Origin of the sequence: Bacillus sp. FSL K6-3149, from assembly GCF_038630515.1 — a bacterium.
GTDB classification, from domain to species: domain Bacteria; phylum Bacillota; class Bacilli; order Bacillales; family Bacillaceae; genus Bacillus; species Bacillus pumilus.
The window spans coordinates 2,305,454-2,536,139 of sequence record NZ_CP152034.1 but is presented as its reverse complement, the minus strand read 5'-3'; the positions used below and the strand labels follow the sequence as shown (position 1 = coordinate 2,536,139).

Sequence of the window (230,686 nt, the reverse complement as noted above, 5' to 3'; positions counted from 1 at the left end):
CATTTGGTTCATCGCTTCTTGCACTGCACTTAAGTGAATCTCGCTTAAAGAAGGGTCAGCATTTGTCCCGTCTCCGCCCATCATTAAGTCCGCAATGACTGCTGCATCTGTTTGCTGGACGACAAGCAGGTTACTTGCGCTGAAGCCTTCCGTATAATTCACTTCAATCGCGACATACGGATGAGGAAATTCCTCATTCAGCATACTTTTTTGAATCACTGTCACAGTTGGAGTGGTAATCTCCACTTTTTGATTTAATAGGGTTGAAAGTGCTGTAGCGGAACTGCCGAATGAAATATTTCCGATTTCTCCAATGGCATCTTGCTCCATTGCAGAAAGGATTGTTTCAGGCTCTATATCGTCATTGCTGCCTCCTTTAAGGAGCGCATCGATTTCGTCTTGTGATAATTTACTTCCGTTATTCTCCATCTTCTTCACCTCTTATGTCGTGATCTAGAATTTGAATCGCCTGTTTCCGATTCACGCGGCCGGCCTGTCCCAAGAATTTCGGTTTATTTCCGACCATAACAGTAAGAGGCGCATTTACTGGTTTGTCCAAGGCAATACAATCACCAATTTCCAAATTCAAAAACTCTTCCACCGTCATTTCCGATTCCCCTAGCTCTGCGACTACCGGTATCTTTGCCGTCATAATCCGTTTTTCAATAGCCTTTGTTTCTTGTTGTTTTGGTTCATTTCGTTCAGACTGCATCCAGTAGTGTACAGACAGCTTTGGAATAATAGGCTCTAATACAACATGAGGAATACATAGGTTAATAACCCCGCTTACCTCACCAATTTGTGTATTAAGAGAAATGACGACAACTGTTTCGTTTGGTGACACCATTTGAACAAACTGGGGATTTACCTCGAAATCTGCCATTTCAGGCTCGATGTCGGTTATGGACTGCCACGCTTCTCTGTAATTTTCCAAAGCTCCCTCAAACATGTTTGAGATAATCTTTGTTTCGATTTCTGTAAGTGATTCTGTCTTATTATGACTAATGCCTATCCCGCCCATCAGCCTGTCCATCATGGCATAGCCGATTGTTGGGTTCACTTCAAGCATAATTCTTCCTTCAAGCGGGCTGACATAAAATAAGTTTAATAATGTCATATTAGGAATCGAACGAATAAATTCTTCGTATGGTACTTGGTCAACCGAGCTGACAGTAATTTGAATATATGATCTTAGCTGAGCTGAAAAGTGTGTGGTGAGCAGTCTAGCGAAGTTATCGTGAATCCTTGTTAAACTTCGAATCTGGTCTTTCGAAAAGCGAAGTGCACGTTTAAAATCATACACCTTTACTTTTTTCGTCGTTTCTTCTTTTTTCAGCTCTTCTGCATCCATTTCGCCTGTAGATATGGCGGATAATAATGCATCGATCTCATTCTGGGAAAGCACTTCTCCTGACATTTCTTCACCTCCATCGTGTCAATTAATCGCCTCTATTGCAGATTAAAGGAGGTTATATATACTTCTTTCACCTTGCCATCTTGCAAATAGTTATTCACTTTGTTTTTAACTAGTGCTTTAAAATGTTCTCTGCCTTTTTTGCCATCAAGTTCATCTGCATTTGTGTCTGATAAAATGTCAATTACGGCGTCTTTCACTTGAAAACTTCTTTTCTCGAGCTCTTCTTTTGCTTTTTCAGAGTCTGTTTCAATATTCAATACAAGTTTGACCGCATTTCCTTCAGACTTTAAATTGGTGATAATCTCAGGAATTTCAACAGAAGCTTTTACGACTTCATCTGCTGTTGGCTCTTTTTCAGCTTTTGCTTCTTCTGAACCATTCAACAGAAAAATGATGCCTGCTCCTATTCCGCCGATGGCAATAATCATGATTAGCATTACTACGACTAATTTCTTCTTCATTCAAATTCCTCTATTCCTTGATTCAATGAAATGACTTGGATTTTTCTGTAGAAAGAAATGATTTTCTCTTGAAGCTGCTCTTCATTTTCTTTCACAACGAATTTCTTTCCATTGGCTAATGTAATGGTCGTGTCTGGAAAGCTTTCGATTTGCTCGATATGGAGAGCGTTCAGCATAAATCCTTTGCCATTCAATCTTGTCACTTCGATCATATTAAGCAGAGAAGCGATCATCCGCTCCCCCTACCTCCTATCGTTTCAGATTCACAAGCTCTTGCAGGATTTCATCAGATGTTGTGATCGTCTTTGCATTCGATTGGAATCCACGCTGCGCGATAATCATTTCGGTAAACTCGTCTGTTAAATCAACGTTTGACATTTCAAGTTTCCCTGTTTGGACGACGCCCGTTCCTTGTTCACCTGGTACGATTGGATTACTTGGAGCACCTGAGCTTAACGTTTGGCGGTAAAGGTTGTCACCAACTTTGTCTAGCCCTCCTGCGTTACGGAAAGATACGAGTGATATTTGACCAACGGTTCTTGATACATTGTTTTCAACAACCGAAATCGTTCCATCTGGACCAACACTTACACTTGAAACACCGTCTGGAATCGTTATCTTTTGTCCATTCATTCCAAGTAGATAATTTCCATCAGGGGTGACTAAGCTTCCCTCTGAATCAGTGTCGAAATTTCCTGTTCTTGTATAAAGAACTTCTCCTTGAACTTCAATACGGAAAAACCCATCTCCATTGATATAGAAGTCGTAAGGTTCATTTGTATTTTGAGAAGATCCCGCTGACATAATTTTATCGATTGAAGATAAAGATGACCCTAAACCAATTTGCTTTGAGTTGATTGAACCAGAGTTGTTCGTTGGCCCACCAGAACTTCCAATGGTTTGGCTGACCATATCTTTAAAAGTGATACGGCTTTTTTTGTATCCGTGTGTGTTGACGTTGGCTACGTTGTTGGCTACAACATCTAATTTTGATTGGAAGTTTTTCATTCCACTAATTCCTGAGTAAAGTGAGCGTAACATTTATTTTCCTCCTCGAATTACTTCGTTTTTTCTCCAACTGCTGTAACATCCCAAGGGCTGATTTTCGTTCCATCTTCTAAATATAGGAAGTATTCATTGTTTATGTTTTTAACAGATTTCACAGTGCCTGATATCTCTTTATCATCCAATTTGCCCGATACTTCTTTACCGATCCACCCTACATACGTCGTAAACGGATCTTGGTGTGCAACAAATGTAGACATGAGCTGATTCAGCTTGGTGATAGAATCGTTCATATTGGTTTGCTGTTCTAAAGATGAAAATGTTGCAAGCTGTGTGACAAACTCACGGTCATCTAGTGGGTTTGTCGGATCTTGGTTTTGAAGCTGTGTGAGCAAAATTTTCAAGAATTGATCTTTGCCAAGCGTATCTGTTTTCTTTTCTGCTTTTGAAGAAGTGTCTGTTTGTGCGGCTATTCTATTTGTAGCATCAACTGTTGCCATTAGATCTCCTCCTCTTCTTCATCTGACCCAACAAGAGCATCCAGTACATCTTGGAATTCTGCTTCCTGTTCATCAGTCTGCTGGGAATTCTGTCCTTTTGACTGCTGCTGCTTGTTTTCTTCGTTAAATTGTTGTCCAAATAACGGCTGCTCATTTGATTGAAGCGGTATATGGAAACGGTCCACTTGAACCGACATATTCGGAAGCGCCTGCTTGAGCTGCGGAAGGTGATGCTCTAGCAGTTCTTTTGCTGCCTGTGTCGAAGCTGTAATTTTACTCGCATACATACCATTTTGCTTCGTCAGCTGAATCGTGATAAATCCGAGATTTTCTGGATTTAACCGAACTGTAAAGCGCCCACTTGAGTTGCCAAATGGCGTGAATTTCATTTGCTTCCACGTATTTAGAATTTGCTGATCAACCGTTCCCGGCTTTTCATCAGTTGTTTGTGTCTGCTGAACAGGAGCTGCTGATTGCAGTTGAAAAAACTGCTTATGACCTGGCAACAGCGTATGAGTGATTGTTTTTTCAGAAGCAGGTGCAGCAGTGCTTTGTCCTTTGACAACTTCCTTTTTGATGAGCCATTCAAGAGAGTTAGCCCCTTTTGCAGGAGTAGCAAGAGTAGATTCTTGTCTTGGAGAGACCAATTCTTTTAACTCTCCTAAAGCAATCTTCAACTCTTTGTCTGACCCTTTTGCATTTGCCATCATATGGTCGATTAACTGATTAAAGTGTTTCAGCTCACTTTGAGACATCGAATTCAGCTTTGGTGCTGAACCCTGCGAGAAAAACTGCTCTTTTACTTGCTGAATCAGTTTCTCATCTACTCCATTTTTTGAAAGAAAGTGAATGAAGTCTTGACCCTTTGCTTCAATATCTTGCACTAGCTTTGCATCAAAGCTGAGCGGCTGTTGATTGAGTAGTTGATATATGAAAAAGTGGACTTGTATGAGCTGCTCACTATGTTCAGAAGCTGACTTATCCGTTTGATCACCGTAAATGGATGATTCCATTTTTTGAAATAGCTCTTCTAGTGACTTGAGATCAGACGAATCAAGCGTTTGACCTTGAAGTGTTTGAAGCGCGCTAAGAAGGTCTCCGTTGATGCCTTCTTCAGGCGATTGCATCCATTTTTCAATGATTTGCATCGCATCATTGATGGAAAGAGTGGCACCCGCTGTCTCAGCATTCACAAGGCCGCTTTGTGCGCCTGCCCCGCTAAGTAATTGTTTAAACAACCCGCTTGCAGATGCCGCGCCGCTCCCCTTTGGTCCCGAGAGACCTTGAGACGATTGCTGTAAGGCTCCAATATCCAATAGCTTCACTTATTGTCCACCCCCATTTTCACTTTCTTTTTTAGAAAGCTCTTTCGTAAACGTAGCTGCCTTCTGAGGTGTTAGTTTTGCTAATATGTCTGTTAGTTTATTTTTGCTCAGCTCTTCAAGAATCTTCAATGCCTCTTTATCACTTAATTCTGATAAAATTTTGGCAGATTTCCCTGCGTCCATGCTTTCATAGATACTGGCAATCTTCCCTTTCGGTTTCTGGTTAGAGGCTGCTGCCCCATCAGAAGTTGTCCCTGATGCATTATTACCTGATGTATCGCTTGATGAGCTGCTATTTGATGAACTGTCATCCGCTGACTTATCATTCGCATCATTTTCAGATGTTTTTTCAAGTGAACTGATTTTTTGATTCAGTCTTTTAATCTCTTCATCACTTGTTTTTAAGTCTTTTTGTGCAATTTCAAGTTCATTCTTTTGCTCTTTAATGGTCTTTTTCAGTTCCTTCAATTCTGCATCGCTTTGATTATTATGTGAAGATGACGTTTTTGAGGTGTCATCTGAACCAACCAAACTACTGACGCCCGGAATGTTTTGGAGCGGTTTCTTTAGATCAAAACCTGCCATATAAAGGATTGTGCCAGTCACTAACACAAGCACAATCAATGGGATGATGACAATAAACAAGATCCATTGAAATTTACCGCCGCTTGATTCTTTCGTTTTTTCCTTCTTAGGCATTCATCTCGACTCCTAATGTCCTTGAAACATGAATTGGCTGATAGAGATATCATCCATTTCTTTCATTTCAATGGCCTTATGTTCAAGGGAAAACTTTTCATACTGCTTTTCTTTCATTTTTTCAAACTTTTTAAACTCGATGTTTTTTTCAGTTAAATCAGATTGTTTTTCATTCATTTGATGGCGTTTCATGATCACAAGCTGCTGATAATGCTGAATGGTGTTATCTAAATTGGTCACAAATTGCTGATAATGACGCATTTCTTGAACACTCATACCACTTCTCAGCTTTTCTTCTTTGCTTTTTTCCATTAATTCTTTTTTACTCATATTTTCATAGAGCTTTTCAGCGACTTGCTCAAATGCCGAAACGGATTGTTGGTACGCTGCGAGTGACTTGTCTTTTTCACTTTCTTTCAGTTCTAAGAGCTTTTGAAATTTGTATTGATATCTCACTGTTTTTGTCAATCCTCTCTATTCATCAAACCGAGCAATACATTCACACTGTCGTCAATAGATACAGCCTCTTCTACATCCTGCTTCAAAAATGAAATCAGATGAGGATAAGCCTGCATGGCATCATCAATGTCTTTCGAGGAGCCTTTTTTATATGCTCCAATGTTAATGAGGTCTTCAGCGTTTTGATAAGTGGATAAAAGCTGGCGGAACCGGTTGGCCGCCTCCTTGTGATCATGACTTGCGATATTGCTCATAACACGGCTGATACTTTTCAGAATATTGACAGCAGGAAATTGTCCTTTGTTGGCTAAAGCACGATCAAGTACAATGTGGCCATCAAGATTCCCCTGACTGTATCAGCGATTGGCTCATTCATATCGTCACCATCAACAAGCACTGTGTAAAACGCTGTGATGGAACCAAGCTGATTCGTTCCAGTTCGTTCAAGTAATTTTGGCAGTATAGCGAACACCGAAGGCGTATATCCTTTTGTCGTTGGCGGTTCACCAGTTGCAAGACCGATTTCCCTTTGTGCCATAGCGACCCGTGTAACAGAGTCCATCATGAACATGACATTTTTGCCTCTGTCTCTAAAATATTCTGCAATAGCTGTTGCTGTATAAGCAGCCTTCATTCTCGTCAGTGCAGGCTGGTCAGAAGTTGCGACGACAACAATCGATCGCTTTAGTCCCTCGGTACCTAAATCCTTTTCAATAAACTCACGAACTTCCCGGCCACGTTCTCCAACAAGGGCAATGACATTGAGGTCTGCTTCTGTCTGCTTAGCAATCATCCCCATTAAGGTACTTTTTCCAACACCACTTCCGGCAAAAATACCGATCCGCTGACCAGTGCCGACTGTAAGCAGACTGTCGATCACTCTGACACCAACGCCCATTTTTTCACGAATAGGCGGCCTGTCCATCGGGTTTGGAGGTGACTGATCTGTCGAAACAGGTGCAAGTCCCTTTGGAAGCATACTGCCGTCCAGCGGTTCACCGAAGGCATCAACAACTTCGCCAATTAACCCAGTCCCAACTTTGACCTTCAGCGACTCACCTGTCGCTTCAACTAGACTTCCTGGTGAAATATTGGATGCTTCTACATAAGGCATGAGCAGAATATTTTCATCTCTAAACCCTACGACCTCTGCTTTTATTGGATCGTGCTTACGCCCCTTTTTATGAATGAGACACACGTCTCCGATAGAACTTTCCGGCCCCTTAGATTCAATCATCAGTCCAACAACTCGATTGACTTTACCAAATCGTTTATAAGGATCTGCGGTTTCAATCGTTTCTTTTAACACATCGATGTTCATTTGTGATCACCTGAATCAATGACTTCTAGTAGCTTTTCTTTCAACTGATTCATTTGTGTATCAACACTCGCTTCCACTTTTCCAAAGCTTGTTTCTACGTAACAAGTCCCTTTTGGCGCTTTTTCATCCGAGTAAATTGCAAGGTGTGTATCCTTTTGAAGGATTCTGATTAATTCGTCTTTATACTCCATCACATGATCGTAATGTTCAGGGTCAACATAGATGGAAATATCGTCATATTCTCTCACTTCAGAAATGACCTGCTTCACGAGAGCCAAAAATTGATCTTTCGTGTCCTCAGCCGAGTACCAAACACGTTTGGCGAGTTCAAAAGCCAGTTCCACAATTTTTTCTGCGGAGCTTTCAATTTTTTCTTCGTAATCCTGCTTGGCAAGACTGACAATGTCATTTGCTTGATCAAGAATTGATCGGTACTGACTCATCGCATCTGCTTCACCCTTTTGGAAGCCATCTTGATAACCTGCTTGTTTCGCTTCTTCAATAAGCTGCATTCTTTCTTCTTCAAAATCAGCGCGGCGCTGATTGATTTCAGCCATTGTTTTTTCAAGCTCACTATTTGCTTGTTCTACTATACGGCTTGCTTGATCTTCAGCATCACTTAGTACAAGCTGCGACACTTCTGTTTCATTGACAAGCTCTTCTTCATGATGTTCTTTTTTGAACTCCACTTGCTGCAAAGGAATCGTTTGCCGGCCTTGCTCAGGAATAACAGATGTTTCATGTTTGATAATCCTAGACAATGATATCGTCTCCTCCGCCTCGAGCTATGACGATTTCTCCAGCTTCCTCGAGTCGTCTTACGATGCTGACAATACGGGTTTGTGCTTCCTCGACATCTCTAAGCCGGACAGGTCCCATAAACTCCATTTCTTCTTTGAACGTTTCGACCATTCTCTGTGACATGTTGCGGAAGACAATTTCTTTGACCTCTTCGCTTGCCACTTTGAGTGCAAGCAATAAGTCATCATTTTCAACATCTCTGATCACGCGCTGAATCGCTCTGCTGTCAAGAGTGACAATATCCTCAAAGACAAACATACGTTTCTTAATTTCATCAGCAAGCTCAGGATCTTGAATTTCAAGAGTGTCTAAAATGGTCTTCTCGGTCGCACGGTCTACACCATTTAGTACTTCTACAACCGCTTCGACTCCGCCCGTTTGCGTATAGTCTTGCGTAAAGGTTGAAGAAAGTTTTTGTTCAAGAATGCGTTCCACTTCATTGATGATCTCTGGAGATGTGCGATCCATTAAAGCAATACGTCTCGCAACCTCTGTTTGTACTTCCTCACCTAATTCAGATAAAATCTGCCCTGCTTGAACTGGATCTAAGTAGGAAAGGATGAGCGCAATGGTTTGTGGATGCTCATGCTGGATAAAGTTTAAGATTTGTTCTGGGTCAGCCTTTCGAGCAAAATCAAACGGTTTCACTTGAAGTGAGGATGTTAATCGGTTTAAGATACTATCCGCTTTGTCCTCACCAAGCGCTTTTTCAAGCACTTGTCTTGCGTACATAAGACCGCCTTGTGATATGTAGTCCTGCGCGATGGCGATGCTGTGAAATTCTTCAATGATTTCATCTTTTTTAGCAGTATCTACACTTCGCACATTGGAAATTTCCAATGTTAATTTTTCTATTTCGTCTTCAGACAGATGTTTGTATACAGATGCTGACACCTCTAGCCCTAAGGAAATCATTAGGATTGCTGCTTTTTGTCTGCCTGTTAGTCGATTTGAATCTTTTCTCGACATGTGTATTCCTCCTAATCCTCGGACAGCCAGCTGCGTAGCAATTTAGCAAAGTCTTCTGGTTTATCTTTTGCCATTTTTTCAAGCTGATTTTTCCTCACCATTTCTTCTGTTTCTGGTTCAGTGTCGATATCAGGAACATGAATTGGTGTATGTTCATCAAACTCAAACTCTTCTTCCTCTTCTTTTCTGCGTTTACGCACAAGAAGAATAATGAGAGCGATAATTGCAAGTAGTAGCACACCGCCTACAATATAAACCCAAATTGGAATATTGTTTGATGGGTTTTCTGCTGCAGTTTGCTGTTTACCGTCTAATTTTGATACAGATAAAACAATTTTGTTATCTAAGTCCGCTTGAGTGAGCGCTTGACCATTTGTGTATTCTTTATCAATTGACGTGCTAATGATCGTTGAAAGAATCTTTTTAATATCATCTTGCCTTTCAGCTGTTAAAGAGTTCACATCGTTTGCAGTTGGTGGTTCGACCAATGCTTGAATGCCAACATCTCTAATTTTATAAGGGCTCTCTTTGATATCTTTATGAATGCGGTTGACTTCATAGTTGATACGATCTTCGCTCTTTTCGTAATCTCCGCTACCATTCGCTCCATCGGCGCCTTGATAGTTTGTGACATCATCGTCGCCTGTTCCAGCGGTTCCACCAGCTGCTGCACCATTTCCTGAATAAGTTTCAGCAATCTTTTCAGCACTGACAGCGATGCCTTGCATGTTTTCTTTATCAACTGGTTCTACAAGGTCTTCTTTTCTTTTCTCTTCAGTAAAATCAATGTCTGTTGTGACCGATACAGCGACTTTTTCTTGACCCATCATTGTTCCCAGCAGCTGTTGAATTTTTCTTTGAAGGTTCTTTTCGATTTCTTCTTTTTTCTGCTGCTGTGCATCCATTCCACTTGCATAGGAATCGGAACTGCTGTTTAAGTCGTAGTAGTTGGAATCTTGGTCCATAATGACAATGTTTTCTGTCTTTAAATTCGGTACACTTTTTGAAATAAGATGATAAAGGCCTTTTACTTGCTGCGGCGCGAGCGTGTAGCCACGTTCAACTTGCAGCACAATGGATGCTGATGCATTACTTTGCTCTTCTCCAACAAAAACGGAATCTTTTGGCAGGTTAATCATAACTTTTGAATCTTTGATCCCATCAATCGTGTTGATTAGATTGGATAGTTCTGTCTGAGTTGCGTCTACTTTCAGAACATCAAATTCATTATCTGTTAAACCGAAGCCGGAATTATTCGCAAAGAAGGAGTAATCAATATTCCCTGTCTTAGGGAGACCCTCAGATGCGAGTGTTACTTTTAAAGAGTCGGCCTGCTTTTCTGGAACGAGAATCGTTGTTCCATTATTCGCAAGTTCCGATTTAACGTTTTTGCCATCTAGTTCCTGTTTGATTTGCCCAGCTTCTGCCTCAGACAAATCTCTAAACAATGGAACCATTTTTTCAGAAGAAGCAAAGATGCTAACAACCGTAATAATGATTGCTAGGGCAGCAACGCCGCCAATCATAAGTATTTTTTGTAATTTTGATCGATTTCGCCAAAACTCAACTGTTTTTGTTCTTAATTGCATTAAAGTACGATTCATCTTAACCCCCGGTCATTCCATTCAGTCTTTTTTTGTCCGTCAGCACCTCCTACATCTGCATTCTCATAATCTCTTGGTACGCTTCGACCGCTTTATTTCGAAACTCCGTTGCAGCTGTGAGTGTCACACTCGCTTTTTGCGAGGCAATCATGACTTCATCGAGATTGACATCTTTTCCTTGTGCAAGTGCATTTGTATACTGGTCTGATTTAAGCTGTGATTGATTTAATGCCTCAATGGAATTCTTCAGCACATCAGAGAAATTCGTTTGACTTTTAGGTGCAGCCGCATGAACGGACGATGCATTTGTCAATTCACTTGCTTGCTGAGCAGCTTGAAGCTGGAAAGGAGATATTGCGTTAACCAATTCTTTTCACCTTACTTTCCTATTTCTAAAGCTTTCATCAACATGCTTTTATTCGCATTTAGCGCGGTCACGTTTGCTTCATATGACCTTGAGCTGCTGATGAGGTCAACCATTTCCTTTAATGGATCAACATTAGGTGTTTGAACATATCCATTTTCATTGGCATCGGGATTTGTAGGATCATATTGAAGGTTGAATGGAGTTTCGTCTTCTGTAATCTTCGTTGCTTTCACGCCGTTTCCTAATTTACCGCTCGAATTCATGCTTGAGTTTAATATAGATGAAAACGATTCACCTGACGGCTGTAATGTGACGAGCTTACGTCTATAAGGCTCCCAGTTGCCATCAACCTGTTTCGCTCTTGTTGTATCCATATTTGCAAGGTTAGAGGATACAACGTCCATTCTGAGCCTCTGTGCTGTTAATGCAGAGGCCGAAGCGTTAACGCCTGAAAAAATTGACATCACTTACCTCCTGTCAAAACTGTTTTAAGAGAATTGAATTTTCCACTCATTCTTTCAACCAACGCATTATACTGAATTTGGTTTTTAGCGAGTTCACTCATCTCTTGATCAATATCGACATTATTTCCGTTTTCTTGATATGAAGTACGGTTGCTCGAAACAACTGAATAATTAGACCCTGTTTTAGAAAAATCAATGTGACCTTGGTATGTTTTTTTAGCATCTAACTTGATCGACGCATCGTTTAGCATATCATGAAATGCGACGTTTTTCGACTTGTAGTTCGGTGTGTCTATATTCGCGATATTATTGCTTATGACTTTTTGCTTAACATTCGCTCTGCCCAAGGCATTCTCAAGGTTGCTTATCGTTCCAGAAAATATATCCAAAACCATATACCTCCAATCATATGTATTTCATTCCATTTAATCATGTCGAGATTTGTAAAACCATATGTTCATTGTAAGAAATAATAGGATTAAAGTCTATGATGTATATGTAAAAAAAACTCGTAATATATATCTATTTTACGAATAGGTATAAAGACCTAGATTCAAAGAACTAAGAATTGTAAGGGTTTTCTTGGAAAAAAGAGTGTCATTTTTCGGACAAATCCTCTTTTTTTATAAAAAAAAAACCTTTTCAGCTTGTATTTCTGCTGAAAAGGGTTTTTGATTAATGAGATTTTAAATTTTCAAGTTCAATTAAAAATTTGTTGTTTAACACTTTGATATACGTTCCCTTCATTCCAAGAGAACGAGATTCGATGACGCCTGCACTTTCTAACTTACGTAAGGCGTTCACGATCACTGAACGAGTGATTCCTACACGGTCAGCAATTTTACTTGCCACTAGAAGCCCTTCGTTACCATCAAGTTCTTCAAAGATGTGCTCAATGGCTTCAAGCTCACTATATGAAAGAGAACTAATCGCCATTTGGACAACAGCTTTACTTCTTGCTTCTTCTTCGATTTCCTCTGATTTCTCACGAAGGATCTCCATTCCAACAACTGTTGCACCGTATTCAGCAAGAATTAAATCATCATCTTTGAATGTATCTTGCAAACGAGACAGGATTAACGTCCCTAAACGATCTCCTCCTCCGATAATTGGAACAATGGTTGTCAAACCTGATTCAAATAAATCACGGTTCTCAATCGGGAAAGCTGTATACTCACTGTTAATGTCAAGATTTGAAGATGTTTCAGGGATGTTAAATAGACTCTTTGTATATTCTTCAGGGAACTGACGGTCTTCAAGCATTTTTTTCATACGCGGATTTTCAATCTGCTGGTTGATCGAGTAGCCTAGAAGCTTCCCTCTTCTGCTTAATACGAAAATGTTTGAATCAATGACATCTCTCAACGTTTCTGCCATTTCCTTAAAATTAACTGGTTTCCCCGCTGCATCTTGCAGCATTGAGTTAATAATCCTTGTTTTTTGTAGTAACGCCATATTAATGATCCTCCTAGATTACTTTATTCATTTGTTAAAGTATAAATTGACTTAAGTCTTTGTTATTCGCAATCTTTCCTAGCTTCTCTTCTACATACTGAGGGGTAATGGTCACTGTCCCTAGTGTAATATCAGGCGCCTCAAATGAAAGCTCTTCAAGCAGCTTTTCAAGTATGGTATGAAGCCTTCTTGCACCGATGTTATCTGTCTCCTGATTGACATGATAAGCCACTTCGGCAATCTTATGAATAGCATCGTCAGAAAATTCAAGAGATATACCTTCTGTTTCAAGTAAAGCTTTATATTGCTTTAATAATGCATTATCTGGTTCCGTTAAGATTTTCACAAAGTCTTCGATACTTAATTTATCTAATTCTACACGAATTGGGAAGCGCCCTTGAAGCTCTGGAATCAAATCTGATGGTTTTGCCATATGAAATGCACCTGCTGCTACAAAAAGCACATGGTCTGTTTTCACTGCCCCATATTTCGTCATCACAGTTGAACCTTCTACAATCGGTAAAATATCACGTTGAACCCCTTCACGAGAAACATCTGCAGATGATGCACCACCGCTTTTAGCGATTTTATCGATTTCGTCGATAAAAATAATTCCTTGCTGCTCTGCTTTATAGACAGCTTCTTGACTGACTTCATCCATGTCAATCAGTTTTGAAGCTTCCTCAGCTGTTAACGCCTTTCTTGCTTCTCTGACGGTCAGCTTTCTGCGTTTTTTCTTTTTAGGCATGAGATTGCCGAGCGCATCCTGCATGTTCATGCCCATTTGCTCCATACCCGAGCCCTGAAGCATATCAAACATGGATGGCTGCTGCTCTTCGACTTCGATCGTGACGTAATGATCTTCAAGTTCGCCCATAGCCAGTTGATGAGCGATTCGCTTTCTTGTCGATTCAAGTTCAACTTCTTCACTTGATTGATCTCGATCACGGTCATCTTCATCAGAACCACCAAACAGCATCTCAAAAGGATTTTTCACAGACTGGCTTTTTTTCTTGCCAGGAACAAGTAAATGAACAAGACGTTTATTTGCTTGTTTTTCTGCTTCTTCTTGAACGTCTTTCATCTTTTCTTCTTTGACAATTCGGATCGCTGTCTCAACTAGATCTCTGACCATCGATTCTACATCACGGCCGACGTAACCAACTTCAGTAAACTTCGTCGCTTCCACTTTAATAAAAGGCGCACCAGAAATTTTTGCAATTCTGCGGGCAATCTCTGTTTTCCCCACACCTGTTGGGCCGATCATTAAAATGTTTTTCGGAACGACTTCATCCTTTAGCTTATCATGTAAAAGGCTTCTTCTGTAACGGTTTCTTAAAGCCACCGCCACTGCTTTTTTCGCATCAAGCTGACCAATAATGTATTGATCAAGCTTTTCAACTATCTCTCTTGGGGTGAACGGCTTTTTCTCCATACGTCTCATGTCCTTTCTATTCAAGCTCTTCTAAAGTGATTTGATCGTTCGTGTAGACACAGATTTCTCCAGCGGTTTCAAGAGCTGCCTTTGCAATATCTCTTGCTGTGAGATGATCACCTGCATGTGTTTTGAGTGCTCTCCCGGCGCTAAGCGCATAATTGCCGCCTGAGCCGATGGCCAAAATACCGTCATCTGGTTCGATGACCTCTCCTGTCCCAGAGACAAGCAGGATGCTGTCTTTGTTCATAACGATCAGCATGGCCTCAAGCTGTCTAAGCATCTTGTCACTACGCCATTCTTTTGCTAGTTCTACGGCTGCCCGCTTTAAGTTACCACCATATTCTTCAAGCTTCGTTTCAAACTTTTCAAAGAGTGTAAATGCATCTGCTACTGAACCTGCAAAACCTGCAAGCACCTTGCCTCCGAAAAGACGGCGCACTTTTTTTGCTGTGTGTTTCATCACGACAGCCTGCCCGAAAGTGACTTGACCGTCTCCAGCCATCGCACTTTTTCCTTTGTGTTGAACGGCAAAGATGGTTGTTGCATGAAATGATGACATGAAAAAACCTCCTTTTAGGATCGTTTAAAAGCCCTTGGGTGATGAGACATGTACGTTTTCCTTAAAGAATCTTTTGATACATGCGTGTACACCTGAGTTGATGATAAATTCGAATGACCAAGAAGTTCTTGAACACTTCTCAAATCTGCCCCCTCATTTAAGAGGTGTGTGGCAAAGGTGTGCCTTAACATGTGAGGATGGATATGTAATGTGCCTGACGCCTTTTTCATTAGTTCAGTGAGAATGAATCGAACGCCTCTGTCTGTAAGAGGCGCCCCGCGCTGATTCAAAAACACATATGCATCAGCACGATCATTCCCCTTCGCTTTCAGCTTTAGCCTTCCATCCTCTAAATAAGTGATGAGCGCTTCATGAGCATATGAACCAAAAGGAACATACCGCTGCTTGCTGCCTTTTCCATGAACAAGCACTGTATCCATCGATAAATCAAGATCAGATTCTTTTAATGAACATAACTCACTGACCCTCATACCTGTTGCATAAAGAAGTTCTAAAATCGCTTGGTTTCTTTGCCCAAGCGGTGTGCTGACATCAGAAACTGTAAAAAGCTCTTTTAGTTCCTCTTCATACAAAAATGAAGGAATTCGCTTATCCTGCTTTGGTAAGCTAACGAGTAAAAAAGGATTTTCTTTCACAAGCTGTTCTCTTAATAGAAATTTATAAAAGCTGCGAAGCGCAGAGACTTTCTTACTAATCGTTCTTCTTGTCAGGCCTTTTTCATAAGCTTCTGTTAAATAAATTCTCGTATCTTGATAGGATACCTCTTCAAAACCGTCTATTCCTTGAACGTTCATAAATCTGACAAACTCTTCAATCGCTTCTGTATATCCTGAGATGGTTAAAGCAGAATAGTTTTTTTCAATTTGCAGATATTCAATGAATAAGTGGACAAGACGCTGTTTATTCGTCATTTTTACACCTCTTTAAGGCTTTTAAATGGTATCACATATCTTGCTTTCCGTGCAATGATTTACTACAGAGATTTCGAAATAGTTTGAATAGTTTCGATTGCGCGCTTAGCGTACTCCGCATAACGCTCTTGTTTGTTTTTAATGCGAACACCAAGATCTTTCAACAAACCAAAATTCGCATTCATTGGCTGGAAGCTTTTCTTGTTTGTCGATGTGATGTAATAAGCCATGCTGCCGATCGCTGTTTCCTCCGGAAGTGTCACAAGCTCTTCTCCTTTGACAAAACGAGCGGCGTTAATTCCAGCCACTAGTCCGGAAGCTGCGGACTCGACATAGCCTTCAACGCCTGTCATTTGTCCGGCAAAGAATAGATCTTCTCTATTTTTAAACTGATACGTTGGTTTTAAAAGACTTGGTGAGTTAATGAATGTATTGCGGTGCATCACGCCATAACGAACAATCTCTGCTTCTTCAAGACCTGGAATCAAGCGGAATACTTCCTTTTGGTCGCCCCACTTCAGATGTGTCTGGAAGCCGACGATGTTATATAAAGTGCCTGCTGCATCATCTTGTCTTAATTGAACAACAGCATAAGGTCTTTTTCCTGTTTTCGGATCTTCAAGTCCTACTGGCTTCATCGGACCAAACAACATCGTTTTCTTTCCTCTTTTCGCCATGACTTCAATTGGCATACAGCCTTCAAAGAAGATTTCTTTTTCGAACTCTTTTAATGGCACAGTTTCAGCAGAAATAAGCGCGTCGTAAAAACGATCGAATTCTTCTTCTGTCATTGGACAGTTTAAATAAGCAGCTTCTCCTTTGTCATAACGTGATTTCAAGTACACCTTATCCATATCAATGCTATCTTTCTCTAGGATAGGAGCCGCTGCATCGTAGAAGTACAGATATTCTTCACCAGTTAACGATTTTAATTCTTTTGAAAGTGCTTCAGATGTAAGTGGGCCTGTCGCAATAATTGTTGGACCTTCTGGAATGCTTTGCACTTCTTCTTGAAAAACTGTCACATTCGGGTGATTTTTTACGCGATCAGTAACGTTTGCTGCAAATTCATGACGATCTACTGCAAGCGCTCCGCCAGCAGGAACTGAGCTTTCATCTGCAGCTGCGATAATCGCTGAATCTAAATGACGCATTTCTTCCTTTAATACACCGACCGCATTTGTCAAAGCGTTGGCACGCAGTGAATTGCTGCATACAAGCTCTGCAAATTTATCTGTGTGGTGAGCTGGCGTTTGTTTGACAGGTCTCATTTCATACAAGTTGACTTTAATTCCGCGTTTAGCAATTTGCCATGCCGCTTCACTTCCAGCTAAACCTGCTCCGATCACATTTACAAATTGACTCATTGTACAACTCTCCTATTTCGTAAGTTCTGTTTGATGACATAAAAAAGCAGGTGAACAAGGCTGCTCACCGCTATTTTTGTTGTTCCTCTTTATAATCACAGTTCACACATTGAACTTGCATGCCTTTTTTCAGCTTTTTCTCTACAAGCATATTTTCGCATTTTGGACACTTTCTTTCAATCGGTTTGTCCCAAGAGACGAATTCACACTCTGGAAAACGATCACAGCCATAAAAAATGCGGCGCTTCTTAGATTTTCGTTCAACAATGTTTCCTTCATGACATGTCGGGCATTTCACACCAATATCTTTCACAATTGGTTTTGTGTTACGGCAGTCAGGAAAGTTAGAGCAAGCCATGAACTTACCGTATCGACCCATTTTGTACACCATCGGATGTCCACACTCTTCACAGTCAACTCCGGCGTATTCAGGCTCAATCTCAACTTCTTGCATTTCTGCTTCCGCTTTTTCGACCCGTTTTGCAAAGTCTTGATAGAAGCTGTCGATAATACGAACCCATTCGATCGTACCTTCTTCAACGCTATCAAGTTCTTTTTCCATTTTCGCTGTGAATTCCACGTTAATGATTTCAGGGAAGAATTCAATGATTAAGTTGAGAACAATTTCCCCAAGCTCTGTTGGGATAAACCGTTTATTATCAAGTGCGACATAGCCGCGCTTTTGAATCGTATCTAATGTTGGTGCATACGTAGACGGACGGCCTATACCTAGCTCTTCAAGCGTTTTGACAAGTCTTGCCTCAGTGTAGCGCGGAGGCGGCTGCGTGAAGTGCTGTTCAGGTTCGATATCTTTTGAAAGAACCGTATCACCTTCTTTAAGATCAGGCAGCATTTTGTCCTTTTCTTCTAGCTGGTCGTCTTTCCCTTCTACATATACCTTCATGAATCCAGGGAATTTCACTTTGCTTCCGTTAGCACGGAATGTAAGCCCGTTATTATCAAGGTCCACACTCATTGTATCAAGAACAGCCGGCGCCATTTGGCTTGCGACGAATCGTTCCCAAATCAATTTATACAGACGAAGTTGATCTCGGCTTAAAACATGTTTGACATCTGCTGGTTTTCTTAGCGTAGATGTCGGTCTGATGGCTTCGTGAGCATCTTGTGCATTTTCATTCTTTTTAGCGGTTCGTTTTGTTGTATTTAAGAAATTCTTACCGTACGTCTGATCAATGAAAGCAGATACTTCTTCAATCGCCGTATTGGAAATACGTGTTGAGTCCGTTCTCATGTATGTAATGAGTCCGACTGTACCTTCTTTACCAAGATCAATTCCTTCATATAATTGCTGTGCAATCATCATCGTCTTTTTCGCACGGAAGTTTAATTTTCTCGCAGCTTCCTGCTGTAAAGTAGATGTTGTAAACGGAACAGCTGGGTTGCGTTTACGCTCTTTTTTCGTCACTTTCTCTACAGAGAATTTGCTCCCTTTTAGTTTCGAAAGGATTTCTTTTACATCTTCTTTTGTTTTCAGTGGATGCTTTTTGCCATTGACGCCAAAGAAGCTCGCTTCGAAGCTTTCTTTTCCTTTTAGGAATGTACCGTCAATTGTCCAGTATTCTTCTGGTTTAAATTCATTAATTTCATTCTCGCGATCAATAATCAGGCGGAGTGCAACTGATTGAACACGACCAGCACTTAAGCCCTTTTTCACTTTCTTCCATAAAATCGGACTAATTTTATACCCAACGAGACGATCTAAGATCCGTCTTGCCTGCTGTGCATCAACTAAATCCATATTGATCATACGTGGATGCTTAAAGGAATCTTTAATAGCATCTTTTGTAATCTCGTTAAAGACAACGCGGCAGTCAGAAGAGAGGTCAAGGTCAAGGCTATGCGCTAAATGCCAAGCAATCGCTTCTCCCTCTCTATCGGGGTCAGCTGCGAGATAGACTTTCTTTACTTTTTTCGCAGCTGTTTTTAATTCTTTTAATACGGGGCCTTTCCCGCGAATTGTAATATACCTCGGTTCGAAGTCATGCTCAGTGTCAACACCAAGCTGACTTTTCGGTAAATCTCTTATGTGCCCCATTGAAGCCTTTACTTTATACTTTTTACCTAAATAACGCTCAATCGTTTTCGCCTTGGCTGGCGACTCAACGATGACTAAATAATCAGCCATACTCAAAATCCCCCTTAAGAGGTGTTCTCTCTTTATACATTTCACAATTCATATTTATGTTAATTGCACCTATCTAACAGGCAATCATGAAAAATTCTTTATGATGAACATCATTATAAACACGAAAAACAAAGTGTAAACTTAAATCCTCACTATTATTAAATATTCCTATGTCTTTTGTCAAACGATATTTTTATGAGAGTTCAGTATATTGAACGCTGCGGAAGGAGAATTCCTCTAAAATATCCTTCGTTGAATGAACAAGCTTTGCTCCCTGCTGTATAAGTCTGGCTGGACCTGTGGAATTAGGATCAAAGATTGATCCTGCAACCGCAAATACCTCTTTGCCTTGCTCAAGTGCTTGATAGGCGGTAATGAGTGAACCGCTCTTTTCTTTGCACTGAATCACGATGGTTCCACTTGTGAGCGCACTAATTAAACGATTCCTCAAAGGGAAATGCCACTTTTCTGGTTTGACGTAAGGCGGATGCTCAGATAAAAGCAAATGATGCTCGCCCATGTATTCAGCCATTTGCACATGTTCCTTTGGGTATAAGTGCTGAAATCCGCCTGCTATAATACCGATCGTTTTCCCTTTATTCCTAATGCACTCTTTATGTGCAAGTCCATCAATGCCTTTTGCTAAGCCACTGACAATCGTCCACTCTTCCTTTACAAGCTCACCAACAATTTTCTTCACACATGCTTCTCCATAAGACGATGGAACTCGTGTGCCTACTACACCTAAACTTTTTTCTTCATTTAAATACGATATGTTTCCTTTTAGGAATAACACAGGGGGAGGATCATAAATATGTTTTAGTGTGCTGGGATATAAGGGTGATGTGATGGGAATCATGTGAATGTTTTGCTTTAAATAGGCTTGAACGATGTGTTGAAAAATGGGGAATTCTTTTTCTTCGGCTTGTTTTAAGCGGGTAAAGTCGATTGTTTGTAATGATCGATCCTGTTTGAAATGATGTGTTTCTTCATTTATATATAGCTCAGGATCGACTTTCCACCATTTTGTTAACAAAGAGGGTGAGATGAGGCCTTTTAAGCGGTGAAAAATCATTCTTTCGGACACGTTGTACATACCATTCCTCCTGTTTAAGATAGAAAGAAGAAGACTTGTCAAAGAACAAGTCTTCTTGTGTCATTAATGCGTTTTACAAGCTTCAAAGAGATTCTTCTCTTTTAGTACTTTAATCAAAGTTTCTCCCATGACAGATGGTGTCTCTGCCACTTCAATTCCACATTCACGCATTGTTTTTACTTTTTCATCAGCTGTTCCTTTACCACCAGAAATAATGGCACCAGCATGTCCCATGCGTTTTCCTGGAGGCGCCGTTTTACCGCCAATAAAGCCAACAACTGGCTTTGTCATATTTGCTTTTACCCATTCAGCTGCTTCTTCTTCAGCCGTACCGCCAATTTCACCGATCATAATGACAGCATGTGTATCAGGGTCTTCATTGAATGCTTTTAATACATCAATAAAGTTTGTCCCATTGACAGGGTCTCCGCCGATTCCTACAGCTGTCGATTGACCAACGCCAGCTTCTGAAAGCTGATGTACCGCTTCATATGTAAGCGTTCCAGAACGAGAAACAACCCCCACATGACCTTTTTTATGAATGTAGCCTGGCATGATCCCAATCTTACATTCTTCAGGTGTAATGACACCTGGGCAGTTAGGGCCAACAAGTCTTGTCTTTTTCCCTTCCATATACCGTTTTACTTTGACCATGTCAAGTACTGGAATATGTTCTGTAATACAAATGACTAGATCGACTTCTGCATCAACAGCCTCTAAAATGGCATCTGCTGCAAATGGTGCTGGTACATAGATAACAGAAGCATTTGCTCCAGTTGTTTGAACAGCTTCAGATACTGTATTAAATACAGGAACTCCTTCTACTTCAGTTCCACCTTTTCCAGGTGTGACACCGCCAACAATATTTGTTCCGTACTCAATCATTTGTTTTGTATGGAACAATGCGGTTGAACCGGTAATCCCCTGAACAATTACTCTCGTATTTTTATTAATAAATACACTCATTTAGGTTCCCTGCCTTTCTGCTCTACTTGACTAAAGATACAATCTTTTCTGCCCCATCAGCCATAGACTCAGCAGAAGTGATATTTAAGCCTGAATCGCTCAGAATTTTCTTCCCTAATTCAACGTTTGTTCCTTCAAGACGTACAACGAGTGGTAATGTTAAGCCGACTTGTTTCGTCGCTTCAACGACACCTTCTGCAATGACATCACATTTCATGATGCCGCCAAAAATGTTCACGAAAATCCCTTTTACATTTTGATCAGATAAGATGATTTTAAATGCTTCCGTTACTTTTTCAGCTGTTGCACCGCCGCCAACATCCAGGAAGTTTGCAGGGTCCCCGCCGTAATGCTTGATGATATCCATTGTAGACATCGCAAGACCTGCACCATTGACCATACAGCCAATATTTCCATCTAGAGAAATGTAGCTTAGATCATATTTAGATGCTTCAATTTCTTTTGGATCCTCTTCATCAAGGTCACGGTATTCTAATATATCTTTTTGTCTATATAAGGCATTGCTATCAAAGTTTAATTTCGCATCAAGTGCCATGACTTTTCCATCGCCTGTTACAACAAGTGGATTAATCTCAGCAATTGAACAATCTTTTTCAACGAACGCATTGTAAAGACTTGTCATAAACTTAACAGCTTGGCCAACTAATTTTGTTGGAATATTAATTTTAAACGCTACTTCTCTCGCCTGATAGCCTTGCAATCCAATCGCTGGGTCGATGACCACTTTGACGATTTTTTCTGGCGTTTTTTCTGCTACTTCTTCAATTTCAGTACCGCCTTCTTCAGAAGCCATCAATACAATTCTTGATGTCGCTCTGTCCAAAACAAGTCCAACGTAGTACTCCTTTTGAATATCGCAGCCTTCTTCAATAAGTAAGCGTTTTATTTCGCGCCCCTCAGGCCCAGTTTGATGTGTGACAAGTGTTTTGCCGAGCAATTCCTCTGCAAACCCTTTCACTTCATCTTTTGTTTTTGCAATTTTTACCCCGCCTGCTTTACCACGGCCGCCTGCATGAATCTGTGCTTTTACGACATATACAGAGCTTTCTAGCTCTTCTGATGCTTTCACTGCTTCATCAGGTGTAAATGCTACTTTACCATTTGGAACTGAAACCCCATATTTTCTTAGGATTTCTTTTCCTTGGTACTCATGGATATTCATTTCCCATCCTCCCAACATATGTAGAAACAAAAATTATAAAATAGACTGCGCTTTCATTTTAAAGAATAAAAAAGAGAATGTCTAGGGTTCTATGTAAAATCGTAAAATCCTTCTAAACATTCAAACTTTTATTTTATTAAAAATATAAATTTTTCATTCAAAACACTTATTTTACCTTATTTTTTCATTTTTTGATCTAACCTATAGATAAATGAAAATATTTCTGCTACAGTATCGTATAACGCTTCAGGGATCTCCTCATCCAGCGTTAAGTGGCGCATGAGTTCGACTAAATTACGGTCTTCTTGGATAGGAACTCCCGACTTTTTTGCTTCTTCAATGATATGGTCTGCCACATAGCCGCTCCCTGTCGCGACGACTTTTGGCGCCTTTTGTTTTTCTTCATCATAATGTAGAGCGACCGCCCTTCTAAGCGGTTTTGAATCCTTCATACTCGTAAGTCCAGCCCTTTCTCGCTGATTTTATGAAAGTGTTCATCTAGAAAGTGAGACGGATCTACTGGCTCTTGTCTCTTCTTTGCTGTAATTCCCGTAAGGCTGTATCCTAAGGCATTTAAATTCTCCCGAACTGCTGGAATCATTGGATTAATGGCTCCTTGAAGTTCATGACCGGTTTCAACTGTAATTGACATGACCTTTTGCTGAATCGTACAGTCGATTAATGTTTCTTCGAGGTTTTCCATGTTTAAGTAAAACATAAGGCGACACTGAGAAATGTCAATAGAGCCATCTTTTTTCTTATGTCCTTTTAGAATAAAGGTTAAATCTTGAACACTATGTTTTGAAAAGAGCGGATAAGAGACCATCATTTGGCTGATGGTTTGGTTCTCCTGCTGCACAAATAACTGCCCGTTCAATCTATGAAACAATTGATCGACTTCTTTTTTTACGGGCTCTGGTAAATCAGACTGTCTCACATCATTTAAGACGAGCTTTAATTGGTGAAGCTCCTGATTTTTTACATCCTGGTTGCCTTTTTCGAGTAGTTTCAGCATACCGATTTCGTCACGTACACCTATTGCCTTTTTCATCGTCATGAGTAAATCGAGCACATCGGTTTTATTGCTTAATGCGGGTTCCGTCTGCTGCACCACCTGAGCCAATGCTTTTGCCTCTATTTTTGACAGGAATGGAAATTCTTTTTGAAGCACAGATGCTTTTGCGTCAGGCTGAGATCCAGCCTGCTGAAGCCCTTGCAGCAATGACGTGAGCTGTTTTAAGCTAGGTTCTTGCTGCCCATCTGCGCCTTGTTTTATTAAACTTGTAAGTATCCGCTCAATTTGCTGAGGCGGGATGTGCAGCTCTTTTGGACTTGTTGACTGCTGCACGTTAGATTGAAGAACTTGGGTCGTCTGACGCTCTTGAGCGATTGGAGTTTGGCTATTTTCTTTTGGTTGAGTCAGATTGGGCTGAGGCGTTACAGGTAGACTTCCTCCTTGCTTCGTCGCCCCTTCTCTCGCTGCTAGAAGGACCGATAAGAGCTTTTCTGCATGGACAGACGTCTCAGCATCTATGACTGATCGAACGGCTTGTGTAAGCGCCTGTGTGGCGTCTGAGTGCTTCGGGAGCTGTGTTAAGCGTTCTAGCAGCGCTGTCATATCCTGATGAAGAGCAGAGGATGATTTCACAGCTAAAATGGATTGAAGCACTCCTTCCTGGATCGGCAAGTCTTTCTTTAAAGCAAATAGAAGTGCCTGGAGACCTTTTTTCACATCAGCTCCTTGAAGCTGTTCGATCCACTTCACTGCCGTTTTTAACTCTGTTTCGTTGATAACCGATTTTTCTTTTAAAAAAGCTGTGGCTGTTAGAATGTTTTCAAGTCCGCTTTTCAGAGAGAGACCTTCTAATAGTTTGGCAGCGGCATCCTTTAATGTCTTAGGATCTTGATCAAATTGCTGGACTGGCCTTAGTTTATTGAGGCTGTCTCCACCCTCTTGTTCAAATTGGAACCAATAAAATGCGTCTGCTTTGAGCTGAGCCGCTAGCTGTGCTTTTATTTTTGTTGAGCCTATTTGAACAAGGGCTGTATCATCTCCAAGCATTTTCAGTACTTTACCGAGAATCAGCCGATGCACATTTTCCTTTCCTTCGGTGTTTAATGGCACAGATTCTGCCGCACTTAACCGGCTATTCAGTGCTGTATGTATGTCCTCAACTCTTGTCATCACAGGCAGCCTCCTTAGGTCAAAAATTTATGAGATAACGGATTTCACTGGTGCAAACGATAATCGATGGATTGGGGCAGCTCCATGTGTTTGAATGGCAGCCAAATGCTCTTTTGTTCCGTACCCTTTATGTTTTTCAAATTGATACTCAGGGTACTTACGCCCGTATTCTTCCATCATCTGATCTCTTGTCACCTTTGCAATACATGCACCTGCTGCGATGGATGCACTTTTTGCATCTCCTTTGATGATATTCTCCTGGTGAATAGGAAGTGGGAGCGTCATGGCATCTATGAGTAGATAATCAGGTGTATGAGTTAACTGCTCCACCGCTCTCACCATCGCCAGTCTTGATGCCTCGTAAATATTGATTTCATCAATCGTAGCCGCATCAACAATGCCGATACCGATATCAAGTGCTTCTTTTTGGATCAGGTCATAATATGCCAATCTTTTTTTCTCAGATAATTGCTTTGAGTCGTTTAAACCGAGCAGGACTGTATCTTCCTTTAATATGACAGCTGCTGCTACAACGGGGCCTGCCAGTGGTCCTCTTCCTGCTTCATCTATTCCAGCAATACATGTGTATCCCTGCGCCTTAGCATTGTTTTCAAATTGCAGCATCTCATTCCATGCTACATGAAGTTGCTGCTGCTTTTCTCTCTCTTTGTGCCACTTCTCTATCAGTTTTTGGACACTTTTTCTCTTATCATCTTTTACAAGCTCATGAATGTATGACTCGTCTTGCGAATGCTTTTCTATCAGTTCTTTTATTTGTTTCACTGTGTACATAGGCTTTTCGTCAGCCTCCTTCTTTATATCGGCAGTTTTCCGCAAAAAATAAAGACCCGCATGAGCTGCGTGTCTTTTAGCTTTCAGGCTTCTCAAAAGTGAGGGGACCAAATTTTTCTGTTCGAATATCCCGAATAATGATTTCGGTGGTTTTGTCGTAATTAATCAATCCACCGCTCATGAGACAGCCGCGCTTTGTACCTATTGCATCAAACAGCTCAGCCGTATCTTCAGGGATCTCCGTTAGGTCATAGCGTTTTTTTAATCTCTCTGGATAGTTTTCTTCTAGAAAGCGAAGTCCATATACAGCGACATCCTGTAAGTTGATGATAGAATCTTTGATCGCTCCAGTTACCGCTAGCCTAAGTCCTACTTTCTCATCTTCAAACTTCGGCCAGAGGATTCCAGGTGTATCGAGCAGTTCCAATTCTTTCCCTACCTTCACCCATTGCTGTGAGGTGGTAATACCAGGACGGTCTCCTGTTTTGGCAATGTTCTTTTTCGCTAAACGATTGATTAAGGTCGATTTCCCGACGTTGGGAATCCCGATAATCAGCGCCCGGATTGCACGTGGTTTAACACCTTTTGCTTTCATGCGGTCGAATTTTTCTTTTAAGATTTCTTTTGAAGTTGTGATGATCTGATTTAACCCTTGTCCATCGACAGAGTTAATAGCAAGTGACCGAACGCCTTGCTGCTCAAAGTGCGCCTGCCACTCCTTTGTCACACGAGGATCCGCTTTATCTGCTTTGTTTAATAGCATGATTTTGGGTTTATTCTGAAGGATTTCTTCGATCATTGGGTTTCTAGAGGACATCGGAATTCTAGCATCAGTTAATTCAAATACGATGTCGATGAGCTTTAATTTTTCTGTGACTTCACGTCTTGCTTTTGCCATATGGCCTGGAAACCATTGAATCGTCATATGTGCACCTTCTCTTCTATCGATTATCTCTATACATCGTACAAAAAAAGAGCCTGTTACAGGTAACAAGCTCTTTCCTTTGATATCATTATCGTCTGATTTCTTTGATACGAGCCGCTTTACCGCGAAGTTCACGTAGGTAGTAAAGTTTCGCACGACGTACCTTACCGTGACGTACAACTTCGATGTTAGCGATTTTTGGTGTGTGTACAGGGAATGTACGCTCAACGCCTACACCGTAAGAAATCTTACGAACTGTGAAAGTTTCGCTGATTCCACCACCACGACGCTTAATTACAACACCTTCAAAGATCTGGATACGCTCACGAGTACCCTCGACAACTTTAACGTGTACACGTAAAGTGTCACCAGGACGGAACGCAGGAAGATCAGTGCGTAATTGTTCTTTTGTGATTTCTTCAATCAAATGTTGCATCGTTTTCAACTCCTTCCAACAGATGCTCATGTCCTCTTTCTTCATTGCAGCGGAACATCGTTTTCAAACTCGAATCGGCAAGCCGTCCAAGTCACAAGTAGTATCATACCATACCTCTATGCAGTGTGCAATACAATCTAGTCATTATGAAGCTGCCAAAGCCATCTTTTTTCTTCATCTGTTAACGTTTTGCATGAATCGATCAAATCTGGCCTTCTTGTATAAGTTCGCTTCAAGGATTCTTTGCGCCGCCACTCTTCAATTTTGGCATGATTTCCAGAGAGGAGCACTTCCGGCACTTTTAGTCCTTTATAATCGGCTGGCCTTGTATAGTGAGGATGCTCTAGCAAACCTGTACTAAATGAATCTTCAATGTGAGACGCTTCTTTTCCAAGCACATGAGGCAAAAGCCTGACCACACTGTCTGCAATCATCATCGCTGGCAGCTCTCCGCCTGTGAGAACGAAATCTCCGATTGAGATTTCATCTGTGACAAGATGCTCCCTGATGCGCTCATCGTAGCCTTCATAATGGCCGCAAATGAACATAAGGTGTTCTTCTTTTGCAAGTTCCTCTGCCTTCTTTTGTGTATATCTTTCTCCTTGAGGACAGACAAGAATAATTCGGGGCTTCTTGCTTGCTTTCTTCGTTAAATCTTCTACCGCATCGAATACGGGCTGTGCTTTCAGTACCATACCAGCACCGCCGCCATATGGGTAATCATCTACTGTTTTGTGCTTATGATCTGAATACTCTCTAAAATTGACAACATTGAATGAGACAGCTTCTTTCTCCTGTGCCTTTTTTAAGATCGATGAGTGGAGCACACCTTCGAACATTTCAGGAAAAAGCGTTAAGAAGTCGATTTTCATTCGTCAATGAGTCCTTCCATCACTTCAATATGTATGGTTTTGGATGAGATATCGATCTTTTTGACGACAGATGGGATATAAGGAATCAAGGCATCTTTTTTGCCTTTTCTTCCGACCACCCAGACATCATTTGCCCCTGGTGTTAAAATCTCCTTGATTTGGCCGACAAGCTGATCCTCTTCATCGTATACTTCACAGCCAATGATTTGGTGGAAATAAAATTCTCCTTCATCTAAAGAGCCGAGATGTTCTTTTTCTACTTTTAAGATTGATTCTTTCAATAGCTCTGCTTCATTTAATGAGCTAATTTCTTCAAATGTAAGCAAATCAAACTGTTTATGCTGCCTATGTGATGCGACAGTGACTTTCAGCGGCTCCCCTTGACCTTGCTTAAAAATATAGAGGACGCTTCCTTTTTTGTAACGCTCTTCTGGGAAATCTGTCTTTGATACGACGCGTACTTCTCCGCGCACTCCGTGTGTATTGACAATCTTTCCAACATTCAACCATTCTTGTTCCATGTTCTCAATCACCCCTGACGTATTTCCACAATGGTGCCGTCTTTCACGACGATGACATTGTCTTGCATCTTGTCATCCCATTTATCACCTATTTTCACTTCAACCAGCGCATCCACTTCTGTCTCTTTCATTTCACTTCCAAGCGGCAAAATATGCAGCTGCTCTACTTGAAAGTCAATTTGCTGGATCTTTTCCTGCCGTTTATCGATGGCTTTTTGAAATTGAGGGATGGCTTCTTGCTGATGTGGTTCTTTTTCATGTTTTTTCAGTTGAAAATATAGTTGGTTGCATTCACGTTCTAGTCTTTCTTTTTTCTCCAAAAAAGTCGTTAACAGTTTGTCCTTACTGCTTTCAGTTAATACTTGCATGACGGTGACATGTTGAATGATCTGCATCTTCCTTTTTGTCCCCCTATCCGAAGGCATTTGTCCTCTACAGTATAACGAAAAATAGATTTAAACGTGTAAAAAAAGGGGAGGTCCTAAGCCCTCTCCCTTTTTAGTCAGCAATCTCAAGTTGAACTTTCTTAGAAGACTCTGCACTTGCTGCAAACATGACTGTTCGTATCGCTTTCGCTGTACGTCCCTGCTTTCCGATCACCTTTCCGGTATCTTCAGCATTGACAGACAGTGTGTAAATCACTTGCTCATCTTTTTCTAATGAAGATACGTGAATATCTTCAGGGAAATCAACAAGTGGCTCGACGATGGACACAATCAATTCTTCCAAGGACAGCTCATTCATTATTTGCTGTTTTTCGCATTATGAAATTTTTCAAGAATTCCTTGGCTTGAGAAAAGGTTGCGAACTGTATCAGATGGTTTCGCACCATTTTGAAGCCATTTAAGAGCTAATTCTTCGTTGATTTTCACCTCAGCTGGTGATAACACTGGATTGTATGTTCCAACTGTTTCGATGAAACGACCATCACGTGGTGAACGAGAATCTGCTACTACAATACGATAGAAAGGAGATCTTTTTGATCCCATACGTTTTAAACGAATTTTTACTGCCATTTTACTAGCACCTCCGAAAATATTTCAACAAGATAGTATATTAACAATGATAAAAGGGTTTGTAAAGTGTTTTTTCTTAACAACGGTTTTATCATGTATAACCAATTACATAAATGGTAATTTAAAGCCTTTTTTCTTTCCTTTGGACATGTTGGTCATTTGCTTCATCATCTTTTTCATTTCGTCAAATTGCTTTAAAAGGCGATTGACTTCCTGTACAGATGTTCCGCTCCCTTTTGCAATCCGTTTTCTTCGGCTTGCATTGATGACCTCTGGCTGTTCTTTTTCCTCGGTCGTCATTGATTTAATGATCGCTTCGATGTGATTGAGCTGCTTTTCGTCTACTTGGACGTTTTTGAGCCCTTTCATTTTACCGGCTCCCGGCATCATTTGGATCAATTCATCAAGTGGACCCATGTTACGAACTTGGCCAAGCTGCTCGAGGAAATCATCGAGTGTAAAGCTCATGGTCCGCATTTTTTGTTCAAGCTCTTTCGCTTTATCTTGGTCCACGTTTGCCTGTGCTTTTTCAATCAGTGTAAGCACATCTCCCATGCCAAGAATTCTTGATGCCATCCGTTCTGGGTGGAATGGTTCAATCGCGTCAAGCTTTTCACCTAGCGCGGCGAATTTAATCGGCGTATTGGTGACAGCTCGAATGGAAAGTGCTGCACCGCCTCGTGTATCCCCGTCTAGTTTCGTTAAAACGACACCTGTTAAACCTAGCTGTTCATTAAAGCTTTTCGCTACATTGACAGCATCTTGACCTGTCATAGAGTCAACAACAAGGAAAATTTCTTCTGGACTCGCTACTTCTTTTACTTTCTGAAGTTCATCCATCAATTCTTCATCAATATGAAGACGTCCTGCTGTATCTAAAATGACATAATCATGGTGTTCTTCTTTCGCTTTTTCGATTGCCTGTTTGGCAATCTCGACAGGACTGACTTGATCACCTAATGAAAACACAGGCATATCAAGCTGTTTCCCTAGCGTTTCAAGCTGCTGGATCGCTGCTGGTCTGTAAATATCTGCAGCCACCATCATCGGCTTGCGATTATGTTTTTTGCGAAGTAAATTGGCAAGCTTCCCAGTTGTGGTGGTTTTACCTGCCCCTTGAAGACCAACCATCATAATGACCGTCGGAGATTTTTTCGCTACAGCGATTTTACTCTCTTCTCCGCCCATTAATTCAGTGAGTTCTTCTTTTACAACTTTAATGACCTGTTGCCCAGGGGTAAGGCTTTTCATGACCTCTTGTCCAACTGCCCGCTCACTTACTTTTTTCACAAAGTCTTTGACTACTTTAAAATTGACGTCAGCTTCAAGAAGGGCAAGGCGTACCTCGCGCATCATTTCTTTTACATCTTGTTCTGACACTTTTCCTTTGCCGCGGATTTTTGAAATCGTCTGCTGCAGTCGGTCGGCTAATCCTTCAAATGCCATACTGTGCCGCCTCCTAATCTAATTTCTCAAGCGATTCAATTAAAGCTTCTGCTTCTTCCATCTGAGCGGAATCTGCTACGAGCTCACTCATTTTTTTGAGAAGTTCTTTACGCTCTTTAAATTTCTTAAACAAGAGCAGCTTTTCTTCATATTGTTCAAGCATCGCTTCAGTCCGTTTAATATTATCATAAACAGCCTGTCTTGATACTTCATATTCATCCGCAATTTCACCGAGGGAAAAATCGTCTAGGTAGTAAAGCGACATGTAGCTCTTTTGCTTTGCGGTTAACAACGATTGATAGAAGTCAAACAAGTAGTTCATTCTCGTTGTTTTTTCAAGCGTCATGGGCTCTCTCCCCTTTGTTAAGTTCATTCCCTTTACATCAACTAAGTTTACACGGTTCTCTACTGTGTGTCAAGTTTTTATCTTGTCACTGCATGAAGCGGCGTATAAATAAAAATGCCAGCAATCTTTGCCGGCATTTTTGTTAGTCCTCTTGATCAATCACGTCTGAGAATAATCCATACACATACGATTCTGCATCGAATTCTTGCAGATCGTCTACCTTCTCACCTAAACCGACGAGCTTCACGGGGATGTTTAACTCATTTCGAATTGCAAGGACAATCCCGCCTTTTGCAGTGCCGTCAAGCTTTGTTAAAGCAATTCCTGTCACATTCGTCGCTTTAGAAAATTCCTTCGCTTGTGCCATCGCATTTTGACCCGTTGTTGCATCAAGAGCGAGCAGCACTTCATGCGGTGCATCTGGAACCTCGCGTTCAATGACTCTCTTGACCTTCTCCAGTTCTTTCATCAAGTTGACTTTGTTTTGTAGTCTTCCTGCTGTATCACAGATAAGGACATCCGCATTTTTCGCTTTTGCTGATTGAACGGCATCATAGATCACCGCTGCTGGGTCAGAGCCAGCCGTCTGTTTGACAACAGGGACACCTGAACGCTCTCCCCATACTTCAAGCTGCTCTATCGCACCGGCACGGAATGTATCACCTGCTGCCAAAATGACGGATTTCCCATCATTTTTCAGCTTATTTGCAAGTTTGCCGATCGTCGTTGTTTTCCCAACGCCATTGACACCGACAAATAAAATGATATTTAATCGCCCGTCTTCAATATTCAGCGCAGAGATTTGTTCCTCTCCGCTATTGTAGATTTCAACCAGTTTTTCAGAGATGACCGATTGTACTTCACTTGGGTCTTGAATGTTTCTTAGTTTCACTTCTTTTTTCAGCTCATCAATCAGTTCCATCACCGTTGTGAAACCGACATCCGCGCCGATCAGAACTTCTTCTAATTCTTCAAAAAAGTCTTCATCAACTTTACGGTAGCGTGAAATGAGTTCATTTACTCTTCCTTGAAAGGAGTTTCTCGTTTTTTCAAGTCCATCCTTAAACTTTTCTGATACTGAATCGGTTTGCTGCGTAAATTTTTCTTTTAATTTCTTAAAAAAGCTCATTTGGTTCAAAAACCTCCTTTAATTACTGGACAAGCTCTTTCGTTTCTTCTAGTTTGACAGATACAAGCTTAGAAACACCTGACTCCTGCATCGTAACACCGTAGAGCACATCTGCTTCTTCCATTGTTCCTTTGCGGTGCGTAATGACTATGAATTGTGTTTCTTCGCTGTATTTTTTTAAATATTGTGCAAAGCGGAAAACATTGGCTTCATCAAGCGCCGCTTCTACCTCATCTAACACGCAGAATGGAACAGGTCTGACTTTTAAAATAGAGAATAGTAAAGCGATCGCTGTCAATGCTCTCTCACCGCCTGAAAGAAGGCTTAAGTTTTGCAGCTTTTTCCCTGGCGGCTGCGCGACAATATCAACGCCAGAGTTTAGTAAATCGTTTGGATCTGTCAGCTTAAGATCTGCTTTCCCGCCGCCAAATAATGCTTGGAAAACTGATTCAAAATGCCCGCGAATTTGCGAGAATGTTTCAGAGAAGCGCTTTGTCATCTCTTGATCCATTTCTTCGATCACTTGGAATAATGTATTTTTCGCTTCTGTCAGATCATTTCGCTGTTCTGTTAAGAAAAGGTAGCGTTCATTTACTCGTTCATACTCATCAATGCTGCCTAAGTTCACTGTTCCTAGCTCTTCAATGGCTAATTTGATCAGTTTCACTCGTTTTCTTGCTTCATCTGGCGATAACGTCAGATGATACATCTCTTTTGCCCCTTCAAACGAGAGAGCATACTCTTCGTTCAAATAAGCGATGAGGTTGTCGAGCTCAACTTCCATACGGCCAAGCTTAATTTCTTCATCTTTTAAGCTTGTGGTGAGCTGCTTGTAAAGGCGTTTTTGTTCTTTCAGTTCACGTTCAGCAAATTCTAACGTTTCAGAAAGAGCAAGACGCTGTTTACGCCGCTCTGAAATGAGTGCGGTTGTTTTGTTTTTATTTTCAAGCTTCTCTTTCGCCGCTTCTTCCAGCTGTTCTGCTCCGCTTGAGCTAGATGTCATTTCACTTGTTAAGAGTGACAGATCTTCTTTTGTTTCCGTCAGCGTTTGTTCAGCCTCTTCTAATTCGGCCATTAAGCTCGAAAGCTTTTCTTGTTCATTCGCTAAGGACTGCTCTTTTTTGGCAAGCGAGATTTTCAGCTCTGTTAATTCGGCAGAAATGGTTTCTTTCGTTGAGCTTTGGGTCTGTTTACGCTTTGTTAATGTATTGATCTCTTGATCAAGGGTGGTCAATTTCTCCCCTATAGAAACTTCAAGAGCTGCCTGCTTTTTGTCCTTATCTGTAAGTTCAGTAGAACGCAGCTGCAATTCTTCTTTTTCTTGGTCATAGAGTTCAAGGTGAGCATTAATATTTTTTTCTGCTACTTGCAGTTCGTATAGCTTCCCTTTGAGCTCTTGCTGCTGTTCTCGAAGCGTTTCTCCCCGCTGACGCAGTTCGTTTAATTGACTTTCGTTTGCTGCAATCAATTGCTTCGTTTCTTTTGTTTCCTTTTCAAGGATCGTCGTTTTTTCTTCCATTTCAACAAGCTGCTTTGTTAATGTTTCGATCTCTCGGTTTCTTGAAAGAAGGGAGTTGTTCTTTTTCTTAACACCGCCACCAGTCATTGAACCGCCGGGGTTCACAACATCTCCATCAAGGGTCACGATGCGATAACGATGACCAAGCATTTTTGCCAGTTCATTGGCGCCTTTTAAGTCTCTAACGATCAGAACCGTTCCAAGCAAGTTCTGTATGACCTTTTGATACTTTTCTTCAAAGGAAACAAGGTGACTTGCTACACCGATAAATGCAGCGTGCTGCTCGGCTGTTTGGACGTCTCTATGCTGAATGGTTCGTTCTTTGATCACATTCATTGGCAGGAAGGTTGCTCGTCCAAAGGAGTGCTGCTTTAAGTATGCAATTGCTTGTCGCGCTGCGGCTTCGTTTTCTGTGACGACGTGCTGCGTTGCTGCGCCTAGCGCGATTTCAATCGCTGTCTCATGCTGCTGATCTGTTTGAATCAGCTCTGCAATGGCACCGTGAATACCGCCTAACCGTTCTTTTGCCTTTAAGACCTCTTTTACTCCTTGGAAAAAGCCTGAGAAGTCTTCCTGCATGGATTCTAGCATCTCTTTTTTTGACTTTGCCTGCTGCACATATTGATAGGCTTGGTAAAGAGCCGTTTCTTTTTTCTCGTATTGACGTTTCATTTGCTCAAGCTTTTGTTCCGCTTCTCTAAAACGCTTGACCTGAGCCAGAATGTCTTCTTCTAGGGCTGAAAGCTGCTGCTCAGCCTCTGTTTTCTTCTCTTTGACAGACACACGTTCTTCAATGTGTTTTTGGTTGTTTTGCGTGAGCCGATCTAGCTGCATGGCCGCTTGGCGCTGCTGTTCTTCTAATAATTTGCGTTCATTGCGGATGGTAGCCTGTTCATTGAGCAGATCAAAATAATCGCTTTTCAGCTGTTCAATTTGACCTTCCACATCTTCACTATGAAGCGACAGTTGATGCTGCTTTGTTTTCACTTCATCTTTTAGCTGCTGCACTTCTTTTTGAAGGCTGTCCCGCGCGATTTTCTGCTGCTGAATCTTTTCGGTTAGCTGCGCCTGCTTTTCAGTTAAACGAATGAGCGTTTCTTCTAGCTGTCCCTGATTTGCGGCTGCATTTTTCTTCCGTTCTTTTAGTACTTCTTTTTTACCTTCAAGCTTTTCTAATTCCTCACTTGTGAAAAGAAGAACTTCTTGCAGGTCATTAATTGATTCGTCAAGTGCTTGAATGCGGTCTCTTGACTCTTCAATTTTAGCTTCTTTTGCTTGAATATCTGTGGATTGCTTCATTTCATCTTGTTTGAAGCGCTCGACAGCTTCACCAAGTGTTGTCCATTTTTCATGAAGTGCTTCGATGTCATGGACAGTTAAGGCGATTTCGACATTTTCAAGCTCTTCTTTTTTTTGCAAATAGTCCTTTGCAATAGATGCCTGCATTCTTAATGGTTCTACTTGATCTTCTAGTTCATGCAGAATATCTTCTACTCGGTTTAAGTTGTCCTGCGTTTCAAACAGTTTATTCTCGGCTTTTTTCTTTCTTGTTTTATATTTCAAAACACCAGCCGCTTCTTCAAAGATGCTTCTTCTCTCTTCTGCCTTACTAGATAGAATTTCCTCTACCTTCCCTTGGCTGATGATCGAAAAAGCTTCCTTTCCAAGACCTGAATCCATGAAAAGATCAATAATATCCTTTAAGCGGACAGATTGATTGTTTATGAGAAATTCACTTTCTCCTGAACGATAGACTCTTCTTGTCACACTGACTTCGTGAAAATCGATCGGTAAAAAGTGATCTTCGTTATCTAATGTTAAAGTCACTTCTGCTAGATTGACTCTTTTTCTTGAGTCGCTTCCTGCAAAAATGATGTCTTCCATTTTTCCTCCGCGGAGGCTTTTCGCTGATTGTTCTCCAAGTACCCAGCGGATGGCATCGGTAATATTACTTTTGCCGCTTCCGTTTGGTCCAACAACAGCGGTGACCCCTTTGACAAAGTCCACGGTCACTCGCTGTGCAAAAGATTTGAATCCTATCACGTCTAAACGTTTGAGGAACATGAGAGTGATCCTCCTTATGTATTTAAAGTACTATTATCTTACCATATGAAGTGAAAAAAGATGATGGAAAACAGAGTGAAATCCCCCTGAATGACGAGGGGGATTTTATTGGTTCATATGATGTTTCTGCAATTTAGCAAGTGCTTCCTGTGCAGCATGCTGTTCTGCTTCTTTTTTACTGCGGCCATTACCAATTCCAAGCACTTCTCCGCGAAGGGAGACATTTGCTTCAAATTCCCGGTTGTGTGCTGGTCCTTTTTCATGCAGGATGTGGTATTCAAGTACACCTTTTCCATCGCGCTGAACGAATTCTTGCAGCTGGCTTTTAAAGTCCATGACATGCGAGAACGCTCCATCATTAATTTTCGGATAAACATAGGCTTCTAGGAATCGCTCCACTGGCTCAAGCCCTTGATCTAAATAAAGTGCCCCGATAAACGCCTCGAATACGTCCGCTAAAAGTGCTGGGCGTTTTCTCCCGCCTGTCATTTCTTCGCCTTTTCCTAAAAGAACAAGGTCTCCGAAGGACAGCTCATGTGCCAGAGACACAAGTGACGGTTCACATACGATAGCTGCTCTTAGTTTTGTTAAATCTCCCTCGCTCATCGCAGGATATTTCGCAAATAAGAATTGAGAGATGGTCAATTCTAAAACAGCATCTCCTAGAAATTCAAGTCTTTCATTATCCTCGTATGGCTTTTTCCGGTGTTCATTCACATAAGAGGAATGCGTAAAGGCTTGATATAGAAGTTTTTCATTTTGAAAGTGTACAGAAATACGCTGCTGGAATTCTCTAAATTGCTCTAGTTTTTTGCTCTGTTTCTGTTTGTCTTTATATTGTTTTGGCATAGCAACCTCCAGGTAGGCTTAATCGCCTTTAAGGATACTGATTATATGGAGTCTCTCTTTCTACATGCAAGGAAACATTGCTCCTTAGCATCTGAAAAAGGCTGACAATTGATCAGCTGAATATGTTGAAACTAACATAAATTTTGAAAGTCCCGTCATGAAAACAGACGGGACTTTGTTACGCTTATTGCTGGCTATTTATGTAGTTCACAGCGTCACCGACTGTTGCAATTTTTTCAGCATCTTCGTCAGAAATTTCCATATCGAACTCATCTTCAAGTTCCATAACTAGCTCAACTACATCAAGGGAATCAGCGCCTAAATCTTCTTTAAATGAAGCTTCCATTTTCACGTCAGCCTCATCAACGCCAAGGCGGTCTACAATAATTTTTGATACACGCTCTAATACGTCTGCCATTGCCTTTCACCTCCCCTCAAAGTATTATAGTTGATTCGTTTTTAAAAAACTAGAGAAAACCTAATGAAATTTTGATATTTCTTAGGACATGACCATTCCGCCATCTACTTGGATGGTTTGGCCTGTAATATAACCTGCTCCTTCTGAAGCTAAAAAGACAACAACGTTGCTAATATCTTCAGGTGCACCAAAGCGTGCAAGCGGGATCTGCTTAAGCATTTCAGTTTGTACATTCTCATCAAGCTTGTCTGTCATATCTGTAGAAATAAAGCCTGGTGCTACTGCATTGACTGTAATATGACGAGTTGCCAGCTCTTTTGCTGTTGTTTTCGTTAATCCGATGACACCAGCTTTTGCTGCAACATAGTTTGCTTGTCCAGGATTTCCACATACGCCAACCACTGAAGCCAAGTTGATGATTCTTCCGCTGCGCTGTTTCATCATTTGACGTGTCACGGCTTTTGTACAGTTAAAGACACCTTTTAAGTTTATGTTAATGACGTCATCCCATTCATTTTCTTTCATTCTCATGAGCAGATTATCCTTTGTGATCCCTGCATTATTGACAAGAATGTCAATTGAACCAAATGTGTCAATCGCTTGTTTCATGAGCGATTGTACTTCTTCAGCATTTGAAACATCAGCTTTAACGGCAAATGCCTGCTGGCCAAGTGCTTTGATTTCGTCTACGACTTCATTTGCTTTTGCTTCGTTTCCAGAATAGTTGACGACAACATTTGCACCATTCTTTGCTAAATCGATCGCAATAGAACGGCCAATCCCGCGTGATGCACCTGTTACAACGGCTGTTTTATTTGTAAGCATCAAGAATCCTCCTTCAATGTTTCAATGGCTGCTTCAATTGTTTCCTGATCTGAAACTGAAATAGTTGTCAGGCGGCGATTGACCTTTTTCACAAGACCTGAAAGCACTTTGCCTGGGCCAATTTCAATAAACGTTGTCACGCCTAAATCAATCAGACGTTCTACACTTTCTTCAAATCGAACAGGAGAATACAATTGTTCAATGAGCTTTGTTTCAATAGCATCACGAGATGTAACGATGTCTGCTGTGACATTTGAGATCACTGGTGTTTTGGCATCTGTAATGTTTAGCTTTGACAGAACATCTGTGAATTTTTCAGCGGCTGGTTTCATTAAGGCAGAATGGAAAGGTCCACTCACTTCAAGGGCAATCGCACGTTTTGCGCCTTTTTCTTTCGCTTTCTCTGAAGCGAGTTCGACCCCTTTTGCTGTACCAGAGATCACGATTTGACCAGGACAGTTTAAGTTAGCGAGTTCTACAAGATGACCACTCTCTGTCACTTCTTTTGTCACTTCTAAAAGCGCAGCTTGATCTAAGCCAAGGATCGCTGCCATAGCGCCTTCTCCTGCCGGAACAGCTTCGTTCATTAATTCGCCGCGCTTTCTCACTGCATAGACAGCATCTTGAAACGAAAGTGCGCCTGCCGCAACGAGGGCAGTATATTCACCAAGGCTATGTCCTGCTGCGTAATCTGCTTTGATTCCGCTCTCTTCAAATTTCTTTAAGATGGCGATACTTGTCGTTAAAAGAGCTGGCTGCGCGTTATAAGTGAGCGTCAGCTCTTCTGCATCTCCTTCAAAAATCATTGAAGATAAGTCAAAACCGAGGGTCTTGTCTGCTTCTTCAAATACAGCTTTAGATACTTCTTCTTGGTCAAATAAATCTTTTCCCATGCCAATTTTTTGAGAGCCTTGGCCAGGGAATAAAAATGCAATTTTAGTCATGCTGCTATACCTCCATTAAGACTCGTTCGTGGTTTCTTTTTGGACTTCTTGATGAATGATGGCTGAAACGTCTTTTTCTACGATATCACGTGCCTGACGAATGGCATGAAAAATGGCGTTTTCATCAGAGGAACCGTGCGCTTTAATGACAGGTGCCTTTAAACCAAATAAAGCGGCACCGCCATATTCGGAGTAATCCATTTTAGACTTCATCTGCATCAATTTCGGCTTCATCATGCCAGCCGCTATTTTTGCTGTGAAGCTGGATGTTAATGTTTCTTTCAGCATTTTAAAGACAGAAAGAGCTGTGCCTTCAATCGTTTTCAGGGCGATATTTCCTGTGAAACCATCTGTGACAACGACATCAGCTACACCTTCTAGTAAATCACGAGACTCCACATTTCCTACGAAATTCAAATTTGATGCTTTCAATAATTCAAAGGTTTTTTTTGTGAGATCGTTGCCTTTTTTATCTTCTGTTCCTACATTTAACAATCCTACACGCGGATTGCTCTTTGGAAAAACACGCTCTGCGTAGATTGAACCCATCATCGCATATTGCACAAGGTGTTCTGGTTTGGCATCAACGTTTGCGCCGACATCTAGTAATAAAAACCCACTGCCATCAAGTGTTGGCAGTGTTGGAGCAAGTGCCGGTCTATCGATGCCATCAATTCTTCCTACGATAAACAGTCCTGCTGTCATGAGTGCGCCAGTGTTTCCTGCTGAAATACAAGCATCTGCTCGTCCTTCGGATACTTCTTGCGCCATTTTCACCATAGATGAATCCTTTTTACGTCTAACTGCACGCACTGGTTCATCTGTCGGTTCAATGACTTCTTTTGCATCTAAAATCGTGATGCGCTCGTTATTTGTTATGTATGGTTTGATTTTATTTTCATCGCCGACAAGTGTAATCTCGATATCTGAAAATGCCGTTAAGCTTTTTTGCACACCGTCAATAATGGCTTTAGGGGCATGGTCTCCCCCCATTGCATCGACTGCAATTCTCATATTACGTGCCACCTTTTACTTTTGTTTTGAGCGATACATGACGAAGTCACCTGAGAAGACAACTTCCTCACCGACATAGCTGTTTACTTCAACTACAGTTCTGCCTTTTTCTTTATCATGCGAGGCTACTTTGGCTTTTGAGACAACTCGTTCGCCTTGTTTAACCTGCCTTGTAAATTTAATATTCGCTTTTGCTGTTAAAGCCAGTTCATCGTCAATGACCGCTACTGCAAGCGAATTTGCCTGGGCGAAGAGATGATGTCCCCTGGCAATTTGGTTTCGGCTAAATACATGCTCTTTTCTCACTTCTAAAATGGAAATGGCTTGGTCATCAAGCTCTACATCAATCATTTCTCCAATCACTTCATCCAGCGGAAGTGACTTCACTTCATCCTCTAATGTCTTTTCGGCCACATGCTTAATTCTTTCGCGTAATTCAGGAATTGACAGTTCCAAACGATCAAGACGAACCGTTTGAATGCTTACACCGAATTTACTTGCCAATTCTTCATCAGTAATGAACGGAGTCGAGCTGATCGTTTGCTGGAGAAGCTTTTGACGTTCTTTTTTATTTAGTTTCATATGCAGACACCATCCGTACATTTATGACTAGGTACTAATAGTAGTATATAATCTCATAGATGATAAATCAATCCTTGTTTCAAAAAGACAAGAAAATTCCTCCAGCGCTTGATCAGCTTAATTTATCTCCGCCCAGCACCCCGCTGTCTACAAGTGTTTGCCGAAGTTCTTTGTATTCGGGATCTGTCCAAAATGCATCTGATTGCACAAGTTCTGCCGCATCTTTTCTAGCGGTTTCCAGTGCTCTGTAGTCATGAACCATATCTGCTACTTTAAATTCAGGCATTCCGCTTTGTTTTTTACCGAAGAAATCGCCAGGTCCTCTTAGCTCTAAGTCCTTTTCAGACAGCTCAAAGCCGTCGGTTGTTTCGGACATAATCCTCATCCGCTCTTTCCCGGTTTCCGATTTTGGATCCGCCATTAAAACACAAAATGATTGATGCTCTCCGCGTCCAACCCGGCCTCTGAGCTGATGAAGCTGAGACAGTCCGAAGCGGTCTGCATCGTAAATGACCATGATGGTCGCATTCGGCACGTTGACACCCACTTCAACGACTGTCGTTGAAACGAGAATTTGTACTTCATTTGCTGTAAAGTCTCTCATCACCTGATCTTTTTCATCACTCGCCAGTTTCCCGTGCATTAAGCCGATCGACCACTTACCGCGGTATGCCTCTGTCAGCATGCTGTGGACATCAATCGCATTTTGGACATCCAGCTTGTCCGATTCTTCTATGAGTGGACAAATAATATATGCCTGTCTTCCTTTTTTTAGCTCTTTATCTACAAATGCAAGAATCCTCTCAAGCATGTCATGCTTGACCCAATACGTTTCGATCTGTTTTCTGCCGGCTGGTAATTCATCAATGACGGAAACGTCCATTTCTCCAAAAACAGTGATCGCAAGTGTGCGCGGAATAGGTGTGGCAGTCATGAATAAGACATCTGGGTCCTGCCCTTTACTTCTTAGTTTTTTCCTTTGCTCGACGCCAAACCGGTGCTGCTCATCTGTGATCACAAGACCGAGCTGCTGAAATTCGACTTCGTCTTGGATGAGCGCATGCGTTCCGACTAATATATCAATCTCGCCCTCTTTTAGACGTTCTAGCAATTCTCTGCGGCGCTTTCCTTTCACAGAGCTTGTTAGTAGAGCGATATTTAGTCCCCATTTTTCAAACAGCTGATAAAGGGAATCTGCATGCTGCTCTGCCAAAATCTCTGTTGGAACCATTAATGCACCTTGATAGCCGGATAAATGAGCGGCATATAGTGCAATAGCTGCAACAGCAGTTTTCCCTGAACCTACATCCCCTTGCAGCAGACGGTTCATCCGGTACGGGGACGCCATATCAGTCATAATTTCATCAAGCACTCTTGATTGTGCCTTTGTCAGCGGAAATGGCAGACTGTGAACAAACTCAAAAACAGCGTCTTTAGAAAACGGATGCTGGATGCCCGATGTTTTTTCTCGTTCTTTCTTTCTGATGGCCTGCATCTTCAGCTGGAAAATAAGAAATTCTTCGTACACAAAGCGGCGTCTTGCTTGCTTGAGCGAGTCTCTTGTTTCTGGCAGGTGAATGGTTTTTAATGCTTCCTGATAGGACATGAGTTTATAGGTAGAGACAAGCTGCTTTGGCAGTGGATCTTCAGCTTTATCTACATAAAGTGACAAGGCTTGTTTGACAAAACGCCTCATCATTTTCACGGTTACATTTTCTTTTACTGAATAAACAGGCTCTATACTGCCATCTTGCTCGTGCGTCCCTTTTTTAAATTCCTGCACCATGATCGATTGACGGTTTTTATCCCATTTGCCAGTGACGGATACCGTATCACCTAACACAAGGCTTCGTTTTAAATAAGGACGATTGAAGCAAATTGCTGTGATGAGAAAACGCCCGACAAGCAGCCTGAATGTCAGCCTGCTTCGTTTTTTTCCATAATAGGTGAGGACGGGCTCACTGTGCACTTTTCCTTCAACTGTGACACGTTCGTCATGCTTTACTTCTTCTAAGTTACGAAGCTCATAGTCGTCATATCGATAAGGAAAGTAGCCAAGTAAATCGGCTACTGTGTGAATTCCAAGTTCATTGAGTGTTTTTTCGGTTTCTTCTCCAATCCCCTTAAGGACTGAGACATTATCTTGCAGTTTCTGTATCACGAGATGGGGTCACACCTCCGAAAATCTTCTTTTCAAGCTCTCTTGCTGTCGGTGTCGCAGCAAGTCCGCCTTGTGCTGTTTCGCGAAGTGCCGTTGGCATGGTTTGACCGATTTTATACATCGCATCAATGACTTCATCACATGGGATACGGCTTGTGATGCCGGCAAGTGCCATATCTGCTGCAATCATCGCATTTGATGCACCCATGGCGTTTCGTTTTACGCACGGTACCTCAACAAGTCCAGCTACTGGGTCACAAACAAGTCCAAGCATATTTTTCAGTGTAATCGCCATTGCTTCAGCAGATTGCTGAGGTGTACCGCCTGCCATTTCGACAATGGCTGCTGCCGCCATCCCTGATGCTGAGCCTACCTCAGCCTGACAGCCGCCTGCTGCACCAGAGATGCTCGCATTATTGGCCACAACAAAACCAAATGCGCCAGAAGTGAATAGGAATCTGACCATTTGTTCCTTTGTTGGCTTTAATGTTTGTTTTACTGCAAATAACGTACCTGGCACAACACCTGCTGAGCCTGCTGTAGGCGTTGCACAGATCGTCCCCATTGCGGCATTGACTTCATTTGTTGCCACTGCCTTACTAACAGCATCTAATATCGTATGACCAGACAATGTTTTGCCTGATGCGATATACGCTTGAAGTTTGACCGCATCTCCGCCTGTTAAACCGGATAATGATTTCACACCTTTTAGCCCGTTTTCTACGGCTTGTTCCATCACTTCTAAGTTGCGGTACATCTGGGAGAAAATATCTTCACGCGATTTCCCTGTTACTTCCATTTCTTGCGTAATCATGATTTCTGAAATGGAGGTATTCCGTTCTTCTGTTAGCTGCACGAGTTCTTTGACGTTTTTAAACATCATTCATAACCTCCTTGTTGTTACTCTGCAATTTGTGTGACTTGAATAATGTTTGGCAGTGTTTCAAGCTCTGATAAGGCAGCTGGGTCAATATTTTGATCCACTTCGATGGTCATCAGAGCCTCTTGCCCGACATCTTTACGCGCCACTTCCATATGACCGATGTTGATGGCGAATTTCGCTAACACGTTGGCGACTGCCGCAATCGTGCCGTAGCGATCGTTATGAACCACAAGAATGGCAGGATGATTTCCTGAAAGTCTGAGCTCAAAGCCATTCAGTTCAGTAATTTCGATTTTACCACCGCCGATGGAAATCCCGATTAATTCAAGGCTTCCGTTCGCATCTGATATCTCTACTTTTGCTGTATTCGGATGCGCTGGTACCGCATCTTCTTCTTTAAATTCAATGTCGATCCCTTTGCTTTTTGCAATATCGATCGCTGTTTTGATGCGTTCATCAAATGTATCAAAGTCAAGAACGCCGCCGATCATGGCGACATCTGTACCATGTCCTTTATACGTATCTTTAAAAGAGCCATAAAATGAAACGACAATTCGCTTCGGTTCTCTTCCAAATAAGCTGCGAGCCACTCTTCCTATTCGAGCCGCACCCGCTGTGTGCGAACTTGATGGACCAATCATGACGGGTCCAATAATATCAAACACACTTCTAAATTTCATAGGTCTTCCCCTCTCATAACCACTCACATATTGGTTTGGTTCTTTCTTTAGACTAATGGATTCAATCGTTTCCCGCAACTCATTTCACCGTTGAATCGTTAGTAAAAAATTGCAAAAGAAGAAGAAGGGCTTTATTTGCCCTTCTTTCGTTATTCGACAGCCAAAATATATGAATAAAGCGGCTGTTTTCCATCGTGGACTTCAACTTCTATATCTTCAAATGTTTCTTCAATAAAGGCTTCTAACTCATCCATCTCTTCAGATGATGCATCTTCCCCTTTAATGATCGTAACAATCTCATCATCTTCTGTCACCATTTTGGTCAAAAGTTCTTTTGCTGCATCTAATTGATTTTTCGCAGTTAAGGTAATTTTTCCGTTAAAGAGACCCATATAATCTCCTTTGGCAATGTCGATTCCATCAATTTGGGTATCTCTCACCGCAAAGGTAATTTGGCCGCTTTTCACGTGGTCAATCGCTTCTAGCATCGCCGCTTCGTTGTCTTCATTTGAAGCTGCTTCATTGAGAGAAAGAAGTGCCGACATTCCTTGAGGAACGGTCTTCGTTGGAATGACAACAACCTCACGACTCGAGACAGTTGCCGCCTGTTTCGCTGCCATGACAATATTAGAATTATTAGGTAAGATAAAGACGGTTTCGGCATGTACGCTTTCAATTGCTGTGACAATGTCTTCTGTACTTGGGTTCATCGTCTGTCCGCCTTCAATGACGACGGAAGCTCCGATACTTTTAAACAAGTCAGCAATTCCTTCTCCCATTGCGACACTGACGACTCCAAAGCGCTGTTTTTCAGCAGCAGGTGCCTTTGGTGCAGCGGGCGCATGTTCTTTTTCTTCGTTCACAATCGAGCTATGCTGCTCTCTCATGTTTTCAATTTTCATATTGATCAGGCTGCCGTAGCGCTGTGCATAGGATAAGACATCTCCAGGCTGCTCTGCATGAATATGAACTTTCGCCAGCGTTTCATCAGATACCACAAGAAGTGAATCTCCGAATTCGCTTAAGTCTTCTCTGAAGGCATTCTCATCAAAGGACTGTTTCTCTTCTTCAAATTTCACCATAAATTCAGTACAATAACCAAATTCAATATCTTCAGTGTTCATATGGCTTTGTGCACTTTTATGATGCTCTGCACTGACAAGTTCTTTTAACGTTGGCAAAGAGGACGCTTTCAGATGGAGGTCCTCTCCTCTTAATGAAGCAAGGAAACCTTCATATACGCAGAGAAGTCCCTTACCTCCACTATCGACAACGCCTACTTCTTTTAAAACAGGAAGTAGATCTGGCGTTCGATCAAGTGATGCTCTCGCTTCCTCAATCGTTAACTCAAGAACGCGGTCAATGTCATTTTCGGTTGCTGAAACAGCAACCGCTTTCTTTGCTGCATCCTTTGCGACCGTTAAGATGGTCCCTTCAATCGGTTTCATCACGGCTTTATAGGCTGTATCAACACCGGCCTGCAAGGCAAGGGCAAATTCTTTGGCGTCAATCGTCTCTTTTTGTTCTATATTTTTACTGAAACCTCTAAAGAGCTGTGATAGGATGACGCCTGAGTTTCCTCTTGCGCCCATCAATAGCCCTTTTGACAAGGCCACGCCGACCTTCCCAATATGATCGGTATTTGTTTCTTCAACTGCTTTTGCCCCTGAAGTCATTGACAAATTCATATTTGTCCCCGTGTCTCCATCTGGCACTGGAAAAACATTTAACGCATCCACAATTTGTGCGTTTTGAGAAAGATGGTGAGCACCTGCAAGAATCATTTTTGCAAATGAGCGGCCATCAAGATTTCTAATAGACAATATATTTCCTCCTTACTACGGGTTCGTAACTCTTACTCCTTGTACATAAATGTTGACCGAATCAACAGAAAGTCCAACTGTGTGAGAAATCGTATATTTGACTTTCGTTTGAACATTATGTGCGACTTCTGATATTTTTGTACCGTAGCTGACGATGATGTACATATCAATATGAATGCGGTCTTCTTTTTGACGCACAAGAACACCCCGGCTGAAGTTCTCTTTACGGAGAATATCCGTCAAGCCGTCCTTGATTTGATTTTTGGACGCCATCCCAACAATACCATAGCAATCGATCGCAGCGCCTCCTGCCACCATTGCAATGACTTCATTTGATATATCAATTTGTCCGTATTTCGTTCTAAGTTCAATGGACACATTGGTTCCCCCTTTTTGAGAAATTGCCCTGAGTTATCACTATTTTACTATAAGACCCTTCTTTTTAAAAGAAATCATTCAATCCGACCCAATCCTACTTATACTATAGCCTTGATTTTTTATCAAGATGTCAAGGTATTTTTCTTGAAAGAGGAGTAAACAATCCTTGCAAACCCCTTGAAGCTGTGGTAAATTATTAAAGTATCTTGAGGCATCTCTAAGTACGTATATGAAGAATATGATGATGTTTTCGCAGTTAGGAGGGAAACAAATGGCACGTAAATGCGTTATTACAGGCAGAAAAACAAAAGCTGGGAACAATCGTTCTCACGCAATGAACTCTACAAAACGTACATGGGGCGCGAACCTTCAAAAAGTTCGTATTCTAGTGGACGGTAAGCCTAAAAGAGTATATGTATCAGCTCGAGCTTTGAAATCTGGTAAAGTTGAGCGTGTATAAGCAAGAGTAAACGCCTGCTACAATAACTTGTAGCAGGCGTTTTTATGTGGAAATAAAGGAGATTACTCATTAATCTTTCTTAAATGAACCAAGCATCGCACGGACAATGCCGCCAAGAAATCTAGGCAGTTTGATTGTATAAAATTTCATTTTGTCCCCCTCCTAAAAGTACCGCTTGCAGCACAATTGAGCTTAATCAGCCATCCACATTGATAGGTTGGTCAATCTTTGCTTCTTACCATTATTAATATGCCTTCATGAAAAGAAAAAGTACCATTTGAGTGGATGAGTTCGTTACTAATACATAGTGTGGAACCAGGCTCAATATGACAATTTTTCAGAGGATATTTGAAACCTTTTAACGTCAGCTTTTCAACCGGTGTTCCAAAGGGTAAAAACGATACATATTTTTTATCCTGATCTTCTTTTATTTCGTATGTACCAGGTTCAAACATTTGAATGATATTTTGTTTGTCTACAAGGGTGATATTCTGCTTGTGCTGAATCCCTTTGTAAAGAAGATGGATATTTCCTAGAAAATGATCCGCCCTTCCTCCTGTAATACCATAGATGTAAATATGTGCTGGGTGCTGACTTAGTGCCCAGTTCAGTGCAAGCTCTAAATCGGTTTCATCCTTTTCAGCTTGAAATACATTCAGAGCAGGCAATTTCTCTTTCAGCTCCCGAAGCTCTTTTTCTGTCACACTGTCAAAATCACCAAAGGCTTTGGCAGGGGTAATACCGTGCTCTAGTAAGAAGAGGGTTCCACGGTCTACGCCAATCCAGAGAACATCCTCTTGTGATGCTTCACGTTCAAGTGGCGGGATGTATTCAAAAGGACCGCCGGCTACGATATGTATGTGCATGATACACGCTCCTCTCCATGTAAAAAGAACCAAAGATCACAATGACTTTGGTTCCTTCCTTTACGCTTCTCGAATTGCCTGGATCGCTGCTGCGCGGTTTTCTTTACCATATACCGCAGAGCCCGCTACTAGTAAATTAGCGCCTGCTTCTTTGCAACTCTTTGCAGTCTCTACATTGACACCGCCGTCTATTTCTATTAGTAAATCGGTTAAGCCCTTTTGTTCACTCAGTGCTTTTACTTCTTTTACCTTCGTGAGGACAGATGGAATAAATGCCTGTCCCCCAAAACCAGGGTTCACTGTCATGAATAACACAAGGTCCACATCTTCTAATACATGCTCAATGTGAGAAACAGGTGTGTGCGGATTCAAGACGACCCCTGCTTTTACACCTTGTTCTTTCATATGTTGTATTGTTCGGTGTAAGTGCGGACAAGCTTCCACATGAACAGAGATAATATCAGCGCCTGCTTTTGCGAATGCAGGAATATACCGATCTGGCTGCTCAATCATTAAGTGAACATCAAGCGGAAGACGCGTATGTGGTCTGATCGCTTCAACGACATTTGGCCCAAATGTCATATTCGGAACAAAATGACCGTCCATGACATCGATGTGAATGTAGTCTGCACCGCCTTGTTCCACATCACGGATATCTTTCTCCAAATTGGCAAAATCTGCTGATAAAATGGAAGGGGCAATATAAACCATGATTTAGTACCTCGGCTTTCTGTCTTTGATTTCAGTTAAAAACTCTAAATAATGCTGATAGCGATATTCTTTGATTTGATCATGCTCGACCGCATCTTTTATCGCACAGCCAGGCTCTTTCACATGCAGGCAGCCTCGAAATTTGCAATCTGCACTCCGGTCTCTAATATCTAAAAAGTATAGACCTAGATCTTCTGCTTCGATGCCAGTAAATTCGAGCGAGCTAAAGCCCGGAGTATCTGCAATGAGCCCGTCTGCTGTTCGAATGAGTTCAACATGTCTTGTCGTATGCTTTCCTCGTCCGAGATGGGATGAGATATCATCTGTTTTCAGCGCCAATTCAGGACTCATCGCATTTAAAAGGGAGGACTTGCCTACACCAGACTGACCGGCAAATACCGTGATTTTATTGTGAAAATGCGGGGTCAGCTTCTCAATGCCATCTCCTTCAATCGTAGAGGTTAAATGAACCTCATAACCAATTTGCCGATAGTCGTCTGCATATGCCTTGATGGTTTCACGCTCTTCGTCTGTTTTCAATAAGTCAATTTTAGTGATACAGATAATCGGCTCAATATGATTGGCTTCTACAAGCACTAAAAATCTGTCTAAAAGTGAGGTGCTAAAGGCTGGTTCTGCCGCTGAGAAAACAAGTACCGCTTGATCAACGTTACTAATAGGCGGACGAACAAGTTCGTTTGTCCGTTCTTTTACTTCTAATAAGTAGCCTTCTTTATCATTGTCTGCTTGATACACGACGTAATCGCCAACAAGAGGTGTAATTTTGTTTTTTCGAAAGATGCCTCTCGCTCTGCACTGAACTACTTTTCCACTCTCTTGCGACTCATCCAGCACATAGTAGAATCCGCTTAATGCTTTAATAATTTTGCCCTCAGGCATAAAGTCCCTCCTTTATTCATCATCAGGGTATTCGATCGTTTTCGAGCTGACGACTTTATCATCAACCGTCACTTGATAATATCCTTTTTGACCTGGTTCAATCTTAAATTTAATGGTCCGTTCAGTCGGCGCAGTGATTTTAAAGCTTTCGTATGAATCAGAGATGCTATGCTCCGCATCATCAATGGAAATTTGGACATTCATCTCCTGCCCTTCCGCTTCTGGTTCATAAGGGATCTCAATCTTTTCAGTTACCGTTTTAGCTGGTTTTTCCTTCGGTCCAAGAGAGAATGTAATCTTGACCGTATCACCTGGTTTAACAGCCGTTCCTGCTCCTGGTTCCTGCTTCATGACCTCGCCTTTTGGCACATCGTCAGAATGCGCTTCTTTTTCATCGAGCTTTAAGCCGTTATCCTCTAAATAATTCGATGCCGCTTGCTTACTATACGTCGTTAAATCACGTAATGTAATATCGGCAGGACCTATGCTGACAGTCAACGTAACTTCTTCATCTGCTGCTACAAGCTCAGTATTCGCGGAAGGACTCTGTTCCATGACAATCCCAGACTCGGTGTCATTATCATTCACTTCCTCCACAACGACCTGTTTAAATCCTTTTTTCTCTAATATTTCTTTTGCTTTATCGACCTTTTCGCCTGTAACATCAGGTAATTCAGTCTTTTCCTTGCCAGTACTTTCGTAAAGCTGAATCTCTGTTCCTTCTTTGACCTTTGTGCCGATTTTCGGGTCTGTTTTGACGACGAGACCTTTTTCAATTTTCTCATCAGCGATCTCTATTGACTCCGAAGCGACGGTAAACCCAGCTTTCTTTAAGGTATCTTCTGCTTTTTCAACCGTCATGCCAGATACATCTGTGACTTCCACATCTTTTGGAAAAAGCAGCCCCGGAAACACAGTGATGGCTAAAATTGACGCAGCAGTCAATATAAATAAGATGGATGCCACAATCCATGGCCATTTTTTTCGTTTCTTTTTCGGCTTTTGTTTTTCTTTTTTCTTCGGTTTTTGAGCCGGATGGACGGCTGTTTTTTCATTGTCTTGATCGATTTGATGATCTTGAATGATTGGGATTGCTTTCGTTGCTTCATGGTCTTCTTCAATAACAAAGCGTTTTTCTTTTAATCTGGCTGGATCGAAAGCGGTTTTTAAGTCTTTTTGCATTTCAGATGCATCTTCATATCGATAAAATGGATCTTTGGCCATCGCCTTTAAAATGATGTTTTCCACGCTTTGTGGAACAGAAGGATTCCATCTTCTCACAGATGGTGGCTCGGATTGCAAATGCTTCAGTGCAACACTGACAGCCGATTCTCCTTCAAATGGCATGCGTCCTGAGATGAGTTCATAGAGCACAATCCCAAGTGAATAGATGTCTGATTTTTTCGTTGCAAGACCCCCGCGTGCTTGTTCTGGAGACAAGTAGTGCACGGAGCCTAGGACAGAATTTGTATGGGTAATGGTCGCTGAGCTGAGTGCCATGGCAATCCCAAAATCAGTGACTTTGATGTTCCCCATATTGTCTATTAATATATTGTGAGGCTTAATGTCTCGGTGGACGAGCTGTTTCGCATGGGCTTCTTCCATCGCCGCAACGACTTGCTCCATGATGCGAACGGCTTCTTTCGGATGAAGCGGGCCATTGGCGTGTATGTATTCTTTCAGCGTCATCCCTTCGACATATTCCATGACAATATAATAAATGTCATCTTCTTCCCCAACATCGTAGATGCTGACAATATTCGAATGATCTAAGCTTGCAGCTGACTGCGCTTCCCGCCGGAAACGTCTAATAAAATCATCATCGCTCGCAAAGTCAAACCGCAAAATTTTAATCGCTACTTCGCGATCTAAAATCATATCCTCCGCCAAATAGACGTTGGCCATTCCGCCTCCGCCTATGACGCGAAGAATCTGATAACGGCCGCTGATCCTTTTTCCGATCAACACTTGCTGTCACCCTCCTCTGGCTGGGAGGAGATTTCTAACAGTACTGCTGTAATGTTATCTTCACCGCCGTTGTCATTCGCTGTTTGTATTAACTCTGTTACTTTTTCCTCTGGCGCGGTCGTTTGCGTTAATATATGAGTCAAATTCTCTTCTTCTACTTTATTCGATAGACCATCTGAGCAAAGCAGGATTTGATCTCCTGGGTCCACTTCAAAAGTACGTGCATCAATTTGAACCTGTTTATCTGTTCCTAATGCTTTCGTGAGCACATTTTTTCTTGGATGATATTCTGCATCCGCTTTTGAAATTTCACCTGTTTTCACAAGCTCATTCACGAGTGAATGATCATCTGTTAATTGGGTCAGCGCTCCTTCTCTTAGCAGGTAGCAGCGGCTGTCTCCAATATGCGCAATTGTGACCGTTTGCAAATGAACGAGCGCGCATACAATAGTCGTCCCCATTCCTTGGCACTCCTCATTGTTTTGCGCATGTTCATAAACTTGGTCATTAATGTCACTGATTTTTGAGATTAACCAGCTTTCTTGATCGGCTGGCTTTTCTGGAATTGAAGATGTTTCTTCCCAGTATTCTTTTAAAGAAGAGACTGCCATCTTGCTGGCGACATCACCAGCAAGATGACCTCCCATGCCGTCTGCTACAACAGCGAGAAGTGAATCTTCTTTTGCTTCAAAAATACCTGCATCATCTTCATTATGCTGACGGACTTTTCCTGTATCGGTAAGAAAGGCTGCCCTTATCAACATTCGTCACCTCGTCTCTTCCTGACGCTCCTTCGCTCTTAGCTGACCGCAAGCAGCATCAATGTCATGGCCTTGCTCTCGTCTAATCGTTACGTTTACGCCTCGTTCTTTTAGCGTTTTTTCAAATAGGAAGATTTGTTCTCTAGGTGTTCTCACATAATCTCTCTCTGGTACATAGTTCACCGGAATGAGGTTCACGTGGCACTTGATTCCTTTTAATAGGTCTGCAAGTTCTTCTGCATGGTGAACTTGATCATTTACTCCGCCAAACAGGCCGTATTCAAAGCTGACACGTCTACCCGTCTTTTGAATGTAGTATTCGATGGCTTCCATTAATTTTGGCAGCTTATATGCCTTATTAATCGGCATTAGGCGGCTTCTGATCTCTGTGTTCGGTGCGTGCAATGACACAGCAAAGTTGATTTGCATTTGCTCATCAGCGAATTGATAGATCTTTGGAATGATTCCGCTTGTCGAAACCGTAATATGGCGTGCACCAATATTTAAGCCATGATCATGGTTGATGATTTTAAGGAAAGCAAGCATTTCTTCAAAGTTATCAAACGGTTCGCCAATTCCCATGATGACAACAGAGCTGACTCTCTCGTCTGTTTCGTCAAGTGCCTGCTGTACTTTTAATACTTGTGCAACGATTTCTCCGGCTTCAAGGTTTCGTTTTAAACCGCCGAGTGTAGATGCACAGAATGTACAGCCAATTCTACAGCCAACCTGTGTTGTCACACAGACAGAGTTTCCATATTCATGACGCATAAGCACTGTTTCAATTGTATAACCATCATGCAGTTCAAATAAAAACTTGATCGTTCCGTCTTGAGACGTTTGTTTGATCACGGTTTTTAATGTTGTGATTGTAAATTGATCTTTTAATTTTTCTCTTAAATCTTTGGAGAGGTTAGACATTTCATCAAAGGATGTCACACGTTTCTCATAAAGCCACTCAAAAATTTGAGCTGCGCGGAAAGGCTTTTCGTCTTGTTCTTTTAACCATTCTTTCATTTCGTGAAGCTCAAAAGAATAGATCGACGGCATATCTGTTTTCAGTTCTTTTCTTACTTTTTGTTCTGTCATTTTTTATCCCTTCTTTCTCATGCTGCAAATAAAGAAACCATCTGTTCCGAAATAATGAGGAAGAATTTGCACACTTCCGTTTTGAACAAACGGAGCAACCTGCTCAGGCAGCCGTTCATTAAGAGATAGATCGGGTTCGAAGTCTTGGTGTTCTTGTAAAAACGCATGAATCACTTGTTGATTTTCTGTTGGGTCCATTGTACATGTACTATATACAAGGGTTCCGCCAGGCTTTAAAAGCGGAGCTGTTTCTTTTAAGATTGCCTGCTGAATTGCAGCTAGCCTTGCTGAGTCTTCTGGAGACTTTGTATATTTCATATCTGGTTTTCGTCTAATGACACCAAAACCAGAACACGGCGCATCAATCAGAATCCTGTCAAATGAAGCTTCGCTGTAATCGTCTTTTGCTTTCCTTGCATCAAGCGCTTTTGCTTCGATCTGAGTAAGGTTCAGGCGTTTTGCTGCTTGTTTGATGAGTTTCACTTTATGTTCGTGCAAATCAAGTGAAACAATTTGTCCTTCGTCGTTCATACGCTCTGCGATATGTGTTGATTTTCCGCCTGGAGCCGCACAGGCGTCAAGCACAGCTTCTCCCGGCTGAGGGTCTAGTGCTCTTGCGACAAGCATTGAGCTTTCATCTTGAATGGTCACATAGCCTTCTTGAAAAGAAGGGGTTGAAACGATGGACCCTTTCATCAGCTTAAGTGCATCTTCTGATAAATCGCCAAGCTCCGTTTCAATTCCGGCATCCAGCAGTTCTTGCTGCAGTGCTGCGCGGTCCGTTTTCATTCGATTGACACGAAGGGTTTGCTTTGGCGGTACTAAATGAATGCGGCACATGCTTTCTGCCGCTTCAAATCCGTACGACTGAACCCATTCCTGCACGAGCCATAATGGGTGGCTTGTCTCAATCGAAAGCCGCTTGACTGGATCTTTGATGTCATCAAAAGCCGGAACGCCTTCTCTTTGCACGGATCGAAGAACGCCGTTCACAAGTGAAGAAATGCCCTTGTGCCCTCTCTTTTTCGTTAGCTCAACCGCTTCATGGATGGCTGCACGATCTGGAATCTTTTCAAGGTAGACCATTTGATAAAGAGACATCCGCAAAAGCTGCATGACCCACGGAGCCACCTTTTGCGGTTTTTTCACAAATGGTGCCAGCATATAATCTAATGCCAGCTTGTTTTGTAGTGTACCGTACACAAGCTCTGTTAAGAGCGGTTTGTCCTGATCTGCCAAGTCTTTGTCTTTCATAACTGACTGCAAAAGCAAATTACTGTAAGCTTGGTTTTGTTCGAGTTTGATTAAAGCGTCCAGCGCTACTTCTCTTACATTACTTTTCTTCATTCATTAACCCTAATTTCTGTCCCATTTCGATATTTGCGCCTCTTAGGAAGTCTTCGCCGCTCATCTTTTTCTTACCAGCTGGCTGCACACCTGTTAATAAAAGGCCTTGTTTATTCCCAGTTCCAATGACTGGACCTTCTTTTTGAAGCTCAATCACTTTCCCAGGTTCTTCTTGCGTTTCGAGTGGAACTTTTTTCGCTTCCCATACTTTTAGATGAGCCCCGTTCCATTCAGTATAGGCAACTGGCCACGGATTTAAGCCGCGAACTTGGTTGTAAAGCTCTTCTCCGGTCTTTGTCCAGTCTAACCTTTCCTGCTCTCGCTTTATATTAGGTGCATACGTTGCCGCTTCTTCATTTTGCGGAATTGGAGAAATAGATCCGCTCAGAACATTCGGCACAGTATCTTTCAATAGTGCGGCGCCTGCTACACTTAATTTATCATGTAATGTACCGACATTGTCTAATTCGTCGATTTCCACTTCTACTTTACTGATCATGTCCCCTGCATCGAGCCGTTCCACCATGTACATGATCGTGACGCCTGTTTTCTTTTTGCCTTGAAGGATCGCATAATGGATCGGCGCGCCCCCTCTTAGTTCTGGCAGCAGCGAGGCATGTACATTGATACAGCCGAACTGAGGTTCATCTAGTAATCGTTTTGGTAGAATTTGTCCAAATGCCGCCGTGACAATTAAATCTGGCTTTAAGGCAAGCACTTTATCAATTTCTTCATCAAGGCGTACCTTTTCAGGCTGCAAGACCGGAATGCCGTGCTTTAAGGCTTCTACTTTCACAGGAGGCGGCGTGAGTACTCGTTTTCTGCCTTTCGGGCGATCTGGCTGCGTGACGACCCCGACAACTTCGTATCCTTCTGTTATAAGTGTCTGCAGCACAGGTACTGAGAAATCAGGGGTTCCCATAAATACAATACGTGCCATTTTCTTCACCCTTCCATTTCCGCAAGTTCTTTTTCTGTATAGGTTTGAATGATTTTCGACGTAAATAATATGCCGTCTAAATGATCAATTTCGTGCAATAAGGCTCTTGCTAAAAATCCTTCTGCTTCTATTGTAAATGGTTTGCCTTTCTTATCAAAGGCTTTTACCTTCACATAGCTCGGTCTTTCTACTGTGCCGTATAAAGATGGAAAGCTCAAGCAGCCTTCAAGATCTGTTTGACTTCCTTTCACTTCAAGAACCTCGGGATTCACTAAATCAATTCTGCCCGTTTCTTCTCCGATATCGACAACAGCAATTCTTTGTGAAATGCCGATTTGTGGTGCTGCTAGTCCGACTCCATCTAGCTCAAGCATTGTATCATACATATCATCAAGCAGTTTTTTGAGCTTTTTATCGAACGTATCGACAGGCTCTGCCTTTTGTTCGAGTACTTCAGCCGGATGCATGACTATTGGTTTGACTGCCACTTAAAGCCCTCCGTTTTACATCATCATATATGGATTCATATCTATTGAAATCATCAATTGTTTTTGTTCCATTTCCTTTTGATAATGATCTTGTATTTTCCGTAGTAAACTTGCCAGTTCATTTTCCCTTTTGTATTTTATCACGCATTGATATCGATATCTATCTTTGATCTTAGCGATTGGTGATGCAGCCGGACCAAGAATTCTTGTATTCGGTGCACAGTTCATTTTTAGGAACTGAACAATTTGATCCGTGACATGCGCTGCCTTCGTCACTTCCTCATGTGATACTGTCACCATCGCCAAAAAGTAATACGGCGGATAGGACTGGTGGCGGCGATGCAGCATCTCCTGTTCATAAAAGGCTTCGTAGTCATGCTGCTGCGTTAATTCAATACTATAGTGAGAAGGCGTATACGATTGAATGATCACAGAGCCCGCTTTTTCATGTCGTCCTGCCCTGCCGCTGACCTGCGTGAGAAGCTGAAATGTTTTTTCACTTGAACGGAAATCAGGGATATGAAGAGACGTATCCGCACTTAGAACACCAACAAGTGTGACATCTGGGAAATCTAGCCCTTTTGCAATCATCTGCGTCCCGAGCAAAATATCTGCTTCTTTATTGCCAAAAGATGTGAGGAGCTTTTCATGAGCACCTTTACGCGACGTTGTATCCACATCCATTCGGATGACTCTTGCCTCTGGCAGTACTTTTGTCAGCTCTTCTTCTACACGTTGTGTACCCGTACCAAAATAGCGAATATGCTCACTATGGCATTCTGGACATTCAGCTGGCACCGGTGCCTCGTGACCGCAATAATGGCATTTCAGCCGTTTTTGATAGCGGTGATAGGTGAGAGAAATTTCGCAATGAGGACATTGCTCCACATATCCGCAATCACGGCACATCACAAAGGATGAATAGCCCCTTTTATTCAGAAATAAGACGGCTTGTTCTTTTCTTTCAAGCACTTCCTTTAATCTGAGCATTAATTCTTCTGAAAACATGGACCTGTTGCCATTTCTCAATTCTTCTCTCATATCAATTAACGAAACGTGCGGCAGCTGCTGCTGGTTGACTCGGTTTTTGAGCGTCAGCAATGTAAACACGCCTTTTTTGGCACGCGCGTAGGTTTCAAGTGAAGGAGTTGCACTACCTAAAACAACTGGGCATCGATGCCTTTTGGCTCGTTCAATGGCGACGTCCTTGGCATGATAACGAGGCATTTCCTCTTGTTTATAAGAAGATTCATGCTCTTCATCTATGATAATCATGCCTAGATTTTCAAATGGTGCGAAAACAGCCGATCTCGCGCCCACGACAAGTTTGACTTCCTTGCGGTGGATTTTCCGCCATTCATCATATTTTTCCCCTGTCGATAATCCGCTATGAAGTACAGCCACATTTGAACCGAATCGTTCTTTAAACCGCTGAACCATTTGAGGGGTTAACGAGATTTCTGGAACGAGGACGATCGCTTCTTTTCCTTTTTGTAGGGCATGATCAATCGTCTGCAAGTATATTTCCGTTTTACCGCTTCCTGTCACCCCGTGCAGCAGAAAGGTTTCATGCCGGTCATCACTGACTGCTTGATGTATATGTTTTGCCGCTTCTGCTTGTTCTGGCATAAGGTCAAGTGAAGCAGAAGGTGTAAATGCCCGGTCACGATAAGGATCCCGGTAGACCTCTTCATAGCTTTCTGTTAGCAGCCCTTCTTGAATAAAGGTTTTAAGCGATTGAGAACTCGCGCCTGTTTGCTGCTGCAAGTCTTTCGCTAAAAAGGTCGTCTCACTCGCTTGAAGCAAAAAGGAGAGCAGAGCCTTTTGTTTCACCGCATTTTTTTTCAGCTGCTGCTGTTTTTCTTCAAGCTTATCTTTTGATGCAGCTAGTTGGAGCGTGCGCACTTTTTTCTTTCCAGATTTTTGGGAGACGTGATACCTTACCTCTAGATGACCTTTTTGGACATGCTTTTGAATCTGTTTTAGTTGTTCGGCTGGGATGTCAGCGTAAAGAATGCTATCTCGCTGACCGAAAAGCTCTTTCAATGACTGCGGAAGTTCTTCATCTGACAACACTTGAATTTCTTTTTCATACTTCGCCTTCATAGCTGCAGGCAGCATCGATTGAAGTGCCGTAATGTGATAGGACAATGTTTTTTCCGTCAGCCAGTGGGAAAGCTCCAATAGCTCATCTGTCAGAACAGGTGATAAGTCAAATAAATCGACAATGTCCTTTATGCTTCCTGTTTTTACGTCTGTTTCTTCTTTGACTTTTGTCACAAACCCTTGAATCTTCCTCGGGCCAAAGGGAACGACCACCCTCATTCCCGCTTTGACGAGATCTTTGAATCGATCTGGTACACGGTAATCGAATGGCCGGTCAATGGCTTTCGTTGTGACATCTACGATAACTTCAGCAATCATGCGCGATCACGCTCTTTTGGCAACAGCTGTTTTGCCTCCTTTAAGATTTCAAAAGCGAGGTCTTTTTTGCTCATCATCGGCAGTTCTGTTGTTGTACCATCTGCTTTGATGATTGCTGCTACATTTGTGTCTGTGCCAAAGCCTGCACCTTCTTTTGTGACATTGTTGGCCACAATCATATCTAAATGCTTGGATTCGATTTTCTTTTTCGCATAATATTCTACATCCTGCGTTTCAGCTGCAAAACCGACAAGCACTTGATGCTCTTTTCTTTTCCCCAGCTCTTTTAAAATATCTTTTGTCCGGGTGAATTCAATTTCTAAGCCGCCGTCCTGTTTTTTCATTTTATGAGGATATGAGGTCACAGGGGTATAGTCGGCGACTGCTGCTGATTTAATGACAAGGTCCGCTTCCTCGTACACAGCTAATGCGGCTTGATACATGTCCTCTGCCGATTCAACGTGCACCACATGTACATGATTAGGTGCCGTTAAAGAAACAGGTCCTGAAATAAGCGTGACATCAGCCCCCATTTGCTGCGCAGCCTCTGCAATTGCATAGCCCATTTTTCCTGACGATCGATTTGTAAAGAAACGCACAGGATCGATGACTTCTCGTGTAGGTCCTGCTGTCACCACGACTTTTTTACCTGAAAGCGGTAAGTTTTTTGGCTCTTCGAAAAATGCACGGATGTGCTCAACTATTTTTTCAGGCTCCTCTAATCGCCCTTTTCCAATATAGCCACAGGCTAAATAACCTTCACTCGGTTCAATAAACCGGTAGCCGTCCTCATATAATGTGCGAATGTTCCGCTTTACAGCCGGGTGATCATACATATGCACATTCATAGCTGGTGCGATCCACACAGGAGCAGTTGAAGCAAGTAAGGTCGTCGTGAGCATATCATCTGCAAGCCCTGCCGCCATTTTACCAATCGTATGTGCTGTTGCAGGGGCAACAAGAATGAGATCGGCCCAGTCAGCTACGTCAATATGCGCAATGACTTTTGGATTGTTTTCTTTAAATGTATCCACATACACCTCATGTCGAGACAGAGCTTGGAAGGTAAGCGGAGACACAAACTCACGAGCAGATTCCGTCATAATCACTCTTACATTTGCGCCCGCCTGTACGAGTTTACTAGTAAGTGCAGCTGCTTTATATACGGCGATTCCTCCGCTGACGCCGAGCAAAATATTTTTTGACTGTAACATTTGTTTGTCCCCCTTAACGGCCTTTTTCACAAATTCGTCTACAATTCAAAAAAGTCAAAACCAATCATAGTTTTGACTTTTTTGAACGTATCGTATCTGCATAGCAGAAGCGATGTGTTATTCTTGATCCTCTTTTTCAAATGTCAAAAGACCGGCATCGATTTCTTCAAGTGCTTTACCTACAAATTTGTAAGATTTCGTATTTTCGATTTGCTGATCTTGGTGGATCTGCATTTCACGTGCACGGCGTGCAGATACTGTCACAAGTGTGTATTTTGAATCAAGTTTGTTCATCAATGAGTCAATTGAAGGATCTAACATAGTTTATTCTACCCCCAGCATTTTTTTATATCTTGGTGCGACTCTGTCTCTGCGCAGGTGTTCTGCAAGGACGATCGCTTTGATTCTTTCACAAGCAAGCTCGACATCATCGTTTTCCACGACATAGTCGTAAGCATCCATCATTTCAATCTCTTCTTTTGCAGCAGCCATTCGATTTCGAATGAGCTCCTCAGACTCTGTACCACGTGTAATGATGCGGTTCTGAAGTTCTGAAAGACTAGGCGGTGCAAGGAAAATAAAAAGACCTTCTGGGAATGCTTCTCTTACTTGAAGTGCACCTTGCACTTCGATTTCAAGGAAAACATCTTTTCCTTCGCTTAATGTCTGTTCTACATAGTCAACAGGCGTGCCGTAATAATTCCCGACATACTCTGCCCATTCTAACAGCTTTTTGTTTTCAATCATATGTTCAAATTCTTCCCTGGATTTAAAGAAATAATCGACACCATTTCTTTCACCTTCACGCGGTTTACGTGTTGTCACAGAAATTGAGTATTCAAATTTCGTATCTTCCTGGGAGAAAATGGCTTGTCTGACCGTTCCTTTTCCAACTCCCGAAGGTCCAGAGAGAACGATTAAAAGTCCTCTTTCTTTCATAATGGCGTATTACCCCTGCCCTTCATCTATGATTTCTTCTTTTACAGAAAGTCTTTGCGCGACAGTCTCAGGCTGAACGGCAGATAAGATGACATGGTCACTGTCCATAATGACAACAGCACGGGTTCTTCTTCCGTATGTAGCATCTATGAGCATGCCTCGATCTCTTGCGTCTTGTATCATTCGTTTAATCGGTGCTGATTCCGGACTGACGATCGAAATCATCCGATTCGCTGAAATGATGTTTCCAAATCCGATATTGATCAACTTTATGGTCATCTTCTAACGTCCCCCTGTATTATAAACGTCTCTAGTCTCGCCGAAAGAGACGTACTGTAAACAGCATACACAATGACTATTCTATATTCTGCACTTGTTCTTTTATTTTTTCAATAGCACTTTTCATTTCAACCACCAGCTTAGTTAAATGATGATGGTTCGCTTTTGAGCCAATGGTGTTCACTTCACGGTTGAGCTCCTGTACAAGAAAATCAAGTTTTCTGCCAGCAGCACCGCCTTGCATCAAGATTTGCTGGAATTGCTGAAAGTGACTTTTCAATCTCGTAATCTCTTCTGTAATGTCACAGCGGTCAGCAAAGATCGCAGCCTCTGTTGTCAATCTGCTTTCGTCAAGCGCCTCTCCGATCCATTCTTGCAATCGCTGATTGAGCCTGTCTTTATACTGACTCACAACCTCTGGTGCAAAGACTTTGATTTCTTCTGTATAGGCCTCTAATTCAGAAAGCCTCAGCTCACAGTCTTTTTGAAGTGATGTTCCCTCCTGCTCTCTCATGAAGCAAAGCTCCTTGACAGCCGTTTCACAAGCTTCCATCAGCAATTGCTCTAATTGCTCATTTCGGCTAGCGGATTCTTCTACTTGAACGGCATGCTCCAGCCCCAGTAAGTCATGTGCATGCTGAATGCCTGAAATGTGATAGCGTTTCTCGAGATCTTTTGCGGCTTTCATGTATTCATCAAGCAGCGGCCAGTCGATCTGCAAGGACCGGCTTGCTAGTTTACCGCCTTCAATCGTAACAAACAGCTCAATTCTACCGCGCTGCACGTGACGAAGAATGATTTTTTTTAATGTGTCTTCGAAATATAAAAGCGGCCTCGGCAAACGGGCATGAACCTCTTTAAAACGGTGATTGACCGATTTTAGCTCAACTGACACTGTCAGTTCTCCATCCGTTTTACTCGCTTGGCCGAATCCCGTCATACTGCGTATCATGTCAAAACACCCAATTCTTTCATATTAATAAAATGAAAAAGGTAATAGCAGACACTATTACCTCAAAATTATACCATAACGAATTATTTTTTTCTTGTCAAAAGTGATCCTGCCAGTAAAAAAGTTGGCAGTGCAGACATACCGATGATCAGCAGCCAATCAATTGGTGCAATCGCCACCGTTTTGAAAATCGGCTGAAGCGGCGGATAATAAATGACCACAAACATCAGTAAAAGTGATGACAATACCGCACCGATTAAGTAGAGATTCCCGAATGGATTGCGTTCAAAGATGGATCGTTCACTGCGGCAGTCAAATACATGAATGAGCTGCGCCAACACAAGCGTACTAAATGCAACAGTCTGTGCATATGGCAGGTTGTTTGGATCACGGTGATACACAAACATAAATGCTAAAAGGGTCGCAAGTCCAATGAGGAACCCTCTAGATACAACCTTCCAGCCGAGCCCTCTAGCAAAAATCCCCTCTTTCATATTCCTCGGCTTCCTTTTCATGACATCGCCTTCTGGCTTATCCATACCAAGCGCCATCGCCGGGAGACCATCTGTGACGAGGTTGACCCATAAAATTTGAATAGGAACGAGAGGAAGCGGAAGCGCTAGAAGCATCGCAAACAGCATAACCAAAATTTCTCCCACATTTGATGCGAGCAAATAGCGAACAAACTTACGAATGTTTTCATAAATATTTCGGCCTTCTTTAATGGCCGATTTAATGGTCGCAAAGTTGTCATCAAGTAAAATAAGAGAGGACGCTTCCTTGGCTACGTCTGTTCCAGTGATGCCCATGGAGATACCGATATCTGCTTGCTTAATTGCAGGCGCATCATTGACCCCGTCACCTGTCATCGCTACAATATGTCCATTTTTTTGATAGGCCTTCACAATTCTCAGCTTATGCTCCGGTGATACCCGTGCAAAGACGTATACATTTTCAGCCGTTTGCTCAAGCTCTTTGTCACTCAGCTGATCCAGCGCTTTTCCGTCGAGCACCTTTCCTTGCTTTGGTAAAAGGCTCAAGTCTTTTGCGATCGCTTTGGCTGTTTCCACGTGATCCCCTGTAATCATGACTGTTTTTATGCCCGCATCCCTGCACTCTTTAATCGCTCGTCTCACTTCAGGACGAGGCGGGTCGATCATGCCCTCTAGTCCGATAAAAGTTAAATCAGTTTCAGCCTGCTGGACAGTGGTGATTGTTTCGGTCAGACCAACTTTTTTATACGCAATGGCAATCGTTCTCAGCGCCTGTCTTGCTAAACCTTGAATCGCAGCCTCTGTTTCTTGCCTGTGAGTGGCTGAAAATGAAGCTGTGCGTCCGCCGTGCATGATATGGCTTGAACGGTTCATCAGGACATCCGGCGCACCTTTTGCAATGACGTACCGCTCTTTTTGATTCGTTTCGACGACGACTGACATCATCTTTCTTTCTGAATCAAAAGGAAACTCTTCTACCACGTGAAATCCTGCTTCGATGAATTGCTCTGTAAAACCCGCTTTACGTGCTGCGGTGAGAAGTGCCCCCTCTGTCGGATCACCATCAAGCCTCATTTCGCCATCTTTTTCAACGATGGTCGATGTATTACAAAGCGCCCCATATAATAACACCTTTTGCAGACTTGGATGTTTGTCTACATGGACAAGTTCTCCGTTCAAGGTGAAATCACCAGATGGCTCATAGCCCGTACCAGAAATATTCCACGTTTTGCCCTCTGCCCATACATGGGTCACAGTCATTTTATTTTGCGTCATGGTTCCTGTTTTATCTGAGCAAATGATCGACGCGCAGCCAAGAGTCTCCACCGCCGGGAGCTTTCTGACAATCGATTTTTGTTTGATCATCCGCTGCACTCCTAAGGAAAGTGCGACGGTAACAATTGCCGGCAGGCCTTCGGGAATGGCAGCAACCGCAAGTGATACTCCCGCCAGGAACATATGATACAAATCATGTCCTTGCACAACGCCAAGAACCACAACGAGCACCGTTAAAAATAAAGCAGCCACAATGAGGATTTTCCCCAGCTGTTCGAGACGTCTTTGCAGTGGTGTTTCCATATTCCCTGCAGCATCCAGCATACCGGCAATTTGTCCCATCGCTGTATTCATTCCTGTACCAATGACAACGCCCACGCCGCTTCCTCTAGTGACAAGCGTCCCCATAAAGGCCATGTTCGTCAAATCTCCAAGCGAGACATGATTGCTAGAAAGCGGACTTGCGTGTTTGACTGCTGGGATGGATTCGCCAGTGAGAGCAGACTCCTCGATTTCCAGACTCTTTGTTTCTAGTAATCTAATATCTGCCCCAATCCGGTCTCCGCTTGAAAATTTCACAATATCCCCTGGCACGAGATGTTTAGACGGGATCTTGATCCATTCATGATTTCTCCTTGCATACACATGTGGGGTTGATAATTCCTTTAGTGCTTGAAGGGATTTTTCCGCCCGGCGTTCTTGATAAAAGCCGAGCACTCCATTAATCAGAACAATCGCTACAATGGCTACTGCATCAATGTATTCGCCTAGAAAAGCAGAAATGATCGTTGCTGCAAGCAAGATTAACACCATAAAGTCTTTAAATTGCGCTAAAAAAATGATCAGAGCTGACGCCTTTTTCCCTTCCTGCAATTCGTTTGACCCGTGTTTTTCAAGCCGTTTTTGTACATCTTTTTCTGACAGTCCGTCACCTATCGATGTATTCATTGTTTTTAATAAATCGGTTTGGTTCAGTTCATGCCAATTCATTTGACCTCGTCCACTCCTCTTTTGTTCTCTCTCATATGCAGTGTTCTATAAGCCAGTTTATTCAGACTCGTCCTAAATCATGCTATAATAATAAGACTGCCTAAAGAACGAGAAATGGAAGGTTCTTTCAGTAGATTTGTGTGAAAGAAGAGGGTGTATCCAACATGTCATTTGACGGCATTTTTACATATGGTATGACAAATGAATTGCAAGAGACATTAACTGGTGGAAGAATTTCAAAAATTCATCAGCCATATAAGCACGAGCTGATTTTTCATATCCGGGCAAACGGAAAGAATCATAAGCTCCTTTTATCCGCTCATCCGAGCTATGCTAGAGTGCAGCTCACAGAGCAGCAATATGACAATCCAAGCGAACCTCCAATGTTTTGTATGCTCCTTAGAAAGCATCTTGAGGGCGGATTCATTGAGCGTTTTGAACAAATTGGATTTGACCGTGTGATCGTACTTCATGTACGAAGCCGCAATGAAATTGGCGACGAACAGACGCGAAAGCTCTACATTGAAATCATGGGAAGGCATAGTAATTTGATTCTTGTCGAAGATGATACGCAGCAGATCATCGATGGCTTGAAGCATCTTTCTCCATCTGTAAACAGCTATCGAACAGTGCTTCCTGGGCACGAATACCTTCTGCCGCCTGCGCAGCAAAAATTAAATCCGTTTGCAGTAACGAAGGACGATATTTTAAAGCATTTACGCTTTCAAGAAGGAATGATCACAAAGCAAATTGTCGATACATTCTCTGGGGTTTCTCCGCTGTTTGCAAAGGAAGCTGTACACAGGGCCGGTCTTGCCAATCAGGAAACAATTCCAAATACACTAGTCGACATGTTCCAGCTGATTCGCATGCATTCCTTTACCCCGCAGCTGACAAGAAAAGATGGGAAGGAGTATTTCTATTTATTAGAACTACAGCATGTCCAAGGCGAGATGAAGACATTCGACTCTCTCAGCCAGCTGCTTGACCGCTTTTATTTCGGCAAAGCTGAAAGAGACAGAGTGAAACAACAAGCTTCTGACCTTGAACGGTTTGTCGTAAATGAAAAAAAGAAAAATGAAAACAAGCTCAAAAAACTAATCAGAACCCTTGAAGAATCTCAAAATGCCCATAAATACCAGCTCTATGGCGAATTGCTAACAGCCAATTTATATGCCATCAAAAAAGGGGATAAAGAAGCGACTGTCATCAATTATTACGATGAAGATGGCGGAGAGATCACAATACCGCTCAAAACAAACAAAACCCCTTCTGAAAATGCGCAAGCATATTTCACAAAATATCAAAAGGCAAAAAATGCAGTAGAAGCGGTCAATGAGCAAATTGAGCGGACGCATGAAGAGATTGCTTATTTTGATGAGTTGATTCAGCAGCTGTCCTCTGCCTCACCGAAGGATTTAGAGGAAATGAGAGAAGAGCTTGTTGAAGGGAAATATTTACGCGCCAAACAAAAGCGCAACGCCAAAAAGAAAAAAACGGCGGCCATTCAGCTTGAAACGTATGAATCGTCTCAAGGGATTCCGATATTAGTCGGAAAAAACAACAAACAAAACGAGTATTTAACCACAAAGGCGGCTGCCCGTGACGATATTTGGCTGCACACGAAAGATATTCCTGGATCACATGTCGTCATCCGTCATCAAACGCCTGACGAACAGACGCTACTTGAAGCGGCTCAAATCGCTGCCTACTTCTCGAAGGCAAAGGAGTCGAGCTCCGTTCCTGTCGATTACACGAAAATCCGGCATGTGAAAAAACCAAATGGAGCCAAGCCCGGATTTGTGACGTATGATCAACAGCAAACATTATTTGTCACGCCTGACGAAGATGTGGTTCTTAAGCTGCGAAAATAATAAAAGCCGATAAAATCCTTTCAAGAGATTTTATCGGCTTTTTCTTTGTTGTTTTTTTCTTTCGATATAGAGAGCATCAAGTGCATCTACATCCTCTTGTTCAAGCAATGTCTCAATTTCCGCAGCCAGCTGTTTTGTCCGGGCTGGGCTTGCACCGCTTGTAGAGACTGAAATCGTCACTTTCCCTGCTTTGACCACCTTTGGCACGATCACATTGCCAAGCTCTGATTGGCTCACACAATTCACAAGCTGGTGAGGCCGTGCTGTTTGTGCAATCCATTCATTTACCACCGGATCATTTGTAGCAGCGACAATGAAAAATGCATCCTCTACATCTTGAGCTTCCACTTTCTTTTCTTTCCAATTCAGGTTGTATGTATCAATGAGACGCGCCATCTCTTTAGAAATATCAGGACTCACGATGGTGATATGGCAAGGCTCTATGCATAGCACCTCTGCCCTTCTTGCGGCTATTTTTCCACCGCCGGCGATGAGCACTTGTTGATTGGTTAAATCAAGATGGACTGGAAGCATGGCTTTCTCCTTGGAAATGAAACACATCGTCTTTGTTTAAAATGGTTTCTTGCACGCGTTCAATATAAGCTGCTTTTACATGCGGATGAAAGCCAATATACCGGCATACCCGGACGTCTTTCAGCCTCTCTCTCGCCTGAGCCGCTTCGCTTTCAATCTCTTTCATTAAAATACCCGTAAACAACAAGTAAGGAACGAGATAAACAGGCGCATCATCATCTGCTGTTAATTGCGCAAGAACATCTCGGTAATTTGGCTCACATGCTGTAATAAAACATGGCAAGACCTCAGCAAAAGGAAGCAGGCGCCGGACATCGTCCGCAATGCCAAACACATCTCGCTTCACATCTGGATCAGAGCTTCCGCGGCCAATTAAAAGAATCCGTGCTTCCCCGCCTTGATATCCTGCTTCTTCAATTCTTGCAGCAACTGCTTTTGTCACTTCTTGATTGACCCCAATTGGTTTCCCGTATGTGACATTCACTTGCGGGTATCGTTTTTGAACTTTCTCAATCTCAACTGGAATATCTGATTTAGCATGCATAGCAGTTAAAAGGAGGAGCGGGACGATCGCAATGTGTGTAGCTCCTTTGTTCACACAGGCTTCAAAGCCTTCCTCTATAGAAGGGGCTGTTAGTTCTAAAAAACAAATTTCTTGTATATCGGCTTCTACTAATGGCATACAGCTTTTCATAAAAGAAATGGCTTTATCTTGTGCTTCTTTTACCCTGCTTCCATGCCCAACATAAAGTACAGCTTGTTTCATGCGGCTCCTCCCTCTCACTTGTATTATTCAGACGAAAAGACACGATCAATGTACGTGTCTTGTCTTTATCAATCTCATTTCTCAATAAGGGCAGGTTCAAACCAGTTCAGCTTTTGGTGAAAATGAACGACATCTCCAACAACTATTAAGCTTGGATGCTCGATGCCTTCTTTTTCAACGGTTTCAGACAGTGTCGCCACAGTGCAGCAAGTCGTCTTTTGCCTTGTCGTGGTTCCCCAGTGTATAAACGCTGCTGGCGTTTCTGGATCACGTCCATTTTTTATAAGAAGCTGCTGCACTCTTTCTACGTTTTTGACGCCCATGTAAATCACAAGGGTATCAATCCCTGTAGCCAGTGCCTCCCACTTTTCTTCAAAATGCTCATCCTTTTGATAGTGACCCGTGACAAACGCAACATTCGAGCTGAATTCACGGTGCGTCACAGGAATGCCTGCATAAGCAGCTGCTGCAATACCAGAGGTAATCCCCGGGACAACTTCATATGGAATTCCGTGCTCAGCTAAGCATTCGATTTCTTCACCGCCGCGGCCAAATACAAAGGGGTCGCCGCCTTTCAGACGGACGACAACATTCCCTTCCTTTGCATGGGTGACAAGGGCTTCATTGATGGCTTCCTGTCTCATCGTATGATGATTCGGGAGCTTGCCGCAATAGATTAATTCCGCCTCGGGTTTGGCGTGGGCGAGTATTTCTTGATTGACAAGACGATCATATAAAATGACATCTGCCTGCTGTATTGCCTTATGGGCTTTTAATGTAATTAAGTCTGGATCCCCAGGTCCAGCCCCCACAATGTATACTTTCCCCATCGTGCTTTTCTCCCCCTACCATCAGGCGATTATTTTGTTTTTCCCTTTACATAATCAACAAGACGCTGTTTGGACTCTTCACGCGATAATTCACCTGTATCTAGAACAAGCTCAGGTGCAGCTGGCTCTTCATACGGCGAATCAATTCCGGTGAAAAATGGAATTTCGCCATTTCTAGCTTTTTTATATAAACCTTTTGGGTCACGCTCTTCGCATACGTTCAGATCACATTTCACAAACACTTCGTGAAATTCTCCCGCTTCAACTAACTGTCTAACAATGCGGCGGTCTTCTTGAAATGGTGAAATAAAAGCCGTGATGACAATTGTTCCTTGCTCAACAAATAATTTCGCCACTTCTCCGATACGTCGAATGTTCTCTTTTCTGTCATCATCTGAAAACCCTAAATCTTTATTCAGACCATGCCGCACATTATCGCCATCAAGAACAGTGACTTGATAACCTTGTTCAAACAGCTCTCTAGCCGCTGCATTTGCAATTGTAGATTTACCTGATCCACTTAGACCTGTGAGCCAAATAATGCCGCTTTTATGATTGTTTTTTTGTTGATATTCTTTTTTTGTAATAGATGAATCATGCCACACGATATGTTCGTTGCTCATGTCATACCCTCCCATTAAGATACCGTCGTTTTTAATCCTTCGATTAATGTTTCAATGACTTCTTTTCGGCTGAACGTGCTTGGCGGTAATTCTCCGTTTCTCAGCATCGTTCGAACCTTTGTACCTGAAAGAATGACATGCTCGCTTTTATCGTGAGGACATGTTTTTGGTGTTGCCATTGCTTCACATGTATTACAGTAGAAGCTATGTTCAAATTTTAACGGGGTAATGCCAATTTCTTCGCTTGTAAATTGTTCAAATAACTCCTGCGCCTCGTATGTGCCGTAATAATCACCAACACCTGCATGATCTCTTCCCACAATAAAGTGAGTACAGCCGTAATTTTTACGAACAAGCGCGTGAAAGATTGCTTCCTTTGGTCCAGCATAACGCATTGCCGCAGGAAAAACACCTAAAAAGACGCGATCCTTTGGGTAATAACCGTTCAATAACACTTGATAGCTTTTCATTCTCACGTCTGCCGGAATATCGTCTGATTTTGTTTCACCGACAAGTGGATTTAAAAACAAACCATCGACGGTTTCAAGTGCTGTCTTTTGAATATATTCATGGGCACGGTGAACAGGATTTCTCGTTTGGAAACCAACAATCGTTTTCCAGCCGTTCTCTTTAAAATGACGTCTTGTTTCTTCCGGCTCATACGTAAATTGAGGGAATGGTTTTTCGCTTCGTTTCGTCAGTGTAATTTTACCACCAATGTACGTATCACCGCGTTCAAATAATTTTTTCACGCCTGGATGATTGCGGTCATCAGTTTTATACACATTCACCGCTTCTTTTTCCTTATCTGGTGTGTATTGATCCTCTACTTCAATCACGCCATATACAGTTCCATTATACGATAGACGCACAATCTCGCCTCGATGGATTTCCGCTGCCTTTTCCTTTGTCACTGGCAGTGTAATAGGAAGAGACCAAACGACACCACTTGCTAGCCGCATACTGCTCACAACCGCTTCATAATCAGCTTTTGTTAAAAACCCTTCAATTGGACTATACCCGCCAATTGCTATGAGTTCAAGGTCTGCAAAAGAGATAGCATCTAGTTCAATTTCCTTTGCAGCCGTGCTGAGGTCATACTCTTCATTTACTCGATTAATTAATACGCCACCATGTGGTGTTAAACTCATTTGTTCATCTTCCTCTCAATGTTCATATTTATTAGATGTAAATAGTCGGATTTGTCGTTAAATCCCGCCGCCCTGTTCATGAATCGAGCTGCTTTCATTTTTGACTGCCTTCATCAGACTTAGCGCACCAAGTGAGGCAAGCAGTACACTCACCATGATAAAGATAGAGTAATAGTCCCCTTTTAAGAAAAGACTCACTAGCAAATACGATAGACTAAGTGATAAAAAGGGTGATACTACCCACACTTTCAGCATTTTTTTCACCACATGTTTATGAAAAATATTAGGTCCGCCTTTTGCCATGCCAAGTCCAATGATAGACGAGGAGGTGATTTGGGTAAGTGGAACTGGCAGCCCAAAAATAGAGCTGACGATGACAAGTCCAGCACCGGTACCGGAAAGCAATATCCCTTCGCCCGTTTGATAGCGGGTAATTTTCTTTCCGTTTGTTTCCAGTACTCTTCTACCAAGCAAGAGGGCTCCAATGGCGACGAAGATTCCGCCGTAAAGTGTTCCTTGCCCAACTGACAAAACGCCCGCGGCAACAAGTGGACCGACTGCATTTGCCACATTGTTCATACCTGCTGAAAATGCTTCTAAAAACCCACTAAGGATTAAAACAATGGATAAAATGACTGTTCCTTTTTTAGACAGCTTACGTTTAGGGAACATTCTGATGATTTTGACTACAACAAAGGTAAAAAGAAAGGCGACAAGCGGAATGATAACCCAAAATGCCACAATGACTAAAATGGATTTCACATACAATACTTTATATGCGACCGCGACACCAACTACAGCTCCTACTGTCACCTCACTCGTTGATAAAGGGATGGCCATCAGATTCGCTATAAAGAGTGATAATGCAGCAGAACCAATAATAATACAAACAATTTCAAGTGTAATGACGGATTCAGGCATAATTCCAGAGCTAATCGTTTTGACAACCTCACCACCGCCAATAACTGAACCTGCTAAAATCCCAACTGCACATACACTGAGTGCATAGATCGGCTTTCGAATCGCACCTGATCCGTACGCGATACCCATCGAAGCTGCTGCACCACTCGCGCCAATGTTTAGAGCGAAAAATAAACTAAATAAAATTGCGGCAATTTCCATACACTATGCTCCCTTACTCATGTAATCCGCACTCAGTCTTAGCTGTGCCTGACCATCTGCCAGACCGCAGATCCTCGGCAGTAAATGCTGGCTGTGTACACGGGGCACACCCGATACTTGGATATCCCTGATCATGTAGCGGATTATAAGTAAGTTCCTCTCTAGATGCATATCTCCATATGTCCTTCCACGTCCAGTGGATAAGCGGACATACTTTCACTGATTTGAATTTTTCATCCTTATTTAAAAAGTTCGTCCCTGCTCGCTTAGGAGACTGCTCTCTCCTTAAGCCAGAAAGCCATGCCGGATAGCCAGATAGCGCTTCTTGCAAAGGAATGACCTTACGCATATGACAGCAGCTTTGAGGATCTGTTTTCCATAGTTGATCACCATGCTGCTCGTTTTGCTCCTCAACCGTCAGCTCAGGGGTTTTCAGCACAATATCTAAACCCGGGTATCTTTCCTTTACCGCATCAATTGTGTCGTACGTTTCCTTAAAATGCAGACCTGTATCTAAAAAGACAATTCTTGCATCCTTTTTTACTTTCGCAATCAAATCAATGAGGACGATGCCTTCAATACCAAAACTGCATGCATAAACGAGCTGATCACCATAATGACCGTATGCCCATTTCAGCACAGATAAGGCCCCTTTATACAAATCATCTTCTTGAAATGTAATGGACGGCTCTTGCCAATTTTCATAAGTTAACATTGTTTCTCCCCTTCCGGAGTATCACTACTCTCCGCACTACGTCAACTGAATTTTTTCTGTCTTCTTCCACTTGGATCACTTGACCGTCCTGAACAATCAGTGTAACTAAACTGAATTCATATCCCCAATCAGTTTCTGCATAGGCTTCAATTAAGTCTTCATCCTGCTTTTGCTTCACTTCCCCCTCACCGTTAAAATAAAAAAACTTCCTTTCAGTCCGAAAGAAAGATGAGGAAGCTCACGATTTCCTTATCTTTCAAAATAGAATCATTTTGCAGGAAGTAGCACCTTGCAAATCGCAGGTTGCCGGGCTTCATCGGGCCAGTCCCTCCACCTCTCTGGATAAGTGTTTTAATTTGTCTTAAATATTAACACAATTCAAACAAAAGTCAACCCGACTTTATTGATAGGATTAGTTTTTATTTAAATTTGAGTCTATTTTACTATTTTTAACCAAATAAAAAAGCTGTGCGGGGAGGCGCAGCTTTTTAGACGGTTTCTTCCATCCAAGATTCAGAGGAAGGATCTTGTCTCCAGCGTTTCAATTTATTCATAGCAGAAGGCTCAATCGCTTTCAGCTCAAGTGCCACGTCTGTCAGGGTGTCATAGTCTGTTAGGGTGACATATGGAATGTTTTTCTCTTGGAATGCTGCCGCAGCTTTTGGCAGACCGTATGTGAAGATCGCGGCAACGCCTAGTACGTCACAGCCCGCTTCTTGAAGAGCAGCGACCACTTCAAGCACACTGCCTCCTGTTGAAATCAGATCTTCTACAACGACCACCTTTTGGCCCTTTGATACGGCACCTTCAATTTGATTTCCTTTTCCATGTGCTTTTGGCTTACTTCTGACATAACACATCGGGACGTTTAGACGATCTGCTGCTAATGCCGCATGCGGGATGCCTGCTGTTGCAGTACCAGCAATCACCTCCGCTCCCTCAAAATGAGTGAGAATCAACTCTTTAAGACCTTCAGCAATGTCGTGTCTAACTTCTGGATAGGACAAGGTGAGACGGTTGTCACAATAGATCGGTGATTTGATACCGCTTGCCCATGTAAACGGTTCGTCTGGTTTCAATGAGACCGCTTTGATTTGTAATAGGTGTTTAGCAATTTTTGTTTTCATCTGGCAGTCACTCCCACTCTTTCAAAATTTGATGATAGGCTTCCAATGGTTTTTCAGCTTTTGTGATTGACCTTCCGACAACAATTTGTGAAACACCTTGCTCTTTTGCATAAGCAGGGGTTGCCACACGCTTTTGATCATCGGTTTGATCATTTAGTAAACGAATCCCTGGCGTAACAGTGAGGAAGTCAGGTGAGATGTGCTCATGAAGGGCTTTGGATTCATGAACAGAGCAAACAACACCGTCTAGTCCACTTTCATGTGCCAATTGACCGTACCGGATGACAGTCTCTTGCAGCGGACGGTCTATGAGTAATTCGCTTCTCATCATGTCTTCAGATGTACTCGTCAGCTGAGTCACTGCAATAATGCCCGGACGTTTTTGCCCAGCAGGCGTTCCGCTTTCAAGCCCTTCTAACGCAGCTTGCATCATCTGTTTCCCGCCAGCAGCATGTACATTGACTAGATCAACGCCAAGTGCGGCAAGCCGGTTCATTGCTTTTTGCACCGTTGTTGGAATGTCATGTAATTTGAGGTCGAGGAAAATGTGGCAATTTTTTTCTTTAAGTGCGTCAAGGATGGCAGGTCCTTCTTGGTAAAACAGCTCCATGCCGACCTTCACAAATAATGGTGTCCCTTCAAAGGGTTCTAAAAAGGCAAGCGCCTCCTGCCCTGATGGAAAATCAAGCGCGATGATGGGCAAGTGCTTCATGTTTCCAGCTCCTTCCGATACATTCCTCTACAGATGAATACCCATAGGCTGCTAATACATTTGGCAGTTCTTCTATGATTTCTGGGCAAATAAATGGGTTTACAAAATTGGCTGTGCCAACAGCTACTGCACTCGCACCTGCTAGTAAAAATTCAAGTACATCTTCAGCATTTTGCACTCCGCCCATTCCGATAATCGGGATAGAAACCGCTTGACTGACCTCATGTACCATGCGCACAGCGACAGGTTTGACCGCAGGGCCTGATAATCCGCCTGTTTTATTGGCAAGAATCGGTTTCCCTGTTTTTAAATCTAAACGCATACCGATTAACGTGTTAATCATCGTGAGTCCATCCGCTCCAGCACATTCAATCGCTTGAGCAATCTCCACAATATTAGCTACGTTAGGAGACAGTTTGACATAGACAGGAACGGAGGACACGTCCTTCACCGCTTTTGTCAATGCTGCTGCCATTTGAGGATCTGTACCAAAGGCAATTCCGCCTGTTTTGACATTCGGACACGAGATATTCAGTTCAAGGGCATGGACATTTTTTGCTTGGCTGATCTGCTTCGCTACTTCAACATAATCATCGACCTGTGAGCCAGCGACGTTTGCAATAATAGGCGTATCAAACTGCTCAAGCCAAGGCAATTCATTTTCCAGCACGCCTTTTAGGCCAGGATTTTGAAGACCGATGGCATTGAGCATCCCGGCACCTGTCTCCGCTACCCTTGGTGTCGGGTTGCCAAATCTCGGCTCTAAGGTTGTGGCTTTGATCATGATACCGCCAAGCACGGATAAGTCGTATAATGAAGCAAATTCTCTCCCGAATCCAAAGCAGCCTGATGCAGGGATAATCGGATTCTTTAAAGATAAGCCGGGTAACTCAACGTTTAGCATGACAACGCCACCTCCTCTGCTTTAAATACAGGTCCGTCCAGACAGACTTTGACGTAAGCTTTTTCGTGCTGATCGGTATGACAGACACATGCAAAGCAAGCACCAATTCCGCAGCCCATTCGTTCTTCCATTGAAATGTAGACAGGCTTATCGGGGTAAGAGTCTTTTAGTGCTTTTAACATAGGGGTCGGCCCGCAGGAAAGCATGACATCAAAGCTCAAATCATTCTCTTCAATGACACTTGTCACGAAGCCCTTTGCGCCATATGTCCCATCAACTGTTGCGATAAATGTATCTCCGAGTGCTTGGAATTTCTCCTCGTAAAATACATCCTTTTTCGATTGAAAGCCAAGGACATGCTTGACGATGACGCCTTTTTTCGTTAAACGTTTGGACAGCTCATATAAAGGCGGTACTCCAATTCCACCACCGACTAGTAACGCTGTCTGACCTGGCTGAACAACTGAAGGATCGTACCCGTTGCCAAGCGGCCCTAAGACATCGATGGATTCCCCATCCCGCCTTTGGGAAAGAAGCTTTGTGCCCTCTCCCTCTGCGCGATAGATGATGGTTGCTTCTTGCTTCTCGGCATGAATATTGGCAATACTGATCGGTCTTCTCAGCAGCGGTGTCATGGACTCGCTGACCTTGATATGAAGAAATTGTCCAGCCGTTTGAAAGGAGTCCACAAGGTCACCTTTTAATGTCATTTCGTAAATATGATCAGCGATCTCTCGATTTGAGACGACCGTCAAGTATGCTTTTTTCATATCGTTACTGTCACCTCAGCATTCGTTTTCACTTCTGGCATTTCGTCCGCTCTAAATGTCATGCTTTCTAGTACTCTTAAAATCGCTTCTGCTGTATCTAGCGACGTTAAGCAAGCTACGCCATTTTCAACAGCTTCACGTCTGATTCTAAAGCCGTCTCTTGCCGGCTGTTTTCCTTTTGTCAGAGTGTTGATGACAAATTGGGCTTCCCCGTTTCGAATGACATCGAGAAGGTTTTTGCCTTCTTCTCCTATTTTGCCGACAACACTTGATGGGATGGAGGCTTGTTTTAAGTAATTCGCTGTTCCTTCTGTCGCTAAAATATGGTAGCCGATTGAATGGAATCTTCTCGCAATCTCCAGTCCTTCTTCTTTATCCTTGTCAGCAACTGTCAGAAGAACTGTCCCATCTTTAGGAATTTGAATGCCTGATGCAATTAATCCTTTGTAAAGAGCTTTTTCGATTGTGACATCTTTCCCCATGACTTCACCTGTCGATTTCATTTCAGGTCCAAGTGTAATATCGACTCTTCTTAGTTTTGCAAAAGAGAAGACTGGAACTTTGACGTACACCCCTTCTTGCTCTGTGTGAAGTCCTTCTTCGTAGCCATAGTTTTTGAGTTTTTCTCCTAAAATGACTTTTGTCGCTAGGTTTGCCATCGGGATGCCCGTGATTTTACTTAAGAAAGGAACTGTCCGGCTTGAACGCGGGTTCACTTCAAGTACGAACACTTCACCTTTTGAGAGAACAAATTGAATGTTTAGCAGCCCAATAATGTTGAGTCCTTTTGCAAGCTTGATCGTGTATTCTGCGATCTTCGCTTTGATCTCTTCAGACAATGTTTGCGGCGGGTAAACCGCAATCGAGTCACCAGAGTGAACCCCGGCTCTTTCAATGTGTTCCATAATGCCAGGGATCACGACAGTTTCGCCATCAGACACGGCATCTACTTCGATTTCTTTTCCTGTTAAATATTTGTCAATTAAGACTGGGTGCTGCGGATTGACTTTCACTGCATTCTCCATGTAGTGAAGAAGCTCGGCTTCTTGATAAACAATTTCCATCGCACGACCGCCTAATACATAGGAAGGACGGACAAGGACTGGGTAGCCGATCTGATTGGCAATCGCTACAGCTTGAGGCACAGAAGTAGCTGTTTTTCCTTTAGGCTGCGGCACGCCGAGTGCTTCTAATGTTTGTTCAAACTTGTCCCTGTTTTCAGCTCGGTCTAGGTCTTCAAGAGAAGTGCCGAGAATCTTCACCCCTCTATTTGATAATTCATCTGCTAGGTTGATTGCTGTTTGACCGCCGAACTGGACAACGACTCCTTCAGGTTGCTCTAGATCGATGATGTGCATCACATCTTCTACAGTGAGTGGTTCAAAGTAGAGCTTGTCCGAAATACTAAAGTCTGTTGAGACCGTTTCAGGGTTGTTGTTAATAATGATTGCTTCATACCCTGCTTGTTTAATTGCCCACACAGAATGAACGGTCGCATAATCAAATTCTACTCCTTGACCGATTCTGATAGGACCTGAGCCTAATACGATGACGCTTTTCTTGTCTGTACGTTCTGATTCATTTTCATCTTCATATGTGCTGTAGAAATATGGCGTCTCGGATTCAAATTCAGCCGCACAAGTATCTACCATTTTGTAAACAGGTACGATGCTTGCTTCTTGTCTTAGCGTATAGACATCCGCTTCATTCATATTCCACTCGCGGCTAATATAGATGTCTGAGAAGCCTTTTTCTTTCGCTTCTTTTAATACGTCTGTATTGCCTTTGTTTTCTTTTAATGTCTTTTCAAAAGCGATGATGCCTTCCAGTTTATGAAGGAAGAAGTAATCAATTTTTGAGAACTCATGTATTTGTTCAACCGTATAGCCTCTTCTAAGTGCCTCGGCGATATAGAATAATCGTTCGTCTCCCGCCTTGATAATCCGCTTTTCAAGCACTTCGTTTGTGATATCTGCTTCATCTTTTAATTCAATGTGGTGCACATCCGCTTCAAGTGAACGAACAGCCTTTAGAAGAGACTCTTCTAATGTACGACCGATCGCCATCACTTCACCCGTTGCTTTCATTTGCGTACCAAGACGTCTGTTGGCCGATTCGAATTTATCAAACGGCCAGCGCGGAATTTTAGACACAATATAGTCAAGTGCCGGTTCGAAGGCGGCATAGGTTTTACCTGTGACTGGGTTCATCATTTCATCAAGCGTTAAGCCGACAGCAATTTTCGCTGCAAGTTTGGCAATTGGATAACCAGTTGCTTTCGACGCAAGTGCAGAAGAGCGACTCACGCGCGGATTTACTTCGATGATATAGTATTGAAAGCTGTCTGGGTCAATTGCCAGCTGTACGTTACATCCGCCTTCAATCCCAAGTGCCCGGATCAGCTTGAGCGACACATTGCGAAGCAGCTGATATTCACGGTCACTTAACGTTTGGCTTGGCGCCACAACGATACTGTCTCCTGTGTGGATACCGACTGGATCAAAGTTTTCCATGTTACAAACAACGATCGCATGATCACCGCTATCACGCATGACTTCATATTCAATTTCTTTAAAGCCTGCAATACTTTTTTCAAGTAAGCATTGTGTGACTGGGCTTAGCTTCAAACCGTTTTCGACGATTTCCTTCAGCTCTTGCTCGTTTGTACAAATTCCGCCGCCTGTTCCGCCTAATGTATAAGCTGGTCTCACAATGACAGGGAAACCAATTTGATTCGTAAACGCCATCGCTTCTTCTAGGTTATGGATGATTTCACTTTCTGGTACAGGCTCATTTAGTTCATTCATCAAATTACGGAATAGATCTCTGTCCTCTGCTTTTTGAATAGCTGAAAGTTTTGTTCCTAATACTTCAACACCACATTCAGCTAATACGCCAAGGTCTGATAATTCAACAGCAAGGTTAAGTCCAGTTTGTCCGCCAAGTGTTGGCAAGATCGCATCAGGACGTTCTTTTCGAATGATTCGTGTTAAGAATTCTGGTGTCAGTGGTTCGATGTATACCTTATCGGCCATTTCTGTATCTGTCATGATGGTCGCTGGATTGGAATTCACAAGAACGACTTCATAGCCTTCTTCTTTCAGTGCTAAGCAAGCCTGTGTGCCTGCATAGTCAAACTCCGCTGCCTGACCAATGATGATTGGACCTGAACCGATAACTAAAATCTTTTTGATGTCTACGCGTTTTGGCATACTTCTTCCCCTTCTTTCTCAGTTGTATGAATCATGTCCATGAACTGGTCGAATAAGTAGTTCGCATCTTCTGGACCTGGTGATGCTTCTGGGTGGTACTGGACAGTGAATGCTGGTGCTTCTTTATGTTTTAAGCCTTCAATTGTATTGTCGTTTAGTGCGATGTGTGTGACTTCGAGCACGTCCTCGTTAATGGCACTAACTGTGTAGCCGTGGTTTTGAGCTGTCAGGGTGACCTTGCCGGTTGCTAGTTCTTTCACTGGGTGATTCGATCCTCTGTGACCGAATTTCATTTTTTCAGTACTTGCGCCGCATGCAAGCGCGAATAATTGATGTCCAAGGCAAATGCCAAAGAGTGGAACTTTTCCAATCAATTGCTGAATCATCTCGACTGCTTCCGGTACATCAACAGGATCCCCAGGGCCGTTTGAAAGCATGATTCCATCAGGCTTTAACTGTAGCACTTCATCTGCCTTGATATTGTACGGCACCACGATGACATCACAGTCCCGTTTATTGAGCTCGCGCAAAATGCCGTGCTTCATGCCGAAATCGACAAGGACAATTCTTTTTCCTCTTCCTGGGCTTGGATACGCATTTTTCACAGATACTTGACTCACTTGATCAGTCGGCAGCTGCATTGTTTGTAGACGGCGCACCACGTCTTCCACTTGTTCATCCGGTCCTGCAAATGCCCCTCTTAAAGTCCCTGCACTTCGAATCATTCTCGTCAGCTTTCGTGTATCGATTCCGCTAAGGCCTGGAATGTTTTTCATTTTTAAGTATTCATCTAGTGAGTATGAAGAGCGCCAGTTTGAGGGCTTTTCACAAAGTTCCTTCACAATCAGCCCTTTTACAAACGGTGTGATCGATTCAAAATCATCACGGTTAATGCCATAGTTGCCGATGAGCGGGTAAGTGAGTGTGACAATTTGTCCGCAGTATGATGGATCAGATAAAATTTCTTGATAGCCTGTCATCCCTGTATTAAAGACGACTTCTCCGACTGATGATTCTAAGTTGCCAAAGCCTGTTCCTTCGAATACTGTTCCGTTTTCTAGCACTAAGCGTCTCTTCATTTTACTAGTCTCCCCTCTTCATACACGACTTTCCCAGATGCAAGTGTCATGACCGGCCATCCTGATACAGTCAATTTGTCAAACGGTGTATTTTGTCCTTTTGATAAGAAGCTCTTTTTATCGATTGCCATTTCTTTGTTTAGATCAATGAGTGTAATATCAGCTGTTTGTCCTTCTTCCAGCTTTCCATAAGGAAGGGAGAAGGCTTCTGCTGGCTTGATCGTCATATAATCAACGAGTTCTTTTAATGTCCATTCGCCTGTTTTGACAAATCGCGTGTAAAGAAGCGGGAACGCTGTTTCAAGCCCAACTATTCCAAAAGGTGCGCGCTGCATCGTTTCGTTCTTTTCTTCTTCTGTATGCGGTGCATGGTCTGTTGCGATGAAATCAATCGTTCCATCTAACAGTCCCTCGATTAGTGCCTCGCGATCCTCTTTTCCTCTAAGAGGCGGGTTCATTTTATAGTTCGTATCAAGCCCTGGGATGTCTGCATCACATAGGAGCAGGTGATGCGGTGACACCTCTGCCGTCACACGGATGCCTGCTTTTTTTGCATCGCGAACGACTCGCACAGATTCTTTCGTACTGATATGACATACATGATAATGACAGTTCGCTGCTTCTGCTAAAAGAACATCTCTTGCAATATGCACCGATTCACAAATGGACGGTATTCCGTTTAATTCATTCGCTTTTGAAAATTCTCCTTCATGAACGCATCCTCCGTAAATGAGCGAGTTATCCTCACAGTGCGCGACAATGGCTTGATCAAGACTTGCTGCCTTTTTCATCGCTTCGTACATCATACCTGCTGTTTGGATGCCAACCCCGTCATCTGTGAAAGCGAAGGCGCCTGCTTCTTTTAGTGCTGCAAAGTCTGTCATCTCTTCCCCAATTTGTCTAGTTGTGATGGAGGCGTATGGCAGTACTCTGACAGAAGAGGTCTCTTCGATTCGATTCATGAGCCATTCCATTTGCTCTTTTGTATCTGGAACTGGGCGTGTATTCGGCATCGCTGCAATCGTCGTATAGCCGCCTCTTGCTGCTGCTTTAGAGCCTGTTTCAATCGTTTCCTTTTTCTCTCCGCCTGGCTCTCTTAAATGTACATGCAGATCAATTAAGCCTGGTGAAACAAATAGCCCTTTAGCATCAATGACCTCTTCTCCGTCTTCTCTTTCTAAATGACCAATCGCTTGAATCACTTTTCCTTCTACCCTAATATCCTGCTGCACTTTTTCACCTGTGCTTGTTAAGATAAAACCGTTTTTAATGAGATACGACATAGACAGAATCTCTCCCTTTTTGATGTAGTCTGCTATTTTGAAAAGCTCTTTTTAATACCGCCATTCGGACATAAACGCCATTTTCCATTTGCTTGAAAATTCGTGACTGCTTTGATTCCACTAAAGAATCATCTATCTCCACACCCCTGTTTACTGGTGCTGGATGCATGATAATGGCTCGTTCTTTCATGTTGTTTGCCCTGTTTACTGTTAATCCATAAGTCGATAAGTAATCTTCATTACCCATTTTTTTAGCGTGCCGTTCATGCTGGATTCTAAGCAGCATCACCACATCAGATTGTCTAATGGCTTCGTCTACTTGGACATACGTTCCGTGAGGATTTTGCTCATCTTGGAAGGAAGCAGGTCCTGAGAAAAGGACTGTCGCTCCGAGCCTTGAGAGTACTTCCGCATTCGACCTTGCCACCCTGCTGTGCTTGATGTCTCCATGAATCGAAATCGTTAAGCCCTCAAAGCCGCCAAACTCTTCATAGATGGTCATTAGGTCAAGCAGTGATTGGGTCGGGTGCTGCCCGCAGCCATCTCCAGCATTGATGATGGGAATCCCAACCTTCCCGATCAGTTCGTTGTAATATTCATCGGTGCTGTCTCTGATCACACAAGCTTTCACGCCGATGGATTCGAGCGTTTTTACCGTATCGTAAAGAGTTTCGCCTTTTTGAACAGAGGTGCTTGCCGCATCTAAGCTTAGTACATTCATCCCCAGCTTCTTTTCGGCGACTTCGAAGCTAAATCGTGTTCTTGTGCTTGGTTCAAAAAAGAGATTTGCTACAAATTCTCCCGCTAAACCAAGCTCTTGCTTCCCCTTTTTGAGAGTCGTTGCTTCTTCAATCAGCTGTAAAATCTCTTCTTTAGACAAGCTGCTCATTGTCGATAAATCATTCATTTTTTCTTCCCCCTCTAGTTTTTCATCACTTTCAGGTTCAAAAAAACCCTAAGCCTCGGCAGCTTAGGGTTCTCCAAAAGAAGCAGCGGCACGTTCGTGCATTCTGCTCATTTTAGAACCCTTGTCAGCCTCACTGGACTTCTTTTAAAAGGTTTTCTGTATTCGATTCATTTGACTCGTCATCCTCCGCTTTTTGCTGCGGCAGGATCAGGTTCAACAGGACACCCGTGATGGCAGCAAGTGCCATTCCAGATAGTGTGAGGTTGATTTGTTTCACCTCAATGAATGCCCCGCCAATTCCGATGACTAAGATGACTGATGCGATAATGAGATTACGCTTTTCTTCAAAATTCACTTTATGATCAATCAGGATTCTCAGGCCGCTTGAGGCAATGATCCCAAAGAGCAAGAATGAAACGCCTCCCATGACCGCGGACGGCACTGTACTGATTAATGCTGAAATTTTTCCGACAAAGCCGAAGCAGATTGCAAATACTGCTGCTCCGCCGATGACGAAGATACTGAACACTCTTGTGATGGCAAGGACGCCGATGTTCTCTCCATACGTTGTTGTCGGCGGTCCGCCAATGAGTGAAGCGAAGATTGTCGCCGCACTGTCTCCTAAAATGGAGCGGTGAAGACCAGGTTTTTTAATGAAATCTTGCCCTACAACTTTACTTAACACCACTTGGTGGCCGATGTGCTCAGACATTGTCACAAAGGCAACCGGCACCATTACGGTGAGAATGCTTAAAGTCACAGCTGGTGTGTAGTCCACAAATGGTACAACGAAGTCTGGTACAGCAAACCATTTTGCATCAATGACCGGCTGGAAGTTCACAATGCCTTGTGATAAGGCAAAGAGATAGCCGCTGATAATGCCGATTAATACTGGGATCAAGCTAAGGAATCCTCTTAGGAAAATCATGCTGATAATCGTGACAGCCAGTGTGAAGCCGGCGACCATTAGGTGCTTCAGGCTGTAAACAAGCTCGGTTGCATTCGGATCAGCATACATCGCCATGTTGACAGCTGTTCCAGCGAGTCCGAGTCCGATGACCATAATGACCGGCCCTACGACGACCGGCGGTAGAAGTTTCATCAGCCAGCCTGTGCCGAGCCATTTAATAAATAGTGCAATGAGTGCATAAGCGACACCCGCCATGAAGGCACCCACCATGGCGGCTCCAGGGCCGCCTGTGGCTTTCACATTCAGTATGGGGGCGATAAAGGCAAAGGACGATCCAAGATACGCTGGAATTTGGCCTCTTGTGATGATTAAGTAAACTATGGTTCCAACACCACTTGAGATGAGCGCGACCGCTGGACTCATATCGATGATTTTTGGTACTAGAATGGTTGCACCAAACATGGCAAACAAATGCTGAAGGCTAAGTGACAGCCATGTGAACGGTTTTGGGATATCTCGAATGCCTAAATTGGCTTTTTGCTGACTCATGATTTTCCTCCTAGATGTGTCCTTTTTCATTAAAAAAGCCTCTTTGCGAGTATGCGCAAAGAGGCCTAGAAAAACCGTACACGTCATGTTTGCCGTGCTCGGTATCTCTGTTATTGCCCTCTTTGCAAACTCTCTGGAATGCATTTAAAAAGGTTATTTTTCATATATAGCGACAAGGTCGTTTTGATCTACTTCATTCAGTTGAACCATAACTGTCTCTGCTTTTGATGTCGGAATGTTCTTCCCGATATAATCCGCTCGAATCGGTAGCTCCCGGTGTCCCCGGTCGACGAGAACAGCAAGCTGAATGGAAGATGGTCTTCCTACATCCACAAGGGCATCCATGGCTGCTCTGACGGTTCTGCCTGTAAACAGGACATCGTCAACGACAATCAGTGTTTTGTCATTAATGTCAGCTGGAATGTCTGCACCCTTCACAAGCGGGTCTTGGTTCTCTGTCTTTTTTGTCAGGTCATCACGGTATAGCGTAATATCAAGTTCACCCACTATGACTGGATTTCCTTCAATTTGCTCGATGCGCTCTGCAAGGCGCTTTGCAAGATGAATACCTCTAGTCTTGATCCCCGCAAGGATGACATCTTTCATCCCTTTGTTGCGCTCAATCATTTCATGTGCAATTCGGGTAAGCGCTCGTCTGATCGCTTGTTCATCAAGAATGACTGCTTTTTGTTCCATCTTTTACACCTCTTTTTGACAAATAAAAAGCCCCTTCTGCAAAGGGCAGAGAGGGGCGTTCATTTGTGCATACACGTGCACAAATTGATCCGTTATCCTTCTCAGCCTCTCTGGACTGTTTTAAAGAATCTTCATTTCTTCGTTCATTATTTCAAAAAAAGAACGGCCTGTCAATCGTTATTTCTTAATGAATCGATAAAAGCTTGCATATCAGCAGGAACTGGTGCTGTGAACTCGATATATTCGCCTGTTCTTGGATGATCAAATCCTAAAACACCTGCATGAAGCAGCTGACCATTGAAATCGACTGTCTTTCTCGGTCCATATTTCGGATCTCCTGCAAGCGGATAGCCGATATATTTCATATGAACACGAATTTGGTGTGTTCTTCCTGTTTCAAGTCGGCACTCCACCACCGTGAAATCCTGAAAGCGTTCAATCACATCAAAGTGAGTGACGGCTTGTTTTGCACTTTCTTTTGTGACCGTCATGCTTTGGCGGTCTTTTTTGTCTCTGCCAATTGGGGCATCAATTGTGCCTGTATCATGCTGAATGATGCCATGGACAACGGCCGTATATTTTCTTGTGACAGTTTTAGCCACAAGCTGATTGACGAGTGATTCATGCGCCATATCGTTTTTTGCGACCATTAACAGCCCAGATGTGTCTTTATCAATACGATGGACAATTCCAGGACGCATCACACCATTAATCCCTGATAAGTCCGTGCAATGTGCCATCAGGCCATTTACAAGCGTTCCTGACACGTGACCTGGTGCTGGATGAACGACCATTCCTCGTGGTTTATTCACCACTAGCACATCTGCATCCTCATAATAAATATCAAGATCCATTGGTTCTGCTTCTACATCTAGTACTTCTGGTTCTGGAATCTCGACTTTAATCTGATCTCCAGGTTGTACTTTGTAATTGGCTTTCACTTGTTTCCCGTTTACCTCGATCAGCCCATCCTTTACCCACTGCTGGACCTGGGTTCTTGACCATTCTGGTTCTGTCGTGCTTAGAAATTTATCAAGCCGTTCACTCGTTTGTTCTTCTGAAACGGCAATATTTACTTGATTCATGTAGTTGACTCCTTCGTTTTCTTTCCATCTAACAGCATTTGAATGAAGAGCAGAATAACTCCTACACATAGAGAAGAATCTGCAATATTAAAGATTGGGTAGTGATAATTCCCAAAGACGAAATGAGCAAAATCAACCACTTCCTGACGGAAAACGCGGTCGATAAAATTCCCAATCGCTCCGCCAAGCATTAAGGCCAGTGCAACTCCAAGCAGCTTGTCCTTTTGCCCATGCTTTTGCAAATAATAAACAATTCCCGCAATAACAACGAGTGTGATCACATAGAAAAACCACATTTGTCCTTGGAGAATTCCCCATGCGGCTCCTGAATTTCGGTGAGACGTGATATAAAAGAAACCATCAATCACCGGATAAGAATCTCCGAGCATCATATTTTTGACAATGAGCCATTTTGTTAATTGATCTAAACAAATCATCACGAATGCGATTATGTAATAGAACACACACGTTCCTCCATCTTCATACTTTGATCTTTATGCATTTTATCAAGAAAACAGGAAGGAGTAAAGAAACTTTAGTTGACAGACAAAAACCTCCCTACATGTGGAAGGCTTCAAAATGAGAATCATCTGATTCATGAGGATAAGGAGTGAATGCTTTTTTCTCGTATTGCTTATGATATAAAAAGTCGTCAGCCGTGCGGGCGGTAGGAAGAATACTCATTTGTTCAAGCGGAATGACATCACCTGTTGCCTCACATATACCAAAGGTTCCTTGCTCAATTTTTGCAATAGCGAGAGACACATCTTGCAGCTCTTCTTTGATGTGATAAAGAAGCGTGGCCGTTTGGACCTCGTTCATTGAGACATGCTCAGCGGGTGAACGAAATGATGCGTATTCAAACAGTTTAGCTTGCAGCTCTTCTTTCATTTGAAGGAGTTCCGTGTAAATCGTCTCTAGATCGCCATTCATGTCGCTATTTCAACTCCTGCCCTGTCGTGATAATCATATTGTTGCCCCGGCTGTCCACTTTAAAGCCATAAGATTTTTCCTTTCGTTCTAAACGCTGTCATTTCCGCAAAAAAGAAAACACCCCGCATATGGCGGGGCGCTAGTTGGTCATATCACACTGTTAATTCTGGTAATATTTTTCCACGATTTCAGCATTTTTCAGTGACAATGTTGGGTATTTCGGATTTGCACCAACATCTTTTGAAATAATACGAGAACGTTCGCATAGTTCTCCTTCTGCTTTTTGAACCAAAATTCTTCCTGAAGTGTATTCAGGTGCTGATGTGTCAGCATTTTGCTCATCTTCTACAGTTAATTCAGAGATGATAAAGAGCTGCTTCACATCTTCTTTAATGGATGCAAGAAGGTTTTTCACTTCTTCTGTCGCATAAAGGGTCACACTTGCTTCAAGAGAACGTCCGATGACTTTCTCGTTACGCGCAATTTCGAGCGCTTTTAGCACATCGTCACGCACTTCCATAAAGCGGTCAAACTTCGCTTCTGTCGCTTCCGCTTGAGAAACAGCCACACCTTCTGGCATATCTGTTAACTGAACACTTGGCTCTTCAACAAAGCTTAAGTGGCTCCATAATTCATCTGCTGTATGCGGAAGAATTGGTGCAGTCAGCTTCACTAATGCCATTAATGTTTCGTAGAAGACCGTCTGCATGCTACGGCGGTCTGGATGATCCGCATGCTCAATGTACACGACATCCTTTGCAAAGTCGAGATAGAAAGAGCTTAGCTCAATTGTACAGAAATTGTGAATCGCATGATACACGACCGCAAATTCGTAATCATCATAAGCCTTTTTCACTTTATCAATCAATTTGTTTAATTTGATCAAGATATATTGATCCACTTCGCGAAGCTCTTCTACAGGTACTGCATTGACTGCTGGATCAAAGTCAAATAGGTTACCGTGCAGGAAGCGGAACGTGTTACGGATTTTACGATAGACCTCTGCTACTTGTTTTAAGATATCATCAGACACCGGGTGATCGGCTTGATAGTTGACAGAAGATACCCAAAGTCTTAGAATCTCCGCCCCAAGCTGCTTCGCTACCTTTGTTGGGTCAATTGTATTGCCTAATGATTTACTCATCTTGCGTCCTTCTTTATCAAGCGTAAAGCCGTGGCTGAGAACACCTTTATACGGTGCTTTTCCAGTGACTGCAACTGCTGTTGATAAGGAAGAGTTAAACCAGCCGCGATATTGGTCAGAGCCTTCAAGGTAAAGGTCTGCCGGACGAACAAGATCATCTCTTTCTTCTAAAACAGCTTGGTGAGAAGAACCAGAATCAAACCATACATCCATGATGTCCTGCTCTTTTGTGAATTCACCGTTTGGACTGCCTGGGTGTGTAAAGCCTTCTGGCAATAGTTCTTTCGCTTCTTTTTCAAACCAAATATTCGAGCCATGTTCTCTAAATAATTGAGAGACATGCTGAATGGTTTCATCTGTGATGATCGGCTCACCATTTTCTGCATAAAAGACCGGAATTGGAACGCCCCATACACGCTGTCTTGAAATGCACCAGTCGCCTCTGTCACGCACCATATTGAATAGGCGCGTTTCGCCCCATGCTGGCACCCATTTCGTTTCTTTAATATTGTCTAATAGCGCTTCTCTGAAGTCTTTAATCGAAGCAAACCACTGAGCGGTTGCACGATAAATCGTTGGTTTTTTCGTTCTCCAGTCATGCGGGTAGGAGTGCGTGATAAAGTCGAGCTTTTTCAGCGCGCCTTTTGCTTCAAGCTGTTCTGTGATAGCTTTATTGGCATCCTCGTAAAATAGACCTTCAAAACCAGGCGCTTCTTCTGTCATGACACCTTTTTCGTCTACTGGACATAGTACGTCAAGACCGTACTTCATGCTGACAATAAAGTCATCTTCCCCGTGACCTGGTGCTGTGTGAACACAGCCTGTACCTGCATCCGTTGTCACGTGGTCACCAAGCATCACAAGGGAATCTCTACCATAGATCGGATGCTCTGCAACGACGTTATCTAATTCTTTTCCTTTTAATGTTTTCACGACTTCATACTCTTCAAAGCCAAGCGTTTTTGCCACTTGTTCAACAAGCTCAGATGCGACAACATATCGCTCAGCACCCACTTGAAGAACACTGTACTCTAGGTTTGGATGAACACAAATCCCAAGGTTTGCAGGAAGTGTCCAAGGTGTTGTTGTCCAGATGATGAATTGTTCGCCGTTTTCAAGTACGCCTTTTCCATCTTTCACTTTAAATGAAACGTAAATGGATGGTGAACGTTTGTCTTTATATTCAATTTCCGCTTCAGCAAGAGCTGACTCACTTGAAGGAGACCAGTTAACAGGCTTTAGTCCTTTGTAAATATAGCCTCTCTTCGCCATTTCTCCGAAGACAAGAATTTGCTGCGCTTCATACTCAGGCTTTAACGTGACATATGGATTGTCCCAGTCTGCTCTGACGCCTAATCGCTTAAATTGATTGCGCTGACCCTCGATTTGCTTCCATGCATACTCCTCGCATAGTTTGCGGAATTCAGCTGTCGACATTTCTTTACGTTTGACTTTTTTATTTTTAGTGAGTGCTGTTTCAATTGGTAAGCCGTGTGTATCCCAGCCCGGTACGTACGGTGCGTGGAACCCATTCATTGATTTAAAACGGACAATAAAATCTTTTAGGATTTTATTGAGTGCGTGCCCCATATGAATGTCACCATTCGCATATGGAGGTCCATCATGCAAAATAAAGGTCGGGCGTCCTTTTGTCCGCTCTAAAACCATTTGATAGATGTCTTGTTCTGCCCACTCCTCTTGGATTTCAGGCTCTTTGTTCGGCAAGTTCCCTCTCATTGGGAATTCTGTTTTCGGCATTAATAAGGTGTCTTTGTAGTTCATACCCATTCCTCCATATGCAAATTCTGATTAAAAAACAATAAAAAAAGCCCTCTCATCCCATAAGGGACGAGAAGGCTTGTCTCGCGGTACCACCCTTTTAGACAAGCGCTATTTAAACAGCCGCTTATCCACTCTAAAATCGTAACGTGATCAGACGCCTTTTCTTACTGGTCATTTCAGAAAAGGAACTAAAGGGGTGATCTCATTGCAGCGTCTCGTAATGTCAGGCTTCCACCATCCCTGATTCGCTTTATTACGCATATGACAACTGCGAGTGTCCCTTTCAAACGTTTATCTCTTGTTAATTTATGATGGTATTATATGCAACTTGTACACGTCATGTCAAGATGATGCGCTTATTCTTTTTCGTCAAAGACAGCGTCAACTTCATATTCCAGTAAATGATCCCAATCGTCATTTTTTAGAAGATCAAGCTGAGCTTCGATGAGCATTTGGAAGCGAGTTCTAAAGACCTTCGACTGCTTCTTCAGCTCTTCGATTTCCATCGCAATCTTTCTTGATTTAGATAGCGCTTCGTTAATAATACGATCGGCATTTTTCTCTGCTTCACGAATGATCAATTTCGCTTCTTTATCAGAATGACGTTTGACGTCTTCTGCTGCTTCCTGCGCCACAAGAATCGATTTGTTTAATGTCTCTTCAATTGTAGCAAAATGACCAAGTCTTTCATCAAGCTCGTTTACTTTTTCTTCAAGTTCGTTCTTTTTACGAAGTACAATTTCATAATCTTTACGTACTTGGCTTAAAAACTCGTTTACTTCATCTTCGTCATAGCCGCGAAAGCTTTTTGTGAACGTTTTATTATGAATATCATTAGGTGTTAATGGCAACCTCGCCACCTCCAGATTCAAGTTCGTTATGTCAGAAGCTCAAATGTTACTTTAAATTTATCTTTTTTGGTCTTCCCATCAATCGTTTTGAGGCTAAAGCGGCCAAATCCCCTAACAGAGAGCTGATCGCCTTCGCCGATTGTAAAGGAAGGGTCCTCAGTGACTTTCCAGTTAACTTTGACAAGCCCATTTTTGACCAAAAGCTGTGCCTTTTGCCGAGACTGACGGCTGATTGCAGCACATACCGCATCAAGCCGCAGTGAAGAAATCGTATCTTCCTTGATGTCAGTCTTGCTCTTAACCGGCTTTAAATCTGCCTGCGTGATTTCCTCTAATGAAACGGAGGCTCTGCCGACATGCGTCAGCTGCGCCCGAACAAAATCGGCGACATCACTCGTACAAATAAATTGCACATCTTCCTCTGAAAATAACAAATCTCCAAATTTTTGACGCTTCAAGCCTGTCCCAATCAGTGAACCAAGGAGCTTCGGGTGTTCTAACGAAATAAACTTTTTCGCATAGTTCACCTGAAAATAAGAGAGCTCAGCATCCTGAGTAGCCGGTTGTAAATATTCGGGATAAATGAGCGCTCTTTTGCGCTCCGCTCCCTCATAACCGCCAAAAAACATGATCCCAAGCTCATCAGCATGCTGGATGACGGACTCGGTAATAAACTGCTCACGCGGATCAAGAAAGTCTGTTAATTTCATTCGATACTGGTCGAGTGCGATTTTTTTCCAGCCTAACACTTGGTCGACAAATGGCTGTTCGTCTTTTCTAAAATGTTGATAAATATCGCTCATTTTGTTCCCCTCTTATGTAAAAGAGCCTGGCAGCGCCAAGCCCGGCAGCCTGTCTACATGAAGCGTGCAATCATATTGTAAAGACCAGTTAGTCCATATGTTGATGCAAAACGAATCACAAGCAATGCCACAATTGGCGAGATGTCAATCATGCCAATTGGCGGAATAATTTTACGAAATGGTTCTAAATATGGTTCGCAAATATTTGTCAGAAAACGCCCAATTGATGTTTCTCTTGCAGATGGCACCCATGACATAAAGATGTAAATAATAATCGCGAATGAGTAAATCGTTAATACAGTCTGTAAAAGCTGGAAAATGTAATTTAGAATCACTATGATTTACCACCTCTGAGGTTCTTCCTCTGTCAAAAGTTCTGATATTGTGCCAGATACATCTACATTATCAGGTGTACAGAGGAATATATTCGAGCCAATACGCTGGATATCTCCACCGATTGCATATACAGTGCCGCTTAAGAAGTCGATGATTCGCTTTGCTTGATCGTGCTGAATGCGCTGCAAATTGACGACGACTGCACGTCTGTTTTTAATATGGTCTGCAATCTCCTGCGCTTCTGCATAAACACGCGGCTCACTTAACACCACTTTAGAGGATTTCTGCACGCTTTGCAAGCTGACGACATTTTGTTTTCCTGTCTGCGGACGCTCTTGAAATGCCGCTTTGTCCTTTGTTCCTTTTTCTTCTTGGACTGGTTCTCTTTCTTCATCAATATATTCGTACTCATACTCTTCATCGTCGAGAGTGAAAAAGCTTTTAAACTTATTTTTTATGCTCATGTCACGCACCTCCTGTTTCATTTCCAACAAGTGAAGAGCCAATCCGAACGAATGTCGCACCTTCTTCAATTGCGATTTCAAAATCATTTGACATGCCCATCGATAAATGCTGACAAGGTGCATTTACTTGGTTAAGATGTTTTACTTCTTCTTGAAGGTTTTTTAATGTTTTAAAGCAGTTTCGTATCACAGTGTGATCATCTGTAAATGGAGCCATCGTCATCAGTCCAGCAATTTCAATGTGTTTGAAATCAGCGAGCTGCTTGACAAATGGGATCACGTCTTCACTTTGTAAGCCATGTTTTGACTCCTCCAGCGATGTGTTCACCTGTACAAAACAGCGAACCGTGTGATCCGCTCTTTTTTCAATTTCATTCGCAAGAGAGATCCTGTCGAGCGAATGTAAGTAGTCAATGCTCTGAATGACAGATTTTACTTTTCGTGTTTGTAAACTGCCGATGAAGTGCCAGCTAATGCTTTCATCGGTTATAGCCGCTTGTTTTTCAAGTAACCCTTGGTCACGATTTTCACCAAAATGCAAAATTCCTGCTTCCTTGGCTTCTTGTGCTCGTTCAATTGAGACATATTTTGTGACAGCGACGACTGATATATCGTCTGGGTTCCGGCCGGCTCTTTTACATGCTTCGTTTATTTGTTCATTTATTTGTCTGAGATTCTCTCGTACATTCAATTGCTCTTATGCCTCCTTAAACCCGACAAAAGACATCATACGTCCTGTTTTTCCTTGATCACGCCGGTGTGAGAAGAATAGCTGATCATTGCAGCTTGTGCACATCGAACTGACATGTATGTTTTCTTCTTTCATCCCTGCATGTAGCAATACGTTTTTGTTTAATGTTTTTAAGTCTAATTTATATTGTCCTTGTGATATCTCGGAATACACATCCTCTGTAGAAAAGGGAAGCTGTTTCACTTGATTCAAGACCACATCATCAACTATGTAGCAACAGCTGCCAATGGATGGTCCAATGACGACTTGTATTTGATCGGTCTTAACACCTTCTTGGTTGACCCATAGATCTACCATTTTTGCACCAATTTGTTTGACGGTTCCTTTCCATCCGGCATGGGCTGTTCCGATGAGGCCATGTTGCGGAGCTAGAAAATAAAGCGGAACACAATCGGCGAAACAAAGAGCGAGCATGATGTTCGGTTCAGACGTATATAAGCCGTCTGTTCCAGGCAGTGCCTCATGATAATGAAGACTTCCTCTTCCTCTTTGCTCCTTGGTGACTTTCTTGATGCGGTCCTCGTGTGTTTGGTCTGCAAACACCCAATCAGAGAGCGGCACAGCAGTAGCATCTGCTATGACTTGACGATTCATTTGGACACTAGAAGCATCATCTCCTACATGGAGTCCAGTGTTCAATGATTGATATGGAGAAAGGCTGAAGCCGCCATTTTTTGTCGTAAATCCGGCTAATACCTCTTTACCAGAACATGTCATGTTCGTCCAATCATGAATCATCATTGCATAAGGTGATTTCTGCTGAAAGGGGTCATAATTGTGTGTCAAAGCTGCCTCCCACCTTTCATTCATCTCTCTTTATATCGCTCCTATTTTACCACAAGACATGCGTAGACAGTTAGTGGGATTCATTAAATATTACACTCAAATGTGCCCTTTCTACAGGTTTTTTTGCAAATTGATATGAAAACGTAATCTTTTTACCCGAAAAAGACATTGTTTGCTGAGAATGGAGAGCTTATGTTAAGGATCATTAAATGATTCATTGAGGAGTTATACGAATTTTAAGAAGACAATCGGACAAGTATCACATCTTCGCCAATTTTTACTATATTTCGCCACGGGACAATCATTTCCTCTTCTTTTCCGAAAAATCCCATCATTTTACCTGTACCGCCGATAATGATTGCTTGTATTTTACCACTCGTAACATTGATATCAATGTCCCCAATGGTGCCTAGTTTTTTTCCGCTGGACACATCGACAACATCCTTGATTTGGAATTCAGAAATACTGATCATCTGTCCTTCCCCGCCTTTCGTTTTCTACTATAATATGTATGATGGAAAAGCAGGGACGCAGACCAATAGTTTCTTTTATCTACAATTTACTTAAATGAGGACGGCCATTTCTCCACATCACATCTACCGGACATTCAAAGAAGGAAGAAAGCAAGTCGCTTGTCATCATCTCTTTTGTTTTCCCTTGATCAAAAACAGTCCCATCTTTTAATAATAAGGTGTGCTGAAAAACAGGCAAAATCTCTTCTGCATGATGGGTCGTGTAAAGCAAAGTAGGCGCATCAGGCTTTGAAGTAATGAATGAGATGGTCTCCAGCACCTGTTCTCTTGCTAAAAAATCAAGACCTGTCACAGGCTCATCTAAAATCAGGAGCTTGGGATCATTCATTAAAGCCCTCGCAATCAGGACTTTCTGCTTTTCTCCTTGCGAGAGTGTTTCATATGTCCGGTTTGCATATTTGAACGAACCAAATGCTTTTAATAGATCAATGGCTTTCTCCCTTATCTCATCTGTCGGGGTTTCATAAAGCCCGATAGAGGCAAATGCCCCGCTGAGAACAATTTCAAATGCATTGTCGTCTCTGTGCAGTTTCTTTTCAAGTCCCGCAGAAATGAGGCCAATTTTCTTCCTGAGCTTTTCGCCAAGAGCCTCCTTGCCAAAGATATGTCCCAGCACGGTCATCTCACCTGATGTAGGGAAATAATATGAGCAGAGCATATTTAATAAAGCGGTTTTCCCCGCACCATTTAAACCGTAAAGCACCCAGTGCTCCTCTTTGTTCACATGCCAGTCAACAGACTGAAGCAGCCATTTTCCATTTCGTTTTAAAGAAACATTCTTCAATTCAAGTGACACCATCATTTCCCCCTGATTAAAAATTCCGAATAAACAAATAATGAATGTTTACAGCATATCGCAATTGCTCTTTCTGGTAAACCTCACATAAAAAAGCTGCTCCTTTTACGGAACAGCTTTTCTTCATAGCTACGAAATTTCAATTCGTACGCCTTCTTTTATATCAGGAAACGTGTGCGGGGATGCAAAGACAGCTCCCGGTAATACATCATCAAACGGCTCTTGGAAGTAGATCGAAATATGGCCGAGTTCTTTAAAGTTGTCATTTGCTTTATTGCCGAGGGCTGTGATCGTGTACGTTTGATCGCCCACTTGAATGGTACCGCCCAGTTTCAACGGCTCTTCTTCTAAATGTTCGAACTCATGAATGACGGACATATCTCTTAATTCCTGCGGCGCTGCGGGTCCAAATAAAACAATCAGCTTATCTTCTTTAAATTGCGGGACTAAGATCCCGATTTCTTTTACGACAGATTGTGTGACCATGTATCTCAATTCCTCCTTTAATGCGTTTAATACATACCGAAGCTGGCAGCGTATGCGATCACAACAGATAGAACCCCTGTAATGAGACGGCTATACAAAACAGCTGGTACTCCATATTGTACCGTTTCCGGCTTCGCTTCACCAAGTGACAGCCCAACTGGAATGAAATCACACCCTACTTGACCGTTGATGGCAAATAGTGCAGGAAGTGCAAATTGAGGCGGGATATTTCCTAGTGCAATTTGACTACCAATGAGAACACCGATTACTTGTGCAATGACTGCACCAGGTCCTAAGACAGGTGATAGGAATGGCAATGTACAGACCACAACGAGCAGTAAGAGTCCCCATATAGATCCTGCCAATGGTGATAGAAAATGGGCAATCAAGTCACCAATTTTTGTATAATTGATAATTCCAATTAACATACTGACAAATGCCATGAATGGAATAATGTTTTTCAAAAGCATATCAACGGAATCACGGCCAGCCTGGTAGAACGTACCGGTAACTTTCCCAATTCCTCTTGAGAACCTCATCAGGAAATTACCTTTTTCCTGACGCTCGAGATTTTCCTCTTTCAGTTTTGAATAGGTTTCTTTGAAATTCTCCTTGTCAATCGGCTCACTGTTTTCCTGACCTTCTACTTTTTCCTCACCACTTGATGCATCCGCAAAGGAAATATCTTTTTCTGTGACGCCAGATACGAAGATATCCTCTGTAATATGTTTTGCAAGCGGTCCAGAAGGAGAGGATGCCAAAACGTCTACAGTTGGAATGCGCTTCATTGGATAAAGTCCGATTCGTGCGGTTCCTCCGCAGTCAATGACAACACACATCATTTCATCTTCTGGTATCGAGTTTTTAAAGCCGTCACATGCTTCTGTCCCTGTCATTTCTGCAATTTTACGTGCAACTGGGTGAATGCCTCCCCCTGTAATGGAAACAACCTTTCTTTTTTTACCGGTTGGTTCAAGCTCCAAGCCTTGGCCCCATCCGCCAGCACCTTTTGCAACAAATACTTTGTGGTTTGTCATGTCTAACCCTCCCCTATTGTGAATTCGCTTTCATTTTTCCTGCTAAGTATTTTGTAATCCATTCAGTAATAATACCGCGAAGTAAAATGACGACGATCCCGACTAAGAAGTACCGAACAGCAAGCTCTGACATTGAGTATCCTGCTTCTTTAATACCGTTCGCAATCCCTAAGTAGACAAACAGTTCTCCTGCGTTGGCATACGGAAACAGTGATGTCACCGGATGAACAAATGAAACAGCTGAATCATAGAATGCTGGTTTTTGTTTTTCGGGTAAGAAGCGGCCAAACGTATAAGCCATCGGGTTTGTCAAAATAAGAACGGATAAGATCGGCATTAACGTGTAGCGCAAAATGGTATATTTCGCAGCAAACTGAATCGCTCTATTCACTCGCTCTTCTCCAATAAACTTCATGACAGCATAAGTGAAAGTAAGTAACACAACAAGCGTTGGAACGATACCTGTAACAAGACCCATGAATTGCTTTCCGCCGGCTTCAAACATTCCGATAAAGTGCTCTCCAAACCATTGAATCCATTCCATGTTTCATCTCCCCTTTCTTTAGTTCACATTTGTTATATTTTTTTTCGAAATCGAGACAAGTGCCTGTTCAGCCGCCATGGAAAGTGCGTGCATGACAGCTGGCCCCTTTTTGCGTTTTTTCAACGTCTGCTTCATCATATGGTGCTCGTCTAACACAGCCCCTACATGCTTTCCTTCATATGAAGGGACTTCTTTAAATTTAGATAAGATCGACACACCGCCAAGCACATGGCATTTTTGAATGATATACGATTCATCTACAATGATGAGCGCAATGGCTCCAGGGCCAACTTTGCGCCGCTCCATTCCTGAAAATAAGTGATAGCCCTGCTTCCCTCTGTAATCATCAATAAGTGAATCCATGCTCTTGCGGTAGTACTTGATTTGAATAAAAGATAACCCGTACTGCACAATGAGAATGATACAAAGTACGATCGCTAATTTTTCCACAGCTTCACGTCCTTATGATTGAAATAAATGATCTTGTAATGATCGCAGCTTCCAGACCGTTGTGTTTGAATCAAGCTCTACATCATCATGAGTCAGGAATTGTCCTAATTTGATGTCTTTTTTCGCTACGACTTTTCCGCTAATTAAACCAATTGGAATGTGGCCGTTCGTTTTCATGTCTTGATGTGTTTCAAGAACCCCTCTTACAGAGTATCCGCCAATCCCGTCAAGTGATTCTCCAGCTTTAATATCTCTTTTTGCCACAGCGACTGTTTCTGATACTGGTACACCAATTGGGTGAATGGATGAATCATGCTGTAAGACCGCTTTTGCGATGGTAACAGGTGTTTCAAGACTCGCTAAGTGGAAAGGACGGTAAAGTGTGTAGTGTGGGCCTTTTCCAACTTTTAAGTAGCGCAGCTCTTCATCTACTGGCTCAAGGTCACTCTTCACGATGACAAATACACCTGGTGCAAGTCCATTTACATATTCAACGACTCCGAAGTTATCAAGCACGCCGCCTTGCTGTTTTTGATTCAATTTATCTGCTACATTTTCTAAATTCGCTTCGACTCCGTGCATACCGACTTTATCTGGCAGAAGCCCTGTCGCGTTACTTAATAAGTTCATTTCCGCCATTGTTTTTGTTCCGTCCTGGAATGCAGCCAGCATATGTGAACTCATATGTTTACTATCTGCTTCTGCTTGACACGTATCTGGATTTGCTTCTGGGAAGAATGGGTTGTTCTTTCCTTTCCCAGCAACGAGTACCTCAAGACCCATTGTTTTCGCAAATTCATATAATTCTAGTGTTGCTGCTGGTTCGTCTCCAGCTGATCCTGAGTAAACAAGTCCTGCATTTGTGAATAACTTATGCATGACCAACCCGATGGTAATATCAACTTCTACATTTAAAAGAACGAGATGTTTTTTTGAATTAAGCGCTTCCAAAGAAATGTTTGCTCCGACCTCTGGGACACCTGTTGCATCTACGACAACTTCTACGGAATCTGATTGAATCACTTCTCTGTAATCATTTGTGACAACCATTTGATGCGGCTTTGCATGCTGCTTGTAAAAATTCGCTGCCTTCTCTGCTGCACTAAGGTGAATATCACAAACACCAGCAACAATCATGCCTGGAATTTTAGAAATTTGTGAAATGAGTCCAAAGCCCATTTGGCCTGCTCCAATAATCCCTACTTTGATTGGATCTCCACTGCGTTCTCGAGCTAACAATTGTTGATAGATTGACATCTAAATCATCCTTTCAGGTTTTCTTGCTTCTCAATAGATTGCTAGAAATATAATCTGAAACTTTTAACAAATGTTATAAAAATTAACAAAAATCCGTTTATTGTAACATTTGTTATTTTGTTTATCATTTGTTATGAACTTAGTTTATATGATGTGTCAACTTTGTGTCAAGCTAAAATCGATAAAATTTTCAATCTTTTTGAGTCTAAAGACTCAAAAAAACTACCTAATGATATTAGGTAGTTACTTTAATAAGGCATCTCCAGTTCGTTCATCGGTAATTAATACATGAATTAATCCACCTGCTAATGCCGCCCGAATTGCTTCAATTTTTTCTTCGCCACCAGCGACACCTATGACAAGTGGAATTTCTTTTAGCTTTTGGGGGCTTATGCCCATCACCCGGTCGTTCCATGGGTGGGGATATACTTCCCCTTGATGATCAATAAAGTTATAGCAAATGTCACCTGCTACATCCTTTGCTTGAAGGATGTCCTCTTCACCGCTTGTCATATAAGATTTCACCATCGTTGAATGCTGCGGAACACCACCAATTCCGACAACCGCGATATTTGATGATTCTCCTAGTTCAATCACTTTTTTGATTGACGGCTGCCGGATCAGTACATCTTTCGCTTCTTTCGTATCAAGCATGACAGGTACATGTAAAAACTCACATTTAGATTTGAGCGCCTCTGTGCATCTCGCAATAATATAGTTGGCGTGGATATCGACATCTTCATTTCCCACACCTCCGACAAGCGGAACAAATGTCACGGATGGATAGTGCTGAACAGACGTAATCGCTTTCGCCATCTCATGCAGCGTTGTCCCAGAGGAAAACCCAATAACTTGTCCATCCTTCATCACTTTTAATAAAAAGCTTGCCGCCGCGGCACCGATTCGGCTTTTGGTTGTGTCTTTGCTGAGTGTTTCCACACAGACGACTTCTCGGAGCCCATATTTACGTTCTATTTTTCTTTCTAACGATCCATACTGTTGGTTGACTTCATCATGAATAATGATTTCCACGATTCCTGCTTCACGTGCTTTTGCCAAATATTTCGATATGAGCGAACGGCTAACCCCAACCGCTTCTGCGATGTTAGATTGAGTGGCGCCTTCTTCATAATACATATGCGCAACCTTAATGAGCAGCCTTCTTTCATCATGGAATGTCATAATAACCCTTCTTTCCGCTTAAGTGTTCCCTAACAAATGCTATCTAAAATAACATTTGTTAAAAACAGATTAAATGAAAAAAATAACAGAGTCAATACTAGAGGAGTGTTCTCTCATAAGAATGAAAAAAGCCGCACATGAAGCGGCGGCTTTAAAAGATGTTTTTATTCATTTGTTTGATGGCTGCTTTTTCAAGCCTAGAGACTTGTGCCTGAGAAATCCCGATCTCTTCGGCAACTTCCATTTGCGTTTTTCCCTGGAAGAAGCGTTTGCGAAGAATCATTTTTTCCCTGTCGTTCAACCTACGCATGCCCTCTTTTAAGGCCAATTCTTCCACCCATTGTGTGTCTTTGTTCCGTTCATCACTAATTTGATCCATCACATAAATCGGATCTCCTCCGTCATTATAGATCGGTTCAAACAAAGATACAGGATCTTGAATTGCATCTAGGGCAAAGACAATTTCCTCATGAGGCACTTCCAGCACTTTGGCAATGTCTTCTGCTGTTGGCTCCTTGCTTGTCTCACTAATCAGCCTCTCACGGACCTGAAGTGCCTTATAGGCAATATCTCTTAGCGAGCGAGACACCCGAATCGGGTTGTTATCACGCAAGTATCGACGGATTTCTCCTATGATCATAGGAACCGCATAAGTTGAAAATCTGACATTGTGGCTTAAATCAAAATTATCAATTGATTTCATTAATCCGATACAGCCTACTTGGAAGAGATCGTCGACATATTCGCCTCTGTTGTTAAAACGCTGAATCACACTTAAAACCAACCGTAAATTGCCATTGACTAGCTTTTCTCTTGCTGTATCGTCACCCTCATCTTGCAGCTGTCTGAACAATTTTCTCATCTCGTCGTTTTTCAGAACAGGCAGCTTGGAGGTGTCGACTCCGCAGATTTCCACTTTATTTCTGGACACTTTTTTCCCTCCCTACAGGAGCTGTTGTACAAAGTTCAGTATCTCCTTGGGATGGAAAAATATGCACGAGCGATGACGAGAATCATGAAAAAAAAGGTTGTTTCCTTTGACAGTGCAGGGACAGAGCTTTTTTAAAAAAATTTTTAGACCATTTTATTAAATTCTTTTTGTAATCGTTTAATAATTCTTTTTTCAAGCCTCGAAATATAAGACTGTGAAATCCCAAGCATGTCAGCGACATCTTTTTGGGTTTTTTCCTCACCACCAATTAAGCCAAATCTTAGTTCCATGATCTGCTTTTCGCGGTCATTTAATTGTTCGAGCGCTTTTTTCAGCAATTTTTTATCCACATTTGCTTCAATATCGCGTGTGATAATATCATCATCTGTTCCAAGTACGTCTGATAAAAGCAGTTCATTTCCGTCCCAATCAATGTTGAGCGGCTCATCAAACGAAACTTCTGACCGGATTTTATTATTTCGACGTAAGTACATCAAAATCTCATTTTCAATACATCTCGAAGCATATGTTGCAAGCTTGATCTTTTTTTCTGGGTTAAATGTATTGACTGCTTTGATCAGACCAATGGTTCCGATACTGATTAAATCCTCAATATTAATACCTGTGTTTTCAAATTTTCTTGCGATGTAAACGACTAAACGCAAATTTCTTTCAATCAGAATCGCTCTTGCGGTTTGATCTCCCTTTGGTAATTTGACAAGCAGCTCCTGCTCTTCATCCTTTGATAATGGAGGCGGGAGCGCTTCACTTCCACCAATATAATAAATTTCATCACTCTTTAGACCTAGCTTCATGAGGAGTTTATACCAGTAGTAAGTGAGTTTAAATTTTAATTTTTTCATCTTCTTCTCCCTTCTAAATGTCAAGTTGACCTCGTAAGATAAAAGACATCACCAAAAACTACGACACCCCCTGGATGATTTTCCCGTCTAACATATCTGGATGAATGATGGATTGAAATTCCTGATCTGCCGATAAACCGCTGAGACTCAACCCAACAAAACACTTAGCAGGCTGAATCATATGCGTCTTTGAATAAATGAAGACTGTATCTGGTTTTAGGCATAGTAGAAAGCCGTGATCATGACCGACCGCTCGATATGGAACAAGTCTTAATCGATCAAGAAGAGGAAATTGATCATCGATCTTTTGCATGACTTCAACAGGATGAGACTGTTTCATGAGCTCTATAAATGACTCTCCGCAAATGGCCGTTAGCTGGTCGGCCTGGACGATCATGACAGGTGTTTTTGTCATAGGATCATACAGCTGGTTGCCAGAATCGACGAGTCCCTTTAAACGGATGGTCTCTCCATGAATGTGTATTTCCACAAGCACTTGTTCATCAACCTGTCTTTTTTTCGTACCCACCTCGCCTAATCTTTTCTTTGAAAACAGCCAAATCGCAGGAAACCCAGTTAAAACAAAAAGCCAGCTAATCGGATCACCAAAGCCATCATTTTGAGAAATCAGCAGGCCATCTTGAATCACTGTATTGGTTTGCAAAAATGAATGAACCCCGATCATGCCTCCTCCCATCAAAAATGTTACAAAGTAAAAAGCAAACAGATTTTGAAAAAAGGAACGAAATCTTTGAAAACCAAAGGTTGCAAGAACAATGAAGACAGAAAAAAGTAGTTTGCCTAAAGGGTGTGACACAACCATTGCAAATGGTGTAAAGAGCAAGAGAACAATGCTCGATCCAATGAGAGCTCCTAACATATATCGTCTTTTTTTCACTTGTCGTTTGAGAATAAATGCAGTGAGTAAGAGAAGCAATAGATCAAAACAAAAGTTTAACAGCCAAATCACATCTAAATAAATGACCACCTTCTGCTCCTTTCATCTGAAACAAAGAATCAAAAGCAGTACTTGCACTTGTTTGTACCAGTATAAAACAGTCATGAGATGGAAGTCTGTCAATTCTTGTTGGGGATGATAGAGAACTTTTGGTGGATTGTTATTGTTTTTGTCGAGGAATGAGAGAGAGTATTCTTCTGGACAAGCCTTCAAACAATTGTTGAAAGAAAAAAGACACGCTCCAAGAAGTCGTGTCTTTTGTTTAAGTTACTTTTCATTGATGTTTAATGTACCTGAAGCTTTTTGTCTTGTGACATTTCCATAATCATCTCGCACAATTACTTCAATGACCGCACCTTTTGCTTTAGCGGTAGAAGTAGCAGTCCAGTAGCCTTCATACGTTCCGCTCGATACTTCGCGAAGCGGCAGCTCTGTGGTATTTTGAAGCTTTGATCTCGCGTTTGTCAGCGGCATGTGAATGACAAACGTTGCGTCTAGCTTTTCTCTGCTGTGAAATGAAATTTTAACAGACTCCCCTGATGCCAGATGGACATTCTCTGCTGGAGTCAGCTTAGAAATCTCAGGTGCCTCGTATTGGACATCGATCTTGATTTTTTTAGTTGTTTTGTTTCCTGCTGCATCTTTCGCTGTGACTTTGATCATATTTTTCCCGTTCTCAAGCAGTATTCTTACGGAATACTTCCCTTCTTTTATGGTTGCCTTTTTTCCATTTACGGTGACTTGATCAAGATGATCATCTGTCACCTTTCCTTCTACAGTGAGCGATTCTTTATTCGTCTTTTCCCCTTTTTTCGGTGTATCGATAGTGAGCGCTGGCGCTGTTTGATCAATGATTACCTTTACTGGTGTAGATCGTTTTGTTGCACCTTTATCCGTAACAGTTGCAGCCGTGAATACATGCTCTCCACTTGAAACTGTGACCTTTTCTTTGAAGGCGCCTGACTGATCTGCTTTCACTTTGGCAATCTCTTCGTCGTTTTGATAGATCGCTACATCAAGCCCAGGAGAGGCTTTGCCTTCAATCTCCAGTTCATCTTTGTTCGTAATGACGCCTGCCTTTGGAGATGTAATCTCTGGCACATCTGCTTCATAGTCAACAAGCGCACGAATCATATAATTTCCCTCTTCTTTTGGAGAAGGAGAAAATGCACCGCTTGTCAGCTGCCAGCTTCTTTCAGCATTTGGTCCATCTTCATCAGTTGCAAGCCCTGGAGATTCCGTATTCTTTTTCGTTTGAATATAGACAAGATAGAAATCTCCATCCACCGTAATGGCTTGATCTTCTAAATCTACTTTTGTCCATTCCCCATTACGCAGCGCTTTTGCTTTTAGAGGTCCTGCCATTTTCTCCCCTGGAGCTCCGTTCTTCCCAGAAGCGTCATACACTTCAACTGCAAATTCATTCCCTCCAGGAGCTGGCCACTCTGATGACCAGAAACGGAAAAGCCCTCCTGTGAGTTGCGCTTGTTTCTTCCCCTTTTCTAATGAAAACTTCACAGCCCAGCCATTGCCAGGATCATAGAAGGCTCTCGCATTTTCAGCTGTTCCATCATCGTAGCCAATTTCCCCAGCAAAGCCGATGAATGGCTCTAGCTGAATGTTTTTTCCAACTGGCTTTTCTGTCACATCTGCTGTAAAAGAATATCCTTTAAATCCTTTGGCAAATACTTTGACGGTATAGACACCGCTCAATGCCTCTAGAGAAAATTCGCCAGATTCATTTGTTTTCACCGGCTTAATTTTCGCATCCTCTACAAGATAAACCGTGGCATCCTTTATCTTTTCACCCGTTGTTTCGTTGGCAATTGTGCCAGATATCGTTCGTTTCTTTAGTGGCTGTAAGGCGAAATTCGCCTCTGCCGTTTTATTTGAAGAAATATGGACGGTTTGTGTGCGTGATTCAAATCCGTAAGCTTCCGCTTTCACTGTGAATTTTCCTGCACTGTGAGGAAGCTGATATCTCCCTGTCGCTTCATCTGTGTACGTTGACTTGCCGCTTTCAAGAACACTAATTTCCGCTTTCATTGGAAGAGCTTTGATGGACGGACCAGCTAGATTTTTTTCCTTTTTCAATTCTTTTATGTTCGCAGGCTTCTTATGTGGGTGTACCGCCTTATCTTTTTGAGTCAAGGCTTGATCTGTTATTTTCATATCATCTAAATGAACATCTTCGTTTGTCACCTGTCCTTCAATCATGCCAATTCCATCTGTTAATGCCGTAATCGCCTCTCTTGCATCAACTAAACCTGCCCCATAGCCATTGTTTGGGGATTCCGGGAATTGCTGATCAGTTAACGGCTTCGCTGTATCAATCAGAATTTGTTCAATCTCTTCAACAGAAAGATCTGACTGTGCTTGGCGAAGAAGAGCCACAACAGCTGAAACATGCGGACCAGCCATCGACGTCCCATTCCAGCCATCCTCATACCCTTTCCCAGGAATGGATGAACGAATGTTTACCCCTGGGGCGGCAATGTCTGGTTTCATGCCACCATATGGAGACGGACCTTGCAGCGAGAAAGACCCCAATTTGTTATCTTGATCCGTAGCACCCGTTGCAAAGACCTCTTGATAGTTCGCAGGATTCGCAATAGATCCTTCACCACCAGGGTTGAATAAATCGGTATTGCCAGCTGAAAACTCTGGGAAGATGTCCGCCGCTCTCCAAGTATTGACGACATCTTTATACCAATCATCTAGGCCAGGTCCACCTCCCCAAGAATTATTGACAACATCTGGTGCCTTTTCTGGATGCGGGTTGCCGGCCTCATCTTTTGGTGCTAAAATCCACTCACCTGCGTCAAGCAGATCAGCATCTGTCCCACCATCTTCTGAGAAAGCTTTCACCGCAATCCATTTTGCGCCCGGTGCGACACCGATTTGATTCTTTCCATCTGGCTCAGAGCCAACCATCGTTCCCGTTACATGTGTACCATGCTCTAAATCATCATATGGCGCTTCAGATCCTGTCGTAGCATCGTACCAATTGAATTCATGAGTTGGTTCATTCGGATGTGCTGGATCAAATCCGCGGTATTTTTCCTTTAAAGCAGGATGATCCCATTCCACTCCTGTATCAATACTTGCCACAACTGTACCAGTACCGTCATAACCTAAAGCCCACGCTTCTGGAGCATGAACTTGAGAAATGTTCCACTCGACTCCACCTACTGCTTTCATTTGTTTTTTCTGCTTCGTCTTCAAATCAACCGGCCGGTGAATTTGACGGGTTTCATTTGGCAACACTTGATCTACTTCTGGGAAGGCAGCCACCTTTTCCATGACTTCTTTCGTTCCAGTCACCGCTAAACCATTCACAATATAGTACGAATGAATCTCCTTCACTTGCTTTTTCTTTTGTTCCTTTTGTAAATACGTAAGGAGCGCTTCCTGCGTCTTTTCAGACGTTGCTCTTAATTCGGATACGACAGCTGATCTTTTTGTGTATTGCGTTTTAGCCGCTGTTAATTTCTGTTTTTTGGCTTTGATCACCGCTTCCTTCGCCACATTTTGCGTATTTGTTTGCTCTTTCATTTTGATTAAAAAAGTCACCTGATCATCCTGCTGAAACTGCTTCATTAATCTAGATGAGATCTTTGCTTTTGTAGTCTTAGAGGAGACAGCTTCCTCCTGATATGAGGTAGAAGTCGATGTTGCTTGAACCGTCCCAAAGCTTGTCATCGTTAAAGTACCAATCACCAAAAGACTCATCAAACGATAGCCGGCGGTCTTGCGAAACTTCAATTTCAATCAAATCCCTCCTCCTCAAATGTCCAAACAGAGTATAGGTCCCACTCCTTTCCTTCTGTTGTTCATGACAAGATTCATGGTGTTCTATTTAATGTAGTCAAATAAAGTTCATCATTTTGTCGTTTTTTGTAAGAGGAAGTAAAAATGATTCTTTTTTCTTAAATACCATAAGTCAAATTACATATGGAAATTGAAGTAGCTTTCACGTATTTATGACTTTTTGATTAGAAACCCTTATAAGTTGAGACATAAAAAAACCCCTTCCAATGGAAGGGGTTAACCTATACTCGATTAGCGTTTATTGCGGTTGCGTAAGAACGTTGGAATGTCTAGCGTATCATCACTTGATTGTGTATTTTGTCTTGGCTGAGATGATGGCTGTTGATGTTCCTCACGTTTTACTTCACGTTTTTGAGGGATGGATTGATTTTGCTTTAATCCTTGTCCTAATGGGTTTCTTTGTGATTTTGTCACTTCTGGTTCTTGCTCAATAAATCCAGTAGCGATCACAGTCACCACAATTTCATCCTTCAAGTTATCATTGATGACAGACCCGAAAATCATGTTTACATCTTCGTCAGATGCAGAAGCCACAATATCCGCGGCTTCTTGCACTTCATAAAGACTCAGGTTCGTTCCACCCGTAATGTTCATGATGACACCTTGAGCACCATCGATTGCTGTTTCTAGAAGTGGTGAGGAAATGGCTTTCTTCGCGGCTTCCGCAGCACGGTTTTCACCTGTTGCGACACCAATACCCATAAGCGCTGAACCTTTATTGGACATGATGGTTTTCACGTCAGCAAAGTCAAGGTTAATCAGACCTGGTGTTGCAATTAAATCTGAAATCCCTTGAACACCTTGTCTAAGCACGTTATCTGCCGCGCGGAATGCTTCCAGCATTGGCGTGTTTTTATCAACAATTTCAAGCAAGCGATCGTTTGGAATCACGATTAATGTGTCAACGGCTTCTTTCATAGAAGCAATTCCTTCAACTGCTTGAAGCTGACGCTTTCTTCCTTCAAATGTGAAAGGACGAGTCACAACTCCAACTGTCAATGCACCAGAATCTTTTGCGATTTTTGCAATGACAGGTGCAGCACCCGTACCAGTTCCACCGCCCATACCAGCTGTAACGAAGACCATGTCTGCGCCTTTTAATACTTCTTCAATCTGCTCTTTGCTTTCCTCAGCAGCTTTTTTACCGACTTCAGGATTCGCACCTGCTCCAAGCCCTCTTGTCAGCTTAGCACCGATTTGCATTTTAGTTTCTGCTTTTGATAGATTTAACGCCTGTGCATCAGTATTGACTGCAATAAAATCGACACCTTGTACGTCATTTTCAATCATTCGGTTGACAGCGTTATTCCCGCCGCCACCTACTCCGATTACTTTAATTGATGCTAGGCCGTCTATATTTGTTTCAAACTCCAACATGCTGAATCCTCCTAATCCGTCGAAAATCTAATTCTATTCCCAGAACATATTAAATAGTTTTTTCATTTTGCCCGGTTTTTTATTTGTCTCTTGTTGTGCTTGTTGTGCTTTTTGTTTTACTTTCGGTCTTGGCTGCGCTTCTTTCACTTGTGGTGCAGAAGAAACCGGCTCCATGGATGCGCCTACTTCATGAAACGCCTCATCTGGCATTTGGAATCCAACTTGTCTGCCCTGAATCTTTGCATTGCGATAAGCAAAGTGGATCAGACCCACTCCTGTCATATATTGAGGCTCTCTCACCCCGATATAATTCGGACTTGCAATCCTGACATTGTTTTGCAAGACTGTTTGTGCAAGAGAAAGGATACCTGGAATGGCTGCCTGTCCACCTGTTAGAACGAATCCACCAGGCAAATCATGGACACCCATATTTCTTAATTCCTCTGCCACAAAGAGCAGGATTTCTTCCAGCCGCGCTTCAATAATGTTAGCCGCATCAATTTGTGTATACGTTTGTTTTTGATCAGTACCGATCACAGAAACTTCAAATGTCTCCTCAGTCGATGCCTCATCATAAAACGCATGCCCAAATTGTTTTTTGATTCGTTCAGCTTCTTCAGTGGAAGTTCTAAGTCCTATAGACAAATCTTTTGTTATGTTCTCTCCGCCCAAAGGGATACTGTGAGTAGAATAGAGATGCCCGTTTTCAAATACGGAAATCGTTGTAGATCCGCCGCCAATATCGACAAGAGCTACCCCAAGATTTTTTTCATCTTTCGATAATGCTGCCGAGCCCGATGCGAGTGGCTGCAAGCATATATCCAGTATTTCAATTCCAGCTCTTTCTACACATCGGAGCCAGTTATGTAGAATCGTTTTAGAACCTGTAATTAACGATCCTTCCACCTCTAGCCGAACACCAAGCATTTTTTTCGGATCTGTGATCTCATCTCTTCCGTCGACGATAAATTGTCTCGGAATCACGTCTACGACGAGATGTTCTTGAGGAATAGATACTACTTGTGCAGCATCTAAGACACGTCTCACATCTTCAGCATGTATTTCTTTGTTTTCACTAGATACTGCGACTACGCCGCTCGTATTCTGAATATGAATGTGGTTTCCGTTAATTCCGACAATCGCCTTTTGTAAAGGAAAACCTACCATTCTCTCAGCCTGTTCAAATGCTTGTCTAATAGAATGAACTGTCTCATCTATATCAACAATCGATCCTTTTTTTAACCCCTCTGAAGGGACATTTCCAACACCTATAATGTTAAGCGAATCATCCGCCATTTCTCCGACGATGACTTTTATATTGGATGTACCGATGTCAAGGCTGACGTAAATTTCATTGTTGTTCATTCTATGGCACCTCCTCACATATCAATACTTTCTATTCTATTATTTGCTGAACAACAATACAATGAATGTGTTTTTACAAGTGTGTAACAAAACTTAAAAAATCAACATTTTTTATTAGGATTACTGAAAATATTCGTTACATCATATGTATATCCTTTTTTATGACTCACTTTTTTTCTTTTTTTCTCTAGAAATTGTCCATTTTGTTAGGAGAATTCTTCTAATAACTGCTATATTTTGAAACAATCTAACGCCGAATGCAAACATTCCGACTAAGTACAAGTCTACACCAAGATGGACGCCCAGAAAAGCTAAACTTATTGCCAGTATAATATTAAAGAAGAAGCCTGATACAAACACTAGTTCATCGTATGCCCCTTGCAGATGTGCCCGGATTCCACCAATCAATGTATCAAGCGCAGCAAGTACAGCGAGGGAAAGATAATTAGAATACTCATTCGGTATCGTAAAATTAGTTAAGAAACCGATCGCAACTCCTATGATTAAGCCAAGTACAGGAAGCCACATTAAGATTTTCCCTCCTTTACATCGTCAAGAGGCTTCAATTCGTTTACTTGAATTGCACCGTCATATGCTTTTAAGTGGATTTTTTTCTTCGGCTGGCTCATACTCAAGCTGAAGTTTTCCTGAGCAAACAAATCACCAATATCTGATACATTTAAACGGCTGTATAATTTGTCAGCCTGCTCACTAATTATTTTAATTGTGACTTCATCACTATCTAGGCTGTAGCCATCCATTTTTGTCGTGCCATTAATATCTCGAATGACACTTGTATTAATGACACGGCGATCATTGATGGAAATATGTTTTGCCCCAAACATATTGGCTTCATTCATTAACTTTTTCAGAAGATCAGGTGGGATATTTTTCACTTCTTCTCCGGTAAGGTCCTTGGAAAAAAGCTGAGATATTTCAATTTCAATCCCCTCCCCTTCCACTTCTGTAAAACCAGCCTTTTCTTTTAAATCCTTTAATGTTTTTGTTAATTGTGCTTCTTTTGATCGGTCTCCTTGATGACCATATTTTTTTAGCATCTCGTCGTATTTATCAATTTCTTTGAGCAAATCCAATTCCTTACTTTTAGATGCAGATAAATCCTCTCTCAGTTCCCACACATCACGAGTATCACGAACTTTGGGCTTTTGTAAGGAATTAAATTGGATGGAGATCATGATGCCAAATATGATCATTAAAGCTGTTAAACTAAGTAAAGGCTTCTTTTTCCTCAACACCACTCACCTTTTCACTTTTAATCTTTGTTTCTTAAAAGAGGGTTCATACGAATATCTGTTTTCTCGATCGTCATTGAAATGTGATCACTTGTCAGCTGATCGACCACTCCCCCTGCAATATTTAAAGCAGGTATTAACACAGCTGGATCACCAATAGCAGATATGACAAATGGTGCTGGATGCTGAACACCATCTACTGTGACAACTGGACCGTTACAATGTATGTATGATTGGTGTGTGATTCTTTGCCCATTAATAGATACAGCAGAAGCCCCTGATATAAATAGTTCGTTTATCACATGAAAAATGTGGCTCTCATGCACAATGTAATTATTAACATTTTGTCCACTCGGGATATAAGATGCATCTTCAAGAGACACTTTTACCCCTTTTCCTTTTACACCGATCTCTCCTGTAAACATTCTATATTTCTCAACATCTTCCAGCACATTAAAATATTGCTCTTTTTCATTTTTCAAATTGGACTCCGTTGCTTGTACCTTTGATTGAAGACTATATAATTCTTTTTCGAGTTTCTGATTCGCCTTTTCTTGCGTTGTGAGCTGACTTTTCAGAGAGTATTCTTTTTTCCATTGCTCTGTTCGAATGACATCTGCCTGATGCTGCTTTGTATATTGGTATGAAAAAGAAATCAGAAAACCAAGAACAAGCATGACAATCGAGAATATAACTGTTTTGCCTCTCAACGCTCATCTTCCTTTTTCTTAGATTTAAACGCTTCGAAATACGTAGCGACTTCCATATGGATTGTGCCTTTTTCAGATGATGAAAGTTCTTTTACAATGGCTGGATAGGTTTTCATTTTATCACCGAATGTTTTAATTGATGCAATCACAGTGTTTCCGTCATTCATATAAAATTTAACTAGCCACTTGTTTGAATTGGTCGGCACATAATATATTTCTGAGATGAGTTCCTGAATAGAGGCTGGCAGTTGATTTAAAGATTTAACAGTTTGCCTCAGCTTCTCCTTATTGTCCCAATCGACAAAAATAGGTCCTGCATGACTCGGTGTCACTTCTTCTGGTAAAGCGGTCCCATTTTCAAGAAGCTCATAATATAGATTTCCCTTTTGAAGATACGCAATATTTGCATATTCTTTGACAGCAATACTCACTTTATTTGGGAAATGCTTTTTGATACTGACACTTTTAATCAATTTATTTTGTTTCAAATGATCTGCTGTTAAATCTTTATTTAAATTCCAAAACTCTGTTTCGCCTTCTTTAATTTGTGAAAGTTTAACAAGCTGTTTTGTTGAGACATGCTCGTTACCTGTGATGGTTAAAGAAGAAATTTTGCTGATAGGTGTCTGCAAATAAATAATAATTAAAACCATGATAAAAAACAGTAGTATAAAAGAGATCAGTCTCCGATTCGCTTTTTGCTTCCTTTGTTCTTTAATTTTAGGAATTCGCTCTTCTATATTGACGATCTTTTCATTTTCATGATCAGGCCGCATATATACTCTTCACCTCATTCAAAGCTGCTTGTCCACACCTTTGGGTCATCATTTTGATGAGAAAACAAACGGCATTCTTTCATGCCGTTTGTTTTCCTCAGATGCCATCATTCATAAAAACTAGCTGTTAGTTTTCTTCACCGATAATTTCTACTTCTGTATGCATCTCTACGTTGTAGTCTTCTTTAATTTTCTTTTGGATGAACTGAATTAAGTCCAGCACGTCTTGAGCAGTCGCTCCACCAGCGTTGACAATAAAGTTGCCGTGCATATCAGAAATTCTAGCTCCGCCGATTTGGTATCCTTTTAAATTCGCTTTTTCTACAAGCTGTCCTGCATATTCAGGCAGCGGATTTCGAAAAATACTGCCAGCACATGGCCGGTTATAAGGCTGAGTTTCTTTACGATAATCTTTATTTTGCTGCATCTTCTTTGTGATTTTTTCGCGGTCATCCTGCTTGAGCTTAAACACAGCTTCTAGAACAATGCCAGGTCGTTCCTTTTGTAGGACTGACGTTCGATAGCTAAAATTCATTTGTTCATTTGTGAGCCACTCGATGCTTCCATCTTCAAATAAGATTCTGGCTTTCACAAGAATCTTACTGATATCAGATCCATGTGCACCTGCGTTCATATAAACAGCGCCTCCAATAGATCCCGGAATACCAGCTGCGAATTCCAGTCCTGAAAGCCCCTGTTTACTAAGTGATGTCGCGAGCCTTACGACAGAGTAGCCGCCGCCTACTGTAATTTCTTCATCATTTACAGTTAGGTGATCCAGTCCAGCACCTAACTTTAGGACAACTCCTCGAATTCCCTTATCAAGGACAAGTAAATTAGATCCTCTTCCAATGATCGTCCAATTCGTATGGTGTTTTTTCACATGATCCATGATCGTTTTCACTGCATCGATATCTTTTGGGATGATCAAAAGATCTGCTGGTCCGCCTATTTTCATTGTTGTATGATTTGCAAGCGGCTCATTTTCAAGTACTTTACCAACTTGCGCTTCTAATAATTCATTCTTCAAGTTCTCCATATTACCCTCCGCCTTACCTAATATCATTCCATCATGTAGTTGTAATTTCTTTTAACACATTATATAAACGTGTAGCCGCATCTGGTACTCCGAGTTCTTTCGTTAAACGGCTCATTTGGTTGAGTTTTTCTTCATTACCAGCAATTTCATCAATGGCATGCAGCAAACGATCCCCTGAAAGCTCTGATTCTCTTAAAACAATCGCAGCATCATGTTTTTCAAGTGATCTTGCATTGATTTCCTGATGATTTGCCGTCACGTATGGGCTCGGAATAAAAATGGTTGGGATTCCAAGAGCCGTTACTTCAGCAATTGTTGTAGCTCCTGCTCTTGCAACAATCACATCGATCGATTTCAGGTACTCTGGCATTTGATGCAAGAAAGGTTTGGTGATCATATTAGGTGCTGCACCTTTTTCCTTTAGTTCATTCAACACTTTTTCATAATGAACCTCACCTGTGATATATAAAAGCTGGTAGTTTTTAGCCTTTAAATCATCTTGCATTTCGATCACTGCTCTATTGATAGGAGCAGCACCTCGACTCCCGCCGAAAATAAGAACCGTTTTTTTCTTTTCATCGAGCCCGAATTCTTTAAGAGATTTCCCCTCTTTTATAGAGACGACTTCAGAGGCTCTAGGGTTTCCCGTAAATACAACCTTTTCAGAAGGAAAATGTGCCTTTGCCTCATCAAAGCATATGGCTACCCTATTAACATATCTCGCTAGGAACTTATTTGTAATACCAGGCAGGCTGTTTTGTTCGTGTATAATGGTCGGGATCTTCAGCTTAGAAGCCGCATAAACAACAGGCCCACACACATAACCGCCTGTTCCAATAACCGCATCAGGCTTGAATTCTTTTAAGTAAGATTTGCTTTTTTGAACGCCTTTTAAAAATCTCATCACCGTTTTGACGTTATCAAAGGAAAGCTTTCGTTTAAAACCTGAAATTTCTATTGCCTTGAAAGGGATATTTTCTCTTTCTACAATTTTCTTTTCAAGTCCATTTTCAGTACCGATATATAAAAATTCCACATCAGGATGCAGTCTTTTCACTTCTTTAATAAAGGCTAAGGCCGGATAAATATGTCCGCCTGTTCCGCCTCCACTGATTACTATACGCATTATACCATTTCCCCTCAATTTTTTTCTGCTCTGAACAAAGTATAAACCCTGTTTTAAACAACAGGGCTCCATTAAAACCTGTAAAGAAGAGTCAAAATAAACGTTTTCGAAACAAAAACTGTCATTTTCACTCTTCAAATCATTTTTTTATACTTTTGCAAAATAAACGTCAACATGGTTTCATTAGCTTCAGCACGCTAATATCTTGCGTACCTGCTGACATTAAGAAGTACGCCAATCGCCATCAGCATTAATGTCAATGATGAGCCGCCATAACTAAGGAATGGGAGCGTGATACCTGTCACAGGAATAAGTCCAGTGACAACTGCGATGTTAATCATTACTTGAATGGCAACCATTGAAATAATACCAACTGCTAGGAAACTCCCATATAAGTCTGGGGCTCCAAGTGCTATTCGTATGCCTCTCCATAATAGAACACTAAAGAGGAGTAAAATGAGTGATCCCCCTATAAAGCCAAGCTCTTCAGACAATATCGCAAAGATGAAGTCCGTTTGGGGCTCAGGTAAATAGAAGAATTTTTGTCTACTTTGACCAAGTCCCATTCCGAACAGACCACCTGGACCAACAGCGTATAAGGACTGAATAATTTGAAACCCACTGCCTAGTGGATCTTCCCAAGGATTTAAATAAGATGTAATTCGTTTTATTCGGTAGGGTGCTGATAAGACAAGTGCAGCAAACCCGCTGAGCCCTATAAGACCGAGAAATATAAAGTGAGCAATTCTCGCACCTGAAACAAATATCATAATAATACAGGTTCCAACCATCACCGTTCCTGTTCCCAGATCCGGTTGAAGCATGATGATGGCAAATGCAGAAAATACAATGCCTAAAGCTGGGGCAAAACCTTTTCGAAAGGATGTGATATTTTTTTGCTTTTCAGATAAGAATTTTGCAAGAAACGCAATCATCGCAAGCTTCATAAATTCAGAGGGCTGAATACTAAACGCACCGACACCGATCCAGCTTCTTGATCCATTTCTCTCCATACCGATACCAGGAATAAGTACAAGCAGCAAAAGGAGAAAACAAACAGCAATCAATATCTTTGACCAAGTCCGCCACGTCCAATAATCGACTCGCATAATGAAAAACATTGCGATAACTCCGATTCCGGCAAACAAAAGCTGTCTTTTTGCAAAATAAAACGAATCATCAAATTTATACGATGCCCACACTGCACTAGCGCTGTACACCATAATTAAACCAATCGTCAATAAAAGTAACGTAATGACAACAAGCAAAAAATCCGGAGAAGTTTTCTTATTCGTCAAGAGACCGACACCCCAAGCATAATTTCATTTGGGCTGTCAGTCATATGAGAGACAAGCCCTTATTTAAGCATATGCACGGCGTTTACAAACATGTCTCCACGTTCTTCAAATGTTTTATGTTGATCCCAGCTTGCACAAGCCGGAGATAATAAAATCACGTCTTCTTCTTCAGATATGTTAAACGCCGCAGGTACTGCTTGTTCAACATTATCGACATGTTTTACGTGATGTATTCCAAGCTCTTCACCAAGCTTCACAAACTTAGGTGCAGTCTCACCAAATGTGATAATTCCTTTGACATGTTTCATAAAAGGTTTCAACTCATCAAATTCATTGCCTCGATCAAGTCCACCTGCTAATAAAATAGTCGGTTGTTCGAAGGCTGACAATGCTTTAGTTGTTGCCAGTATATTGGTCGCCTTGCTATCGTTATAAAATTTCCGACTCTGAATTGTATCTACAAATTGCAGACGATGCTTCACCCCACCAAATGTGGTGAGTACGCGTGTGATCGCTTCATTTGAGCAGCCTGCATTTTTTACAACACAAATAGCTGCCAGAATGTTTTCTTGATTATGCTCACCAGGAAGGACAACATCCTTTACATCAATGATATGTTCATTCATGTAGTAAATTGCACCATGTTGAATAAACGCACCATGTTCTACTGGCTCTTTCACTGAGAAAAACACTTTTTTTGCTTTTGAACCTTCTGCTAGTTTTACAACGGAAGGATCATCTAGGTTAATTACAGCGATATCATCTTCCTGTTGATGTGCGAATACTTTCTGCTTTGCTTTTTCATATTCATCACGAGTGTGGTGATAATCTAAATGTGCATCAAAAATATTTAATATTAAGCTGATTTTAGGTCTAAATTCAACTGTTCCCATTAACTGAAAAGAAGAGAGTTCTGTTACGATCCACTCATCGCCAGCTGCATTTGCAGCGACTTCACTGGCAACTGTTCCAATATTACCCGCCACTAATGTTTTTTTGCTGTCTTGTTTCAGCATTTCATAAATCAATGTCGTGGTAGTGGTTTTTCCATTCGATCCAGTAATCCCAATAAAAGGAGATGAGGTTAAATGATACGCTAATTCTATTTCCGTCCAAACTGGAATTTGGCGGCGAAGCGCTTCTTGAACCATCACATTTTCATATGGAATGCCTGGATTTTTAATTAAAATTGTAATGTCTTTATCTTCGAATATACGAAGAGGATGACTGCCACAAATGACATCAATCCCCTTTTCAGAAAGTAGCTGAGCAGGTTCATTTTCTTCAAACGGTTTTTGATCATTTACCGTCACATTTACTCCATGTTCATGAAGAATTGAAGCTGCCGCATATCCGCTTTTAGCAAGACCTAATACTAGTACATGTTCGTTTTTTAACATTTGCATCTTATTCAATTATAACCACACCTCGATGTAAATTCCTAAAACAGCAAGTAATAAACCAGCTGTCCAGAAGGTGACAACTACTCTCCACTCTGACCAGCCAACTAACTCATAGTGGTGATGAAGCGGACTCATCTTAAAGATTCTTTTGCCGGTTGTTTTAAAGGAGATGACTTGAAGAATAACGGATAACGTCTCAACAACAAATACTCCACCAATAATGACAAGTAAAATTTCAAGCTTCGTTAAAATCGCAATTGCTACAATGGCTCCGCCTAATGCTAGAGAACCTGTATCACCCATAAATACTTTTGCAGGATGTGCGTTAAACACAAGGAAGCCAAGAACGGCTCCTGCAACAGCTACTGAAAAGATCGCTACATCATACTGGGATTGATTCCAAGCCAGTATAGCAAATGCTCCGAAAGCAATAGCAGCGGTTCCAGATAAGAGGCCATCCAGTCCATCTGTTAAGTTTACGGCATTAGAACCTCCGACAAGCATGAAAACAACAAGGATAAAGTAAGCCCATCCTAAATCAAAGCTGACGTCTGTTCCTGGAATGCGAATCGTCGTTGCAAACTGATAATAATGGAAAACTGCATAAAAGATCACAGCGATCACAATTTGACCGATTAATTTCTGTTTCGATGTTAATCCAAGATTTCGTTTCATCGCTACTTTAATATAATCATCTAAAAATCCTAATAGGCCGTAACCAAGTGTGACAAATAACAGTAAAAACATTTCTGGACTAATCTCAGAAAATTTGTTGATCATCACAATTGTTGTAATAGTGATAGAAAAGATAATCATGATGCCGCCCATTGTCGGCGTACCAGATTTCTTTTGGTGGGACTGCGGGCCCTCTTCTCTAATACTTTGACCAAATTTTAGTCTTCTTAAAAACGGTATAAAAATCGGGGATAAAAGAACACTGATTAAAAATCCCATTATGATAGTAAACAATATCACCTGTTCAAGCATCGTTCTTTACTCCTTCCGAATTTCCAAAGCCGTTTTCCATCAGAAAATTGCATTCATTATTATGGTATTCATTCGCGTTCTTCGTATGTTGTTTTTGTACAAAATGCTTCATTTCATTACACTCTTTTCATTATTTTAAGATTTGTTTAGATCTAAAATAGCGTCAATAGCAACCTTTGCATCATCAAAGTCATAGACTTGATCGTCAATAATTTGATAGGTCTCATGGCCTTTACCGGCTATTAAGACTGTATCGCCTTTTTTTGCATTGGCAATGGCAAAGAAGATCGCTTGTTTTCGATTCACAAAGCTATGATAATATGCGTCTGGTACCCCGTTTTCCATATCTTTTAAAATGGCTGAAGGATCTTCGCTTCTTGGGTTGTCTGATGTAAATACAGGTTCATCTGCATATTTCACAGCGATTTGAGCCATTTGAGGACGCTTTGTTTTATCACGGTCGCCGCCGCAGCCAATCACGCAGAAAATTTTGCCCTCTGTTAATTCTTTACATGTTGTGAGGACATTTTCTAAACTATCAGGTGTATGTGCGTAATCGACGATGACAGGGAAGTCTTGATCGCAGTTTACAAGCTCGAATCTGCCCTTGACTCCTTCCAGCTCTTCAATCGCACTCACGATCGTCTCAAATGTTAAGCCAGATACGATCCCAACTGATACAGCTGCGAGGATATTATACACATTGAACTTTCCGACGAGGGCAACCGTCACTTTCTTGGTGCCGATTGGAGTGACCAAATCAAATTGAGTTCCCTTCGGCATGATTTGAATATTTTTTGCCATGACATCTGCTTTTCGCTCTAGGGCATACGTCATGACTTCAGCAGCTGTGACTTTTTCAAAATAACTCGAAGCCTCATCATCTGCATTTAAAATCGCATGCTTCGGTTTATTGTGATGAAAGGCACTTCCGAGCTGAGAAAACAGCAAGCTTTTCGCATGTTTATATTCTTCCATTGTGTTGTGGTAGTCAAGATGGTCCTGGGTAAGATTTGTGAAAACAGCAATATCATAATCACATCCATGCACCCTGCCAAGATGGAGGGCATGTGATGATACTTCCATGATGGCTGTGTCTACATCTTGATCAAGCATCTGTTTAAACGTTTTTTGAAGTGTGACACTTTCAGGTGTGGTGTTTTTCACGTCGAGAATGTCATCATTCACCTTCATATACATCGTACCGATTAAGCCTGTTTTCTTCTCGGCTTTTCTCATCATTTGTTCGATCATGTGTGTTGTTGAGGTTTTTCCGTTTGTGCCTGTGATCCCGATGAGATTCAGCTTATGAGTGGGCTGTTCATAAAACGCATCAGCTATTCTTGCAAGTGCTCTTTGAGAGTGTTTCACAATAATGACTGGTACCTCTGTTATGTTAAGAGGGTGTTCTGCTACAATGGCAGCAGCCCCGCTTTTCACCGCTTTTTCAGCATAATCGTGTCCATCTACTGTATAGCCTTTTATACAGACAAAAAGGCTTCCCTTTTTCACCTCTCTTGAATCCATTTCAATGGAAGTGATATCAGGATTTTCGTTTATCAATTCGTTGTTTTCACTTTTAAAGTATGTAAGCAGTTCTTGTAATTTCATTTTCATATCAAACCTCTCAAATTCGTTCACGTGCATGTCTTGTGAAAAAAACACACAGTCTATATTTTATCGTAAAAAAAAGGATACATCCAGCGTATTCCTTAAGTTTCTGTTGGAAAAAACACACTTTGGACTCTTTTTTTCAAACTGGCCTTCTCTTTCAACAAAAAGAGGCAGCCAAATGAGTGCGGCTACCCTCTGTTCATTCTTTATTATTCATCGTTTAAGTATAATCTGATCGTGGAGCCTTCTTTGACCTTTGTCCCAGCAGCAGGTGATTGCTTCACTACTTTACTGCCAGTTCCTGAGGCATCGATCTTTAGGTTGATCAAGAGGGATTCAAGATCTGAAACAGATCCTCCTACAAGATTCGGTACTTCAATGGTTTTTGTGTCCAGCCACTGATACTTCTTTTCAATTTGGCCTTTTCTTTTTTTCACACCCATCTCAGGCAGGCTATCCCGCATAATATGACCAACAATTGGTGCGGCAACGGTACCACCAAATTGAATGGTGCCTTTTGGATTATCCACAGCTACATAGACTACGATACTTGGGTCATCTGCAGGCGCAAATCCGATAAACGACACAATGTGGTTATTCTCCATATACTTTCCGTCCTTTACCTTCTGTGCTGTTCCTGTTTTTCCGCCAACCCGATACCCTTCAACAAATGCATTTCGGCCAGTTCCTTGAGCGACTACACTTTCAAGTGCATACCTGATTTCTTTAGATGTCTCTGCTGAAATCACTTTCTTTTTGGCAATCGGTGATTGCTTTTTCACAACCTCTTTTGTGATTGGATCTATCCATTCTTTTGCAATATAAGGCGTGTAAAGTGTCCCGCCATTTACTGCAGCTGCTACTGCAGCTACTTGCTGAATTGGCGTAACAGATACACCTTGACCAAAGGCCGTGGTCGCCTGCTCTACAGGACCTACACGATCAAGCGGGAACAAAATTCCCCGCCCTTCTCCTTGAAGGTCAATTCCGGTTTTTTGGCCAAATCCGAAATTTTTGATATAAGAAAATAATTTTTCTTTACCAAGACGGTCTCCTAGCTCTACAAAGCCAGGGTTACAGGAATTTTGAACTACTTCCAAGAATGACTGTGATCCGTGCCCGCCTTTTTTCCAGCACCTGAGTCTTGCACCATCAACTGTCACAGATCCGCTGTCAAAAAATGAATCGCGTTTTAAATGCACTTTCTTCTCTTCTAATGCTGCTGCAAGTGTAATAATTTTAAATGTCGAACCCGGCTCATATGTGCTCCACACCGGAAGATTTCGGTTAAACACTTTTGAGTCAACTGATTGATAGTCAGCTGGATCAAAATCTGGTCTGCTTGACATTCCTAGCACTTCACCATTTTTCGGATTCATCGCAATCGCAATCATACCATCTGGATTATACTTTGCCTGCGCGTTGTCTAATTCCCGTTCTATGATGGTTTGTACTTTTGCATCGACTGTTAATTTCATATCAAGACCATCTTTAGGCGGTGTATAATCGTCTGCTTCATCTGGCATTTTCTGCCCTTTTGCATCAGAATAAAACTTCACAGACCCTTTTTCGCCTTTTAGGTCATCGTCATAGTAGGCTTCAAGTCCAAGTAAGCCTTGATTATCGATTCCAGCAAAGCCGAGTACATGTGAAAGAAAGCTGCCAAACGGATAATGTCTGATGCTGTCTTCTGCTACATACACGCCTTCTAAATCAAGCTCTCTTACTTCTTTTGCTTTTTCATGTGATACCTTTCTGCCCTCAGGAGAAATTCGTTCAATTGATGTTTTTTTCGTGACGTGCTTGTACGCTTTTTCTTCAGACATATTCAGCACAGCTGCCAATTTCTTGCTTGTTTCTGCGGGATCTTTAATTTGCCGAGGGACGACCAAAATAGATGGAGCACTTTTGTTCGTCGCAAGCTCTACCCCATTCCGGTCCAAAATATCTCCTCGTTCTGGTTCGAATGGGAGGTTTCGGCTCCATGAATCTTTTGCTAAGCTTGTCAGCTTCTCACCCATAATAAACTGCACATATCCTAATCTAGTATCTATGATGAAAAAAATGATCACCCCAAACAGCAGCACGAAAAGCAATCGTTTTCTCACTGTTACACTCGACACTCGCACGCCCGGTTCACTCCTTACATATGGCTTGTTTTCATCATATGCAGGCCCGTCCTTTTGTAGAACGCACCGTGATATTCTGCTGGAGCAAAAGAAAAAACCTAGCAAGTGATTTGCTAGGTTTACAGTTAATTTGGGCTTTTAAATGTCACAGTGACGACTTTGTCTGAAATCTCCGCTCCACTTTTGACACTTTGTTTCACAGCATAGCCTTGTCCATTTGTTTCTATATGCACACCGGCAATCGAAGCATATTGAAGGACTTCTCTTCTGGACCAGCCTGTCATATCAGGCATCTTAATGGTTTTCCCTGCTGTTTTCAAGAAGACTTTCTGGCTTTCAGAGAATTCAGAGCCCGCACTCGGCCACTGGCGTTTAATGGACAGACCGTCGCCGATGACAACAGGTGTTAAGTGTTTATTTTTGACTTCTGTTTCAGCCTGCTTCACTTCTAAATCCAGGAATGAAGGCATCGTTTCTTGTTTCACTTTTTGTTCGCCTGATTTCTTATCGTCTGTTTTTGTTGGTGCAATATTTAAATATAGCAAACTATTTTTCATGACAGGGTTAAAGATTTGAGAAACCGGAGCTGACCCCGTTTCTGTTTCAGACAGCTGCGGCTGCTGGACAGCCACATAAACAAGTAGCTTCGGATCATCTTTTGGCGCCATTCCCATAAATGAAAAGACGTAATCGTTTCTTCCTTGGAGGTAACCGCCGGCACCGCCAATTTGTCCCGTTCCTGTTTTTCCAGCAACGTCGAAGCCTTTGATTTGATAAGGCTGACCTGTTCCAATTTTCGAGGAAACAACCTCACCTAAAATGTCACGAACTTGCTTCGCTGTATCAGATGAAATCGGTTTTCCTGCCGCTGTTGGTTCGTGCTGCAAAATCGTTTTGTTTGTGTTCGGGTCTGTAATATGGTCAATGACATATGGCTTCATCATTGTTCCGCCGTTTGCTATCGCAGTAGCTGCTTCGATTTGTTGAATCGGTGTGATGGCTGATGCTTGACCATAAGCTGTCGATGCTTTGTCATATTCATATCTATAATTGATTTTACTAGACGCTTCGTTCGGCAAGTCAATCCCCGTTTTGTCATAGAAATGGAACTTCTGCAAATATTGTTCGTAGCGTGTGAAGCCTAGTTTTTCTTTTGCGAGCTTTGCAAAGGCCACATTTGACGAGCGAAGAACTCCTTGATGAAAGTCAATTTTCCCCCAGCCATTTCCGTTGTTGTGGTCTCGGACAAGGCCGCCGCCTACTTTATAAGTACCAGATTGATATTTGTCATTGCCTTGGTAGACCCCTTCTTGGATCGCCGCAGCGAGGGTAAAGATCTTCATCGTTGAACCTGGTTCAAATGCATATGAAATCACATCATTGTTATAATTCGTAATGTCTAGTTCATTTAAATTAAAGCTTGGCCGCTGCCCCATCGCGAGAACCTTCCCAGTTTTCGGATCAACGACTGTGGCAATGATTTTCTTCGGCTTATACTTTTTGGCAACCTGCGTCATACTTTCTTCAAGAAACGCTTGAATTTTCTGATCGATGGTCAACGTGACATTTTTCCCGTCTTTCGGGGCGACAATGTCTTCTTTACTATTCGGTAAGGCCCATCCGCTTCTGTCACTGTTATATGTCACATAGCCGTCTTTTTCTTTTAAAAATTTGTTCAGTGCCTTCTCAAGTCCCATTGCACCTGACATGTCCTTTGTCGCCTCATTTAATCTGGCATAACCGATTAGGTTAGAAGCAAACATGCCGTTAGGATAATATCGCTTCGTGTCTTTTTCAAAAGCAACACCTGGAAGCTTTAGCTTTTCAATTTTTTCCTTCGTTGAAAAACTAATATCCTTCCCCGCTTTACCAAACTCCACTTGGAATGCATCTTTTGTATTGAGACGCTTTAAAATTTCGCTTTCACTCATATCGATGACTTTCGAGAGCTCTTTTGCCGTCTTTTCTTTATCGACGACATGCATTGGATGCTTAGGGTCAACTGTCATTTTCTTGCTCATGACCGCAATGAGCTTATACACAGATGTATCCTCAGCGATCACATTTCCATTCCGGTCTAAAATAGATCCTCTTTTTGCTTCAAGTGTTTTCTTCGATTGATATTGTTCATTTGCCTTGGCAGCCAATACTTGTCCATCAACCGTTCCTGTAATTTGAATATAGATAAAACGTGCTAGGATGATAAAGAAAAACAGGGCGAAGCAAATACTCGCAATTGCCGCGCCTCTGTTCATCATTTTATTCTTTTTAGGCATCGCCATGTTAATCGACCTTCTTAACATCTTTCGAAATAGTTAAGCCTGCTTTTTTTGCGGCATCAATGATTCTTTCTGGTTCACTCAGCAAGTCTTTTTCCTTTTGTAGCTCAGTGATCTTCTTCGATTCTAAAGATACTTGCTGTTCTAGCTTCTGCACTTCGATATTGGCGTGATAGACAGCAAAAGCTTTAGAAATGATGAGAATCGAGCTGCACATAAGAGCCATGACAAACATGACAAGTAAGATTTTTTCACCAAGTGTGATAGAACCTCTTCTTTTAATGACAACCGATTGGCCTTGCTGCTCTGTTTGATGTTGCTTCACTTCTCTTTGATAAGCCAAATTACTCATAAGAAACCTCCTTTTTATCATCATCTATGGTGTCGTTTTACTTTTTTTCTGCAATTCGGAGCTTCGCTGAACGGGCACGGTTGTTATGTTCCAGCTCTTGTTCTGATGCAACGATCGGTTTTCTCGTGATCAGCTTCAGCTTTGGTTCAAGTCCTTCTGGAATCACTGGTAGTCCGTGCGGAAGTTCTGGAAGAGAAGACATTTCTCTAAATGTACTTTTACAAATCCGGTCTTCAAGTGAATGGAATGTAATGACAGAAATTCTCCCCTTCGGATTGAGTAACTCTATTGCTTGTTCTAGTGCTTCTTCAAATACTTTCAATTCATCATTTACGGCAATTCGGATCGCTTGAAACACTCTTTTCGCTGGATGTCCGCCAGTTCGTCTTGCAGGTGCCGGAATTCCTTCTTTGATAATGTCGACAAGCTCACCCGTTGTTTCAATTGGCGCTTTTTTTCTTGCTTCTTCAATTTTGCGTGCGATTTGCTTGCTGAACTTTTCTTCCCCATATTTGTAGAAAATCCGAACTAGATCTTCAAATGGCCATTCATTCACCACTTTTTTTGCCGACAATGCGGCTGATTGATCCATTCGCATGTCAAGAGGTGCATCATGGTGATAACTAAAGCCTCTCTCTGGTGTGTCGAGCTGAGGAGATGATACCCCAAGGTCAAAAATCACACCGTCTACGTTTGTAATACCTTGTTCATTCAGACGTTCTTTTAAATATCGGAAGTTGCTTTTTATGAAAAGAATGTTCGCTTTAGAATCCGCGAGCTTCTCTCGTGCATGATCCAGTGCAGCATCGTCTTGGTCAAATCCAATCAATGTTCCTTTTTCTGATAATTGAGATAGTAAATATGAGCTATGACCTGCTCCGCCTAGCGTGCAGTCCACATATGTACCGTCTTCTTTTACGTTTAAACCGTCAACTGTTTCTTTTAATAATACTGTCTCATGTTGAAACATGATGTTATGGTCCCACCTTTTTCAAATAGAAATGAATGTGTAGAAAGCTTGCTGCACAAGGGATTATTATATATCAAATCCAATCATGTTTTCAGCAATTTCAGCAAAAGAATCTTCTTGCTCTTCTGTATATTGTTCCCAGATCGACTTACTCCACAACTCAATTCGATTTGAAACGCCGATGACCACACATTCTTTTTCGAGTTTTGCATATTGGAGTAGGTTTGATGCGATGTTAATACGCCCCTGCTTGTCCAGATCGCATTCGACTGCGCCAGAGAAGAAGAACCGGGTAAACGCACGTGCATCTTTTTTCGTTAGCGGTAGTGCCTTGAGTTTCTCTTCGATTAGTTTCCACTCACTCATAGGGTAGCCAAATAAACATTGATCAAGCCCTCTCGTCAGCACAAACTGTTCTCCGAGACCGTCTCTAAATTTAGCAGGGATGATCATGCGCCCTTTTGTATCAATCGTATGTTGGTATTCACCCATGAACATGATAATCAGAGCCCCACTTTCTCACCCATACTCTCCACTATCCACCACTTCTCTCCACAAAACTTATTCTACACTGTTTCTACATAAAAAAAAACCCTGAACTAGTCAGGGTTCATTAAAACTTTATTTCAAAGTTTGACAATTTGTTGCTTGTTTTGAAATGAAAATGGCATATTTTTGAATGTTTTGAAGAATTCTGGACCATATTTGTTTAAAAAGTACATGATATTCCAAATTCTTTCTTGCGGAGCATCTAGTGGTTTTAAACTATTTTCAATCCGTTCAAAGTCCCGAAGGATATATCCTTCCTTCTCTTCCACACGCTGCGCAACCTTTTGATAAACAAATTGAAGCTGGTCTTCAATAAATTTGGCATTTTTATCTAGCAGCTGCTCGAAGTTTGGTTCAATCTCCAGTGCTTCTTGTCTCATCACGTCATGAGCATTTGCTAATTCACGTTTGGCGTGTTGAACCGCTTGAACAAAGCTGTCTGGAAGACTTTGCTGAAAGTGCGCTTCTTTCTTTTCTTTCACTCCATTTGTCAGCACTTCTTCTACCGACAGTTCTCTAACTGGCAGTTTCTTGTCGATGTGCCTTTCAAGAAGGGTTACATGCAGTCTCGGAAGAACAGGCGCCATCTTTAATTTAAAATGCTCAAAGATTCCTTTCAGCTCTCCCCAATAGTTAACCTCACCGTGTCCTGCCATAAAGGCAAGTGTCGGGAGAAGGGTTTCCTGCATCAAGGGACGCGTCACCACATTGTTGCTAAACCGTTCTGGGTGCTCCTCCACTTCCTGCAAAAGCTCTTCCTTCGTCCACGTAAGCCCCACTTCTGATATAGAAAACCGGCCGTTCTCTTTTTCAATCAGGAAACGTTCCTCATCATATTCGTAAAACAGATTCGCCTGATTGTCACCAGCTTCAATAATTGGCTGATATCCTGCTCGTTTCATAGCAGCCTGCGATTCATTTAAGCGAGCAGTAACTGCATCATTTGTCTCGACAATGTGCTTGAATAACGCACGCTCGAGTGGTTTGACACCTAAGTCCCCCGAATTAAATAAAAGCAGTCCATCCTCTTCAAAGAGGTCACATACAATCCATTCAAAGAAATCAGTAAACGTTTGTGATTTGCGTAAACATCGAAGAAGCTGATCAAACAAGTCATTGGTGTATGCTGATTCTTCATACGTTGAAAACACATCACGGAGCCATGTCTCGGTTTTTTCTTGATCAAGCGGGATTCTTTTCGCAGCCGCTTTTTTGACGTTATGTAATGACAGCTTTTGTTTCACTGGCCCTTTTTCGCCAGATGTGTACACAAAATTAATTTCATCTACGTCATGATCCTCACCGGCTACCCAAAAGACCGGAATCACCGGGACGCCAAGCTCTGTTTCTTTTTCTTTTGCAAACTGAATGATGGATATGATTTTATGTATGGTATAAAGCGGTCCTGTTAATAGACCAGCCTGCTGTCCTCCGACCACCATGACACTCCGTTCATCACGGATCTTTTCAATGTTCTGGCGCATCGCTTTCGATTCAAACTTTGCGTGGTACGCGCTCATATAATCCGCTAAAGCCTCGCGCGGGAAGCTCATTTCCATGAGATCGTCGTATCTCTTTTTCCATGTGTGCTCAGAATGTATATCATAATCAAAAAAAGTCGTCATCTCTTTTTTTTCTTCTATATAATCACGTATGAATAAATTCTGACTTCGGATGGAAAGTTCAGTCAATTGCATGTTTAGAACTTCCTTTCTTCAATAAATAGTTAGTTTCCCGAAAAAAGTATAGCATGTAAATGAGCTCACTCAAAAGATTTTGTTTGCTTTTTTTCCAATACTTCCAAGCTTCGATCAAAGAAAGTGAGATGTGGCGCCGCAACGCTGTGAGCTTGAGCCTTTTTTAAAAGATAGCCAAGGATGGCTTTTCTTTCGGTTTGGCGGCCTTTCACTATATCTTGAAGCATAGACGACTGATTCTCAGCCGTTTTCTCACAAACAGAGACTACATAAGACCAGAGCTGCTCTTTTTCAGGTAAGCTCAAGATGGAAACTGCTTCTTCAAATGCACATTTCATCATGTATTCATATGAAGGGTTTGCGATCAATTCCCCGTTTCTCACATGCAGCAAAGCCGTGAGTGGATTAATACAGACATTGACAAGCAGTTTTTCCTCCAGCACCTTTTTCCATTCATCCGTATAGATCACCTGAAAATGAGATGATGTCTCATTCAATGCTTTTTTTATATCAGCTGCTTCCTCATGCTGAAATGCCCCCCACTTGATGACACCGATACCTGTATGGTTCACTGCATGATCTGACATCTTCATAGCTCCGTGCTCTACCACACCTATGTATAATGAATGTCCCGTTTTCCAATTCTCCAAATCTAATAAGTGAGCCATTCCGTTCTGTAAGAATAAGATACGATGAGGAGGTAATGTCGATAGTTCACCAAGTACATCTTGCAAATGATGATATTTCACTGTCACGATGAGCAAATCAAATTCTCCTGTTATTCCTGTCTGTGCATGAACAGCCACCTGGCATGTTTCTCCTTTTACTGTTCGCTCAATGCCTACTGCTCGAATCTCTTCTGCCTGTTCGTTTCTTCTTGTAAAGACTGTGACGTCATGATGCTGCGTTAAATAACTAGCACAAAGCAGACCAATCGCACCGCCGCCAATGATTCCAATATTCAACTGCCGCACATCCCTTTTTCGTTTACTTCATGATATCAACTATTTTAACAGGTTCATGTCGTGATGCAAAAAGCAGATGGCGCGCTATGATTGAATTTTTTTAATTTAAAAACTATAATAATAAGTGTAAAAACTTTTTGAGGCGGGTGGGATGAAAACGCCTTCAATGACATCACTGTCGACATTATGTGTGTAAGGGGGAAGATCATATGGCACAAGTAAAACGACTTCTAATTAATTACAAAACGTTAGAGGAATTTAAACAATTTAAGGAATACGGCATACAAGAGCTATCCATGCTCGAAGACCTTGAAAGCAATATGATTGAAAATGACAGCAACTCTCCATTTTATGGGATTTATTTTGGAGATAAGCTAGTGGCACGTATGAGCCTTTATCAAGTGGACGGCTCAACGACAACGTATTTTAACCACAACCATGATTATTTAGAGCTGTGGAAGCTGGAAGTGCTTCCTGGGTATCAGCGCAAAGGGTACGGCGAAGCACTTGTTGAATTCGCTAAATCGTTCGGATTGCCAATTCGGACCAATCCGCGCGTCAAATCTGCTGGTTTTTGGGATAAAATGGGCTTTGAAGCAGTCAAATATGATATGGAGCGCGATAAGGGTGAAAATCCACTCATCTGGGAGCCCGCACATATTCAAAAAAATACAGGTGAATCCGCTTAAATCCTGATCACAAAACGCCCCTCCTTTCTCTGTGAGGGGCGTCTCTTTATTTAGCATATTCTTTTAAGCTGATATTCTGTTTGACTCTTTCAACAATACCTATGAGTGCCCGGTAATCTTCTTCTGTCATTTTTAATTGCCGCTTTAAGTGTTCATTTTCTTCTGTAAGTGACTTCAATTGATGCTGTGCATCTGCCAGTTCTTCGCGTAAATGAGTAGGTCCATCAGGTTCTTTTTCAAGCTGCTCTAAAAACTGAATCACTTCTCGAAGGGTCAATTCAGCCTGATTTGAAGTAGTCTTCTCTTCTATGGTTAACGCATGCTGTGGTAAACCAGAGGAATGAATACCTATTTTTTTGCGCAATTCTTTCCGCTGTTTTTTTGCCAGCTCTATGCCTGCCTGATATTGTTTTCTAACGTATGAGTTCCACCTGAAACCACATGCTGCCGCTGTTCTTGACAATGCTTTCCCGACTTCCTCAAATGCGGAAAGCTGCGTTCCTCCGTCTCGAATGTGCCTTAAGACAACTTCTGCTAAAAGTAAATCTTCATCCTGTGTCCATGCGTCCTGCCTTGTAATTGTCAATTGATCATCCCCCCTGAATCTGAATACCACATCATATGCGCCTACTAGAGTAGATAGACTATTTGCAGGAGAGAATCCTAAAAAATAGACAAATAAAAAAACGCAAGGGAAGAATTCCCTCACGTTTTTTTATCAAGCATTAGTTGCTTTTTACGTCTTTGCCTTTGTATGTTCCGCAAGATTTGCAGACACGATGAGAAATTTTCATTTCACCGCATTCTGGGCAAGCTACCATACCAGGTACTTGTAGTTTGAAATGCGTACGACGCAATCTTTTTTTCATTTTAGAAGTTCTTCTAAAAGGTACAGCCATTATTCCCACCTCCTTAAAGAGTTAAGTTAAGATTCATTATTTTCTTCTAAGAGCTTCTTCAAGCCTTCCAGACGCGGATCAATTCGGTTTTGATGTGCATCTTCCGAAATGACCGCCCAGTCATTCCCTTCTTGTGGTGCAGCACCTTTTACGTCCGTTTGGTCGCAAAAGATTTGCATCGGCACTTCAAGAAGAATTTCTTCCTTGACTAAAGGCGTTAAGTCGATGATGTCGTCTTCTACAATAGAAACGTCTTCATCTTCTATGTCGTCTGTCTTATGAAGTACAAATAGTTCTTTCGTTGAAATCGCAAATGGATAATTTACATCAACAAGCGTTCTTGAACAAGGCAATGTCATTTCACCTGTGATGGTTAAATCAAATGCGACTTGCTTTGATTCGATCACTCCAGTCCCTTTCACCTCTACCGGTGAAATGCGACGTATATCTGAATGAAGGCTAGTAAGTTCATTTAAGTCAACCGTCTCATGAAAATCGAAGCTGTTTTTAGCTTTTTGATGTAACTGATAAACTGTCCATTTCAATTGTATCACCTCTAAGAGCAACAAACATGATTATAGCTTTCCTCATGTTATTTGTCAATATTTTTTCTTTACAGTCCTTTGTGATGTCAGAGCGTTGTTTGACATCAGTTCTCGGAATGCCTACACTGAAAAAAATGGGCTTCATTTTTCCCTTATGCTACTGTAGCATAGACCATTTAACCATAGCAAGAAAGGCGGAACATCTATTGAAAGCAACAGGAGTCGTTGTCGAGTATAATCCATTTCATTATGGACATGCCTATCATGTTCGTCAGGCGAAAACACATACCTCCTCAGATGTTGCCATTGCCGTCATGAGCGGTTCCTTCCTCCAGCGCGGTGAGCCTGCCATCGTCTCAAAATGGGCGCGGACAAAAATGGCACTGCAAAACGGTGTAGACATTGTGTGTGAGCTTCCATACATATACGCAGTGCAAAAGGCAGAAACCTTTGCAAACGGTGCTGTGGCGATTCTAGATGCTTTAAAATGCCGCTCCCTTTTTTTCGGCAGCGAGGATGGTGACATCAAAGCATTCGAGCGAACAGCTCGTGCTTGGCATGAGAAAAAAGAAGAAATTGACCTTTTCACAAAAGGAAAAGTAAAAGAGGGCCTTAGTTATCCAGCTGCAGCTGCTGCTGCGTTTCAAGAGGTGATTGATCCTAAGCACTTACTGGATCTGTCTCTGCCCAATAATATTTTAGGTTTCCATTATGTCAAAGCCATCTTGGAGAGATCCCCTCACATGCAGCCCTTTACCTCTCAAAGGATTTCATCTGGTTATCATGATGAAGAACTACCTGAAAATCAGAAAATCGCAAGCGCAACAAGTATACGAAAAGCGTTAAAAGATCATGGTACATTTGAAACAGTCGCCCCTTATCTCCCAGAAGCTACGCTCAAGCAATTACATGACTATCATTCTTCATATGGTCTTCTACATACACAAGAAGCCTACTTTAGCTTCTTAAAACACGTTTTTCACACAATGGATACGGCAGAACTAGAAGGCATCTATGAAATCGAAGAAGGCATCGAACACCGCATGCAAAAGGCGATTACACATGCGTCCTCCTACGAGGAATATCTATCACTTGTGAAAACAAAACGCTATACGTGGACAAGGCTGCAACGGATGAACACACATCTCTTAATGAGGGTGAAAAAGAGTGCCATGCATGAGCTGCTGAAAGAGAAAAAAGCGCCTTATATTCGTTTACTTGGTATGTCAAAGAAAGGGCAGCAATACTTATCTCATGTGAAAAAAGAATTGGACGTGCCGCTCGTCAGTAAACTGTCTGCCTTTTCACATCCTGCACTTGATCTTGATATTCGCGCATCCCGCGTCTTCAGCCTGCCCGTTAGTGAGCCGATGCAAACGAACTTAACGGAAGCGGAATTTAAAACCTCACCGATCCGATATGATGAAGAGACTGGTCTCTTCCAGTCTTAGCAAAAAAAGCAGCCTTGCGGAAGGCTGCTCCAGATTGTTGACACAGGGCTAAAATGATCTTTATTTTAGCCTTTGTCTTCTTTTCAGCATGATAGAAAACCTTTGAAGTCCTGACAAAGAATGCAGAGGTTTGTCTACATGCTGAGAGCAGCCTTTATGAAGGCTGCTCTTATTTGATTAAGATGCTTTCTCTTTTAATTTGTTTAAATAGTTCAGCGCATCTTGCATTGTATCTACAGGCACAATTTTCATATCACTTTTAATATCTTTCGCTGTTTTGACAGCATTTCTATAGTCTGAATTTGGATCACCTTTATCATTCGGTGCAAAGAATATATCTTTTCCTGCTTTATCTGCCGCCACGACCTTTTGATCGATTCCGCCAATTGGACCGACCGTTCCATCGGCGTCAATCGTTCCCGTTCCTGCAATCGCATAGCCATGTGTTTCGTCTTCTTTTGTCAGCTGGTTATAAATTTCAAGTGACATCATAAGACCCGCTGACGGTCCGCCGATATTTTCAATATCCACCTTAATAGAAGGTGAGACTTTCACATTTCGGTCTGTAAATAATGATACGCCAATTCCAACTCGATTCGGCTCTTCTTTAAATGGTTTTAACGTCACTTTCTCCGTCATGTCTTTGCCATTTCGTTCAAGGACAAAACGGACAGATGTACCTGCTTTTTTGCTGCTGATATACGAAACCATTTTATCAGCAGAATCATAGGTCTTGCCATCAACGCTTTTAATTCGGTCGCCCACTTCAATTTTGCCGTAAGCAGGCATTCCTTTCATCACGTAGCTTGCATATACGCCGTTAAACGTATAATCTACTTTTTTACCTGCTTTTGTATATGCTGCAATCATGGCATTTTCTTGCGAGCTTTTCATCAGCTGCAGCTGCCGTTTCATATAATCTTGATCCGACTCCCCGTCCGCTTTAATATTTTCTTCTGGGACGATTTCATCATATTTATTCATTTTCGCAAGCAAATACGTATACGGATTGGCTGGACCTACTTTAATTGTCATAAGAGAGAAGCTGCCCTTCTCGCCATATCCGCCGTCTACTTGAATGTGGGGAGCAATCTCGGTTGCATCACCCGGCTTTGTCACGTAATATGGCAGTTTGACAAAGGTTAAGCCACATAATACAAGGATAACGACAAAAAAGCTGAGCCAGCGAATATTTAATTTTTTCATTCGATTAACACTCCCATTTATCAATGACATCTTTCAGTATACCTGTTAGTTGATCTGCGGCAAGCTCACCTGCTTCAATCATCTCCTGCACCTGCACGAACGCACTCGAGCTAAATGTTTCAAGCCTCGGCCGGATCATGACATCAGCGTGAATGGTTTGATGACGGACCAATTCATTTTGAAGGATGTCCAAACTTTGCATAATCACATCCGATAATCTCGTCGCCTTTTCTGTTTTTTTCACCCTTGATACATCAGAGGCGATAATGAGGTCTGCGCCCATATCTTTTAAAACAGACACAGGAATGCGGTCCACAACCGCTCCATCCACTAGCTGTCTGCCGCCCATTTCATGAGGAACAAACACGCCCGGAATGCTGATGCTTGCTCTGACTGCTTGTGAGACAGACCCTTTTTTAAACACGACCTTCTCCCCTGTCTCGAGGTCACAGGCAACCACTGCAAGGGGCATTTTTAATTCTTCGAATTTTTTCCCATATGTAAACGTGTGAATCAGCTGCAAAATTCGATTTCCTTTTAAAAGACCGATTTTTGGCAGTGTATAGTCAGCATAATACTTTTTTCTGAAGACAAGTGCAAGTTTTTTCATTTTTTCTACGTCCTGTCCTGCCGCATAAAAGCTCCCAACAAGTGCGCCAATACTGCTGCCAGCAATCATATCTACCTGAATACCTTGTTTCTCAAGACTAGATAAAACTCCGATATGTGCCATTCCCCTCGCACCCCCGGAGCCTAACGCAAGCCCGATGACTGGTCGCCTCATGAAAATCCACCCTCCTCTTTTCTATGCATATATACGAATCTATTGGTCTAAACATGCCCCTTCTGCTCGTATAGTAATAGAAGACAGGCTCGGCTAGTTTCTTTCTTTTTTGATCACGAGCTCGCCAATAGATCATAACGGCAAGGGGCGAAATCTCCATGAAAAAATGGAACACTCTGTTCATCGCTGCTTTTTTTATCTTTTTAACAGCCACTGTGATTACACATCCACAAGCCTCTTTGCAAGCGTCTAAAAATGGACTTGCAATGTGGTGGGAGGTTGTATTTCCATCATTGCTTCCTTTTTTTATTTTGTCCGAGCTATTAATTAGTTTCGGGATTGTCAGATTTGTCGGGGTATTATTAGAGCCATTTATGCGCCCCATCTTTCGAGTGCCTGGTGTAGGCGGATTTGTCCTAGCGATGGGAATGGCATCAGGCTTTCCTTCTGGTGCGAAATTAACCACTAGACTCAGGCAGGAAGGGCAACTGACACAAATCGAAGCAGAGCGCCTCGTTTCTTTTACAAATTCATCGAACCCATTGTTTATTTTCGGTGCGGTGGCTGTTGGTTTTTTTCATCATCCAGCTTTAGGAATTGTTTTGGCCTGCGCACATTATTTAGGGAATCTCGCTGTTGGGGTGACGATGCGAGGATATAAAGCACGGCATGATGCACATCTGAGAAGCCGTAAGCAAATTTTATTCCCACCGTTTCAAGAAGCATTCAGCGCTCTTCATACAGCAAGACTCGCAGAGAAAAGACCGCTCGGCCAAATTTTAAGTGATGCGGTCATGTCATCAGTCCAAACACTCTTTATGATTGGCGGCTTTATTATCTTATTTTCTGTGTTTAGCAAAATGCTGTCAGTTGTTCATGTGACGGATCTCTTATCCATAGGGATCGGATATATGCTGCAAACGATGCACCTTCCGCCAGAATTAGATCTTGCGATGATTGCCGGTTTATTTGAAATCACATTAGGAAGTCAGCTGACAGGGTCACAGGAAGTCACCCTTCTTGCTAAAACGATTGTCGTCAGCTTTATATTAGGATTCAGCGGGTTTTCTGTTCAAGCTCAGGTCGCTGGCATTCTGGCGGCAACAGATATACGCTTTAAACCGTTTTTCTTCGCTCGTTTGCTTCACGGGATTTATGCAGCTGTTTTTGCCTTCTTATTGTTCAAGCCTCTTTATGTCTCTCGATCTGACATGGCTCTCCCAGCAGGTGCCTTTGAAGCAAGCCAGCAGGTCGTCATGTACAGCAGTGTGCTTTGGAATCAGCTTGTGACAGCTGGCCCTTTGATCACGCTATGCAGCTTGATCTTGTATACGGCGCTATACTATCAGAAATTAAAAAAAGGATGAGTGCACAGTGCACTCATCCTTTAAATTTTTCTATCAGCGCTTCTTCTACCTCTTTTGGCACAAGGTCTTTGACTGAACCATCATATTTCGCTACTTCTTTGACAATGCTTGAGCTTAAGAAGGAATACTGATTGTTGGTCATCATGAAAAACGTTTCAATGTCATCGTTTAACACTTTATTCATTGATGTGCCCTGCATTTCATATTCAAAGTCTGTCACAGCTCTTAATCCGCGTAAAATGACTTTGGCTTCTTTTTGTTTCGCATAATCAACAAGCAGACCGTGAAAGGATTCGACTTTGATATTTGGCAGATCCTTCGTCGCTTGGCGAATGAGCTCACACCGTTCTTCAACGGTAAATAACGGTTTCTTGGATGAGTTATTTAGTACACATACATACACTTCATCAAAGATCTTTGCACCTCTTTTGATGATATCCAAATGGCCCAATGTGACTGGATCGAAGCTACCCGGACAAACGGCTATGTTCCCCATGCTTTAATTTCCCCGCTTTCTATAGATCGTAATACCAGTCAACCCGTACAGTTCCTGTCTTGATATGTAAAGCTGTCCAGCTTCCTCTGGCAGTATAACGTCCTTATCATGCTCACACACGATCACGCCGTCATCTGTTAATAAGGCATGCTCGTCAATCATGTCAAGAAGTGCTTTTAGCTGCTGATCTTTGTAAGGCGGATCAAGAAAGATCGCTTGAAAGGATTCCTCTCGTTTCACAACGGCTGCAAGTGCACGCTTTGCCTCGTTTCGAAACACTTCACTTTGATCAATCAGCTCCAATTGATTGAGGTTTCCTTTGATCGTTTGAATCGCCTTCATATCTCGATCAACGAATATGCAATGATCGAATCCTCTAGAAAGCGCTTCAATCCCTAAACCACCGCTTCCCGCAAATAAATCAAGGGCCCATCCGCCATCAAAATACGGGCCGATCATATTAAATATCGATTCTTTTACTTTATCTGTCGTCGGTCTTGTTGATTGACCTGGTACCGCTTTAAGTGTGCGGCCTTTTCTCGTTCCAGAGATGACTCTCATTTTTCCACCACTTTTTCTGCTTGCTTCTATTGGTTATTGTGTATGACAAAAAATCCAACATTATCTTACCACAACACTCCGCAGGGGACAATGCGCGGACTTTCATTCATTTACTATGTATAGATCAAGGAAAGCGGGGTCATACTACTTATAACAGCATCTGATGTGGTGCTGTTGCCAACCGCGGAGAAGACTTACGTTTCCCCATAAGTTCTTCCTCCGGTTTCTCCTCTCCCTTTGCCTTCTCCTTAATGAATCATTAAGAATAGAAGGACCCCGCGGGTGATGCCGCGGGGGTTTTTTTGTGTCTTTAAAAGCCCACTTTATAATCATACTCTTTTGCTTTGTCCAATTTGGATTCGTACTCTAATTTAATAAAGGGTTTATATGAAGGCTCAACACGCTTCACAAATGGCAATGAGCTGAGCTTAGCCATATGGCGCTCGAGATCATTCATATCACAATAGATCACTGCATATTTCATTTTCCGTGAAATATAGTGAACATTTCCAAATTTTCTTAGCGCCTTTGACTGCTTTAACGAATGCAGCCAAACGACCATCCCTTGACGTTTGGTTTCCATCTTTTCACCTGCCGCTTTTTCAATTCTTTTCAGTCATTATGTAAAAGACGAGACATTCAAGTCTCGTCAAGATACTTTACAGCCACAGCTGCCACCAGATCCACAGCCACCGCCGCATGATGATAGACCATCAAAATATGGGTTCCCTGTTGGAACTTTGATATATGCTGATACAGCTTGACCGATTTCAATACTAATCTCATCTAAGATGGATTGAATCGCTGTTTCTGCTTTTTTGAAATCAACCACTGTATCGTGAAGATCTAACTTTCTTTTGACCTCACGCATTTCCTTTGAGATCGTTCTATAGTCCGGATGGTATTTGCCGAACCGCTGCACATCCTCATATTGCTCTTTTACTTTTGTAAAATGGGCAATAATTTGTTGGGCTTCTTCGTCTTGCTGGAGACGCTTAAAGCAGTTGCGGTAATGTTCAGCCTCCTCCGACTGAAGAATCATGGCAGCCAATTGATTCGCTTCCTCTTGGAGCTCCACAGATTCGATTGTCGCATACATAAATGATGCACCTCCAATTCATAGTTTACCACGAAACCTATGGATCAGAAAATGCTTTTACGTCACAAATACATCCCATGTCTCTCTTTTCTGCCTATATTCTGGATGACGAGAATTGAGCACAACGGTCATTTTATGCTTTCCTTTTGAGAGATGCTTGACCACAAATGCAGCAGTATATTCATTGCCTGCACGTTTTCCGTCTACATACACTGTAAAATATCCCGCCTTCTCATCCTTTTTTAGTCGCGTAGGCTCAAGATGAAAATCTTGCAGTGTACTTTCTATATAAACAGAAGACCCCTGCACTTTGTATTTTAAAAAGCCTTGCTGCTTCATTTCGCTTTGGGCTTGCTGCATCACATGTACAGCTGGATCTTGCTTTATGACTTGCTTCTCTTCATGTTGACTTTGACACCCGGTGACAAGAAAAAGCAATGCGCATATTGACAGCATCCATTTCATCATCTGATTCTCCTTTCATCTACTTTTATAGGATGCTCAGGAAATAGACATCTTAATCAACTCAAAAAAGCCTCATCCGGCTCCATTTTGATTGCGCATTGCTTGGAACATTTGAATCATCATTTCAGCCATTTGGACACTGTTACTCAACTGACTCACACGATGAGGAATGGTTTTTTCGTAAAAATTCATTTTATCTAATTCAAAGGACGATAGCTTATCAGGATGTCGAGTCAGCTGTCTGTACCAGAGAGGACGCTGTCTGATGAATTTGATTCGATCCTCTTCGGCCATGACAAACTCCAGTACTTCTTTCCGCACCAAAAGCATCCCCTTTCACTTAATCTTTCCTGAAGGAGAATGGGTGCTGACTGCCTCCAGATGAACCTTTCTTTGAGCCATTTGATGAAAATTGTCCGAGTAAGCTTTGTAAAGAGGAAATAGACTGGCTCATTTTGTTGATTTGTTCATTCATTTGATCAGCGTCCATTTTTTTCACAGCAGAAACCATTTTAGACATAAAATCGGCTTTTCCCGCTTCACTTGGCTTAGAGTCTTTTTCTTCTTTCACGTCTCCAGATTGCGTTTGCCGGTAAGGAGACCACATCTCATCTTCCTCACCAAACATGACCCAATTTTCGTATACACTTTGCCAGCTTTTTTCTTGCGTTTGCACTTCTTGAATTAACTTCGGATGGCGTCTGACGAATTGTTTAAATTCATCAATGGATGTTTGTTTTTGCTTGTTTGTCATATCCTCACCCCCATACAAATGCCTACTATACTATATACATCAGCAGTTATTTTGGTGAGCCTCTTTTTCAATCAAAAAAACAGCTGCGATGGTGCAGCTGCTTTCGTTTAAGATGTTTTTTTAATGAAGTTTTGGGTGTAGTATTTTTCTTTCACACCGACGCCAAGGTGTGTGTAATCTTTATTTAATAACGCCTTTCTATGACCTTCACTATTGAGCCAGCCTTCTACCGCTGCAGGTCCATCTACATAATTATAGGCAATGTTTTCACCTGCGAGCTGAAATGCCACCTCGCCTCTTTCTAATCGGTCTTTCAGCGTACCGTATTTTTTAGATTCATGGGAGAAATAATGATTCTCTTTCATGTCCTCACTATGCATGAATGCCACTTCAGAGGTTTCATCATCCCACTTTAAGATCGGCAGTTTGTACTTATGACGAATTATATTGGTCATATCAAAAATTTGTTTTTGACTGGAAGCTTCGATCTCTTTCCATTTTTCACCCGATATTGCCTCTGGTTCTATCAATTGACCACGATAGACGACTTCGTATGGCTTTTGTTTCACAAATGTATCTGCGTTAAACGCCCTGATACTTGAAAGGGTGCTTTCAAACTTATCCATGTAAAGCTGAACATATACATCATCGTCCACTTTCACGGTAGGTCTTGTATTCATATCATCTTCTGAGAATTCAAAGCGGTATGAATTTTGTTCATCCTCTACATGAATGTAAGGTGCAATTTGTGTTTTTTTAAATACCTCACTTGTGGCTTGACCGATTTTAAACGGTTCAACATTGAGCCCGTCTCCTGTTGCAAACAATGTCACCACTTTACTATCCTTTACCCCTACTTGAATATAGTGCTTCTTCGATTGATTGTATATCCACCAGTCATAATCATATGCGGAAGGATCAATGCGATCTGGTTCTCCCAGCTGTTTAAGCACTTCGTTTGAAGATTTCCCCATAAAGGACATGAGCCCCTTTTTAGGGATGTTGATCGGCTTATCGCTAGATGTTTCTTCATTAGACACCTTCGGTTCATTGCTGTTTTCTTTTTCTGGTGAAGATCCATATTGAATAAACAGAACGTACGTTCCGGATATAATCAGGAGGATGAGGAGTGTTTTGAGCACAGTTTTCAAATAAACACCTCCGTTAAATTGGCAAGGTACAAAAAGTACCTTCTACTGTCATTTAAACAAAACTCGCTCTATTTATCAACGACAATACAGCCTATTTAACACGAATTTAAAATATGCCCCTCTTAATGAAGAAATCCTTGCCCATGATCTTGATCCTGCTGAGAGATTTCTGTCAGTGCATCTCCTGCGCGATCATTCGATAAATCTTCGACGGATAAATCTCCAAGAGCGACAATCCCTGTTAATGCACCGTTCTTCACAACAGGAATGCGGCGAAGCTGGTGCTCTGACATCAGCCGGACAATTTCTTCAAGCGTTGCATCTTCTTCTGCTGTCAGTACTTCCTTCGTCATCAGCGAGCCTACTTCCTGTGAGTTTGGCTTTTTTTCTGCAATGCCTCTGAGTACAAGGTCACGGTCTGTCACGATACCAACGAGCTGATCTCCGTTAACCACGGGAATGGCACCAATGTCTGCGTCTCTCATTTTGACTGCGGCTTCATACGTATTGTCATCTTGCTGACATGTCACTACTTTTTTTGTCATAATATCTTTAATTTTTTTCGTTTTCACGTTGATTCCTCCATCTGTTATTTTCTTTATTACTGTAACCAGGTTATAAAAGAACATACCTTTCACAGTTGAAAGTTTAACGCTTTCATACTATGATTGTCAGTAAAGGGAATTTTTATAAGGAGGGGTTTTGGGTGAAGTTTGAAGGTACGGGGATTGAAAAGGTAGCAGCTGACTTAAATAAATTAGATTTCATCATGGAAAGTGAAGGATTTGTACGAGCCGATCAATGGGATTATGAGCGTGTGACGTACGACAGAAAGTTTAACATGGTAGAGGGAACCTTTTATTTACGCATTTCCGGCTACGCCACCGAAGGAGATGTAGGTTCAAAAAGAGCACACATACAGCTTCTCACACCTTTACTCGGAAAACATTATTATCCGCACGGTGTTGAATACGGCGAAGGCGAAGATTTCCCTAAGTCTCTCATCCAATCAAGCAAAAAAACACTTGAACAGCTGAAAGAAAAACTAGAAGCAATGACTGCAGAAGCATAAACGAAAGCACAGCCATCCGGCTGTGCTTTTTTCATTCATATTTCGGAATCAGGGCATCTGGTACGGCATCTTTCGCTCTTTCTTTTCTTGCCCAGTCAAAGAAGACAACAGCAAGGATCGAGCCGTACACAATCTCCTGAATAATTTTCATCAAAATCGCGCCTAGCTGCTGGTCTTCTAGCAGCGGCAAGGTATGGAACATTTCAGGACCTGTGAGCGCAAGACCTGCCAGCGTATCACTTGGTACGCATAGATGCAGCGCCTGTATCCAAGCACCAGCATCAGAATAGGTTGCATAGATCGGTGCCTCACTAAACATGATGAGTGCACACGCAGGAGTCATTAATATCCCGTCTGCCATGATATAACCAAGCTTTAAAATGCCTGTAATCTGAGGCTGACTTTGGACTTTATGAACGAGCGGCCACCACATGAAAAAGGCAGCGATAAAAATGACCACTGTCATCAGCGCATGATAAAACGGATCTGTTTTCACAAAGTCAAACACAAGCGGAATATGGTACATCGAAAACAAGCCGTTAAACCCGAGCAATGCAATTAAAGGCTTGGAAAACAAACGAAACATCTGCTGAATGCCTGGTGTTTGTATGATCCGCTCCCAAATGGCCGCAGGTAATCCTGTAATAAGGAGAGGCGGAATGACTAAATAGAGCACCGCCATTTGCGCCATATGTGCACTAAACATAATATGCCCCATTAAATCAATTGGGCTTCCTTTTACGGCGTATAACAGCACAAGCCCGGTCAGAAACAGCGTTTTCTCTTTTACCGTCGCACGATACTTCCCCTTTGTCACAAGAAGCAGATAAAGAGCAGCTGCTATGACAATACTAGTCAAATAGTAAGGGCTCCATAATGCCCGAAATCCGAATATTTCTAAGTTCTCCATTGCTGCGCCTCCTTCAAGGGCAAAGCGGGCTTACCACCAAATAATGGTCAAAAAGGCTAATACGGTAATAAACGCGACAAACACACCTGAGTAAAGAAACAATGCGGGTGTTTCATGCCCTTTTTGGTTCATGTGCATAAAATAATAAAGCTGAAAAGCCACCTGAATAACGGCAAGCAGTAAAATAAATGGTACTGCGAACCAGTTTCCTACGTCTTCAGAAGCGATTGTTAAAAAGGCAACAAAGGTTAATCCAATCATCAAGCCGAAAGAAATGAGCTGATGCTTCATTTCTTCGGCATTTTTCTTTTTACGGTATACAAGATCGACTTTAGACTGATTTGTGTTTTTATTTCCCATTCTTATCCCACCATTCCCATTAAATATACAACGGTAAAGATGAAGACCCACACAACATCAATGAAGTGCCAATACAGACTTGCCACATAATATTTCGGCGCATTGTATAAATCGAGTCCGCGTCTCATATTTCGAATCATAAGAGCGGTAATCCAGCAAAGTCCAAAGGCGACGTGAGCCCCGTGAGTTCCTACAAGTGTATAGAAGGAGGAACCAAGAGCTGAGCTGGTAATGGTAAAATCATACGCATGCACATAATGATAGAACTCATAAATCTCAACCCCTAAAAATGAAGCACCTAATAGCACAGTCACACCAAGCCAAAGCTGCATCTTTTTAAAGGCAAAGTTTTTCATATGATACATTGCATACACACTCGTTAAACTGCTCGTTAGTAGTAGCATCGTGGCAATAAAGACAAGCGTGAGATCAAACATATCAGTTGTTTTTGCTCCGCCTGCATTAGAGTTTTTCAGCGCCAAATACGTGGCAAAGAGCGATGCAAACAGAACGGTTTCTCCCCCAAGAAACAACCAGAACCCGACGAACTTATTCTTTCCTTCTAACGTGGCTTTCTCAGGAGAAGCCGGAAAAGTTTCTGCTGTCATTTTTTGTGGTTCCATTATGCTTTCACCCCTTTATCATCGTCATCGGTCAAATCTTCTTTGTGAATATGGTACCCATGATCGTCTTTAAGAGAGCGAACCAGCATGGTCGCAAATGTAATGCCAAGACCAATGAGAATCACTGGAAGCCCCCAGCTATGCTCTTGACGATACATGAAGCCAAACGCTGACACAAATAGACCGAATGAGATAATGACAGGTAAGATGGAATTATTCGGCATGTGAATATCATCGAGCGGTTCAGATGCTGTCATTCCTTTTTTACCATCCATTTTTTCAATCCATAATGGATCTAGTCCTCTGACAAGCGGAAGCTGTTTAAAGTTATATTCTGGCGGAGGTGAAGACACTGCCCATTCAAGCGTTCTTCCATCTCCCCAAGGATCGCCCGATACACGCTCCCCTTTTGCTGTCGTCCAGATGATATTAATCAGCATGATGACAACAGCTACAAACATGAACAGTGCCCCAATCGTACTGACCAAGTTCCCAAGGTCTAGCCCCTGACCCGGCAAGAATGTAAAGACTCGGCGCGGCATGCCCCAAAGACCGAGAAAATGCTGGATAAAGAAGGTTAAATGGAAACCGACGAAAAACAGCACAAAGCCAATTTTCCCAAGCTTCTCATTCAGTATTTTTCCAAACATCTTCGGCCACCAGTAATGCACACCAGCTAAAATACCGAATACGACCCCGCCGATAATGACGTAGTGGAAATGCGCCACAACAAAGTACGTATCATGGAACTGATAATCTGCTGCAGCTGCTGCAAGCATGACTCCGGTTACCCCGCCAAGTAAAAACGACGGTATAAAGGCAACGGAATACAGCATTGGCGTTGTAAACTTCACATTACCGCCCCATATGGTGAGCAGCCAGTTAAATACTTTAATTCCTGTCGGCACCGCAATCGCCATTGTGGCTACAGCAAAGATGGCATTGGCAATCGGACCAAGTCCTGTTGTGAACATGTGATGCGCCCACACCATGAATCCAAGGAAACCAATCAATACAGTCGCAAACACCATCGACGAATACCCAAACAGCCTTTTTCTTGCAAACACTGGAATGATTTCAGAAAATATTCCGAATGCTGGCAGGATTAAGATATAAACTTCTGGGTGTCCGAAAATCCAGAACAAATGCTCCCAGATGATAGTATTTCCACCGAGCTCTGGATTAAAAAAGCTCGTATCAAACATTCTATCAAGCATCAGCATCGCAAGCCCTGCTGTAAGCGGCGGGAATGCGAATAAAATCAGTGCTGAGGCGACAAATGTCGTCCAAGTAAAGAGCGGCATTCTCATATACGTCATACCAGGCGTTCTCATATTAATAATCGTTGCAAGAAAGTTGATTCCGGCAATTAGCGTACCAATACCCGCTATCTGCAACCCTAAAATATAGAAATCCATGCCGTGTCCTTCTGAATTCAGCGTGAGCGAAGCGTATGCAGTCCAGCCTGCATCAGGTGCCCCGCCCATAAACCATCCAAGATTTAAGAAAATTCCTCCGAAAAAGAACAGCCAAAAACCAAGTGAATTCACAAATGGAAACGCTACGTCACGTGCACCAATTTGAATAGGTACAACCGCATTCATTAATGCAAATAAAAGCGGCATTGCTGCAAGGAAAATCATCGTTGTTCCATGCATCGTCATGACTTCATTGTAAAACCCTGCACTTACAAAATCATTTTCAGGGATGGCTAGCTGAATACGGATTATCATCGCTTCCAGGCCGCCAATTAAAAAGAAAAATCCCCCTGCCACTAAATATAGTATGGCAATTTTTTTGTGGTCAACCGTCGTCAAGTAATCCCATAAGACAGCGCCAAACCCCCGCTTTTTAGCTATAGTACTCACCATGAAATCCCCCTCTTATCTCCCATTTGCCCCTTTTCATATAGATGTTTTAACTTTACACAGACTGTGTCTGACAGATGGCTACTTCTTGGTTGTAGAGACATATTCGGGAGCTCTTAACAAAAACTTCACATCGATTACATACCCTCTTACACATTCCTATTAGAAATTACTCGATTTTAAGTCCTTTTAAATACTCATAAAGTGCATCTGCTTCTGAGTCATTTAATTTAGGGTACGTCCCTGTCATTTTATTTCCTGGTTTAAAGCTCTCTGGATCTTTCAGCCATGCTTTCACGTTTTCTTTGTTCATGTCTTTAATTCCAGCTACTTTCGTTCGCTCTCCGAAGGTTGCAAGGTTTGGTGCTGTCCTTGCCGCTTCCGGCCGTTCGTCCCCAGGCTCTACTGCGTGACAGCTCAAGCAGTTTTTCTCTTTAAATAATTTTTCACCTTCAAGGGCAAGATCTTTTGTGGATGTAGGCTTCTTGTAATCAGCCATTTTTTTCGTCCATCCTAAAAACTCATCTTGAGAAAGCGTTTTAACTTTAAAGTCCATTAAAGCATGCGAGGGACCGCAAAGCTCCGCACATTTCCCGTAGAAATATTCTCCTGCATCTTTCGTTCGTTTTGAATCAAAGGTTAAATAAAACTTGTTTTCATTGTCTGTGTTTGTATCAATTTTACCGCCAGCCGATGGAACCCAGAAAGAGTGTTTCACATCAGATGCTTTCAGCTTGAAGTAGACCTTTTGATCTGTCGGTACAATCAATTCCTGACTCGTGACAATCCCATAATCAGGGTATTCGAATTCCCACCAATATAAACTGGCTCTTACATTGACAACAAGTGTCTTTTCAGGATCTCGTTTTTTCTTATCCATAGCGCTTGTATCCCCAAGCTCAAGCGTGTATGCCACAACAGGCACAACGAGAATAATGAGGAGAAGAATCGGAATCGCTGTCCACGTAATTTCTAGGTTACGGTTCCCTTCCACCTGCTTTGGAATCGTATCTTCTCCAACTTTAGAACGTTTGAATTTAATGATGACGTAAAAGAAAATGATCGATACAACAATGACGACAAGAACCATAATGAGTGTACTCAGTACCGTTAGGAAAAATTGTTTATCTGCTACTTCCCCAACTGGTTTGAGTGTTGATAAGTATGGTTCACCACAGCCCGCCAAAACGAGCGTCAATAAGAGAAACAGTGAATAAACACGCCATTTTCTTATCATAATTTGTCCCAACCCCTTTTGCTTGATCTCCTTTGCCTTTCGCTTTTTACCTCTTATTTATAAAATCACTTTTCACCCATCCATAACCCCCGCCTCTTATAAAAGCACTTACATTTCCTGTTTTCATAAAAAAATGATGTTTTTACTCAAAATACCATCTATGTATAAACAGAAAGCCGCCTAAATAGAACTGAATATCAGGCGGCTTTCATAGTTGTTAGAAAATGTTGTGTTATAAGATATAGCCTTGTTTTGATGTGATCAAAGTGTATTTTACTCTAGAATAGTGTAATAATAATCATCGCGACGAAAAAGATGGTTAAGTAGTTTAATGAATAAACGAACATGAGCGTTGACCACTTCATGACGTCTTTCATTTTAAAGCCCATAAGGCCAATGACGAGCCATCCAATATTCAGCAATGTGCCAAGTGCGACAATCGGCCATCCTAATCCACCTAAGAAAAATGGAAGCGGGAGAAGACATGCTGTCCAAATGATGATTTGGCGTTTCGTGACTTCAAAGCCATAAACGACTGGTAGCATTGGAATACCTGCCTTACGGTAATCTTCCGTTTTCTTAATCGCAAGTGACAGGAAGTGCGGGATTTGCCAAATGAACATAATCATAAACAAAACCCAAGCCGTTGTGTCGATTGTACCTGTGACAGCTGTCCAGCCGATTAATGGCGGCACCGCACCAGATACACTTCCAATAACGGTATTAATGGTGTAATGGCGTTTAGACCACATGGTGTAAAGAACCGCATAAGTAAAGACTCCGATAAATCCAATCACTGCTGATGTGATAGTTGTCATCAGAAGCATGATGAGTCCAAGTACAACAAGCAAAATACCAAATGCATACGCTTGCCCCGGCTGAATCTTACCTGTAACCGTCGGTCTTGTTTTTGTTCTTTCCATTAATATATCAATATCACGGTCAAACGCATTATTAATGGCGCATGAACCGGCAATAATAAGAGAAGAACCAATCATTGTTAACAGCACAATATCAAGATTCCCAAGGAAACTCATCCCTGTAAAATAAAAAGCAAGCCACATTCCAGTAAATGTTGTAATGAAGTTGGAATTGACGATGCCCATTTTAATCAGAGCAAGAAAATCTTTCCAAGCTGTTGTTTCTTCTATTTGTCCATGAATAGCTGCTTCCGCGGCTGTTTTGGAATTTGCCAATGTGTATAACCTCCCTTGCCCAAACCTTCAAACAAACAATGAAACGTAAATTCGTTACAACTCTATCATACAAGATAAACAGCTGTAAAAAAACATCCTATTAAATAATAAACGACAATCTCGAAGTTATTTGTGAACTTTTAGTGAATTTATTAGGATTTATCTGTGTTTCAGAAGGCGGTGCAAAATGAAATATTCTCTCCTCTATTTCTATCAGACTGTGAAAGAAAGATCAAGCACTCTAAATCTGTAAACTTTGTGAACTAACATATCATTTTTTTGTGAACTTTGGTCATTATGAATTGCAACAGAACACGCATTTGGCTTAAACTTGAGAGCATGTGAGGTTTTTCAATTAGATCAGAAGTTTTTTAGAGAAGGTGAAATAATTTGATGAAATTTGCTTTAAGGTTATTGAGCGTGATCACAACGTTTGTGATGCTGATCGTTTTGATTGGCGGTGCGCTTGTGACGAAAACCGGCTCGGGTCTTGGCTGCGGCAGGCAGTGGCCCCTTTGTCACGGTCGTTTCTTCCCTGAAATGAACCCTGCTTCCATCATCGAATGGAGTCACCGCATGTCAACAGGGGTTTCAACCATTCTTGTCTTGGCACTGGCGGTCTTATGCTGGAAAAAGATTAGTCCAGTATTCCGTGAAACCAAATTTTTGGTCATCATGTCGATTATATTCTTACTGCTACAAGCGCTGTTAGGGGCTCTTGCCGTCGTGTTTGGTTCCAACGCACTTGTCATGGCACTGCACTTCGGTATTTCACTCATTTCTTTTGCTTCAGTGTTATTGCTTGCGCTTCTTGTATTTGAGGCAACCCGATCTGAAACAAAGCTTGTGAAGCCGCTTCATATCGGCAAAAAAATGCAGTTTCATATTTATGGTTTGATCACCTATACGTATATCGTGGTGTACACGGGTGCTTATGTGAGGCATACAAAGTCAAGCCTTGCTTGCTCTGTTTTCCCGTTTTGTTCAAAAGACGGTGCACTTCCAGCATACTTTAATCAGTGGGTGCAAATGTCTCACCGAGCAGCAGCACTTCTTTTATTCGTCTGGATATTTGTTGCGATGTTCCATGCCATGAAACATTATAAAGAACAGAAGCAGCTGTATTATGGATGGATCATTTCAGCCATTCTCATTACACTTCAAGCGATTTCAGGTGTGATGTCTGTGTATTCTCAGCTCGCACTAGGTTATGCGCTGGCTCATTCATTCTTTATTTCCTGTTTGTTTGGAGTACTCTGTTACTTCTGTCTACTCATTGCACGGTTTAAATATGAAAGCAAAGAACCATTCAAATAAGAATTTGTATCCCCCTTCCATATGGAATGGGGGATTTGTTTTATTGTTGTTTTGCTTCTTCAAATAGCGAAATGGCTTTTTTGCGTCTTTCCTGGTGGTCAACTGCCGGCAGCGGATATGTATCACCTAGCACACAGCCCGATTTCAATTGCTCATCAATCGGCATTTTACTTGGTTCATGAATCCATTTTTCATCGACACGCTCTAGCTCTGTTACATATTTTCTAATCAATTCCCCGCTCGGGTCAAATCGCTTTGACTGAGTCGTCGGGTTGAAAATACGGAAGTACGGCACCGCATCTGTTCCGACGGAGGCTGCCCACTGAAATCCTCCGATATTTGACGCCTCATCATAATCCACAAGTTTTTTTGCAAAATACGCTTCGCCTTTTCTCCAATCAATCAAATAATCCTTTGTTAAAAATGAAGCTGTAATCATTCGCAAACGGTTATGCATCCAGCCCTCCTCATTTAACTGTCTCATCCCTGCATCAACGAGCGGAAAGCCTGTTTCTCCTTTACACCAAGCTTCAAACAGCGTCTCATCTTCATTCCATTTCATTCCTTGAAACGCCGAATTGATTTCTTTTTCTTTCATCTCAGGATAATGCGCATAAATCATATGATAAAAATCACGCCATGCCAGCTCTTTGATAAAAGTCTCTCTGCCCTCGTCTTCATAGAGTGCTTCTTCATATATCGCATGAAAGATTGTTCGAATCGAAATAGTGCCTGTTTTTAAGAACCGCGACAGCTTGCTCGTTCCAAAAACAGACGGAATATCTCGTTTCTCATGGTAACGCGTTAATCTTTTTTGGATAAATTGATGAAGCGTGTTCATCGCTTTGTCTGAGCCGATTTGATCAAACTTCCTTGAGCAGCCCTTTATCAATTCTCGCAGTTTATCATTTCCTTTTTGCGAAAGTGGCTCATCACAAATCGTATGCTCGCTGCTAAAAAATGATTTGTCAACTTTTATCACAGGCTGCTTTTCTTGCTTACGCCATGATTGATAGTATGGGGTAAACACTTGATAATGTGACCCATCTGCTTTTAAAATATCTCGCGCCCCGTGAAGGTGTGTATCTTGCCATGTTGACACATGAATGCCCTTCTTTTCTAAAAAATCGGTTACTTGCTTGTCACGCCTTTGACCGATACCCACCTCATCTTCATTAAAAAAGACGGCTTTGATGTCATACACTTCCATGACCTGCTGAAAGGCGCGCAGGACATCATCATGGAGAAGGTGAACATACACTTGAGATTCTCTCGCTTCCTTGACGAAATGCGCCAAGTTTTGAAACAAATGTTCGTTATTTATATCCATTTCCATTTCAGTAAAGAATGGATCTAGATGATAAAGAGCCAATAATTTGTACTCGTGTTTTTTTGCATAAGTGATCGCTTTTGACAAGGCGATATGATCATCCAATCGCATATCTCGGCGAAACCAAATCACGACAATTTCCAACTTTCTTCACCTCACTCTATAGTGTAATCACTCTCGCAGGCTGCTGCACATTTTAATGCGCTCAAAAAAAGACACATCACGATGGATGTGTCTCACTTATTATTCAGGCTTTAAAACAATCAGCAGATCTCCGGTTTGAATCGGTTCTCCATTTGTCACATGTATTTCATCTACGACCGCAGTGAATGGGGCTTGTACAGTCGTCTCCATTTTCATGGCTTCATTGATCATCAAATGCTCACCTTGCGAGATTTTCTGTCCTTTTTCCACGAGCACTTTGATGACAGTGCCTGGCATTGATGCGGCAATGTGATTTGGATTTGAACGGTCCGCCTTCATTTTTTCTTGAACGGATGATTTGATGCTTTCATCCTTAATCACGACTTCACGCGGCTGTCCATTTAGCTCAAAGTAAAGAACTCTTGTGGCATCTGGATTCGGTTCTCCAATTGACACGAGTTTAACAATGAGGGTTTTTCCTTTTTCGATTTCTACCTCGATCTCTTCACCAAGCCTCATCCCGTAGAAGAAAGTTGGTGTGTCAAGAACAGAGATGTCTCCGTAGCTTTCTGCTGTTTGGACAAATTCAGAAAAGACTTTCGGATATAAGGCATACGCAATCGCATCTTGCTCTGTCAGCGTCAGGTCATGAGATTCTTTGAACTGCTGCTGAATAGCTTCAAAGTCAACTGGCTTCAGCTTTTCACCAGGTCTGACAGTGAGCGGTTCTTCTCCTTTTAAAATCAGCTTTTGCAATTTTTCAGGGAACCCGCCATGCGGCTGGCCTAAATAGCCTTTAAATAGCTCCACAACAGAATCAGGGAAGTCTAAAGTTGCTCCTTTTTCATAGACATCTTCCTCTGTTAAATCATTTTGCACCATATAAAGTGCCATGTCTCCGACTACTTTAGAGGAAGGTGTCACCTTCACAATATCACCAAACATGTCATTCACACGTCTGTACATTTCTTTTACTTCGTTCCAGCGGTCGCCAAGTCCGACACCTTTCGCCTGTTGCTGCAAGTTACTATACTGTCCGCCAGGCATTTCATGCTCATAAATTTCTGTATGAGGTGAATTCATGCCGCTTTCGAATTCACGGTAGTATTTTCTAACAGAATCCCAATATTGAGAAAGGTGTTCGACCGATTGGACGTTCATGTCTGGCTTTCTTTCATGCCCATCTAAAGCATAGTACAGTGAGCTTGCGCTTGGCTGCGATGTGAGTCCTGCCATAGAGCTGACGGCCACATCGACAATATCAACACCTGCATCAATTGCCCTTGCATAGGTGAACAGTCCATTTCCACTCGTGTCATGTGTATGAAGATGGATAGGGATTGTGAGTTCATCTTTTAAAGCAGAGACTAACTCATAAGCTGCCTGCGGCTTTAATAATCCCGCCATATCTTTAATACCTAAAATATGTGCACCGGCAGATTCAAGCTCTTTCGCAAGAGATACATAGTACTTAAGATCATATTTCGGACGAGATGGATCGAGAATGTCCCCCGTATAACAAATGGCTGCCTCTGCCACTTTGCCTGATTCACGAACAGAATCAATGGCAAGTGTCATGCCTTTGACCCAGTTTAAGCTATCGAAAATACGGAACACGTCAATGCCTGCCTCGGCAGATTCCTTTACAAATGCTTTAATCACATTATCCGCATAGTTTGTATATCCGACAGCGTTTGATGATCTTAAAAGCATTTGGAACAACGTGTTTGGCACTTCTTGGCGAAGCTCTTTTAATCGCTGCCAAGGATCTTCTTTTAAGAAACGGTACGCAACATCAAATGTAGCACCGCCCCACATTTCCATACTAAACAGCTCTGGCCATAAACCTGCTGTTGGCTGGGCTACTTTCTTTAAATCATGAGTTCTGAAGCGGGTCGCAAGCAGAGACTGATGCGCGTCCCTAAAGGTTGTATCTGTTAAAAGGACGCTCTTTTGTTCTTTCACCCAATTGGCAAGGCCCTCAGGTCCATGCGCATCTAACAATTGTTTAGTCCCAGATGGCATCTCTTGCTTGAGCGGAAGCTTCGGTACAACAGGCTTGTCAAAATGAGGCTTCTTTTTCTCCGCAATACCAGGGAATCCATTAATGGTCACGTTACCAATATAAGTCAGCATCTTCGTTCCACGGTCTTTTTGCTTAGGGAAATTAAATAGCTCTGGCGTTGAATCGATAAACGACGTATCGTATTCCCCTTTTAGAAACTTCTCATGCTTTGCCACGTTTTCAAGAAACGGAATGTTTGTTTTAATTCCGCGAATCCTGAATTCCTGTAAGTTTCGAACCATTTTAGCAGCCGCTTGGTCAAATGTGAGCGCCCATGTGGACAGCTTGACCAATAGTGAATCGTAATAAGGTGTAATGACTGCACCTTGAAAGCTGTTCCCTGTATCAAGTCGTACACCAAATCCCCCGCCTGAACGGTAGGCCATAATTTTCCCTGTGTCTGGCATAAAATCATTTAAAGGATCTTCTGTTGTAACCCTTGATTGAATGGCAAAACCATGTGTGAAAATATCTTCTTGCTTTGGTATACCGACTTCCTTGCTGTGAAGGTCATAGCCCTTTGCGACAAGAATTTGGGTTTGGACGATATCGACACCAGTGATCATTTCAGTGATCGTGTGTTCTACCTGTACCCTTGGATTGACTTCAATAAAGTAAAACTCTCCATTTGCAACAAGGAATTCTACAGTTCCTGCATTGATATATGATACATTCCGAGCCAGCTGAACAGCCGCTTCGCAAATATCTTCACGTAGTTGATCTGTAAGAGACACACTTGGCGCCACTTCAATAACTTTTTGATGCCGCCTTTGAACAGAGCAGTCACGCTCATATAAATGAATGATATTGCCGTGATTGTCACCAATCACCTGCACCTCAATGTGTTTCGGATTTTCAATCAGTTTTTCAACGTATACTTCGTCATTTCCAAAAGCCGCTTTTGCCTCTGACTTCGCACGGTCATAGGCTTCCTTCAGCTCCTCTTTCGTTCTGACAATCCGCATACCCCGGCCGCCGCCGCCTAGTGAAGCTTTAATAATAAATGGGTAACCGTATTCTTCACCGAATTTTTCGACTTCTTCGGCCGAATTAACTGGTCCGTCACTTCCTGGAATGACTGGAATTCCAGCTTTTTTCGCTTCTTCTCTTGCCTTTACTTTATCTCCAAACATATCTAAATGTTGAGAAGTTGGGCCGATAAATTGAATGCCTTCCTCTTCGCATCGTCTTGCAAAATGAATGTTTTCAGATAAAAATCCGTATCCTGGATGAATCGCATCCACGTCATTTCGTTTTGCAATTTCGATGATCCCCTCGATATCAAGGTAGGCATCAATCGGCTTTTTCCCTTCTCCAACTAGATATGCTTCATCTGCTTTATAGCGATGATAAGAGCCCGAGTCTTCTTTGGAATAAATGGCTACTGTACGTAAATTGAGCTCCGTACAGGCCCTGAAGACTCTGATAGCAATTTCCCCTCTGTTTGCAACTAGAACCTTTTGAATTGTTCTCTGTGACATTTCTCACTCCTCCATATCCCTTAAAATTTTATATGTACTCTATAATAAAGGAAGAAATGAAAACTGTACACTTTTGTTTTCTAAAGATTCAAAGTTTTCTGCAATCCATTTTTTTGAACTGATGGCTTGATCATTGATTTTTTCTTTTTGTAACGCTCTTTATATTCAGTAAACATGCTGATATTCAGCAATATTCCCATACAACCGCTCAGTAAAATGATGGACGATCCCCCGTAGCTAATAAACGGAAGAGTGACCCCAGTAATCGGAATCAGACCTGAAACACCGCCTAAATTAATGCATGTTTGGATCGCAATCATGGAGGAAATTCCTATTGCAAGCAAACTTCCAAATGGATCTTCACACTTTCTTGCAATATAAAAACCTTTCACGACGATGAAGCCAAGGAGAGCGAGTACAAAAAATACGCCGAAAAAGCCAAGCTCTTCTGAAATGATTGCCATGATAAAATCTGTGTGCGGCTCTGGAAGATACCCGTACTTTTGAACGCTTTCTCCTAGACCCAGTCCAAAAAAGCCGCCTGATCCAATGGCGTAATAGGAATTAATCAATTGATGTCCAGTATCCCCTGCATCTTTAAAGGGATCTTGGAAACTCTCAAAACGCCCGAGGCGATTTTGCGTGAATATTTTATCCCAGAACAGAATAATAAATGGGGTTACGATGACCATCACGGCACTAAATAACGCCAGCAGCTTCGCAAGTGTTTTCCCGCTAAACCCTGAGCATAAAATCATCGCAAGAGCAATCATGCCAATGATAAAGGCTGTCCCATAGTCTGGCTGCAAAATGATAAATCCGCATAAGATCGAAACAATCACGATTGGAGGTGTGACTCCTCGTAAAATATGATCAATATAATGCTGCTTTTTTGCATACACAGCAGCAAGATAAATAATAACGACAATCTTCACAAATTCCGCTGGCTGAAGACTGAATGGGCCTACTTTAATCCAGCTTCTTGCGTTCCCTGCAATATGACCGCCAAAGTACACATAGATGAGGGAAAAAACGGATAGCAGCAGCATACCGATTTGAAATTTCTTATTTGAAAACAGCTGATATGGAACTAATGCTGTAAAGAGCAAGATGACGGCTCCAACGATCATAAATAAAAGCTGTTTCTTAAAAAAATTATCTGGCGCGGCATCGTATCTAATCACAGATGTAATCATACTTGAGCTATACACCATGACCAAACCGAATGCGCTAATTAAAATAATGGCGAACAATAATGAGTAGTCATACGATTTTAGCATTCTCTTTAACATATAATCCTCTTCCTAACGTCTGTTTCTACTGCTTGATATCCTCTTAGCTGTTTTTATTCTACTACATTTTCTCCGTTTGATCTCGTTTTACCTCTTTTATATTGTTCGTCATTCATGAATGAATCAAGTCCGTTTGACATGAAACAATGAAAAGAAAATAGAGGACAAAAAAACTCAAACTTATATTAAGGAAGTTTGAGTTTTCAATCATTATTTTTTTGTGAACGCATCATGAAGTGCGGAAAGCTCTCTCTCAAGTTTATCGAGTAGTTTCTTACCTTCATGTTGATCAACTAATCCAAGCCGGACAGCAAAATCAATTTCTCTCGATAATCCGAACATTTGAGTATCTAAAACCTCTTCATAAAGAGGACATTGCGGCATCGTTAAGTTGTCCATTTGCACTTGGATCAATTTTAAAATTTTATCTGCATCCAATTTTAATAAAGCCAGTGCTTTTTGCCGATGATCGACTAAAATTTCTGACGCCAAAAGTATCCCTCCGTTCCCCAGGCGAGTACCTAATTCTTCTATTTATCATAAAGCGAAACGCCCAAAATTGCAAGCAGATTTGTACAGTTCGCTTTGTAAAAATAAAAAGAAGCCTTCCTTCATTAAAAGATACTCATCTCGTATTTTTCACTCATCAGCTCAAGCAGCTTAATCCCAGCAATACTATTCCCTTTTTCATCCAAAGCCGGACCGAAGATACCGATTCCAAAATCATATGGTGCAGCTCCCATAATCCCGCCTGAGACACCGCTTTTTGCAGGAATTCCGATGTTAATGGCAAATTCTCCGCTCGCATTGTACATGCCGCACGTCACCATAAAGGTTTTACAAATTCTAGCGACATCTTTTGAAAGAATTTGCTTCCCCGTTTCTGGATGTCTGCCGTCTAATGAAAAAACACAAGCAATTTTCGCCAAATCCAAGCTGTTCATCATGATGGCACATTGTTTCGTATAGACGTCCATGACTTCCTCTACGTTCCCTCTAATAATATGATATTGCTTCATATAATAGCACATTGCCCGGTTAATCATCGATGTCTCAAATTCGGAGGCTGCTGTTTCCTTGCAGTATGTAATGCTTTTGTCATTTGCAAGCTCTCTAATGAAGCTGAGCAACCGGCCCAGCTGATCTTGCGGAGTCGCTCCTCTGATTAAACTCGTGACTGCGAGCGCCCCTGCATTAATCATTGGATTCAGCGGTTTATTCGGACTCGCTGTTTCCAGTTTGATCATTGAATTAAACGGGTCACCTGTTGGTTCTTGTCCAACAAATTGAAAGACTTTTTTTGGCCCTTCTTCTGAGAGCACAAGCGCCAGTGCTAATACTTTTGAAATGCTTTGAAGCGTAAATCGTTTATCTACATCTCCAGCTGAGTGGCACGTATTACTCACATGATACACTGCCACAGATAAATCCGTCTGATCCGCTTTGCCGAGAGCGGGAATATAGGATGCTACTTGACCATCTTTGGCCACTTTTTTTGCTTCTTCTACAAATCGCTGAAGCTCTTCATTGTCGCGACATGCCATGCTCATACACTCCCTATCTTTCATGTATGATTAGTGTGTACAAGGTGCAGCATGTTTATGAAAGTGACAAAGCGGGAGAAAACTTCTATAATTTATGTTGGAAAGGGGTTGTCTTGAACATGAGTATCATTCAAATCAAGGGGAACGTACAGTACAAGATCACCATTGATCCAAGTGTATGGATTTTTGATGACCGCAAATTTTTAATGGATTCATTCTTTGAAAAAAATGCAGCAAGTGAAGAGAAACAGCTAGACCAGGAGCTTGACCAAGAGCGAGTTATAAGAGAAGGTCAAACTCTTCCACCTACGTTAAAAACAGAGAAGAAGTACGAAAAGGAAAGACTCGTCACAGGCAGCTTCGGGATGAAGCTTGGCGATATGCTAAAAAATGCTGAGCCGCTTGAACATGCGGATACATGCGAATTTGTCACAGAGACAGGTACAATTGCTGTGCCGCTTTCTCAGGCAATGGAAAGCATTGCTCATTTCAGCCAACATGGTAAGCCAATCACAGAAGAAGGACCCATCCACGTCTATTTCGCGGATCAGTCCAACCTCACTCAGCCGATAAAAGGTGTCAAAGAGCTGATCATTACATAAGAACAGAGGGTCTGGACTATAGCAAATCAGCGGCAAGCTGTGCAAGTCCAGACCTTTCTCCTTTGACAAGCTTGACATGTCCAGATATTTGCTGCCCTTTGAACCGCTCGATCACATACGTAAGCCCATTATTTAAGCTGTCTAAATAAGGGTGATCAATCTGCTCTGGATCTCCCATGAGCACAATTTTACTTCCCTCTCCGACTCGCGTTAATAATGTTTTCACCTCGTGCTTTGTTAAATTCTGCGCCTCATCAATGATAATAAATTGATCAGGTATACTTCTTCCCCGAATATACGTCAATGCTTCGACTTGAATAGATCCAATTCCCGCCAAAATCGCATCAAGCTCGCCCGGCTTTTTTGTATTAAATAAAAACTCTAGGTTGTCATAGATCGGCTGCATCCATGGTCTGAGCTTTTCTTCCTTTTCTCCAGGCAAATATCCTATATCTTTCCCGACAGGCACGATGGAGCGCGCCACGATCAACTTTTTAAACATACCGAGGTCCTCTGTCTGCATTAATCCGGCAGCAAGTGCAAGCAATGTTTTACCAGTCCCCGCTTTTCCAATCAGTGTCACGAGCGGAATGTCACGGCGCAAAAGCAGCTCGAGTGCCATCGTCTGCTGGACATTCTTTGGACGGATTCCCCAAATATGCTCTTGATCATAAACGAGACGTTTTACATGCTCTGCCTTTTGATCAAGCATTCCTAAAGCAGAACCACCTTCATTTCCCTTCATGATGACAAATTGATGAGGGTTGAATGGTGCGCTTGTGACCTCTTTTATTGGTAATTGATTTTGCTTATAAAATGTATTCAATTGCTCAGTCGGAATGTAGAGCTCATGATAGCCATTATCGATGTCCTCATTTTGCAAAACACGGTCACTTAAGAAGTCTTCTGCTTGAAGCCCTATAGCATCCGCCTTTACCCGCACTAACACATCCTTGCTGACCAAAATAACAGGCCTGCCATGAGGCTTTGTTTCTTCCTCTAAGCTTAAATTTTTCGCGACTGCCAAAATTCGATTATCGTTCGTTTTTTCAATAAAAATTTCTTGAAGCTCATGAAAAGAGCGGTGATTCAGTTCAATGCGTAGCGTCCCTTTTGACTCTAGTGTAATTTTTTCATGCAGTTTCCCTTTCGATCTTAAACCGTCGATTAGGCGTGAGACGCGCCGGGCATTTTGTCCAACCTCGTCCATATATCTCTTTTTTGAGTCTACTTCTTCTAACACAACGGCTGGTATGACGACCTCGTTGTCTTCAAATGAAAAGATTGAATTCGGATCCTGTAATAACACATTTGTATCTAATACATAAATTTTACTCAGGTCCTTCGCCTCCTGATCGGGGTTTCATTCATCCTTGTCTTTCCCAAAACGATTGTTAAAATATATGTTTTCATGAATAAAGTTAGAAGGTTAATTCAACAATAAAATAAATCATGCAGTTTGTGAAGGAGGGAATACAGATGCGACTATTTTTGACATTATTCATGATTCAAGCCATCATTCTGTTGGGCGCTTGTCAGCAGCAGGAAAAGCCAGAGGCACTAGACAAGCAAGATGGACGCCAGCACGTAGTACGGGTGTCAGACTCAACGAAGAAAAAGACCAATCAAGCCCGGTCATCTACAGATGTTGCGCAGCATCTTGTCAAAGTGACAGAGCACGTAGCAGATGTCAATGATGCAACGGCGATCGTCATCGGCCGCTATGCTGTTGTTGGTATTGATGTAAAAGATGATTTAGATAGAAGCAAAGTAGAAAACATTAAATATTCAGTTGCAAAAGCACTGAAAAATGATCCAGAAGGTGCGAATGCTGTTGTGGTCGCTGATCCGGATACAGTCAGCCGGTTAAAAGAAATGGGCAAAGAAATACAAGCAGGCCGTCCTGTCAGTGGGATAATGGATGAACTAGCCGCCATTGTCGGCCGCGTGATGCCAGAGATGCCGAGAAATGAAATTGATCGCCACGAAACAGATCCGACAAATGAGCCGAATGATCAGCTCAAACAAAATGATCAAAAGCAGTTAGACGAACATCAAAACGATCAATCAAACCATCATATGAATCAGAAGAAATAAAGAGAACGGCTTATATCTCCTGTGATATAAGCCGTTTTCTACGCTGATTTTAAGTAGCTGGAAAACATGCTATAATAAATGCAATAAGTGAGGTGAAAAGGATGAGAGTGAAGTGCTCAATATGTGAGAAGCTTGAAACCATTGATGATGATACACTCGTTGCTAAGCGGTTAAGAAATCGACCGATTCATACATATATGTGCGATGACTGTCAGGAACGTATTAAAGTAAAGACAGAAGCACGCATCAAGACTGGCAGATTCTCTCTTTATCAAGATCCTGCGACGAAAGAGAAAAAGAAGAAAAAAGGAAAAAAAGAACAAAAGACATAAAAAAAGACCTGACACATGTTCAGGTCTTTTTTTACGTATTCACTGTTCCTTCTTTTTTCGCACGATGCAGCCGTATTTTATAAATAATCAAAATGGCAGCTGCCACAACTAGGCCTTCCGCTACTGGCAGGAAGATTCCTAGAAATGTGAGAAACGTGCAGCCAAAAATCAAAAACAAGTAAATCACGAGCGCTTTTAAAATCGGTAAACGTCTAGCAAAGCCGAGCTTAAAAACAATAATCGCTAAAACAAGGATGGTGCCATATAGGAGCCACATCCCTGTTTGCGGATTTTCATCGACACGAAACAGCATCGCGAAAAAGGATAGATTTTCACTTACTTCCTGATCATTCAAAAAGATTCCCTCCCCTTATCTTTCAGGGTTCTATCTCTTTAATTCTTCATGGAATTAAGATAATCCTGCTAGCTTTTTCTTCTTCGCTGATTTCTCACGTTCGTTTTTATCTAAAATTTTCTTTCTTAAACGAATTGATTCAGGTGTAACCTCACAGTATTCGTCCTCATTCAAGTACTCAAGAGATTCCTCAAGTGACATAATACGTGGTTTTTTCATGCTCACCGTTTGATCTTTCGTCGCTGAACGCACGTTTGTTTGTTGTTTCATACGGCTTACGTTGACAACAAGATCGTTCTCACGGTTATGCTCACCAACAATCATTCCTTGGTATACTTCAACACCCGGCTCAACGAAGATCACACCGCGCTCTTCAACGCCTTGGATTCCGTAAGCAGTCGCTTTACCTGTTTCCATTGAAACAAGAACTCCTTGACGGCGTCCGCCGACTTGACCAGACTGCATTGGCTGGTAGCTGTCAAACGTATGGTTCAAAATACCAAAACCACGAGTTAATGAAAGAAATTCAGTTGTATATCCGATTAAACCACGTGAAGGCACTGTAAAGATCAGGCGAACTTGACCATTACCATTATTGATCATGTCAATCATTTCACCTTTTCGTGCGCCCATTGATTCCATGATAGAGCCAGTGTGCTCTTCTGGTACATCAATTTGAACGCGTTCAACAGGCTCACATCGAACACCGTCAACTTCTTTTACAATAACTTCTGGCTTCGATACTTGTAATTCAAATCCTTCACGTCTCATATTCTCAATAAGAATGGATAAGTGAAGCTCTCCGCGTCCAGATACAACCCACGCATCAGGTGAAGCAGTTGGATCTACACGAAGACTGACGTCTGTTTGAAGCTGCTGCTCTAAGCGCTCTTCGATTTTACGTGATGTTACGTATTTCCCTTCACGGCCTGCAAATGGGCTGTTGTTAACAACAAACGTCATTTGAAGTGTCGGCTCATCAATACGAAGGATTGGCAAAGCCTCTTGGTGTTCAACTGGACAAACCGTTTCACCTACGTTGATGTCTTCCATTCCAGAAACAGCAACAAGATCTCCTGCTTTCGCTTCGTTGATTTCCACTCGTTTTAACCCTTGGAAACCAAAAATCTTCGTCACACGGAATTGTTTCACACTGCCGTCAACTTTCATTAAGGCTACTTGCTGTCCTACTTGCATTGTTCCTCTGAATACACGGCCGATCCCAATTCTTCCAACATAATCATTGTAATCAAGTAGTGCCACTTGGAATTGAAGCGGCTCTTCATGGTTATCAACTGGGCAAGGGATATGGTTAACAATGGCTTCAAACAAAGATTCCATGTTTTCATCTTGCTTGCTCGCATCGTTACTTGCTGTACCATTGATTGCTGATGCATAGACAACTGGGAATTCAAGCTGTTCTTCTGTTGCATCCAATTCAATGAACAAGTCGATTACTTCATCGACTACTTCAGCCGGACGAGCAAAGTCGCGGTCAATTTTGTTGACAACAACGATTGGTGTTAAGTTTTGCTCAAGTGCTTTTTTCAGCACAAAGCGTGTTTGAGGCATACAGCCTTCATAAGCATCCACAACGAGAAGTACACCATCTACCATTTTCATGATACGCTCAACCTCACCACCGAAATCGGCGTGTCCTGGTGTATCTAAAATATTAATGCGTGTATCTTTATAATGGATCGCAGTATTTTTAGCTAAAATCGTAATACCGCGCTCTCGCTCTAAATCATTTGAATCCATGGCTCTCTCAGCGATATTTTCATTCGCACGGAAAGTACCAGCTTGATGGAGCAATTGGTCAACAAGCGTCGTTTTACCATGGTCAACGTGGGCAATAATTGCGATGTTGCGAAGATCTTTTCGAAGTTTCACATTTTCATCTCCTAAAATAATTAGATAACTTTCATATTATATCACAATCCCCTTTAAATGCCGATCGTTTTTCTGTAAACTTATATTAACTCTAAAAAAAAGGGATGGAGACAAATGAAACAAATCAAATGGCTTCTATTATTATGTGCATTACTTGCGGTTGTCAGTATGGCGTTTATTGGGGTAACTCTTGCAGAAAAAAACGTGCTGGGTATTTGTCTAAGTATTGTGTTTGCCATGATTTTCATGGGTACAGGATTTACATTAAAAAGAAAATTAAACGTGCAATCATAAAATTTCTCAAAAGCCTTTTACATTCTATATGTAGAAGGCTTTTATTTTGGGTAAAAACAAGACCAACCACCTATGAAAGGTCGTGTATAAAGACAGAACATATCATTTAGGCTTGGCAAAAGTAAGCCATCTGAACCTCTCCATTTTTCGACAATAACGTTTATAGTTCTCCAAAATCAAACAGAAAGTTACAATTTTCCTATTCTTCCACAAACTTTCTCATGGTATGCTGTTCTTGCAACAAAATTTAACAGAAAAGGGAGAGAAAAGAAGCATGAAGAAGATTTTGAGCAAATCGCTCAGCTCTGTTGTATTTTTCGCTTTAGCTATTATTCTTACTTTCACAACAGTAGCTCCTGGGCAAGCAAGCGCTGCAACTTTCAAAGGGATTCCTTTCGAGCAGCAGCAAGTCATTAAAGAATTATTGGAGAAAAACGAGCGTGTCATCAACATTCTCATCAACTCATTTGTTGAGGAAGACAACAACTACACATTTGATGTGAAAAAAGCTGTTGAGCTCGGACTAACTGAAGAAGAAGCGGCGACTGCTGAGAAATTCTTAGATCGCGCAGCTGTTCTGACAATCGTTTTCAGTGAAAGCATCACTAAAAACGAAAAAGGAAAATTGGTTTTTGATGCAGCGAAAGCTGTTGAACTTGGTCTTACAAAAGAAGAAGCAGCTAAATTTGAAAAACTGTTGAAATCAGTGATCAGAATTGCTGACCTTGCTGGTGATGCACTTGTTCTAGACAAAAAAGGTAATGTTGTCATTGATTCAAAAATCGCAAAAGGTATTGGATTCAGCTCTACTGAATTACTTGTTTTTAACCAAATGCTGAAGAAAATTCCTCAAGAGCAATTAAAATCGGTCTATGATGCCATTCAAATTGCTAAAGAAAAATTAAGCTAAGCTCGAAAACCCCCACCTGGATCGCCCAGATGGGGGTTTTTTATTTCAGCCAATAAAGAATGATCATCTGGCTTTTTCATATCGATAGCCAGTTGTGGTTCATTAAAAAGTTTCATCAAATAAACCAAATCACTTCATGAGAATGAAGTGATTTGGTTTATTTTTTATTTTCACTGCCTTTTATGTAATCGTGCAAGATTTTTTCACAAACGGATCGATTTCCGGCGACGATACTGTTTTTGTCTAGAAACGTTAGGTGTTCTCCGTGTATATTTGAGTAGACTGCCCCTACTTCATCAAGCAGTACGCAGCCCGCTGCATAATCCCACGGCGCAAGCCTTAACGTGACGTATGCGTCACTTCTGCCGCTTGCGATATAAGCGAGCTCAAGTGCAGCTGATCCAATCGTTCTCGTCCCTCTCACATCACGCACAAGACGGGCAAACGGTTTAGCATCAAAATAAGGGCTTTCGATCGCCCAGGTCGGGTTAATGCCAACAATGGCTTTTTCAATCGCTACATCTTTTAATGGAGGAAGCAGGGTATCATTCATATAAGCCCCTTCTCCTTTGATCGCATGGTAAAGCTCGTCATGAATGACGTCATAAATGAGACCGATTTTCCCAATGCCATTTTCAAATATCCCGATTGAAATGGCAAAGTTGCGTTTTTGATGGACAAAGTTCATTGTGCCATCGATTGGATCAATGATCCACACGACTCCATCCAGTGAGGTCACTTCTTCCCCTTGTCCCTCTTCCCCTAAAATATGATGATCTGAAAATGTCGATTGTATCTTTTCAATGAAAAAACGTTCTGTTTCTTTATCGATATTTGTGACAAGATCATTTGGATTTGATTTTGTTTCAATTGATAGACCTTCCTGCATGGACGCTTTAATACGGCTTCCTGCTTCTTTTACCCAAAGCTTTGCAAGACGGTCAATTTCCACCCAGTTTGTCATCAGACTGTAAACCTCTTTTCTATGTAATACCTATTTGTAATAGCATACTGATATTATGTGCGTAAAAGCAAGAAAAAAGCAGCTTCATACAAAAACGAACCGATGAATTGGTTCGTTTTTACCTCACCTTGTTTTACCCTTTAAGCTGCTCCCATTCTTTTCTTAGGCGCTCAAGCTTTCGTTTGCTGCGTTCGATTTGGATGTCATCTTTTTGCTCGATGGCTTCATGAAGCGTAGAAAGCTCATAGTCCACCTCTAATCTCCACACAGCGATGCGATTCTTCTTCTCCTGTCTATACCCCTGCTTCACGATTTGCTTCATTTGGTCAACGCCCCTTCCAGAGAATGATTCATTCCTTGTCAGTTTTCATTGATAAAAAATTCAATCGATAAGAGAATTGGTTCTTGCTTATATCGTATGAAGCGATCGCATAACCGCAACGACATTCTGAAAATTGTGTTTTTACCTATTTGTTATGTACCACAAAATCGTTGTTTTTAAACGCTGCCCTACTTCCTCTACAATCTTTGACATGACGGTGCATCTTTTTTTGAGCTTAACCCAAGCTATGATAAAATATGATCAGCGAAAGAATACAGGAGGCATACTATGAGTGAAATGCGTTTTAGAGATGAAGATTTTGAGACATTTACAGTTGACGGTTTAGATGAACGAATGACCGTATTAAAAGAAAGAGTCCGTCCAAAGCTTGAAGCACTTGGAGAACACTTTGCACCACTTCTTTCTTCTATTACAGGTGACGAAATGTTTGTACACGTCGCAAAGCATGCTAGAAGATCAGTCAATCCGCCAAATGATACGTGGGTTGCTTTTGCAAACAGCAAGCGTGGGTATAAAAAACTCCCTCATTTTCAAATTGGGCTTTGGAAAACACATGTCTTTGTATGGTTTGCTCTCATTTATGAATCTCCTGTGAAAGGCGAATATGGTCAGCTATTTGAAAAAGAACTAGACACCATTCAGAAGAAAATACCGCAAGATTTTGTTTGGTCTAAAGATCATATGAAACCAGATGTCATGCGTCACAGCGAGCTCGATGCAGAACAGCTGAAAACGCTGTTTGAACGTGTGCAAACGGTGAAAAAAGCCGAGCTCCTTTGCGGCATTCAGCTGCCTAGAGAAGAAGTCGTTCAAATGAATAATGAAGAATTTTTATCAAAAATCGAAGATGCCTTCCGCACGTTAACTTATCTATACCGCTTTACACAAAAACAATCTGTATAAAAAAACGAGCCCACCTAGGCTCGTTTTTTCTTACATACGTATAATGGCGGACTCTTCTGCTTCTCTTGCCGTTTTCACTGTACGATAAGGAGAATACCCGCTTTCCTTTTCAAACGCTGCACAATGCGCCTTTTCTTCTGCTTTTGATGGCACAATCTCTTTAAAGCGTTTATAAGTATCTAATAACTCCTGCTTCGCTATTCCTTTTTCATAGGCTTTTTCAACAGCTTGAAAAAACGAAATAACCGCAATCTTTTCCTCTGTCGTCCAGTCGACGTCCATTGGATATTGATATTCCATTTACTTGTCCCTCACTTTAACACTCATTTCTTATTTGAACTTTTATTATAGCATCTGTTCGATCAGAAACCGATTGATTTTATGCTTTACATTCCGATCAGTTCATAATATAATTCTTTTGTTTTATGCAATGAAATCTGTCGTTATTGGCACAATAATAGCAGGTATTTCGATGAAGGTGGGAAAGCAATTGTCACAACATGATACACCCTTATACACTGGACTAAAAAAACACGCAGCAACCAATCCAGTTCAATTTCACATTCCTGGCCATAAAAAAGGAGCCGGAATGGACCCTGAATTTAGAGCATTCATTGGCGACAATGCATTAAGCATTGATCTCATTAATATAGAACCTCTTGATGATTTACACTCACCTCGAGGAATAATAAAAGAAGCACAAGATCTAGCTGCTGAAGCCTTCGGTGCTGACCATACGTTTTTCTGTATCCAAGGAACAAGCGGCGCCATCATGACAATGGTGATGACCGTATGCGGACCTGGAGATAAAATCATCGTTCCGCGTAACGTCCATAAATCGATTATGTCCGCGATTGTATTTTCTGGCGCAGTTCCTGTTTTTATTCACCCAGAAATAGACAAAGAGCTTGGCATCTCTCACGGCATTACACCAGAATCAGCGAAAAAGGCACTCACGGAGCACCCAGATGCAAAAGGTCTGCTTGTGATTAATCCGACTTATTTTGGCGTTTCAGCAGACTTAAAATCGATTGTAGACATTGCCCATTCATTTCATGTGCCTGTCCTTGTCGATGAAGCACACGGCGTGCATATTCATTTTCACGATAAGCTCCCGCTATCTGCCATGCAGGCAGGTGCCGACATGGCAGCAACAAGTGTCCACAAACTCGGCGGTTCCCTGACCCAAAGCTCTATTTTAAATATGAAGGAAGGGCTTATCTCAAAAGATCGCGTGCAATCGATTTTAAGCATGCTGACAACAACGTCTACTTCTTATTTGCTCTTGGCGTCACTTGATGTCGCTCGAAAGCGATTAGCCACTGAAGGAAAGGCACTAGCAGATGAAGCCATCCGTTTAGCTGAATCAGCGAGAAACCGTTTGAATCAAATTGATGGCATTACGTGTATTGGCAAGGAAATACTCAGTTCAGCTTCTACGTATGATTATGATCCAACGAAATTAATTATTTCAATTAAAGACCTTGGCCTCAATGGCCATGATGTCGAAAAATGGTTGAGAGAAAGCTACCGGATTGAAGTGGAGCTTTCTGACCTTTACAACATTTTATGTATTGTGACCCCTGGTGATTCTGATGAAACAATCGATACGCTTATAATGGCTATGAAAGACATTGCCGCAACCTCTACAAGTGAGAGCGGCACACAAGCGGTAACTGAAGTCCTGCTTCCTGAGATTCCATCGCTTGCCATGACGCCGCGTGATGCCTTTTACGCCACAACAGAAGTGGTTCCGTTTAAAGAAGCAGCGGGTCGCATCATCGCAGAGTTTGTTATGGTGTACCCGCCAGGCATACCTATTTTTATACCAGGAGAGATTATCACAGAAGAAAATATCTCCTATATCTTTAAAAACATTGAAATTGGTCTCCCTGTCCAAGGACCAGAAGATTCAACGCTAGAGATGATCCGTGTCATTAAAGAACAGAAACCAATTTTATAAAAAAGAAACATGCAGCCCCAAATGGAGCTGCATGCTTTTTTATTTATTCAGAGGCTTCATCACAGCAATGACAGTGACCACACGTTCCGTATAGTGTTGTCACTTTTTCATTTTCAAATTGATCAATGGTCTCATTGCAATCTTGACAAATAATTGTACCCACGTACATTCCCCTTTTCTTCATTCAATATTTGAAAGCGTTTAATCTATTTCATACTTCTATAATATGATGTCACATTTAAGTTGTCAACGGTTAATTGTATGACACATTTAATTATTTTTTATGAATATGTGCTATTTTCTCATCATATTGAGGGAACGTTTCAATTGTATTTTGCTTCATATCAATTCTGTAACAATTGAGTAACAATCGAAAATTGTCAAAAAGGACATGATACACTAGAGTGACTAACAGGTAACCAGCTCCTAAAAATGTTGGGACAACCCCAAAGGATTTTGAGGTGAATAGATTGAATTTTATGAGGACACTTCTCATTATATTCCCCATGCTCTTTGTACTTAGTTCATGCTCATTTGCGTATATCATACCGAATCAGACAGACCAAGTCAGTCATATTCAAAAACCAAGAATTCTCTTTTTTACAGATGCAGAAAATCTTGATAAAGAAAGTCCTTATTATGATGCAGTCCTCGATTTAAAGAATGAATACCCGAAGGAAATGTCAAAGATGATTGTGAAAGAAGATCGTAAAGGCTGGAAAAATGAAGTAGACGAATTGCCGGCTATTTTACTTGTAAATAATGAAAAAGTCATAGTGAAGGTTGAAGGAAATGTCAGCAGCAAAGAGGATATTTTATCGCCCTTATGCCACGCTTTAGACCGCGTGAATACAAATTAATGGTCTCACCTTGCACTTATATAATCCATATGAAAAAGCCCCTCATGAAATGAGGGGTTTTTCTCATGCAGCGCTCAAAAAAACCCTCTCCTTGATGGAGAGGGTTTTAATAAGTTCATTATTTTACGATATGGATTGGGCTTCCAATTGCTACTTCAGCCGTTTCCATTGTAATTTCACCTAAAGTTGGGTGAGCGTGAATTGTCATTGCGATATCTTCAGCAGTCACTCCAGCTTCGATTGCAAGGCTAAGCTCTGAAATCATATCAGAAGCGCCAACACCTGCGATTTGTGCACCAATCACAAGACCATCCTCTTTACGAGTGATCATTTTCATGAAGCCATCAGTTGCGTCAAGAGAAAGTGCACGTCCGTTTGCTGCGAATGGGAATTTCGCTGCAACGATGTCGATTCCTTCTTCTTTTGCTTCTGCTTCAGTGTATCCAACAGTTGCAAGTTCTGGCTCAGAGAATACAACAGCAGGAATACCAAGGTAATCAATTTCAGCTGGCTCTCCAGCGATTGCTTCAGCTGCAATTTTACCTTCGTAAGAAGCTTTGTGTGCAAGTGGTGGTCCATCAACGATGTCACCAATTGCATAGATGTTAGATACGCTTGTACGGCATTGTTTGTCTGTTTTGACAACTCCGCGGTCAGTCAATTCAACACCAACTTGCTCAAGACCAAGCTCATCTGTGTTTGGACGACGACCAACAGTAACAAGTACGTAATCAGCATCAACTGTTTTTTCTTCACCTTTTACTTCGAAAGTAACAGTGACACCATCAGATTTTTCTTCAACGCCTTTTGCAAGAGCGTTTGTATGGATTTCAACGTTTCCTTTTTTCTTCAGGTTACGTTTAACCAATGAGCTCATTTGCTTTTCGAAACCTGGAAGGATTTCGTCTCCACCTTCAAGGATGACAACTTCTGTTCCAAAGTTTGCATAAGCAGTACCAAGCTCAGTACCGATATATCCACCACCGATAACAACTAACTTCTTAGGTACTTCTTTAAGCGCTAAAGCACCGGTTGAGTTGATCACGCGGTCTGTGTATTTAAAAGTAGGCAATTCAATTGGACGAGATCCAGTAGCAAGAATTGCATTTTTGAAAGTGTACGTCTGTGCTGAATTTTCATCCATTACACGTACAGAGTTGCTGTCTACGAAATAAGCTTCACCTTTAACGATGTCTACTTTATTTCCTTTAAGAAGACCTTGAACTCCACCTGTTAATTTGTTTACAACAGAAGCTTTCCACTCTTGAACTTTTGTGAAATCAACTGTTACGTTTTCAGCTTTGATACCCATGTCTTCAGAATGCTTAGCATTTTCGAAACGATGGCCAGCATTGATTAATGCTTTTGAAGGAATACAACCAACGTTTAGACATACACCGCCAAGTGTTCCTTTTTCAACGATTGTTACTTTTTGTCCAAGCTGTGCAGCACGAATAGCAGCTACATATCCGCCAGGACCTGCACCGATGACAAGAGTATCTGTTTCGATTGGGAAATCTCCTACTACCATGACATTACGCCTCCATTAAAATTAATTGTGGATCATTCAATAAACGCTTGATGTGGTTAAGGGCATTTTGCGCAGTAGCTCCGTCGATCATACGGTGGTCAAAGCTTAGGGAAAGAGCTAAGACTGGAGCTGCAACGATTTCGCCATCACGAACAACCGCTTTTTCAGCGATACGGCCAATACCAAGGATCGCTACTTCTGGGTGGTTGATGACTGGAGTAAACCATTGTCCACCAGCAGAACCGATGTTTGTGATTGTGCAAGATGCACCTTTCATTTCAGCTGGAGCCAATTTACCATCACGTGCTTTTGTTGCAAGCTCGTTGATTTCGTTAGACACTTCAAAAATAGCTTTGCGATCTGCATTTTTCACAACTGGAACGAGCAGGCCTTTTTCAGTATCAGCTGCAATTCCGATGTTGTAGTAATGCTTTTGAACAACTTCATCTGTTTTATCATCGATAGAAGTGTTAAGTACTGGGTACTTTTTCAAAGCAGAAGTAAGAGCTTTTACAACGTAAGGCAAGTAAGTTAACTTGATTCCTTGATCAGCTGCAACTTGTTTGAATTGTTTACGATGTGCAACAAGGTTCGTTACATCAACTTCATCCATTAATGTTACGTGAGGAGCTGTATGCTTAGAGTTTACCATTGCTTTCGCGATTGCTTTGCGGATTCCGCTCATTTTCTCGCGAGTTTCTGGGAATTCCCCTTCAAGAACTGGAGCTGCTGCCGCTTTAGGAGCTGCTTCTTCTTTCGCACTTTCAGCTGCTTGAGGCGCTGCTTCTTGAGCTGCAGAACCACCATTAACGAAGCTGTCGATATCTTCTTTTAACACACGTCCGTTTTTACCAGAACCTGCAACTTTGTAAATTTCAATGCCTTTTTCGCGAGCATATTTACGTACAGATGGCATAGCGATAACGCGTTTGTTTGGATCAGCATCTACTTGCTCTTGTGCGCCTGCACCAGTTGCTGCTGCCGCTTCTTCTTGTGCCACTTCTTTCTTCTCCGGCTCGTTACCAGCTTCAGCAGTACCTTGTACTTGAGCTTCAGTTTTTGCTTCGCCTTCTTCTTCGCTGCCTTTAAATTGAAGATTTTCGTAACCAGGTGCATCAAACGTAATGATTGTTTGTCCTACAGTTGCAACTGTTCCCTCTTCAACTTTTAATTCTAATACTTTTCCTTTAACAGGTGAAGGAATTTCTACAACTGCTTTATCGTTTTGTACCTCTGCTAAAACGTCATCTTCATTAATTTCGTCGTTTGGTTTTACAAACCACTTAACGATCTCACCTTCGTGGATACCTTCTCCGATGTCCGGAAGTTTAAATTCAAATGCCACTGTTTTTCGCCTCCTAGATTTTGTTGAATCCTTGTTGTGTATGTTTACACGGTCTTGTAATTGATAAAGGGGAAGAGAAATAAATTCTTTTCCCCTCAGTCATTTAATTAAAATTCAAGAACTTTCTTAGCTGTTTCAAGCACATCTTTATGGTTTGGAAGCCATACGGTCTCAGCTTGAGAGAAAGCAAATACAGTATCAGGTGCAGCTACACGAAGTACTGGTGCTTCTAGGCTAAGGATTGCTCTGTCATTGATTTCAGCTACTACGTTTGCAGCAATACCAGCTTGTTTTTGTGCTTCTTGAACAACGATCGCACGACCTGTTTTTTCAACAGAAGCGATGATTGTTTCAATATCAAGCGGGCTTACTGTACGAAGGTCGATCACTTCAGCAGAAACGCCTTCTTTTTCAAGTTCTTCAGCAGCTTTAAGTGATTCGTGAACCATTGCACCGTAAGTGATGATTGAAAGGTCAGAACCTTCACGTTTCACGTCAGCTTTACCGATTTCAATTGTGTACTCTTCTTCAGGAACTTCCTGACGGAAAGAGCGATAAAGTTTCATATGCTCAAGGAATACAACCGGATCATTGTCGCGGATTGCAGAAATTAATAGTCCTTTTGCATCGTAAGGTGTTGAAGGAATGACCACCTTGATACCAGGCTGTTGTGCGATAAGACCTTCTAAGCTATCAGCGTGAAGCTCAGGTGTGTGAACTCCCCCGCCGAATGGAGAACGGATTGTCACTGGAGAATGCCAGCGTCCGCCAGAACGGTAACGCATACGAGCCATTTGTCCAGAAACAGAATCTAATACTTCGTAAACGAATCCGAAGAATTGAATTTCCATTACTGGGCGGAATTCTTGTAGTCCAAGGCCAATTGCAAGACCGCCAATACCAGATTCAGCAAGTGGTGTATCGAATACACGATCCTCACCAAACTCTTTTTGCAATCCTTCAGTCGCACGGAATACGCCGCCGTTTTTACCAACGTCTTCTCCGAAAACGAGAACGTTTTCGTCATTTTTCAGTTCTGTGCGTAACGCATCAGTGATCGCTTGAATCATTGTCATTTGCGCCATGGCTTACTTCGACTCCTTCTGTTTGTAAATTTCAAGCTGTTCAACTAAGTTGAATGGTTTCACATCGTACATATTTTCAATCAAGTCAGTGACTTTTTGCTTAGGCTGTTCGTCAGCTTCTTTGATCGCTTGTTTGATTTGTTCTTTTGCATCTTCGATGACTTTATTCTCTTCTTCTTCAGACCATAGGCCTTTGTTTTCCAAGAATTTGCGGTAGCGTACCAATGGATCTTTTTGCTCCCACTCGTTTTCATCTTCTTTTGTACGATATCTTGTTGGATCGTCACCAGCCATTGTATGTGGGCCGTAACGGAATGTAAGAGTTTCGATTAATGTTGGACCTTCGCCATTTACAGCACGCTCACGAGCTTCAGCAGTTGCTGCATATACAGCTAATGCATCCATACCGTCAACTTGTACGCCTACGATACCAGCTGCAGCCGCTTTTTGTGCAATTGTTTGCGCAGCAGATTGCTTCTCAACAGGAGTAGAGATCGCATATCTGTTGTTTTGGACAACAAAAATCGCTGGCGCTTTGTAAGCCCCTGCAAAGTTAATACCTTCGTAGAAATCACCTTGTGAAGCTCCGCCATCACCAGTGTAAGTGATTGCAACAGCATTTTTACCGCGCTTTTTCAAACCAAGAGCTACACCAGCAGCTTGAATGATTTGTGCACCGATAATGATTTGTGGTGAAAGTGCATTCAAATCTTCAGGCATTTGGTTACCAACAAAGTGTCCACGAGAGAACAAGAACGCTTTTGTTAATGGTAGGCCATGCCAGATTAATTGTGGTACATCACGATATCCTGGAAGAATGAAATCTTCTTTCTCAAGTGCAAAGTGAGTTGCAAGCTGAGAAGCCTCTTGTCCAGCTGTTGGCGCATAGAAGCCAAGACGTCCTTGACGGTTCAATGAAATTGAACGTTGATCTAATACTCGTGTAAACACCATACGGCGCATTAATTCTTTTAATTGGTCATCTGAGAGATCTGGCATTGCCGCTTCGTTTACGACTTCGCCTTTTTCGTTTAAAATTTGAAACGTTTCAAACTGCTTTTTGATGGCATCAAATTGCTTTTTGCTATCAACAATTGCTTTTTTTGTTTTTGCAGCCATTCTAAAGTCACCTCTTCCTTTCTTTTAACAGTCAATTTGTCGTGAATCCATTTATACATACAGATATAGGATAACCCAAAATACACATATGACTCCTGTATTTAATAGCCACTAGGATCGTTGTCGAAACATAAGATGATCGCTCGTTTTTGAGTTCTTCTAACTGTATTAACGATAGTTCACAAATAACTAATACAACTTCTGTTAACAAGGACTAGTTTACAACAAGAAAAATAGTCCGTCAATTGATTTAACGGCTTTATTTAAATAAATGTATTCGCTTTACTTTTTATGGTGAGCTGTATCAATCTGTTTAACAAACACATCGAACTGTACTAGTATAGTGTGTACTACTGTACTACAATAGAAAATGTTTGTTTTTGTCGAAAAATAAAAAAAGAGCTGTTTTTTCAGCTCTTTTTGGACTCTTGATCTGCCACTTTAGACAAAGCCTGTTTATGCTCATTCAATTGCTTTGTATATTGATTGAACTTTTTACCTTCTTTTCTGACTTTGCTATAAGAACGGTTCACCGTCTTCAGCTTGGATTTTAGCTCTTTATATCCTAAGTCCTTTTTCTTTAAAGATTGATATAAATGCTGATCTTGTTTCAACGCCTTTTGATATTCCTTGTAAAGCTGGTCATACGACGCATATCTTTTCTCAAGCGATTTGACCGTTTCATCTGCTTCTTCTTTTAAATTCGTATCTTGTATACGTCCCGCAGATTCCTTGACCGTTTTCAATTCTTTTTTCGATTCATCCATGCTGTCTTTTTCTGTTTTCAAATGTTCTTCTCGTTTCGCAGCAGATGCTAACGCCTGATCAGAAAGGCTTTTCACTGTTTTAGTGTGATCCTTTGTGGTTTGAATCATTTTTTTATAGAGCTGCTGCTCTTTTTTCTCATAGCTTTGCAGTGCGCCTTGCTCTTTTTCAAAGGATGCCTCTTTTTCGCTCATTTTCGTCATCGCATCTTGCATATCATGAAATGGACTTTGACCTCCGCACCCCGCCAGCAAAAGGGTACATATCCCCGCTAAAGCAGCACCTGCTTTCATGCTTCTTCTTATCTGTCTCATCACAAGGTTCCCCCTTTATATCTCCACATACAACTATAATTTTTATAGGCGTTTGTGACAAGGAAAGAGGTCATTCTGAGGAGCCGAAGAAGATTTTTTTCAAGTGATAGGCGCATGACTATACAAATAGTGCATTCATACATAGTTTATATTACACGCTTCGCCTTCACTTATGAGAGGCCGAGTGTATTTCCAAAGGAGGTCAAAAGTATGTCTAATTATAGTCATGGAAGTATGTATGGTGGATACGGCGGTTACGGGTATGGATACGGTGGTGGATATGGCGGTGGCTGTTGTTACCCAAGTTATGGCGGTGGCTACGGATACGGCGGTGGACGGACATTCGCTTTAATCGTTGTCCTTTTCATCCTATTAATCATCGTTGGCGCAGCATTCTTAGGCGGCGGTGGCGGCTGCTGCTAATGGCTGTTTAAGCCTCTGACCGGTCTCATAGGACCGGTCTTCTTTATTTCATTGCATATGTTGTGTATCATTTTATATACTTTACATACAAAGGAAATAGGAGTGAAGATTTGTGATTACCATGGAAGATATCGTACGGGACGGACATCCCGTCTTAAGACAAACAGCTGAAGCGGTCGAGCTCCCGCCGACAGAAGAGGACAAACAGCAATTAGCTGACATGATTGAATTCGTTAAAAATAGTCAGGATGCTGACATGGCTGAAAAGTATGGACTCAGACCCGGCGTTGGACTCGCGGCTCCGCAAATTAATGTCAGTAAACGAATGATCGCTGTTCACTGTGAGGATGAAGATGGAGTGGAATACAGCTATGCCCTTTTCAACCCGCGCATTGTCAGTCATTCCGTCAAAAGAGCTTATTTAACGACTGGTGAAGGCTGCTTATCTGTTGATGAAGCCATTCCTGGATTTGTCCCTCGATATCAAAAGATCAGGGTGAAGGGTACAACGCTTGAAGGAGAAGACATTGATATTCGCCTAAAAGGGTTTCCGGCCATTGTGTTTCAGCATGAAATCGACCATTTAAACGGCATTATGTTTTATGATCATATTCAAAAGGATCAGCCATTCGCTGAGCCTGACAACTCTGTTGCGATCGGCAGATCATAAAATAAAAAGAAGACCCAATAACCTAAGGGTCTTCTTTTTTTATTCTTCAATCAGGCCTAAATGAGTCACTGCATGGAATATGCCGTCTTCATCTACTGGCTTTGTCACAAAATCAGCCAAATTTTTTAGTTCATTCACAGCATTTCCCATGGCGACGCCTGTACCAGCAAACGAAATCATCTCTCGATCGTTCAGACCGTCTCCAAAGGCAACGGTATCCTTTTGCTCGTAAGGCAGTCTTTCGATAACTCGTTTAATGCCTTCAGCCTTTGATCCGCCTTTTGGCAAGACATCTGTTGACAGCTCGTGCCATCTGACAAGATCAATTTCTTCGCGGAACGCCTCGTATTGGACTTCCTCTTCTGCCTTACAGAATAACAGCATTTGAAAAATCTCGTTTTCTTTAAAGTAAGATAAATCATGTTCAGGATGCTCTGTTTTTAAAGTCCCAATCCCCTCATGGATAAACGGGTGATTTGGCACAGAAGCCTTCATCGTTTTTTCCCCCATGAAAACAAGCGGATGATCATGATGATCCGCTGTTTCATAAATTTGCTCCATTAGCTCCAGTTTAAGCGGATTGCCGTAAATGACTTCTCCCTCATACATGACATACTGACCGTTATAAGCTATAAAGGAGTCAAGCCCCAATTCCTCTAAAATAGGCTTAATTAAAAAAGGCGAACGCCCAGATGCAATGAAGAGATGATGGCCTTTTTCTTTTAATAAACGAACCGATCGCTTCGTTGATTCAGGTATTTTTTTATCATGATCATATAAAGTACCGTCGATATCAAAGAAGATGACTTTTTTATTCATATCCCGTCTCCTGTCTCTTGTTATGTATACCTACTCCCTTTCATCATACAGAAAGATTTCTGCTTTCGAAACCAATTCCTATGAAAACGCCCATTTCCCACATATAACCATGTAACATTCAATGGAAACGTCATATAATACAAGTATAAAGAGAGAACGGAATACAAGGTCTAATCTCACTTCAATTCGAAAGGAGGCGACCTGCGATGCTTCGTCGTCTGCGCAAGAAAATTAGAAGACAATGGAAGGACATGCTTCGTAAAAAATCGATCGCTTAAAAGGATCTTCCGCACATTTGCTGAAGGTCCTTTTTTCTCAGAGACTTTTCTTATGCGCGTTTTTTTAATATAATAGAAATAGCGAGTGTAACATACGGTATTTAAGGAGAGATTTGGATGATATATAAGGTATTTTTTCAGGCAAGTACTACTGAGGTACCTGTAAGAGAACACACAGATTCACTATACGTTGAAGCAGTTTCTGAAAGAGACGTACGTGATAAGTTGAAAAAACATAGCTACAACATTGAATTCATTCAGCCTGTAGACGGTGCTTTTTTAGACTATGAACGAGAAAGTGAAAATTTTAAAGTATTGGAGCTATGAGAGGAATGAAATTTGTAAAAAACGATCAGGCGGCAGTTTTTGCGCTCGGCGGTTTAGGCGAGATCGGTAAAAACACGTATGGCGTTCAATTTCAAGATGAAATCATTTTAATTGATGCTGGTATTAAGTTCCCTGAAGATGAGCTTCTTGGAATTGACTACGTCATCCCTGACTATACGTACTTAGTTAAAAACGAAGATAAAATCAAAGGTCTTTTCATCACTCACGGACATGAAGACCACATCGGCGGTATCCCTTACCTTCTCAAGCAAGTGAATATTCCAGTTTACGGCGGCAAACTCGCAATCGGCCTACTTCGTAATAAATTGGAAGAGCACGGTCTCTTGAGACAAACAAAACTTCACATTTATGAAGAAGAAGATACCATTAAATTCAGAAAAACAGCTGTGTCTTTCTTTAGAACTACACACAGTATTCCAGATTCTTATGGAATTGTCGTGAAGACACCTCCTGGTAACATCGTACATACAGGTGATTTCAAGTTTGACTTTACGCCTGTTGGCGAACCTGCCAACTTAACAAAAATGGCTGAAATCGGGAAAGAAGGCGTTCTATGTCTTTTATCCGATAGTACAAACAGTGAAATTCCAGAATTTACGATGTCTGAAAGACGCGTAGGCGAAAGCATTGATGACATCTTTAGAAAAGTCGACGGACGTATTATCTTTGCTACGTTTGCTTCAAACATTCACAGACTTCAGCAAGTGATCGAGTCCGCTGTTGCCAATGGCCGAAAAGTTGCGGTGTTTGGACGAAGTATGGAGTCTGCCATTGATATTGGACAAGACCTTGGCTACATTAAATGTCCAAAAAACACGTTCATTGAACATAATGAAATCAACCGTCTACCAGCAAACAAAGTGACTATTCTTTGTACTGGGAGCCAAGGTGAGCCGATGGCTGCTCTTTCTCGTATTGCAAACGGCACTCACCGCCAGATTTCGATTAATCCTGGAGACACTGTTGTCTTCTCTTCTTCACCGATTCCAGGTAACAATATTAGCGTAAGCCGCACCATTAACCAGCTGTACCGTGCTGGCGCTGAGGTTATTCATGGCTCACTTAATAATATTCATACATCTGGTCATGGCGGACAAGAAGAACAAAAGCTGATGCTCCGTTTAATTAAACCAAAATTCTTTATGCCGATTCACGGTGAATACCGCATGCAAAAAACGCATATTAAACTCGCGAATGATTGCGGAATTCCTGAGGAAAACTGCTTTATCATGGATAACGGTGAAGTACTTGCACTAAAAGGTGACGAAGCGAGTGTCGCTGGCAAAATTCCATCAGGTAACGTGTATATCGACGGAAGCGGAATTGGCGATATCGGGAATATCGTCTTAAGAGACCGCCGCATTCTTTCTGAAGAAGGTCTTGTCATTGTGGTCGTCAGCATGGACATGAAAGAATTCAAAATCTCTGCTGGTCCTGATCTCATCTCAAGAGGCTTTGTCTACATGAGAGAATCTGGAGACCTCATCAACGACGCACAAGATCTCATTTCAAAGCATCTTGAAAAAGTAATGGAACGTAAGACAACTCAGTGGTCGGAAATTAAGAACGAAATTACGGACACACTTGCTCCTTTCCTTTACGAAAAAACAAGACGCCGCCCAATGATCTTACCGATTATTATGGAAGTGTAATCACAAAAAGAGACACGAGCCGACTGGCTGTGTCTCTTTTTTTCATCAGTATTGAAAAAAGCCGCATATATAACATGCGGTTTCTCACTTTTTATGATTGAATTGGGAGGTGCTGGAAGTTTCTGACATCAAACAAGCCCTTTGTCGTCATTTTCACATCAGGAATGACTGGAAGTGCCAAGAAGGACAGCGTCAAAAACGGATTAAAGTCTAAGGTAAAACCTGTTTCTTTAAGCGCTTCATGAAGTGTATGAAGGCTTTCATTGACGAGATGTGCCGGCTGATCTGACAATAAACCAGAGATCGGTAATGGCAGCGTATGAAGAGAACGCCCTTCTTTAACAACAGTCAAACCGCCGCCTGCTTCTTTTAACCCCTCAATCGCTTTGATGATATCAGCATCATTTGTGCCAACTGCAATTAAGTTATGGGAATCATGTGCAACCGTTGTTGCAATCGCGCCCTGTTTGATGCCGAAGCCGCTGACAATCCCTACGCCTATTTCAGATAAACCTTGATGACGTTCAACAAGCACCATTTTCAATACATCTCTGCCTGTATCACTTGTAAATTGTCCGTTCATTTCTGAAGGAGAGACTTGTTCTAACTTTGTTTCAAGCTGATTCGGAATAATACGGATCACATTCATATGTTGATCGCCCGTGATAGGTAGTGCAATGTCTTCCTCTTGAACATCTACTGCATGAACAGATTGTAATAATGCTGGGCTTGGTGCGATCTTTTCGACACTCGGCTTGTACTCTCCGTTCTGTGCAACCAATTCACCTGCGATAAATACGCTTGTAATGTCTACATGATGAAAGTCCGAGACAAGCATAAAATCAGCATCATAGCCTGGTGCAATGGCTCCCTTTGTTTTAAGACCAAAACACTCTGCGGCATTTAAGCTTCCCATTTGATAGGCTAAAAATGGATCTAAGCCTTCTTTTATGGACATCCGTACTTGCTCATCAATACTTCCCTGTGCCATTAAATCATCCAAATGTTTATCATCTGTGCAAAAGAAAAAGCGTCTCGCATTCTTTTCATTGACAGCGGGTAAAACATTTTTCACGTTTTTGGCAACAGATCCTTCTCTCAGCATCACATACATGCCCCTTTTCACACGCTCAAGGGCCTCCTGTGCAGTTGTCACCTCATGGTCTGTTTGGATATTGGCCGTCCGGTAGACGTTGATTAAACGATCTGTTAAGCCTGCTAAATGGCCATCAATCAGTTTATTCTCGTTTTGGGCATCAAGCAGCTTTTGAAGCATATCTTCTTCTGCCTGCTCCACACCGACATAGTCCATCACCTCAGCAAGACCAAGCACTTCCTTTTCTTGATAAAGAGGCTTTAAATCTTTCGCTTTTAACGTAGCACCTGATCGTTCAAAACTGACTGCCGGTACACAGGATGGCAGCATGAAATAAATATGTAAGGCAGCTTTTCTCGCTTCTTCCAGCATAAATTGGATGCCTGTTATACCTGACACATTGGCGATTTCATGCGGATCTGTTACGACAGTTGTCACACCGCGCGGAACGACAGCTTTGGAGAATTCAGCAGGGGTAACCATAGAAGACTCGATATGAACGTGGCCATCAATAAAACCAGGCACAAGCATTTGACCTGCTGCATCAAGCTCCTGTTCCCCCTCGTACTCCCCTATCCCGACTATTTGTCCATTTTCAACAGCGACATCTGCGTCTATCCATTCCTGGTTAAACACATCCATGACTTTCGCATGTTTAATCACGAGGGCTGCTTTTTTTCTCTTTGCTGCTACCTCAATTTGATGTCTGAAAAGCTCCTTATCCAACGACACTGCCTCCTCCAAGTAAACAATATAATGTTTCTTATCGTAAACGAATCTGTTTGTCCAGTCAATGACATTTAGAGAAAATCAACCATATCAAAACACTGATTTTTATTTCTGAATAGTGATAATTGCACGAAAAATAAGATGATTCATTTTTGCGGTTATACATGAACAAAGCAACCCTTTTCAGTGTCAATTTCCGTCTCAATGTCCACCTGTCATGAACACATTCATGTAAAAAAAACACCCCGTCATCGGAGTGCTTAATAATCGTTTTGCATTTCTCGTTTTTCAAAGCGTCCTATATCGGCTACTGCCCCAATGACAATGAGGATATCTTCTTTTTGAATCATTTCATCTGCCAGCGGGGAAACAATGACTTCTTTTCCGCGCTTAATGGCCACAATGTTGATGCCGTATTTTGCCCGTATATCAAGATCTAAAAGAGAATGTCCCGCCAGCCTGCTGTTTGCCACAATCTCAATCAGGCTGTACTCATCTGACAGCTCGAGGTAATCAAGCACGTTATTTGAAATGATTTTATGTGCAATCCGTCTGCCCATATCTCGCTCTGGATGAACGATGCGATCCGCTCCAATTTTGTTGAGCACCTTTTCATGGTAGTCATTTTGCGCTTTCACGGTGACCATTTTGACGCCAAGCTCTTTCAGCATAATCGTTGTTAAAATACTTGCCTGAATGTTTTCACCGATTGCAACGATGACATGATCAAAATTGCGAATACCAAGATTTTTTAAAACGTTTTCGTCCGTCGAATCACCAATGACCGCATGTGAGGCAATTTTCGCGTACTCGTTTACTCGATCTTCATTCATATCCATCGCCATGACTTCAAGTCCTTCTTCGCTCAGCGCCTTGCAAATACTTCCGCCAAAGCGTCCAAGACCAATGACTGCATATTCCTTTTTCATGTTCAGACTCCTTTTATCTCACTTACCATGCATTTTACTACGGTTTGATTAATGAATCCATATGGGAACGAATTTTTTTGCGGAACGCTTCACTTAAGTAAAGGTCTGCTCCTTTTTCGATTTCACTGCGATAATGAGCTGGCGGAGCGATTTCTTCGCTCTTTTGAAGCACAAGAAAGGTTAAACAGTCCTCATAAATTTGATCACCTATTTTGACATCGACAAAAGCTGGACGATATGTGCCTTCATATACTCCCTCTCGTTTATACAAATAACGAATGGCATCAAAAGGAACTTCATATAATACACCCTCTGTTTCGCCGCCGTCTTCTACCATATCAGCTCTTGATCCATCTGGCCTCACCAATGTAAATCTCGTAGTAAAACCGTTTAGTACACCACCGCCGATGATTTGTCTGAAGTGATGATCGACTTCTGCGAGCTTAAATCTAGCATCATCCATACAGGAGCCATAGGCAAAATAATAAAAGGATGATGGCTGCTCATGCCACAGTTTATAAGCTTTCCAGCACCCTCTCTTTATTTCTTTCAGTGCTGATGCCTTCTGCTCTGGCAAAATGTATGTCATGGCTGCTACCTGACCTTGATCCGTCATGACATTGATTTCCTGCTTGTCATACCCTTCCTCTAGTGCGTCTATCTTATTCAACGTGTCAGCGGTTACCTCGTACAATTCCCCGTATACAGTGCCTTTTTCTGCGGGAACACACGCTGGATATCCTTGACCTGTATCGTAGATTCTTCCATTCATCCAAGCAGATTTAGCTATTAGTCTGCTTGGATGAATGTACGCTTCGTGGTGCTCTTCATGCTGCAAAAGCGTCCCATATACAAATAAAGCTTTCATCGTCATGACTTCACGTCCTCTCAACTTGCTGCTGTCTGCTTTTTTGACACACAGGCAAATAAATATGAAAAGCTGTGCCTTTTCCAAGCTCACTAGACACGTCCATTCTTCCGTGATGATCTTTTAAAATTGTCGAACAGATGGTCAGACCAAGCCCTGTCCCTTCTTTTTTCGTGGAAAAGAAAGGGTCATATATTTTTTGAATATCTTCTTCAGACATCCCTTTTCCTTCATCTTGAATGGTAATCTTCCATTCATTCAATACTTTTTCTGTAGATATGTATATGCTGCCACCTTCAGGCATTGCCTCAATCGCATTTTTGATTAAATTAATGAACAGCTGCTTCATTTGGTTAGCGTCTGCTAGGATTGCACCGGCATCCTGCCTTTTAAATGGCTGCTTGAGATCAATATTTGAAAGAACGGCATTTGTTTTTAATAAAGTAATCACTTGTTCTAGAAGCTCATGAAGCTGGACTTCTTGAAAATGGACCGCTTGAGGCTTAGCCAATACAAGCAGCTCACTTAAAACAAAATCAATCCGTTTAATTTCAGAGAAGATAATGTCAAAATAATCGGTTCTTTCAGGATATTGTGTCTTCATCAGCTGTAAAAAACCATTTACTGATGTCAGTGGATTTCTGACTTCATGGGCGATTCCAGCGGCTATTTGTCCAGCGACGGCCAGCTTTTGCGCCTGCATTTGCAATTGCTGATTGGATCTTTCAAGCTCAAGCTTTGCCTGCTTTTGTTTCGTAATATCAGCTACTGTTCCAATTCCTCCGGTAAACTGGTGATGCTCATCAAAATAGAGCTTGTAATGAACGTCTCCCCATACCTTCTTTCCCTCTTTATGGAGAAGCTGCAGTTCTACCCGCCCCGCATCCTTATGCTCCTTGATCACAGATAACAAATGCTGCACCACACGTTCCTCTTGATCAAAGTACTGATTGTACATGGTGCCTAGACATTCATCAATGTCATAGCCTGTCATTTGTGTCCATGCTTGATTCAAAAAAATAATTTCACCTTTTTCGTTTGTTTCAAAGACGATTTCTTGCAAGTTATCTGTAATTCGATTCAGCCGCTCTGTCAGTTCCTGTGCTTCTTTCTCTCTCGTATTTAAGTCTGACACAAATAGATTTAAGCGGTCTACATAGCCTGAGACAACCCAGATCCCTGTTAGAACAAGGACTGTAAAGGCTAGATCGAGCGGCCAATTAATTTGATAGCCGCCTAGATAATAAAAGAAATCCCAGCTTAATATTAAAATAAATGCAAGAACAGATAACACGATCCGCACTTGATATGTTTTGTTCAAATAATTCCACCTGCCGCCCTGAGATTCTTTGTCAATTGTACCATTTTCCACTTATTTTTTGAGGGAGATGGGGCATTTTTAAGGAACTTTTTCAGAAAAAAAGCCTGTTCTCCGCACAAAGGAAGAGAGCAGGCTTTTTTCATTACTGCTGAAGAGCTTCTTGTAGCTCTTTTAAGAGTAGTTCTGCGCCTTCAGCGCTTAATGTAATTTGACCATTTCCATAATCATGGTTCTCTGATGTAATCTCACCAGTCATGAGGCAAACACCCTCTGGCTTGTATTTTTTCAAGACGATTTTCTCCCCATCTATAAAAAATTCCATACTGTCTTTAATGGCAATATCAAGTGCTCTTCTTAATTCGATTGGCATCACAATACGCCCTAGTTCGTCTACTTTTCTTACGACTCCGATAGATTTCAATTTCGTTCCCTCTTTCTTTCATTAGCTCAAGATCAATCTGTTTTTCACCAATTGATATATCGTAGACGTAAGAGATTCTCAAAAGGTTTCTCCTCTATAAAAATTTTTTTCATAAAAGAAAAAACAAAGGGAAAATTTATTGTGATTGTCAAAATGATACTTGAATTTTACAAGTTCATTTCAAGGTCATCACAAACCCCCACAAATGACCTCAACCCTCTGAACTTTTAAATGTAAAATTGTTTAAAACAGCAAAAATAGAGATTGGGTGAAAACATGTTTCAAAATGCCGAAATTGGAATTGATTTAGGAACAGCTAACATATTGGTTTATAGTAAAAATAAGGGAATTATTTTAAATGAACCGTCCGTCGTGGCAGTCGATACAGAAACAAAAACTGTACTTGCCGTCGGAACAGAAGCAAAAGAAATGATTGGGAAAACACCTGGGAAAATTGTGGCGATCCGTCCGATGAAAGACGGTGTCATCGCTGATTATGATATGACAACAGATTTACTCAAACAAATCATGAAAAAAGCAGGAAAAAATATCGGGTTTACCTTCAGAAAACCAACGGTCGTCGTATGTACACCTTCTGGTTCAACAGCTGTTGAGCGTCGTGCCATCAGTGATGCTGTGAAAAACTGCGGAGCAAAGCACGTGCATTTAATAGAAGAACCTGTTGCAGCCGCAATCGGCGCTGATCTCCCAGTAGATGAGCCTGTTGCAAACGTCGTAGTTGATATTGGCGGAGGAACAACGGAAGTTGCCATCATTTCGTTTGGCGGCGTTGTCTCTTGTCATTCCATTCGAATTGGCGGAGATCAGCTGGATGAAGATATCATTACGTTTGTCCGAAAGAAATATAACCTATTAATCGGCGAGCGGACAGCTGAGCAAGTTAAAATGGAAATTGGTTATTGTCTCATTGAGCATGAGCCAGAGTCATTAGAAGTACGTGGACGTGATCTGGTGACAGGTCTTCCAAAAACGATCACACTTGAATCTCATGAAATTCAAGGTGCCATGCGAGAGTCACTTCTTCATATTTTAGAGGCGATTCGTGCCACATTAGAGGACAGCCCTCCAGAGCTTAGTGGTGACATCGTAGACCGCGGCGTGATCTTAACCGGCGGTGGCGCTTTGTTAAACGGGATTCAAGAATGGCTCTCACAGGAGATTGTCGTTCCAGTTCATATTGCAGCAAATCCACTTGAGTCTGTCGCAATCGGAACAGGTCGTTCACTAGAAGTCATTCATAAATTGCAAAAAACATTAAAATAATCTTCTTGTTCTACTTCTTTTTTTATCATTTCGATCATATCGTGAGGAATGGATAAACGTGAAGGAGGAAGAACATGTTGCTTGATTTAGGTAAACGGGTCGTTGTCACAGTCATTTTAACGGGTATTATATTAGGAGGAATGAGCCTGTCGTTTTCACATATGCCCCCTTCTAATGCACAGCCTGTGAAACAACTGAACCGCTAAAAAAGCCGCATGAAGGCGGCTTTTTTATTTTGGCCTTTCGCGTGCTCCCCATTTTCCTTTTCGGTCTTAAATCTGATATGATGAACATGACTAAAGGAGGGTTTTTATGAGTACATTTGAAAAACAATTAGATCAATATGCGAAGACCATCGTTGAAGTCGGTGTGAATGTTCAAAAAGAACAAGAAGTCGTCGTATCTGCATCTACTGAATCTGCAGACCTTGTTCGTCTTGTCGCGAAACATGCGTATGAGCACGGGGCGAAAAACGTACATATCCGCTGGAGTGATGGTGTTCTTGCTCGTTTAAAGTATGAACATGCACCGCAGGATGTGTTTGAGCAATTCCCAGAATGGGAAGCACAGATGATGGAAACCATCGCAAAACGCGGCGGCGCTTTTATCACGATCTTGTCAGAAAGCCCTGACCTTCTGCGAGGCATTGATTCGAAAAAAATCGCTGCACAGCAAAAAGCCGCTGGATCCGCCCTTCATACATATCGCCAATACGTTCAATCAGACAAAGTGGCTTGGACGGTCGTAGGTGCTGCATCAAAAGATTGGGCGAAAAAGATTTTCCCTGACGAGACAGATGAAGAAGCTGTCGCTTTATTATGGGATCAAATCTTTAAAGTCGCTCGCGCTGATCAAGCAGATCCTGTGGAGGCTTGGAAAAAGCACGATGAGTCGCTAAATGAAAAGGTCAAAATCCTAAATGAGCGCCACTACCACAAGCTTCATTATGATGCTCCTGGCACTGATTTAACGATTGAGCTCCCTGAGCAGCACATTTGGGTAGGTGCCGGCAGCGTGAGTGAGCGCGGCGTCTCTTTCATGGCCAACATGCCAACAGAAGAAGTCTTTACCGTACCTAAAAAAGATGGTGTAAATGGGACTGTCTCAAGCACAAAACCGCTCAGCTATGCAGGAAATATCATTGATGAGTTTACTTTAACATTTGAAAATGGACGAATTGTCGATGTGAAAGCGAAGGAAGGCGAAGACATTTTAACTTCGCTCGTTGAAACAGATGAAGGCTCTCATTATCTAGGTGAGGTTGCTCTCGTACCAGATGATTCACCAATCTCAAACTCGAACATTCTCTATTACAATACCCTTTATGATGAAAACGCATCGAATCACCTTGCCATCGGCAGCGGGTATGCGTTCAATATCGAAGGCGGAAAAGAGATGAATCGTGAAGAATTGGATGCAGCTGGTGTAAACAACAGTATCACACACGTCGATTTCATGATTGGTTCAAAGGAAATGAATATTGACGGTATTACAAAAGACGGAAAACGTGAACCGATCTTCCGTAATGGAAACTGGGCGATTTAACCAAAAAAAGACATCCACTTGTGGATGTCTTTTCTTATTTACGCATAAAGCTCAACGAGTCTCTTTTGAATCTCTTGATCTGATAAGAACTCATCATATGTTGTTTGTTTATCGACGATGCCATTTGGCGTCACTTCGATAATACGGTTTGCCACTGTTTCAACAAACTGATGGTCATGAGATGAGAAGAGCATAGCTCCTTTAAAGCTCATTAAACCGTTATTCAGCGCCGTAATGGACTCTAGGTCTAAGTGGTTCGTCGGCTCATCTAGAAGCAGTACATTCGCTCCTGACAGCATCATTTTCGATAACATACAACGAACCTTTTCTCCTCCTGATAAGACGCTTGCTTTTTTCTTAACTTCTTCCCCAGAGAAAAGCATACGTCCTAAGAATCCGCGTAAGAAGCTTTCGCTTTGATCATTAGGAGAATACTGGCGAAGCCAATCCACTAGATCGACATCGTTTCCTTCAAAGTATTCACTATTGTCTTTCGGGAAAAAGGCTTGAGATGTTGTGACGCCCCATTTATATGTCCCGCTGTCTGGCTCCATCTCACCAGCAAGAATTTTAAATAAAGTAGACACAGCAAGCTCATTACGGCTTAGGAACGCAATTTTATCCTCGCGATTCATAATAAAGCTGACGTTATCAAGTACTTTCACACCGTCAATTGTTTTCGATAGACCTTCTACTTGAAGAACATCATTCCCGATTTCGCGCTCTGGCGCAAAATGGACATACGGATATTTACGTGAAGATGGCTTAATATCGTCTAAAGAGATTTTATCAAGCAATTTCTTTCTTGACGTCGCTTGCTTCGATTTAGAAGCATTCGCGCTGAACCGGGCAACGAACTCTTGAAGCTGCTTAATTTGCTCTTCTTTTTTCTTATTTGCATCTTGGCTGAGTTTCAGCGCTAGCTGGCTGGACTCATACCAGAAATCATAGTTTCCGACATATACTTGAATTTTTCCGAAGTCTAGGTCCGCAATATGTGTACACACTTTATTTAAGAAGTGACGGTCATGCGAAACGACGATGACGGTGTTTTCAAAATTAATAAGGAACTCTTCCAGCCACTGGATGGCTTGTAAGTCCAAGTGGTTCGTTGGCTCATCCAGAAGAAGGACGTCAGGCTTACCAAATAAAGCTTGGGCTAGTAGTACTTTAACCTTTTCAGAACCACCAAGCTCAGACATTTTCTTCGATTGAAGGCTCTCTGGAATGCCAAGACCTTTTAGTAAGATCGCAGCTTCACTTTCTGCTTCCCAGCCGTTTAACTCAGCGAACTCACCTTCAAGCTCTGCTGCACGAATCCCGTCTTCATCTGAGAAATCAGGTTTCATATAGATCGCATCTTTCTCCTGCATCACATCATATAAACGTTTGTGACCCATCATGACGACTTTTAATACTTCAAATTCTTCGTATTCAAAGTGGTTCTGTTTTAAGATCGCTAAACGCTCACCAGGGCTCATATGAACATCGCCCGTCTGAGCCTCAATTTCACCTGAAAGAATCTTTAGAAACGTTGATTTACCAGCTCCATTGGCACCAATTAAACCGTAGCAGTTGCCAGGAGTGAATTTAATATTTACTTCTTCAAATAGTTTACGATCAGCAAAACGCAAACTAACATTATTTACTGCAATCATTTATTAATCCTCCATCACTCATTCATCATTATGAAGTATAACATGAATAACGTTTGATAGAAACGTCTCTCACTAAGAACGAAGGCAAATTGTCCAATATGGTATAATAAGTGGGAATGATTTATTGAAGGAGTTCGTGCGATTTGAGATTACTTACACTGATGGAATACTGTTTATTGATTTTCTTTATGGGTATTTATTTATCTGCAACAGGCTTTAATGCGAGGGATTTTGGCCTTTATATTGGGCTTGTGCTTATTTACACACTGGTACACATCTTTTCGAAACGCTTTTTACAAAAGCGAGGGAAAGAAAATCATAAGATCGGATTGTTTCGGTCCGTTTTAGCCATTACTGGGTCTGTCTTCGCTTCTGTGTTGGCCATTGTGCTCATTGTTACAGTGCTCACGCCAAATTAAAAACGACCCTTCTTTTAAGGGTCGCCCGTTCAAGCACTTTTCTCACGCACCTGAGAAGGGTGCTTTTATTTTGTTTGCCGAATGTCGCCAAATGGGAAGAAAACAAATTCTGATGTCCCGACAACCCGATCCTTTTGAATGAGTCCAAGTCCATTTCTGCTGTCCATGGAGTTGAGTCTGTTGTCCCCCATCACAAAGTAATCGTTTTTCGGTACTTTCACTGGACCAAAATCCCCTGTCAAATGCACTTCATACTCTTTCGCATGTGCCTTGTTCTCTTTTAAATAAGGCTCATCTACTTTTTTACCATTAATGTAAAGCGTATCATCCTTCATTTCAATCGTGTCTCCCGGAAGACCGATCAATCGTTTTACATAATGAATTTTCTGGCCATCTTTTCCATTAATAATCACGATGTCACCTCGTTTGACACCACCTAGATAGTTAATGGTTTTGTTGACAAACAGCTTTTCTCCATCATGAAGGGTCGGTTCCATCGACTCTCCTTCCACCACATACGGCTCAAATATAAACGTACGGATGAGCAAGACGAGCGCAACTGCAATTAAAATGGCTTTGATCCATTCAAACAGTGAACTTTTCTTCTCTGTTTTGGCTTGCTTTGCATCAGATTGAATATCATTTTCGTTTTGTTTGTTTTCTTCGTTCAAAATACTGCTTCCTCCTAAGACTTTCTGCTAAAAGACTTGAATCGTGAATTGAATAACTTTACTTTATCACATGTCATTTAAAAATTCACAAGACAACCATTCAATTAGATATTTTTTCCTAATTTGTTCATAATTAAACAAAAGAAGCACCGCTGTTCACGATGCTTCTCTTCTACTTTACGCTTCTAGTTTCACTGGTTTTTTCAAAATACCAAGTAAAATCGCTGTTACAACGGCACCGATTAAGATGCTGATGATATAAAGTATCGGATGATTTGTTACCCAGAAAACGAATAGTCCGCCGTGCGGTGCAGGAAGCGTGACTCTAAAGAATTCCGTTAATCCGCCAGCCACAGCTGCTCCAATGACAGCTGAAGGAATCACGCGTAGAGGATCAGCCGCTGCAAACGGGATCGCCCCTTCAGTGATGAAGGCCGCTCCCATGAAGTAGCATGTAATCCCTGCTTCTCGGTCACGTTTTGAGAATTTATTTCTAAAAATTGTTGTAGCAAGTGCAATACCTAGTGGTGGTACCATTCCGCCTGCCATAATGGCAGCATGCGGTGCATAGTTTCCAGCAGCAATCATCGCAAGACCAAATGTGTAAGCCGCTTTGTTAATTGGCCCACCCATATCAATCGCCATCATACCTGCCAAAATAATGCCCATTAAGACAAGGTTTCCAGTACCTAAAGTTTCAAGCCAATGAGTTAATCCGTCCATCACCATTTTTACTGGTGTGTTAACAACGTAATGCATAATGATACCTGTGAAGAAAATACCGAACAATGGATAGAGCAGAACCGGTTTAATTCCGTCGAGTGACTGCGGTACGAATGTGAATACTTTTTTAAGTAACACAACGACATAACCAGCAAGGAAACCGGCTATGAGTCCGCCTAAGAATCCAGCACCTGCTGCCGATGCCATAAATCCACCGACCATACCTGGCGCAAAACCTGGACGATCTGCAATACTCATCGCAATAAATCCGGCTAATACAGCCACGATTAAGGCAAGTGCATTATCTCCACCAATTCCTTTTAAAACAGCTGCAAATGAATTAAATGAAGGGTCATTAGGGTCAGCCGATTTAATACCCCAGAAGAATGAAATTGCAACAAGGATACCGCCTCCGACAACAAATGGAAGCATGTTGCTTACACCGCTCATTAAGTGCTTGTAGAAACCACTTCTCCCTTTGCCAGATGACTCATGTTCGTCTTTTGAAGAACTGCCGCCAGAGCCTTTATAGATCGGCGCATCTTGATTGACTGCTTTTTCAATCAATTCCTGCGGACGACGGATTCCTGCTGTCACAGGTACTTCAATGACATGTTTGCCTTTAAAGCGTTCCATTTCAACTTGCTTGTCGGCTGCCACAATGATGGCTGGTGCTTCTTCGATTTCTTTTGCGGTAAGAGCGTGTTTAATACCACCAGAGCCGTTTGTTTCGACTTTAATGTCAACGCCCATTTCTTTCGCTTTTTCTTTCAAAGCATCTGCTGCCATAAATGTATGTGCAATACCTGTTGGGCAAGCTGTTACTGCTAAAATCTTAGCTGGTTTACCTGATGCAGCCGGCTCCTCTTGAACTTCCTCTTCTTCTTCATCGTCGTCCTTATCATGCGTATTGATGATATCGATGATTTCATCTTCAGTAGCCGCTTCAAGAAGCTGCTTTCTGATTTCTTCACGCATCAGAAGTGTTGATAAACGAGAAAGTGCTTCTAAGTGCGTGTTGTTTGCGCCTTCAGTTGCTGCAATCATAAAGACAAGATGACTCGGCTGCGCGTCCAGTGATTCATAATCTACACCAGCTACCGAGCGGCCAAATGCAATGGCAGGCTCTTTGACACTTGCTGTTTTAGCGTGAGGGATAGCAATTCCTTCACCAATACCAGTAGAGCTCTGTTTTTCACGGTTAATCACTGCTTCTTTGTAGCCCTCTTTATCATTTAACTTGCCTGCTGTATCTAAAACAGTGACTAATTCTTCAATGACTGCTTCTTTCTGCTGGCTGTCTAATTGAAGCTTAATGGTCTGCTTTGTGAGTAGTTCTGTTATTTTCATGGTGACTCCTCCTTTAAATGCGTGTGACTTTTACTTGTGGTAATAGTGTGTCAACAAGCTCTTTTGTCCCAAGCTCTTCAGAAAATGCTGTAGCACTGCCTGATGTGACGCCAAGCTTAAATGATTCTTCAATCGAAAGGCCTTTCGAAACGCCGGCTAAAAATCCTGCAACGACTGAATCCCCTGCACCAACCGAATTAACAAGCGTACCCTTTGGAACATTTGACTGATAAATCCCTTCCTTACTGAATAAGAGAGCGCCATTACCAGCCATGGATACGATAACATGTTCAGCACCTTGCTCTAACAGCTTCTTCCCATAAGGAATAGCTTCTTCCGCAGTAGAGATGCTTGTCTCAAACATTTCACCTAGTTCATGATGGTTTGGCTTCATTAAGAACGGTTTCAAGCCTGCTGCTTTTTTTAGGGCTTCCCCGGAAATATCAAGGACAACTCTAACGCCTTGCTTTTCGCATACCTCAGCAATACGTTCATACGTGTTATGAGGCAATGAAGAAGGAATACTGCCAGCTAACACAACGACATCTCCTTCAATCAATGAAGTAAATTGAGACAGAAACGACTCAAATTGTACTTCAGTAATGGATGGGCCGAGTCCGTTGATTTCGGTTTCTTCACCTGTTTTTAGTTTCACATTAATTCGTGTATCTTCTGACACCTCGTGAAAGGCTGTTTGTAATTGTTCGTTTTGTAAAAAGTCTTGAATATATTTGCCTGTAAATCCACCAATGAATCCAAGTGCTTTTGATTCAACACCGTGACGTTTTAAAAGCCTTGAGACATTGATCCCTTTTCCGCCCGGATATTTTTTGTCATAGGTTGAACGATTCAAACCGCCGACTGCGAAATCCTCCACGTGTACGATGTAATCAACTGATGGGTTTAAAGTAACTGTATAAATCATGTTTTCACTACCTTTATAACCGTTTTTTCATGGTAATTATCGAATGAATCCTCTTTTGCGTCGTTTGTGATAATGGTGGCTTCCTGTAAACTAGCAAAGGTTGAAAACGATATTTCGCCAAATTTAGAGGCATCTGTTAAGATATAGGTTTTTTTCGCCTGCTTCATGGCCCTTTTTTTCATGAGCGCTTCCTCTGGATCAGGTGTTGTAAACCCCGCCTCGGGATGAATGCCGTTCGTCCCAACAAAGCTTTTGTCAAAACGGTAATTTTCCATCGCCGTTAAGGCTGCGGCTCCGACCATGGCTCCTGTTCGATGTTTCACTGATCCGCCTATCAGGTAAAAAGAAATGCCTTTTCTCATGAGTGCTTCAATGTGCATAACACCATTTGTCACCACAACAATATCTTGATCTGGATCGATATATTCAATCATTTGCTGTGTGGTCGTACCAGCGTCTAAATAAATACAATCGCCTTGTTTTAAAAGTGAAGCAGCTGCCTCTGCAACCAATGACTTTTCTTGAAGGTTTTTGGCAGATTTCTCAAATACATCTGGTTCAAGACGGATACTTGATATCTTGGCTGCTCCCCCATGAACTCTTTTAAGAAATCCTTTTTCTTCAAGGGCTGATAAATCTCTTCTAATAGTAGATTCAGACGCATCCGTCATAATCGTTAAGTCCTGTATTTTGATGACATCATTTTCTTCTAAACAGTCGATAATGAGTTGATGTCTTTCCGGTGTTAACATGAAAACACCCCCTTTTGAAAACGTATTCATTTTGCGCGCACCTTTATTGTAATCGCTTTTTTCAACATTATCAATACAAAACAATCAAATACATTCAATAACTATCAAAATCTTTCACCATGGTCATCTTACCTTTATATGTACCATTTGTAAACTGAAAAATATGTGACATTAAGATGAAAGTCATGATCTTAGCATTTCTATCATTTTTCATTTCATTCAATAGAACTAAAAAAAGCTTTTATGCGATGTGCATAAAAGCTTTTGATGTTTGATTACAGCGGAATTCACACTGTTTGTATGTCTTTGTTCTTCTCAGAATTATTCATATCTAAGAGAATCAATCGGATCTAGTCTTGCTGCTTTATTCGCAGGAATTAACCCAAAAACAATCCCAATAAGCATACTAAACAGCACACCTACACAAATGATTTGCCAAGATACTAAGGACGGCCAGCCGGCAATGAGTGATACTAACGAGGCACCGCCTATACCTAGTGCAATCCCCATCAACCCGCCGATCAAGGTTAAGACGACAGACTCAATTAAAAATTGAACGAGTATTTGAGCCCTCGTTGCTCCAATCGCTTTTCGAATACCGATTTCCCTTGTCCTCTCTGTCACAGAAACAAGCATGATATTCATCACACCGATACCGCCGACAAGTAAAGAAATTCCAGCTATTGACCCAATGATTGTTGTCATAACAGACGTGATTTGACCGATGCCCTCTGCAATTTCTTCCATGTTGATCATTTCATAAGCATCTTCTGTATGATGATTCTCATTTAATAATGCAGCCGCATTCTTTCCTACTTCCTTCATTTGATCAGCATGTGCGACTTGAATTGACAACTTATCGTATTCATTGATCCCAAATGTGGAGGTGAGCATTGCAAATGGGACATATATTTCATTCATATCGAATGAGAGCATTCCTGTTTGTTTGGCTAAAATACCGATGACTTCAACCGGCTGTCCGTTCATCCAAATCATTTCGCCCAATGCCTTCTGTCCATTAAATAATTCTTTTTGTAAGCCTTCAGAGATGAGGGCGGCTCTTCTGCCGCTTCTAAAGTCAATATCTCTTAAATTCTGCCCTTCTGCTATTTGTAATGAATGTACATTTGTATACCCTTCATTTATACCGTTAACTGTCGCATCCACTGTCGTATCTTGAAATCTCAGCTGCATTCCTTGCGCAGTCGAAGAGGCAACCTGATTCACCCCATTGATTGTCTTAATGCTTTTTATGTCTTCCTCAGTAAATGTGGCGTCGAATAAAGCGTTGGGATTTGCATTTAACTCTTCGTCAGAAGGCGTATATGTCATATCAACGGTATTGTTTGGACCTGAAATCGACCCTTTTAGCATTTGCTCGCCGCCTTGACCGATAGCCACGACCGCAATGACTGATCCAACACCAATAATAATCCCAAGCATCGTTAAAATAGAACGTAATTTATGAGCTAAAACAGAATTCATCGCTATTTTGATATTTTCAAAGAGTTTCATTCATAGCGTCCCCTTGTGTCAATCTATCTTCAACGAGTCGTCCATCTCTTACAACGACCGTCCGATTTGTATACGCAGCTATTTCTTCTTCATGGGTGACAAGTACAATCGTTGTCCCTTCCTCATTCAGCTTAGTAAACTGTTCCATGATTGAGAAGCTTGTTTTTGAGTCAAGAGCGCCTGTCGGTTCATCTGCTAAGATAAGTTGCGGCTTATTGACAATTGCACGGGCTATTGCCACTCTTTGCTTTTGCCCTCCCGACAATTCACTTGGCATATGTTTCATTCGGTCTGTCAAACCAACCTTTTCAAGTGCCATCTCTGCACGTTCTTTTCTTTCCTTTTGACTGATACCAGCGTAAATCATCGGAAGCTCAACATTACGCCTCGCATTTAACCTCGGCAGCAGGTGAAATTGCTGAAAGACAAATCCAATGAATTGATTTCGAATCACTGCGAGGTCTTGATCCTTTGCTGCTGACAGCTCTCTTCCTTGAAAATGATATTGTCCTGTAGTTGGCCGGTCTAAACAGCCAATGATATTCATTAACGTCGATTTTCCAGAGCCGGACGGGCCCATAATAGACATATACTCGCCTTTTTCTATAACAAGATCGACCTCACTTAATACATCAAATGATTCCTCGGCAACCTCATAGCTTTTTGTCACGTTTGAAAGCTGAATCATTCAGCATTCACTTCCATTCCGTCATACATGTCATCTGATGGATGAGAAATGATTTGATCCTCTGCTATGACACCTTTTGTCACTTCAAGATCATGACCTGACGTTTCCCCTAGCTCTACTTTTACTTTTTTAAGTACATTCTTTTTGACAACATAAACGTATTGTCCATCATCCTCTTTTTTTACAGCTGATTCAGGAATCGTTAGGGCTTGACGCTTATCTGTTTCAATTTCCATGATCATTTTAAAACCAGGTTTTGCTTCAGGTTTTTTTCCTTTTATTTCGATTTCAACTGGATATTGCACCGTTTGATCACCTGCAGTTGTTTCGGATGCTGCCTGAGCAGGTACAACCCCCACTTTTTTCACGACCCCTTGCCAGCTCTTTCCGCGAATAACATCAGACGTTATCTTTACTTTTTGTTTCTTTTTCACTTTTATGGCGTCATATTCAGAAATCAATCCTCTTACAATCATTTTTTTCTCATTGCCAATATGAATGATCGCCTGTCTCTCTTCTGGCTTTCCTGCCCCTTCTTCTTGCTCAATGGAAATGACTGTACCGGCAATTTTACTATGTACGATTAAATCTTCTATTTGTGCTTTTACTTTTTCTTGGCTGATCTCTGCTTGTTTTTGTTCTAATTCAGCCGCTTTCAGCTCTAGTTCAAGCTGGTCTCGCTCGGTTTTAGGATTGGCAGCGGAGTCGCCTCCTTGTTTTTTATCTAATTCGCTCAATCTATTTTGTAATTGTTCGCGTTTTAACGTACTGGATTCAGCCGCAAGAGCTTGCTGCTCTTCTTCAAGTTCCAGCTCTCTATTTTCATATGTAAGAAGCGGCGTTCCAGGCTTTACCTTTTCTCCTTCTTTCACAGAAATCCCCTTCAAATGTCCCTTTTCCTCTTCTGCATAAATGAACTGCTCTTCAGAGAATGAAAGTGTCCCTGGCGTCATGACCGTAGTGGTGATTTCTTTTTGCGTAGGTTTTACTGTTTTAATAGCTGCTGTCGAAGCAGGCTTTGATTGATTTTTCGCAATGTTAAAGCCAATAAATAGACCGATAACAATAATAAAAATGGATCCGATGATGATTTTCTTTCTCATAAAGACATTCTACCCCCAGCTTACTGATATGGTGATTGCAGTTCCTACATATTGAAAAATGATAGATAAGAGATAAAAGACTCCTATAATGGTCCAAGCGATTCTTGGCGATATATGGCCTACTTTCATCAATAAAAAGCCTGTTAAAACAAGGTTCCAGATCACAAATAGATCAATATTGGCAAGCACAGCATGCCATGGACCAGACGTTTGAATGAGTGCATTTAATGAGGTGATTGTGATGTTTTTTGGCACATGGAACAGAATGATGGACAGATGAGAAATAATCGTACCAAAGATCGTAACTGGTGTAATAAACAGGACCGCTGAAAACAGCTGCTGAAACGATGCATCACCCTTTGCTAAAAATACGATGAACTTATATATTGCAGCATTAATCACAAGCCCGAGAAGTAGACCAATTAGCGTCACCACATAAACGACCGATACCGGCAAGCTTAAATCTGCCCACATTCCTTCATTCACCAGCTCTGACAAATAAGTCACAATCACTGTTAAAAGAAGTACACAGGATAAAGGCCACCAAACCACCGGATTTTCCCAGACTCTTTTCAGGTGCTCTGAAGGTCTTATGCTCACTCCAATGATCGTAGGCTTTTGCATATTTTCTTTCATCAAATGTCATCCTCTCTATGTCATGCAAGTATGCAAACGCACATGCTCTCTCTTATTCTTTCTATTTTATCAAAAGATTGCCAATAAGTGATGGGTGATTTGATTTTCTTATTTTCATTGAGGGAAAAATTATCTATTATCATGAATGAAATCCTCCAAATGACACCATGACTAGACCATATTCATATCAAGAAATAAAGGTTTTTCTGACCTAAAAACATTTTATCAAAAAAAAACCATGTCTTTCGGAATAAATATCCTTTTCCTTTGAATTCGGTTGGTCTTTGTGAGACACAACAATTTTTTGTTAAAATAATCCTAGTAATTTCAACAAATCCCGGCTTTATAGGACTATGATTGGTTTCTTTTATAGAACAAATGAGCCTTTAGTAACAATACTTTCATATTAAAAAATTAAAAATATCATGATTTTACTTGATCAAAAGTTATTTTTTCATATAATGTAAAATAGAGGTAGGTTAAATGATAGTGGAAATGGAGTCAAGTGAATGTTAAGAGAAAAATTGAAAACGCAATTGATTTTACTTTATGAAAAGGAACAAGAAGCATGGCAATACTTTCGAAAGGAAAGAGAACTGATTTATCATGAGCTCAAATTACTTGATATGAAAGAAAGCAGACCCTCTAATGACAAAATATACTACGCTGCCAGATGTGTAGATATTATTAAAGAGAAAAAGGGTAGCATTGTGAGCACAAAAGAATTAAAAGAACAGCTTCAAGCCCAGACAGATTTCAACGTGAGACGAATTAGTGAATTGTATGATTTGATTCAGCAGCTCGATCCTCACATTTCTAAAGCACGAAGGGGATGTTTTATTTACGAAGATCACACCCAAATACCTCTACAATCTTTTCACACATAAAAAATTGGTTACAGCCGCTGGCCATAACCAAATCCTCTAATATCTATTATCCACCGCTTACAGGAGGAATGAATGCAACAGTGTCCCCGCTACGCACTTCAGCGTTTCCCTTCGTATATCGTTCGTTGACTGCAACCATCACATTTTGTGCAGCATCAACACCATATACCTCCTGTAATTCTAATTTAATCTCATCAACCGTTGTTTGATCTTTTTGAATGATGATTTGTTGTTTACCGGCCTTCTCAGCAAGGCCGGCGAACAATAATACACTAATCAAGCTGATCACCTTCTTTCTTTGCAAGTTGAAGCTCGCTAGGTTTCCCCTCTGGATATGAAACTTTTTCAAGCTGATCACCTATCCAGGCTTGCCCGTCTTCCCAATATTCTTTTTTCCAAATCGGAACGATTTCCTTAATTCGCTCAATGGCATATTCGTTCGCTTCGTATGCAGCCTTCCTATGAGGAGATGAAACGGCTATCGCAACAGCAATATCCGTTATATCAAGTGTCCCGATCCGGTGCACAATGGCTGCTTCAGTATCAGGCCATCGTTTCTTGATTTCTTGTCCAATTTGACTTAGCATGCTTTCAGCCATTGGTATGTAAGCTTCATAAGTTAAACGCAACGTTTTCTTACCGTTTGTCCACTCTCTGACCGTCCCGATAAACGTCGTAATGGCCCCTGCCTTCCGCCTTGTCACATGCTGAATCAATTCATTCACATCAATCGGCACTTTTGTTATTTTAAAAAGTTCACTCAAATAGAGCCACCTCCCTTCAATAAGTTATAACAAAATGTATTCGCATCCTTTTCAAAGGCTGAAAACACTGGAAAAGAGTAATTTTTGGCTAACTGAAACTCTTGAGAAAAATAAATAGCTGCTTGTATATTGGAAAGTGTTGAAAGATCAATGAGCTCCTCTTCATTCTTCACACAAACGATTTTGCGGTATGGTGCCTGTTTATACCCTTCTATCAAGACCGCATCTAATGGAAGATACTGACACATGTTGAGCAATTGCTTTAACGTGATGTGCTGCATTGAAAAGTGAAATTCACCCTCTCCTTCTACGCCAGCGGCAAATGCACCTGCCCCGACATATCGATCGGTGTCTTTTTCTTTCAAAAGACGATCTGGTTTACCGCCATGTCCATGGTGTTTAAAACAGCCTAGCTTCAGCTCATCAAGTACAGCCAGCTGACAGAGCTTTTCAATCAACGACGTCTTTCCGCTGTTTTGATAACCGACCACCTGTAATATACTTAATGTGTCATCCAGCATGGGGAACCCTCGCCTTCGTGCTGAAACAGCAGAACATGCACCTGATCACCAGCCTTAAAACCTCTTGTTCCACTTGGCAGCACGATGAAACAGTTCGCCTCTGCTATTGAGGTCACGGCACTTGATTTATCGAGACCTGTTGGGGTCACACTGAGCTGACTGCCCGTGAACTCAAGTGCCGCTCTGACAAATCGAGTAAACGGATTGGCTTTTGGGAAATCGTGTGTCAGCTTCGCCTCAGCAAAATCGGGTAACGGCTGTTTCTTGAAAGACCATTTATAGACCATCGGTTTCACAAATAATTCAAAGCCAACAAAACAGGCAGCAGGATTTCCTGACAGGCCAAACAGCAGTTGACCATTTGGCATTGCAGCAACCGTCGTTACACTGCCGGGTCTCATGGCCACTTTATTAAATAGCACCTGAGCTCCCAGCTTTTCATAAATTGCGGGGAGAAAGTCAAAATCACCTACTGAAACTCCGCCTGTTGTAATTAAGAAGTCTACCTTGCTTAAGGCTGCTTTGACTGCATGATAGCTTTTGTCAAAATCATCGGACACACCGCCTAAATCAAGCGGCTCTCCCCCAGCCTTAAGGATCTGGGCATAAACCATGCTAAGGTTACTGTTTCTAATCTTCCCGTCCACCATCGCATCACTCACTTGAAGAAGCTCTGTACCTGTTGAGATGATGCCGATCACTGGCTTTTTGACAACTGGAACTACCGCATATCCGAATGTCGCCAATAAGGCCGTAACGCCCGGAGTTACTTTGGTTCCTTTTTTGAGCATCACATTCCCTTCAAGTACCTCTTCTCCTTGACGAGAAATATTGTCCCCTTTTTTCAGCGGTCTTTTAAGTGACATGTATGATTTCCCATCTTTTTCAAAGGTTTTAGTCAGCTCAAGCATGATGACGACATTTGCTCCATTCGGGATTTTTGCTCCTGTCATGATACGAATGGCTTGAAAGGGACCGATGGTTTTTGCTGAGACCACTCCTGCCCCAATATGATCAATGACCTCAAATTCAACCGGCTGCTCGCTTAACGCTTCTTTTGTATCTTCTGCCCGAAGTGCAAAACCATCATACGGGGACCGATCAAATGCAGGCACATCATGATCTGCCAAAATATCTTCTGCAATGAACCTTTCAAGGCTATTTCTTAAAGGCACCCATTCTGCTTCTCCATGCTTTTCATATTGATGGACTTTTTGAATGGCTTCTTGTACTGGAATTGGCTGACGTCTTTCCATCACACTTCACTCCTATATCCCTAGCAGTTTTGCTAGTAATGAATTGGCTGCTTTTTCATCATTTGTCCCATGGATTAATGCACGTCCACCTTTGAAAAAGACGATACGATAAGATTCATAGCGGACATGGATTAAGAAGTCATTCACTTCTACCTCACAAATGGATGACAGCCGCTCTTTCACATGCTGAAATGATAGATTAGCTAGATCCTTAGATACAACTTGGACTGTATCCCGCCCGCAAAGAATCGTCGTTTTTTTACGCTGATCGTGTAAATAAGGATAGGTTCTATCTTTGCCGCAAGATGGACAGTCCTTCTGCTTAGTAAGAGTCAAATCCATTTTAAACGATGTCGCCTGCCAAAGATCAAATGTGACAAATTTCCGTTCGATTTGATCTTCATGTCCTGTTAAATACTTTAGCGCCTCTGTTTGCTGATAAGCAGAAACCATCTGAACTGCTGGAGAAATAATCCCCGCTGTATCACACGTCAAACCGCCAACAGGCAGTTCTGTAAAGACACACGATAAACACGGCGTTTTATCTGGCAAAATGGTCATATACATCCCCTGGCTGCTCACACAAGCACCATATATCCACGGCGTCTTCGTTTCCTGCGATAAATCATTCATGACCATTCTCGTCTCAAAATTATCCGTCGCATCAATGACAATATTTGCGTTGTGAAATAACGGTCTTAACAGCTCAACCCCTGCATCTTCAATCAGGGCGTGTATGGTCACTTCATGATTGATCTCTAGGAGACGTTTTTTTGCCGCAGCTGCTTTTGGCACATGTGCCTTTGCGTCATGTTCTGTATACAGCTGCTGCCGCTGTAAATTTGAAAATTCTACATAATCACGATCAACAATCGTCAACGTGCCGATCCCAGACCGGACAAGCCCTTCCGCAGAGGCCGTTCCAAGTGCACCCGCTCCAACAATTAGGACATGACTGTCAGCAAGCGCACGCTGACCCTTTTCCCCAACCGGAGGGAACAAGATTTGTCTTGAATATCGATCATTCAATGCTGTTCTCTCCTCACCATTTTTATGTATCATATCATACCGTTTTCAGGTAAATCGCTTCTTTTATTGATATTTCGGAATTCATTTGGTGTTACGTTCAGTTCCTCTTCTGAGACGATACACACCTTAAGCCTTTGAATTAACTCTTTGATGGCTAATTGATTCTCTTTTAAACACGCATCAATGGACGGCAGACAGCGGCGGTGATAAAGTGCAAATAAAGGCTGTAATCTGCCCTGAACAAGCGGGATAATAGCATCTACGTGCTCGTTGCAATAGGACGATAATACTTCAGCCGTCTCCCTCCGCACGAAAGGCATGTCACATGCCGTCACTAAATACCATGCTGCTTCTTGCTTTTGCATCGCTGTATACATGCCGGCAAGCGGCCCGCATCCGAGCACCTCTTCATCATCCAACCACACATCTCGTTCACCTCTTTCTTTAAAAAAGGTCAGAAGTGATGGATGGCTGATGATGACCATCTGTCCGTTCAAAAGCTGCTTTTTCACATGCTCATATAGTGGTTTTCCTTGATACATATAACTTGCCTTTGGCTCTCCAAAACGTCTGGATGCTCCTCCAGCTAAAATGACATTGACTATGTCCATCCACTCACCCTCCTTTGATATGGTTGTTCTAATCACTCTCATCTCGCATACTTTATTGGTAACATGAATAAGGAGGGTCTATCGATGAACAGGCGCCATGCTTCTCCCCTATTCCATGACCTATCTCAAGAGAATTTATACTTAAAAGCGGAAACAGCCAAATATCAACAAATGATCTCTGATTTACAGTCCTCATATACGTATTCTAAAAACAAGAAGTTAACTCAAGAATATCACGAGATGAAAAAGGATTACACGCAATTAAAGCAACAATTGGATGAAATGACCATTGATCAAGATCATGCAGCCTCAAAAATACAGGATCTTTCCTACAGCAAATCTGAATTATTACATAAAATAGTCCTTCTTCATGAAATGCTCCAAAAAGAAACCTTTCATAGAAGGAAAGAAACGGAAGAAAAACACCGGCTGCATTTAAAAGTCATCAAATATAAAGAAATCTCTCAACAATTAAATGAACGGGTGCAAGATCAAGATAAACGGCTTGCAAAAGAGGAGAAAAAAGGAAATACTTTATCCGCTGTGATTGAGAAACTGCAGCAAACATTAGGTGATAAAAACGCAGAGCTCAATCTATTACAGGAAGGCGTAAAACACCTGCAGAAGCGTTTTTATGAAACACAAGAGAAATTACTGCAAATTGAAAAAGCAAAGGAAGCGATTTTTTATGAAACGCTCACAAGCTATCAAAAGCAGTTAGCCGAAAGTGAGGAATGGATCGCATCTCATTTTGCTGATATTGACCAGTCAGCTCAAACAAATTCACAGCCATTCTCTCGAGACAGCCTCCTGCAAACAACGGAAGAAATCGAACCCATCTTGAAAAAGTTGAATGAACAAGTTCAAACGCTACAAGCACAAGTCGATGCGGTGCAGCAAAATGGAGATGTCATGACAGTGAAGATTGAAGGCTTCAAAAAGCAGCGTGATCACCTGTCAAAGGAACGAAAAATTGTCTATACTGTTGATCAAAAAAAGTAATTCTCGCAATAAAAAAACTGCTGGCTTTTTTCGTCAGCAGTTTCTTTTTTATTTATTCGTCTTCTGTTTGAATATCGCCTTCTAAAATATACTGTCCGCGATATGGCTTTTTCACTTCAGGATACATTTTAATTAAGCTTTGCATAAACGTTGTCATATTTGGAATTTCAAGACCGCTCTCTTTTTCAATTTCTTTTTGAAGTTCAGAGCTTTTAATCGCTGCATTATGACGCTTTAACGTTTTAATCGCAGCTTCACGAAGCTTAGCTGCCTTTGAACCAGGGCGAGCTGTGCCTCTTCTGCGTCTTGTAGATCCTTCAGGAATACCTACAGGTGCACCGTTTAGCTGTCCTGTTCCTAAAGTTGATACAGCATTTGATTGTGATTGTGCAGGCGGCTGGTAGCTTCTCATTTCTTGTGCAGCCAGTTCAGCTAATACAGGCAGTGAATCCGTTTTTCTTTCTGTACGCACTTCTTTTTTTGTATCTGACACTAGACCTGTTCCATGACGGTCTAATTCTCTTAATTTTGCATAAATCGTATCTCGCTCAATTTGATATTCACGGATGACCTTTACTTCTGCTTCGTTTAATTGTTCCAATCGTAATCGTAACGCTTCCCTCTCATTAAACAATGGATTTCCCCCTCATCATATAAAAAATATTCTATAGTAAATATTAGATTAGAAAACTAATTTTATCAACTATTTTTTTATCATTTTACAGTTTGTTATCAGATAGGTATTTTCAACTAAAATTTTGCCAAAGAGGAACAATCGGCATCCATTTCATTGCCACTAAAGGCTTTTGACAAACCTTAAAATATTGTAAAAAATTTGAATAAACACTTATACTACTTGATTTACATCGTTATTTACCAAACTGAAATTTCTTTTGTGCAAAAACGTTCTGAATAGTAAAAAGTTAAAATCTTTACATTTTCATTTCAAAACAAAAATGTAAATAGGTCTTTAGACCTTTTTGTTTCAGGAATATTTTTTAATAAACTCCCCCAATTTCTCTTTTCTTAGGAAGGCGAAGTCCATTCCGTGCAATAGGTCGCCTATTTTTGTCCATGAAAAAACCCCCATTTATGGGGGAAAGCCTATTCTGCAGCCTTTTCAGACTCAGAAAGCACTCGATTGACACGTTTCTCAAGCATTTTCATTCCGCTTCCGCCAGCTTGGAAGTGGCGCAGAGCACCTGTTTTATCAAATACATAATATGCTGGTACATATTCATTTTCAAAGGCTTCTGTTAACTTATGATCACTATCCACAAAAATTGGCTGCGTGATTTCATGCTCTTTCGCAACTTCCTTGATCTTATCCAGATCTAGGTCATCCTCTGATCGCGGCATATGAACGGCTATCACGTTTAGTTGATCCTTGTATTCATCACGGAATTGATTGACTTGAGGCATTGCCTCTTTACAAAGATGACAGCTGACTGACCAGAAATGAATCAATGTTGGTTTGTCACCAATTAGATCTTCTTTTGTTACTTCTCCATTTAACCATTCTTTTGCACCAGTTAGTTCTGGCATTGGTTGACGTAATTTCATTATGAAGCGCCTCCATCCATTGTATGTGTCGAAACAAAAAGGTCTAACATTAGTTAGACCCTCCTGTTTCTTCAGCTATCAATTAAAGTGTTTTTTGACCAGGCTTCCAGTTCGCTGGGCAAAGTCCACCAGTTTGTAATGCTTGAAGAACACGTAATGTCTCATCTACATCACGACCGATATTGTTGTGGAATACTGTTTGATATTGAAGTTCGCCTTCTGGGTTGATAATGAATAGACCGCGAAGTGCAATTCCTTCTTCTTCAATTAAAACGCCGTATTCTCTAGATACTGTGTGGTTTGTGTCAGCAGCTAGCGGATATTTCAATTCGCCTAGACCATTGTCTTTACGGTCTGTGTTGATCCAAGCAAGATGCGTATGGATTGTATCAGTAGATACACCAATGATTTCAGCATCTAAATCTTCGAACTCATCATAACGATCGCTCATTGCTGTAATTTCAGTTGGGCAAACAAATGTGAAATCCATCGGATAGAAGAAAAGTACTGTCCATTTGTCATTCTTCATGTTTTCTTCTAAACTTACTTTACCAAATTCCTTGTTAGCAAGTACTGCTTCCATTTCAAAACGTGGAGCTTGCTTTCCTACAAAACGCTCTGCCATATGTAAATCCCTCCAAAAATAATATCTTTATACAGACTTCTAAGCTGTATATAAAATGAGAATCAAAAGTTGAAATTCTCATTTAGTTAATAACTTCACAATTACAATTATAATACTTAAGCGGTTTTTAGTCAATATTAATTAATAATAAATTTAATTAACGATTTGTCACAATCTCTTGCTTCACTTAACAAAAGTTTAACATGTCTTGCAGAAGGGAACAAATGATTAGCTTCTCTATTAGAGCATACATAGAAAGGTTTTGAAGATCATGAAAGCATTTGAACAAATAGATTGGGTTTCCATTATCCTCAATAGCAGTATGATTTTGCTAAAACTAATCGCTATTTTTGTGATTTATTTTATCATCAGAGCCATCGGAAATAAGATGATTAAGCGTGCCTATTCCACTTTCTCTGAAAGGCATGACGTCTCTTTATCAAGAGCTCAGACGCTGCAAAGTCTCACGCTAAATATTTTCGCCTACATATTGATTTTTATTTTAGTTGTCATGATCCTCGACTTATTTCATTATAACCCGACCGCTTTGCTAGCTGGTGCAGGCGTTGTGGGGCTTGCAATCGGTTTTGGCGCTCAAGGACTAGTGAGTGATATTGTGACAGGATTCTTTATATTATTAGAGAAACAATTCGATGTGGGAGAATACATAACAGTTGCTGGCTTTGATGGGATCGTAGAACAAATTGGACTTAGAACCACGCAGCTTCGAAGCTTTGACGGCACCCTTCATTTTATTCCAAATCGAAGCATATTGAACGTGAGCAATCATTCAAGAGGGACTATGCAGGCACTCGTTGATATCGAGCTATCTCCAGAAGAGAATGTGGATCAAATGATCACAGCCCTTCAAGCTGCGTGTGATGAGGTACGAAAAGACATTCCTCAAATTATCGAAGGCCCTCAAGTTGTCGGCGTGGAGGCGTTCGGATCCTCTTCCCTTGTACTGCGCATCATTGCAAAAACCGAAACAATGGAGCAATGGCGGGTAGAACGAATCTTGCGCAAAAAAATGAAAGAAGTACTCGATATAGAAAAAGAGCAAAAAGAACCGGGATGATCATCTACCGGTTCTTTTTCTTGTTTGTTTTATTGAACACGCTGTTCTACTTCTTGACAAATTTCATCAGCCGTCATACCAGACGCGGTAATCACAGATGCCTTTGTCGTTGTGTCTGAAATGCCAAGAACATTTGAATCTAGCCCTGTGACTACATAGCAGTCACACTGATCCATTTGCTGTTCATTTTGAATACGTACGACGTCATACCCTTTTTGCTTCAGTAGTTCTTCTACATCGGATAAAGATGGTTCTACACCAATTCTTGTCATAATCAAGAACACCTCCTGTTCATAAGGTGTACAGGAGGTAGCTTGATTATTCATTCACCTGCTTGCTTTTTGAAATAAGCCGTCATAACGTTTACTGCGGTTTCTATCGCTTTTTCATCAGGCATAAGTTTTGCATGATGCAGGCCATATTCTGAATCGACCCCTAACCAAAACATGAATCCAGGGTATTTTTTCAGCATGTAGCCAAAATCTTCTCCTGTCATGGCTTCTCTGCATTCAATCACATTCGCAAGCCCTTCTCCGGCGACATATGACATAAATTCCTCTGTCAGTTCCTTTGAATTATCCACTTCGTAATAAGATGAAGGGTATCGCACGGTTGCCTTGCATTCGTAGCCAATTTCAATCCCTTTTGCTAGTGCTTCAATTCGCTTTCTCACTTTTTCCATAGATTCTGGTGAAAGTGTACGAATGGTGCCATCAAGCTTTGCATGCTGTGCAATGATATTTTGAGCCGTTCCCCCGGTAATCGTGCCAATCGTGATGACCGCACTATCAAGAGGATCGACATTACGAGAAATAACCGATTGCAACTGACCTACAAGTGCGCTCGCTGCCACAACCATATCATTCGCTAAATGAGGGTAAGCAGCGTGTCCGCCTTTTCCTTCAAGATCTATCACAAGCTCACTCGTATTGGCAAAAAGCAGCCCTGGCTTTGTGGCTATCGTTCCGACAGGATATTCAGGTGCAATATGCAGTGCTGTAATAAAATCTGGCGTCCACTTTTTCAGCACATCACTTGTAAGCATCGGTTCAGCTCCGCCTGGACCTTCTTCTGCCGGTTGGAACATAAATAATAGATCTTCTTTGATTGGCTCATGAACGAAATGATCAATGATCCCAAGTGCGATGGTCATATGAAGGTCATGTCCACACGCATGCATCTTCCCTTCATGTACTGATTGAAATGGATACCCTGTGTCCTCAGGAATTGACAGACCGTCCATATCTGCACGATACGCAAATACGCGCTCAGGATTTGTTCCCTTTACTTTGACAAAAAGTCCAGTTCGCCATGTTTCTATCTCAACTCGATCTTTTGAATAAGCACTAAGATGATTGATGAGGTACGCTTGTGTTTTGAATTCCTTAAAACCAAGCTCAGGGATTTGATGTAAATCTCTTCGAATGGATATCAATTGCTCACGATTTAACAAGTGAACTCGCTTCCTTTCCTCTATACGAATAAGACGTGGATATATCATCCACGTCTATGTCTTCAGCTGCGAATTGTATGAATTAAAGCTGACGCAGTTCTTGTTTAATTTCTGTTTTACCTTTTGTTTTTTCATCAATGTCTTTGATTTTCTTTGCAGGTGTACCTGCTACAACTGTGTAAGGCTCTACATCGTTCACAACGATCGCACCAGCAGCTACGACTGCACCTTTACCAATTGTTACACCTTCTAGAACTACAGCGTTCGCACCGATGACAACATCATCTTCTACGACAACTGGTTTAGCAGATGGTGGCTCAATGACACCTGCAAGAACAGATCCAGCACCGATATGACAGTTCTTACCTACTGTCGCACGGCCGCCAAGCACCACGTTCATATCAATCATCGTACCTTCGCCGATCACAGAGCCGATATTAATAGAAGCCCCCATCATGATGACTGCATTATCACCGATTTCAACTTGGTCACGAATGATCGCACCTGGCTCAATACGCGCTTTAATGTTCTTTAAATCTAACATCGGGATTGCAGAGTTGCGGCGGTCATTTTCCACGACAACATCTTCAATTTTGTCTTTGTTCGTTTCTAGCGCTTCTTGAATGTCGCTCCACTCACCGAAAACAACTCCGGTGTTTCCTGTGATGAACGTTTTTGCATGTTCACCAAACTCAATACCTTCTAAATCACCTTTGATGTAGACTTTGACAGGTGTTGATTTTGTACTATTTTGAATAAATGAAATAATTTCATTAGCGTCCATTTGTTTCATGTATGTATGTCCTCCTCTTAATTTATACTTCATTACTGTACCAAAGGAGAGTTTTAATGACAAGTGAAAGAGTTGACTCTTCAATGGAAAATAAAACAAGCGGGACTGATTACCCCGCTTCCTGCTGGTGAAGATGAACAAATTGTTTGCCAAAAGAAATCAATTTCTCTTCTTCTTCTCCTTCTGGATTTAGCTCGATCTTGACGGATGGCAGGACAATGTCACCGCCAAGTTCCTTCACTTTTTCTTCGATTAGGTCAACAGCTCCGCAAAAATGCTCATAAGATGTATCCCCGGAACCGAATACAGCAAATGCTTTTCCCGTTAAATCAAGCTCTTCCATTTCTTCATATAAATCAATAAAATCATCAGGAAGGTCACCATCTCCCCATGTGTACGCACCTAACAAAATGTGCGTGTAATCATTGAGAAGCTCTGCATCAATATCCATCGCTTCATGACGGTCCACGCCGGCTCCTGCTTCTGTGATTCCTTTTTCAATTAGATCTGCCATCGCTTCTGTATTCCCAGACATCGTGGCATACACGAGTAAAACCTTTTCTGTCACTTTTTCTTCCTCCTTATCAATGAATCAATGCCGACTCCTCATATGGTCTTACAAACTTGCTCTCATATAAACCAGCACAGAAAAAGTTTTCATTTTGATTGGCTACACGAAAACCGTGTCCTTTGATCGTATCAAACCATTTGAGCTCTTTTTGCTCAATATCAAGCTGATACACTTTAGAAAACCCGTGTTCGTCTTGTGAAGTCGTCACATACACAATGCCATTATCCTCTGACACATCCAAAAATGATTCCTCTCTAGCAAAGGCTTGTGATTGAATATCATGCAGCATATTGGTATGTAAATCTAAAATTTGAACAGATCCCTTTTTGCCTTTTTTTGATCCCAATGCGCAAACAAGCAGATGCTCCTGACAGAGCAGCATAGAAGCTGTCATCCGGTGCTCCTCTCTGTTTAGGAGGAAAACCTGTTCACTCTCCAAGTCATACACCCATATTCCTCCGTGAACATCATGAATCTGTGTTCCAATATAAAGGTGATCACCTGCAGCACATAAGGAACGAATGACAGGTGGGTGGTTCACATGAGCAAATGGCTTCATAATTTCCCAGGAAATCCCGAAATCATTTGACACATAAATACTATGTTTTCCATGTGCACACACAAACCCATCTTTGCGTCCTGTAATAGACCAAACGACTGCATTTGTTGGAAATGATGATAGCGCCCATGTATGGCCTTCATCTCCTGATCTAATCACTGTGCCATTTTCACCAACACCGAATAAATAAGGTCCAATATAGCTGATGGCATGAATTTTATGCTTGAGCTTAAACAGTTGCTGCCACCCGCTCTCCACACTGTAGTGAAAAATACCTTCACGTTTTACAGCGACAAAGTATCCACCGTTTTTAGATGCAGCAACAGCTGTCGCTCCTTTATGAAACATGGTTTTCAACTCGTTTCTCAGATAGCGCCGCCCACGTTAAAAAGCTTGTCGCAAATTCCTGACAGCACGCCACATCCTCATCGGTATCAGGCGCAAGCTCCATTTTCAATGTTTCAGGAAACACAGATGCACCGGTTGATTTGAGCATGTCATGAAATGTATGGACAGCCTCACAAAACTTCGGGTAGCTGTAATCTCCAGATCCGAACACAGCTGCTTTGATGTCACTTAGTTCAAGCGTGGAGACCTCTTCATAAAAGTCCTCAGCTTCATAAGGTAAATCACCATCACCCCATGTATAAGAACCGATGAACACATAATCGTATGAAGAAAGATCCTCTGCGCTTGTATCATCAAATTCCAACATCTCTGTATCGATCCCTATTCCTTCTAGTGTTTGCTTTATGATCGCTGCCATATCTTCTGTATTACCAGACATACTCGCAAATGTAATTAGTGCTTTCATCTATCGGTCACCCCATCTAAATGATAATCATTTTCAATTATTATATGTACACTTTAAATGATAATGATTTTCATTGTCAAATGATTTCATAAAAAAGCTTTGACCAATCAATACGATAACCCAATGAAAAACCCGCTCATTCCAATTGGAAGGCGGGTTTTTCATATCGAAGAGATCATCGGTTTCTCATTCGTTCGTTTCATCTATTTGAATAAAATATGGACCATAAGCCGTTTCATGCGTCATCACAAATGTCCATTTTTCATTCCAATCCATCACATACATATCGTTATAATCCATATGATTAGATTGATATGGTAAATCATTGATTAAAAGAGAGCTGGCATTTTCGAAAAGATACGCCTCGTCAACAAATTGATAAAAAACAGTACACTTATCCTTTGATTGTTGAAGAAATGCGTCTATCGCTTCAGCATTTTCAAGGCATGTAACCATTCCAAAACTGCATAAATGCCATAAAAAATCATCTATTGATATCTCGTTTTGTTCTTTCATTGAAAGATGACTAGCAAAACGTTCACGCCACCTCACGCGCAAATGATCTCCCCATTCTGGTTTGTTCATTTTGATTAATTGATTGTTTTTCATAAGATCGAAGTCTCCTCTATGATTCGCTCCATCTATCTATTGCTTTGATATGCGACAATAAGTAAATTTAATCAAACTGATTATTTACCTAAAAAAAGCACCTTTCTTTTCCAAGAAGGTACTTACACCGCATCACTTTCAAGCATTTCTTTGACCACACCGACAAATGCTTGCACTTGTTTTAATTGAAAAGAAGCTTCATAGCCTAGCAGCCATGTGTCACGTCCGATTTGCTCTCCATTCACGTCAACAAGCGGTGTTTTATGAACACTTTTTTCGTGATCGTATAAGGTGACCGAAGGCAAAATGGCGTAGCCGATGCCGTGGTAGGCCATTTGTTTACACGTCTCAATCTGGTCCACTAGAATCGTCTGCTTTGGAGACACTTTGAATTTTTGATGCCACCAGTGCTGGATTTCCTGATAATACGTGCTGTCGCTTTTAAATTGAATAAACGGGCGTTCTGTCTCGATTAACTCGTCCACGTCTTTGATAACGGAATCGACTAAATATAAATGATCTGTCATCAAATATTCCTTTGTTCCCTTCCAATCAGGGTTTCCGCGAATGATCCCAATGTGCACGTGGTCCTCGTATAAGCTTTTGAGCATTTCACTACTCCAGCCGGTCACAAGTGATACCTTCGCATTTGGGTACTTTTCGACATATCGCTTTAACACTTTCGGCAGCCAGTGCTGTCCAATAATGGATGCAACCGCAAGCTTTAGTGTACCGTGAATTTCCCCTTCAAGTTCATCGATTCTCTCTCTCACTCGATCTTGCTCAACCGTCACCTCTTTTGCAAATTGAATGATCTGTTCACCTGCCGAAGTCACGGTGAGCCCTTTCTGAGAACGAAAAAAAATTTTGGTTCCCCACTCTTTTTCAATCGTCTGCAATCTTTGGGATAAAGCAGGCTGAGAGACAAAGAGCCGCTCCGAAGCCTTTCTCATATTCAATTCTTCACTTAGCACAACAAGCATATGTAACTCCTGAAGCTGCATGGGCGTCCCCTTTCTCTCTATAAGTTTTTCTTATTCCATATGGTCATTATATAAATTATAGCTTATGAAGGCAAAAAAAATAAGCTGGGTTTCAGCTCATTTTTTCGCGGCATGAATCACTTCATTTAAGCGCTTTAATACAACACGTCGTGTAAATATTCCTTCAAAGACTTGCTCCTCATTTACGACACAAACAAATCCATTATTCGTTACAGCGTGAACGCCTTTTAGCACAGGATCCGTCGTTTTAAGCCTTGGGATATCAGTAAGCATAACCTCTTCTACCTTCAGTTGGTCCAGCTTTTCGAATTCAATTCGTTCTAAACCAAAGATCTTATCCATGATCATATTCGTTCCAATTAACCCATGCAGGTGATAAGAAGGATCTAATACCGGGATGGCTGTATATCCTGTTTTTGTAAGGACCAATAGAGCATGCTCAAGGTTATTTCCAATTTGAACATGTGCCACTTTATCTGCATCAATCATATGCTCGGCTACTGTTGACTCAAGCAATTGAGTTGGTTCTATCTCTATCATGTTTCTTCGACCCCTTTTCTCTCAATCATCAATCATACATTCCCCTTTACCATTAAGCATAAACTAAAACGAAATTTGTCGAAAGATTTTTTCTGCATAAAAAAGATACTCAGCTCCCGAGTATCTAATAGAATGTTCAATCAATATTAATTCTCAAACCTTACTCTGTCATACAATGTGATCAACTGCTTATACGTATTGTCATCGACATTTTTTGTTCCACATTCTATATCATTGATCTCACTGCTTAGTAATTCGACAGCATATTCCTGATTCAGCAATACGTTTAATAATAGCTTTTTCTCTTCTTCATTAAAACGATTTTCGATGACGCTCATCCAACATCAGGCCCCCTGTTTCATATATGCTTTTATATTGATTAGCAGGCTTTTGAATGTCTGCTTCCTCTCTATACAGCTAGAATAAGGAACTAGAATCGAATCGTCAACCGCACGTTTCGACAAGGTTTGGAGAAAAATGACGGAATTTATTTTGTGTATCGATTGGCATAGCAAAATGCTGAGTATGAGTCGGGTTTTATTTTAGCTTCAATTCCCATAGCTGTGATCATTCCGGTCATTTCCTGGATCAGATCTTTTGTACTTCCTTTTTTGCCAATATCCAGATGGGCTTCAAAACGGAGGTCTGCCCCTTCCTCAGCAAACGGAAGAAGCAAATCCATCAGTTCTGTTAAAGGCCCCTCAAGGATGTCTGCACATACCTTTTGGCTAAACGCTGTCTCTAATGAAATTTTTTCTCTAAGGCTTTGCACAGGTCTGCTGATCACTTGTTGCGTGAGGCAGCCCCAAGCCCCTTTGCCAATCCGGTGGAGATGAATTGCAGTCATAAATCTTGTGACATTTTGATTGACCTGAGAGTCCGTACCAATTGATAACACATAGGCGGATCTAGGGTCTTTTCGAATAAAGTCTTTCATTCTCATGACGACATCAGAAAACGCTAAATGATCTTCAGAAAGATTGTAGTAAAAAGAATCACTCACAGAAAGGAACTCCTTTTTAATGGTCTCTTATCCGAAATATGCGCTGAATGATCATCTTCCATTTGTACACTGCGCCAATCATGACACATGTATATTGCCGCAAATAAACGAAGGAATCCTTAGAAAAAACATTTCATACGATTCAGCTTAGGATTGTAAAAGCTCAAAAATCTCAATCGAAATCATATCAATGTTGTCAAATGGGAAAGTATTTGGCTTATCCCCTTGTTGAAAAACAGTCAATTCAAACGTTTGATTCTTTTCGAAATACTTAACACTACAGATTTTCTCACCGTTCACTTCGAAATAACGCTGTGCCGGTTCGTTTGCAGCTTCTGCTGTCTCTTGAAGACTTTGCAGCCTTGTAATGATACCCATTAATTGTGACATTCTAAAAAAAGACTCCTTTCAAAAAAACAACTCAAGATGAACCCGTATTGATTATACACAAGTCCTACAAAGCATCATACCATAAAGTGTTCTCAGATGATATTTTTCCTCTTGAATTCAAAAAAAGAAAAAGAATCTGTTTTTTTAGTTTGAGTCTTTTTTCTAATCTCATGCACCATGTTTTTATAAACCCGCAGACCTCATCAGACGTTTGGCAATTTCGTCAAAATCCTCTTTGGAAATGCCTGGGGCAAACTCTTCCGGTAATTCTCTATAATCTGGCACAGGTGCTCCTTGCGGGGTGCCCTCAATCACTGTGAGCGGTTTTCCATCAATCGGATGACTGCCTTTCCAAATCTTATTAATGTCCTTGTAATCCGTATCACTAAATGTATACAGCTTTGTATGAACATTTTGATCTTCAAATTTCCTCGCTGAATCAAAGTATTTGTTGTCGAGGTTTGGGATTGGCAGCATCTTTCCTACATCTACACCTGTGGCTACCTCAAGCGCCTTTGCATATGCCACAACATGCACTCCGCCCCTGACGAGTAAATAACCGATCATCTCTCTTGCTGTAGGATGATCTGTCATTTCATATACGCGCATTTTGTGCGTACGTGCTCCGCATTCTAGGAAGAAATTATGAAGGAGGTCAAGAATCAGGTTTCCGCTTGAGAACACATTCTCCCCGGTCCAAGGTTTTGCCATGGAATCAAACGGATAGCCTGTTTGAGCCGTTTGAATAAAATGCTGTGTATTTCGTTTATCGACAGCCGCTTTCATCGGTGTCGTATCTGGATCTCCGCCATGGGTGGTCCCTGTAATCATGAGATTCACAGCTGTGGTCACAAGTTCTACATGACCGAATTCTTCAGCCGTAATGCTGGATACGAGGTCATAAAACGGTTTGAGTTTTCGTTTTCCTCGAAAGTTAAAGGATTGAAACATGTAATTATTTAATGTGGACATTTCACCGAATTTTCCGCCGAGTAATTCTTGCACAGCAGCAGCACCATTTGCATCTGGGTGATCTGGTCTTGGCAAATCAATCAGCAGCCGCTTGTCACGTTTGATCATGACGTTCCCTCCTACCGTCTAACTGTCATCACTTAAGATGTATGGAAGAATTGGGCTGTCCTATGCATGAGGCAAAGATGAAAAGCACAAAAAAAACTTGGCGGGGGTAGCGCCAAGTTTTTTGGATCTTGATCTGATAGAGGGGTTGGGGAACAGAGAGTAGCTTCTCTCTATAACTAAATGATAATGATTATCAGTTTCATTGTCAACCATTTTTTATTTCTTTTTTTCAATCAAAAAAAGCAGCCCAAAAGGCTACTCAGATTGTTAATAAATGGCTAATATAATCTTCACTCTGTGCTTTTAAATTAATCCATCTTGCTCATATAAATAGGCATACGGAAGATCTATAAATAAATACATATCTCCCTCTAACGGGTAAGAAAACGTACGTATCCTCTCACCAGTTTCTAAATCGCTGTAAATATCACTGAAAAATCCTTTCCCGCTCATTCTCATTTGGAGAATATTTGCTAGGAAATAAGGACGCCAGCTCCAGTTTTTCTCGATATATTCAGGCTGGAACAACCATTCTTTTTCTTTTTTAAACACATTTCCAGTGATTTGAAAGCCTTCTTCATTACACATATAAATCCGAAAGCTGCAATCCGTTAATTCTAATGCCAGCTTTTGGATGAGTTCATCATTTGTAGTGCATGATTTTTTTAAGGTCGTGACAGCTTGGTGAATTCGCTTATAAAATGTTTCAGAATGTTCGTAGACAGTTTGTAGTTTCTTTTTCTCATGCGCAATAAATTGCTGGAATTCTTCCCTCAGCTGATCTTTTCGTTTATTGCGGTCGATTAATTCCGCCGCCGGCTCGTGAAGATAGAACCCTTGAAAGTATCTGCCACCATTTCTCCAAGCATATTGCAGTTGAAAATTTGCTTCAATGTCTTCATAAATTAAAGCCGCCCCTATTTTTCTCGCAAGCAATGAAATGCTGTACAAGACATATTCATAGGAAGGAGAAGGAGCCGATGCCCTTAATGCGTGTAAATCTATTTTTAATAGATCGGGTGAGAGCAAGGCAATCCGGTCAAGATTGCTGCTTTCTTTTCCGATATTCGAAATGGCGATTTTAATACCATATGTACGAAAATACGTTAACGTATGGTAAAGCTGTTCAATATCGCCGCTAAACGTATGCTCTGTAAATTCGATAACAAACCGATTAAGCTGAATGCCCCTTGCTTCATATTGCTTCAAGAGTTCTAAAAAGCTTTCACCATGATCAAGCATCAGGATATTGGCATCATGATTAATAAAAATGAGCAAATCATCATCTGCTGTTGTGAAAAGATCGAGTGCTTGCGTCAGTACTTTATGATCTACTTCCACTTTATATTCGTCTGGAATAGATGAATCCGTAAAGAAGGAGCCTAGGCTAACTGTTTCAGACTCGAGCTTCATTCTTCCTAAAACCTCATAGCCTATCACTTTTTGCTCTTCCGCACTGAATATCGCTTGATAGTGCGGGAAAACATCTTCAATATTCGTTAAAATATCCAATGGATCGACCATTTTCATCACCTGCTTCTCTCTTTGTGTGATTATAACACATCAAAAGCAGGTCTTACATCGTCATTCAAAATGGGGATTGGTTGAGCCATTGCCCCCCATCCATTGTGATACAATCTCCATTTATATAAGACGCTTGTTCAGATAATAAAAAGCTTGCAAGCTTTGCAATTTCCTCTGGTGTACCAAGTCTGCCAAGTGGAACACTATCTACTGTTCTTTGCGCTGCCTCTTCCGATTCCCATAGTTTATCCGCACCACCTGTTCTCTCGATTGGACCTGGCGCGATGGCATTAACGCGAATTCGATATTGCTTACCCCATTCCACTGCAAGCGTTCGAGTGAGAGATAAAACACCGGCCTTTGCTGCCGCTGAATGCGCCACACCTACACCAGCACCCCATGCATAGGTTGCCACCATATTGACCATACTTCCCCTTTTCTTTTGACGAATCCAGTAATTGCCCACTGCATGACTGCAAAAAAATGTTCCATTTAATACGATATCAATGACAGCCTTCCAGCCGTTAGGAGATAGTTTTTCTGCTGGAACTAAAAAGTTTCCTGCAGCATTGTTAATCAGAGCGTCCACATCTCCAAATGTATCTACCGCAAGCTTGACCATTTGATCGGCATCCTCTGGGTTTCGTACATCCATTTGGAAGTAAGCGATCGAGCCGCCATTTTGTTTTATTTCATTTGCTACCTTTTCTAACGTTTCTTCTGTTCTTCCAGTAATCACGACATTCCAGCCTTCATGTGCCAAATGGACAGCCATCGCCTTCCCCATTCCGCTTGATCCCCCTGTGACAATCACTGTTTGTTTCGTCATTTGTTCTCCCCCTCTGTGGTTTTGAATGACTATTCATTCATTATTTTCTATCATATCATGATTGACCCTAGATGCACCATATGGGAGATTCTTTAAATATGATGCTATACTTAATTTTATTTATAAAGGAGTCTTATATGAAGCAACTTTCTCGGAGACAGTTTTTAAAAGGAGCAGCTGGCGCGAGCATTCTCGGTTTTTTAGCTACAACATGTGGATACGGATATGCCAGATACATCGAACCACGCATGATCGATACCGTGTCAATGACCATTCGGGATGCTCAGCTTCCAGCTTCATTTGACCAGTTTAAAATTGCTCAATTTAGTGATGTTCATTTAAGTGATACATTTCCTGCGAAGGAATTAGAATCCGTCGTCCAGCAAATCAACGCTGAGTCTCCAGACCTCATTGTGTTCACAGGTGATCTCGTTGATTTTCAAGCATCGATTGAAGAGCATGAAAAAGCGAAAGCCTATTTGACTGAGCTCCATGCCCCGTTTGGTAAGCTCGCGATATGCGGTAATCATGACTACGGACCATTTGGCATTGATCTTTATGAGAATACGATGAAAGATTGCGGCTTTACAATATGTAAAAATGATGTGTTTCCATTAGAAAAAGAAGGGGCGCATATTCAGATTGCTACAATGGATGACCTGATGATGAGTGTGCCGGATTATGACCTGATTAAGCGAGAAGTATCATCTGATTTATTTACCTTGCTGCTCGTACATGAGCCTGATGCAGCATTGGAGCTGGATACAACCCCCATTAACTTGCAGCTTTCTGGACATACCCATGGCGGACAGGTGCAGCTTCCTTTCTACGGACCCATTCTCACAGCACCTTTTGGTCATACATATGTGGAAGGCATATACGGAAGTTATCAGCACCGAATCTATGTCAACCGCGGACTTGGGACAACAAGACTGCCGCTTCGATTTTTAGCCAAACCTGAATTAACCTTTTTCACCCTCTCTTCTCGCATTTAGACAGAAGCCAAACCGCTTCTTTTTGCATATAGATAATCAAAGATCTTTCTCATGACAAATGTTAGGAGAAACCTTCCTTAGCCTGATTCCGTCCATATATAGATTGAGTGACAGGCATCATGGCTTCTTTTATTTGAGCAAAAGGAGTGTCCTTTGGTGCTGCGATATACGGTAAAACGCGGAGAAACGCTTGCTTCTATAGCGCTTGATTTTCGAACAACAACAGAAGCTTTAAAGGCTGCAAACCCTTCACTGCAAGGCCGAGAGCCGTTACAAAATGAGGTCATTATCATTCCTGGTCTGCCCGATCCTAATACGATCCCTTACCGCATCTCTGTTTCGATTTCAAGCAAACGTCTCGTTTTGTTTTCTGGATCAGAGCTGATTCGGTCGTATCCGATTGCAACAGGAAGAATTTTAAATATGACACCGACAGGTTCTTATTATATTGTGAACAGACAGCCAAACCCAGGAGGTCCCTTTGGCGCCTATTGGCTAAGCCTCTCGAAAGTTCATTACGGCATCCACGGTACGAATAACCCGTCTTCAATTGGTAAAGCTGTGTCTAGGGGATGCATTCGTATGTATAATCAGAATGTCATCGAACTTGCTTCAATCGTTCCAAATGGAACACCTGTGACCATTAGCCAGTAGGAGAAATCAATTGTATGAATGCTTAAAATTTTATATGATATAAAGTGGGATCTTCAGGTTAAGGAGCGTATTTATGGATATTTTTAAAAACAGAAATTTTGTTCGTCTCTTTTTTGCAGCACTTGCTTCGCAAATGGGGACAACAGTAGGCAATATGGCGTTTGCCTTTTATTTGCTCGATCATTTTAGTCATCAGCCCGCCTACGCCACATTAGCAGAGCTCATGTATTCACTTCCAACGATCTTTGTCTTTTTTATGGTCGGTGTCGTAGCAGATCGTTTTGATCGTAAAAAAGTCGCAGAGAATTGCGATTGGATACGAGCTGGGCTGACGATTGTTTTATTCATTGTTATTTATTTCAATTCACTACCTCTTATTTTCTTGATCTTGTTTATACGAAGTGCCATTACGAAGTTCTTCTATCCAGCTGAAGCCTCTCTCGTTCAGGCGATTTTAAATAAAGATCAATATGCAAAAGCCGCTGGCTTAAATCAAATGCTGTTTAGTTTATTCATGGTATTTGGTGTTGGAATCGGTGCGATTATGTATAAGACAATTGGACTTCACGGTGCCATTACCATTGATTTGATCAGTTTTATTGTGTCAGGCATCCTGATTCGTACATGTAACATTCCAATTGAAGCACGTCAGCCAAATGGACAAGCAGGCTGGAGAGGCATGACCATTAAAACGTCTCTAAAAGATTTTAAAGAAGGCATTCTTTACATTATAAAAAATAAATTATTGGCTTCTTTAATTTTCGGCTTTTTTGTTTTTGGTTTAGTCAATGGCGCATTTGCTGTACTTCCGATGTTTACAATGAAATATGGCCTTTCACCGGATCATTTTGAACTGCATACATCATTCTTTACAATCGCGATCGGTGCCGGTCTACTTGTTGGCAGCTTAATGGGCTCTGTTCTCGCTAAAAAAGTAAAGATGCAATATCTCATGTCACTTCCAATTTTGGTTGCAGGCATTCTGATTTTTGTACTTGGTTCCACCCATACACTATGGTTGTTTTACGTCACATCGTTTGTCATTGGTACATGTATTGGCCCAGTCAACATTGTCATTGGCGGCTGGTTGCCGAGAATCGTCCACCCTCGTCTGATGGGACGTGTGTCAGGCTGGGTTGATCCACTTACCATGTTTGCTCAATCCATGACATTAGGTTTGATTGCGGTACTATTTCCAAAACTCATTACAAACGTTTCTTATATTTATTACGGAATGGGCGTTATTATTTTACTCGTTTTCCTTTTTTACTTCTTTACACTGCCAAAGTTCAGCAGAGAAGCTGACGACTTAGACGTGCAGCGTGAACTAAAAGGTCAGGGAGCGCGATAAATGAAGCAAAAAGGACTTTCTTCTATAGAAAGTCCTTTTTGCATGGCTGAAACACAAACGGCACTTATTTTTTCTGCTCATCGAAATGATTGGAAGCAAAGGATGAATCGACCGATCATCTATCACGTACACAATGCCTCCAACGACAAATGCGACCAATAAAGAAGTTAACATATCTTTCAATCTAAACAGTCCTTTCTGTTCTCATTAACTTTGATCTTATAACATATTTTTCTTTTTATGAAATAAAAGGAATGTGTATAAAATTGCAATATTTTTAATAAAAAATCTTTACATCTTTGGAAGTTTTATAGTAGTATAGTCAGGTTGGAGGTGAGGGGTATGCTAAAAAGTTATTATTTTATTCATACAAAAGATGATCAAGGTCAATATGTTGTACATACAGAAGATTGTGCATTTTTAGGTGATGCTTCAAGCCGTAAATTGATTGGTCTGCACATGAGTGGCGAGAGCGCCATTGATGAAGCTAAACAAATGACGAATGAAACTGATTTTAATGGTTGCTTCTACTGCGCTTATTCAAGTCATAAGAAATAGACCATGTGATTAAACCATATGTTCGGGCATGTTGTCTGGCATATGGTAAATTTTCAGGCGCAACATGAATACAAATTGAGAAACTACCCATTTATTTAAATAGGTAGTTATCACGAACTAATAGTTCACTTCATATATATTTCACCCATTCAATTCTTCTTGCAATGAAAATCTCTCTTTGAACACCCTTCCTTCTCATTTTTTTGGCTGATATAATGCCATGAATAAAATCATGTATACAATACAAGCTGTCCCAGCCCATTGAAAAAAACCAAATGGCTCCTTTAACCAAAAAACAGTCGTGACAACTGCCGCAAGGGGCTCGACACTTCCAATTAAGCTTGACTCTTTCGGTGATAAATATTGCAAGCTTTCTATGTAAAACCAAAAAGCGATCATTGTACCAAATATGATAACAAACAATAAATAAACATACGCTTCAACAGGTAAATGCGACAGATTTATCTTCCATGGCGGATGGACTAAGCTAAGGGCGGCTCCCCCAATCAGCATCGCCCAGCCGACAACGACTAAAGAATCAAATTCTTTTAACAGATTGATTGGATATAGCGTATAAAACGAAAGCGCTACAGCAGACAGTATTCCCCAAACCACTGCGACAAATGGAACGGTTAATGTTGAAACAGAACCATTCGTCAATAAGAGAAACATGCCCATGAACGCCAATGACACCGTCAGCATATCTCTTTTGGTAAAAGTAGATTGGCGGCGAAGTACTAAATACATGATAATCATAACAGGGGCCGTATACTGCAGAAGCGTCGCCACAGCTGCATTCCCAAGTTGAATGGATGCCATATAAGTATATTGAACAGCTAGCATGCCCATTACTCCAAATATAAGGACTTGCATAGCCGTCCTCTTCTTTTTCCACACACCAATTAGTTGCGCTCGTTCTTTTGTCATAAAATGAACAAATAAAAGCAGTCCACCTGAAATAAGCAGCCTGACAGTCACAAGCCAATTGACATAAATCCCATATTGCTGAAACAATTTTTGTGAAACAGTTCCTCCTACTCCCCAACAGATGGCACCAATCAGAACAAGCAAAATTCCCTTATTTCTATCCATTTCGTTCTCCTCAACTCTCAAACAAGCATGATAATATAGTTGATAGTAGTTCACTTTGTTACATATTGATATATCAATTGAACATAAAAATAAAAGAATATTGAGGAGAACCATGAACAACCATCATTTTCTTGTTGACTACAATTTGAAAGAATTAACGGAGCATTCTACTACGACCTGGTCTATCGCTCTTTATCATACGAAAAATTGTGATCATAGAAGCGGCCACATCCCTCTTCACTGGCATGACGAATTTCAATTTGTTTTTATTTTAGAGGGGGAAGCTGAATTTCACATCAATGAAGAGACGATATGTTTGAAGGAAGGAGATGGCGTATTCATCAATAGTGGCTGCCTGCATATGGCAAAAGATGCGAATGGGACAACTTGTACATATCTTTGTCTAAACGTTTCCCCACATTTCATCACAGCCAATGAATTATTTACCACTTTCGTTCATCCTTATATGCATGCGAGTCAGACACCTTATATTTTATTGAACCGAAAAGACCACTGGCCAAATCATATCTATCAATGTATTCAAACCATTCAGCGATTAATTGATGAGACTCCAGCATATTATGAGCTTGAACTCAATATTCAACTCATCACCATGTGGAAATGTTTATTACAAAATGGCTTTCAAATAAAATATGATGCACGGCAGCATGATAAAAATGAACGGATGAAACCTATGCTGAATTGGATTCACCAGCATTATCACGAAAAGGTGCTTCTTCAAGATATCGCTCGAGCAGGTCAGCTAAGCCGATCTGAATGCTGCAGATACTTCAAAGATATTCTAAAGAAGACACCTCTTCATTATGTGAATGAATATAGAGTTCAACAAAGTCTCATCCTGCTTCAAGAAACAGACTTCAATATAACCGAAATTGCTTACAAAGTCGGCTTCAACAGCACAAGTTATTTTATTAGTATGTTTAAAAGAATAAAAAATACGACACCTTTAGCATATAGAAAATTAAAAGCGCCGCATTCTTTGTAACTGAAACAGATTGAAGAAAAATCATGATGGATAGATACTAGTGTCTTTGCACACCATTCTGTCATTTTTATATACAAACACGTTTTAGAACCGTCATGAATGGCTATTGTAAATAAGAATAATGGAAATCCTATCGCTTTTCACAATAAGTCTATTTGCAATTTACTAATAAAAACGTATAATTTATACTAAGCACAGGAAGACGAAAGACAAAGGAGAGAAAAAATGGACGATTATGCTCATACTAAAGACATAGAACCTACAGCAGAAAACATCGCAAAAGCCATTTATACTGTTAACCGCCATGCTAAAACCGCACCAAATCCCAAGTTTCTTTATCTTTTGAAAAAACGTGCGCTGCAAAAACTATTGCAAGAAGGTAAAGGAAGAAAAGTGGGCCTACATTTCTCTAACAATCCCAAATATAGTCAACAACAGTCCGACGTGCTGATTGAAATTGGAGATTATTATTTTCACCTGCCACCAACCAAAGAAGACTTCGAATTTTTGCCACACTTAGGAAATTTAAATCAATCATATCGCAATCCGAAAGCGAATATGTCATTAAACCGAGCAAAGCAACTGCTTCAAACGTATGTCGGTTTAAAAGAAAAACCTACCGCCACAAAACAAAAATCACATTATACAAAGCCCGTCTTCAAACGACTCGGGGAAAGTTATTTTTAAACAAAAAACCACTCATGACGAGTGGTTTTTCCTTTAGATAATAAAGTGATCGACTTTTTCAATCAGCTGATGAATTTCTGGTTTACTAATTTGATCATCTGCACCAATTGTTTCCCCTTTATGGCGCAAATCTTCAGTGATTAACGAAGAGAAGATAAGAATCGGTATGGAACTTGTTAAAGGATTTTCCTTCAACAGTTTCGTTAATCGGTGACCATCCATTTTAGGCATTTCAATATCTGTAATAATCATATCAATTTCTTCTGTCACAGTAATTCCTTTGCTGACAAGGTCCATGACGTGGTCATATGCCTGTTTCCCGTCTTCAAAGGTCACAATGTTTTTATAGCCTGCTTCGGTTAATTCATTTGTTAATAAACGCATGAGAAGCGGAGAGTCTTCAACGACATAAAGCTTCTTCCCTGTTCTTCTCTCGTCTTTCTCACCGTCAAACATATGATACGTTTCTACTCCAGAAGCGGATTCAATATCATAAATGATTTTCTCATAATCTGGAAGGAAAACCATTTTCTCATCAAGCTTAATGATACCGGTTAAATGACGTTCCATCCCTTGATTGAGTGCAGTTGGCTTTTCAATCTCTTCCCAGCTGACGCGGTGAATTTGTGATACCGTTCCTGTATGGAACACAAATTTCCGTTGGTTGAATTCAGTCACAATATATTTCTCTTGTTCTGACTGATCTGACTCGACATTAAAAAAGGAAAATAGATTGATGACTGGTAAAATCTCGCCTCGTAAACTAATCATCCCTTCTACATCTTGATGAGAGTGCGGTACTGCCGTCACCTCAACCGGCTGGATGATTTCTCTTACTTTCATGACGTTAATGCCGAATTGATTTGAACCAATTTCAAACTTCACAATTTCCAATTCATTGGTACCAGAGTCAAGTAAAATTTCTTGTTTGTTTAAAGCCACGGAAATCCCTCTATTCTTCAATATAAGATTGTACTTTTTATATCGGCAGCATAGGTAAAAAGTTGACGTTTCTTTACGCTTTCTCTCGTACGAATTGATGAATCACAAGTCCTATCGCTGCAAGAATAAGTAAAGACCCTAGCGCAAGGCGGCTTGCGAGGTTTCCGTGCTCTGCAAACAGCAGAGTGACTGACCCATAAATGATGGGTCCAATAATGGAAGACACCTTCCCTGAGAATGCGAAGAGACCAAAAAACTGTCCTCTCTTTTCCTTCGGTGTCAGCTCAATAATCAATATTCGTGATGCCCCCCAGCTTGCGCCGAGTGAAATACCGAATAAACTGCCAGCCACCCAGAAGACCCATTCCGTTGTGGCTGTGACAGCCAGAATCAGGGCAACGATCAAAATCACATACACGACTGTAATCGAGCGCTTTGCCCCAATCGCTTTTGTGATATATCCAAATAAAAAGGAGCCAATGATACTTGAAATGGTCGACACAAGATAAAGCAGAATAAATTGTCCAGCAGTAAAGCCAATGATGATTTTGGCATACACCGCCATCATCGCAATCGCTGTCTGTAGGGCATCATTCATAAAAAAGAAAGCAATCATAAAGATAAAAGCCGGCTTGTAATGTTTCATCTCTTTAAACGTGCGAATAATTTCTTTATACCCGCTGAAAAATGACGCCTTTTTCTCTTGCTGCGGCAGTGGATGAGGGTCTTTTACAAAAAAGAGAAATGGCAGGAAAAAGAGAAAGAATAATAGTGCTGTCGGAATAAATGCTTCATGAAATTGGTCATTGCCAACAAGTAAATAAACTGTGAGACCGACAAGCGTCCCTAAATAACCAACGGCAATGCCAAATCCAGAAATAAGCGGTATTTCATCCTTTGTCCCAAGATCGGGCAGGATGGTGTCATAAAACACTAGGCTCGAGTGATAGAAGAATTTTGCAATCACAAACAAGGTGACCACTACTAATAAAGAGACAGGCAGCCCAAACCATTCGCTTGAGAAATCAATCCCAGCAAAGATCCCCATCAAAAATGTACAAGCTATACATATTAGAGTAAACACTGTGATATAGCGCTTCTTTTTTCCTGTACGATCGATCAGGACTCCGTATAATGGTGTGAAAATGACGAGAAAAAAACTGGCTAGTGCGTTTGCATAAGAAATAAATGTACTAGCGATCTGATCCATTCTCGCACTGTCTCCGATTGTTTCCTGCAAGTAGAACGGGAAGAAAATGGTGATCATATTCGATGAAAATATTGTATTTGCAAAGTCATACAATGCCCAGGCCAAAATGGGTGCTGTCAAAAACAGACCGAAGCCTGCCCCTTTTTTCTGCATGGTCTTTTTCCCTGTTTTCAATCGTTTGTCTCCCTTCCCTGCCTGATTTTTCACTATCATTCTATTTTATGTCATACGTCCCTCTTCCATACAAGCAATCTATATAAAAAGCACCTCTTACGATTGAGCAGAGGTGCTTTTTTTCATTATTTCTTCACAACAATGGTACTTGCAATTAAATCGTGAAGTGCTTGTTTTTTCTCTGTGAAAAAGGCAATGATGTAGCCAATATATAAGATTGGAGACAAAAAGCCTTTTGCAAAGAAGCGACCTGTTGCACGGCCGAATGTCACTTTTTCGCCCGTTACTCTTGTCACTTTAATCCCAAGAGCCATCTTACCAAGCGTTCCTTGCAGTTTTGATGATTCCATGATGGCGTAATAAAGCCATGTCACCACAATACCGACCAAGATCGCCCCTATATAGAAAAAGATAAGTCCCATAATCACTGCCCATTCCTCATCTGTCATAACAGTTGTTGAATAGTAATAGCTGTCGTCATCCATCATCAATGCTGCCTCTGGACTTGAGACAAAAAAGAGTGTTGCCAAAATAAACATGATAAAAGAATATGGTACGCCGATGATGATACCATCCAAAAGGTGTGCAAGAAAACGATAGCCTACGCCTGCTAGCTCAGGATGTTTCTTTTCTTGAATGTGTGGTTCTGTTATGTTTGTTTCCATCCTATTTCTCCTTTATTATGTATGTTTTCTATAAATTTCTTATAATCATTCGTTATTATATCTTATGAATATCGCAAGATCAATGTAACTTTACACTTTTACATATATTTTAGATCAGTTCGTCCTCAATGATTTATGTGAATAAATACTGAAAATTTGTGAAAATCATGGTACTTCTAGTTCTTTTACCTCCTGATTTTTAACATTTTGTGATATTTTCGTCTTGTTTCCATTCTGCTGTTGACAATGGTTCTTCACATGGTACAATAGTCAAGGATTTTTTAAAGAAAGGTGTTCATGATGGGAACTGTCGTACTATTAAATAACAATGAAATGACTGTGATTGAAGATATTTGCGAAGCTGATTTTTTAGACATGAAGCATGATTTGTCAAATGATGACGCAGCTTATATCTCTTGGTATGAAGATTACGATACTGCTTATGGATATTGATTTCATTTCATAGATGAAGCGTAAAAAAAAGGCGATACAACCTAAGTTGGTTGATCGCCTTTTTACGTTTGCGTGCTTCTTTCACTTTCAGGTTCTACATGAATAAAGATTTGTGCATGCGGAAAATCTTGCTGTATCTTCTCTTCAATTTGATCACATAATTGATGAACATCTTCTATCGTTGTCTTGCCATCTACAATCAAATGAAAATCAATATATTCCTCTGCACCGGATCGTCTTGTTCGAAAGTCATGATATTCGATGAATTCTTGACTGAATCCTTGAATGATTGCTTCGATCGATTGTTCTTCCTCGGGCGTTAGCCGGGCGTCTACGAGTGGCGGGAAGGCTTCTTTCATGAGTTTAAATGCTTCACGCATAATAAAGAGAGCAAGTATCATTCCAATGATCGGATCTAAGAAATACCAGTCGGTTAATGCGACAAGCAATAAACTGAATGCGACCCCTAATGACGTATACACATCAGTTAACAGGTGCAATGCATTCGATTTCATGGCGACAGAATGGACCCTTTCCGCCTCTTTGTTCACAACCTTCGATACGATAAAGTTGATGATCGCGCCTAATAGCATCACCACAATGCCAAGTACAGGCAGCTTGACTGGCTCTGGATGCATTAATTTGTGAACACATTCGTAGATGATCCAAATGCCCGCAACGAAAATCAGTAAGGTCTCAATCGTTCCAGAAATATTTTCGACTTTTCCATGTCCATAAGGATGTTTAGAATCTGCTGGCTTTCTTGAAATACGAACAGAGATAAATGCAATAAAAGATGCCATTAAATCGAGAAAAGAATGAATGGCTTCTGATAAAACCGCAACAGATCCAGTGAGCAGACCTACAATGATTTTTAAGATGACAACAAATGTGTTACTCATCACGGATAGAAACGCTATTTTTGATGTCTTCGCTGATTGTTCCATTTATCGTCCTCCTTTAGGAGATCGTATGTCTATGAAAGCAATTCCCATGACCCTGATTCTCACGTTCTTTCAGTTTACACCGTTTTGCCGTTTTCTAATCATGTTATCGCAGCCTGTATTTTCTCGTGAGGTTACGCTATAATAAATGTTGCTCTTTCTTCAATATATCACTCATGCTGTGATGAATAGGAGAATAGACTACAGATAATGATATCCAGTGCCTTTCGCAGGTGACATTTATGCAGTGAATGGTAAAATAGGATAAAAACATAAATTTTTAAGGTGATGAGAAATGGAGCATTTGCTGAATCCAAGAGTAAAGGATATTGAAATTTCAGGCATTCGAACATTTTCAAATCTCGTATCGTCATATGAGGATGTCGTATCTTTGACGATAGGCCAGCCCGATTTTTATACGCCGCATCATGTCAAAACAGCTGCAAAAGCAGCCATTGACGAGAATTTCACTTCGTACACTCATAATGCTGGTTTCCTAGAGCTAAGACAAGCAATCCAGCACTACATCAAGAAGAAAGTCAACCTTGATTATGATGCAGAGTCAGAGATCATTGTGACGACAGGTGCAAGTCAAGCGATTGATGCTGCGTTTCGAACCATTTTGTCAGAGGGTGATGAAGTGATTTTACCTGGACCTGTCTATCCTGGCTATGAACCGATCATTCGAATGTGCGGGGGGAAGCCCGTACATATCGACACAACGAATGCTGGCTTTAAATTAAATGCCAAGCTGATTGAGGATGCATTAACGGAAAAAACAAAGTGTGTTGTGCTTCCTTATCCTTCAAATCCAACTGGTGTCACGCTTTCAGAAGAAGAATTGAAAGAGATTGCCCAGCTCCTTGAAGGAAAAGACATCTTTATTTTATCCGATGAAATCTATAGCGAGCTGACATTTGACCGGCCGCATCATTCAATCGCTTCTTTCTTAAAGGAACAGACCATTGTGATTAACGGACTGTCTAAGTCTCATAGCATGACTGGTTGGAGAATTGGCTTTTTATTTGCTTCAGCTCCAATTGCTAAACATGTATTAAAAGTACATCAATATAACGTGTCTTGTGCCTCGGCTGTCTCACAAAAGGCGGCACTTGAAGCTGTGACAAATGGTGTGGATGATCCACTCATCATGAGAGAGCAATATAAGAAAAGGCTCGATTATGTATACGATCGGCTCATTTCTATGGGGCTTCCGGTCATTAAGCCTTCTGGCGCTTTTTATATTTTTCCATCCATTGAATCATTTGGGATGAGTTCCTTTGATTTTTGTATGGAGCTGTTAGAAAGTACAAGACTTGCTGTCGTACCAGGGTCTGCTTTCTCTCCACTCGGCGAGGGGTATGTGCGTCTATCCTATGCTTATTCACTTGAAACACTGAAAGAAGGACTTGACCGCCTAGAACAATTCGTTCTTGAAAAGCGTTCCATTCATTTAACAGACTGAAACAACGGCCCTCCTGCCGTTGTTTTTTATTTTGCAGGAAACATGATGTGAAATACGGTGCCCTTTTCGGGATGACTATCCACACGGATCGTCCCGTTGTGATTTTCTAAAATATTAAATGTCACCATAAGGCCAAGTCCAGTCCCTTTTTCCTTTGTCGTTAAAAAGGGCTCTCCTATTCGCTTCATGACCGATTCAGGAATGCCAACCCCTTCATCACGAATGGTGACGTGAATTCCATCTCTTTCTGCTTTGGCCGTAATGTCAACCTTCCCTCCGTCCGGCATGGATTCTACGGCATTTTTGATTAAATTGATAAACACCTGCTTGAGCTGATTTTGATCCCCGTTCATCAGGAGATCCTCTTCTATTTCACTCGTATTCATTAAAATGCCATTTAAGTTCGCTTGTGTTTCTAATAAAGCCGTGACTTCGCTGATGATTTTTTTCAAATCAAGTGTCTGCATCGATGCCGTTTGCTGCGGTTTTGCCAGCATGAGCAGCTCGCTTAAGATAATTTCTATCCGGCTCAGTTCAGAGAAAACAATCTCGAAATATTGATCCCGATCTTTCGTTTTCGGTTTAATGAGCTGCAAAAAGCCTTTGATGGCAGTCAATGGGTTCCTGATCTCATGTGCAATGCCCGCAGCCAATTGGCCTGCGATCGATAATTTTTCAGATCGGAGCATGAGCTCTTCTGTCTGCTTACGTTCGGATATATCTCTTAAAATAATTTGAACGGCTGTTTCTCCAAAAAATGTAGTTGGGATACACACCATTTCTGTATAGATCAGCTTGTGTTTAAACGTATGACAGCTCATCGTGACAATCTCAGAATCTGATGCTCTTTCAATAATACGTGATATGCTTTTTTTCACTTTTGGCTGGTCACAGGAATGGATTTGATGAAAAATATCTTTTCCTATTAATTTATCGTAATGCTCGGCTTCAAATAATTTAATGCCTGATTCATTCATAAACACCCATTTGTGATCGTGAATGACCGCAATCGTATCAATGGAGTTTTGGATGAGCAGCTGATACCGCTCCCGGCTTTTTTGCAGAACGGTTTGGAATTTCTTACGGGATGAGATGTCTACTAACAGCAAAAGCTCTGCCCGCTGATTTTGATAGATCGTTGGTGATGACTTCACTTCGATATGAATGCTGCTCCCATCTTTCCGCTTCCAAATCTGTTCAATCATTCCGACTGGAAGACCTTGTTGCAGCCTTGTAATTCGGCTTCTCACAATGTCATGGTACTCCTCAGCAATAAAGTCAAATGCAGTTTTGCCGATCATGTCATCTCTTGTACATACCCCCATTAATTGAAGCATCGCATCATTCGCATAAACAATTTCCCCTAAAATCGTAATACATAACGGATTTGGCAGCATGGCAATCAATTGTTCAGCTTCACTGACATGTTGGAAAGCCGGCAGACTGCCTAACGACTGTTCTGACACTTCTGATGTTGTTTGAAATGCTGCTTTTTGCGGTTCAGCGTCCAGCACCCTCATTTTTAGGATCATTTCTCTACTTAATTCACTGTCTAACTCATCACAAGCAACAAAATCAATACTAGCTTCAATCCATACAGCTGTTAGGTCACTTCTAAGCAGCCTAAAGTGGGAAATCTCTAGCATGTGCTGATTGTAGAAATAACTCTCGACGAGAAATTGATCT

At 41.5% G+C, this 230,686-nt stretch carries 242 protein-coding genes, 1 pseudogene, 1 riboswitch and 1 other annotated feature (2 of these 245 cut by a window edge); of the genes and pseudogenes, 35 read left to right on the top strand and 208 right to left on the bottom strand.

Annotated elements, in window-relative coordinates; genetic code table 11:
* From fliY to MHB83_RS12590, 50 genes and pseudogenes are all read right to left on the bottom strand, one after another.
* Positions 1–429, bottom strand: partial view of a flagellar motor switch phosphatase FliY gene (fliY, locus tag MHB83_RS12835; protein ID WP_212045859.1) — the 5' portion only. The gene continues 696 nt to the left of window position 1, outside the view; 429 of the gene's 1,125 nt are visible here — the first part of the coding sequence; its start codon is at positions 427–429; its stop codon lies beyond the left edge, outside the window.
* Positions 419–1,417 carry a flagellar motor switch protein FliM gene (gene fliM / locus MHB83_RS12830; RefSeq protein WP_003212239.1) on the bottom strand — a complete coding sequence of 333 codons (999 nt, stop codon included), beginning with the start codon at positions 1,415–1,417 and terminating at the stop codon, positions 419–421. The genes fliY and fliM overlap by 11 nt, the downstream gene beginning before the upstream one ends.
* A gap of 32 nt (positions 1,418–1,449) precedes the next feature.
* Entirely contained in the window at positions 1,450–1,878 is a 429-nt protein-coding gene (gene fliL / locus MHB83_RS12825) for a flagellar basal body-associated protein FliL (RefSeq protein ID WP_050945046.1), read from the bottom strand.
* On the bottom strand, positions 1,875–2,090 hold the full coding sequence (locus MHB83_RS12820; protein WP_034620035.1) for a flagellar FlbD family protein: 216 nt from the start codon (positions 2,088–2,090) through the stop codon (positions 1,875–1,877). The genes fliL and MHB83_RS12820 overlap by 4 nt, the downstream gene beginning before the upstream one ends.
* Positions 2,091–2,127: 37 nt before the next feature.
* Entirely contained in the window at positions 2,128–2,919 is a 792-nt protein-coding gene (gene flgG / locus MHB83_RS12815) for a flagellar basal body rod protein FlgG (RefSeq protein ID WP_017359086.1), read from the bottom strand.
* A 17-nt stretch (positions 2,920–2,936) separates the two neighbouring features.
* A complete protein-coding gene (gene flgD, locus MHB83_RS12810; protein ID WP_050945047.1) occupies positions 2,937–3,383 on the bottom strand; it encodes a flagellar hook assembly protein FlgD in 447 nt (148 codons plus the stop codon).
* Entirely contained in the window at positions 3,383–4,708 is a 1,326-nt protein-coding gene (locus MHB83_RS12805) for a flagellar hook-length control protein FliK (RefSeq protein ID WP_309216697.1), read from the bottom strand. Before MHB83_RS12805 ends, flgD begins: the two co-directional genes overlap by 1 nt.
* Positions 4,709–5,407 (bottom strand): MotE family protein, encoded by a 699-nt coding sequence (locus MHB83_RS12800; RefSeq protein ID WP_050945049.1) that lies wholly within the window; start codon positions 5,405–5,407, stop codon positions 4,709–4,711.
* A gap of 12 nt (positions 5,408–5,419) precedes the next feature.
* On the bottom strand, positions 5,420–5,863 hold the full coding sequence (gene fliJ, locus MHB83_RS12795; protein ID WP_034620036.1) for a flagellar export protein FliJ: 444 nt from the start codon (positions 5,861–5,863) through the stop codon (positions 5,420–5,422).
* A gap of 8 nt (positions 5,864–5,871) precedes the next feature.
* Positions 5,872–7,187: pseudogene (fliI, locus tag MHB83_RS12790) on the bottom strand (flagellar protein export ATPase FliI).
* The gene (gene fliH, locus MHB83_RS12785) at positions 7,184–7,948 is read right to left on the bottom strand and encodes a flagellar assembly protein FliH (protein ID WP_309216696.1); all 765 of its coding nucleotides are present in this window, start codon (positions 7,946–7,948) and stop codon (positions 7,184–7,186) included. Before fliH ends, fliI begins: the two are co-directional and overlap by 4 nt.
* On the bottom strand, positions 7,941–8,957 hold the full coding sequence (gene fliG / locus MHB83_RS12780; RefSeq protein WP_003210883.1) for a flagellar motor switch protein FliG: 1,017 nt from the start codon (positions 8,955–8,957) through the stop codon (positions 7,941–7,943). The genes fliH and fliG overlap by 8 nt, the downstream gene beginning before the upstream one ends.
* An 11-nt stretch (positions 8,958–8,968) precedes the next feature.
* Positions 8,969–10,561: a flagellar basal-body MS-ring/collar protein FliF gene (gene fliF, locus MHB83_RS12775; RefSeq protein WP_034619909.1), complete on the bottom strand. Its 1,593-nt coding sequence runs from the start codon at positions 10,559–10,561 to the stop codon at positions 8,969–8,971.
* Between the two features lie 49 nt (positions 10,562–10,610).
* Positions 10,611–10,928, bottom strand: coding sequence for a flagellar hook-basal body complex protein FliE (fliE, locus tag MHB83_RS12770; RefSeq protein ID WP_003212183.1), 318 nt, complete (start codon positions 10,926–10,928; stop codon positions 10,611–10,613).
* An 11-nt stretch (positions 10,929–10,939) separates the two neighbouring features.
* The gene (gene flgC / locus MHB83_RS12765) at positions 10,940–11,392 is read right to left on the bottom strand and encodes a flagellar basal body rod protein FlgC (protein ID WP_012009953.1); all 453 of its coding nucleotides are present in this window, start codon (positions 11,390–11,392) and stop codon (positions 10,940–10,942) included.
* The gene (flgB, locus tag MHB83_RS12760) at positions 11,392–11,781 is read right to left on the bottom strand and encodes a flagellar basal body rod protein FlgB (RefSeq protein ID WP_012009952.1); all 390 of its coding nucleotides are present in this window, start codon (positions 11,779–11,781) and stop codon (positions 11,392–11,394) included. The genes flgC and flgB overlap by 1 nt, the downstream gene beginning before the upstream one ends.
* Before the next feature lie 286 nt (positions 11,782–12,067).
* Positions 12,068–12,847, bottom strand: a complete 780-nt coding sequence (codY, locus tag MHB83_RS12755; RefSeq protein ID WP_003210838.1) for a GTP-sensing pleiotropic transcriptional regulator CodY — start codon at positions 12,845–12,847, stop codon at positions 12,068–12,070.
* A gap of 34 nt (positions 12,848–12,881) precedes the next feature.
* Positions 12,882–14,282, bottom strand: a complete 1,401-nt coding sequence (gene hslU, locus MHB83_RS12750) for an HslU--HslV peptidase ATPase subunit (protein ID WP_003211907.1) — start codon at positions 14,280–14,282, stop codon at positions 12,882–12,884.
* Between the two features lie 16 nt (positions 14,283–14,298).
* Positions 14,299–14,844: an ATP-dependent protease subunit HslV gene (gene hslV / locus MHB83_RS12745; protein ID WP_003211247.1), complete on the bottom strand. Its 546-nt coding sequence runs from the start codon at positions 14,842–14,844 to the stop codon at positions 14,299–14,301.
* Between the two features lie 14 nt (positions 14,845–14,858).
* The gene (xerC, locus tag MHB83_RS12740; protein ID WP_003211704.1) at positions 14,859–15,776 is read right to left on the bottom strand and encodes a tyrosine recombinase XerC; all 918 of its coding nucleotides are present in this window, start codon (positions 15,774–15,776) and stop codon (positions 14,859–14,861) included.
* Between the two features lie 62 nt (positions 15,777–15,838).
* Positions 15,839–17,143 carry an FADH(2)-oxidizing methylenetetrahydrofolate--tRNA-(uracil(54)-C(5))-methyltransferase TrmFO gene (gene trmFO / locus MHB83_RS12735; protein ID WP_003212444.1) on the bottom strand — a complete coding sequence of 435 codons (1,305 nt, stop codon included), beginning with the start codon at positions 17,141–17,143 and terminating at the stop codon, positions 15,839–15,841.
* A 70-nt stretch (positions 17,144–17,213) separates the two neighbouring features.
* Positions 17,214–19,289, bottom strand: a complete 2,076-nt coding sequence (topA, locus tag MHB83_RS12730) for a type I DNA topoisomerase (RefSeq protein ID WP_003212237.1) — start codon at positions 19,287–19,289, stop codon at positions 17,214–17,216.
* A 193-nt stretch (positions 19,290–19,482) separates the two neighbouring features.
* Complete coding sequence (gene dprA, locus MHB83_RS12725) at positions 19,483–20,385, bottom strand: DNA-processing protein DprA (protein ID WP_050945050.1); 903 nt, start codon at positions 20,383–20,385, stop codon at positions 19,483–19,485.
* 63 nt (positions 20,386–20,448) lie between these two features.
* A complete protein-coding gene (gene sucD / locus MHB83_RS12720; protein WP_003212080.1) occupies positions 20,449–21,351 on the bottom strand; it encodes a succinate--CoA ligase subunit alpha in 903 nt (300 codons plus the stop codon).
* Between the two features lie 22 nt (positions 21,352–21,373).
* Positions 21,374–22,534, bottom strand: coding sequence for an ADP-forming succinate--CoA ligase subunit beta (gene sucC / locus MHB83_RS12715; protein ID WP_003211841.1), 1,161 nt, complete (start codon positions 22,532–22,534; stop codon positions 21,374–21,376).
* A gap of 176 nt (positions 22,535–22,710) precedes the next feature.
* Positions 22,711–22,986 (bottom strand): FlhB-like flagellar biosynthesis protein, encoded by a 276-nt coding sequence (locus tag MHB83_RS12710; RefSeq protein ID WP_003211418.1) that lies wholly within the window; start codon positions 22,984–22,986, stop codon positions 22,711–22,713.
* Positions 22,983–24,719, bottom strand: coding sequence for a glycosyltransferase (locus MHB83_RS12705; protein WP_253622621.1), 1,737 nt, complete (start codon positions 24,717–24,719; stop codon positions 22,983–22,985). The genes MHB83_RS12710 and MHB83_RS12705 overlap by 4 nt, the downstream gene beginning before the upstream one ends.
* Before the next feature lie 27 nt (positions 24,720–24,746).
* On the bottom strand, positions 24,747–25,511 hold the full coding sequence (locus tag MHB83_RS12700; RefSeq protein WP_003210902.1) for a ribonuclease HII: 765 nt from the start codon (positions 25,509–25,511) through the stop codon (positions 24,747–24,749).
* Between the two features lie 76 nt (positions 25,512–25,587).
* Positions 25,588–26,436 carry a ribosome biogenesis GTPase YlqF gene (ylqF, locus tag MHB83_RS12695; protein ID WP_050945052.1) on the bottom strand — a complete coding sequence of 283 codons (849 nt, stop codon included), beginning with the start codon at positions 26,434–26,436 and terminating at the stop codon, positions 25,588–25,590.
* 88 nt (positions 26,437–26,524) lie between these two features.
* On the bottom strand, positions 26,525–26,872 hold the full coding sequence (rplS, locus tag MHB83_RS12690) for a 50S ribosomal protein L19 (protein WP_003212364.1): 348 nt from the start codon (positions 26,870–26,872) through the stop codon (positions 26,525–26,527).
* A gap of 137 nt (positions 26,873–27,009) precedes the next feature.
* Positions 27,010–27,744 carry a tRNA (guanosine(37)-N1)-methyltransferase TrmD gene (gene trmD, locus MHB83_RS12685; RefSeq protein ID WP_003211682.1) on the bottom strand — a complete coding sequence of 245 codons (735 nt, stop codon included), beginning with the start codon at positions 27,742–27,744 and terminating at the stop codon, positions 27,010–27,012.
* On the bottom strand, positions 27,741–28,265 hold the full coding sequence (gene rimM, locus MHB83_RS12680; RefSeq protein ID WP_050945053.1) for a ribosome maturation factor RimM: 525 nt from the start codon (positions 28,263–28,265) through the stop codon (positions 27,741–27,743). The genes trmD and rimM overlap by 4 nt, the downstream gene beginning before the upstream one ends.
* Positions 28,266–28,273: 8 nt before the next feature.
* Complete coding sequence (locus MHB83_RS12675) at positions 28,274–28,660, bottom strand: YlqD family protein (RefSeq protein ID WP_050945054.1); 387 nt, start codon at positions 28,658–28,660, stop codon at positions 28,274–28,276.
* A gap of 103 nt (positions 28,661–28,763) precedes the next feature.
* The gene (locus MHB83_RS12670) at positions 28,764–29,009 is read right to left on the bottom strand and encodes a KH domain-containing protein (protein WP_012009937.1); all 246 of its coding nucleotides are present in this window, start codon (positions 29,007–29,009) and stop codon (positions 28,764–28,766) included.
* Complete coding sequence (gene rpsP, locus MHB83_RS12665; protein ID WP_003212139.1) at positions 29,009–29,281, bottom strand: 30S ribosomal protein S16; 273 nt, start codon at positions 29,279–29,281, stop codon at positions 29,009–29,011. The genes MHB83_RS12670 and rpsP overlap by 1 nt, the downstream gene beginning before the upstream one ends.
* Positions 29,282–29,386: 105 nt before the next feature.
* Positions 29,387–30,727: a signal recognition particle protein gene (gene ffh / locus MHB83_RS12660; RefSeq protein WP_050945055.1), complete on the bottom strand. Its 1,341-nt coding sequence runs from the start codon at positions 30,725–30,727 to the stop codon at positions 29,387–29,389.
* 13 nt (positions 30,728–30,740) lie between these two features.
* Positions 30,741–31,073 carry a putative DNA-binding protein gene (locus tag MHB83_RS12655; RefSeq protein ID WP_003210763.1) on the bottom strand — a complete coding sequence of 111 codons (333 nt, stop codon included), beginning with the start codon at positions 31,071–31,073 and terminating at the stop codon, positions 30,741–30,743.
* Between the two features lie 142 nt (positions 31,074–31,215).
* On the bottom strand, positions 31,216–32,202 hold the full coding sequence (ftsY, locus tag MHB83_RS12650) for a signal recognition particle-docking protein FtsY (protein WP_003211188.1): 987 nt from the start codon (positions 32,200–32,202) through the stop codon (positions 31,216–31,218).
* A gap of 22 nt (positions 32,203–32,224) precedes the next feature.
* Complete coding sequence (gene smc / locus MHB83_RS12645) at positions 32,225–35,785, bottom strand: chromosome segregation protein SMC (protein WP_106035525.1); 3,561 nt, start codon at positions 35,783–35,785, stop codon at positions 32,225–32,227.
* Positions 35,786–35,890: 105 nt separating this feature from the next.
* Positions 35,891–36,634, bottom strand: a complete 744-nt coding sequence (rnc, locus tag MHB83_RS12640; protein WP_003211549.1) for a ribonuclease III — start codon at positions 36,632–36,634, stop codon at positions 35,891–35,893.
* A 184-nt stretch (positions 36,635–36,818) separates the two neighbouring features.
* Entirely contained in the window at positions 36,819–37,052 is a 234-nt protein-coding gene (gene acpP, locus MHB83_RS12635; protein ID WP_003212028.1) for an acyl carrier protein, read from the bottom strand.
* 81 nt (positions 37,053–37,133) lie between these two features.
* Positions 37,134–37,877: a 3-oxoacyl-[acyl-carrier-protein] reductase gene (gene fabG / locus MHB83_RS12630; RefSeq protein ID WP_050945057.1), complete on the bottom strand. Its 744-nt coding sequence runs from the start codon at positions 37,875–37,877 to the stop codon at positions 37,134–37,136.
* A complete protein-coding gene (gene fabD / locus MHB83_RS12625; protein WP_003211326.1) occupies positions 37,877–38,821 on the bottom strand; it encodes an ACP S-malonyltransferase in 945 nt (314 codons plus the stop codon). Before fabD ends, fabG begins: the two co-directional genes overlap by 1 nt.
* Before the next feature lie 15 nt (positions 38,822–38,836).
* Positions 38,837–39,835, bottom strand: a complete 999-nt coding sequence (gene plsX / locus MHB83_RS12620; protein ID WP_003211133.1) for a phosphate acyltransferase PlsX — start codon at positions 39,833–39,835, stop codon at positions 38,837–38,839.
* 15 nt (positions 39,836–39,850) lie between these two features.
* Positions 39,851–40,417 (bottom strand): transcription factor FapR, encoded by a 567-nt coding sequence (gene fapR / locus MHB83_RS12615; RefSeq protein WP_003210820.1) that lies wholly within the window; start codon positions 40,415–40,417, stop codon positions 39,851–39,853.
* Between the two features lie 112 nt (positions 40,418–40,529).
* The gene (gene recG, locus MHB83_RS12610; RefSeq protein WP_137054639.1) at positions 40,530–42,578 is read right to left on the bottom strand and encodes an ATP-dependent DNA helicase RecG; all 2,049 of its coding nucleotides are present in this window, start codon (positions 42,576–42,578) and stop codon (positions 40,530–40,532) included.
* The gene (gene sdaAA / locus MHB83_RS12605; RefSeq protein WP_034620038.1) at positions 42,556–43,458 is read right to left on the bottom strand and encodes an L-serine ammonia-lyase, iron-sulfur-dependent, subunit alpha; all 903 of its coding nucleotides are present in this window, start codon (positions 43,456–43,458) and stop codon (positions 42,556–42,558) included. Before sdaAA ends, recG begins: the two co-directional genes overlap by 23 nt.
* Before the next feature lie 20 nt (positions 43,459–43,478).
* Positions 43,479–44,141, bottom strand: coding sequence for an L-serine ammonia-lyase, iron-sulfur-dependent subunit beta (gene sdaAB / locus MHB83_RS12600; RefSeq protein WP_003212160.1), 663 nt, complete (start codon positions 44,139–44,141; stop codon positions 43,479–43,481).
* Between the two features lie 149 nt (positions 44,142–44,290).
* A complete protein-coding gene (locus MHB83_RS12595; RefSeq protein ID WP_003212056.1) occupies positions 44,291–45,964 on the bottom strand; it encodes a DAK2 domain-containing protein in 1,674 nt (557 codons plus the stop codon).
* Between the two features lie 15 nt (positions 45,965–45,979).
* The gene (locus MHB83_RS12590) at positions 45,980–46,342 is read right to left on the bottom strand and encodes an Asp23/Gls24 family envelope stress response protein (protein ID WP_003211680.1); all 363 of its coding nucleotides are present in this window, start codon (positions 46,340–46,342) and stop codon (positions 45,980–45,982) included.
* A gap of 271 nt (positions 46,343–46,613) precedes the next feature.
* On the opposite strand from MHB83_RS12590, the gene rpmB reads away from it, so the two are divergent.
* Positions 46,614–46,802, top strand: coding sequence for a 50S ribosomal protein L28 (rpmB, locus tag MHB83_RS12585; protein WP_003212514.1), 189 nt, complete (start codon positions 46,614–46,616; stop codon positions 46,800–46,802).
* Between the two features lie 69 nt (positions 46,803–46,871).
* Here the strand turns inward: rpmB and spoVM are convergent, their stop codons facing one another.
* The 17 genes from spoVM to MHB83_RS12500 all read right to left on the bottom strand — a co-directional run bounded on the left by spoVM (position 46,872) and on the right by MHB83_RS12500 (position 64,439).
* Positions 46,872–46,952, bottom strand: a complete 81-nt coding sequence (gene spoVM / locus MHB83_RS12580) for a stage V sporulation protein SpoVM (RefSeq protein ID WP_008354550.1) — start codon at positions 46,950–46,952, stop codon at positions 46,872–46,874.
* Positions 46,953–47,023: 71 nt separating this feature from the next.
* Positions 47,024–47,668 carry a thiamine diphosphokinase gene (locus tag MHB83_RS12575; RefSeq protein ID WP_003210934.1) on the bottom strand — a complete coding sequence of 215 codons (645 nt, stop codon included), beginning with the start codon at positions 47,666–47,668 and terminating at the stop codon, positions 47,024–47,026.
* A gap of 60 nt (positions 47,669–47,728) precedes the next feature.
* Entirely contained in the window at positions 47,729–48,379 is a 651-nt protein-coding gene (gene rpe, locus MHB83_RS12570; protein ID WP_050945061.1) for a ribulose-phosphate 3-epimerase, read from the bottom strand.
* Between the two features lie 3 nt (positions 48,380–48,382).
* On the bottom strand, positions 48,383–49,279 hold the full coding sequence (gene rsgA, locus MHB83_RS12565) for a ribosome small subunit-dependent GTPase A (RefSeq protein ID WP_050945062.1): 897 nt from the start codon (positions 49,277–49,279) through the stop codon (positions 48,383–48,385).
* A 12-nt stretch (positions 49,280–49,291) separates the two neighbouring features.
* Positions 49,292–51,247 carry a Stk1 family PASTA domain-containing Ser/Thr kinase gene (gene pknB, locus MHB83_RS12560; protein ID WP_003212486.1) on the bottom strand — a complete coding sequence of 652 codons (1,956 nt, stop codon included), beginning with the start codon at positions 51,245–51,247 and terminating at the stop codon, positions 49,292–49,294.
* Positions 51,241–52,011 carry a Stp1/IreP family PP2C-type Ser/Thr phosphatase gene (locus MHB83_RS12555; RefSeq protein ID WP_226805173.1) on the bottom strand — a complete coding sequence of 257 codons (771 nt, stop codon included), beginning with the start codon at positions 52,009–52,011 and terminating at the stop codon, positions 51,241–51,243. Before MHB83_RS12555 ends, pknB begins: the two co-directional genes overlap by 7 nt.
* Positions 52,012–52,014: 3 nt before the next feature.
* Entirely contained in the window at positions 52,015–53,097 is a 1,083-nt protein-coding gene (gene rlmN, locus MHB83_RS12550; protein WP_003212089.1) for a 23S rRNA (adenine(2503)-C(2))-methyltransferase RlmN, read from the bottom strand.
* A 3-nt stretch (positions 53,098–53,100) separates the two neighbouring features.
* Positions 53,101–54,444, bottom strand: a complete 1,344-nt coding sequence (gene rsmB / locus MHB83_RS12545) for a 16S rRNA (cytosine(967)-C(5))-methyltransferase RsmB (protein WP_050945064.1) — start codon at positions 54,442–54,444, stop codon at positions 53,101–53,103.
* On the bottom strand, positions 54,431–55,384 hold the full coding sequence (fmt, locus tag MHB83_RS12540) for a methionyl-tRNA formyltransferase (protein ID WP_342496374.1): 954 nt from the start codon (positions 55,382–55,384) through the stop codon (positions 54,431–54,433). Before fmt ends, rsmB begins: the two co-directional genes overlap by 14 nt.
* A gap of 5 nt (positions 55,385–55,389) precedes the next feature.
* On the bottom strand, positions 55,390–55,872 hold the full coding sequence (def, locus tag MHB83_RS12535) for a peptide deformylase (protein WP_342496373.1): 483 nt from the start codon (positions 55,870–55,872) through the stop codon (positions 55,390–55,392).
* A 15-nt stretch (positions 55,873–55,887) separates the two neighbouring features.
* Complete coding sequence (gene priA, locus MHB83_RS12530) at positions 55,888–58,296, bottom strand: primosomal protein N' (protein ID WP_340989439.1); 2,409 nt, start codon at positions 58,294–58,296, stop codon at positions 55,888–55,890.
* Positions 58,293–59,510: a bifunctional phosphopantothenoylcysteine decarboxylase/phosphopantothenate--cysteine ligase CoaBC gene (coaBC, locus tag MHB83_RS12525; protein ID WP_065097254.1), complete on the bottom strand. Its 1,218-nt coding sequence runs from the start codon at positions 59,508–59,510 to the stop codon at positions 58,293–58,295. The genes priA and coaBC overlap by 4 nt, the downstream gene beginning before the upstream one ends.
* 117 nt (positions 59,511–59,627) lie before the next feature.
* Positions 59,628–59,831: a DNA-directed RNA polymerase subunit omega gene (gene rpoZ / locus MHB83_RS12520; RefSeq protein WP_003211647.1), complete on the bottom strand. Its 204-nt coding sequence runs from the start codon at positions 59,829–59,831 to the stop codon at positions 59,628–59,630.
* A 3-nt stretch (positions 59,832–59,834) separates the two neighbouring features.
* Positions 59,835–60,449: a guanylate kinase gene (gene gmk / locus MHB83_RS12515; protein ID WP_003212381.1), complete on the bottom strand. Its 615-nt coding sequence runs from the start codon at positions 60,447–60,449 to the stop codon at positions 59,835–59,837.
* Between the two features lie 9 nt (positions 60,450–60,458).
* A complete protein-coding gene (gene remA, locus MHB83_RS12510) occupies positions 60,459–60,728 on the bottom strand; it encodes an extracellular matrix/biofilm regulator RemA (RefSeq protein ID WP_008344898.1) in 270 nt (89 codons plus the stop codon).
* A 76-nt stretch (positions 60,729–60,804) separates the two neighbouring features.
* Positions 60,805–61,680: a YicC/YloC family endoribonuclease gene (locus MHB83_RS12505; RefSeq protein ID WP_003211878.1), complete on the bottom strand. Its 876-nt coding sequence runs from the start codon at positions 61,678–61,680 to the stop codon at positions 60,805–60,807.
* 83 nt (positions 61,681–61,763) lie between these two features.
* Positions 61,764–64,439, bottom strand: a complete 2,676-nt coding sequence (locus MHB83_RS12500) for a calcium-translocating P-type ATPase, SERCA-type (protein ID WP_212045852.1) — start codon at positions 64,437–64,439, stop codon at positions 61,764–61,766.
* A gap of 164 nt (positions 64,440–64,603) precedes the next feature.
* Between MHB83_RS12500 and MHB83_RS12495 the strand changes: the two genes are divergently transcribed.
* Positions 64,604–66,313 (top strand): NFACT RNA binding domain-containing protein, encoded by a 1,710-nt coding sequence (locus tag MHB83_RS12495; protein WP_342496372.1) that lies wholly within the window; start codon positions 64,604–64,606, stop codon positions 66,311–66,313.
* Positions 66,314–66,343: 30 nt separating this feature from the next.
* Here MHB83_RS12495 and MHB83_RS12490 read toward each other — a convergent pair whose 3' ends face one another.
* The 59 genes from MHB83_RS12490 to MHB83_RS12200 all read right to left on the bottom strand — a co-directional run bounded on the left by MHB83_RS12490 (position 66,344) and on the right by MHB83_RS12200 (position 127,895).
* The gene (locus MHB83_RS12490; protein ID WP_003211818.1) at positions 66,344–66,847 is read right to left on the bottom strand and encodes an NAD(P)-dependent oxidoreductase; all 504 of its coding nucleotides are present in this window, start codon (positions 66,845–66,847) and stop codon (positions 66,344–66,346) included.
* Positions 66,828–67,613, bottom strand: coding sequence for a sirohydrochlorin chelatase (locus MHB83_RS12485; protein ID WP_342496371.1), 786 nt, complete (start codon positions 67,611–67,613; stop codon positions 66,828–66,830). The genes MHB83_RS12490 and MHB83_RS12485 overlap by 20 nt, the downstream gene beginning before the upstream one ends.
* A gap of 74 nt (positions 67,614–67,687) precedes the next feature.
* Positions 67,688–68,443, bottom strand: coding sequence for a uroporphyrinogen-III C-methyltransferase (gene cobA / locus MHB83_RS12480; RefSeq protein WP_012009906.1), 756 nt, complete (start codon positions 68,441–68,443; stop codon positions 67,688–67,690).
* 29 nt (positions 68,444–68,472) lie between these two features.
* A complete protein-coding gene (gene cysC, locus MHB83_RS12475; protein WP_310426838.1) occupies positions 68,473–69,066 on the bottom strand; it encodes an adenylyl-sulfate kinase in 594 nt (197 codons plus the stop codon).
* Between the two features lie 14 nt (positions 69,067–69,080).
* Positions 69,081–70,217 (bottom strand): sulfate adenylyltransferase, encoded by a 1,137-nt coding sequence (sat, locus tag MHB83_RS12470; RefSeq protein WP_050945075.1) that lies wholly within the window; start codon positions 70,215–70,217, stop codon positions 69,081–69,083.
* Positions 70,218–70,274: 57 nt separating this feature from the next.
* Positions 70,275–71,339: an inorganic phosphate transporter gene (locus MHB83_RS12465; RefSeq protein WP_050945076.1), complete on the bottom strand. Its 1,065-nt coding sequence runs from the start codon at positions 71,337–71,339 to the stop codon at positions 70,275–70,277.
* Positions 71,340–71,352: 13 nt separating this feature from the next.
* Positions 71,353–72,054 (bottom strand): phosphoadenylyl-sulfate reductase, encoded by a 702-nt coding sequence (locus tag MHB83_RS12460; protein WP_003211029.1) that lies wholly within the window; start codon positions 72,052–72,054, stop codon positions 71,353–71,355.
* A complete protein-coding gene (locus MHB83_RS12455; protein ID WP_003211143.1) occupies positions 72,041–72,232 on the bottom strand; it encodes a DUF2292 domain-containing protein in 192 nt (63 codons plus the stop codon). Before MHB83_RS12455 ends, MHB83_RS12460 begins: the two co-directional genes overlap by 14 nt.
* 68 nt (positions 72,233–72,300) lie before the next feature.
* Positions 72,301–72,403, bottom strand: a riboswitch (SAM riboswitch).
* 139 nt (positions 72,404–72,542) lie between these two features.
* Positions 72,543–73,181 (bottom strand): orotate phosphoribosyltransferase, encoded by a 639-nt coding sequence (pyrE, locus tag MHB83_RS12450; protein WP_044141967.1) that lies wholly within the window; start codon positions 73,179–73,181, stop codon positions 72,543–72,545.
* A 7-nt stretch (positions 73,182–73,188) separates the two neighbouring features.
* Positions 73,189–73,893, bottom strand: coding sequence for an orotidine-5'-phosphate decarboxylase (pyrF, locus tag MHB83_RS12445; RefSeq protein ID WP_106028971.1), 705 nt, complete (start codon positions 73,891–73,893; stop codon positions 73,189–73,191).
* Positions 73,865–74,797, bottom strand: a complete 933-nt coding sequence (locus MHB83_RS12440) for a dihydroorotate dehydrogenase (RefSeq protein ID WP_226805159.1) — start codon at positions 74,795–74,797, stop codon at positions 73,865–73,867. Before MHB83_RS12440 ends, pyrF begins: the two co-directional genes overlap by 29 nt.
* Positions 74,791–75,567 carry a dihydroorotate dehydrogenase electron transfer subunit gene (locus MHB83_RS12435; RefSeq protein WP_003211895.1) on the bottom strand — a complete coding sequence of 259 codons (777 nt, stop codon included), beginning with the start codon at positions 75,565–75,567 and terminating at the stop codon, positions 74,791–74,793. Before MHB83_RS12435 ends, MHB83_RS12440 begins: the two co-directional genes overlap by 7 nt.
* Positions 75,564–78,779, bottom strand: a complete 3,216-nt coding sequence (carB, locus tag MHB83_RS12430; protein ID WP_050945080.1) for a carbamoyl-phosphate synthase (glutamine-hydrolyzing) large subunit — start codon at positions 78,777–78,779, stop codon at positions 75,564–75,566. Before carB ends, MHB83_RS12435 begins: the two co-directional genes overlap by 4 nt.
* Positions 78,764–79,858 carry a carbamoyl phosphate synthase small subunit gene (locus tag MHB83_RS12425; protein ID WP_342496370.1) on the bottom strand — a complete coding sequence of 365 codons (1,095 nt, stop codon included), beginning with the start codon at positions 79,856–79,858 and terminating at the stop codon, positions 78,764–78,766. The genes carB and MHB83_RS12425 overlap by 16 nt, the downstream gene beginning before the upstream one ends.
* Positions 79,855–81,141, bottom strand: coding sequence for a dihydroorotase (locus tag MHB83_RS12420; RefSeq protein WP_106035795.1), 1,287 nt, complete (start codon positions 81,139–81,141; stop codon positions 79,855–79,857). The genes MHB83_RS12425 and MHB83_RS12420 overlap by 4 nt, the downstream gene beginning before the upstream one ends.
* Positions 81,125–82,048 carry an aspartate carbamoyltransferase catalytic subunit gene (locus tag MHB83_RS12415; protein WP_137054656.1) on the bottom strand — a complete coding sequence of 308 codons (924 nt, stop codon included), beginning with the start codon at positions 82,046–82,048 and terminating at the stop codon, positions 81,125–81,127. Before MHB83_RS12415 ends, MHB83_RS12420 begins: the two co-directional genes overlap by 17 nt.
* 130 nt (positions 82,049–82,178) lie before the next feature.
* Positions 82,179–83,507: a solute carrier family 23 protein gene (locus MHB83_RS12410; RefSeq protein ID WP_050945084.1), complete on the bottom strand. Its 1,329-nt coding sequence runs from the start codon at positions 83,505–83,507 to the stop codon at positions 82,179–82,181.
* Positions 83,508–83,660: 153 nt separating this feature from the next.
* Positions 83,661–84,203: a bifunctional pyr operon transcriptional regulator/uracil phosphoribosyltransferase PyrR gene (gene pyrR, locus MHB83_RS12405; protein WP_003211705.1), complete on the bottom strand. Its 543-nt coding sequence runs from the start codon at positions 84,201–84,203 to the stop codon at positions 83,661–83,663.
* A gap of 170 nt (positions 84,204–84,373) precedes the next feature.
* The gene (locus MHB83_RS12400; protein WP_342496369.1) at positions 84,374–85,288 is read right to left on the bottom strand and encodes an RluA family pseudouridine synthase; all 915 of its coding nucleotides are present in this window, start codon (positions 85,286–85,288) and stop codon (positions 84,374–84,376) included.
* Positions 85,285–85,752 (bottom strand): signal peptidase II, encoded by a 468-nt coding sequence (gene lspA / locus MHB83_RS12395; RefSeq protein ID WP_012009890.1) that lies wholly within the window; start codon positions 85,750–85,752, stop codon positions 85,285–85,287. The genes MHB83_RS12400 and lspA overlap by 4 nt, the downstream gene beginning before the upstream one ends.
* A 94-nt stretch (positions 85,753–85,846) precedes the next feature.
* A complete protein-coding gene (locus MHB83_RS12390; protein ID WP_050945086.1) occupies positions 85,847–86,221 on the bottom strand; it encodes a TraR/DksA family transcriptional regulator in 375 nt (124 codons plus the stop codon).
* A 160-nt stretch (positions 86,222–86,381) separates the two neighbouring features.
* Positions 86,382–89,147, bottom strand: coding sequence for an isoleucine--tRNA ligase (ileS, locus tag MHB83_RS12385; RefSeq protein WP_339162060.1), 2,766 nt, complete (start codon positions 89,145–89,147; stop codon positions 86,382–86,384).
* A 59-nt stretch (positions 89,148–89,206) separates the two neighbouring features.
* Positions 89,207–89,442: a binding site (T-box leader), on the bottom strand.
* Between the two features lie 61 nt (positions 89,443–89,503).
* Positions 89,504–89,998, bottom strand: coding sequence for a DivIVA domain-containing protein (locus tag MHB83_RS12380; protein WP_003211323.1), 495 nt, complete (start codon positions 89,996–89,998; stop codon positions 89,504–89,506).
* A 26-nt stretch (positions 89,999–90,024) separates the two neighbouring features.
* Positions 90,025–90,801 carry an RNA-binding protein gene (locus tag MHB83_RS12375; RefSeq protein WP_212045842.1) on the bottom strand — a complete coding sequence of 259 codons (777 nt, stop codon included), beginning with the start codon at positions 90,799–90,801 and terminating at the stop codon, positions 90,025–90,027.
* Between the two features lie 53 nt (positions 90,802–90,854).
* Entirely contained in the window at positions 90,855–91,136 is a 282-nt protein-coding gene (locus MHB83_RS12370; RefSeq protein ID WP_106028977.1) for a YggT family protein, read from the bottom strand.
* A gap of 6 nt (positions 91,137–91,142) precedes the next feature.
* Positions 91,143–91,601 (bottom strand): cell division protein SepF, encoded by a 459-nt coding sequence (gene sepF / locus MHB83_RS12365; RefSeq protein WP_003212271.1) that lies wholly within the window; start codon positions 91,599–91,601, stop codon positions 91,143–91,145.
* A gap of 1 nt (position 91,602) precedes the next feature.
* Entirely contained in the window at positions 91,603–92,292 is a 690-nt protein-coding gene (locus tag MHB83_RS12360) for a YggS family pyridoxal phosphate-dependent enzyme (protein WP_106028978.1), read from the bottom strand.
* A gap of 6 nt (positions 92,293–92,298) precedes the next feature.
* Positions 92,299–93,162: a peptidoglycan editing factor PgeF gene (gene pgeF, locus MHB83_RS12355; protein ID WP_212045841.1), complete on the bottom strand. Its 864-nt coding sequence runs from the start codon at positions 93,160–93,162 to the stop codon at positions 92,299–92,301.
* A 212-nt stretch (positions 93,163–93,374) separates the two neighbouring features.
* The gene (locus MHB83_RS12350; protein ID WP_008344958.1) at positions 93,375–93,611 is read right to left on the bottom strand and encodes a YlmC/YmxH family sporulation protein; all 237 of its coding nucleotides are present in this window, start codon (positions 93,609–93,611) and stop codon (positions 93,375–93,377) included.
* A gap of 79 nt (positions 93,612–93,690) precedes the next feature.
* A complete protein-coding gene (locus MHB83_RS12345) occupies positions 93,691–94,467 on the bottom strand; it encodes an ABC transporter ATP-binding protein (RefSeq protein WP_342496368.1) in 777 nt (258 codons plus the stop codon).
* A gap of 129 nt (positions 94,468–94,596) precedes the next feature.
* Complete coding sequence (locus MHB83_RS12340; RefSeq protein WP_007499733.1) at positions 94,597–94,953, bottom strand: PTS glucitol/sorbitol transporter subunit IIA; 357 nt, start codon at positions 94,951–94,953, stop codon at positions 94,597–94,599.
* A 26-nt stretch (positions 94,954–94,979) separates the two neighbouring features.
* Positions 94,980–95,990: a PTS glucitol/sorbitol transporter subunit IIB gene (locus tag MHB83_RS12335; protein ID WP_137054662.1), complete on the bottom strand. Its 1,011-nt coding sequence runs from the start codon at positions 95,988–95,990 to the stop codon at positions 94,980–94,982.
* A 13-nt stretch (positions 95,991–96,003) separates the two neighbouring features.
* Entirely contained in the window at positions 96,004–96,534 is a 531-nt protein-coding gene (locus MHB83_RS12330; protein ID WP_003210918.1) for a PTS glucitol/sorbitol transporter subunit IIC, read from the bottom strand.
* Between the two features lie 18 nt (positions 96,535–96,552).
* Positions 96,553–96,984 (bottom strand): transcriptional regulator GutM, encoded by a 432-nt coding sequence (locus MHB83_RS12325; protein WP_003212289.1) that lies wholly within the window; start codon positions 96,982–96,984, stop codon positions 96,553–96,555.
* 12 nt (positions 96,985–96,996) lie between these two features.
* Positions 96,997–98,241, bottom strand: coding sequence for an SAF domain-containing protein (locus tag MHB83_RS12320; protein WP_003212501.1), 1,245 nt, complete (start codon positions 98,239–98,241; stop codon positions 96,997–96,999).
* A gap of 243 nt (positions 98,242–98,484) precedes the next feature.
* A complete protein-coding gene (locus MHB83_RS12315) occupies positions 98,485–99,423 on the bottom strand; it encodes a sugar-binding transcriptional regulator (RefSeq protein WP_342496367.1) in 939 nt (312 codons plus the stop codon).
* A gap of 151 nt (positions 99,424–99,574) precedes the next feature.
* Positions 99,575–100,354 (bottom strand): RNA polymerase sporulation sigma factor SigG, encoded by a 780-nt coding sequence (gene sigG / locus MHB83_RS12310; protein ID WP_003211879.1) that lies wholly within the window; start codon positions 100,352–100,354, stop codon positions 99,575–99,577.
* A gap of 143 nt (positions 100,355–100,497) precedes the next feature.
* Positions 100,498–101,217, bottom strand: coding sequence for an RNA polymerase sporulation sigma factor SigE (gene sigE / locus MHB83_RS12305; RefSeq protein ID WP_003211142.1), 720 nt, complete (start codon positions 101,215–101,217; stop codon positions 100,498–100,500).
* A 58-nt stretch (positions 101,218–101,275) separates the two neighbouring features.
* On the bottom strand, positions 101,276–102,205 hold the full coding sequence (gene spoIIGA / locus MHB83_RS12300) for a sigma-E processing peptidase SpoIIGA (protein WP_050945094.1): 930 nt from the start codon (positions 102,203–102,205) through the stop codon (positions 101,276–101,278).
* Between the two features lie 237 nt (positions 102,206–102,442).
* Entirely contained in the window at positions 102,443–105,946 is a 3,504-nt protein-coding gene (locus tag MHB83_RS12295) for a S8 family serine peptidase (protein WP_342496366.1), read from the bottom strand.
* A 291-nt stretch (positions 105,947–106,237) separates the two neighbouring features.
* A complete protein-coding gene (ftsZ, locus tag MHB83_RS12290; RefSeq protein ID WP_003211613.1) occupies positions 106,238–107,383 on the bottom strand; it encodes a cell division protein FtsZ in 1,146 nt (381 codons plus the stop codon).
* A 33-nt stretch (positions 107,384–107,416) separates the two neighbouring features.
* Positions 107,417–108,748, bottom strand: coding sequence for a cell division protein FtsA (ftsA, locus tag MHB83_RS12285; protein WP_003210781.1), 1,332 nt, complete (start codon positions 108,746–108,748; stop codon positions 107,417–107,419).
* A gap of 159 nt (positions 108,749–108,907) precedes the next feature.
* Positions 108,908–109,276, bottom strand: coding sequence for a small basic family protein (locus tag MHB83_RS12280; protein ID WP_003210988.1), 369 nt, complete (start codon positions 109,274–109,276; stop codon positions 108,908–108,910).
* Positions 109,276–110,001, bottom strand: a complete 726-nt coding sequence (locus MHB83_RS12275; RefSeq protein ID WP_342496365.1) for a DUF881 domain-containing protein — start codon at positions 109,999–110,001, stop codon at positions 109,276–109,278. The genes MHB83_RS12280 and MHB83_RS12275 overlap by 1 nt, the downstream gene beginning before the upstream one ends.
* 20 nt (positions 110,002–110,021) lie before the next feature.
* Positions 110,022–110,711, bottom strand: a complete 690-nt coding sequence (locus MHB83_RS12270; RefSeq protein WP_003211621.1) for a DUF881 domain-containing protein — start codon at positions 110,709–110,711, stop codon at positions 110,022–110,024.
* Entirely contained in the window at positions 110,708–111,487 is a 780-nt protein-coding gene (locus MHB83_RS12265) for a cell division protein FtsQ/DivIB (RefSeq protein ID WP_342496364.1), read from the bottom strand. The genes MHB83_RS12270 and MHB83_RS12265 overlap by 4 nt, the downstream gene beginning before the upstream one ends.
* Positions 111,488–111,614: 127 nt before the next feature.
* Complete coding sequence (gene murB / locus MHB83_RS12260; RefSeq protein WP_342496363.1) at positions 111,615–112,526, bottom strand: UDP-N-acetylmuramate dehydrogenase; 912 nt, start codon at positions 112,524–112,526, stop codon at positions 111,615–111,617.
* Positions 112,527–112,557: 31 nt separating this feature from the next.
* A complete protein-coding gene (gene murG, locus MHB83_RS12255) occupies positions 112,558–113,652 on the bottom strand; it encodes an undecaprenyldiphospho-muramoylpentapeptide beta-N-acetylglucosaminyltransferase (protein ID WP_003212323.1) in 1,095 nt (364 codons plus the stop codon).
* Between the two features lie 197 nt (positions 113,653–113,849).
* Complete coding sequence (spoVE, locus tag MHB83_RS12250) at positions 113,850–114,950, bottom strand: stage V sporulation protein E (RefSeq protein WP_003212197.1); 1,101 nt, start codon at positions 114,948–114,950, stop codon at positions 113,850–113,852.
* A gap of 59 nt (positions 114,951–115,009) precedes the next feature.
* Entirely contained in the window at positions 115,010–116,365 is a 1,356-nt protein-coding gene (murD, locus tag MHB83_RS12245; protein ID WP_253622636.1) for a UDP-N-acetylmuramoyl-L-alanine--D-glutamate ligase, read from the bottom strand.
* Positions 116,366–117,340 carry a phospho-N-acetylmuramoyl-pentapeptide-transferase gene (mraY, locus tag MHB83_RS12240; RefSeq protein ID WP_003211854.1) on the bottom strand — a complete coding sequence of 325 codons (975 nt, stop codon included), beginning with the start codon at positions 117,338–117,340 and terminating at the stop codon, positions 116,366–116,368.
* Between the two features lie 135 nt (positions 117,341–117,475).
* On the bottom strand, positions 117,476–118,951 hold the full coding sequence (locus tag MHB83_RS12235) for a UDP-N-acetylmuramoyl-L-alanyl-D-glutamate--2,6-diaminopimelate ligase (RefSeq protein WP_050945101.1): 1,476 nt from the start codon (positions 118,949–118,951) through the stop codon (positions 117,476–117,478).
* A gap of 212 nt (positions 118,952–119,163) precedes the next feature.
* A complete protein-coding gene (locus MHB83_RS12230; protein ID WP_342496362.1) occupies positions 119,164–121,083 on the bottom strand; it encodes a stage V sporulation protein D in 1,920 nt (639 codons plus the stop codon).
* A gap of 125 nt (positions 121,084–121,208) precedes the next feature.
* Positions 121,209–123,359: a penicillin-binding protein gene (locus tag MHB83_RS12225; protein WP_034620042.1), complete on the bottom strand. Its 2,151-nt coding sequence runs from the start codon at positions 123,357–123,359 to the stop codon at positions 121,209–121,211.
* A gap of 7 nt (positions 123,360–123,366) precedes the next feature.
* Positions 123,367–123,714: a cell division protein FtsL gene (gene ftsL / locus MHB83_RS12220; RefSeq protein ID WP_044141994.1), complete on the bottom strand. Its 348-nt coding sequence runs from the start codon at positions 123,712–123,714 to the stop codon at positions 123,367–123,369.
* Positions 123,715–123,751: 37 nt separating this feature from the next.
* Complete coding sequence (rsmH, locus tag MHB83_RS12215; protein ID WP_127686901.1) at positions 123,752–124,684, bottom strand: 16S rRNA (cytosine(1402)-N(4))-methyltransferase RsmH; 933 nt, start codon at positions 124,682–124,684, stop codon at positions 123,752–123,754.
* A gap of 66 nt (positions 124,685–124,750) precedes the next feature.
* Positions 124,751–125,182 carry a division/cell wall cluster transcriptional repressor MraZ gene (gene mraZ, locus MHB83_RS12210; protein WP_003211163.1) on the bottom strand — a complete coding sequence of 144 codons (432 nt, stop codon included), beginning with the start codon at positions 125,180–125,182 and terminating at the stop codon, positions 124,751–124,753.
* Positions 125,183–125,310: 128 nt separating this feature from the next.
* A complete protein-coding gene (bshC, locus tag MHB83_RS12205; RefSeq protein ID WP_212045836.1) occupies positions 125,311–126,930 on the bottom strand; it encodes a bacillithiol biosynthesis cysteine-adding enzyme BshC in 1,620 nt (539 codons plus the stop codon).
* Positions 126,931–126,995: 65 nt separating this feature from the next.
* A complete protein-coding gene (locus tag MHB83_RS12200; protein WP_342496361.1) occupies positions 126,996–127,895 on the bottom strand; it encodes a 2-dehydropantoate 2-reductase in 900 nt (299 codons plus the stop codon).
* 209 nt (positions 127,896–128,104) lie between these two features.
* On the opposite strand from MHB83_RS12200, the gene MHB83_RS12195 reads away from it, so the two are divergent.
* The gene (locus MHB83_RS12195; RefSeq protein ID WP_003211702.1) at positions 128,105–128,584 is read left to right on the top strand and encodes an N-acetyltransferase; all 480 of its coding nucleotides are present in this window, start codon (positions 128,105–128,107) and stop codon (positions 128,582–128,584) included.
* A 46-nt stretch (positions 128,585–128,630) separates the two neighbouring features.
* Here the strand turns inward: MHB83_RS12195 and gerR are convergent, their stop codons facing one another.
* From gerR to MHB83_RS12180, 3 genes are all read right to left on the bottom strand, one after another.
* Positions 128,631–129,170, bottom strand: a complete 540-nt coding sequence (gene gerR, locus MHB83_RS12190) for a sporulation-specific transcriptional regulator GerR (protein WP_050945104.1) — start codon at positions 129,168–129,170, stop codon at positions 128,631–128,633.
* A 139-nt stretch (positions 129,171–129,309) separates the two neighbouring features.
* On the bottom strand, positions 129,310–129,483 hold the full coding sequence (rpmF, locus tag MHB83_RS12185) for a 50S ribosomal protein L32 (RefSeq protein ID WP_008354700.1): 174 nt from the start codon (positions 129,481–129,483) through the stop codon (positions 129,310–129,312).
* A gap of 26 nt (positions 129,484–129,509) precedes the next feature.
* Complete coding sequence (locus MHB83_RS12180) at positions 129,510–130,028, bottom strand: DUF177 domain-containing protein (protein ID WP_003210956.1); 519 nt, start codon at positions 130,026–130,028, stop codon at positions 129,510–129,512.
* A 206-nt stretch (positions 130,029–130,234) separates the two neighbouring features.
* Between MHB83_RS12180 and MHB83_RS12175 the strand changes: the two genes are divergently transcribed.
* Positions 130,235–131,479, top strand: a complete 1,245-nt coding sequence (locus MHB83_RS12175) for a nucleotidyltransferase (protein WP_253622641.1) — start codon at positions 130,235–130,237, stop codon at positions 131,477–131,479.
* Positions 131,480–131,656: 177 nt separating this feature from the next.
* Here MHB83_RS12175 and MHB83_RS12170 read toward each other — a convergent pair whose 3' ends face one another.
* Complete coding sequence (locus tag MHB83_RS12170; RefSeq protein ID WP_050945105.1) at positions 131,657–132,685, bottom strand: SepM family pheromone-processing serine protease; 1,029 nt, start codon at positions 132,683–132,685, stop codon at positions 131,657–131,659.
* 4 nt (positions 132,686–132,689) lie between these two features.
* The gene (locus MHB83_RS12165) at positions 132,690–133,469 is read right to left on the bottom strand and encodes a patatin-like phospholipase family protein (RefSeq protein WP_342496360.1); all 780 of its coding nucleotides are present in this window, start codon (positions 133,467–133,469) and stop codon (positions 132,690–132,692) included.
* A 158-nt stretch (positions 133,470–133,627) separates the two neighbouring features.
* On the opposite strand from MHB83_RS12165, the gene ylbJ reads away from it, so the two are divergent.
* The gene (gene ylbJ / locus MHB83_RS12160; RefSeq protein WP_003211685.1) at positions 133,628–134,836 is read left to right on the top strand and encodes a sporulation integral membrane protein YlbJ; all 1,209 of its coding nucleotides are present in this window, start codon (positions 133,628–133,630) and stop codon (positions 134,834–134,836) included.
* 13 nt (positions 134,837–134,849) lie between these two features.
* On the opposite strand, the gene coaD is transcribed toward ylbJ, so the two are convergent.
* From coaD to MHB83_RS12115, 9 genes are all read right to left on the bottom strand, one after another.
* The gene (gene coaD, locus MHB83_RS12155) at positions 134,850–135,332 is read right to left on the bottom strand and encodes a pantetheine-phosphate adenylyltransferase (protein ID WP_044142001.1); all 483 of its coding nucleotides are present in this window, start codon (positions 135,330–135,332) and stop codon (positions 134,850–134,852) included.
* 3 nt (positions 135,333–135,335) lie between these two features.
* Positions 135,336–135,893 carry a 16S rRNA (guanine(966)-N(2))-methyltransferase RsmD gene (gene rsmD / locus MHB83_RS12150; RefSeq protein WP_003211265.1) on the bottom strand — a complete coding sequence of 186 codons (558 nt, stop codon included), beginning with the start codon at positions 135,891–135,893 and terminating at the stop codon, positions 135,336–135,338.
* Between the two features lie 310 nt (positions 135,894–136,203).
* The gene (locus MHB83_RS12145; RefSeq protein WP_003212137.1) at positions 136,204–136,476 is read right to left on the bottom strand and encodes a YlbG family protein; all 273 of its coding nucleotides are present in this window, start codon (positions 136,474–136,476) and stop codon (positions 136,204–136,206) included.
* Positions 136,477–136,542: 66 nt separating this feature from the next.
* Positions 136,543–136,992: a YlbF family regulator gene (locus MHB83_RS12140; RefSeq protein ID WP_007499807.1), complete on the bottom strand. Its 450-nt coding sequence runs from the start codon at positions 136,990–136,992 to the stop codon at positions 136,543–136,545.
* Between the two features lie 57 nt (positions 136,993–137,049).
* Positions 137,050–137,457, bottom strand: a complete 408-nt coding sequence (locus MHB83_RS12135; protein WP_050945107.1) for a hypothetical protein — start codon at positions 137,455–137,457, stop codon at positions 137,050–137,052.
* Positions 137,458–137,529: 72 nt separating this feature from the next.
* The gene (locus MHB83_RS12130) at positions 137,530–137,778 is read right to left on the bottom strand and encodes a YlbE-like family protein (protein ID WP_034619936.1); all 249 of its coding nucleotides are present in this window, start codon (positions 137,776–137,778) and stop codon (positions 137,530–137,532) included.
* 19 nt (positions 137,779–137,797) lie between these two features.
* Entirely contained in the window at positions 137,798–138,211 is a 414-nt protein-coding gene (locus MHB83_RS12125; protein ID WP_003212038.1) for a YlbD family protein, read from the bottom strand.
* Positions 138,212–138,318: 107 nt separating this feature from the next.
* Positions 138,319–139,362 carry a CAP domain-containing protein gene (locus tag MHB83_RS12120; RefSeq protein ID WP_003212349.1) on the bottom strand — a complete coding sequence of 348 codons (1,044 nt, stop codon included), beginning with the start codon at positions 139,360–139,362 and terminating at the stop codon, positions 138,319–138,321.
* 122 nt (positions 139,363–139,484) lie between these two features.
* Positions 139,485–139,907 (bottom strand): CBS domain-containing protein, encoded by a 423-nt coding sequence (locus tag MHB83_RS12115; protein ID WP_044142103.1) that lies wholly within the window; start codon positions 139,905–139,907, stop codon positions 139,485–139,487.
* 161 nt (positions 139,908–140,068) lie between these two features.
* Here MHB83_RS12115 and MHB83_RS12110 point away from each other — a divergent pair, with 161 nt between their 5' ends.
* Positions 140,069–140,434 carry a YugN family protein gene (locus MHB83_RS12110; RefSeq protein ID WP_050945108.1) on the top strand — a complete coding sequence of 122 codons (366 nt, stop codon included), beginning with the start codon at positions 140,069–140,071 and terminating at the stop codon, positions 140,432–140,434.
* Positions 140,435–140,465: 31 nt separating this feature from the next.
* On the opposite strand, the gene ctaG is transcribed toward MHB83_RS12110, so the two are convergent.
* From ctaG to cyoE, 6 genes are all read right to left on the bottom strand, one after another.
* Positions 140,466–141,344, bottom strand: coding sequence for a cytochrome c oxidase assembly factor CtaG (ctaG, locus tag MHB83_RS12105; RefSeq protein WP_003211132.1), 879 nt, complete (start codon positions 141,342–141,344; stop codon positions 140,466–140,468).
* Between the two features lie 30 nt (positions 141,345–141,374).
* Positions 141,375–141,704 (bottom strand): cytochrome c oxidase subunit IVB, encoded by a 330-nt coding sequence (gene ctaF / locus MHB83_RS12100; RefSeq protein ID WP_003211520.1) that lies wholly within the window; start codon positions 141,702–141,704, stop codon positions 141,375–141,377.
* A 2-nt stretch (positions 141,705–141,706) separates the two neighbouring features.
* Entirely contained in the window at positions 141,707–142,330 is a 624-nt protein-coding gene (ctaE, locus tag MHB83_RS12095) for a cytochrome c oxidase subunit III (RefSeq protein ID WP_088001578.1), read from the bottom strand.
* On the bottom strand, positions 142,327–144,198 hold the full coding sequence (gene ctaD / locus MHB83_RS12090; RefSeq protein WP_050945109.1) for a cytochrome c oxidase subunit I: 1,872 nt from the start codon (positions 144,196–144,198) through the stop codon (positions 142,327–142,329). The genes ctaE and ctaD overlap by 4 nt, the downstream gene beginning before the upstream one ends.
* Before the next feature lie 166 nt (positions 144,199–144,364).
* Positions 144,365–145,432 (bottom strand): cytochrome c oxidase subunit II, encoded by a 1,068-nt coding sequence (coxB, locus tag MHB83_RS12085; RefSeq protein ID WP_003212202.1) that lies wholly within the window; start codon positions 145,430–145,432, stop codon positions 144,365–144,367.
* Positions 145,433–145,710: 278 nt separating this feature from the next.
* Positions 145,711–146,628, bottom strand: a complete 918-nt coding sequence (gene cyoE / locus MHB83_RS12080) for a heme o synthase (RefSeq protein ID WP_003211774.1) — start codon at positions 146,626–146,628, stop codon at positions 145,711–145,713.
* 393 nt (positions 146,629–147,021) lie between these two features.
* On the opposite strand from cyoE, the gene MHB83_RS12075 reads away from it, so the two are divergent.
* On the top strand, positions 147,022–147,945 hold the full coding sequence (locus tag MHB83_RS12075) for a heme A synthase (RefSeq protein WP_003210766.1): 924 nt from the start codon (positions 147,022–147,024) through the stop codon (positions 147,943–147,945).
* A gap of 40 nt (positions 147,946–147,985) precedes the next feature.
* Here MHB83_RS12075 and MHB83_RS12070 read toward each other — a convergent pair whose 3' ends face one another.
* The 5 genes from MHB83_RS12070 to glsA all read right to left on the bottom strand — a co-directional run bounded on the left by MHB83_RS12070 (position 147,986) and on the right by glsA (position 155,801).
* On the bottom strand, positions 147,986–149,419 hold the full coding sequence (locus tag MHB83_RS12070) for a deoxyribodipyrimidine photo-lyase (RefSeq protein ID WP_342496359.1): 1,434 nt from the start codon (positions 149,417–149,419) through the stop codon (positions 147,986–147,988).
* Positions 149,420–149,518: 99 nt separating this feature from the next.
* Complete coding sequence (gene pyc, locus MHB83_RS12065; protein WP_342496358.1) at positions 149,519–152,965, bottom strand: pyruvate carboxylase; 3,447 nt, start codon at positions 152,963–152,965, stop codon at positions 149,519–149,521.
* An 80-nt stretch (positions 152,966–153,045) separates the two neighbouring features.
* Complete coding sequence (gene ftsW, locus MHB83_RS12060; RefSeq protein WP_137054677.1) at positions 153,046–154,257, bottom strand: putative lipid II flippase FtsW; 1,212 nt, start codon at positions 154,255–154,257, stop codon at positions 153,046–153,048.
* 210 nt (positions 154,258–154,467) lie between these two features.
* Positions 154,468–154,749 (bottom strand): YlaN family protein, encoded by a 282-nt coding sequence (locus tag MHB83_RS12055; protein ID WP_003212509.1) that lies wholly within the window; start codon positions 154,747–154,749, stop codon positions 154,468–154,470.
* Between the two features lie 122 nt (positions 154,750–154,871).
* A complete protein-coding gene (glsA, locus tag MHB83_RS12050) occupies positions 154,872–155,801 on the bottom strand; it encodes a glutaminase A (protein WP_003211229.1) in 930 nt (309 codons plus the stop codon).
* Positions 155,802–155,920: 119 nt separating this feature from the next.
* On the opposite strand from glsA, the gene MHB83_RS12045 reads away from it, so the two are divergent.
* Positions 155,921–156,403: a hypothetical protein gene (locus MHB83_RS12045; RefSeq protein ID WP_050945113.1), complete on the top strand. Its 483-nt coding sequence runs from the start codon at positions 155,921–155,923 to the stop codon at positions 156,401–156,403.
* A gap of 16 nt (positions 156,404–156,419) precedes the next feature.
* Here MHB83_RS12045 and MHB83_RS12040 read toward each other — a convergent pair whose 3' ends face one another.
* Positions 156,420–157,742 carry a PhoH family protein gene (locus tag MHB83_RS12040; protein WP_034619937.1) on the bottom strand — a complete coding sequence of 441 codons (1,323 nt, stop codon included), beginning with the start codon at positions 157,740–157,742 and terminating at the stop codon, positions 156,420–156,422.
* Between the two features lie 140 nt (positions 157,743–157,882).
* Between MHB83_RS12040 and MHB83_RS12035 the strand changes: the two genes are divergently transcribed.
* Entirely contained in the window at positions 157,883–158,500 is a 618-nt protein-coding gene (locus tag MHB83_RS12035) for a YhcN/YlaJ family sporulation lipoprotein (protein ID WP_050945115.1), read from the top strand.
* 101 nt (positions 158,501–158,601) lie between these two features.
* Positions 158,602–158,832 carry a YlaI family protein gene (locus tag MHB83_RS12030; protein ID WP_003210787.1) on the top strand — a complete coding sequence of 77 codons (231 nt, stop codon included), beginning with the start codon at positions 158,602–158,604 and terminating at the stop codon, positions 158,830–158,832.
* Between the two features lie 31 nt (positions 158,833–158,863).
* Here the strand turns inward: MHB83_RS12030 and MHB83_RS12025 are convergent, their stop codons facing one another.
* Together MHB83_RS12025 and typA are read right to left on the bottom strand one after the other, a co-directional pair.
* Positions 158,864–159,187 (bottom strand): YlaH-like family protein, encoded by a 324-nt coding sequence (locus MHB83_RS12025; protein WP_003210819.1) that lies wholly within the window; start codon positions 159,185–159,187, stop codon positions 158,864–158,866.
* A gap of 54 nt (positions 159,188–159,241) precedes the next feature.
* Positions 159,242–161,080 (bottom strand): translational GTPase TypA, encoded by a 1,839-nt coding sequence (gene typA / locus MHB83_RS12020; RefSeq protein ID WP_003212439.1) that lies wholly within the window; start codon positions 161,078–161,080, stop codon positions 159,242–159,244.
* 114 nt (positions 161,081–161,194) lie between these two features.
* Between typA and MHB83_RS12015 the strand changes: the two genes are divergently transcribed.
* Together MHB83_RS12015 and MHB83_RS12010 are read left to right on the top strand one after the other, a co-directional pair.
* A complete protein-coding gene (locus tag MHB83_RS12015) occupies positions 161,195–161,374 on the top strand; it encodes a DUF5325 family protein (protein WP_003211596.1) in 180 nt (59 codons plus the stop codon).
* A 274-nt stretch (positions 161,375–161,648) separates the two neighbouring features.
* Positions 161,649–162,284 (top strand): hypothetical protein, encoded by a 636-nt coding sequence (locus MHB83_RS12010; protein ID WP_044142020.1) that lies wholly within the window; start codon positions 161,649–161,651, stop codon positions 162,282–162,284.
* Between the two features lie 157 nt (positions 162,285–162,441).
* Here the strand turns inward: MHB83_RS12010 and MHB83_RS12005 are convergent, their stop codons facing one another.
* Together MHB83_RS12005 and MHB83_RS12000 are read right to left on the bottom strand one after the other, a co-directional pair.
* Complete coding sequence (locus MHB83_RS12005; RefSeq protein ID WP_342496357.1) at positions 162,442–163,248, bottom strand: inositol monophosphatase family protein; 807 nt, start codon at positions 163,246–163,248, stop codon at positions 162,442–162,444.
* Positions 163,249–163,381: 133 nt separating this feature from the next.
* Positions 163,382–163,570 carry a hypothetical protein gene (locus tag MHB83_RS12000; protein WP_003211901.1) on the bottom strand — a complete coding sequence of 63 codons (189 nt, stop codon included), beginning with the start codon at positions 163,568–163,570 and terminating at the stop codon, positions 163,382–163,384.
* Between the two features lie 288 nt (positions 163,571–163,858).
* On the opposite strand from MHB83_RS12000, the gene MHB83_RS11995 reads away from it, so the two are divergent.
* Positions 163,859–164,494, top strand: a complete 636-nt coding sequence (locus tag MHB83_RS11995) for a DUF1054 domain-containing protein (RefSeq protein ID WP_050945117.1) — start codon at positions 163,859–163,861, stop codon at positions 164,492–164,494.
* A 30-nt stretch (positions 164,495–164,524) separates the two neighbouring features.
* Here the strand turns inward: MHB83_RS11995 and MHB83_RS11990 are convergent, their stop codons facing one another.
* Positions 164,525–164,794, bottom strand: coding sequence for a UPF0223 family protein (locus MHB83_RS11990; protein WP_335365009.1), 270 nt, complete (start codon positions 164,792–164,794; stop codon positions 164,525–164,527).
* A gap of 190 nt (positions 164,795–164,984) precedes the next feature.
* Between MHB83_RS11990 and MHB83_RS11985 the strand changes: the two genes are divergently transcribed.
* Entirely contained in the window at positions 164,985–166,457 is a 1,473-nt protein-coding gene (locus MHB83_RS11985; protein WP_342496356.1) for an aminotransferase class I/II-fold pyridoxal phosphate-dependent enzyme, read from the top strand.
* Between the two features lie 43 nt (positions 166,458–166,500).
* Here MHB83_RS11985 and MHB83_RS11980 read toward each other — a convergent pair whose 3' ends face one another.
* Entirely contained in the window at positions 166,501–166,620 is a 120-nt protein-coding gene (locus MHB83_RS11980) for a GapA-binding peptide SR1P (protein WP_003212464.1), read from the bottom strand.
* A gap of 316 nt (positions 166,621–166,936) precedes the next feature.
* Between MHB83_RS11980 and MHB83_RS11975 the strand changes: the two genes are divergently transcribed.
* On the top strand, positions 166,937–167,317 hold the full coding sequence (locus MHB83_RS11975) for a hypothetical protein (RefSeq protein WP_223250645.1): 381 nt from the start codon (positions 166,937–166,939) through the stop codon (positions 167,315–167,317).
* 118 nt (positions 167,318–167,435) lie between these two features.
* On the opposite strand, the gene lpdA is transcribed toward MHB83_RS11975, so the two are convergent.
* The 5 genes from lpdA to MHB83_RS11950 form a co-directional block, all read right to left on the bottom strand.
* Complete coding sequence (lpdA, locus tag MHB83_RS11970; protein ID WP_003211097.1) at positions 167,436–168,848, bottom strand: dihydrolipoyl dehydrogenase; 1,413 nt, start codon at positions 168,846–168,848, stop codon at positions 167,436–167,438.
* Positions 168,849–168,852: 4 nt separating this feature from the next.
* Entirely contained in the window at positions 168,853–170,193 is a 1,341-nt protein-coding gene (locus tag MHB83_RS11965; RefSeq protein WP_003211261.1) for a dihydrolipoamide acetyltransferase family protein, read from the bottom strand.
* A 107-nt stretch (positions 170,194–170,300) separates the two neighbouring features.
* On the bottom strand, positions 170,301–171,278 hold the full coding sequence (gene pdhB / locus MHB83_RS11960; RefSeq protein ID WP_003211433.1) for a pyruvate dehydrogenase complex E1 component subunit beta: 978 nt from the start codon (positions 171,276–171,278) through the stop codon (positions 170,301–170,303).
* Between the two features lie 3 nt (positions 171,279–171,281).
* The gene (gene pdhA / locus MHB83_RS11955) at positions 171,282–172,397 is read right to left on the bottom strand and encodes a pyruvate dehydrogenase (acetyl-transferring) E1 component subunit alpha (RefSeq protein WP_003211678.1); all 1,116 of its coding nucleotides are present in this window, start codon (positions 172,395–172,397) and stop codon (positions 171,282–171,284) included.
* Positions 172,398–172,807: 410 nt separating this feature from the next.
* Positions 172,808–173,476 carry a YkyA family protein gene (locus MHB83_RS11950; protein ID WP_268458729.1) on the bottom strand — a complete coding sequence of 223 codons (669 nt, stop codon included), beginning with the start codon at positions 173,474–173,476 and terminating at the stop codon, positions 172,808–172,810.
* A gap of 234 nt (positions 173,477–173,710) precedes the next feature.
* Here MHB83_RS11950 and MHB83_RS11945 point away from each other — a divergent pair, with 234 nt between their 5' ends.
* Together MHB83_RS11945 and def (MHB83_RS11940) are read left to right on the top strand one after the other, a co-directional pair.
* A complete protein-coding gene (locus MHB83_RS11945) occupies positions 173,711–173,899 on the top strand; it encodes a YjcZ family sporulation protein (protein WP_041816227.1) in 189 nt (62 codons plus the stop codon).
* Between the two features lie 112 nt (positions 173,900–174,011).
* Complete coding sequence (gene def, locus MHB83_RS11940; RefSeq protein ID WP_342496355.1) at positions 174,012–174,569, top strand: peptide deformylase; 558 nt, start codon at positions 174,012–174,014, stop codon at positions 174,567–174,569.
* Positions 174,570–174,608: 39 nt separating this feature from the next.
* On the opposite strand, the gene MHB83_RS11935 is transcribed toward def (MHB83_RS11940), so the two are convergent.
* Entirely contained in the window at positions 174,609–175,388 is a 780-nt protein-coding gene (locus tag MHB83_RS11935; RefSeq protein ID WP_342496354.1) for a Cof-type HAD-IIB family hydrolase, read from the bottom strand.
* A gap of 395 nt (positions 175,389–175,783) precedes the next feature.
* Between MHB83_RS11935 and MHB83_RS11930 the strand changes: the two genes are divergently transcribed.
* Both MHB83_RS11930 and rnjA read left to right on the top strand, forming a co-directional pair.
* Complete coding sequence (locus MHB83_RS11930) at positions 175,784–175,993, top strand: DNA-directed RNA polymerase subunit epsilon (protein WP_003211882.1); 210 nt, start codon at positions 175,784–175,786, stop codon at positions 175,991–175,993.
* A gap of 5 nt (positions 175,994–175,998) precedes the next feature.
* Positions 175,999–177,666: a ribonuclease J1 gene (gene rnjA, locus MHB83_RS11925; RefSeq protein WP_003212511.1), complete on the top strand. Its 1,668-nt coding sequence runs from the start codon at positions 175,999–176,001 to the stop codon at positions 177,664–177,666.
* A 91-nt stretch (positions 177,667–177,757) separates the two neighbouring features.
* On the opposite strand, the gene ade is transcribed toward rnjA, so the two are convergent.
* The 5 genes from ade to MHB83_RS11900 all read right to left on the bottom strand — a co-directional run bounded on the left by ade (position 177,758) and on the right by MHB83_RS11900 (position 183,030).
* Positions 177,758–179,488: an adenine deaminase gene (gene ade, locus MHB83_RS11920; RefSeq protein ID WP_226805128.1), complete on the bottom strand. Its 1,731-nt coding sequence runs from the start codon at positions 179,486–179,488 to the stop codon at positions 177,758–177,760.
* Positions 179,489–179,751: 263 nt separating this feature from the next.
* On the bottom strand, positions 179,752–180,420 hold the full coding sequence (locus MHB83_RS11915) for a TrkA family potassium uptake protein (RefSeq protein ID WP_003211815.1): 669 nt from the start codon (positions 180,418–180,420) through the stop codon (positions 179,752–179,754).
* A gap of 37 nt (positions 180,421–180,457) precedes the next feature.
* The gene (locus MHB83_RS11910; RefSeq protein ID WP_284906348.1) at positions 180,458–181,294 is read right to left on the bottom strand and encodes a gamma-glutamylcyclotransferase family protein; all 837 of its coding nucleotides are present in this window, start codon (positions 181,292–181,294) and stop codon (positions 180,458–180,460) included.
* 4 nt (positions 181,295–181,298) lie between these two features.
* A complete protein-coding gene (locus tag MHB83_RS11905) occupies positions 181,299–182,609 on the bottom strand; it encodes an ATP-binding protein (protein WP_342496353.1) in 1,311 nt (436 codons plus the stop codon).
* 142 nt (positions 182,610–182,751) lie between these two features.
* Positions 182,752–183,030, bottom strand: coding sequence for an AbrB/MazE/SpoVT family DNA-binding domain-containing protein (locus MHB83_RS11900; RefSeq protein WP_003211634.1), 279 nt, complete (start codon positions 183,028–183,030; stop codon positions 182,752–182,754).
* Between the two features lie 276 nt (positions 183,031–183,306).
* Here MHB83_RS11900 and mreBH point away from each other — a divergent pair, with 276 nt between their 5' ends.
* From mreBH to MHB83_RS11885, 3 genes are all read left to right on the top strand, one after another.
* A complete protein-coding gene (mreBH, locus tag MHB83_RS11895) occupies positions 183,307–184,314 on the top strand; it encodes a rod-share determining protein MreBH (RefSeq protein ID WP_003211642.1) in 1,008 nt (335 codons plus the stop codon).
* A 74-nt stretch (positions 184,315–184,388) separates the two neighbouring features.
* Positions 184,389–184,520, top strand: a complete 132-nt coding sequence (locus MHB83_RS11890) for a protein YkpC (RefSeq protein ID WP_003210922.1) — start codon at positions 184,389–184,391, stop codon at positions 184,518–184,520.
* A 106-nt stretch (positions 184,521–184,626) separates the two neighbouring features.
* Positions 184,627–185,859: an aminopeptidase gene (locus MHB83_RS11885; RefSeq protein ID WP_253622649.1), complete on the top strand. Its 1,233-nt coding sequence runs from the start codon at positions 184,627–184,629 to the stop codon at positions 185,857–185,859.
* Between the two features lie 38 nt (positions 185,860–185,897).
* Here MHB83_RS11885 and MHB83_RS11880 read toward each other — a convergent pair whose 3' ends face one another.
* The gene (locus MHB83_RS11880) at positions 185,898–187,517 is read right to left on the bottom strand and encodes an ATP-binding cassette domain-containing protein (RefSeq protein WP_050945126.1); all 1,620 of its coding nucleotides are present in this window, start codon (positions 187,515–187,517) and stop codon (positions 185,898–185,900) included.
* Between the two features lie 143 nt (positions 187,518–187,660).
* Here MHB83_RS11880 and MHB83_RS11875 point away from each other — a divergent pair, with 143 nt between their 5' ends.
* Positions 187,661–187,936, top strand: coding sequence for a hypothetical protein (locus tag MHB83_RS11875; RefSeq protein WP_034619939.1), 276 nt, complete (start codon positions 187,661–187,663; stop codon positions 187,934–187,936).
* 65 nt (positions 187,937–188,001) lie between these two features.
* Here the strand turns inward: MHB83_RS11875 and lepB are convergent, their stop codons facing one another.
* The 8 genes from lepB to MHB83_RS11835 all read right to left on the bottom strand — a co-directional run bounded on the left by lepB (position 188,002) and on the right by MHB83_RS11835 (position 196,299).
* Positions 188,002–188,574, bottom strand: a complete 573-nt coding sequence (gene lepB, locus MHB83_RS11870; RefSeq protein ID WP_342496843.1) for a signal peptidase I — start codon at positions 188,572–188,574, stop codon at positions 188,002–188,004.
* Between the two features lie 210 nt (positions 188,575–188,784).
* The gene (locus MHB83_RS11865; RefSeq protein ID WP_212045822.1) at positions 188,785–190,680 is read right to left on the bottom strand and encodes a PTS fructose transporter subunit IIABC; all 1,896 of its coding nucleotides are present in this window, start codon (positions 190,678–190,680) and stop codon (positions 188,785–188,787) included.
* 13 nt (positions 190,681–190,693) lie between these two features.
* Positions 190,694–191,605 (bottom strand): 1-phosphofructokinase, encoded by a 912-nt coding sequence (gene pfkB, locus MHB83_RS11860; protein WP_212045821.1) that lies wholly within the window; start codon positions 191,603–191,605, stop codon positions 190,694–190,696.
* Complete coding sequence (locus tag MHB83_RS11855; protein ID WP_050945129.1) at positions 191,602–192,357, bottom strand: DeoR/GlpR family DNA-binding transcription regulator; 756 nt, start codon at positions 192,355–192,357, stop codon at positions 191,602–191,604. Before MHB83_RS11855 ends, pfkB begins: the two co-directional genes overlap by 4 nt.
* Positions 192,358–192,678: 321 nt before the next feature.
* Positions 192,679–193,872: an ABC transporter permease gene (locus MHB83_RS11850; protein ID WP_342496352.1), complete on the bottom strand. Its 1,194-nt coding sequence runs from the start codon at positions 193,870–193,872 to the stop codon at positions 192,679–192,681.
* Complete coding sequence (locus tag MHB83_RS11845) at positions 193,859–194,560, bottom strand: ABC transporter ATP-binding protein (RefSeq protein WP_050945131.1); 702 nt, start codon at positions 194,558–194,560, stop codon at positions 193,859–193,861. Before MHB83_RS11845 ends, MHB83_RS11850 begins: the two co-directional genes overlap by 14 nt.
* Positions 194,557–195,663, bottom strand: coding sequence for an efflux RND transporter periplasmic adaptor subunit (locus MHB83_RS11840; protein ID WP_050945132.1), 1,107 nt, complete (start codon positions 195,661–195,663; stop codon positions 194,557–194,559). Before MHB83_RS11840 ends, MHB83_RS11845 begins: the two co-directional genes overlap by 4 nt.
* Positions 195,664–195,672: 9 nt before the next feature.
* Positions 195,673–196,299 (bottom strand): YIP1 family protein, encoded by a 627-nt coding sequence (locus MHB83_RS11835; protein WP_342496351.1) that lies wholly within the window; start codon positions 196,297–196,299, stop codon positions 195,673–195,675.
* Positions 196,300–196,808: 509 nt separating this feature from the next.
* On the opposite strand from MHB83_RS11835, the gene MHB83_RS11830 reads away from it, so the two are divergent.
* The gene (locus MHB83_RS11830) at positions 196,809–197,186 is read left to right on the top strand and encodes a hypothetical protein (protein WP_003211488.1); all 378 of its coding nucleotides are present in this window, start codon (positions 196,809–196,811) and stop codon (positions 197,184–197,186) included.
* A 46-nt stretch (positions 197,187–197,232) separates the two neighbouring features.
* Here the strand turns inward: MHB83_RS11830 and moaD are convergent, their stop codons facing one another.
* The 6 genes from moaD to MHB83_RS11800 are packed head-to-tail and all read right to left on the bottom strand — an operon-like array spanning position 197,233 to position 201,367.
* A complete protein-coding gene (gene moaD / locus MHB83_RS11825) occupies positions 197,233–197,466 on the bottom strand; it encodes a molybdopterin converting factor subunit 1 (protein WP_342496350.1) in 234 nt (77 codons plus the stop codon).
* A complete protein-coding gene (locus tag MHB83_RS11820; protein ID WP_342496349.1) occupies positions 197,459–197,950 on the bottom strand; it encodes a molybdenum cofactor biosynthesis protein MoaE in 492 nt (163 codons plus the stop codon). Before MHB83_RS11820 ends, moaD begins: the two co-directional genes overlap by 8 nt.
* Complete coding sequence (mobB, locus tag MHB83_RS11815; RefSeq protein ID WP_003211651.1) at positions 197,947–198,471, bottom strand: molybdopterin-guanine dinucleotide biosynthesis protein B; 525 nt, start codon at positions 198,469–198,471, stop codon at positions 197,947–197,949. Before mobB ends, MHB83_RS11820 begins: the two co-directional genes overlap by 4 nt.
* Positions 198,453–199,730, bottom strand: coding sequence for a gephyrin-like molybdotransferase Glp (gene glp, locus MHB83_RS11810; protein WP_342496348.1), 1,278 nt, complete (start codon positions 199,728–199,730; stop codon positions 198,453–198,455). The genes mobB and glp overlap by 19 nt, the downstream gene beginning before the upstream one ends.
* A 9-nt stretch (positions 199,731–199,739) precedes the next feature.
* The gene (locus tag MHB83_RS11805) at positions 199,740–200,756 is read right to left on the bottom strand and encodes a thiazole biosynthesis adenylyltransferase ThiF (protein WP_342496347.1); all 1,017 of its coding nucleotides are present in this window, start codon (positions 200,754–200,756) and stop codon (positions 199,740–199,742) included.
* Between the two features lie 29 nt (positions 200,757–200,785).
* A complete protein-coding gene (locus tag MHB83_RS11800) occupies positions 200,786–201,367 on the bottom strand; it encodes a molybdenum cofactor guanylyltransferase (RefSeq protein WP_342496346.1) in 582 nt (193 codons plus the stop codon).
* Positions 201,368–201,451: 84 nt separating this feature from the next.
* Between MHB83_RS11800 and MHB83_RS11795 the strand changes: the two genes are divergently transcribed.
* Complete coding sequence (locus tag MHB83_RS11795) at positions 201,452–202,369, top strand: sigmaE regulated sporulation protein (RefSeq protein ID WP_342496345.1); 918 nt, start codon at positions 201,452–201,454, stop codon at positions 202,367–202,369.
* Between the two features lie 52 nt (positions 202,370–202,421).
* On the opposite strand, the gene rok is transcribed toward MHB83_RS11795, so the two are convergent.
* The 3 genes from rok to ahpA form a co-directional block, all read right to left on the bottom strand.
* On the bottom strand, positions 202,422–203,003 hold the full coding sequence (gene rok / locus MHB83_RS11790) for a transcriptional regulator Rok (protein WP_003210851.1): 582 nt from the start codon (positions 203,001–203,003) through the stop codon (positions 202,422–202,424).
* A 470-nt stretch (positions 203,004–203,473) separates the two neighbouring features.
* Positions 203,474–203,932, bottom strand: coding sequence for a TlpA disulfide reductase family protein (locus tag MHB83_RS11785; protein ID WP_003211884.1), 459 nt, complete (start codon positions 203,930–203,932; stop codon positions 203,474–203,476).
* An 82-nt stretch (positions 203,933–204,014) separates the two neighbouring features.
* Positions 204,015–204,557: a biofilm-specific peroxidase AhpA gene (gene ahpA / locus MHB83_RS11780; protein ID WP_003211758.1), complete on the bottom strand. Its 543-nt coding sequence runs from the start codon at positions 204,555–204,557 to the stop codon at positions 204,015–204,017.
* 271 nt (positions 204,558–204,828) lie between these two features.
* Between ahpA and MHB83_RS11775 the strand changes: the two genes are divergently transcribed.
* Positions 204,829–205,635, top strand: a complete 807-nt coding sequence (locus tag MHB83_RS11775; protein WP_137054698.1) for a mechanosensitive ion channel family protein — start codon at positions 204,829–204,831, stop codon at positions 205,633–205,635.
* 29 nt (positions 205,636–205,664) lie between these two features.
* Here the strand turns inward: MHB83_RS11775 and MHB83_RS11770 are convergent, their stop codons facing one another.
* From MHB83_RS11770 to fadH, 15 genes are all read right to left on the bottom strand, one after another.
* A complete protein-coding gene (locus MHB83_RS11770) occupies positions 205,665–205,907 on the bottom strand; it encodes a YkuS family protein (protein WP_003211408.1) in 243 nt (80 codons plus the stop codon).
* A 50-nt stretch (positions 205,908–205,957) separates the two neighbouring features.
* Positions 205,958–207,136, bottom strand: coding sequence for an N-acetyldiaminopimelate deacetylase (locus tag MHB83_RS11765; protein ID WP_050782659.1), 1,179 nt, complete (start codon positions 207,134–207,136; stop codon positions 205,958–205,960).
* Between the two features lie 34 nt (positions 207,137–207,170).
* Positions 207,171–207,881 (bottom strand): 2,3,4,5-tetrahydropyridine-2,6-dicarboxylate N-acetyltransferase, encoded by a 711-nt coding sequence (gene dapD, locus MHB83_RS11760; protein ID WP_003212204.1) that lies wholly within the window; start codon positions 207,879–207,881, stop codon positions 207,171–207,173.
* 109 nt (positions 207,882–207,990) lie between these two features.
* Positions 207,991–208,416 carry a flavodoxin gene (locus tag MHB83_RS11755; RefSeq protein WP_310427282.1) on the bottom strand — a complete coding sequence of 142 codons (426 nt, stop codon included), beginning with the start codon at positions 208,414–208,416 and terminating at the stop codon, positions 207,991–207,993.
* 49 nt (positions 208,417–208,465) lie between these two features.
* On the bottom strand, positions 208,466–209,359 hold the full coding sequence (locus MHB83_RS11750) for an exo-alpha-sialidase (RefSeq protein WP_342496344.1): 894 nt from the start codon (positions 209,357–209,359) through the stop codon (positions 208,466–208,468).
* Positions 209,349–209,825: a flavodoxin gene (locus MHB83_RS11745; protein ID WP_003212484.1), complete on the bottom strand. Its 477-nt coding sequence runs from the start codon at positions 209,823–209,825 to the stop codon at positions 209,349–209,351. Before MHB83_RS11745 ends, MHB83_RS11750 begins: the two co-directional genes overlap by 11 nt.
* A 186-nt stretch (positions 209,826–210,011) precedes the next feature.
* Positions 210,012–210,434 (bottom strand): DUF4275 family protein, encoded by a 423-nt coding sequence (locus MHB83_RS11740; RefSeq protein WP_226805329.1) that lies wholly within the window; start codon positions 210,432–210,434, stop codon positions 210,012–210,014.
* Positions 210,435–210,556: 122 nt separating this feature from the next.
* Complete coding sequence (locus tag MHB83_RS11735; RefSeq protein ID WP_003211236.1) at positions 210,557–211,438, bottom strand: LysR family transcriptional regulator; 882 nt, start codon at positions 211,436–211,438, stop codon at positions 210,557–210,559.
* A 96-nt stretch (positions 211,439–211,534) separates the two neighbouring features.
* The gene (cbpB, locus tag MHB83_RS11730; RefSeq protein ID WP_003210874.1) at positions 211,535–211,978 is read right to left on the bottom strand and encodes a cyclic-di-AMP-binding protein CbpB; all 444 of its coding nucleotides are present in this window, start codon (positions 211,976–211,978) and stop codon (positions 211,535–211,537) included.
* 146 nt (positions 211,979–212,124) lie between these two features.
* Positions 212,125–212,316, bottom strand: coding sequence for an antirepressor AbbA (gene abbA / locus MHB83_RS11725; RefSeq protein WP_003210802.1), 192 nt, complete (start codon positions 212,314–212,316; stop codon positions 212,125–212,127).
* A gap of 149 nt (positions 212,317–212,465) precedes the next feature.
* Complete coding sequence (locus MHB83_RS11720; protein WP_268458749.1) at positions 212,466–212,981, bottom strand: ribonuclease H-like YkuK family protein; 516 nt, start codon at positions 212,979–212,981, stop codon at positions 212,466–212,468.
* Between the two features lie 147 nt (positions 212,982–213,128).
* Positions 213,129–213,371 (bottom strand): DUF1797 family protein, encoded by a 243-nt coding sequence (locus MHB83_RS11715; RefSeq protein ID WP_003212254.1) that lies wholly within the window; start codon positions 213,369–213,371, stop codon positions 213,129–213,131.
* Between the two features lie 183 nt (positions 213,372–213,554).
* Entirely contained in the window at positions 213,555–214,451 is an 897-nt protein-coding gene (locus tag MHB83_RS11710) for a manganese catalase family protein (RefSeq protein ID WP_003210823.1), read from the bottom strand.
* Positions 214,452–214,754: 303 nt separating this feature from the next.
* A complete protein-coding gene (locus MHB83_RS11705) occupies positions 214,755–215,975 on the bottom strand; it encodes an EAL-associated domain-containing protein (RefSeq protein ID WP_050945469.1) in 1,221 nt (406 codons plus the stop codon).
* Positions 215,976–216,039: 64 nt separating this feature from the next.
* On the bottom strand, positions 216,040–216,804 hold the full coding sequence (gene fadH, locus MHB83_RS11700; protein ID WP_342496343.1) for a 2,4-dienoyl-CoA reductase: 765 nt from the start codon (positions 216,802–216,804) through the stop codon (positions 216,040–216,042).
* 137 nt (positions 216,805–216,941) lie between these two features.
* Here fadH and MHB83_RS11695 point away from each other — a divergent pair, with 137 nt between their 5' ends.
* From MHB83_RS11695 to MHB83_RS11675, 5 genes are all read left to right on the top strand, one after another.
* Positions 216,942–217,799, top strand: a complete 858-nt coding sequence (locus tag MHB83_RS11695) for a metallophosphoesterase (RefSeq protein WP_342496342.1) — start codon at positions 216,942–216,944, stop codon at positions 217,797–217,799.
* A 156-nt stretch (positions 217,800–217,955) separates the two neighbouring features.
* Positions 217,956–218,453, top strand: a complete 498-nt coding sequence (locus MHB83_RS11690; RefSeq protein ID WP_034619946.1) for a L,D-transpeptidase family protein — start codon at positions 217,956–217,958, stop codon at positions 218,451–218,453.
* A 73-nt stretch (positions 218,454–218,526) separates the two neighbouring features.
* Complete coding sequence (locus MHB83_RS11685) at positions 218,527–219,804, top strand: MFS transporter (RefSeq protein ID WP_342496341.1); 1,278 nt, start codon at positions 218,527–218,529, stop codon at positions 219,802–219,804.
* Positions 219,805–219,966 carry a hypothetical protein gene (locus MHB83_RS11680; RefSeq protein WP_251191339.1) on the top strand — a complete coding sequence of 54 codons (162 nt, stop codon included), beginning with the start codon at positions 219,805–219,807 and terminating at the stop codon, positions 219,964–219,966. It abuts the gene before it with no gap.
* Positions 219,967–220,146: 180 nt separating this feature from the next.
* Positions 220,147–220,362: a hypothetical protein gene (locus MHB83_RS11675; RefSeq protein WP_050945147.1), complete on the top strand. Its 216-nt coding sequence runs from the start codon at positions 220,147–220,149 to the stop codon at positions 220,360–220,362.
* A 195-nt stretch (positions 220,363–220,557) separates the two neighbouring features.
* Here MHB83_RS11675 and MHB83_RS11670 read toward each other — a convergent pair whose 3' ends face one another.
* On the bottom strand, positions 220,558–221,454 hold the full coding sequence (locus tag MHB83_RS11670; protein ID WP_003211579.1) for a DMT family transporter: 897 nt from the start codon (positions 221,452–221,454) through the stop codon (positions 220,558–220,560).
* Positions 221,455–221,566: 112 nt separating this feature from the next.
* Here MHB83_RS11670 and MHB83_RS11665 point away from each other — a divergent pair, with 112 nt between their 5' ends.
* Both MHB83_RS11665 and MHB83_RS11660 read left to right on the top strand, forming a co-directional pair.
* Entirely contained in the window at positions 221,567–222,460 is an 894-nt protein-coding gene (locus tag MHB83_RS11665; protein ID WP_342496340.1) for an AraC family transcriptional regulator, read from the top strand.
* A 225-nt stretch (positions 222,461–222,685) separates the two neighbouring features.
* Entirely contained in the window at positions 222,686–223,147 is a 462-nt protein-coding gene (locus MHB83_RS11660; RefSeq protein WP_012009774.1) for a YkyB family protein, read from the top strand.
* A 33-nt stretch (positions 223,148–223,180) separates the two neighbouring features.
* Here MHB83_RS11660 and MHB83_RS11655 read toward each other — a convergent pair whose 3' ends face one another.
* From MHB83_RS11655 to MHB83_RS11645, 3 genes are all read right to left on the bottom strand, one after another.
* Positions 223,181–224,089: a chemotaxis protein gene (locus MHB83_RS11655; RefSeq protein ID WP_003212225.1), complete on the bottom strand. Its 909-nt coding sequence runs from the start codon at positions 224,087–224,089 to the stop codon at positions 223,181–223,183.
* Between the two features lie 73 nt (positions 224,090–224,162).
* Complete coding sequence (locus MHB83_RS11650; RefSeq protein ID WP_310024026.1) at positions 224,163–225,473, bottom strand: MFS transporter; 1,311 nt, start codon at positions 225,471–225,473, stop codon at positions 224,163–224,165.
* Positions 225,474–225,598: 125 nt separating this feature from the next.
* Positions 225,599–226,138 carry an RDD family protein gene (locus tag MHB83_RS11645; RefSeq protein ID WP_003211813.1) on the bottom strand — a complete coding sequence of 180 codons (540 nt, stop codon included), beginning with the start codon at positions 226,136–226,138 and terminating at the stop codon, positions 225,599–225,601.
* A gap of 300 nt (positions 226,139–226,438) precedes the next feature.
* Between MHB83_RS11645 and MHB83_RS11640 the strand changes: the two genes are divergently transcribed.
* Positions 226,439–226,591 carry a hypothetical protein gene (locus tag MHB83_RS11640; RefSeq protein WP_170965990.1) on the top strand — a complete coding sequence of 51 codons (153 nt, stop codon included), beginning with the start codon at positions 226,439–226,441 and terminating at the stop codon, positions 226,589–226,591.
* A 62-nt stretch (positions 226,592–226,653) separates the two neighbouring features.
* Here MHB83_RS11640 and MHB83_RS11635 read toward each other — a convergent pair whose 3' ends face one another.
* Entirely contained in the window at positions 226,654–227,538 is an 885-nt protein-coding gene (locus MHB83_RS11635; protein ID WP_342496339.1) for a cation diffusion facilitator family transporter, read from the bottom strand.
* A gap of 292 nt (positions 227,539–227,830) precedes the next feature.
* On the opposite strand from MHB83_RS11635, the gene MHB83_RS11630 reads away from it, so the two are divergent.
* Positions 227,831–229,000, top strand: a complete 1,170-nt coding sequence (locus tag MHB83_RS11630) for an aminotransferase A (RefSeq protein ID WP_342496338.1) — start codon at positions 227,831–227,833, stop codon at positions 228,998–229,000.
* Positions 229,001–229,026: 26 nt separating this feature from the next.
* Here MHB83_RS11630 and MHB83_RS11625 read toward each other — a convergent pair whose 3' ends face one another.
* Positions 229,027–230,686, bottom strand: the 3' portion of a protein-coding gene (locus MHB83_RS11625) for a PAS domain-containing sensor histidine kinase (protein ID WP_050945151.1). Its footprint extends 170 nt past the window's final position; only the last 1,660 of its 1,830 coding nucleotides appear in the window; the start codon falls outside the window, past its right edge — the gene reads right to left on this strand; its stop codon occupies positions 229,027–229,029.

Excerpts from the sequence above, each read along its gene's own strand:
- fliM (WP_003212239.1), bottom strand. The coding sequence starts at position 1,417 with ATGTCAGGAGAAGTGCTTTCCCAGAATGAGATCGATGCATTATTATCC.
- fliL (WP_050945046.1), bottom strand. The coding sequence starts at position 1,878 with ATGAAGAAGAAATTAGTCGTAGTAATGCTAATCATGATTATTGCCATC.
- MHB83_RS12820 (WP_034620035.1), bottom strand. The coding sequence starts at position 2,090 with ATGATCGAAGTGACAAGATTGAATGGCAAAGGATTTATGCTGAACGCT.
- flgG (WP_017359086.1), bottom strand. The coding sequence starts at position 2,919 with ATGTTACGCTCACTTTACTCAGGAATTAGTGGAATGAAAAACTTCCAA.
- flgD (WP_050945047.1), bottom strand. The coding sequence starts at position 3,383 with ATGGCAACAGTTGATGCTACAAATAGAATAGCCGCACAAACAGACACT.
- MHB83_RS12800 (WP_050945049.1), bottom strand. The coding sequence starts at position 5,407 with ATGCCTAAGAAGGAAAAAACGAAAGAATCAAGCGGCGGTAAATTTCAA.
- fliG (WP_003210883.1), bottom strand. The coding sequence starts at position 8,957 with ATGTCGAGAAAAGATTCAAATCGACTAACAGGCAGACAAAAAGCAGCA.
- fliF (WP_034619909.1), bottom strand. The coding sequence starts at position 10,561 with ATGAATCGTACTTTAATGCAATTAAGAACAAAAACAGTTGAGTTTTGG.
- flgC (WP_012009953.1), bottom strand. The coding sequence starts at position 11,392 with ATGTCAATTTTTTCAGGCGTTAACGCTTCGGCCTCTGCATTAACAGCA.
- codY (WP_003210838.1), bottom strand. The coding sequence starts at position 12,847 with ATGGCGTTACTACAAAAAACAAGGATTATTAACTCAATGCTGCAAGAT.
- hslU (WP_003211907.1), bottom strand. The coding sequence starts at position 14,282 with ATGGAGAAAAAGCCGTTCACCCCAAGAGAGATAGTTGAAAAGCTTGAT.
- hslV (WP_003211247.1), bottom strand. The coding sequence starts at position 14,844 with ATGTCATCATTTCATGCAACAACCATCTTTGCCGTTCAACACAAAGGA.
- xerC (WP_003211704.1), bottom strand. The coding sequence starts at position 15,776 with ATGACGAATAAACAGCGTCTTGTCCACTTATTCATTGAATATCTGCAA.
- trmFO (WP_003212444.1), bottom strand. The coding sequence starts at position 17,143 with ATGAGTCAATTTGTAAATGTGATCGGAGCAGGTTTAGCTGGAAGTGAA.
- topA (WP_003212237.1), bottom strand. The coding sequence starts at position 19,289 with ATGGCTGATTATTTAGTCATCGTTGAGTCGCCAGCCAAGGCGAAAACG.
- dprA (WP_050945050.1), bottom strand. The coding sequence starts at position 20,385 with ATGTACAACGTGTCCGAAAGAATGATTTTTCACCGCTTAAAAGGCCTC.
- sucD (WP_003212080.1), bottom strand. The coding sequence starts at position 21,351 with ATGAGTGTATTTATTAATAAAAATACGAGAGTAATTGTTCAGGGGATT.
- sucC (WP_003211841.1), bottom strand. The coding sequence starts at position 22,534 with ATGAATATCCATGAGTACCAAGGAAAAGAAATCCTAAGAAAATATGGG.
- MHB83_RS12710 (WP_003211418.1), bottom strand. The coding sequence starts at position 22,986 with ATGAAGGATTCAAAACCGCTTAGAAGGGCGGTCGCTCTACATTATGAT.
- MHB83_RS12705 (WP_253622621.1), bottom strand. The coding sequence starts at position 24,719 with ATGACAAGAGTTGAGGACATACATACAGCACTGAATAGCCGGTTAAGT.
- MHB83_RS12700 (WP_003210902.1), bottom strand. The coding sequence starts at position 25,511 with ATGTACACAGTGAAACAAATAAAAGAACTGATAGAAAAGCATTCGCAA.
- ylqF (WP_050945052.1), bottom strand. The coding sequence starts at position 26,436 with ATGACGATTCAATGGTTTCCAGGCCATATGGCAAAAGCAAGACGTGAA.
- rplS (WP_003212364.1), bottom strand. The coding sequence starts at position 26,872 with ATGCAACATTTGATTGAAGAAATCACAAAAGAACAATTACGCACTGAT.
- trmD (WP_003211682.1), bottom strand. The coding sequence starts at position 27,744 with ATGAAAATCGACTTCTTAACGCTTTTTCCTGAAATGTTCGAAGGTGTG.
- rimM (WP_050945053.1), bottom strand. The coding sequence starts at position 28,265 with ATGGAACAAGAATGGTTGAATGTTGGAAAGATTGTCAATACACACGGA.
- MHB83_RS12675 (WP_050945054.1), bottom strand. The coding sequence starts at position 28,660 with ATGCAGATCATTCAACATGTCACCGTCATGCAAGTATTAACTGAAAGC.
- MHB83_RS12670 (WP_012009937.1), bottom strand. The coding sequence starts at position 29,009 with ATGAATGAGCTGTCCTTGGAAGAATTGATTGTGTCCATCGTCGAGCCA.
- rpsP (WP_003212139.1), bottom strand. The coding sequence starts at position 29,281 with ATGGCAGTAAAAATTCGTTTAAAACGTATGGGATCAAAAAGATCTCCT.
- ffh (WP_050945055.1), bottom strand. The coding sequence starts at position 30,727 with ATGGCATTTGAAGGATTAGCCGACCGACTGCAGCAGACGATTTCAAAA.
- MHB83_RS12655 (WP_003210763.1), bottom strand. The coding sequence starts at position 31,073 with ATGACGCTTGAAAAAACAACGAGAATGAACTACTTGTTTGACTTCTAT.
- ftsY (WP_003211188.1), bottom strand. The coding sequence starts at position 32,202 with ATGAGCTTTTTTAAGAAATTAAAAGAAAAATTTACGCAGCAAACCGAT.
- smc (WP_106035525.1), bottom strand. The coding sequence starts at position 35,785 with ATGTTCCTCAAACGTTTAGACGTGATAGGATTCAAATCTTTTGCACAG.
- rnc (WP_003211549.1), bottom strand. The coding sequence starts at position 36,634 with ATGCCAAAACAATATAAAGACAAACAGAAACAGAGCAAAAAACTAGAG.
- acpP (WP_003212028.1), bottom strand. The coding sequence starts at position 37,052 with ATGGCAGACGTATTAGAGCGTGTATCAAAAATTATTGTAGACCGCCTT.
- fabG (WP_050945057.1), bottom strand. The coding sequence starts at position 37,877 with ATGCTTACAAATAAAACAGCCGTTGTAACAGGTGCATCACGCGGGATT.
- fabD (WP_003211326.1), bottom strand. The coding sequence starts at position 38,821 with ATGACTAAAATTGCATTTTTATTCCCTGGCCAAGGCTCTCAAAAAATT.
- plsX (WP_003211133.1), bottom strand. The coding sequence starts at position 39,835 with ATGAGAATTGCAGTCGATGCAATGGGGGGAGACCATGCCCCTAAAGCC.
- fapR (WP_003210820.1), bottom strand. The coding sequence starts at position 40,417 with ATGAAACTAAATAAAAAAGAACGTCAAAAGCTTCTCCAGCAAACGATC.
- sdaAA (WP_034620038.1), bottom strand. The coding sequence starts at position 43,458 with ATGTTTAAAAACGTCAAAGAACTCGTGCAGCTAACAGAAGAACGGAAT.
- sdaAB (WP_003212160.1), bottom strand. The coding sequence starts at position 44,141 with ATGAAATTTAGAAGTGTGTTTGATATTATTGGACCCGTCATGATTGGT.
- rpmB (WP_003212514.1), top strand. The coding sequence starts at position 46,614 with ATGGCACGTAAATGCGTTATTACAGGCAGAAAAACAAAAGCTGGGAAC.
- spoVM (WP_008354550.1), bottom strand. The coding sequence starts at position 46,952 with ATGAAATTTTATACAATCAAACTGCCTAGATTTCTTGGCGGCATTGTC.
- MHB83_RS12575 (WP_003210934.1), bottom strand. The coding sequence starts at position 47,668 with ATGCACATACATATCGTAGCCGGCGGTCCTTTTGAATACATCCCGCCA.
- rpe (WP_050945061.1), bottom strand. The coding sequence starts at position 48,379 with ATGGTTTATATTGCCCCTTCCATTTTATCAGCAGATTTTGCCAATTTG.
- rsgA (WP_050945062.1), bottom strand. The coding sequence starts at position 49,279 with ATGCCTGAGGGCAAAATTATTAAAGCATTAAGCGGATTCTACTATGTG.
- MHB83_RS12555 (WP_226805173.1), bottom strand. The coding sequence starts at position 52,011 with ATGTTGATAAGGGCAGCCTTTCTTACCGATACAGGAAAAGTCCGTCAG.
- rlmN (WP_003212089.1), bottom strand. The coding sequence starts at position 53,097 with ATGACAGAACAAAAAGTAAGAAAAGAACTGAAAACAGATATGCCGTCG.
- rsmB (WP_050945064.1), bottom strand. The coding sequence starts at position 54,444 with ATGAAGAAAAGTAATGTAAGAGAAGTAGCGCTGGACGCTTTAATCAAA.
- fmt (WP_342496374.1), bottom strand. The coding sequence starts at position 55,384 with ATGGCACGTATTGTATTTATGGGAACCCCTGATTTCTCAGTACCTGTG.
- priA (WP_340989439.1), bottom strand. The coding sequence starts at position 58,296 with ATGATTGCTGAAGTTATCGTAGATGTCACAACGAAAGCCATTGACCGG.
- coaBC (WP_065097254.1), bottom strand. The coding sequence starts at position 59,510 with ATGTTACAGTCAAAAAATATTTTGCTCGGCGTCAGCGGAGGAATCGCC.
- rpoZ (WP_003211647.1), bottom strand. The coding sequence starts at position 59,831 with ATGTTAGATCCTTCAATTGACTCATTGATGAACAAACTTGATTCAAAA.
- gmk (WP_003212381.1), bottom strand. The coding sequence starts at position 60,449 with ATGAAAGAAAGAGGACTTTTAATCGTTCTCTCTGGACCTTCGGGAGTT.
- remA (WP_008344898.1), bottom strand. The coding sequence starts at position 60,728 with ATGACCATAAAGTTGATCAATATCGGATTTGGAAACATCATTTCAGCG.
- MHB83_RS12505 (WP_003211878.1), bottom strand. The coding sequence starts at position 61,680 with ATGATACGCAGTATGACGGGATTCGGCCAAGCGAGTAAAACGGATGGA.
- MHB83_RS12500 (WP_212045852.1), bottom strand. The coding sequence starts at position 64,439 with ATGAATTGGCATGAACTGAACCAAACCGATTTATTAAAAACAATGAAT.
- MHB83_RS12495 (WP_342496372.1), top strand. The coding sequence starts at position 64,604 with ATGTCATTTGACGGCATTTTTACATATGGTATGACAAATGAATTGCAA.
- MHB83_RS12490 (WP_003211818.1), bottom strand. The coding sequence starts at position 66,847 with ATGCTTCCAGTCCATCTTGATTTAACCAATCAACAAGTGCTCATCGCC.
- MHB83_RS12485 (WP_342496371.1), bottom strand. The coding sequence starts at position 67,613 with ATGAAACAAGCTGTACTTTATGTTGGGCATGGAAGCAGGGTAAAAGAA.
- cobA (WP_012009906.1), bottom strand. The coding sequence starts at position 68,443 with ATGGGGAAAGTATACATTGTGGGGGCTGGACCTGGGGATCCAGACTTA.
- cysC (WP_310426838.1), bottom strand. The coding sequence starts at position 69,066 with ATGAGCAACGAACATATCGTGTGGCATGATTCATCTATTACAAAAAAA.
- sat (WP_050945075.1), bottom strand. The coding sequence starts at position 70,217 with ATGAGTTTAACACCACATGGTGGCGTATTAATTAATCGAGTAAATGAA.
- MHB83_RS12465 (WP_050945076.1), bottom strand. The coding sequence starts at position 71,339 with ATGGAAATTGCCGCAATTTTATTTAGTTTATTTTTCGCTCTAAACATT.
- MHB83_RS12460 (WP_003211029.1), bottom strand. The coding sequence starts at position 72,054 with ATGTTAACTTATGAAAATTGGCAAGAGCCGTCCATTACATTTCAAGAA.
- pyrE (WP_044141967.1), bottom strand. The coding sequence starts at position 73,181 with ATGAAAACAAAAATTGCTAAACACCTATTACAAATCAAAGCGGTCTCA.
- pyrF (WP_106028971.1), bottom strand. The coding sequence starts at position 73,893 with ATGAAGCACTTGCCCATCATCGCGCTTGATTTTCCATCAGGGCAGGAG.
- MHB83_RS12440 (WP_226805159.1), bottom strand. The coding sequence starts at position 74,797 with ATGCTAAACGTTGAGTTACCCGGCTTATCTTTAAAGAATCCGATTATC.
- MHB83_RS12435 (WP_003211895.1), bottom strand. The coding sequence starts at position 75,567 with ATGAAAAAAGCATACTTGACGGTCGTCTCAAATCGAGAGATCGCTGAT.
- carB (WP_050945080.1), bottom strand. The coding sequence starts at position 78,779 with ATGCCAAAACGCGTAGACATCAAAAAGATTTTAGTTATCGGTTCAGGT.
- MHB83_RS12425 (WP_342496370.1), bottom strand. The coding sequence starts at position 79,858 with ATGAAGAGACGCTTAGTGCTAGAAAACGGAACAGTATTCGAAGGAACA.
- MHB83_RS12420 (WP_106035795.1), bottom strand. The coding sequence starts at position 81,141 with ATGTCGTATCTCATTAAAAACGGTTTTATCTTAACAAGCACAGGTGAA.
- MHB83_RS12415 (WP_137054656.1), bottom strand. The coding sequence starts at position 82,048 with ATGAATGATTTATCGACAATGAGCAGCTTGTCTAAAGAAGAGATTTTA.
- MHB83_RS12410 (WP_050945084.1), bottom strand. The coding sequence starts at position 83,507 with ATGAGTCAGCAAAAAGCCAATTTAGGCATTCGAGATATCCCAAAACCG.
- pyrR (WP_003211705.1), bottom strand. The coding sequence starts at position 84,203 with ATGGAACAAAAAGCAGTCATTCTTGATGAACAAGCGATCAGACGAGCG.
- MHB83_RS12400 (WP_342496369.1), bottom strand. The coding sequence starts at position 85,288 with ATGAATCAAGTAAATATTGCCGTTTCAGAAGAACAAACGAGTGAACGG.
- MHB83_RS12390 (WP_050945086.1), bottom strand. The coding sequence starts at position 86,221 with ATGAATGGCGATCTAGAGACGATTTACACGGAACTCCTTCAAATGAAA.
- ileS (WP_339162060.1), bottom strand. The coding sequence starts at position 89,147 with ATGAACTACAAAGACACCTTATTAATGCCGAAAACAGAATTCCCAATG.
- MHB83_RS12375 (WP_212045842.1), bottom strand. The coding sequence starts at position 90,801 with ATGAGCGATATTTATCAACATTTTAGAAAAGACGAACAGCCATTTGTC.
- sepF (WP_003212271.1), bottom strand. The coding sequence starts at position 91,601 with ATGAGCATAAAAAATAAGTTTAAAAGCTTTTTCACTCTCGACGATGAA.
- pgeF (WP_212045841.1), bottom strand. The coding sequence starts at position 93,162 with ATGAATGAAAGGTGGGAGGCAGCTTTGACACACAATTATGACCCCTTT.
- MHB83_RS12350 (WP_008344958.1), bottom strand. The coding sequence starts at position 93,611 with ATGATCAGTATTTCTGAATTCCAAATCAAGGATGTTGTCGATGTGTCC.
- MHB83_RS12340 (WP_007499733.1), bottom strand. The coding sequence starts at position 94,953 with ATGGTCACACAATCTGTCGTAAAAGAAATCGGGATCTTAGTCCCGCAA.
- MHB83_RS12335 (WP_137054662.1), bottom strand. The coding sequence starts at position 95,990 with ATGACAAACCACAAAGTATTTGTTGCAAAAGGTGCTGGCGGATGGGGC.
- MHB83_RS12330 (WP_003210918.1), bottom strand. The coding sequence starts at position 96,534 with ATGGAATGGATTCAATGGTTTGGAGAGCACTTTATCGGAATGTTTGAA.
- MHB83_RS12320 (WP_003212501.1), bottom strand. The coding sequence starts at position 98,241 with ATGTCAATCTATCAACAATTGTTAGCTCGAGAACGCAGTGGAGATCCA.
- MHB83_RS12315 (WP_342496367.1), bottom strand. The coding sequence starts at position 99,423 with ATGACATTCCATGATGAAAGAAGGCTGCTCATTAAGGTTGCGCATATG.
- sigE (WP_003211142.1), bottom strand. The coding sequence starts at position 101,217 with ATGAAAAAATTAAAATTTAAACTCACTTACTACTGGTATAAACTCCTC.
- ftsZ (WP_003211613.1), bottom strand. The coding sequence starts at position 107,383 with ATGTTGGAGTTTGAAACAAATATAGACGGCCTAGCATCAATTAAAGTA.
- ftsA (WP_003210781.1), bottom strand. The coding sequence starts at position 108,748 with ATGAACAACAATGAAATTTACGTCAGCCTTGACATCGGTACATCCAAT.
- MHB83_RS12280 (WP_003210988.1), bottom strand. The coding sequence starts at position 109,276 with ATGTGGCTTCCTGTACTTGGCTTAATCATAGGAGTTGCGATCGGTTTC.
- MHB83_RS12265 (WP_342496364.1), bottom strand. The coding sequence starts at position 111,487 with ATGCGGCCTGATCATGAAAATGAAAAGATCGTCAATATAGAAGAGCGA.
- murB (WP_342496363.1), bottom strand. The coding sequence starts at position 112,526 with ATGGAGAACTTGAAGAATGAATTATTAGAAGCGCAAGTTGGTAAAGTA.
- murG (WP_003212323.1), bottom strand. The coding sequence starts at position 113,652 with ATGCGTATAGTAATCAGTGGAGGCGGAACAGGCGGACATATTTATCCG.
- mraY (WP_003211854.1), bottom strand. The coding sequence starts at position 117,340 with ATGCTTGAACAGGTGATATTGTTTACTATCATAATGGGATTTTTAATC.
- MHB83_RS12235 (WP_050945101.1), bottom strand. The coding sequence starts at position 118,951 with ATGAAATTACAAGAACTGCTTACATACTTTAAAAGTGAAAACAACGAA.
- MHB83_RS12225 (WP_034620042.1), bottom strand. The coding sequence starts at position 123,359 with ATGCCTAAAAAGAATAAAATGATGAACAGAGGCGCGGCAATTGCGAGT.
- ftsL (WP_044141994.1), bottom strand. The coding sequence starts at position 123,714 with ATGAGTAATTTGGCTTATCAAAGAGAAGTGAAGCAACATCAAACAGAG.
- rsmH (WP_127686901.1), bottom strand. The coding sequence starts at position 124,684 with ATGTTTCAACATGAGACAGTATTATTAAAAGAAACAGTTGACGGTTTA.
- mraZ (WP_003211163.1), bottom strand. The coding sequence starts at position 125,182 with ATGTTCATGGGTGAATACCAACATACGATTGATACAAAAGGGCGCATG.
- bshC (WP_212045836.1), bottom strand. The coding sequence starts at position 126,930 with ATGCAATTGACTGAACTTTCCATCCGAAGTCAGAATTTATTCATACGT.
- MHB83_RS12195 (WP_003211702.1), top strand. The coding sequence starts at position 128,105 with ATGGCACAAGTAAAACGACTTCTAATTAATTACAAAACGTTAGAGGAA.
- rpmF (WP_008354700.1), bottom strand. The coding sequence starts at position 129,483 with ATGGCTGTACCTTTTAGAAGAACTTCTAAAATGAAAAAAAGATTGCGT.
- MHB83_RS12170 (WP_050945105.1), bottom strand. The coding sequence starts at position 132,685 with ATGAAAAAATTAAATATTCGCTGGCTCAGCTTTTTTGTCGTTATCCTT.
- MHB83_RS12165 (WP_342496360.1), bottom strand. The coding sequence starts at position 133,469 with ATGAGGCGACCAGTCATCGGGCTTGCGTTAGGCTCCGGGGGTGCGAGG.
- ylbJ (WP_003211685.1), top strand. The coding sequence starts at position 133,628 with ATGAAAAAATGGAACACTCTGTTCATCGCTGCTTTTTTTATCTTTTTA.
- coaD (WP_044142001.1), bottom strand. The coding sequence starts at position 135,332 with ATGGGGAACATAGCCGTTTGTCCGGGTAGCTTCGATCCAGTCACATTG.
- rsmD (WP_003211265.1), bottom strand. The coding sequence starts at position 135,893 with ATGAGAGTCATCTCTGGAACGAGAAAAGGCCGCACACTTAAAGCGGTA.
- MHB83_RS12145 (WP_003212137.1), bottom strand. The coding sequence starts at position 136,476 with ATGGAAACCAAACGTCAAGGGATGGTCGTTTGGCTGCATTCGTTAAAG.
- MHB83_RS12140 (WP_007499807.1), bottom strand. The coding sequence starts at position 136,992 with ATGTATGCGACAATCGAATCTGTGGAGCTCCAAGAGGAAGCGAATCAA.
- MHB83_RS12135 (WP_050945107.1), bottom strand. The coding sequence starts at position 137,457 with ATGAAATGGATGCTGTCAATATGCGCATTGCTTTTTCTTGTCACCGGG.
- MHB83_RS12125 (WP_003212038.1), bottom strand. The coding sequence starts at position 138,211 with ATGACAAACAAGCAAAAACAAACATCCATTGATGAATTTAAACAATTC.
- MHB83_RS12115 (WP_044142103.1), bottom strand. The coding sequence starts at position 139,907 with ATGACAAAAAAAGTAGTGACATGTCAGCAAGATGACAATACGTATGAA.
- ctaG (WP_003211132.1), bottom strand. The coding sequence starts at position 141,344 with ATGGAGAACTTAGAAATATTCGGATTTCGGGCATTATGGAGCCCTTAC.
- ctaF (WP_003211520.1), bottom strand. The coding sequence starts at position 141,704 with ATGGGAAATAAAAACACAAATCAGTCTAAAGTCGATCTTGTATACCGT.
- ctaD (WP_050945109.1), bottom strand. The coding sequence starts at position 144,198 with ATGGTGAGTACTATAGCTAAAAAGCGGGGGTTTGGCGCTGTCTTATGG.
- coxB (WP_003212202.1), bottom strand. The coding sequence starts at position 145,432 with ATGATAAGAAAATGGCGTGTTTATTCACTGTTTCTCTTATTGACGCTC.
- MHB83_RS12075 (WP_003210766.1), top strand. The coding sequence starts at position 147,022 with ATGAAATTTGCTTTAAGGTTATTGAGCGTGATCACAACGTTTGTGATG.
- pyc (WP_342496358.1), bottom strand. The coding sequence starts at position 152,965 with ATGTCACAGAGAACAATTCAAAAGGTTCTAGTTGCAAACAGAGGGGAA.
- ftsW (WP_137054677.1), bottom strand. The coding sequence starts at position 154,257 with ATGTTAAAGAGAATGCTAAAATCGTATGACTACTCATTATTGTTCGCC.
- glsA (WP_003211229.1), bottom strand. The coding sequence starts at position 155,801 with ATGGCATGTCGCGACAATGAAGAGCTTCAGCGATTTGTAGAAGAAGCA.
- MHB83_RS12045 (WP_050945113.1), top strand. The coding sequence starts at position 155,921 with ATGAGTATCATTCAAATCAAGGGGAACGTACAGTACAAGATCACCATT.
- MHB83_RS12035 (WP_050945115.1), top strand. The coding sequence starts at position 157,883 with ATGCGACTATTTTTGACATTATTCATGATTCAAGCCATCATTCTGTTG.
- MHB83_RS12030 (WP_003210787.1), top strand. The coding sequence starts at position 158,602 with ATGAGAGTGAAGTGCTCAATATGTGAGAAGCTTGAAACCATTGATGAT.
- MHB83_RS12015 (WP_003211596.1), top strand. The coding sequence starts at position 161,195 with ATGAAACAAATCAAATGGCTTCTATTATTATGTGCATTACTTGCGGTT.
- MHB83_RS12010 (WP_044142020.1), top strand. The coding sequence starts at position 161,649 with ATGAAGAAGATTTTGAGCAAATCGCTCAGCTCTGTTGTATTTTTCGCT.
- MHB83_RS12005 (WP_342496357.1), bottom strand. The coding sequence starts at position 163,248 with ATGACAAACTGGGTGGAAATTGACCGTCTTGCAAAGCTTTGGGTAAAA.
- MHB83_RS12000 (WP_003211901.1), bottom strand. The coding sequence starts at position 163,570 with ATGAAGCAAATCGTGAAGCAGGGGTATAGACAGGAGAAGAAGAATCGC.
- MHB83_RS11995 (WP_050945117.1), top strand. The coding sequence starts at position 163,859 with ATGAGTGAAATGCGTTTTAGAGATGAAGATTTTGAGACATTTACAGTT.
- MHB83_RS11990 (WP_335365009.1), bottom strand. The coding sequence starts at position 164,794 with ATGGAATATCAATATCCAATGGACGTCGACTGGACGACAGAGGAAAAG.
- MHB83_RS11975 (WP_223250645.1), top strand. The coding sequence starts at position 166,937 with ATGAGGACACTTCTCATTATATTCCCCATGCTCTTTGTACTTAGTTCA.
- lpdA (WP_003211097.1), bottom strand. The coding sequence starts at position 168,848 with ATGGTAGTAGGAGATTTCCCAATCGAAACAGATACTCTTGTCATCGGT.
- pdhB (WP_003211433.1), bottom strand. The coding sequence starts at position 171,278 with ATGGCGCAAATGACAATGATTCAAGCGATCACTGATGCGTTACGCACA.
- pdhA (WP_003211678.1), bottom strand. The coding sequence starts at position 172,397 with ATGGCTGCAAAAACAAAAAAAGCAATTGTTGATAGCAAAAAGCAATTT.
- MHB83_RS11950 (WP_268458729.1), bottom strand. The coding sequence starts at position 173,476 with ATGAGACAGATAAGAAGAAGCATGAAAGCAGGTGCTGCTTTAGCGGGG.
- MHB83_RS11945 (WP_041816227.1), top strand. The coding sequence starts at position 173,711 with ATGTATGGTGGATACGGCGGTTACGGGTATGGATACGGTGGTGGATAT.
- MHB83_RS11935 (WP_342496354.1), bottom strand. The coding sequence starts at position 175,388 with ATGAATAAAAAAGTCATCTTCTTTGATATCGACGGTACTTTATATGAT.
- MHB83_RS11930 (WP_003211882.1), top strand. The coding sequence starts at position 175,784 with ATGATATATAAGGTATTTTTTCAGGCAAGTACTACTGAGGTACCTGTA.
- rnjA (WP_003212511.1), top strand. The coding sequence starts at position 175,999 with ATGAAATTTGTAAAAAACGATCAGGCGGCAGTTTTTGCGCTCGGCGGT.
- MHB83_RS11915 (WP_003211815.1), bottom strand. The coding sequence starts at position 180,420 with ATGAAAAAGGAATATGCAGTCATTGGTCTTGGACGCTTTGGCGGAAGT.
- MHB83_RS11910 (WP_284906348.1), bottom strand. The coding sequence starts at position 181,294 with ATGACGATGAAAGCTTTATTTGTATATGGGACGCTTTTGCAGCATGAA.
- mreBH (WP_003211642.1), top strand. The coding sequence starts at position 183,307 with ATGTTTCAAAATGCCGAAATTGGAATTGATTTAGGAACAGCTAACATA.
- MHB83_RS11890 (WP_003210922.1), top strand. The coding sequence starts at position 184,389 with ATGTTGCTTGATTTAGGTAAACGGGTCGTTGTCACAGTCATTTTAACG.
- MHB83_RS11885 (WP_253622649.1), top strand. The coding sequence starts at position 184,627 with ATGAGTACATTTGAAAAACAATTAGATCAATATGCGAAGACCATCGTT.
- MHB83_RS11880 (WP_050945126.1), bottom strand. The coding sequence starts at position 187,517 with ATGATTGCAGTAAATAATGTTAGTTTGCGTTTTGCTGATCGTAAACTA.
- MHB83_RS11865 (WP_212045822.1), bottom strand. The coding sequence starts at position 190,680 with ATGAAAATAACAGAACTACTCACAAAGCAGACCATTAAGCTTCAATTA.
- pfkB (WP_212045821.1), bottom strand. The coding sequence starts at position 191,605 with ATGATTTATACAGTTACTTTAAACCCATCAGTTGATTACATCGTACAC.
- MHB83_RS11855 (WP_050945129.1), bottom strand. The coding sequence starts at position 192,357 with ATGTTAACACCGGAAAGACATCAACTCATTATCGACTGTTTAGAAGAA.
- MHB83_RS11850 (WP_342496352.1), bottom strand. The coding sequence starts at position 193,872 with ATGAAACTCTTTGAAAATATCAAAATAGCGATGAATTCTGTTTTAGCT.
- MHB83_RS11845 (WP_050945131.1), bottom strand. The coding sequence starts at position 194,560 with ATGATTCAGCTTTCAAACGTGACAAAAAGCTATGAGGTTGCCGAGGAA.
- MHB83_RS11840 (WP_050945132.1), bottom strand. The coding sequence starts at position 195,663 with ATGAGAAAGAAAATCATCATCGGATCCATTTTTATTATTGTTATCGGT.
- MHB83_RS11835 (WP_342496351.1), bottom strand. The coding sequence starts at position 196,299 with ATGAAAGAAAATATGCAAAAGCCTACGATCATTGGAGTGAGCATAAGA.
- MHB83_RS11830 (WP_003211488.1), top strand. The coding sequence starts at position 196,809 with ATGTTAAGAGAAAAATTGAAAACGCAATTGATTTTACTTTATGAAAAG.
- mobB (WP_003211651.1), bottom strand. The coding sequence starts at position 198,471 with ATGCTGGATGACACATTAAGTATATTACAGGTGGTCGGTTATCAAAAC.
- MHB83_RS11800 (WP_342496346.1), bottom strand. The coding sequence starts at position 201,367 with ATGGACATAGTCAATGTCATTTTAGCTGGAGGAGCATCCAGACGTTTT.
- MHB83_RS11795 (WP_342496345.1), top strand. The coding sequence starts at position 201,452 with ATGAACAGGCGCCATGCTTCTCCCCTATTCCATGACCTATCTCAAGAG.
- MHB83_RS11785 (WP_003211884.1), bottom strand. The coding sequence starts at position 203,932 with ATGAAATTACGTCAACCAATGCCAGAACTAACTGGTGCAAAAGAATGG.
- ahpA (WP_003211758.1), bottom strand. The coding sequence starts at position 204,557 with ATGGCAGAGCGTTTTGTAGGAAAGCAAGCTCCACGTTTTGAAATGGAA.
- MHB83_RS11775 (WP_137054698.1), top strand. The coding sequence starts at position 204,829 with ATGAAAGCATTTGAACAAATAGATTGGGTTTCCATTATCCTCAATAGC.
- MHB83_RS11770 (WP_003211408.1), bottom strand. The coding sequence starts at position 205,907 with ATGACAAGAATTGGTGTAGAACCATCTTTATCCGATGTAGAAGAACTA.
- MHB83_RS11765 (WP_050782659.1), bottom strand. The coding sequence starts at position 207,136 with ATGATATATCCACGTCTTATTCGTATAGAGGAAAGGAAGCGAGTTCAC.
- dapD (WP_003212204.1), bottom strand. The coding sequence starts at position 207,881 with ATGAAACAAATGGACGCTAATGAAATTATTTCATTTATTCAAAATAGT.
- MHB83_RS11755 (WP_310427282.1), bottom strand. The coding sequence starts at position 208,416 with ATGTCTGGGAATACAGAAGCGATGGCAGATCTAATTGAAAAAGGAATC.
- MHB83_RS11750 (WP_342496344.1), bottom strand. The coding sequence starts at position 209,359 with ATGTTTCATAAAGGAGCGACAGCTGTTGCTGCATCTAAAAACGGTGGA.
- MHB83_RS11745 (WP_003212484.1), bottom strand. The coding sequence starts at position 209,825 with ATGAAAGCACTAATTACATTTGCGAGTATGTCTGGTAATACAGAAGAT.
- MHB83_RS11740 (WP_226805329.1), bottom strand. The coding sequence starts at position 210,434 with ATGAAAAACAATCAATTAATCAAAATGAACAAACCAGAATGGGGAGAT.
- MHB83_RS11735 (WP_003211236.1), bottom strand. The coding sequence starts at position 211,438 with ATGCAGCTTCAGGAGTTACATATGCTTGTTGTGCTAAGTGAAGAATTG.
- cbpB (WP_003210874.1), bottom strand. The coding sequence starts at position 211,978 with ATGATAGAGATAGAACCAACTCAATTGCTTGAGTCAACAGTAGCCGAG.
- abbA (WP_003210802.1), bottom strand. The coding sequence starts at position 212,316 with ATGAGCGTCATCGAAAATCGTTTTAATGAAGAAGAGAAAAAGCTATTA.
- MHB83_RS11715 (WP_003212254.1), bottom strand. The coding sequence starts at position 213,371 with ATGTCACAATTAATGGGTATCATTACAAGGCTGCAAAGTCTTCAAGAG.
- MHB83_RS11710 (WP_003210823.1), bottom strand. The coding sequence starts at position 214,451 with ATGATCAAACGTGACAAGCGGCTGCTGATTGATTTGCCAAGACCAGAT.
- MHB83_RS11705 (WP_050945469.1), bottom strand. The coding sequence starts at position 215,975 with ATGGTCGATCCATTGGATATTTTAACGAATATTGAAGATGTTTTCCCG.
- fadH (WP_342496343.1), bottom strand. The coding sequence starts at position 216,804 with ATGACGAAACAAACAGTGATTGTCACAGGGGGATCAAGCGGAATGGGG.
- MHB83_RS11695 (WP_342496342.1), top strand. The coding sequence starts at position 216,942 with ATGAAGCAACTTTCTCGGAGACAGTTTTTAAAAGGAGCAGCTGGCGCG.
- MHB83_RS11685 (WP_342496341.1), top strand. The coding sequence starts at position 218,527 with ATGGATATTTTTAAAAACAGAAATTTTGTTCGTCTCTTTTTTGCAGCA.
- MHB83_RS11680 (WP_251191339.1), top strand. The coding sequence starts at position 219,805 with ATGAAGCAAAAAGGACTTTCTTCTATAGAAAGTCCTTTTTGCATGGCT.
- MHB83_RS11675 (WP_050945147.1), top strand. The coding sequence starts at position 220,147 with ATGCTAAAAAGTTATTATTTTATTCATACAAAAGATGATCAAGGTCAA.
- MHB83_RS11670 (WP_003211579.1), bottom strand. The coding sequence starts at position 221,454 with ATGGATAGAAATAAGGGAATTTTGCTTGTTCTGATTGGTGCCATCTGT.
- MHB83_RS11665 (WP_342496340.1), top strand. The coding sequence starts at position 221,567 with ATGAACAACCATCATTTTCTTGTTGACTACAATTTGAAAGAATTAACG.
- MHB83_RS11660 (WP_012009774.1), top strand. The coding sequence starts at position 222,686 with ATGGACGATTATGCTCATACTAAAGACATAGAACCTACAGCAGAAAAC.
- MHB83_RS11645 (WP_003211813.1), bottom strand. The coding sequence starts at position 226,138 with ATGGAAACAAACATAACAGAACCACACATTCAAGAAAAGAAACATCCT.
- MHB83_RS11640 (WP_170965990.1), top strand. The coding sequence starts at position 226,439 with ATGGGAACTGTCGTACTATTAAATAACAATGAAATGACTGTGATTGAA.
- MHB83_RS11635 (WP_342496339.1), bottom strand. The coding sequence starts at position 227,538 with ATGGAACAATCAGCGAAGACATCAAAAATAGCGTTTCTATCCGTGATG.
- MHB83_RS11630 (WP_342496338.1), top strand. The coding sequence starts at position 227,831 with ATGGAGCATTTGCTGAATCCAAGAGTAAAGGATATTGAAATTTCAGGC.